The organism is Alphaproteobacteria bacterium (assembly GCA_040220875.1).
Taxonomy (GTDB): Bacteria; Pseudomonadota; Alphaproteobacteria; order JAVJVX01; family JAVJVX01; genus JAVJVX01.
This window is the reverse complement of sequence record JAVJVX010000009.1, coordinates 1-229,812: the sequence shown is the minus strand read 5'-3', so window position 1 is coordinate 229,812 and position 229,812 is coordinate 1. Positions and strand designations below refer to the sequence as shown.

The following is a 229,812-nucleotide window of genomic DNA, read 5'->3' as shown; positions in this document are numbered from 1 at the left end:
GGCGGATGGTCTGAAAGGGAAAGACAGAACGGTCGGATATGCCGACGGGGTCTACGAGCCTGCGGCCTGAAAAGCGAAACAGTCAGCCCGAATTTTGGAAACGCCCGGTACAAACCGGGCGTTTTTTTGCCCGATGCTCGAGATTTCCCTTCCAAACGACTGGGCGCCGCGAGGTTACCAGCTCCCAGTTTGGCACTTTCTCGAAAGCGGAGGGAAACGCGCGGTCGCCCTTTGGCATCGCCGCGCAGGGAAGGAGAGTCTTTGCCTGAACTGGACGGCGGTCGCCGCACACCGTCGTGTGGGCACGTACTGGCATATGCTTCCGACCAATGTGCAGGGGCGCCGGGTGGTCTGGGACGCAATTGACAGCACTGGACGACGGGTGATCGACCAGGTCTTCCCGCCATCAATTCGACGGGCGACAAACGGGTCCGAAATGAAAATCGAGCTCAAGTGTGGCTCTATCTGGCAGGTATGCGGCTCGGATAATTACAACAGCCTTGTGGGGGCGAACCCGGTCGGCGTCGTGTTCTCGGAATTCGCCTTGGCGGACCCTGCAGCGTGGGATTTCATTCGGCCAATTCTTGCTGAAAACGACGGGTGGGCCGTCTTCGCCTTTACTCCACGGGGCCGCAATCACGGCCACGACCTGTTTTCCATGGCGCAAAACAACGACGCATGGAAATCGGAGCGGCTCACCGTCGAGGGTATTCGAGTTCGCGGAAGCTTTGTTGGAAAGAGTTTGGCCAGACCCTGCCGAGCAGGCAAAGGCCAGGAGAGCACTTGTTGAAGCGAAGGCAGATGGCCGTCTTAAGGATGCTGAGGCGCAGCTTTCAGCAATTCTCGCAGAGGCGAGATCCCCCGACCCGTGGACGAGCCGGGCGCGCCCGACATTCCTTTATGTTGTTTACGCGTTTATCCTGATGGCCATGCCGGTAGGAATTCTCCATGTCTTTGCACCAGAAGCGGCGGGAAAGATCTCGATCGGTGTTCAGGCGTGGCTGGCGGCAATACCGGAGCCGATGTGGTGGCTTTTCGGTTCAGGATATTTGGGTTACACGGCGGGCAGAAGTTTCGATAAATGGAGACGTGTGAAATCTTGATATGTCAGAAAGTGATCGGAGGACTTTGTGGCGGAGAATGCCGGACTTGTCTACGTGACCTGCGGATCCAAAGAAGAGGCCGATAGGGTCGCGAGAGTTCTTCTTGAGGAAGAGCTGATCGCCTGTGCGAATATCATCGGAAATGCCTCATCCCTCTACCGTTGGAAGGGCAAGGTAGTCGAGGACACGGAGGCTGTGCTGATTGCCAAGACCAAAGAAAAATTGGTTAGGACTGTCACAGACCGGATCAAGAGCCTGCACAGTTACGATTGTCCTTGTATCGTGTCATTGGCAATCGAGGGCGGGAACAGCGCTTTCCTCGAATGGGTGAACCGCGAGACAATCTGATTTGGATGTTATCGGCCGAGTGCCTGATCCAGATCCCGTATCAGGTCGTTGACGGACTCGAGTCCGATCGAAACGCGTACGACGTTGGGACCCGCGCCGGCTCTCTCCTGAGCAGCCTCGTCAAGTTGGCGGTGGGTGGTCGAAGCGGGGTGGATGATCAGGCTTCGTGTGTCACCAATATTCGCGAGGTGGCTGAAAATCTCCATATTTTCGACGATTTTCACGCCTGCCTCGTAGCCCCCCTTGACCCCGAAGGTAAAGACGGAACCGGCCCCCTTCGGGAGATATTTCCTCGCTAAGGCGTAATAGGGGCTGGATTTGAGGCCGGCATAGGAAACCCAGGACACTCTCGGGTGACCCTCAAGAAACTCGGCGACCGTTAAAGCGTTCTCCACGTGTCGGTCCATTCGGACGTGCAGCGTCTCAATTCCGGTAATGGTCATAAACGCATTCATTGGCGCCATGGCAGGGCCGAGATCGCGCAAGCCGACGGCTTTTGATTTGAAGGTGAATGCCAGTTCGCCGAAGGTTTCATAGAATTTAAGGCCGTGATAGCCCGGATCCGGGTCTGTCAAAAACGGGTACTTTCCATCTTTCGCCCAGTCGAACTTTCCGGAGTCCACGACCGCACCACCAAGGGAGGTGCCATGCCCCGAGAGGAATTTTGTTGTCGAGTGGACGACGAGGTCAGCGCCCCAGTCGAACGGCCGGCTCAAATACGGTGTTGCCATCGTGTTATCCACGATCAGGGGAACGCCGGCTTCGTGAGCGATGTTTGCGACGGCTTCGAGATCGACAATAACTCCGCCCGGATTGGCTAGTGTTTCGATGAAGATTGCCTTCGTGCGGGGGGTCAGGGCTTTCCTGAAGTTCTCTGGGTGGTCGGGGTCGACGAACCTGACGTGCCACCCGAAGCGCTTGAACGTGTGCGAGAACTGATTGATCGAACCTCCGTATAAAGCAGTTGAAGCTAAAAATTCGTCGCCCTCTTCCAGGAGATTAAAGAGAGTAACCATCTGGGCGGAGTGGCCAGATGCCGTCGCACAGGCGCCGATTCCACCTTCCAGCGTCGCAATCCGTTCTTCCAGGACAGAGACCGTCGGGTTAGTGAGCCGCGTATAAATGAATCCCAGGGTCTCGAGGTTGAAGAGCGATGCCGCGTGCTCGACATCTTCAAAAACATACGAAGTTGTCTGATAGATTGGCGTATTGCGCGCGCCTGTGGTCGGGTCCGGCGCAGCACCCGCGTGGATCGCTTTTGTTTCGAACCCGAATTCCTCTTTATTTCCGGCCATAGTCCAGTTTCCTTGTACGTCTGTTGCTGATCACGCCGGTATTCATGCCGCCCCAGCCCATCTCTCCACTGTATCGCCCGTATTCGATTTTCAGGCATCTGTCCTGAACGACGTCAAGTCCCGCCGCTGCTGCTTTGAGAGCAGCGGTATCATTTTTTATTCCGAGTTGCATCCATATTGCCCCGGCGCCAATTTCTATGGCTTCATCCACAATACCGGGGACCTCTTCAGGCCGCCGGAAAATATCAACGATGTCAATCGTTTCGGGCGGGGTTTCGAGGAGGCTGCTACAGACCGTTCTTCCCAGAATGACCGTTCCCGCGAGATGAGGATTGACGGGAAAAATCTCATACCCCTTGGTCGTCATGTATTTCATGACGAAATAACTGGCACGCGTTTGCTTGTTGCTTGCGCCGACCACAGCGATTCGCTTGGCACGTTTTAGGATAGAGAACGTGTCGACAGAAGGCGCCATTGAGTCCGAGCTTTTCAAAATCACTTTTCTCTAGTGGTCGATGCCGACTTTCCAGTTGGGTGCCCTTTTTTCCAAAAAGGCGGAGATCCCTTCAATCGCTTCCGGTTTACCCATGTTATCAACCATAATCCCGGTCGTCATTTCGTAGGCCTGGAGGAGCGATTTTCCGCGCTGGGCGTAAAATGCGGCCTTTCCTTCCTGTATGACGCGGCGCGGTTTGGCCGCAATTTTCTCGGCCAGCGCCCATACCAATTCCCGGAGATTGCCTGGCGCCGTGAACTGGTTGATCAGCCCGATGGCTTTCGCTGTAGGAGCGTCAATCCAATCGCCTGTCAAAAGCATTTCCATCGCCTGTTTCTGAGCAACACTCCGTGAGATCGGAACCATTGGCGTCGCGCAAAAAAGGCCGATATTCACTCCGGGTGTGCTGAACTTCGCATCGGTTGAACTGACGGCCAGATCCGCGGCCGCGACCATCTGGCAACCGGCGGCGGTGGCAGGGCCCTGAACCTGGACGATGATGGGCTGGGGCAATTCGGGAAAGGCGCTCATCACACGGGAGCAAAGGGAAAATGTTTGTCGGTGGAATTCCGGGTCATCTGCCGCCAGGAGCTCTTTCAGGTCATGGCCCGCGCTGAACACGGGCCCGGTGGCACTTATGACAAGCACCCTGATTTCCGGATTTTCGCGTACATCCCGTAGCGTTGCCTCGAGTTCCGTCAGTAGAGCGTAGGAGAGGGCATTTCGGGCATCCGGACGATCGAGGACGATCTCGGCGATGCCTGTCGAACTGGTGTATTTGAGCTTTAGGTTCTGGGCCATAAGGATGCCTTTCCTTTATTGGCCGGAGGAGGGCCGGAATGTGACGTACCTCGGATGTGAGTGGCGAGGTGAGGTAATATGAAACCGCATATCTAAAACTATGAAAACACGTAAGAAATATCAAATCCGGGCACAATATTCCCTTGACTCTCGCCGCCTGGTGCTAATACTGGCGCGGCCTTGGCAGCAGGGCTGCCGATGCGCCTCAAGGGAAGTGGACGATGCGGACATATTCAGCAAAACCGTCAGAAATTGAAAGAAAATGGTACGTGGTGGACGCGGACGGGCTGATTCTGGGCCGCTTGGCAACCCAAATTGCCAGCCGCCTGCGGGGGAAGCATAAGCCCAGCTATACGCCCCATATCGATTGCGGTGATCATATCGTAGTGATCAATGCGGACAAGGTCCGGTTGACGGGGAATAAGGGCACGGACGAAAAGTTCTTCTGGCATACGGGATATCCGGGAGGGATCAAGGAGCGGACCCTCGACGAAGTGCGCGAGCATCGCGCGGAAGACCTGATCCTGAATGCGGTCCGTCGAATGGTCCCGCGCACACCCCTTGGGCGGGCTCAGATGAAAAAGCTGAAGGTCTATTCAGGGGCGGAACACCCGCATGAAGCCCAGGCGCCAGAAGTTCTGGATATCGCCGCGATGAACTCCAAGAATGCCAGGACCCGATAAGATGAGCGACGAGACACCAACGCTTGGAGATGTGGCGCCGGCCGGAATTAGCGGCACGGCTATCGAACAGGCTTCCGCCATTTCGACCGAACCGGTGCGCGATAAACTCGGAAGGTCATATGGGACCGGGAAGCGGAAATCGTCTGTCGCACGCGTGTGGATCAAGCCTGGATCCGGGCGGATCACGGTGAACGGAAAGGACTCGGCTGAATACTTCCCGAGACCCACATTGCAGGCGGTAATCCGACAGCCGGTGGTTGCGACTGAGCGCGATACCGAATTTGATGTCGTTTGCACGGTTTCCGGCGGGGGGCTGTCCGGGCAGGCTGGCGCATTGCGCCACGGGCTTTCCCGGGCTCTGGTCGCCTTTGAGCCCGGACTGCGCTCGGCCCTCAAGAAGGGCGGGTTTCTCACGCGAGATCCCCGCGTGGTTGAGCGAAAGAAGTATGGCCGCAGGAAGGCCCGCCGCAGCTTCCAGTTCTCGAAGCGCTAAATCCCGACACTGGGGAAAGTATCCGGCCGAAAGATCCGCTCGCGCCTTCAGTCCCCGGTCAGCACTCCCAACCTTGGAAAAGAGTTGGCGTCTGGGACACGTGCCTGATGTTAAAAGCTTCAGAATCCGCGAATATCGCTATCTTGGGTGCCAGTGGCTACACCGGGGCGGAGTTGGTACGGCTGCTGAATGGCCATCCACTCGCACGGATTACCGCGCTTACGGCCGACAGGCGAGCGGGTGCCGAGCTCAGCGACGTCTTCCCCCACCTTTCGTTGAAAGATCTGCCCAGGCTGACGAGAATAGAAGACGTGAATTGGTCTGAGATCGACTTCTGTTTTTGCGCTCTCCCGCACGGAACCACCCAGGAGGTTGTCGCCGGCCTGCCCGAGACGCTGAGGCTGATCGATCTGTCGGCCGATTTCCGCCTGCGAGATCCCGACCTTTATGCGAAGTGGTATGGACATGCGCATTATGCGCCCGGGCTGCAGAAAACGGCCGTATACGGGTTGAGCGAGATCGCGAGGTCCCAAATTAGGGAAGCTCGGCTCGTTGCCAATCCGGGCTGTTACCCGACCTCTGTCTTTTTGCCCTTGATTCCCTTGCTGCGGGCAGGGCTCGTCGAGCCGGAAGGGATTATCATTGATGCCAAGTCCGGTGTCAGCGGGGCCGGCCGCGCTGCAAAGGAGGCGACCCTTTTTGCCGAAGTGACCGAAGGCGTCCATCCTTACGGAGTTGCCAGCCATAGGCATTTGCCCGAGATAGAGCAGGAGCTGTCACTTGCCGTTGGCCAGGATATCACCGTGAATTTTACTCCACACCTCATGCCGATGGTCCGGGGGATCTTGTCCTCAATCTATGTGAAATTGTCGAGCCAGGTTTCGGTGAGTGAAGTCAGGTCATGTCTTGAGGAAACGTATGCAAGTGAGCAATTCGTTTCGGTCCTCTCCGAAGGCCTTGTTCCGGCAACGCGGCATGTCAAGGGATCGAATCAATGTCGCATCGCTGTGTTCGAGGACCGCATAAAGGGCCGGGCAATCCTGTTCTCTGTTCTGGATAACCTCGTCAAGGGAGCTTCCGGACAGGCCATCCAGAACATGAATTTGATGCTTGGTTTCGAGGAAGGTCTGGGCCTTGAACAGGCCCCACTGTTCCCGTAGGGGATAAGGATGAACAGTTCTGATGCGCCGTGCGGCGGCGGGACAATAATCCCTTATAAAGGATGCTGGCCCAAGATCCATCCGACGGCCTTCATCGCGCCGGGTGCCGTGATCATCGGAGATGTGGAGGTCGGTCCCGAAGCCTCCGTGTGGTTTGGTGCCGTATTGCGCGGGGATGTCAATTTCATCCGCATTGGAGCGAGGTCAAATATCCAGGACGGCACGATCATCCATGTTTCGAGCAAGAACCTCCCCACGATAATTGGTGACGAGGTTACGGTCGGACACCGGGCAGTGCTTCACGCCTGCTGCGCTCAGCCCCGATCCTTCATCGGCATGTCCTCGACGGTTCTCGACGGCGCTGTCGTCGAAACGGAGGGGATGGTGGCGGCGGGAGCCCTGGTTACTTCAGGAAAAACCGTGCCGGAAGGCGAGCTTTGGGCGGGCGCGCCGGCGAAGCGGCTGCGTCAGCTGACGAGCGAGGAGAGGGCGGAGTTTTCTCCGCTCGCTCGCCAGTACTGGGCGCTTGCCCAGGAATATATGGGCCAGACGTCCGGCAACTGACCTAATCTCGGACCGAAAGGGCGCAGGCTCAGGCCGTTCGCGCCTTCAATTCTTCCGCTGTCAAATCTGCTCGCACCCGGACATATTCACCTGGCGCATCGGCGATCGGCGTATACTGCGGATTGCCAGGGCTCTGGGGGGCGCTGATCTTGGGTCCCGATTTTTCGGCGATCCACCTGCCCCAGTAAGGCCACCAGGACCCTTCCTGCCGCTCCGCCGCCTCAAGCCAATTTCCTGGCTCTCCCGCCGGTTTTCCGTTTGTCCAGAAACAGTATTTTCCCTTTTCCGGCGGGTTGACCACACCGGCGATATGTCCGGATGCGGCAAGTACGAACTGCGTCTCGCCAGAAAGAATCTTTGCGCCGGAAAATGTCGATTTCCAAGGCGCTATATGGTCTTCGCGCGTGGAAAGGAAAAACGCGGGGCAGGTAATTCCTGACAGGTCTATCGGTGTTCCCAGCATCGAGATGCCACCCGGACGTGTCAGCAGGTTCTTCTGATACATATTGCGAAGATAAAAGCTGTGCATCGCTCCGGGCATACGGGTGGAGTCCGAATTCCAATACAGCAAATCAAACGGGAACGGTTCTTTTCCAAGAAGATAGTTATTGATTACGAATGACCAGATCAGGTCGTTTGCCCGTAACAGGTTGAACGTATTGGCCATCGACGCGCCGTCGAGATAGCCCTGCTCGCTCATTTGTTGTTCCAGCGCAGTCAACTGAGCTTCGTCGATAAAGACGCCAAGTTCACCGGCTTCCTGGAAGTCGATCATCGTTGTTAAAAAGGTCCCGGATTCGATGATGGGGCTTCCCTTGGATTCCAGATACGCCATGGCAATAGCCAAAAGCGTTCCTCCGAGGCAGTAGCCGACGCCGTTGATGCTTTCGCTTCCGGTTATGGACTGAATTACCTCCAGGGCGGCCAGCGGGCCTTCGCTTAAATAATCCTCGAAAGTTTTTTGTCCGAGGCTGGAATCCGGGTTGACCCACGAAATTGCGAAGACCGTAAACCCTTGCTCGGTCGCCCATTTTATAAATGAATTCTTGGGACGAAGATCGAGGATGTAAAACTTATTAATCCAGGGCGGCACGATCAGAAGGGGCGTTTGGTAGACTTCCTCTGTGGCCGGCGCGTACTGGATCACCTCCATGAGGTCATTTCGATAGATGACCTTGCCCGGCGTCACGGCCAGATCCTGGCCAACCTTGAAAGCGTTCGGATCGGTCATGGTGATCCGCAGTTGCTGGCCCTTGCTTCGTTCAAGATCGGTAAGGAGATTCTCGAGTCCCTTGAGAAGGTTCTCGCCGTGGCTTTCCAGCGTGGCGCGAAGCACTTCGGGATTGCTCATCACGAAGTTTGTCGGCGACAGAGCGTCAATGAACTGGCGGGTGTAAAAATCGACCTTTCTTGCCGCCTGTTCGTCAAGACCGTCAACTTGCCTCACAGTCTCGAGCATCCATTTTGACGACAGCAGGTAGGATTGCTTGAGAAAATCGAAGACAGCGTTTTCCTCCCAGTCGGGGTGGGTAAAACGCTTGTCGCCTTTTTCGGGCTCGACCACCGAAGGCGCAGGTTCTCCCATCATCCGTTGGGCCGTCGAAGTCCACAGATCCAGATATCCCTTCCAAAGGGCCATTTGGGCGTTGGCCAGCTTGGCAGGGTCGGACATCAAACGGGTGGTCATTTCCAGAAACGGTCCGCCGATGTTCAGGGGGTCCGGCTGCAAGTCAGGGGATTGGTCCGATCCGCCCCGGCGAGAGAGGAAGTCGACAATCAGCTTTTGACTCTTTTCCGCGATTTTGGCCAGGTGCTGGCCAAATTCGTCATTTTCTTCGGGCGGGGATGAGGTGTTCATGGGCCAAGCCTTCGGGGGTTCAGGGACGGGTCAAGAACAGGAGAAAGCGGCTGTTTCGCAGCCGTGGGGGCGATTATAACCGGGTGATACCGAAGATTCCCTGAAAACCGCCAAGTAAGGTTTTAAAAACAGCCGCTTAATGGCTTTTCCAGCGGTCATTTTCAAGGCAGACTGCGGGCGAATTTCCAGAGGAGAATAATCCAGTGGCCTCAGACCGTCCTCTCACGCAAGACCGGGAAGCCGGGCGCCACCCTATGCGCCCGTCTGAAGTAGTTCAACCCTCTTGGCGGGGCCTCCGGACGGCGGGTCCGGCCTGCGCGCTCGCGGTCTTTCTGACGGGGTGTGCCTCGGTGCCCGACGCCGTGAATCCGGTGGAATGGTACAAGGGCGCGGCGGACTGGACTGGTGAGGCTTATGACGGGATATTTGGCAGCGATGGGGCCGAACCGTCGGTCGAGGCCGAGGCTCCCACACCGTCGGAAGGCGATGGCAGCGAGGCGTCTGCCGAGGCCGAAACGGAAAAGGAAGGCGATGGGGCGGCAGCCACGACCGTCGCATCCTCGGAAGAGACCGAAACTCAGGAGCCCGGTATTGCGGAGGCGCCCGAGGAAGTTCCTGGTCAGGCGGAGGAGCCGTCGGTGGCGCTGCCCCAGGATGACAACGGTTTACGCCCTGATCGGGAAAATGTTCTCTATGAGGATGAGGCAGAGGAGCAGGCCGGGTCCAGGGCAGGGGACGCGACTCCGGCCTCCTCGGCACTCTCACCTGACCCTGGCTCACCTGATCCTGGCGACGGCACCCAGGACACTGCCCTGGCGCCTGTCCCGGACCGGTCGGTCGTAGCTGACGCGGACGAAGCTGAAAACAATGCCGCCCCCGGGGCGGGCGAGGAAGAGGCCGGAACGCCGTTCGAGTCCGGGGAGGATCCGGAAAGGGTGATAGGAGGCGGAGCTCTCCCGGAAGCGGGGCGCGACTCGTCGCCGCCGGAACAGGTTACGGCCGACGAGGCGGCGGCGGCGGCATTCGCCCAGTCCGGGCCGGCAGGTACAGGCGCCGAGGCGGGCGAAAGCCTGGCTGCGCTTCCGTTGGCGTCTTTGGCGACCCCGCCGGAGAAACCGTCGCGGACGATCCAGGTGGGCGTGATCGGCTTCGATCGCGGCTCTTCCCAATTATCGGCGGAGGACCGGCGGCTCATCCGGGAAATCGCGCAATTGCACGAAGATTATGGGGGATATGTTCGGGTCGTGGGGCACGCCAGCAGCCGGACGAGGGATTTGCCGCCCTTGGATCACAAGCTTGTAAACTTCGAAGTATCCGTCCAAAGGGCGGAGGCTGTCGCCAGCCATTTAATTGCTGTGGGTGTCCCCAAGAACCGCATCCTTGTAACGGCGGCCTCGGATTCCGAACCCATTTATTACGAGTTCATGCCCTCGGGGGAGGCGGGCAATCGGCGGACAGAGATTTTCCTCGATTATTGATCGGTCCGGGATTAGACAGGCTCCGCATGGGCATCTGAAGGCCGGCATCTAGATATTATGGATCACGATTTTTTGCGGATCAGCCGTCTCCCTCCCTACGTATTGGCCGAAGTCAATGCGATGAAGGCGCGCGCCCGGGCGCGGGGTGACGACATCATAGATTTCGGTATGGGTAATCCGGATTCACCGACGCCCCCGCATATCGTCGAAAAACTTGTGGAGGCGACCCGGGACCCGCGAACTCACCGCTACTCCAACTCGAGAGGAATTCCGGGTTTGCGACGCGCGCAAAGTGCGTATTACGCCCGGCGCTTCGGTGTGTCACTGGACCCGGAGAGCGAGATCGTCGTTTCCATTGGCTCGAAGGAAGGATTGGCCAATCTGGCTCAGGCCATGACCAATCCGGGTGACCTCGTTCTGGCGCCAAACCCGTGCTATCCGATCCACACCTTCGGCTTCATCCTGGCAGGGGCGTCGATACGTCATCTTCCGGTATCCGATGAAGCAGGATTCCTCCGCGAACTGGAACGAGCGGTTGCCCACAGTATTCCCAAGCCTTTGGCCCTTGTGGTGAATTTTCCGTCGAACCCGACGACACAGGTAGTCGGCCTGAATTTCTACGAGGCGATTGTCGATTTCTGTCGTGCGGAGGGCATTTATGTCCTGTCCGATCTGGCCTATTGCGAACTCTATTATGATGGCCAGCCGCCCCCCTCGATCCTTCAGGTCCCAGGGGCTAAGGACGTCGCTGTCGAATTTACGACGATGTCCAAGACCTATTCGATGCCGGGATGGCGGATCGGTTTTGCCGCGGGAAACAAGAAGCTGATCCATGCGCTCGCCAGAATAAAATCGTATGTCGATTATGGCGCGTTTACACCCGTTCAGGTTGCTGCGGCTGCTGCGCTGAATGGTCCACAGGACTGCGTTGATGAAATTCGCAACCGATACCGGGAACGGCGAGACGTCCTGATATCCAGTTTCAGGCAGGCCGGCTGGGTCATTCCGTCGCCTCCCGCGACGATGTTCGTCTGGGCGCCGATCCCGCCGCAATTCAGCCACCTCGGGTCTCTCGAATTTTCAAAACTCCTGCTGCAGGAGGCGAATGTGGCCGTGTCGCCAGGCATCGGCTTTGGTGAATATGGCGACGGGCATGTCCGGATTGCACTCGTCGAGAATCGGCAGCGCATCCGCCAGGCCGCCAGGAACATCAAATCTTTCCTCAACCGTTATGCCGGAACGGCATCAGGCAAATCGGCTTTGGCCTCTTGAGTTCCAGTTTGAAAATAGGGATTGCCGGTTTGGGGACGGTGGGGGCATCGGCCGCCCGGGTGCTGCAGGAACAGGAAGAGTTGCTGTCCGACCGCGCCGGGCGTCGTCTCGAATTGTCGGCCGTTTCAGCCAGAGACCGGAACAGGGACCGGGGGGTCAACCTGGACGGGGTCCGCTGGTTCTATGATCCGGTCGACATGGCGCGAAGCGGCGATCTCGATGTAATCGTCGAACTCGTCGGGGGCTCGGACGGGATTGCCCGCGCGGTATCAGAAACCGCGCTGCAAAGCGGCAAACACCTGGTAACCGCCAACAAGGCGCTTCTGGCCGTGCACGGGAATAGCCTGGCTCGCCTGGCCGAGGCGTCGGGGGCGGGACTGGGATACGAAGCCGCCGTGGCCGGCGCCATTCCGATCATCGATGTTCTGCAGGAGGGACTATCGGCCAACCCTTTTCGGGCCATCTACGGCATTTTGAACGGCACGTGCAATTATATCCTCAGCCGCATGCGAAGCGACGGTCTGGAATTTTCCGATGTTGTGTCGGACGCCCAGCGTCTTGGCTACGCGGAGGCGGACCCAAGCGTCGACGTGGACGGAACCGATACCGCCCACAAGCTGGCACTTCTGACTGCTCTGGGCTTTGGATGTCATGTCGATTTCTCCGGTGTCTATGTCGAAGGCATTCGAAATGTCACACAGCTCGATATCCGGTTCGCCGAGGAATTGGGGTTTCGGATCAAGCTTCTCGGGATCACACGACGGGACGGTGACGAGGTCGAGCAGCGCGTTCATCCCTGTCTTGTCCCCATCAGTGCCGCCATTGCCAATGTCGACGGCGCGACCAACGCGGTCGTCGCGGAGGGCGCCTATTCCGGGAGTATCGTGCTGGAGGGGGCGGGGGCTGGGGGCGCTCCAACGGCCAGCGCCGTTGTCTCCGATTTGGTCCGACTCGCCCGGAACGCGGCGCGCCCCGTCTTCGGCAGCCCCTCAGAGCGGTTGGAGACCCTCAAGCCGCGCGACATGACCCGGCACCGTGGTGATTACTATATTCGCCTCATGGTCCTCGACCGGCCCGGTGTGATTGCCGATGTCGCGGCTATTTTGAGAGACGAGGATGTCTCGATGCGGTCGATGCTCCAGCATGGCCGGGCGCCCGGGGAGAAAGTCCCTATCGTCCTGACCACTCATGAGACAATTGAAGCCAACATGATGAGAGCGCTTCACAGGATCGATGGTCTTGACCCCGTGCTCGAGCCATCCCGCATGATCAGAATTGAAGCGTTGTAGAAGGAAAAATACATCATGACCCAGGCGTTAGAAGCCGTCATGGATCGCAACCTCGCTCTGGAAGTAGTTCGAGTAACGGAAGCCGCCGCTCTGGCCGCCTCGCGACTCATGGGACGGGGGGATGAGAAATCTGCGGATCAGGCGGCGGTAGATGCAATGCGCCGGGCGTTGAACGGACTTCAGATCGAGGGCACGGTCGTCATCGGTGAAGGTGAGCGAGACGAAGCACCGATGTTGTTTATCGGCGAGAAAGTCGGCCGGGGCGAAGGGCCCAGAATTGACATCGCGCTTGACCCGCTCGAGGGGACGACGATCACGGCCAAAGGGGGCGCCAATGCGCTTGCCGTGGTGGCAATGGCCAATGAGGGTGACTTCCTCAACGCCCCGGACGTCTATATGGACAAGGTTGCGGTTGGGGGCGGCCTGCCTGATGACGTCGTTGATCTCGACGCAAGCCCCAAGGAAAATCTGGAGAGCCTGGCAAAGGCCAAGAGAATGGAGGTTTCCGACCTGGTCGTCTGTATCCTCGACCGTCCGCGGCATGCAGAACTGATCGCCAGGGTTCGCGAGGCAGGGGCACGCATCATGCTCATTTCTGACGGGGACGTGAGCGGTGTCATCGCGACCTCACGTCCGGATAGCGGTGTCGATCTCTATCTGGGTATTGGAGGTGCGCCGGAGGGCGTTCTGGCCGCCGCTGCATTGCGCTGTATCGGTGGGCAGATGCAGGCGCGCCTGACGTTTCGTAACGATGACGAAAGGCGGCGTGCGCGGCGTTGCGGGATCGAAGATTTGGACAGCAAGTATACCTTGCACGATCTTGCCGCCAATGACGTGATGTTCGCCGCGACAGGTGTGACCAACGGGTCGATGCTGCGCGGCGTTCGGAACTTTCCTGGCGGTGCAACTACCCATTCGATCGTCATGCGCTCGAAAACAGGCACTGTCCGGACGATTGAGGCAAACCACGACTTCACGAGAAAAACGGCCTTCAGGCCCTTTCTGGACAGGTGATCGAAGTTGGAGCCAAAGACCCCTGCTTTTCTGGGTGTCGAGAAATCTTTCTCCGGGAAACGTTGGCAATCGCGCGTTTCCGATGATCGGCAGGCGCTGGCCCTGGCGCAGCGCCTCGGCATTGCGGAAATTCTTGCGCGGATTCTGGTGGGCCGCGGCATCGCCCTCGATCAGGCGTCGTGGTTTTTGGATCCGACACTTCGTGATTCTCTCCCTAACCCCTCCCAGTTCAAAGATATGGATAGGGCGGCGGAGCGGCTGGCAGCTGCGATCATGGGCGGAGAGAGAATCTGTATTTTCGGTGATTATGACGTAGATGGCGCGACTTCGAGCGCGGTGCTGACGCGATTTATTGCCGCCGCCGGAGGAAAGACGTTCTTCTACATTCCGGACCGTCTTACCGAAGGCTACGGCCCCAACACACCAGCGCTGCAAGGCATCAAGGCACAGGGAGCATCCCTGGTTCTCACCGCGGACTGCGGCATAACGGCGTTCGAGCCGATCAGGGCAGCCAGGGACATGGGTCTTGATCTCATCGTGGTGGATCATCACGAGGCGGAGCCCTCACTGCCCGAGGCCTTCGCCGTCATCAACCCGAACCGTCTGGATGAGAGCGGTGCCTACGGGCAGTTGGCCGCGGTCGGGGTGGCGTTTCTGCTGTGCGTCGCGACCAACAGGGTGCTGCGGGATGCGGGCTGGTATGTTGAGCGAAATGAGCCCGACTTGATGTCCCTGTTGGATCTGGTGGCGCTGGGGACGATTTGCGACGTGGTGCCGTTGGTGGGTCTCAACCGTGCGCTCGCCCGTCAGGGGCTGAAGGTCATGGCTCGCCGCGGCAATGTGGGTCTGGCCGCCCTGTCCGAAGTGGCGAATATTGACAAGGCGCCGGATGCCTACCATGCGGGGTTTGTTTTTGGACCCCGGATCAACGCGGGTGGCCGGGTTGGAGAGGCGGCGTTGGGCGCGCGTCTGCTGACAACGGATAGCATGACCGAAGCCCGGACCATTGCCAGGACCTTGGACGGTCTCAATCGCGAGCGCCAGGCCGTGGAAGCGGCTGTCCTTGAGGCGGCGACGGCGCTGGTCGGGAAGGGACGCCCAGGCCGCAAGGTAATTGTCGTGGCGTCCGCGGGGTGGCATCCCGGAGTCATCGGGATCGTCGCGAGCCGACTAAAGGATCGCTACGACCTGCCGGCGTTCGTAATTTCTTTGGATGGTGAGACTGGCAAAGGCTCGGGGCGCTCCATCCCCAGTGTCGACCTTGGTGCGATTGTCATTGCGGCCCGTCAGGCCGGCCTCCTGGTCAATGGTGGCGGGCATCGGATGGCGGCCGGACTGACGATCGAACGGGAGAAAGTTGGCGATTTCGAGGCTTTCCTCGATGAGCGGCTTCAGGATCGGGGCGATGTCACTCCCATCCTTAATCTTGATGCAGCGCTGTCTGTCGGGGGGGCGAATTTCGAACTCGTACAGAAGGTGCAGGATCTCGGGCCGTTCGGCGCGGGAAATGCCGAGCCGCGGCTGGCGATTGCCGACGCGACGATCGCTTATGCCGATATCGTGGGAGAAAATCATGTCCGCTGCACACTTCAGGGCAATGACGGAAAAAAACTGAAGGGGATTTCCTTTCGAAGCGCGGACCAGGCTTGGGGCCAGGCACTCCTGTCATCGGGCGGCCGGCCGCTTCACATTGCCGGGCATCTTCGCCTGGATAGCTGGCAGGGCCATAATCGGGTTCAGCTCGTCATTACCGATGCCGCCGCTGCCGGTGGCGGCCGGTAGGACTTTCTGCGGCCTGGAGCCAAAGGATTTTCCATTTGATTTTCAGGCATCGACCCTTTAGACGAAAACGGCAGTGACCCCATCGTCTAGAGGCCTAGGACACCGCCCTTTCACGGCGGCAACACGGGTTCGAATCCCGTTGGGGTCGCCAGTTTCGAGCCTCGAGCCAAAATTCCCCGGTATTTTCGCGGATGCTGGCGCCGCCAGGGCTTCCCCGGCAGGCATGGGAAGCAGGCGCCCGACCCTTTTTGGGTTTTCGGGAACCGATAGGCGGACGGTGGGCTGAATTACGCGGGCGAGGGGGCCATTCTTTTGACATCACACATCCGAGCAAAAAAGTTGACCGGCATGTTCGCGCTTCCGCTGGCCCTGGCCCTGGCTGTGTCCACTGCCCAGGCAGAGGAGAAAATCGCCGACAGCGAAGACCCCGGACGGATTCAACCCGGCGCGACGATCGTGGCCGGAAACATCGACGAATTGCTCGAAAAGAAATTCAAAGGCGAGCGTCTTGGCGATCTGCTGCCGGAAAAAGTCGAATGGCAGATCCGGAATACCGGGCTTCGGGTCGGATTGAGAGATACGCAGCGCTATCATATCGACCGGCATTACGCGGCACGGAATGAGCGTAACAAGAAAACAGTGTCATTTGACCCCGAGACACGGCGCCCGGTCGGCTGGGTCGCCGGCGTGCCATTTCCGTCGATCGATCCGTCAGATCCCCACGCCGGTTGGAAGGTTGCCTGGAACCAGGCTTACGGCCCGATGAATGGTGACAGCATTAACCGCGAGCTTTTCATCTGGATTCTTATCGACGGCCAAAATGGTATAGAGCGGTTGCAACACTGGAATTTTCGGCGCATCCGCATGGCCGGTCGCTATGGTGCCGCCAGTGAAGGGCCGACACTCGGTGACGGCACAATTCACTTCAAACAGATCTTTTTTGGCTTGGCACCACAGGATCTTAAGGGGATCGGTACCTTTACGATCCGTTACACGACTGGCGCCTTTGACGATAGCTGGGCGTATATCCGGGACTTGAGGCGGGTGCGCCGATTGTCCGGAGGCGCCTGGATGAATCCCGCCGGAAGCACGGATTGGCTGAATGACGATATTGACGTGTTGGCGGCTTTTCCCACCTGGTACAAAGATTTTCGCCTCGTCGGAAAGAAGAAAATCTTGGTTCACGGGTCAGTTCGCAGCGAACCCTGGATCGAAGGTGCTGAGGACATTAATCAACGGTTCCCTCATCTTAATCTGGAGACTGCCCCTTACTGGTATCCGAACGAGCCGTGGGAAGTTCGCGAGGCATTGATCGTGAAAGCGATTCCTCCGGAGGAACATCCGTATTCGGAAAAAATCGCTTATATCGATCCCGAGATATGGCTGGGGACTCACGGCGAGGCTTACGATGACGCCGGGGTCTTTAAAAAGTGGATGTATCAGCCGGTGCTGCATCATGTCCCAGCGGATGATCCGAACGGGCACGCGTACTGGGGTGCATATGGTGGCGCCATCGATTTCCAGAACTTCCACGCGACGATTTTCGTTGGATCTCCACAGACGACATTCAACGGCCCAATGACTCCGGATGAAATATCTTTGGGTGTCCTGGAAGCGCAAGGCCAGTAAAACGGACCGGGAGGACAGGTGTCCGGCCCGACCTCGGCGGTTGCGGACGGATGCCTAAAATTCGCTCCGATTTCTCCTTTAATTTCAAAAACATCAATCTAAAGCCGCGGCAATAGTTAACGTGGTTTTTATTCCCCTCCGGTAAGTTTGCTCCAAAGGGTGATGGTGCCCTGGAAAAAGGCTTGGAGCAGAACAATGTCAGTGTCGTCGAAGAAGCGACGAAACAGCCTGTCCCCGGTAATGAGCGCTGTCGGGGGCGCGTTGTTTCTGGGCATGACCGCAGCGGCGGCCCCCGGTGCCAACGCCAGCACGAACCCGTCCCTTCTAACCACCGCGGGGCCGATTCTGCTGGAAATGCGCGGGCCGCAGGAGCCGCGCCAATTTGCCAGCAGTTCCGAGAGGCTGTCAGGCATGGGAACGCAGGAATTGCGCCGTGCTCTGGGCACCTTTCTGCTGGCGGAAACCTATCGCAACCGCACCGGTATCCAGCTTTCGAATTAGCAGCGCGCGGAGGAGGGCCGGCGGGCCGGGCCCGTGAGCAGGCGGATGGCTGTCGCGTCGTCCTCGAACCCCACGTCAAAGACGCTGAGATGTTTCTCACTGCGACGACTAAAGTCGCAGCTTCGCCATTCCTGCTGAGCCGCTCCGCCCGGCCGGGTATCAAGCGCCCCGGCACTCAGAGCCGAAGCGTCAACTGATCGCTCGGACCCCCCTAGTCGCGTGCCCCTCGTTTTACCGCTGTGCTGGTATCAAGCTCGACGATTTTGACTACCTGCCGTCCTTTTTGCGCCTGCTCAATTTCACACTTTATGACCGACCCCTCAGGAGCGTCTCGCAGTTGAGCATCCTTCAATACCGAGATGTGGAGGAAGGCGTCCGGAGTCCCATCATCGGGGATGACGAAGCCATAACCCTTTTCAGGGTTGAACCACTTTATCTTCCCGACAACGAGCGATCCGCCTTCTGCCGCGGATTCCTCATTTGACATGGAATTTACTCGTACTGGTCGTCAGAAGAGGCCAGGGGCTGCCACCAGCCTCAAAAACGCGCTTCCATACTCTTGCTCCAGCCCGGCCCTCATATTTTTCGGAAGCACCTTGGGAGAGTGACTGAGCGTTCCTCCAAAATCAACGGGGATCGCGTTTTGACGCCTGTCAGGATCACCGACACGCTGAGTATTCTTCCCAAGGAGCCTTTCGGAAACCGCAATTGCTTGCGATCTTGCAGTCTGATACCTACAAAATATTGGAGATACACGCAGGCATTTATGCGTCTGACGAAGAGCCGGCATGATGACTGCCAAATCACGACCGGCCTGCTCGGGAGCCCATATGGCGCAGCTTTTGTCGGGACCATCCCTGCTCCGGCTGAAGAAGGGGCGGCAGGTTCCCCTTCGAGTCCGGGTCAATCCTCGGGCCCGTCGCATTCTGATCTCGGTCTCGCCGCATTTTGCCGGCATCGAACTGGTCCTGCCGCGCCCCGGCCTTCTGGCTGAGGGACTGGCATTCGTGACGGAGAGAGGGGACTGGATCGCCGCCAGTCTCGACGAGCTTCCCGCCCCGGTACCGTTTCAGGAAGGTGTCGAGATCCCGTTCCTGGGGCAGTCCTTGACCATAAGGTGTAGGCCGGGTGAGGCGGGCTTCATCCTGCCGACGGAAGATTTCCTGGAAATCGATGGCCCCGCGGAAACATTGCCGGAAAGAATTGGTCTCTGGCTCCGGCAGCAAGCCGAGCGGGAAATCCGTGTCCGGGCCCAGGCCGGTGTCGTCCAGTTAGGGGCCAGCTACCGGAGGATTATCGTGTCCGATACGAAATCCCGATGGGGTAGTTGCTCATACGAAGGGGATTTGAGGTTCTCATGGCGACTGATTTTTGCACCGGAAATGGTATTGGATTATGTGGTCGCGCATGAGGTGGCCCATCTCCGGGAGATGAACCACGGTCGTAATTTCTGGGCTCTCGTGAAAACCCTCGTGGGAGAGTTTCGGCCGGCCCAGGAGTGGCTTCGGAAAAACGGGCCGGCGCTCTACCGCTACGGTCAATGTGAGCCCGAATTGCCTTGAGGCTATGAGTGCCAATTGAACGGGGCGAAGTGGCCGTTGGTTTCACCGCTGTCATCCAGCCACTCTATTCCGAAGGCTGTGATCCGGTTGCGCACGGCCCGCCCCAGCGCCAGCCGCTTGTTGGCGGGATGCAGGGTATTCTCCAGATAAATGGGCTCGCCATCAGCCACCGCGCTGGGTGTTCCTTCGACCCCAATATCCACGGCATCGGCAGCCTGGAGACCGCAACGCAGCCCGTCCCAAAAGATTTCGACCGGTTTGCGCTCGATGCCGAGGAATTCCCCGATCAGGGGAGAGAGAGGTGTCAGCGGGCCGCCCGATTTTCCGCTGGTGATTGCCGACAGGGCTTCCACCTGTGCATCGGACGCGCGCTCGTCGACGATCAGCCCTACCTTCCAGTTGCCTTCAGCCATTATCGCGGGCGTCTCCGATACGAGGACGAATGCCAGGCCGGCCAGCGGAATCTCGTCGAAATAGCCTGTTTCGATCTGAAAGCCCATGACCACTTTGCAGAAGGGCTGTGTGGCTGGAGCACTCATATTGGTAACGATGCAGGGGCAAAGGTAGGCGCAGCTGCATGCCTCCAGATATCGTCCAGAAACCTTCCAGTCGCTCTTGGCCATTTTTCGTTCGCTCCTTCCGGGGACGTCGGTGGCGTTTCGGGGTACGGAAATCCCCCCGTCAAAGGTTGCCCTAATTTAGGCGGCCAGAAAAAAAATTAGTAGGGAGGCAATCCCCGATCCTGGCATCGGCTGCATTCCTGCCGGCTCGACTTCGGCTGTTTCGGAAGGTCGAGGGGGAAGAGCGCGCGATTTTTTGGTTGCGCTGCGATGTATGGAAAGAAGGGCCGCGGGGCCGGGGACAGATCCAGGCCGACACGCCCGAGAGGGAGTTCCGCAACCCGTTGGCAGCGCGCCGAAATTTCCAAGTGTCACATTCTAAGTAACTGTTTTTAAAAGATAAAAAACGCATGAATAACCGGGCAGGTAATTTCCCGTTTTGCCAAGAATTCATTCTTCGACTTCAAAGACGGGGTTGGTTAATTGCAAGGTCTGGAGGGCGGTTCTCTCCATTGGGCTCTGAAATGACCGGCCGAATATAGAATTCTCGCGCGGTGCTGAAATGTCGAATCATGGGGTCGAAGGATTCAAGACTGCCGGCAAGTCACCGATTCGGTCCTGAGTTCTAGATTTAACTTACTATAGACAAAGGATAAGTAATGTTTTATTAACCGATTCCGATTAGGAACTTAACTTGCTGGTTTCTGAATTTTATTTGTTTGAGGAATTCCCAGTAGACTAAGTTCAATTACCATCCGGCAACGAGGGGAGCTCGGCATGGCCGCTACGACGAAGAAAACCACACGGAAGAAGGCCGCTAAGCGCAAGGCGCCGAAGCGGAAGGCTGTCCGTAAGACGACGAAGCGTAAAGTCGCAAAGCGTAAAGTCGCTAAGCGCAAAGTCGCCAAGAAGGCCGCTAAGCGTAAGGCGCCGAAGCGCAAGACCGCTAAGAAGGCCGCTAAGCGTAAGGCGCCAAAGCGCAAGACCGCGAAGAAGGCCGCTAAGCGCAAGACTGCGAAGCGCAAGGCACCGAAGCGCAAGACGGCTAAGAAGGCCGCCAAGCGCAAGGCGCCCGCCCGCAAGCGGACGACCACCAAAAAAAAATAACCCTGTAACTAAGTCCCGCAAGGGCGGCGGCGCGAAAGCAAAGTCGCCCTACACGGTCGTATTTCACGGCCGCTTCGGCAACAGACAGGCTTAACGCCTGGCCCACGCCGGAAACGGGACCGGTCGCAGCAGAGACGGAAGGGGGCCATTGGCCCCCTTTCTTTTTGTTTCAGGCTTTTGCTTGCTAGCCGTATTGCCGTGAGCGGGCCAATTGGACATGATCGGACGGCTGAAACAGCGTGTGTCGCCCGGTGTATCGCCTGCCGCGGTCATAGATGGGCATAGGATCGGTTTTCTCGCGGAGTACTGATGCGGATTTCTTGTCGCTTGTGGCGTCGATTGCGGATATTCGGAGGTTTATGCGCGATAGTCGCGCTGACTTCAGCCTCGGCCTCCGCGACGGATACAATTCGGATCGATGCCGAGACCCTGGCAGACGGGGTTCTCCTCCCGGACGGGACAAAGGCCGCCGACGCGCTGACGGCACAGCAATTGGCTCGGATCCGGGGCGATGGTCTCGTGATGAATGTGGGGCCGACGACACGGGAGCAGGCGGATGAGTTATATCTCGCCCTGACCCGGAAAAATCCACCCGCAACCGTGCTGGACCCCGAAACCAAAAGGGTGACGGGCTGGGTCTCGGGCGCACCGTTTCCCGATGTGCAAGGACAAAGCCCGGACGCCGGATGGCGGATTATCTGGAACGCGGTCTATGGTCATCAGGGCGCTGACCGGTTCGAAGGCCGGCTGGCATCACTCAATATAGGCAAGAATGACGGGCTGCAGTCTGTCTCGATTTTCAGCTTCAAGCGATTCAGGGTGAAAGGCGCAATATCGAAAAGGCAGGACGCAAACGGCGACCTCGAAACCCTGAGAAAGATTCTCGTCACCGGGCTTGCGCCACAGCAGGTTGCCGGGTTCGGAAACTTCGTGCGCCACCTCGATACGGGCGCGCCATCGGAAGGCTGGATTTATATTCCGGGTTTCGGCCCGCCGATGGAAGTGCCCGGAGATGTCTGGGTTGAGGATATGGAAGGGACGGTTCAGGCAGGGGACGATGTTGGCATCTTTGGCGCATACCCGACCTGGTATGAAACCATCCGCCTTCTGGGGGAACGCAGGCTGCTTGTCTCGCGGCATAGCCAAGGGGTTTCCTGGAAGCCTTCCGAGAACGGAGGGGGCCAGGAATTTCCCCGCTTTGATTTGGCGGCGAGCCCCGGGTGGAATCCGGTCGACAGGTGGGAAGCACGCAAGGTTTACGTCATCGAAGCCATCCCGCCGGAAAGCCATCGTTATGGCCGGAAGGTGATATATATCGATCAGGCCGGCTGGCAGATTTATCGTGGTGAGGCGTATGACCGTGACGGCCGGTTCTGGCGCGATCTTTCCCAGGGTTTCCGGACCCAGACCGCCGCGGACGGGCGACAGGTGACGGAGGCCGTGTGGGGCCTGGTTATTGACCGTAGCGAGGATCTGGCCACAGCCTGGGTGTCGGATATAGATTCCCTGAATGGAGATCTCGCGCCGGAAGAAGTCAGCCTGGAGGCCCTCAAGGCTCTGGCCGCCCGCTGATCGCGGTGATTTCCCCCAGCATTCTGCGCTTCAGAAACGCCCAGGGGGACGGAACTTCCGTCGCGCCCTTTTCCAATGCCCGCCGGTCGGTTACGGATGCCGAATAAGCCGGTCCGGTGCGGCGCGGTGCTCGAAAAATTTGGAACCAAATATGGACAGTTTCGGCTTTGACCGGACTGAAAAGACGGACGGGGAAATGTCAGGAAGCGAAAGAAGGCCAGCGTGGCGAAGGTAAAGATCGAGGATACGGGAGAGGAATTCATCTGCCCTCCAGGCAAGGACATCCTCCGTGGCATGCAAGCTCTCGGGCGCAAGGGAATTCCCGTAGGATGCCGCGGCGGGGGCTGCGGTATCTGCAAGGTCAGGTTGCTTGAAGGCAAGGTTCGAACCCTGAAAATGAGTCGGGCTCATGTCACTGAAAAAGACGAAAAAAGCGGGATTTTTTTGGCTTGTCGGGCCTTTCCGGAGAGCGACATTAGAATTAAGGTACTAGGCAAGATCGTGAGGGCGTTTGACCCGACTGGATATGCGGGCCATAAACCTGACAAGCCAACGAACCAGGGTGGCAACAGAAGATCCACCCCCCAGACGGAGGGAAAGACATGACGGTCAACGGAGTTCTGCGACTCGGCGAAGTCGCACTCAGGGTCCTTGACCTTGACAAGACGCTGACTCATTACACCGATTATATCGGCCTCAGCGAAGTCATGCGTGACAAGGACGGCCAAGCCTATCTCAAGGCATGGGACGAGCATGACCACCACAGCGTCGTTCTGCGCGAAACCAACGAGGCCGGCATTGATTATTTCGCCTTCAAGGTTCTGGATGATGAGACCCTGACAGCGCTTGAAAAACGGGTCGCGGCTGCAGGCGTCCCCGTGGAGCGGATCGACGCCGGGGTCTACCCGAAGAGCGGGCGGCGCATCCAGTTCCAGATTCCGTCGGGACACACAATGCAGCTCTACGCGGAAAAGGAGCAGAACGGGAACACGATCCCGACGACCAACCCCGAAGTGTTGCCGGATCCCGCCGTCGTCAAGGGCATGGCGCCGACCAGAACGGACCACGTGTTGCTCTATGGGCCGAATATTCCCGAAACGGCCAAGTTCCTCATCGAGGCACTTGGTTTCGAGCTGACGGAACAGATCATTGATGACGAGTCAGGCACACAGGTAAGTGCGTTTCTTGCATGCTCCAACAAGGCGCACGACATTGCCTTTGTAAGCCATCCCGAGCCGGGCAAGCTGCATCACGTGTCATTCAACCTGCCCTCGGTTCAGGACATCTACCACGCAGGCGATATTATCGGGAAATACAGGATCTCGACCGATATCGGGCCAACCCGCCACGGGATTACGCGTGGCGCCACGATCTACTTCTTCGATCCTTCCGGGAACCGGAACGAGGTGTTCGCGGGCGGCTATATCCGCTATCCGGACATGCCGGTGCTGACTTGGATGACCAGTAATCTCGGGTCCGCCATCTTCTACGTGGATCAGGAGTTGAACGAGAATTTCCTCGGTGTGGTCACCTAGGCTGAGTGCGGCGGAACGGACAGTTCTGTCCGTTCCGCGATCTGCCCGGTCCGTCAGCTGGACCGAGTGGGCGGTTCGACAAAATCAGTCCTTGTCCGGCCGTCTATATTCCCGCAATGACACGGCCTGCCAACGAGGCAGGCCCGCGAACGAGAGTCGCCAGGTTCTATGGATACGAAGCAGATAAACAAATTCGGTGATGAGCTTTTCGACGCCGTCCGCAGCGCGACGCCCGTTCTGCCGCTGACGGAGCGGGACAGCAGTATCACGATCGAGGATGCCTACAAAATACAGGAACGGGTTATCAGCCGGCGCCTGAAGGACGGGGAAGAGATCGTCGGCTGGAAGATCGGCGTGACCAGCAAGGCCGTCATGAACATGCTGAATGTCAACCAGCCGGATTTCGGGCACCTCCTGTCCGGCATGGTTTACGGTGACGGTGACGTCTTGCCGACGAACTCGCTGTTGCAGCCGCGCGCGGAAGGCGAGATTGCCTTCATCTTGAAAAAGGACCTTGCTGGACCCGGCGTGACGGCGGCGGACGTGATCGCAGCCACGGATTTCGTTATGCCGTGCTTCGAAATCGTCGATTCCAGAATCAAGGATTGGAAAATCAAGATCCAGGACACCATATCCGACAATGCGTCGTCCGGGCTTTTCGTCCTCGGTGGAACCGCGGTTGGTGTCGACGAAGTTGATCTTGGTGTTTGCGGCATGGTCCTCGAGAAGAACGGCGAGATCGTTGCGACCGGCGCGGGCGCCGCGGCGCTCGGGTCGTCGCCGGTCAGTTGCGTAGTCTGGCTTGCCAACATGTTGGGCAGTCTGGGCATCACGTTGCGGGCTGGGGAAGTCATCCTTTCCGGCTCTCTTGTGCCATTGGTGCCGGCACAAGCCGGGGACCACCTGCGTGTCGAAGTCGGCGGCATCGGCTCGGCCAGCGTCAGGTTTGAAGAGTAATTCGGTGTAAGTGAAGGAGCGGCGCAATGGCCAAGATCAAATGTGCGCTTGTTGGTTCGGGAAACATCAATACCGACCTTTTGTACAAGCTAAAGCGAAGCGATGTCCTCGATCCAGTGTGGATGGTCGGTATCGACCCGAAGTCGGAAGGCCTCGCGCGGGCTGGCGACATGGGACTCAAGACCACCCCCGATGGAATCGACGGCCTGCTGCCGCATATCAAGGATGACAATATTCAGATCGTGTTCGACGCCACGTCCGCCTATGTGCATCCGGAAACGTGGAACAAGCTCAAGCCCTACAATGTCGTTGTCATCGACCTCACGCCGGCGGCGATCGGCCCGTATTGCGTGCCACCTGTCAATCTCAAGGATCATGTCGGCAAGCGGGAGCTTAACGTCAACATGGTCTCCTGCGGCGGCCAGGCGACAATTCCGATGGTGGCAGCGGTATCGCGCGTACAGCCGGTGAAATACGGTGAAATTGTCGCGACCGTGGCCTCCAAGTCCGCCGGCCCTGGCACGCGAAAGAATATCGATGAATTCACCAGGACGACCGCCGATGGCATCACAAAAGTTGGTGGCGCCAAGGAAGGCAAGGCGATCATCATTCTCAATCCGGCGGAGCCACCCCTGATTATGCGGGACACGGTGCACTGCCTGACAGAGACGACACCCGACGAGGCAGCGATCACCAAGTCCATTCAGGATATGCTGAAGGAGGTACAGCGCTACGTCCCCGGCTATCGGATCAAGGAAGGCCCCGTTTTCGACGGAAATCGGGTCTCCATCTACCTGGAGGTGGAAGGTCTCGGGGATTATCTGCCCAAATACTCGGGCAATCTGGACATCATGACAGCGGCCGCGGCGCGGACCGGGGAGATGTTCGCCGAGGAGCTCCTCGACGGCTCGCTGGTTCTTGAGCCGGCTGCGTAAGGAGGCGCCTCATGGATCTCAAGGGAAAAAAGGTCACGCTCCACGATATGTGTCTTCGCGATGGGATGCACGCCAAGGCTCATCAGATCTCGTTGGAGCAGATGAAGGCGATCGCCAAGGGCCTCGACGAAGCCGGCGTTCCCTTGATCGAGGTGACGCACGGCGACGGCCTGGGTGGCTCGTCGGTGAATTACGGATTCGGTGCTTACACGGACGAGGAATACCTTCGCGCCGTCATTCCCGAGATGAAGCAGGCCAAAGTCTCCGCATTGTTGTTACCGGGGATCGGGACCGTCGACCATTTGAGGATGGCACGCGATTGCGGCGTCCACACGATTCGTGTGGCGACCCATTGTACCGAAGCCGACGTCTCCGAGCAGCATATCGGCCTGTCCCGCGAGCTTGGCCTGGATACGGTCGGATTTCTCATGATGGCCCACATGATCGGGCCCGAGGAAATCCTTGAACAGGCAAAACTCATGGAATCCTACGGGGCCAACTGCATCTACTGCACGGACTCGGCAGGAACCATGCTGCCAGACGATGTGACGGCACGTATTTCACTGCTGCGGCGTGAATTGAACCCCGACACTGAGCTCGGCTTTCACGCGCATCACAACCTTGGCATGGGGGTGGCAAATTCGCTGACCGCCATAGATGCCGGTGCGAACAGGATCGACGGGTCGGCCGCCGGACTGGGCGCGGGGGCCGGTAATACGCCTCTGGAAGTCCTTGCGGCGGTGCTCGAACGCATGGGAGCGGACACCGCGGTCATGGGAAACAACAAGGGGATCGATGTCTACAAGCTCATGGATGTTGCTGAAGAGCTTATAATTCCCCTGATGGATCAGCCTATCCGCGTTGACCGGGATTCCCTGGTGCTGGGGTATGCAGGCGTCTACTCATCCTTCCTTCTGCACGCAAGACGGGCCGAAAAGAAGCATGGCATTCCAGCGCGCGATATTCTTGTCGAACTGGGCCGTCGGGGGACGGTGGGCGGTCAGGAAGACATGATCGAGGATCTCGCACTCGAAATGAAACGCACACGCGAGGCGGCGGCCTGAGGGCCGAGCCCTCCCCGGATTCGAAAAAACAGGGAAAATTCAAAATATGGCGCTATCGGCAAAAGTAATTGGGGCCCTCGCTGAACGGCTGGAAGAGGCGGAGCTGAACGCAAAGGACGTGACCAAGATCACGGACGAATACCCGGACATGGATTGGGAGGATTCCTACGCCATCCAGTACGCCATTCGGGACAGGAAAATTAAGCGGGGACACAAGATTGTCGGCCTCAAGATGGGGCTTACCTCCCAGGCGAAAATGGCACAGATGGGAGTGTCTGATCCGGTCTACGGATTTCTTGCCGATTATTTCAGCGTTCCGGATGGGGGAACGGTCAATACGAAGGAGTTGATCCACCCGAAGATCGAGGCTGAAATCGCCTTTGTCACCAAGGCGCCGTTGAAAGGCCCGGGATGCCATATCGGGTCGGTGCTGGCGGCGACAGATTTCGTGCTGCCGGCGATCGAGATCATCGACTCGCGCTATCGGGACTTCAAATTCGATCTCAAGAGTGTAATTGCCGACAACACGTCGTCTGCCAGATTTGTTACGGGCGGGCGTTCCAAGAGCGTGCGGGACGTCGATCTCAAGACTTTGGGGGTGGTTGTCGAGAAAAATGGCAGCGTGGTCGAGTTGGGCGCCGGCGCAGCCGTGCTCGGCCATCCGGCCATGAGTGTGGCGATGCTGGCCAATATGCTTGGACATCGCGGAGAGGAAATACCGGCGGGAACCTTTATCATGACAGGCGGCGTGACGGCTGCAGTTTCCGTGAGTGCCGGCGATTCGATCGTGGCCCGATATCAGGGGCTGGGCTCGATTTCCGTCAACTTCGGATAACGGAATAGGGAAGCAGACGTCGAGAGCTTGTATGTCGAAATGTAAGAGCTCGTCGGCAGGACAGAGGCGCCAAATCCCCCAGGCCATCCCTGGGGGATTTTCTTATGTCCCGGATTTTTTTCACCTTGGGGTTTCTGGTGTGGCCCTGGCGGGATTTACCCGGGAGGGAACAGTCGCCCGTCTAACCGGGCTTTGCTATGGTGGGCCCAATGCATGACGTATTTGGAGGTCCCTGGCCGTGTCCGAACAGGCGAACGTTCGCGTTTTCTTCAATTTCCGAAGCCCCTATTGCTATCTCGTCTCCAAACGGATGTTTCGGCTTTTTGATAATTTTCAGGCCAATTTGGTATGGCGGCCCCTTGGCGGATGGCAGGGCCGCTCCGCGCCGGATCGGGCCAAGGTCAAGATCCCCGGGACTCGTCAGGACGTGGCACGCATCGGCCGCAAGATGGGGTTGCCGGTCAATCCACCGCCGATCGACACGGACCCAACCGCTGCCGGGGCGGGGTCTCTCCTCGCGGAGGAGAAGGGCCTGCTGCGACAGTACGTCGTTATGATGATGTGGACGGAGTGGGCCGAGGGTGAGAATATCGGCGATCTGGACGTGTTGCTGAAGGTTGGAGAAAAGATCGGGCTGGACCGCGATGAGCTGGCCGCGGCAGCAAGCGATAAGGCGCGTCTCAAACAGCTTGATGCCAATTGGGAAGAGGCTCAGGCCTCTCATGTGATCGGCGTGCCGACCTTCGTGTACGAGGACCAGGTGTTCTGGGGGAATGACCGGCTGGAGTATCTGGAAGACATTTTCCGTGAGAAGGGCCTGGTCAGGCCGGAAGCATCCACCCTTCCCTGACGGCCACGGCAAAAAAAAACAGAGGAACGAGAAGAATGGCTCAAAACGATAATCCGGAAATCGGCAAATTCATTCAGGCCGCCGGCATCGAGACCAATTACCATGACCTCGGATCGGGTGCGCCGCTTCTGCTGCTGCACGGCTCGGGCCCTGGCGTGAGTGCTTTCGCGAACTGGCGCCTCAACATGAATGAGTTGGCCGAGAACGCTCGTGTGATTGCCCCCGATATGGTGGGCTTCGGGTTTACGGAGCGGCCGGAGAACGTAACCTATTCCATGGAAAACTGGGTTGCCCACGCCATTGGCCTCATGGACGCGCTCGGTCTGGATCAGGTGGACGTGGTCGGTAATTCCTTCGGCGGAGGGTTGGCCCTGGCCCTCGGCGTTCGTCATCCGCAAAGAATTCGTCGCCTCGTCCTGATGGGTGCGGCCGGCCTTGAATTTGAGCTGACCAAGGGGCTGGACGATGTCTGGGGGTATACGCCGTCGATCGATTATATGCGGAAGATCCTGGATATCATGGCTTATGACCGGTCTCTCGTGACGGACGAACTCGCGGAAATCCGCTATAAGGCTACCATGCGTGAGGGCATCCAGGAGGCATATGCGTCCATGTTTCCGGCACCACGGCAACGTTGGATCAAGGCGCTCGCGCAATCGGAAGACGATGTTGCGGCGCTCAAACATCGCACTCTCATTCTGCATGGCCGTGACGACCAGGTGATACCGGTTCAGAACTCGATTCGCTTGAATCAGCTTATTTCTGATTCCCAGCTTCATGTTTTCGGAAAATGTGGTCACTGGACCCAGATCGAGCAGCGCAACCGGTTCAACAGGCTGGTCAGAGATTTCGTGGCGGAAGATTAAAAGACTGCCGGGTCAGGGAAGGGCCGATCCCTCAATGAAGCCACAAAGCACGGCCATTGCCGAGGACGCGCGGGTCGTGGGTCGCCAGACAACGCGAATCACTGAACCGGACGAAAATTAACCCCTTCCGGGACCGGGAGGCGAGGGCAATACCCCCGCGCTCACCTGTTGCGGGCCCCTGGGCCCATCACGCTCTTGTCCTGCCGCGCCTGGCGAGTCATGCTTGGACACGTGAACGTTCAACGAACAAGCATCGATGGAGCACGAGATGATTGTACAATCCGCTCCGGACGGCCAGCCGCATTTCCTCATTACGATGGCGCAACACACCCGGTTCGCGGGCGCGCTTGCCGAGGTGTTCGGCAATGAGCGATTCGAAAAGATTTCACCGAAAGCCGAGATGGAGTTCGTTATCGCGCATCATGACGCTGGCTGGGCCGCCTACGACGCCGCCCCCGGCCTCGATCGGGAAACCGGCCTGCCCTATAACCTGACCAGAACACCGCTCGACGATATCCTTAAGACGAGCAGCGCTTCGCCCGATTTCAACGAAGCCTATCATCCTTATGCCGGGCTTATCTCGTCCATGCACAGTTGGGGGCTCTATAACGGGCGCTATGGCTTGTCGGACAAGGTGCTTATGGAAAATTTTTCGGAGGATCAGAAGAAGCGGATCGCTCCGATGCTGGACCACGAAGTTGGCAGGCAGGCGCGCCTCGAAAAGGATCTTGCCAGCGATCCGGATGTGCGTGCGTGGATTTCTACCGATAAAAAAATGCAGAACTACAAGCAACTGCAATTCTTTGACACGTTCTCACTGTATTTCCATATGACCCATGCCGCGAACCGGAAAGCAATGCGGATCGAGCACGTGCCCTTGACAGCGGTGGAGGATGTGAGCGTAACCGTGACGCCGGTGGCTGATGGCTATGTTCTCGACCCGTTTCCCTTTGCTGAAGATCGGATCGAGGTCCCGTTCGAGGGGCGCTATCTGGCCGCTGGCGAATGTGAGACTGAAGCCGCCCTTCACCGGAGACTTGCGGATCAGGCGGTCGATTCCCAAAGCGTGACTCTTCTCGCGCCCCGATAAGCCCGGAATCACAGGAAAGGAAAAGCGAGCATGCGTTTTCAGGACAAGATTGTCGTCGTCACGGGGGCAGGCAGCCAGGTCGGCATTGGACGGCAGGCCGCCCTGGCGTTTGCCAGGGAGGGGGCGAAGCTGGGCATATGTGACCGGGTGCCGGAAGATCTTGAAAAGACCGTGACGGAACTTCGGAAGATGGGCGCGGACGTTCTCGGAGCCGTGACCGACGTCGCCAGCACGAATGAGGTCAACAAGTTTGTCGGTGATGTCGAAGACCGGTTTGGTGCGATTGATGCCGTCGTCAGTATCGCCGGGATCGCGCGGACAAAACCCTTCATGGACTTAACCGATGAAGACATCGAAGAAACCATGGGCGTCAATTTTGGGGGGACGGTCCGGCTCATACGCGCGGCCGCCCCGGGCATGGTGGATAATGGCGGCGGCAACGTGATCTCGATCTCCTCGGTTGCGGCCCGCCCCTGGGGCTGGAAAAATCATGCCCCCTATAGTGCCTCGAAGGCGGCCCTGGAAGGCCTGACCCGCGCGCTGGCGGTCGAATTCGGGCCCGCTGGGATCCGGGTGAACGCGATTGCACCGGGGATTATCCGGACGGCGATGAGTGCCGATCCTGTTAACTCGATCGGGGAGGAAGGTCTGGCGAAGATCCACGAGATCATTCCCCTCCGGCGGGTCGGAAGACCGGAAGAAATCGCCCAGGTCGCGCTGATGCTTTGCTCGGACGAGTCAAGCTATGTGACTGGGCAGACAGTTGTCGTCGATGGCGGCATCACGTTGGGAGATCTCGGGTAACTTGGGGGGTTGCGGTGTCATTCGATCCGATTGTTTACGTTAACGGAACTTACAGCCGGGCCAGCGAAGCCGGACTCTCCGTCTTCGATCAGGGATTCCTGCTGGGCGACGGCGTGTTCGACGTGGTCTCGGCCTGGAAGGGCCGGATTTTCAAGATGGACGAGCATATCGAGCGCTTTTTCCGATCCTTGCAGGCCGCGCGTCTGAATGTCTCGCTGACGAAGGATGACTGGCGCGATATCATCCTCGAGGTCTGCCGCCGCAATGATCTCCAGGATGCCAGCATCCGGTTCATCGTGACCCGGGGTGTGCCGAAAGAAGTTCTGGCTGATCCGAGAGACTTCATTCCGACTATTGTGGTCTGGGCGGTGCCGTACATCTTTCTTGCGGATGAGGAAACCCGGAAGAACGGCATTCGGCTGTATATCACCCATTTGAGGGGGATGAGTCCCGACACTCTCGATCCCGCCTTCAAGTCGCTCGACCGATTGCATTTCCAGCTTGCCCGCCTGGATGCCCTGGAAGCCGGCTATGACGACGTGATCTGGCTCAGCCGCGCCGGATACGTTCTCGAGGGGCCTGCCTCTAATCTCTTCCTGGTCAAGAACGGCGCTCTGATCACGCCCGGCGAGGAAATTCTGCCGGGCATCACCCGGGCCACGTTCATCGAACTTGCAGAACGCGAGGGCGTGCCGGTGCGCCAGCTCAACTTTACCCCTTTCGATCTTTACAATGCCGATGAAGTCTTCACCACCAGCACCGCGGGAGGCGCCCTTGCCGTGCGCGAGATCATGGGGCGGAAAATCAGCCAGGCGCCGGGGCCGGTGACGACGCGGCTTCAGGATGCCTATTTCCGGATGCGGGAAGCGGGCGAATATTCGACCGACATCTGACACCGGCCTTCGCGTGGAGAGCTCAGGGACAGAGCAGAATCTTCCCGAAGAAATTTCGGGAATCTGCCAACTCATGCGCCTTAGCCGCATCGGCAAGGGCGAAGCGGCTATGGATGATGGGACGAAGCTTCTTGGCCGTCACGAGCCGGAAGACTTCGGCAATCTGGCCCTTGGTGGCGCCATGGGTGCCCGTCATTGAAATTTCCTTACGGAAGAATTCAATAATATTGATCGGCACGGTCTCGCCCGCATGAGCACCGCAGGTGGCAAGCCGGCCGCCCCAGGCAAGGGCATCGAGGCTCTGTTGCAAGGCCGTTCCGCCGACACTTTCCACGACGGCGTCAACGCCTCGTCCCCGGGTGATATCCATGACCTCGGCCGAGATGTTCTTTTCCGTGTAGTTGATTGTGAAATCGGCGCCCAACTCTTTCGCTTGGCGCAGTTTCTCGTCCTGCCCGGCGGTAGTGATGACGGTGGCTCCGAGCAATTTCCCAATCTGGATCGCGGAAGATCCAATGCCGCTGCCGGCGGCATTCACGAGGACGGTTTCCCCGGGAATAAGACGGAGCTGCGTCACCATCATGTGCCATGCCGTGGCCATGGTGACCTGGACCGAGGCAGCTTCCTCGAAATCGAGTCCCTCGGGAAGGTGCAGCACGTTATGGGCGGCCACCTTGACGTATTCGGCGTAGCACCCGGGATGGGTCACGCCAAGAATTCCGCCGACGGGGCAGAGGTTGTCCAAGCCCTTTTCGCAATTGCAGACCGGCAGGTTGCAGCGCCCTGCGCTCAGGGCGAATACGGGGGCGACCCGATCACCTGTTTTGAAGCCCGTGACGGCGGTGCCGATCGCGGCCACGGTTCCTGCGGCCTCAAGTCCCATGATGTGGGGCTTTGGATGATCGATCCCGGACAGTCCCTCGCGGACGTCATGGTCAAAATGATTAAGGCCGGCCGCGTGGACCTGGATCACGACATCGCCGGGTCCGGGCTCGGGCGAGGGAACGTCTTCATACCGCAGCTTATCAACGCCGCCATGCTCGTGGATCACGATCGCTTTCATTGCGCCTCCAAGGGTCCAGGTATTCGGCTTAATTCTTCAGGCTATGCTCATGCCGCTTGAGCCTGTGCAGCGCCACGCCGCTAAGGGCCAGGGCAGAGGCGGCTTTCTCCGTAAGCCGCGCTTCGGTCCAGAGCGGTTCCCAGCATGGAACCACTTTCACGGAGGCGACGCCGGGGAGGGCTTCTATGGCATCGTAAATGCCGCTCACCACGACATGTGTGAACTGGCACCCTATCTCCGTAAAGGTCATGGTGACGGACACATGTCCGTCGTCCAGGTCCACGTCGTAAATCAGACCGAGGTCAACGACGGAAAGATCCAGGCCGACCGCCGCCATGCAGGGGTCGGCTACGCCACCTAGGGTATCCCAGATCGCCGCTCGGCTCGTCATCGGACGCGGGCAGACTCGTTGTGGACGGCGGACCAGGGCGCCCGCAGGCCATTCTGGAGGCGCGCCTCAGAAAAACGGTCATTCGCGATTTTTCGTCGTTGTGCCCCGATATCTATTCCATGCAAGCGGGCAAGCGTCCCGCCCAGGATTTTCGCCCGTATCTCGTCCGTCAACTGGAATGGCGATTCGGGCGGCATTTCGAAACGGCGGAAGGCCTCAAGAACAAGCTGGGGGTGTGGGTTCACGGCGGCAGAAGCATAGATAATTTTTTCCGTGCCTCCGTAAGCCATGAACTCGCTCAGAAGCCGGGCGAATTCCGGCGGGTTCAGCATGCAGGCGAGAAAGGAAGCTTCCATTGTGGCGTAAACGTTATCGTTGTTCAGGAGCAGGAATTTCGTTTCATCGACAAACAGAAATCCGGCGTGAACGATCTGGAAGTTGAGGTCGGGAAAACACTCGGCCGCATCCGAAATATCGCCCACGCCCATGGATTCGTGCGAAACGGGACCAAGCGGCAGAGCCTTGTGGATCGCAATATTGCGAATGCCCCGTTTTTCCGCCAGTTCGAAAATGGGGAAGGCCAGTTTTTCATCGTCCATGCGCCAGTAACGGGTATGGCCGTCGACGTAGCGCGCGGGGTACATCTTGATTCCGTCCGCCCCGGCGTCGAGCTGTGCGTGCAGCTCATCAAGCGACTTCTCGACATCGAACATATCCATCCGCGCATACCAGAGGACCCGGTCCGGATAGGCTTTTTTGAGATAGGCGCCCTTTTCGGCGCGCGCAAGGCCGTCCTCGAAGGCATCGAAGATCGGCAGGGAATGAGTGCACACCATGTCTGTCTCGCTTTCGAGAAGCATCGTCTCGATGAACTCCTCGGGGTCCCAGTCGCGGTGCCACTGTTCCCGGCTGACAGCGATATCGGGCGGATTGACGGCCGGATAGAAACTGTACATCACATCTGCGAACATCCGGCCAAACCGGCCGCGAAGATTGCCCGGATGAAAATTGTAGGGGTGAGTGACGCCGTCGATCACGAAAGGATCGGTCATGGCGCGGTCACTTCAGGTGACGCGTGGCGGTTACAGCGGGCCTACGCATCGACCAGACCGACTTGCCCCGGGACTTTGATGGCCGAGTCGATCTTCTCTTCCATCAATATTTTGCCCCAGCCTAAGGACCACTGGAATTTTCCATACCACGCATTGGTGATCGAACGCGGCTTCAGCCGGTCCAGCCCGGAAGATCCGGGATCGCCCATTTCCAGCCAGCCCTTGCCCATCCAGCATTCCTGCATATTGAAATCTTCCAGCGTGACCCAAACGAGCTGGCGCAGGGAGGGCCAGTCAGGGTCGGGGCTCGGGATATGGCGCATAAATGCCCAATCGGCGCCGAATGGCAGATCCGCCATCGATCCCTGTCGGTCGATGGTCATCGAGAGAGACATCATGCGCCGGCCGTCGCGCTCCAGTGTGCCGGCCACCGAATTTGCATGCCGGCGGAGCTCGCCGTCATCGCAGATCAGCTTGGGCATCCCATAGATTTCGCGGCCCGCAATCAATGCCGTGTCGGTCGACGTCCAGATATAGGGCACGGTGATGGCGGTGCGGCCCTTGTATACGACGGGTTGGAGGATCGCTGCCTCATGATAGGCCAGCGAATGGGAAAGCTGCGAGTTATCGCCGACAAAGGCAATCAGCCGGTTGTGGTCCGCCGCTTCGAAGGGCGGGGGAGTAATTCGCTCGATCTCTTCCCGGTCGGCCTCGAACTCGACCATCAGGAGTTCCGCCATCAGCATCGGATAGGGCGGCGGGCCGAAGGGCGGACTCCAGTTCGGCATGAGAAAACCGTTTGTCGACTGGTGCTTCTTCGTGCTTAGCGCCATTTTCGCCTCCCTCTGATACCGGTTTTATCTTGCCAGCCCCCACAGCCATCTCGCAATATCAGAATACGTATTTTCCCTAATTCCCAGGCGCTCAACGTCGAAATGACGCGGGAGGTCAAGCATGTCGGCTGCGAAAGAGACGATGTCGGGGGCGATTGATATCGTCTGTAACCCTTTCACAGCGAGGGAGCTTGATCTTGGCCAGACGGGCTTCGGCCCCGAATTCATGGACCAGGTCCGCATGCCTGACGAAATGCGCCGGGGTATTTCCCTGGAATCCTATATCGAAAAGATGGACCGGGCGGGGATTGCCCGCTCTCTTCTGATCGCGGTCCGTGCCGGCGACATCCGCATGAAGGGCTCGGTCGAAATCCCCTATGCACAGGTGGCCGAATACTGCAGGGCCTTTCCGGACCGCTTTTCCGGACTGGCGGGGGTGGATCCGTATCGGGGCATGGACGGTGTTCGCGAGTTGGAGGAAGCCGTCACGGAATTCGGCTTTGTCGGGGCGCACCTCTATCCGCATTGGTTCGGGCTGGCGCCGGATCATGCGAAATATTACCCGTACTATGCCAAATGTTGCGAGTTGGGCATCCCGATCATGATGCAGGTGGGTCAGAACCTCGTTTACAATCCGGAGCGCCCGCTCCCCAGCGTCGGCCGGCCGATCTGTCTCGACCAGGTGGCAATTGATTTTCCCGATCTCAAACTTCTGGGGATCCATATCGGGGTGCCGTGGACCGATGAGATGATTGCGATGGCCTGGAAGCACCGCAACGTCTATATCGGCGTGGATGCCTATGCGCCGAAATACTGGCCGGAGGCGCTGGTGCATTATCTCAACACCTACGGGCAGGATAAGGTGCTTTTCGGCACGGATTGGCCCGTGATCGATCCGGAACGGGCTGTCGAGGAGATCGCGGCCATGAACATCCGGGAACAGCCATTGCGTAAGCTGATGCGCGAAAATGCCCTCAAAGTTTTTGACTTGCCAGGAAGCCGCGCGAAGACAGCCCGGGCGGCTGAATAAGCGCGAGCGGCGGGCACGAGAAAAGGAGGAGACGCCATGCTGTTAACCGCCGAGCGCACGGCACTCATCGTCGTCGATATGCAAAACGGCTTTTGTCATGCCGACGGTTCGGCGGCGCGGCTGGGTTTTGACATCACGCAATGCCAGGAATCTGTGGAGCCCTGCGTTCGTCTGGTGGACCGGGCCCGGGCGGCCGGCATTCCGGTCATCTTCACGCGGCTGAAATGGCGGGCGGATTATCGCGATGGCGGGGTTCTCACGGATGAACTTTTGCCGGCGCTGGCGGAGGCACGGTGCTGCGCCGACGGGACGTGGGATGCAGAACTGATTGACGAGATGGCGCCGCAAGAATCCGATTTTATCGTCGATAAAAACCGTTACAGCGCGTTCCATGGCACGCCTCTCGATTCGATCCTGCGGGCGGCGGATATCAGGAGCGTCGTGGTCTGCGGCGTGACCACCAATGTCTGCGTGGAAACCACAGCGCGCGATGCGGGCCAGCGCGATTTCCGGACATTTATCGTGCGGGATGCGACGGGCGAAATCGCGCCCGAGCGCAAGGAATGGGCCTTGGCGACGCTTGATACACGCTTTGGACGGGTTGTCGAAGCAGGCGAAGTGCTTCAGGTCTGGTCGGGGGCAGCCAAACATGACGCCTGATTCCCTGCGACCGGCCGGAACTGCCGAGAGTCCGCCGGAGACCTATGTCGCACATACCATCGCCATGGGCGTGCGGAGCTCCGCCGAAAGAACGCCGGCCAAGATCGCCCTCGCGGAAGGGACGCGACAGCTAAGCTATCGCGCCCTTGTCGAGAACATGGATCGCGTCGCGAACGCCGCCGAGGGCCTCAATCTGTCGCCGGGCGACCATGTTGCGCTGATCTCTCCCAACTGTCTCGAGTTCATCGAAATCGTCCTCGGCCTCTCATCGATCGGTCTCGGGGTGGTTCTGGTCAATCCACGGCTGACGGCACCGGAAATCGAATATATCTGCGCGGACAGTCAGGTGCGCACGATTTTCGTGCATGAAACTCTCGAAGATCTGATCGCCGGATGCGATGTCCCCAGCTCTGACCGGACGATCGTGATCGGCAGGGATTATGACGGATGGCGGCAGGCAGGGCGGCCCCGGCCGCCGCGGATCCGGCTTAATGAATGGGACGTTTTCGCGCTTAGCTATACGGCCGGCACCACCGGCAAGCCGAAGGGGGTCATGCTGTCGCACCGCTCGCGGGCGCTGACGTTCTATGCCATGGCAGTCGAATACGGATGCTATTCACCGGATGACCGCTCTCTCGTTCTTGCCCCGCTGTTCCACGGCGGCGGCTTCGCCTTTGGGCTGGCGCCGATATTCTTTGGCGGCTTCAGCGAGATCCTGTCCAAGTTCGATCCCGAGACCGTTCTCCGCAAATTCGACGAATTGAGCATCACCAACACCTTCATGGTGCCGACGCATTTCAATGCCATCTTCGCGCTCGGCGCGAAGACACTCGGGCAATATCAGGCGCCGAGCCTGCATACGATCATTTCCAATGCGGCACCCTTGCCGCAGGCGACCAAGGAAAAAATTGTCGACCATTTCGGCGAAGGACGGCTGCACGAAACCTATGGTTCGACCGAAGGCGGTATCGTCACCAATCTCCGCCCGCCGGACCAGTTGCGTAAAACAAGGTGCGTCGGGCAGCCGTTTCCCTGTACCTTCGTCAAGCTGTTGGATGAGGCGGGACAGGAAGTGCCGGATGGCGAAGTGGGCGAGCTTCACAGCTACTCACCATTTTTGTTCAACGGCTATTGGGGCATGCCCGAAGCTACCGCCGACAGCCTGAAAGAAGGGTGGCTCAGTGTCGGCGACATGGCCCGCAAGGATGAAGAAGGCTACTACTACATTGTCGACCGCAAGAAGGACGTCATCATCTCGGGCGGGGTGAACATCTACCCGCGCGAGATTGAGGAAGTGCTGCATACCCATCCGGCGGTTGCCGAAGCCGCGGTGATCGGTATCGAGGACGATTACTGGGGCGAGGCGGCGAAGGCCATCGTGTCCCTGCGTGCCGGAGAGGCCGCGACCGCGGATGAGATCATCGATTTCTGCAGGACAAGCCTGGCCGGCTATAAAATTCCGAAAATCGTGAGCTTTACCGAGGCTCTGCCCCGCAACGCCGCCGGCAAGGTGCTGAAGCGCGATTTGCGCGCCGGGAAGGCCGGGGCCTAAAACCGCACCGTCTGGAGGAAATATGCCGACATCGCCGCCAATGAAGCTGAAAGTCGCAGCCGCCCACATTGCACCAGTGTTCCTCGATGTCGCGGCAACCGTGCAGAAAGCCTGCACATGGATCGAGAAAGCGGGCAAGGAGGGCATCGATCTCGTCGTTTTCCCCGAGGTTTTCATTCCCGGCTTCCCGTACTGGATCAACTGTTATCCGCCGCTCGCCCAGGGGGAAATGAACCGGCGCTACATGCGCGCCTCGATCCAGGTTCCTGGTCCCGAAGTAGAGCAGCTGGCCGCTGCCGCCGGGCGTGCCGGCGTGGCCGTCGTTATGGGGGCCAGCGAGCGTGACCATATGACCTGCTACAACACCCAGATCTTCATCGACAAGGACGGGCGCTATCTGGGCAAGCACCGGAAGCTCCAGCCGACCTATGCCGAGCGGTTCATCTGGGGACAGGGGGATGGATCGACCCTGCGTGTCTGGGACACCGCCGTGGGGCGGCTTGGCGGCCTCGCCTGTTGGGAGCACACGATGAATCTGGCCCGTCAGGCTCTGATTCTGCAACACATCCAGATTCACGCCGCAAGCTGGCCGGCGCTGTCGACCCTTGTCGGTTTCGATCAGATGTTCGATCAGCAGGTCGATGCGATGTGTCGGAACCATGCGATCACGGGCCAGTGTTTCGTCATCGTGGCCGAAGAGACGGTTACGGACGACGCGATCCGGATCATCGAAGAAGCTCTCGGCCCCCAGCAGATGATGTCGGCCGGCGGAGGGTGGTCGACCATCATCGGCCCTTGGGGCGTGCATTTGGTCGAACCCCATACCGGGCCCGAGGAACGGCTCGTCGCCGTCGATATCGATCTTGGCGATATCGAGATCGTGAAGGGTGTCGTGGATAATGCCGGCCATTATTCGAGGCCGGAAATCCTGCACCTCGAGCTCAACACCACGCCCCAGCGCAACCTCCATCTTTCGGCGCCATTCAGGGATGCGGTTGAGGCCTCCGCGCGCGAGACCGGGGCCGAGGCGGAGGATGCGCCGGTCACCCGCCTGCAGGCGGGTGAGTAGGCGGCGGCAGCCCGATTTCGAAGGGGTTTGTCCGACGGCGCCGGCTTGGCTATGGTGCCGGGGCTGGCGGGCCCGAGCGGCGGGTCCGCCCGGCGCCGGACTGGCGCCGGACTGGCCGAACCTGGCCGGACCTGGCTCCCGGAGTTGCGTGAGGCGGCACATCTCGGTAATTACGTAGAAACCGATAGAGGCGGCACTCCCCTGGACCCTCGGAACTGGGACCGGAACGACCGTTTCAGCCGCGTCGGCAAGGCCGGGGCGCAAGCAGGAAATTGCAGAAAATGAAAGGTTTAGAAGGTGTTCGCGTCCTCGATCTGACCCATATGCTGTCAGGTCCCTATGGCGCCATGCTGTTATCGGATATGGGCACCGACACAATCAAGGTCGAGCCACCGGGCAAGGGCGAGGGCACGCGACGCCTGCAGGAAAACGACCCCGAGAACTCTGTCCACGGGATGGGGTCCTACTTTCTGACCCTGAACCGGAACAAGCGGAGCGTCTGCATCGATCTCAAGAGCGAGGAGGGGCTCGAGGCCTTTTACAAGCTGGTGGAGAAATCGGACGTGGTCTTCGACAATTTCAGCGCGGGCGTGCCCAAGCGACTGAAGATCGACCACGAAAGCCTGTCCCGGATCAATCCGCGGATCATCACCTGTTCCCTGACGGGCTTTGGCGAGACCGGGCCCTTGCCCGACCGTCCGGCCTTCGACATGGTTGCCCAGGGCATGGGGGGCGGCATGTCGATCACGGGGCCCGAGGGCGACGGTCCGTACCGTTCGGGCATTCCGATCGGCGATCTGGGCGGTGGCCTGTTCGCTGCGATCGGCATACTGCAGGCGCTGCTCGCGCGGGAAAAGACCGGCCGCGGCCAGCACGTGGATATCTCCATGCTGGATGCCCAGATCTCGCTGCTGAATTATATGGCGACGATGTTCCTGCTTTCGGGCGTCAATCCGGGGCCGCTGGGCAATGCCCATTTCGTCCACGTGCCCTACAACACTTTCCCGACCGCGAGTTTTCACATCATCATCGCGGTCATTTTCGACAAGTTCTGGGACAACCTCATGGAGGTGGTGGATATCCCCGAGCTCCGGGACAATGCCGATTACAGGACGCAGCCGGGACGATATCGCGATCGTGATCTGATCAATGCGAAATTGTCGGAGGCGCTGCGCGAGAAGCCCGGCGATTACTGGCTTGGAAGACTTCGCGAAAAAAGAATTCCGTGTGCGCCGGTCAACAATTTCGAGCGCGCCCTGTCGGATCCGCAAATATTGGCGCGAAATATGGTAGTCTCCGTCACCCTTCCCGAGGGTGACGAGGTCCGGATGCCCGGAAATCCGGTCAAACTGTCGGAAACATACGAAGATACCTTTTCGCCGCCCCCCAAACTTGGCCAACATACGGCCGAAGTTTTTGGCGAAGTCGCGGGGCTCCCTCCGGAAAGAATCGCGGCCCTGATTGAAAAGGGAGTGCTGGGCTGATGAGTGAGAAAGTCATCGTCAACGAGGTTGGGCCGCGCGACGGGCTCCAGAATCAGGCTGTCCTGGTGCCGGCCTCCGACAAGCTGGCCCTTATCGGCTCGTTGGTGGATGCCGGCCTGCGGCATATTGAAGCAACGAGTTTCGTGTCGCCCAAGGCGGTCCCCCAGATGGCCGATGCCGACGAGGTTTTCCGCAACCTGCCGAATGAGGACAGGATCGAATACGCTGCCCTTGTACTGAACGAGAAGGGCTATGAGCGGGCGGTCGACGCGGGCGCGAAGGTTCTCGCGGTGGCGCTCAGCGCGACCGAAACCATGAGCCGGAAAAACAACAACAAGAGCCTGGGGGAATCCCGGACGCTTTACGGCGGGCTGATGCGGCGCGCGCGGGACGAGGGATTTCGCGGGACGGCTTATATCTCGGTGGCACTTGGTTGCCCGTATGAAGGGGACGTGGCTCCCGAACTGGTCTGCGAGCTGGCGGAGGAAATGCTGGAAAAGGGCGCGCATCTGGTTGTAATTGCGGATACAATTGGATCAGGAAATCCTTCCCAGGTCGATCGGCTTTTCGGCCTGCTTGGACGCCGGACGGATATGTCGTTGGTCGCGGGCCATTTCCATGATACCAGAGCCCTCGCCTTGGCGAATACTTGGGCTGCGTTGCAGCAGGGGGTCCGGCGATTCGACTCGTCCGTCGGTGGTCTTGGCGGATGCCCCTTCGCGCCGGGTGCCGCAGGCAATGTCGCGACCGAAGACCTTGTCACGATGTTACATCAGTGTGGCTTTGAAACAGGTATTGATGTTACGAAGCTGCTCAGTACAGTGTCGGCGGTCGAAAAAATGGTGAAACGATCCCTTGGGGGCCGCATGGTACCCTGGATCGAGTCACAGCAGACCGTTGGAGGGAGTTCACGGGTCGGGTCCTGAGGGGGCCCTTCCCGGTCATCCGGGCGGGTGGAGTCGGGGGCGTGCCTCCCGAGTCGGCCGGCAACTTCAATTTGGGAGCATTTCCGGAAGAGGGGGGTCTCGAGGGGATCATGGTATTGAGCAGAGCCTTGAACGTGGTTGCGGCCGTGGCGCCGTGGCTGATTATCGGTGGTTTGCTGTACGCAGCACTGTTTGTTGAGCCTGAGGCTGTCGTCCGGGACCTGCCCGAACCGGCACTCGGCAGCCGCGATTTCTACTACGGCGTCGCCCATCCCGCCGAGGACGTGGTCTGGCTGGCGGGGACCTGGGGTAAAGTGATCCGGTCCAATGATGGCGGTGAGACCTGGACGATCCAGAAAACGCCGACACGTGAAAATCTTCAATCGATTGTCGCCTGGGACAACGAACGGGCTGCCGCCGTCGGCAATGAGGGCGTCGCTATCCGGACCGAGGATGGCGGCAAGACCTGGGTGGAAGTGACCGAAATCCCGAAGTCGAAGGACCGGAACAAACTGGTCAGCCTGCGCAAGCGTGGCGCCGGCGAGGCCTGGGCCGTCGGCCTCGGCAACGCGATCCTGAGAACAGCGGATTATGGTAAGACCTGGCAGCGCATGGCGGAAGAGCGCGACAAGGTTTGGACCGATATTGCGTTCCCGGGCGACCGCGTTTACCTGGTCGGCGAGTTCGGCGCGACGATGCATTCGGATGACGGCGGCGAAACCTGGGTCGAGGGACAGGCGCCGGTCTCCGCCACCTTGAACTCGGTGGCGTTCCGCAACGCGACCCACGGCATCGCTGTTGGCGGTGAGGGTGACGTAGTCATCACCAGTGACGGCGGTGATAGCTGGGCGAAAGTGCCGTCAGTGATCGAGCGTCATCTCTACGACGTGACGTGGCTGAACGATCACTGGTTCGCCGTTGGTGACAAGGGGCGTTACGTCAAGGGAAAAGGCCCGAACTGGGAAGGCGGGCGGCTGTCCCTGAACGATCTGTCCTGGCACACGCGGATAGCAGTGACCAATGGGACGGCCTACATTACCGGTGCGAGCGCGGGGTTATGGACAGGGGAAGAGTGGGCCCGTTGGTCCGACGAGGGTCTGGGTGTCAGGGAGCCGGCCGTGACCGTCTCCGTGGCGGAATTCGCCGCACCTAAACCCGTCCACTAAACCAGGGCTTACTCGAGGGGGTTACACAAGTGATCGAGAAACTTATTGCTTTCTGTGTTCGGCACCGCATCGCCGTGACCGGACTCCTGGTGCTGATAACGGCGGCGCTTGGCATCTCCGCTTTCAACATTCAGATCAGGACAGTCTTCAGCGACCTGATGCCGCAGGATCACGCGTACATCAAGACGCACGAGCAGTTTAAAACCACGTTCGGCGGCTCGAACATGGTCAGCATCATGCTGGAAGTCGATGACAAGGATGAGACGATCTTCCAAATACCGGTGCTGACGCGCATCAAGGAGATTCAGGACAGCCTGCAATTTGTTTCCGGTGTTAACCAGTTTCAGATCATCTCGCTCGCTGCAAGCAAGCTGAGAGAGGTGCGGGCCAGTTCGCAGGGTATCGAGACGCGTCCTCTCATGTGGCCGGACCTGCCCGAGACGCAGGACGAGATAAACAATCTTCGCGACGCTGTGCTGGAAAATACACTCGTCTACGGCCGCTATGTGTCGCGCGACCTCAACGCCGCCCTGATCACAGTCGATTTCATTGACCGGCTTGTCGATTACGATACGAACTTCGCCCAGATCCGCGCGATTATCGACGACGCGCGCTATGAGACGGTCATCAACCGGAACCTGAGCGCCGAAGCGCTCGGGATCGGTGATGAGGCCACGGCGACGATTACGGCGACGCTCGCCGACCGCCCGGATGGCGAGAATGAATATCTCGATATCAAGGGACAGTATGTTCCGATCGGGCTTGAAATCTCTGGCCTGGGGACGAAGGAAGTTTCCATCAGCGGCACGGCGAAAGCTGGCGATTTTGTTCTGATGGCCCAGTCTCTGACCTACCGGAACGAGGCGGAACAGCCTGGAATGGAGTCCATCCGCACCATCGACATGACGATCACCGAAGGCGAGGAGGTGCGCAGCCTGCCGACCGTGGGGCTTCGCATTGTGCCGACGCCGGTGGAGCGGGTGACACCGGGCGAGGTGGGCGCGGATGTCGACGTCGTCACCGATTACGCCCTGGACAGCGGAATCACTTACCGCGTCGTTGGTGACCCGATCCTGTTTGGCTGGATCAATTATTATCTGCCTCAGACACTCCTCATTTCGGCGCTGACTCTGGGTGGTCTCTTCCTCGTCCTGTTCTTCCTCACCCGGTCATGGCGGGGCTCCGTTCTGCCGCTCCTTTCCGGTGTGGTCAGTGCTATCTGGGCGCTCGGCATCGCAAATCTGATGGGCTACAACTTTGACCCGCTGGCGGTTGTTCTGGCGTTTCTGATCACGGCGCGGGCGATCTCTCACTCGGTCCAGCTTATCAATCGGTTCGACCAGGAATACGAAGGCGCGAACCCGTCACCGAAAGAGGCCGCACAAACGACGCTCAATTCGCTTTTCCGACCCGGCATGCTGGGGTTGGCGACCGATGCGGGCGCAATGCTCGTCGTGTCGCTTACGCCGATTCCGATCCTGGAAAAGATCGCACTCGTGGGCACGATGTGGCTCGGCACGATTGCCATCACGGCCTTCATCATGACGCCGGTGCTGTTGTCCTGGGTGTGGAAGCCCGGAACCTTCGCGCTGAAGCTGAATACCGAGAAAGCGATCCACGTCTTCATGGATGGGGCGGCTTACATCACCAACACGCGGGGCCACCGTCTGACGGCGCTTGCCGTCGCGGGGGTAATTTTCGTCGTGTCCGGCATCTATGCCACCAACATCAAGGTGGGCGACGCCAATCCGGGCTCGCCGATCCTGTGGCAGGACCACGAGTACAACAAGGACTGGAACCGGATTAACGAGGTCTTCCAGGGCTCCGACCGCATGTTCGTCGTCGTCAAGGGCGAGGATTTCGATGCCTTGAAGGAGCCGGTGGTGCTGGCCAACATCAATCGATTCCAGCGTTATATGGAAGCGATGCCGGAAATCGGCGGCAGTATTGCGCTGACCGATGTGGTTCCGATCATCAAGCGACAGATTTTCGAGGGGAATCCTCATTACGAGGAGCTCGGCGATTACAAGGCGATGAACGGCGAATTGATGTACCTGTTCGTCTCGGGTTCGTCGCCGGGTGACCTCGACCGGTATTCAGACGCACGCTTCCAGAACGGGGCGGTAACGTTCTTCTTCCGCGACCGTCAAGGCGATACCATCCGCAATGCCATCGGCCGGATCAAAGAGTTCGTGGCCGAAAACCCGATGATCAGCGAGGAGGGGGATACCCTCGCCCGCTATCAGCTCGCGGGCGGCCTGATCGGCGCCCTGGCGGCAGTCAACGAGGTGATCCTGCAGGGGCAGATCCAGTCGATCGCTCTGGCGCTCCTGATCGTCGTCCTGCTCTGTGCCGGCACATACCGTTCGGCGACGGCCGGGATGTTCTTCATGGTTCCGATTCTGCTGTCGAACACGGTCACGTTCAGCTTCATGGCCTATAAGGGCATCGGCATGAACATCAATACCGTGCCGGTGGCGGCGCTGGGTATCGGGCTCGGCGTTGATTATGCGATCTACATCATCGACATGATCAAACAGGAACTGAAACGGCAGGACACGGTCGATATTGCAGTGCGAAAGGCGCTGCACGGGTGCGGCCGCGCCGTGTTCGTGACGGCCCTGACGCTGATCGTGGCAATGCTGACCTGGCTGTTGTCGGACCTGAGATTCCAGGCGGAAATGGGCGAGCTGATGGCCCTCTGGCTGGGTGTTTCGGCGACGGCGGCGCTCGTTCTCATGCCGTCGATGGCGGTGGTCCTTAAGCCGAAATTCATCTTCGAGGGCTCTAAAGCGGCTGTTGCAGATTAGCAACAGCCTGCTTGAAAGCGGCGCGTTACCTTGGGCATTCACTGTATTGCAGTTGCAATACTTTCGACCCCCTGTGTAACGTGGCCGCTCGAGAAGGGGTTACTACTCGTCCTTTTTATTAGTCCTGCAACACCCATCAATTGGGGGGAGCAATAAATGTCCAACAAACTCGTCAACGCCCTCCGTGGGGCCGCGGCTCTGGCGCTCGTCGTCAGCGTCCCGACGGTTTCCACGGCGGCGGACCTCGATATCCTGAAGGTCTCCGGCTATATCCGGCAAGCGCTGCAGCTTAATCTGAGCGATGCCAACGAGACGGCCGTCAACGACCGCTGGGATCTCAGCATGTCGCGCACCACGGTGCGCGTCGATGTGGAAGCCGAGCTTCCGAACGTCACCTTCGTCGGTATCTTCCGCGCCTCGCGCGAGGTTGAGACGAACTATCTCAAGCGTCTTAACGCGCTTAAGGACGCCAACACGCAGTTGTTCGGCGGCCTGGCCTTCGCGCTTGCAGGTTCGCCCGGCACAGTGCCGGCCGGCTCGCTCGACCTTGAAGAATACTACGACACCGAAGACATGCGCGAACTCTATGCCGAGTTCGACGTGACCGACCGGATCTCTGTCCGCGTTGGTAAACAGCAGGTCGCCTTCGGTGAAACCGACTTCTTCCAGGCGAACGACATCCTGCATGGCTTCGACTGGACATGGCGGTCCTTCCTTGAGACGGAAAACGAAGAACTTCGTAAGCCGCTCACGATGGTCAACGCCACCGTTCAGGTGCCCGAGCTCTCCGGTAAGCTGCAGCTCATCTACGGCCCCGGCGACATCAACCCGAACGGCGCCTTCGGCACCGAGCTCGACATCTTCGGTGGCCGTTTCGCTGGCCAGCCGAACAAGGGGCTGAGCTTCCTCGACACCACCATCACCCCGTACAACTACAACCACTCCAAGGGTGACACGGACGAGGATTTCTGGGCCGTCCGCTGGTCGGGCTACTCCTTCGACATCAACTACTCGCTGATGTACGTCCGCCAGGTTACGCCGACCCCGATCGTGGTCGGTAACCCGAACCTGCTGCCGCTGGTCGTGAACGCCCTGTCGGGCGGCGCGGTGCCGGTCGATCCGACCGAGACCGCGTTCATGAACTCCGGCGACATCCCGTTCGAGGGCACGACCTGCGCCCAGGGTGCGACGGGTCCCGCCTGCTACGGCGAGACCGTCTATCCCTTCGTGAATACCTACGGCGGTACGGCGTCTTACTACGATGCCTTCACCGACGCGGTGTACTCGACGGAGCTCTCCTACATCGTCGACAAGCCGTTCCAGTCGGGCCGTTTCTGCTCGTTCTGCACGGGTGTCAGCGGCTTCGTGGGCCTCGCCCGCGCGATCCGCAAGGATGAGATGAGCTTGATGCTCCGTGGCGACAAGCTGCTGTATCTCTCCGACTACATCGGCACGCACCGCGCGTCGTTCCTGTCGATCCAGGTGTTCAACCGCTGGCTGCCCGACTTCGAGAAGAACGATCAGCTGACGGTGGGCCCCGGCTTCGGCCAGCCGAAGAAGCGTTGGGAAACGACGGCAACCGCCATCCTGGCCATGAACTACTTGAACGACCGGATCAACCCGACCCTGGCGTTCGGATATGACGTGTCCTACGGCAGTGCCTTCTTCATCCCGAGCGTCAACCTTGTTCAGGGCGACGCCTGGCGGTTGCTCATCGAGGCGGACCTCTTCTTCGCCAATGATGACCGCAAGAGCGGTGAAACGGCAGCGAACGAGCAGGAAGACAACATCATCGGCTCGTTCAACCAGAACAACCAGCTGTACATCCGTCTGACCCGCCAGTTCTAAGGCGATCAGCACAGCTGACCCAATTAGGGTAGGGATGGGGCCGCTTTCGAGCGGCCCTTTTCTTTTTGGGCGGTGCGGTTCTGGCCCGGGGTGTTTTGCTGTACAAGGTGATTGACGCTTGAAATCACCAGTTGGACCGCGTATCACATCCGAACTTTCGGTTTTTACGTATGTCAAGGCAGACAGGCTGCAAAACAAATTCACCGCTTACCGCCTGACGGGCTGCGTCGGGGGGCGCGGGCAGGCCGGGCCCAGATGGGTCGCCGGCCTCGAATAAAGGGAAGGTCGAGGGAGCATGAGTTACGTTGTTTCGGTGGATGTGGGCGGGACATTCACGGATCTGATCCTGTACGACGAGACAACCAAGGAAATCCACATCACCAAGACTCCGTCGACGCCGGAAGACCAGTCGATCGGCGTGGTTGAAGGCATCCAGAAAATTTGCGGACAGGCGGGGATAGACCCCAAGCAGGTCAGCAATATCCTGCATGGCACGACGGTGGCCACCAATGCGGTGCTCGAGGAAAAAGGCGCCCGCGTTGGCCTGGTCGTGACCGAGGGCTACAAGCAGATCCTTCATGTCGCCCGCTCCTGGACGCCAGGTCCCCTGGCCGGCTGGATGATCATGCAAAAACCGGATCCTTTGGCGGCCCTCGAAGACACGCTGGAAATCAATGAGAGGATCGAGAAGAACGGGTCTGTCCTGCGGGAGCTCGACGAGGCCAAAGTCGAGGCCGACCTGAAGACTCTGATCGACAGCGGGATCAAGGCCCTTACGGTGGGCCTGATCAACAGTTATATCAACTCGGCGCATGAGAAACGCATCCGGGAAATTGCGCACAAAATCGCGCCGGATCTTCCCATCTCGCTGTCGAGTGAGGTTCTGCCGCAATTCCGCGAATACGAGCGTGTCCTGACGACGGTAATGAACAGCTACGTCAAACCGCAGATGCGCCACTATCTGTCCAGCCTTGGCCAGCGCCTGAAATCGGAAGGCAGCACGGCGACCCTCAACATCGTCCGATCGGACGGCGGGCTGATGAGCGCGGAGGCGGCCGCTGATAATCCGGTGAACACCATGCTGTCCGGTCCCTCGGGCGGGGTCGCGGGGGCGGCGGCCATCGGTCGCATATCGGGTTATCCGGACATCATTTCCTTCGATATGGGCGGGACGTCGACCGATGTCTCTTTGACCCAGGGAGGGCAGCCGCAAATCTCTCGCGAAACCAGGGTCGGTATTTACCCGGTGCGGGCTCCCTCGGTGGAGGTTGTGACCATCGGCGCTGGCGGCGGTTCGCTTGCTCATGTGCCGATCACGGGAGCGCTTCGGGTAGGGCCGCAAAGCGCCGGGGCTGTACCCGGGCCGGCCAGTTACGGGCGGGGAGGCACAGAGCCCGCCGTGACGGACGCCAATCTGGTGTTGGGTTATTTGCCGCCGCAACTCGTCGGAGGCGAAATGACGATCGATGTGGAAGCCGCCAAGAAGGCCATTCAGGAACATGTGGCGGACAAGCTTGGCACCGATGTGTTTCAGGCGGCGCGCGGAATCATCGATATCGTGAATGAAAACATGCTGGGCGCGATCCGTGTCGCCTCGGTCGAGCGGGGCCATAACCCGCGCGACTACGCGCTAGTGGCGCTTGGCGGCGCCGGCGGCCTGCATGCAAATGCCCTGTCGGTTCTGTCGGGTGCCTGGCCTTCCATTATCCCGGCGTCGGCCGGTGTCCTCTCGGCCCTGGGATTTCTCGCCTCCAACATCCGCAACGAATTCTCCAAGACCTACATCACGACTGTCTCCAAATCCGATCCTGCAGCTCTGGCTCGGGACCTGGAGGAACTGGGACAGACGGGACTCGACTGGCTGGCGGGCGAAGGCGTGCCCGAAGACAAGCGCCAAATCAGTTATCAGGTCGATATGCGATATCTGCGCCAGGGATTTGAGTTGCCGATCAGCACGACGATGGCCGAGGTACGCGACACGCTTGATTCGGCGCTTGTCCAGAAATTCCATGATGAGCATATGCGCCTTTACCGGTTTACGGTGGATACGGAAGTGGAGGTCGTCAATCTTCGCGCTATCGCGGTCGGAGCCTTGGACCGGATTGCCTTTCAGAAGGGCACCAAGGGAGGGCCGGATGCGAGTGCAGCGGTTGTCGATGCCGAGCATGAGGCCTATTTCGATGGCAAGTTCGTGACCACGCCTGTCTACGACCGCGCCAAACTGGCTCCCGGCAACAGGATTGAGGGGCCGGCCGTCGTCATCCAGCTCGACAGCACCTCTCTTGTGCAGCCCGGATTTCATGCGACAGTGGACGAATATTTTAACCTGGTAATCCAGCCCAACAGCTAACCGGGTCGGGAGAACGAGATGTCTGCCAAGGTGACCGCCAAGAATATCGACACGATTACCGTCGATATCATAGAGAACGCATTGCGGAATGCGCGGCACGAGATGGACGCGATGCTGTTTCGTACGGCGCTCTCGCCCGTTATCCGGGAGCAGCACGATTCCTTCCCCATGATCTGTGATGGCGAGGGCAAAATGATCGTGGGCCAGTTCGGGTCCTATATTCCGGGTCTGCTACGTGATTTTGAGGAGGATATAGGGGAAGAGGACGTCATCCTCATCAACGACCCCTATCTGTGCGGCGGGTCCGTCTCTCATTTGAATGATCATCTGGTCCTGGTGCCGATTTATTACAAGGGTGAGCGAATCGGTTTTACCTCGATGTTCGGCCATCTCATGGATGTAGGTGGCATCGTGGCTGGCTCGATGCCGGTAACCGCCTCGACCGTGTATGCGGAGGGCATCCGGATTCCACCAGTCAAGATTGTCAGGGATGGCAAGGATAACAAGGATCTTTTCAAGGTCCTGATGCATAACAGCCGCACGCCGCGCGAGAATTACAGTGATATCCAGGCGCTGATAGCGTCATGCCGGATAGGAGCCCAGCGCGTGCTGGACCTTGTCGAGCGATTCGGACTGGAAACCTATCTCGCCGGGTGCGAGGCGTTGCTCGAACGTACCAACAAGATGATGCGCGAGCTTATCGTCAAGAATCTCCCGGAAGAGCCGGTCTCGTTCGAGGATTATCTCGACGACGATGGCGTCGGAAACGGTCCGTTCAAGATGAAGCTGACCCTTTGGCGGGAAGGGCACGAGGCTTATTTCGACTGGTCGGGGACGTCCGGACAGTCGCCGGGGCCAATCAACTTCTATCTCAGTGAAGAAATGTTCAAGATGTTCATCGGGATTTACCTGATCATGGTGTATGACCCGGCGATCATGTTCAATGACGGCTTCTATCCGCTCCTTCACGTCAATATCCCGGAAGGCTCAATGCTGAAGCCTAAATTTCCCGCGGCGCTTGGGTGCCGGACCCATGCACTGGCGCGGCTATTCGACGTGCTTGGGGGCGCCCTGGTCGCGAATGCCCCCGCCTTCGGGACGGCGGCTGGCTACGGTGATTCGCCCTATTTCATCTATTCCGGACACAGGAAGGATGACGGCGAATATTTCCACCTCATGGAAATTCTCTATGGCGGGATCCCGGGTCGCCCGGTGGGTGACGGGATGGATGGCCATTCCTGGTGGCCGGAATTCGTCAATATTCCGAATGAGTATCTTGAGATCTATTATCCGCTCCGGGTGGAGCGCTACACATCGCGTATCGACAGTGGCGGTGCAGGGCTCAACCGGGGCGGGAACGGGATCGAAAAGCTGTATACCTGCCTCGAGGACGGCTTCGTCTCGATCCACGATGATCGCGCCCGGATCCCCCCCTGGGGCATCAATGGCGGGCTGCACGGCGAGTTCTCGCAGAAAGTGCTGATCCGGACCGACGGGTCCCGGGAAGACCTGCCGACCAAGATCGATAATGTGCCGGTCAAGGCGGGCGACCAGATCCTCTTCATTACCGCCGGCGGCGGCGGCTGGGGCGACCCGCTCGAGCGTGATGCAGCCAAGGTGGGCTTGGATGTGGCCCGGCTTCTGGTGACCCCGGAAAAGGCGGCGCGCGATTACGGGGTGATTCTGGGCAAGGATGGCCGGCCGGACCTGGCGGCGACCGAGGCCCGGCGGGCAGAGCTGCGCGAGGCCCGTGGCGACGTGCGCAAATTCGATTTTGGCCGGGAATTGGCCATCGCGGCCGTAGAATAGGTTACTATATAATAATTCAGGAATAAAATCGGAAGGAAGGGAGCGCACCATGTCAACCTTGGACAAGACCTCCACGGGGATCGGGAAGAAACCGGCGCTTCTCGTCGTTGATGCCTCTGTCGGGTTCACCGATCCGAATTGCGCCCTGGGCGGAAATTTCGACAGTGAAGTCGGTGTCATCAAGAAACTGGCCGACCGCTTTCGCGAACTTGGCCTGCCGATATTTTTTACCACCGTGGCCTACGACAGACCGGAACAGGCCAGCGTTTTTCGGACCAAGCTGCCTGCCCTGGATCTGCTGGAAAAGGGCAGTGAGCTCGTCGAAATCGATCCGCGCCTGGAACCGCGTCCGGACGAGGCGGTTGTGGTCAAATACTGGCCGAGCGCCTTTTTCGGGACCGGCCTGAAGGAACAAATGGAAGCACTTGGCGTCGATACCGTGTTTGTGACCGGATTCACGACGAGCGGTTGCGTCCGGGCGTCTGGCGTCGATTCGCTGTCTTCAAATTTCAAGACCATCGTGGTCGAGGATGGCTGCGGGGATCGCGATCCGCCTGCTCATAAGGCCAATCTCTACGACCTCAACCAGAAATATGCGGACGTTATTGCGTCGTCGGAAGCGCTCAAGCTGCTCGACCTCGTCACGGCGTAGCTTGCGGGCCGCAGATCGAGTAAGCGGGGCAGCGATAGCTGCCCCGTTTGTTTTGAGTCCTCACCGGTAGGCAAAATGACTGAATATTTACCGCCTCTGCGCGACATAGAATTTACGCTTAATGAAATCGCTGGAATTGAAGCACTCGGCGCATGTGCCGCGTTTTCCGAATTTGACATCGAACTCTACCGGGCAATTCTTGAAGAGGCGGGCAGGGTAACGGCTTCGGTGATCGCGCCCACGAACCGGGAAGGCGACGAGGCGGGCTGTGTTTTCGACAACGGGGCGGTTCGCACGCCGCCCGGGTTCAAGGCAGCATACGATCAGTTTGCCGAAGGCGGCTGGATCGGACTCTCGCTCGACCCCGCATTCGGCGGGCAGGGGCTGCCCCACATGATAAGCGTCGCAGTGTCAGAGATGATGTGCGCGGCGAATACCTCGCTCTCCCTTTACCCGGGGCTGACGCGCGGCGTCTTTCAGGCTATCTGGCGTCATGGTAGCGAAGAGTTGAAATCCGCGTACCTGGAACCTCTCGCGTCAGGCCGGTTTACCGGGACAATGTGCCTTTCCGAGCCGCAGGCGGGCAGCGATGTCGGGGCGACGCGGGCAAAGGCGATGCCCCGGGAGGATGGTACTTACCGGCTTGAAGGCAGCAAGATCTGGATTACGGGCGGGGAGCATGATCTTACAGAGCAGGTCATTCACCTGGTGCTGGCGCGACTGCCGGATGCCCCCGCCGGAACCCGCGGCCTCAGCCTGTTTCTGGTGCCAAAGCTGCTGATGAGCGCCGATGGCACGCCGGGCCAGCGCAATTCTGTGTTTTGCGCCGGGATCGAGCACAAGATGGGCATTAACGGCTCGGCCACCTGCGTCCTCAACTTCGATGGCGCGACTGCCTATCTGGTGGGTGAGGAAAACCGGGGCATGCACAACATGTTCACGGTCATGAATTACGAACGTTTTGAGATCGGCCTCCAGGGGCTGGGCCTGGCGGAAAACGCAACCCAGAACGCAATCCGGTATGCGCGCGAGCGCGTGCAATCCGGGCCGATCATCGATCATCCCGATGTGCGCCGGATGCTTTTCACGATGAAGGCCTATACCGAAGGTATGCGGATGATGGCGTACTGGATTGCGCGGGCTTTTGACGAGGCGGAATGCGGCTCGCAGGAAGTGGCGCAAGCGGCACAGGATCGGGTGGACCTGATGATTCCGGTTGCAAAGGCCCTGTTCTCGGATCTCGGTGTGGAAGTCGCCAGCCTCGGCGTTCAGGTATATGGCGGGGTCGGTTATGTGCGCGAGTACGGCATGGAGCAGAATATCCGCGACGCGCGGATCGGCCCGATCTACGAAGGAACAAATGGAATCCAGGCGCTGGATCTGGTGGGCCGCAAACTTTCTCTCCACGAGGGCCGTCTCTGGAAGAACCATGTTGCCGAAATCGAGGCCTTCCTCTCGGAAAACCAGGGCCGGGGGGATATCGACTTCATCGTCACCCCGCTGCGCTCCGCCCTGCAGGCCATGCACGCGGCAACCGCGTTTCTCACCGCGGCATGGACGGATGATCCCATCGCCGCACGCGCCGGCGCGAGCGATTATCTGAGAGGATTTGGCCTCGTCACCATGGGTTATCTCTGGGCCCGTGCCGCCCGGCTCGCGGCCGAAAAACCCGATGCATTCAATCAGGCCAAACTGGCGACTGCGGAGTTTTTCGCGGGTCGGCTGCTCCTGGGCCCCGCCGAAGCGGCCTTCCAGGCCGCCCGTGCGGGGGGCGGAGCGGCCTTTGTCCTTTCGGGTGAGGCCATCTCCGCCTGAGGCTCCGGCGCCGGCGGGCGCCGGCTCCCCTGTGGTATTTTTCTGGTATACGTAGATATACATATATCGCCCATTTGTGGTAAAGTTTTGCCAGAGATAAGGAAGCCAGCCGAGGCGGCCTCGTTAACGCACGGCGCTCTCGCATCGAGGCAGGGCTTGGCGGCGGGACAAGGGAGAGGGACATGGCAGAACAACTTCAGCACGACATGCTCGTTCGCCGCACGGCCGACGAGAACGCACGCCAGAACTTCGTCAAGAGCCTCAAGATCCATCTGGCTACCAAGGTTTCTCCCGGCACAAAGGAAGTCTGGGAGTCTCGCGGCAAGGAAGAATTCAAGCGCCGCTACAAGCGGGATGCGAAGACTCGCCACGACGTCCGCAAGGTGATGGACCATGACCCTTATTATCAGATGTGGTCCTCGCTGCTGCGTACGAGCCAGGAACTGATGTGGGATTCCGTCGGCGAAAGTGTGGAACGCCAGCTGGGCGACCTTATGGAGAAGGCAAAGGCGCGTGGCAATGGAAAGAAGCTGGGGTCGCTTACGCTGGACCCAAATCTGAAGGTTCCCGCCTATCATACCGCGGTCGATATCCATTGCATGCCGGGTGGTTATCACACGGAACTGACTGACGACGACCTCTATGCGGGCGCGCTTTATGATCGGGCGGTCTACATCTACGCGATGGGCCGGATGGGCGATTCCAACCAGGATATGGGGGAAACGGTCATCACCTATATCAAGCAGCATCATCCGGACTTCAAGCCGAAGCGGATCCTCGACCTCGGGTGCTCCGTGGGCCACAGCACGCTGCCCTATGTTGACGCCTTCCCAGGTGCGGAAGTTCATGGGATCGAGATCGGTGCTCCGATGCTTCGCTATGCCCATGCTCGGGCCGAAACCCTCGGCAAGAAGGTGCATTTCTCACAGCAAAACGCCGAGCAAACAAATTTCGAGGACAACTCCTTCGATCTCATCGTTTCTCATATTCTTTTGCATGAGACATCGAACAAGGCGCTCGACAACATCATGAAAGAGGCCCACCGGCTCTTGAAACCGGGCGGGCTGATGCTTCACGCCGAGGTGCCGCAGTATCATGATATGCCGCCATACGAACAGTTCATTCTTGACTGGGATACCCGGTACAATAACGAGCCGTTCTGGGGAACTGTCCACGACAAGGACATTGAGAAGGTCGTGACCAAGGCCGGCTTCGCAAAGTCGAAGGTCATCCAGCATCTTCAGCCCATGACGTCTTCGGAGACCAAGACAAACAAGTTTGAGGGGGGCGACTTCGGAGGCGGTGGAGCCTGGTTCATATTTGGCGGCCAGAAATAGGCTCGCACGCGCGGAAAAACGGCGAACGCATCCAGCAGACGATGTGTTCGCCTTTTTTCGACCTTAACAACGGGACGGCCTGACCGCCGGGCAAGGGGCGGCAAGGCCCACGGCGTCCTAACAGGGGTAAACAAAAATGGCGACACGTTCCAGGGTGGCAAAAAAAACAAAGCGGACGACAGCCAAGCGAAAACCAGCCAAGGGGGCGGCGAGAACGAAAAAAGCGATCAGGCGCGCACCCGCCCGCAGCAGCGGGAAGAGCGCAAAAAAAATTGAAAAAAAAACCGCAAGAAAAGCCGCAAAAAAAGCGACGCGAAAAGCGGCGGCCAAATCCGCCAGCCGGAAAGCGGCAAGGAGCACATCCGGCGCATCCGCCCGGACTCCGGCACGCAAAGCGCGACGCTCCAAACCATCGCCCAAAAACGACGCCCCTCAACGGGTGGCCAAACGGCCGCTGGCGGAAGCGCGGCGCCTGCGCACGTCCAAGGGGCGTCGTCCCTGGTTCTTCGAAAACTCCGAGGTGGATCAGATACTCTCCATGGTTATGGCCCTGGCGGGCGAGGTCTCCGTGCTTCGCGACAGACTCGATTCAGTCGAAAAAATTGCCGCCGGCAAGGGGCTGTTCACAAGCGCTGATGTTGATGCCTATGAGCCGGGGGCCGAGGTCGAGGCGGAACGGGATGCGGCGCGGGCGGCGTTTCTGGATCGGGTCCTCCGCATTCTGCAGGAGGAGCTGGACGACGTCCGCTACAGGGAGGAGGACCGGGAGTACGAGCGGATTATTTCAGGTGTCGCCGTCGAGTAATTCATAAGCGTTGGAGCCGGAATTCGGCATGGTGAAGCGGATAAAGGTTATTGTTCCCATCCCAATGGACGCGGCCGGCGTCGCCAACCGGGCCGCACAACTGCCCGCGGCGCTCCGGCGTGAAGGGTTCGAGGTTGAATTCGTTTCCGTGAAGAACGGCGCTGCACTTGGCGACAGTTTCTACGACATGTTGCTGATGGATTCCTTTACGTTCGAGGCAGGCCTGAAAGCGGAAGAAGAAGGATACGACGCCGTCTGCATCGATACGGTCAGCGATTCGGGCCTGTACCCCCTCAGGTCGCGGCTTTCGATCCCTGTAATCGCCCCGGGGATGGTCGCGTTCCACATAGCCTGTATGCTGGGTAAGAAATTCTCGATCATTACCATGTGGGACGAATGGTTCCCGCTCTATGAGAAAACCTTGACGGAATACAAGCTTTGGCCTCGTCTCGCTTCAATGCGATCGATCGACACGCGGCCGGATCTCGAGGAACTGCTTGAGGGCAAGGAAGAAGTGGTATTCCGGAAACTCGAGACGGAGGCGACAAGAGCGATAGAGGAAGACGATGCGGATGTGATCGTGCTCGGTTCGACAACGATGCATCAATCGCACGGATATCTGTCGGAGAGGCTGAGGGTGCCGGTGATTAACCCCGGTCTGATCGCCTACAAAATGGCCGAACTCTTCCTTGAACTCGGCTTAAGCCATAGCAAAAAGGCGTTTCCATCGCCTGAAGCGCCACAGGATGCAGCTATCATCGGAGCGCTGCTGAGCGCTCGCTGAATTCGGTAGAATTGATAAGGAGTTTCTGGATATGACGAAGCGTTTGAGCCGGGAAGAGCTGATCGACATCGCGCAGAAAAAATACTTCGGCAACGTCGATAAAAAAAATATGCAGGCCGTTTTGGCCAATTTCAATCCGGACGCCGTCTTTACGATTCAATCTCATTTCACTGTCCACGAAGGTCGAGACGAAGGGATCAGGAAGATGTTCGAAGGTCTCTTCGAATACGACACGATCCTTCATGCCGACTTCGAGACCATCGCGGATGTCGAAGGGCAGGCAGTGTCCTCGCGGTTCCGCGTGGAACTGGATAAGGGCAGCGAGCACACGACCTTGATGAATGTAAACCACTGGTACCTGAAGGACGGAAAATTCCAGCGTGTCTTTGTCTGGATGAGCGGCGAGAACGTCCTGGTTTAGACGGGTGCGGAGCGCCGCGCGGAGGAGGAAGCAGTCATGTCTGTACAGGTCGAATCCAATATTGACCATTCGGTAATCGACCGGTTGCGGTCAGTAGTCGGCGCGGAGCATGTGCTGACGGCGGAACGGGAAAGAGACTATTTCAGCCGGGATTTGAGCTACCTGCCGTTCTCATCGGCAACAGCGGTCGTGCAGCCGGCTACCGTCGAGGAGCTGTCGGCGGTTGTCCGGGAAGTGACCGGTGCCGGCTTTGCCGTAATCCCGCGGGGTGGGGGCATGTCCTATACGAAGGGCTATACGCCTGACCGCGAAGCCACGATCAGCGTCGACACCCGGCGCCTCGACCGGATCGTGGAAATCAACACAGAGGACATGTACGTCACTGTGGAATGTGGCTGCACTTGGAAGCAGCTTTATGAAGCCCTGCGGGACAAAGGGGTGCGCACCCCATATTATGGCCCGCTTTCCGGGATGTTCGCCACGGTGGGCGGCGCTCTCTCACAAAATAGCCTGTTCCTGGGCTCGGGCATCTACAACACCGTCGCCGAGAGTGTGCTTGGCCTCGAAATTGTGACGGCAAATGGCTCCCTGGTCCGGACGGGATCGTGGGCCCACAAGAACTCAAATCCCTTCTACCGCCATTTTGGCCCCGATTTGACGGGAATCTTTACAGCCGATACGGGCGCACTCGGCTTCAAGGCGCGTGCGACGCTGCGATTGGTCAAATTTCCGAAGGTGACGGCGACGATGTCGTTTGCCTTCGATACACTTGATCAGATGCTGAACACCCAGACGGAACTGGCGCGTCTTCGGATCGCGGCCGAGTGCTACGGCTTTGATCCCTATTACAATGCCGGGTTCGAGAAGCTGGGCTTTACGTTCAAGCAGGGGCTGTCGACGCTTGCCGGAGTGGCACGCAAGGGGGGGCTTTGGAGAACGCTCAGGGTAGCGCTCGCCGGCCAGAAAGTCCTTAAGGACATAAAATACTCGTTACACATGACCTTTGAAGCTCATAACGCCGTGGTGGCGAACGAGCACATGGAGATGGGACGGGAGATCTGCGAAGCCAACGGCGGGATCGAGATCGACAACAGCATCCCGACCGTTTTCAATTCGGTCCCCTTTGATGGTGTCAGCAGCGTCATCCTGGGCTCGGATGGAGAAATATGGTTGCCGATTCATTGCTTTATCCCCTTGTCGCGCGCGCGCGAAATGGGTGAGCTGATCGAGAAATATTTCGCCGATAACAAGGAACTGATGGACAAGCACAACATCCGCACCTCCTACCTGACCTGTTTCTCGGGATCGGAATTCGTCATCGAGCCAAGCTTCTACTGGTATGACGAGGTTCAGGAATTCCGACTGGACAAGCTCGAGGAGAAAAATCGCGAAAAATGGTCGGGCCGTTCAAAAGACATGGACAGTCGCGAAATTGCTCTCAAGCTTCGCGACGGCCTCCGGGATATTTTCTTCGAGCATGGTGCATGCCACCTTCAGATAGGCCGCTACTATCCCTATCGCGAGGCCATGAACAATGACGGGCTTTGGAATCTTCTCGAAGCGGTGAAGTCACATCTGGATCCCGACCGGTTGATGAATCCGGGCTCTCTCGGCCTGAGGTAATCCTATTCTAATCTGACAGGGGGAAAGCGGCCGATGGCAGTGCGCAAGGGCTATGTCGACGTGAAGGACGGGCAGCTCCACTACCGGGAAGCGGGACCGGAAAGCGGCGTACCGATCGTTTTCCTGCATCAGACGGCCTCAAGCGGGGCGATGTGGGAGCAGGTCATCAGCCGTTTGGAGAAAGACTACAAGATATACGCCCTGGATACGCCGGGCTTCGGCGGATCGTATGATATCGATGAATTGCCGGCGATCTCCTACTACACAGATGTGTTCATGGAAGCGCTCGATAATCTGGGCGTGGGAGAATTTCATCTTGTCGGGCATCATACTGGAGCCTGCATGGCCGTCGAGATGGGGGCCGGATGGCCGGACCGCGTCAAGACCCTCAGCCTGTTTGGACCCGTGCAGCTGACTCAGGCGGAACGGGACGAGTTCTCAAAGCATTTTTCGGGTCCGTTCACGCCAAAATCCGACGGCAGCCACCTGATGCAGAATTGGAAATATCTTGATGAGCTGGGGGTGGCCGGACGCGTCGACCTGCATCATCGGGAAGTGACCGATATGCTCCGGGCCTGGAAGGGCCGTGCCCTGACCTATGACGCCGTGTGGAAGCAGGATTTCCCGGCATTCTTCAGAAAATGCACGTGCCCCTGCCTGATCATGGCCGCCAGGGACGATGTGCTGTACGCCTATTTGCCACGGGCGAAGGAGGCACATCCTGACGCCGAAATGGTCGAGCTGAAGGGGGCAAATTTCGAACCCGACCTCGACCCGGACGGATCGGCCACGGCCATCCGCAACTTTCTCAAGAAAAACGGTTTCTAGGAATGCTGCGCAAAGGCTATGTCGATACCTCGGAAGGGCAGATCCATTTCCGGGCCGAGGATCAGGGCGTCGGCCCGACTGTGTTCTTCTTTCATCAGACAGCATCCAGCGGCTCGATGTTCGAGGCGATGATGGTCCGTCTCGCCGGCCGGTACCGAATGTATGCGCTGGATACGCCGGGGTTCGGTTATTCGTTCGGGACGGACCGTATCCCGGGCATCGGCTATTATGCAGACGTGCTGACGGAAGCGGTCTCGGCACTCCATCCCGGGCCCGGGAAGGTCCATCTCTGTGGTCATCATACCGGCGGGTGTATCGCCGTCGACATGGCGGTCCGCACGATGCCGGCACGCACGCAAACCCTGACCCTGATGGGCGCGGTCCTGGCGACGGCGGAAGAACGGGAGAACTACCGCAAGACCTTTGATGCGCCGTTTCGTCCCGAGCCAAGCGGGGCCTATCTTAAGGTCGCGCATGATTATCTGGCGGGTCTCGGGGCCAACACGACGACGGAGCTGCATCACCGGGAGCTCGTGGATCATCTGAGGGGCTGGAAAGCCACACCTCAGGCCTTCAATGCGGTCTGGGACCAGGATTTCGAGGCGCTTTACGCCCGGGTCGCGTGTCCTATCCTGAATATCTGCGCCCCGGACGACGTCGTCTGGCCGTTTCATCAGCGCGCCGTCGCGGCTCGGCCGGATGCCGAGGAGGCCGTGGTGGGTGGTATGGATTTCGAGTGCGATCGGGATCCTGACGGATGCGTCGCCGCGCTCGACGGCTTCCTCGCGAAGCATCCCGTGTGAGCCGGAAGGGGAGACAGGCATGACAGCCCTCTCCGGGCGCAAGGCTCTGATAACCGGAGCAAATCGGGGCATTGGCCGGGGCGTCGCCCTGGCCTTCGCCGAGGCCGGGGCGGATGTCGCGGTGAATTACCCTGAGGCGGGCGCGCGCGAAGAGGCCATGGCCGTGGCTCAAGAGATCACCAAGCGCGGGCGCCGGGGGATAGCGGTCGAGGGGGATGTCTCGGACGAGGCGGCGGTGGCGGCGATGGTGGCGGAAGTAACCGACACCTTCGGCGGCATCGATATCCTGGTCAACAATGCCGGTATCGCCACCAGTGCGCCGGTCGAGGACATGCCGGCCGAGATGTGGGACCGCGTCATGGCGGTCCATCTTCGCGGCACATTCCTCTGCACCCGCGCGGTCCTCCCTGCCATGTATGCGCGCAATTTCGGCGCCATCATCAACACGGCGTCTCAATTGGCCTATAAGGGTGCGCCCGGCTTTTCCCACTACACGGCCGCCAAGGGCGCCATCCTGTCCTTTACACGCTCTCTCGCGCTTGAAATCGGCAAGCGGGAAATCTGGGCGAATTGCGTCGCGCCAGGCGCTACGATGACGCCGATGCTGGAAGACGTGCCGGCGGACATGCTGGAAGCCATCCGCCAATCGATCCCGCGCGGTAAACTGGCCGAGATCGACGAGATCGTGCCGGCCTACCTGTTTCTTGCCTCCGAACAGGCGCGCCATTTCCGGGGCCAATGCCTTAGTCCCAATGGCGGGGACGTTTTCCTTTAGACGCTCCGTCGATCGGCCGGTCTGTCTGCCGTCTAGCCGATCCGTCGCGCGTCGGGTGGGGCGGTGCGGGCGCTCACCACAGCAAAATAAATTCCCACAAAGATCAGGAAAATCCCGACGATGTGATAGGGGTGAAACGCCTCCCCCAGCAGTCCCACCGCGAGAAGCGAGCCGTAAACGGGGATCAGGTTGGTGAAATATCCGGCCGTGTTGGGTCCCACGGCCGCGACGGCGCGGTTCCAGATGAGAAGCGCGGCACAGGATGGGAAAAGCGCGATATAAACCACAATCCCCATCAGCTGGGGTGTGTCCGGCAGCCGGCCGCCGGTGCCGATGTCCCACACCATCAGGGGCAGCGTGAGGAGCGCGCCCAGAAAGGCAATGATGGTGGCGAAGGGAAGGGGCGAGAAACGCGTCTTGAAACGGCGATAGGCGACCGAATAGGTGCCCCACATGGTCAAGGCCGCCAGCATGAAGAGGTCGCCCGGATTGAGCTGAAGCCCGAGCAGTACGTCGAGACTTCCGCGCGCCGCGACCACCACAATCCCCAAAAAGGAGATTGTCACGCCCAGGGTCTGGCGTCGGGTCAGGCGTTCGCCGAGACCAATCCACGATGCCAGGATGATTACGATCGGCAACAGGCCGTTCACGATGGCGGCATTGACGGCTTCGGTATGGAGGACGGCGAAATAGGCCAGGATATTCACGCCGATGATGGCCGTGATGCTGTAGAGGATGAGTTTCGGCCATTCCTCGCGGACGAGAAAGCGTTCACGCCAGAGCTGGCGGCCGCAGAGCAGGCTGAGGAGAAACGCCCCAAGAAGCCAGCGGAGGGGCGTAAGGGTGAATGGCGAGACCGTGTCCACGACCGCCCGGCCGGCAACGATGTTACTGGCCCAGAATAAGGGTGGGAGAAGGAGCCAGAAAAAGGGGGCGTAATCCCGTTCAGGCGTGGGATGGGGGGGCTTTGGCAATCTTGGGCTCCTGGGGCCGGCGGCGCACCTTAGGGTGGAGCTGACCGGCCCGCAACCATGGATCGCGGGGTGGATGATTACCTAAAACTTTAGCAAAATTTGTCGCGACTTTGAGTAAAAGTATACTATAAATATAGTAATATTATATCAATTTAAGTATTGATCTTTGAAGCATTACAACTTTTACTTGACGGTGAAGGGAGACCTCCGTCTTGAACGTATCCGACCGTCACACTATCCGGGCCGGAAGCGGCGTTGCCGCCGCGACGGGTGCCGTTGCGCCGGGCGGGCCTGGTAACCGGGTTCGCGCGGTTGACGGTGTTGTCGGACCGGGCCCCATTCGCGGCCGGCAGAAGGGCGGGGGTGATCAGGGGCCGCAGGATGGAGATGACGGACCGCCGGATCGCCGGGTGCCGGAGCCGGAAAGCCGCAAATGGCTGCCGGAAAAGATCCTGTCCGGCTTTGCCGGTCTGCCCGATGAGGATGCCCGGGAGATGAGGGACAGGTTATCGGATCAGGTCACATCCCTCTTCAAGGAGGCGGAATCGATGGAGCCGGTCTCCTATGGCGGGACCGGGGAAGAGGATGCCGGACCCGCTGCCGCGGCCCAGGCTGTTCCGGCCGATGCCGGCTGGGGGGAGCCGATCCACGATGCGTCCGTCAAGCTGGCCTGTTACACCCGGGCGATTGAAATTCTGGGTCCCCGCCCGCTTCCACCGGGCGAGTTGCTCGACCGCAAGGGGTAATAAAACAGCGCCTTTGCCGGGCCTGAGCGATCCGCATCGCGGGGCCCGTCCGGACCCTGTCCTGCCGCTTGGCGGCCACGGAAAATCGATGAAAAACCGCAATTGCGGCACGGCTTTCTTGAAGCTGGCCGGGTGCCGGCGTAGACTTTTGAAAACGCTAGGCTAACGGCCACGACCTGCCTGATATCGGGACGGGCGGGCAAGGGAGGAACAGACAGATGGATGTCAGCGTAACCGAAAATCAGATGAGTGCCGCGGTTTCGAAATTCCTGTCGGCAAAACGGCAGATGCTGATCGGCGGCAAATGGGTGGACGCAGCCTCGGGAGAAACCCTGCCGGTTTATAATCCAGCGACGGGCCAGATCATGGCCAATGTGCCGGCAGCCGACAAGGAGGACATCGATCGCGCTGTCAGTGCTGCGCGCAAGGCTTTCGAGAGCGGCCCCTGGCATACCATGTCCCCGTCGCAGCGTGGACGGTTGCTGGGCAAACTTGCCGACGCCATCGAGGCACATCTCGATGAACTGGCCGAGCTCGAATCCCTTGATAATGGCAAGCCGGTTTCCGTGGCCCGCGCCGCAGACGTGCCGCTTTCGGCCGATCTTTTCCGCTATATGGCGGGATGGGCGACCAAGATCGAGGGCAACACGAAGTCCCTCTCCATGCCGGGCGAATTCCTGGCCTATACGCGGCGCGAACCGGTCGGCGTGGCGGGACAGATCATTCCCTGGAACTTCCCGCTTCTCATGGCGTCGTGGAAACTTGGTCCCGCCCTCGCGGCGGGCTGCACCATTGTGCTCAAGGTCGCGGAACAGACACCCCTGAGCGCCTTGCGGCTGGGCGAACTCATCGGGGAAGTCGGATTTCCGGAAGGAGTCGTCAATGTCGTGACCGGCTACGGCGAGACGGCGGGTGCCGCGCTGGCGGCACACCCCGATGTGGACAAGGTGGCATTCACCGGCTCTACGGAGGTGGGCCGGCTGATCGCCAAGGCGGCCGGAGACACCAACCTCAAGAAAGTCACGCTCGAGCTGGGCGGCAAATCGCCCACGATCATCTTGCCGGATGCCGATATCGAGCAGGCCATAGCCGGGGCCTCCATGGGAATTTTCTTCAACCAGGGACAGACCTGCTGTGCCGGCTCCCGGCTTTACGCGCACAAGCACGTATTCGACAAGATTGTCGAGGGGGTGGCGGAACACGCCAAGGGTATCAAGGTCGGTCCCGGGCTCGATCCGGCGACCCAGATGGGTCCGCTGGTTTCCGAGGAACAACTGGCACGTGTGACCGGCTATATCGAATCCGGTCTCAGTGAAGGCGCCCGGGCGCTTTCCGGCGGCGCCAAAAAGGGCGATGCCGGCTACTTCGTCGAACCAACAGTTCTGACGAACACAAAGCCGGACATGAAGGTCGTGCGCGAAGAGATTTTCGGCCCGGTGCTTTGCGCGGAGCCATTCGATGACGACGATCTTGATCGCCTCGCAAAGCAGGCAAACGACACGATCTACGGGCTGGCGGCCAGTATCTGGACGAAGGATCTGTCCATGGCCCACAAGCTGGCCCACCGCATAAAGTCAGGCACGGTCTGGGTAAATTGCCATAACGTGTTCGACGCCGCGATGCCCTTTGGCGGCTACAAGCAATCGGGCTGGGGCCGGGAAATGGGCCACGAGGCCCTGAATTCCTACACCGAGACCAAGGCCGTCACGGTAAAACTCTAGACCGAATTGCGGGGCTGCTGCCGAGCAGGAGAAACGGGCCGATTCGGCCCGTTTTTTCTTGTTTTCTTGGCTCGCGACTCGGGCGGGGCGGACGACGGCGGGGAGGGCCGGCAAGGCTTGGCCTTGGGAGGCCCGTCGGGCATACTCACGCGCCGTAAGATCGCGGATTCAGGCGAGTGATTGACAGCACAATGACGACAGAGCGTACAGCACGATGACGACAGAGCGTATTGATGGCGCGGCCCGTCTTTCCAGGACTGCCTCGCGGCGGGACTGCGGAGCCCTCAGGGCGGTGATTGCGACGATGTTGCTGGGGGGTGGCTTGCTGGTCCCCGATGCCGCGGCCTGGGCCGCCACGGCCGGGGCCCCTCATCTCGATGGCGGAGAACTGGGGCTGATCTGGATCGTGCCGTTCGTCGGCATCCTTTTGTCAATCGCGATCCTGCCGCTGCTCGCTCCGACGCTCTGGCACAACCATTTCGGTAAGATTTCCGGCGCCTGGGCCCTCGCCTTTATCGGCCCCTTCACGATCATTTACGGCTTCGAACTGGCTCTCTACGAGGTGCTGCACACGCTGTTCCTCGAATATATCCCTTTCATCATTCTGCTTTTCGCCCTGTTTACAGTCGCCGGAGGAATCCGTCTCAAAGGGGCATTGCGAGCGACACCCGTCGTCAATACCGGGCTCCTGGGGGTGGGTACAGCGATCGCCAGCTGGATGGGGACGACCGGCGCCGCAATGCTCCTGATCCGGCCGATGATCAAGGCCAATGCCTGGCGCGAGCACAATGTGCATGTTTTCGTGTTCTTCATTTTCCTGGTCGCCAATATCGGGGGGTCGCTGACGCCCCTTGGCGATCCGCCACTCTTCCTGGGTTTCCTCAAGGGGGTGGACTTCTTCTGGCCGACGAGCCACATGCTGCTGCCGATGCTGCTGGTCGCCGCCAGTCTTCTGGCAATTTTCTATGTTCTGGACAGCTATTATTTCCGCAAGGAAGCGAAACAACAGTCCGTGGATACGGATGAGCCCCTCGGGCTGGAGGGCGCGCAGAACATCATTCTGCTGGCAGGCGTGGTTGGCGCCGTTCTGCTGAGCGGGATCTGGAAGCCGGGAATCTCGTTTACCGTCTACCACGTCAATGTCGAGCTGCAGAACATCGCCCGGGACCTGCTGCTGCTGTTCCTCGCATTCCTGTCCTGGTCGTTCACCAGCGCGCAAAGTCGCAAGGCTAACGGGTTCAGCTGGTTTCCGATCGTTGAGGTCGGCAAGCTCTTTGCGGGTATTTTTCTCACGATCATTCCAGCCATCGCCATTCTGCGGGCGGGCACATCAGGGGCGCTGGAACCGGTGGTCTCGATGGTGTCGGGGCCGGGGGGCGAGCCGAACAATGCCGCCTATTTCTGGCTGACGGGAGTGCTCTCCAGCTTCCTCGACAACGCGCCGACATATCTGGTGTTCTTCAACACCGCCGGTGGTGACGCGGCGACCCTGATGGGGCCTCTGGCCACCACGCTTCTGGCGATCTCGGCCGGCGCCGTCTTTATGGGAGCGAACACCTATATCGGCAATGCGCCGAATTTCATGGTGCGTTCGATCGCCGAGGAACGTGGCATCAAGATGCCAAGCTTTTTCGGGTTTATGGGGTGGTCGGCGCTCTTCCTTCTGCCGATTTTCGCCGTCGTCACCTTCTTGTTCTTCTGAGGTAGGCCCGGCTGGCAGGGCTAATGAGTCATGAAGACCGGGACCGCCATGTGCTGAAGGATATGGCGGGTGGCGCCGCCCAGAACCATTTCGCGCCACCTCGAATGGCCGAAGGCGCCCATGACCACCATGTCGCAATTCTCCGCCTCGGCGAGGCTCAGGATAGCCGGGCCCGCGTCACGATCATCGGATGACGTACGGGCGCTGCAATTCACCCCGTGGCGTGCGAGGAAGGTCGAGATATCCCGCCCGGTCTCGAATTTTTCGTTCGAGGTAACCGGGGCAAACAGGATGACTTCTTCCGCTGACTTCAAGAAGGGCAGCGCCTCCCGGACCGCGCGCGTCGCCTCGCGCTTGTCTTTCCAGGCGACAAGAATCCTCTTTCCGATTCCGGGTGGCGCCGTTTCGTGGAGCGGGAAGACCAGGACTGGGCAGGGGGCATGAAGACCGAGATGGTCGGGAATCTGCATCACGACCTTGTCCTCGAGCGTGTGCGGCTCCGACTGGGCCACAATGGCCAGATCGGCGAGGTTGGCATAATGGGTGAGGGTTTCGAGGTGATCGCCTTCCTCGATCTTCCATTCCCATGATTTTACGCCAAGGGAGCCGAGCCGATCGATGATCTCCTTCTCCAGCGCGGCACCTTTTTCACGCGCGATTTCGGTCGCTTCCGCCAGGAAGGCATGGGAGGCGCCCCGGCCCGAAATCCCCGCGGGCATGTGAACGGGAGAGGTGATGTAGAGGGCCACCACGTGGGCCCCGAATTTCTCGGCAATGCCGGCGGCCAGCTTTACGCGCTCGATACACGCATCGTCGGAGGCCACGTGCACCAGTATGGTCTTGAATGGCATTTTCTTCCTCGAAGCCCTGGGTTCTGGTGCTGAGCCTAATTGGAGGGCGCGGGGAAGGCAAACCTCAATTCCGGCACGGCACTGGCGGTTGTCGGGCGTCGTCCGGATTGACGCTTCAGGGCTCCCCACCTAGTCTTTCACCCTGGCGATGACACGACCATGCTATTTCATCGGGAGCGAGATCTTCCGGCCGCTCCGACACGGCAGCCGGCACCCGCTCAACATCCCCCGGGTCTCGACGACAATAGACCTGTGCCGGGAGCTGAACTGGCTGGATTTGCCGGGCTCCTACCTGGACAGTCCTTGCGCCACTCCGGACGAGTTGCACGCGTTCCACGACCCCGCCTATATCGCGGCCCTTGTCCAGGCCGAGGAGACGGGCGTCCTCCCGCGCGAGTTGTCTTTGCGCTTCAACTTGGGCGGGATCGAAAATCCGATTTACTCGGAATGTTTCACGCGGCCGGCTACGGCCGCGGGCGGGACTCTCCTCGCGGCGGAACTGCTGGCGGCGCCGGGCATCGTCTATCATCCGGCCGGCGGCACGCACCATGGCCGCGTCGACCGGGCGAGCGGCTTTTGCTACCTTAACGATCCGGTGTTGGGTATCTGCCGGTTCCTCGCGAACGGGTTCAGCCGCGTGCTTTATGTCGATCTGGACGCGCACCACCCGGACGGGGTCGAGGACCGCTTCGCGGGGGACCAGCGGGTCCGGATGATTTCCGTCCATGAGGCGCGGAGATGGCCTTTCACCGGGCGCAAGGAAGACAGGGCCGGGGGCTCGGCCTGGAATTTTCCTGTCCCCCGGGGCTTCAACGACAGCGAATTGGGCTATCTGATGAGCGAAGCAATCCTGCCGTTGGCGCAAGATTTCGAGCCCGAAATCGTCTTCATCCAGGGGGGCGCGGATGGCCTTCTGGAAGACCCTTTGTCGCGGCTGGCCCTGTCCAATCGCGCGTTATGGGAGACCGTTGCGGTCCTCGCCGATCTGGCGCCCCGCACGCTCGTTGTCGGAGGGGGCGGATATAATCCCTGGTCGGTCGGCCGTTGCTGGGCGGGTATCTGGGCGACGCTGAGCGGCTCGGCCATCCCCGAGCGCCTGCCTGAAGGGGCCGAAAGGCGTCTGCGGGCCATTTCTTGGTCGCACCGCCTCGCCAAAGACCCCCCGGAGGCGTGGTTTACAACGCTGATGGACCAGCCTCGCCCGGGACACGTGCGTGACGAGGTAAAAATGCTGGCCGGGCCGGTCGCTGCATGATGCGGGCGCGAGTTCGCCGAATTTTCGTGGTCCTTGTCGGCCTGAGCAGCGCCCTCTGTGCGGGGGCCGGCGTTGCCGTTGCATCATCCGGAACTGAAGAGTTGGTGATCCGGGGTGCCGGCGGGGAACATCGGTTCGAGGTCGAAATCGCGGATAATGAAAAAGCCCGCGCGCAGGGCCTGATGTATCGGACGACCCTGGCATCCGACAAGGGCATGATTTTTCTTCTCGCGCACAATCGGCGTGTGGCCATGTGGATGAAGAACACGCCGCTGTCCCTGGATATGATCTTCATCGACGCCAGCGGACGGATTGCCGCCATCGTTGATCGGACGACGCCCAACTCGACCGATCTCATCGCGTCGCCCGGTCCGGTGCGCGCGGTCCTCGAAATACGGGGGGGCGAGGCCGCCCGGCGTGGCCTGGCGCCAGGGGACTGTGTCCACTTCCGCGAATTTTCCTGTGGGGCCTTGCCCTAACCGTCCAGTTCGGTTGCCGGTGCCGGGATGCGGTAGCCGCGTGCCGCCGCCCCCATGTCTCCGGCGGGGAGCTGCTTTGCCTGCCAGCTCTGTCCCGAGGCGACCAGACAGGCGGTGCCGTCGGTGCTGCTCGCGATGATTGTCCAGGTCGTTCCGTCCGTAGCTGTCAGAACTTCGACAAGCATGCCGTTTTCGGCGAGACCGGCGGCAACCGGGGCTTCGTCGTATCCGGCGGCAAGCCCCTCAAGGACGGTTTCCCGGGGGCCGCATTCGGTTTCGGCGGCGGAAAGTTTGAAGGGCGAGAGCGCCAGGCTCAGGCCAACAAAAATGAGAAGATTCGCGGGCTTCATGCCAAGTCTCCCTAAGGACGGAGCCTTCCTGGCTCCATCTGAAGCTTGGCCGGGAAACATTTAAGAAGATGTTAAAAATATCGCGGATTTCCGCCAAAAAAAATCGACTACCCCCGAGTCCGGGCAAGAAGCAGGCCGTCGCCAATGGGAAGGAGGGACATGCTCACGCGTTCATCCTCCCGGATTTTTCGGTCGAGGGCGCGGATCGCCTGGGTCGAGTCTTTCTGATTTTCGGGGTTGGCGACATCTCCTCCCCAGAGAGTGTTGTCGATAGCCACCAGCCCACCGGGGTGAAGGAGTTTTAGCGCCAGTTCATAATACCTGTCGTAATCGTCCTTGTTCGCATCGATGAAAACAAAATCAAAATCTCCGGCCCGCCCGTCAGCGAGAAGTTTTTCCAGGCTCGCAATGGCGGGACCGAGCACGAGGTCGATCTTGTGAGCAACCCCGGCTTTCTCCCAGTACTCCCTGGCAACTGCGGTATAGGTCTCGGAAATATCGCAAGCGATTACCTTGCCGTCTTCCGGCAGGGCAAGCGCAACCGCAAGCGCGCTGTAACCCGTATAGGTCCCGACTTCGATCGTATTCCGGGCTCCCGTGATTTCCATCAGAAGCCCCATGAACTGGCCCTGTTCCGGGGAAATCTGCATCATGGAATACTCGATGTCGTCGGTCCTCTCCCGAAGAGCCCGCAGGCTGTCAGCTTCGCGGATGGTGTTTGCCCGGTACCAGTCGTACAGGCGATCGGTCAGGAAGGTGGTTTTGCCGGACAAGGTTAAATCCCTCGTGGAACGTATGCGTAGAGATAGCAGGGGATATTGTTGCGCCGACTCAGTGGGCGATCAGCACGGGGACCGGTGCATGAGAGATCATGTACTCCGTCACCCCGCCAAAAAAGAACTCACGCATCCGGCTATGGGAATAGGCCCCCATCACGAGCATATCGGCGCCATGATCGGAAATTGCCTTCAGCAAAAGCTCTTCAGTCGCGCTGCGCTCACCGTTGAGGGTGACAGGGCTTGCGTCTATCCCGTGACGTTTGAGGTAGTTCACCGGTCCGTCCGGGGAGATATCCCGGTTGCCGTTGGAGACGGTTACGACCACGACCTTTTTAGCCTCCTCAAGTAGGGGCAGGGCACTGGTGAGTGCCGTGGCCGATTCGGGGGTTTCATTCCAGGCGACCAGGATCGTGTGAGGTTGTTTCGCCGGCTGCAGATCCGCCGGCAGGAGAACAACCGGGCGCTTGGTATCCATCAGGGCCGCCTCGAGGTTTGCGCGCTGGCCGATGGAGACAGCGTTCTGGCCGGGCTGGGCCATAACGATGAGATCTGAAAGCAGCCCGACGTGCCCCAGCGCTTCGCCTTCTTCGCCGGTGATTTCCTGCCAGTCGCAAGGCAGGTCCGCGTCCTTGGCGATGCTGTCGCGGATATCCTCGAAAGCCGCCCGCGCTATCCGCTGCCGGGTTTCGTTCTCCTTCAGCACGGCGGACTGCACCTCTTCCATCACCGCGCCGCTCAATCCTTCGGCCGTGAAGGGAAGGGTCCGGGACGGGTCCTGGTGCACGAACAGAACGTCCAGCACCCCACCGAGCTTGATCGCAAGCTGGGCCGCCGTTTCGATAACGCGGCGATCTGACTTGGCGCCGATCGCAAGGGCCAGGACGACGGACATCTGAACGCGGCTCCCGAAACCGTTGTGACTGCAGTGTTAGGTGTTTGCGTTGCTCGTCAGCTTCGAGGCCATTCTGCCTTGACCTAGGTCATTGTCGCAAGGGCCGTATCCGGCAAAATCCGACACAGCCCTCCGGCTTGACGTCTCCTTCAGTAGCCGCGAGGCAATTTCCCACGGCGGTCTTTGAGTGGAGAAAGCAATGGTCAAGAGATCCGAGCAAAGAACACTACCTTCTCGTCACTTTATGCCGGGGTTCTGGGGACACCAGCCTTTCGGCGCACTGCGCCGCCAGATGGAGCAATTGTTCGACGAATTCACGCCCGGGCCGGGCCGGGAGGAGGAGGAGGGCGGATGGCTTGCCGCCGGCCCGTTTCTTCCCCGCATGGACATGCTCGAGGATGATGATTCGATTGAAATCAGGATGGATTTGCCGGGAGTCGATGAGAAGGACATCGAATTGAGTTACAGCGATGGCGTTCTGACGGTCAGGGGAAAAACGGAGAAGGAGACCAGAGAGGAAGGCGACAAGGAGATACAGAAACTTGAGCGCGTATTTGGTGCCTTTCAACGCTCCGTTCTTTTGCCGGCCGATGTGGACGTCGATAAATCCAAGGCGGAACTCAAGAAAGGAGTTCTGACGGTCAGACTTCCAAAAACGCCCCAGGCAAAAGAGAAAGTGAAGCAGATTCCTGTCGGTTGACCCGGTGCGATGATCAAACCGGGGCGGGGCCTGAAGACAGAATACGGACCGGCAACCCCCGAGGCGGCTCCCCCCAGACGCCGCGGCCGGTACCGCTAGATAGCGGGTCTTTCCTGCCCCCCTGGAAAGCCCGCTATCGTCCCGGCCCCAATTTTCGCCGGAAAACCCAAAGTGGAAAACTCAAAGCGGAAAACCTAAAGTCCGGTTGCAACAAATCCCGGATTGCGGAAGCCCGGCTTGCCATAGCTCAGCGAACCGCCATCCCAGGCGCTCAATGAGCCACCGGCCGCCAACAGTATCGCGTGACCGGCCGCAATGTCCCATTCGAATGTGGGCCCGAACCGGGGGTAGATGTCGGCAGTACCTTCCGCCAGCCGACAGAATTTCAGGGATGATCCCGCCGTTACGGAGCTGGTCGCTGAGGCCCGGGCAAGATAGGCCCTGGTCTCGTCATCGAAATGCGAGCGGCTGACCACGGCGGTGGCCCCTCCTTCGGGAGATTTGCGGCAGTGAATGGGTTGGGGCGGTTCATCTCCGAGCTGCCGCCAGGCGTGCCCGTCGCCGGCGGTCCAGTAGATCGCCTCGAGGGCGGGGAGTTGAATGACGCCCAAGCGCGGCAGCCGATTCTCGATCAGCGCGACATTGACGGTAAACTCAGGGATCTCGTCGATAAACTGTTTGGTTCCGTCGAGAGGGTCGATCAGAAAAAAGGGCTGAGCGAGATCCATGCCGGTCGAATCCAGCGGCCCTTCCTCTGAGATAATCGGCAAATCCGGGGCAAGCGTGGCAAGTCGCGCCGTGATGAGATCATTGGCGGCGTGGTCCGCCACGGTCACCGGGGATTGATCCGCCTTGGTCCGGATATCCGGTTTCCGGCCGTAATGCGCCATGATCGCGGCCCCGGCTTCGCGGACGATCGGCAGCAGGGCCTTGGCAAGAGATTGCAGGCGATCGGCGGAAAGCTCGCTCATGGGGCTGGTATAGCGGCAAAAAATGATGCTGGAAACCGGGCTCAGGCCGGTCCGGCAGGCGAGGAAGGTGGCGAGCCTTCGGGGCCTATCAGGAAGGTTGCCGTCAGGCGGCTTACTCCCTAGATTTCGCCCGTATCCGCGTCTCCACGGGGCGTGGCGCAGCCTGGTAGCGCGCCTGCTTTGGGAGCAGGAGGCCCCCGGTTCGAATCCGGGCGCCCCGACCAGGACGTGGAGTCGGTCAGTCTTGGACAATGGAAGATGAAGCTTCATATCTACGCACCCGCCCGCACGGCGACACAATCGGGGAAGGCCCAGACGGGTCACTGGGTGGCCGAATTCGTTCCCGAGCGACCGCGTTCGCAGGACCCGCTGATGGGCTGGACGAGTTCGGCCGACACGACCCAGCAGGTCAGGCTGCGCTTTCCCAGCAGGGAAGAGGCTATCGCCTTTGCGGAGCGTGAGGGGTATGCCTATGTTGCCGACGAAGTGAAGCGGCCAACGCCGCGGCTCAAGAGCTATGCCGACAATTTCAGGTAAACGCGCGGGCGCCCTTAGCTCAGTTGGATAGAGCAACGGCCTTCTAAGCCGTAGGTCCCAGGTTCGAATCCTGGAGGGCGCGCCACGCGCGCTGGCCCGGCCGATCCCGCGCTACCCCCTCGCATAGCGATCCCTTTCCTTGACGCAGGTCAAGGGACGCCCGAGTGCTCTGCCTCATAGTCAGCCGAAATAGAGATGGAGGTTGGTTATGACCTGTCAATTCAGGCTCTCCCGCAATTTCCGTGACCGGATGACCCGGACCGCTTGCCGCGGCGCGGCGCTCCTGGTGGCCCTTCTCTTCCCGCTTGCCACGGCGAGTGCTGCCGAGACGGCCGATACGGTCGGCGAGAGCGAATATCGAGCCTATTGTGGCGGCTGTCACGGCGCGGACGGGCGCGGCGAAGGGCCGGTTGCCAATTACCTCAGCGTAAAGCCGAAAGACCTGACGGCCCTTTCGATCGGGAATGACGGGAATTTCCCCTTCATGCGCATCTACCGGACGATCGACGGCCGGGATGAGATCGGTGTCCACGGCACCCGCGAAATGCCCGTCTGGGGTGATCGCTTCAAGGAAGAGGCGGCCGGCCCTCACCGGGAAACGCAAGTGCGCGGCCGGATCCTGTCGCTGATCCTCTATCTGGAGAATATCCAACGTGACAAATAGGCGCTCGGCAGCGATGGGGGCGACAGCCCTGAGTCTCGCCATGTTCTGCCTTGCACTCGGAGCGACCGCCCGGGTGCAGGCGGCAGACGATGATCCCGCGGCCTCCGGCGAGCGGGAATACGTCAACAGCTGCGCCACCTGCCACGGCATGGATGGCAAGGGCGAGGGGCCTGTTCCCAGCCTGCTCAAGGGGTATCTGACCGATGACCCGTCGGACCTGACGACGCTGGCGAAAAGAAATAACGGTCAGTTTCCGTGGGAGCATGTCGTTCGCGTTATCGACGGGCGGGCCGATGTGATGGTCCATGGCTCTCGCGACATGCCGGTCTGGGGCTGGCGATACCGGCGGGGCAGCGGCGGGGTCGAGAACCCCACGGCCGAACTCATAGCCCGCGGGCGTATTCTGAATCTCGCTGAATACCTGAAGTCCATGCAGGAATGACGAGCGGCGTTCAGGCTGCCGCCCGGCACCCGGGGCCTGTCACAGCAGGGCGTATTCACGCGCCCGGGCAATCGCCCGGGTACGATTGCGCACGTCCAGCTTGGCGTAAATATGGTTGATATGTTTCTTCACCGTGGATTTTGCCACGAACAGCCTGTCGGCGATCTCGGGATTCGAAAATCCTTCTGCCATAAGCGCGAGAACTTCTATTTCGCGATGGCTGAGCGCCTCAAAGGGGAAGCCGGAGTTTTCATCCGGCGCCTGTGCCGCACCGGTTGAGCGGGAAGGCCGGGGCTGCGAGGCGACAAGGGCAGCGGCATTCTGAATCTCGCGAATGCGGCGGACAAGATCCGGTGCCACCGGCGTATCGGTCAGCCGGTTCTGGCGTCCGACGAGCGCGACCAATTCCAGCGCGCCCGCGCCGCCATGCAGGAAGGGCAGCGCCGTCCCGGCTGCCTCTCCGGTCTCCAGGGCACGACGGATTGTCGCGACAGCGTCGTCCCGCCGGCCCTGCGCATCGAGGCATAAAGCCTGAAGAACGAGGATGTCGACCAGGCTGGTTTGGCGGGAGGCTTTTTCGGCCGCCCCCTCGAGCCGTCGAAGCAGCATCAGGGCGCGTTCCGGGCGGCCCGTCCGCAATTGCAATTGGGCCAGGGCCAGGCCTTCCGCTTCCTGGGCGAGATCCGGTTTTTCCGGCACAGAGATGTCGCGCTCCCGCGCCCAGGCCGCAGCTTTGGCCGTATACCCGCCGCTGATCCAGTGGCGTGCCAGGACCGCGCGCGCGAGGCGCGACAGGGCGGACATCTCGTTATCGGCCGCATGCTGCACGACGTTCTCGATTTCCTGGATTGCCCGCTCGGCCCGGCCGGTCACTCGCAGGAATTCAGCATGCAGCAGATGACCGAAAACATAGCCAAGCTTCTCGTAGCCCAGATCAACGAGGGCGAGTCCGTCCACGATATGCGGCTCGGCGGCGCCGATCTCGAGCCGGTTCAGGTGAATCTGACCCAGCCCCATCCGGGCGAGGCCCATCATCGGGACCGGCGGGCGGCCCTGGTCCTCCCAGTGCTGCAGCAGTTCTTCCACGGCGTGCATGGCCTTGCCGGTGTGGCCAAGATACGTATTCGACAACAGATGAAAATATCCGGTGAGGCCCGACGTATGAAATGGCGTATCCGCTCGGCCGCTTTCCTTCCGAGCGCGCTCCATGACGTTTGCGGCCGGGACCGGGTCGCCCATCAGCAGATAGGCCAGCCCCATGGCAAATTCCGCGATCGCGCGGGACAGGGCGTCGGCGGGCGCTGCCTTCTTCAGTGCCGCCTCGGTGCTCCGGACGGCTTCGGGCATATCGCCCTGATGAAGAATCTGGATCGCGGCCCGGATCTGCAGCAACTGCCCTGAAACTTCCTCGGCCTCTTTTTTGCCGAGGCCTCCACGGTTTTCGGAGAAAAGGGCAGACTCGGCCTCAAGCAGCCGTTCCTGTGCGTCCCAGAACCTGGCCCCCCGGGTCAGCATCCATGCATAGCACATGGCCAGGATAGGTCGCTGGCGCAATATCTCGGTGTTGTCGAACATCCGCAGCCACGCCCCGACGCTCTCGTCATTGCGGCCGTCAAAAAGGTGCGGATAGGCCACCCGTTCGGCAAGATCCGCGGCGCTCTCCATATCGCCCGCCGCCTGCCAATGGCCGATGGCCAGTTCGGGCATGTCCGCCTCTTCGAACCACGTGGCCGCGCGGCGGTGCAGGCCGGGGATGATTTCGGGCCGGTCCCGTGCGAGGCGCTGGCGGAGAACATCGGCGAAGAGGTGGTGGTAACGAAACCAATGCCGTCCGTCATCGAGCGGGATCAGAAAGAGATTTTCCCGTTCCAGCCATTTCAGCAGGGTGTGCCCGTTGACGCGCCCGGTTACGGCGTCGCAGACGGAGTGGTTAAGTTGCTCGAGGACGGATGTTTCGAGCAGGAAAGCCTGAACTTCCTGTGTCAGCGTGGCCAGCACATCGTCACTCAGGTAATCCGTGATGGCCCGGTTGCTGCCCGAGAAGGACCGAATGAACTGGCCACGATCCGCGCGATCGCGCAGAGAGAGAAAGGCGAGCTGGAGCCCGGTGACCCAACCTTCGGTCCGGCTGACCAGCGCGTCCACCTGTTCTTCGGACAGCCCGAGAGTCCGCTGCGTGTTGAGAAACTGATCGGCCTCGTCTACGGAAAGGCGGAGATCGACCGCGTTGACCTCGGCAAGCGTTCCGTGGGCCCGCAAGCGGGACAGGGACAGGGGCGGGGTCGCGCGGGTGGCGATGGCCAGATGAAAATTCTGCGGGGCCAAGTGTAGCAGCCTGTCCACCAGAGCCGGAATCTCCTTGTCGCCGGCAAGGTGGAAATCGTCGAGTATGAGGGCAAAGGGCCGGCTTTCCCGGGCCATGTCGTTGGCCAGCGCGTGGACCACGGCATCCATGGCCACATGCTGCCCCTGTCCCAGCAATCGGGTGGCCGAACTTCCCGGATTGAGATCCAGGCGCGCTAGCGCGGCGGTCACGTAGCGAAAGAAGCGCACCGGATCGGCGTCTCCGCGGTCGATGGACAGCCAGGCAACCGGGATACCGCCTTCGATCAGGAATTGGCGCCATTGGGCCAGGACCGTGGTCTTGCCGAACCCGGCCGGCGCCTCGACGACCAGCAGTCTGCGGCTGCGCCATTCCTCGAACCGGGCCTCGATGCGGGAGCGCCGGACCAGCGGATGGGCATATTGTGGCGCGTAAAGCTTGGTATCGAGAAGGCTGTCGCCGATGGTGTCAAACGTCGAAACCATGGAACCACCGATCCGTTCACAATGACTTGCCCGGGACTCGCCTGGTTATTTTCTACCCCATTTCGGTTGGAGGGGGGTGAATTTTTTTAGGGGGTGAAGTTGCAAAAAGGCATCAAATTCAGAAATTTAACCGGAAGAACGGGGCAGGTGGCTTTCAACAAAGGCCACGATCCTGTACAAAATAACGAAACCACATCTCTCCCCCGGAGGACATCCATGGCGCTCCGCCTCAACCAACCAGTTCTGGCCCTGTTCGCGGGCCTTACCATCGCTGCCGGCGCAGGTGGCGCGACCGCTGACGACCATATGGCGGCGCCCGCTGCGGACGGTTTGTATGGCGCAATTGGCGGCGGTGCGACCTTTCTGGAAGACGCCGACAATACCGGTTCCATTACGGTGGAGAGCGAGTTCGATCCGGGCTTCGGCGTTCTCGGAAATATGGGGTACGACTGGGGCGATTTTCGAACCGAGCTCGAGCTGAGTTATCGGGAAGCGGATATCGACCGGCTCCAGATCACAAACGACAACGGCCTTGGTGTTGCTGCCGGGGTGGGCTCCCTCAATGGTCTTTCAACGAGCGGTGACGGTGAAATGCGGGCCTTTGCCGTTATGGGCAATGTCCTCTATGACATGCCTCTCGGCCGCGATTTCGTTCCCTATGTCGGTGGCGGCATCGGCATCGCGGATGTGAAGCTTGACGCCGATGCACTCGGCGCGCGGATTGCGGACTCGTCGGACGATGTCCTGGCCTATCAAGGCATCGCGGGTGTCGCCTACGCCCTCACCGAACAGCTTTATCTTTTCGCGGATTACCGCTATTTCGCGACCACCGATCCTGAACTGGCCGACGTCAGCGGGGGCGCCTTCGACAGCGAATTCAAATCCCATAACGTATTTGCCGGACTGCGGTTCTATTTCAACGCGCCTAAAGCGCCCGCGCCTGCTCCCCAGCCGGTGGCCACGCCGGCGCCGCCACCACCGCCGGCAGAGTCAGAACCCGAGACAATTCCCACCTTCATCGTCTTTTTCGACTGGGACCGGGCCAATATCCGCTCCGACGCCGAAGGAATCCTGCGCGACGCGATCGCCGCTTCGGGCGAGCACGGCATCACCCGCATCGTGCTGACAGGCCATGCCGACACCTCGGGCCCGGCCGCGTACAATATGGGCCTGTCGCAGCGCCGGGCCGATAATGTGCGCCAGTTCCTGGTTGCCAATGGGATCGGGGTGGGGGATATCGCGACTGTCGCGAAGGGCGAGACCAGCCTTCTGGTCCCTACACCCGATGGCGTGCGGGAGCCCCAGAACCGGCGTGTGGAGATCGTGCTTTCCAAATAAGGGAAAGAAGGTCTGTCCAGGGGATCGAATGAGAAAGGCCCGCATCTGGCGGGCCTTTTTTTTCGGTCTCGCTGCGGGGTCGTGCGGTCCGCGTCAGTCGGCCGAAGTAATCTGGCGGCCGGTGGGATCCGCCTTGGGCTTGAGCGCCATGACCGGATCATTTTCCGGCACCGGGCAACTCAACTCCGGCAGGGCCCGTAACCGGGTCCGGTTCGCGGTTTTCTTCAATCCCTCGCGACCGTCCTCGACGACACTGCGCAGGGCGGAGCGCTGGGCGCTGCAAAACCCCTTGACCTTGTTGGCCCGTCGCGAACCATCGTTGGCGAGTGAGGTGACGTAGCGGTCGAACTGGCTGAGGTAACGCTGACCGTGCTGTTTCTTGAAGTGAGTCTTGAGGACCCGGGTCTGGGCGACGATTTCCGGGGTGAATTCATTGACGTAACGATTGTAATCCGCGGTCAGGTCCTGGCCCGGCCGATGGCGGCAGTGAAGGGCGGCGACCATGAAGTCGCTGTGGACCTGCCGGATGGCCGCAGCCTGGCGTTCGGCCGCAGTGTAGCACGCCTGGGCGGTTCCGGCGGTGATGACCGCCGCAAGGGCGGCTGCCGTCAGCGCGGTACCAAACTGGAAAGTTTTGTACTGGAACATGCCGACCCCCCGTGATCCGACAACTGGCAACTTACACCAGAACTGCCTTCGAGGTGAACAGTTTGCCGGGAAGTTCGGAAGAATCCGTTAATGGCGTGACTTTTAAGCATCTGATTTATATAAATTTTGTGCTGTTTTCTATTTATGGCCCCAGATGTATGTTGGGCAGGTCGCTCCGGTCCCAGATATGCGGGTCCGGGTGAAGTTTCCGAAACAGGCCGAGCCGGGGAAGGCGGAGCATAAGCGGGGATCCGGGGTTGAAAATGGGCAACTTCACGAGGGCAGAGGGCGCGGAAGGCCGGACCGGATCCCTCAGCACGACCGGCGCCCGGTTGAGTGCACGTGCGGCGCCGGACGGCGAGGGAAAGGGACTTCTCCGGCGGGTTAAGGCGGCGGAAGAGGAAATACACCGGCTGCGCAAGGAACTGGCGGCCACCGAGCACGCCCTGCGCGCAGCCCGTCAGCAGGCGATCGCGCCGGCCGAGCATGAGCTTGAGCTCTGCGCCCTCCTGAGTCCCCAGGCCCGGGTTCTGGATATCAACCAGTCCGCCATCGAATACGGCGGCCTGCAGGCCGAAGACGTGCTGGGATCGCGTTTCGAGGAACTCGGTCTTTTCGCGGGGTTGGATGAAACCCGCGCATTGATGGAAAAGGCGGTTTCGAGCGCGCTGACAGGGGAGGCTGTGCATCATCAGCACCTCAAGGTCCGCGCTGCGGATGGCTCCACCGGAATTGCGGATATCACGCTGCGCCCGATCCGGGACGAGTCGGGCCATGTGGTGCTGGTCATCGCCGGCGGCGGCGATGTCAGCGAATACAAATATACCCTCGATGCGTTGCGCGAGGCGGAGCAGCGCTTTCAGGCCATTTTCAATCTCACCTTCAGTCTGATCGGCCTGCTGGATACCAACGGGACGGTCGTCGAGGTCAATGACACGTCGCTGATCGTCGGCAAGCTGACGCGTTCGGAGGTCGTGGGGAACCCGCTCTGGCTCGCAGCCCTGTTGGGCACGACGCCGGAGTGCCACGATCTGGTCCGTTCCATGGTGCGGGATGCGGCCAATGGCGAGTTTGCCCGTAACCAGATCGAAGTACGCAACGTGCTGGGGGAAGCGGGAAACCTTGACCTGTCGGTCAAGCCGATTTTCGACCAGTATGGAAAAGTCACCATGCTGATCGCCGAGGCGCGGGATATCACCGATCTCAAGCGCATGGAGGCAGAGGTTCGCTCCCGCGCGGACGAACTGGCTTATGTCGGGCGCCTCAATACGATGGGCGAGATGGCCGCCAGCATCGCGCATGAGATCAATCAGCCGCTTTGCGCAATTTCAAGTTACGCACAAACCTGCATCAGCCTTTTGGCCAATGATTCCGCAAACAGGGACGAAATTGTAAATGCGATGCAGCAGGTCGCGATACAGGCCGATCGCGGGGGGGAGATCATTCGCCGGTTGCGCGCCTTCGTCCGCAAACAGGCGCCCAAGAGCAGTCCACATGGGATCAACGCTGTCGTCTCGGAGGCGGCGGAGTTCATCCGAAGCGACCTCAGGCAGAAAAACGTCAATCTGACTTTCGATCTGATCGATCCTGATCCCCTGGTCATGGCCGACGGCATCCAGATCGAGCAGGTTTTGCTGAACCTGATCCGAAACGGTCTGGAAGCCATCGAGATGCACCCCAATTCCGCGCGGATCATCACCGTGCGCACCCTGCCGCCGGTAGATGGCTTCGTCGAGGTGCAGGTGATCGATTCAGGGCCCGGCATTCCCGATTCAGTCATGCGTCACCTGTTCGAGCCGTTTTTCACAACCAAGTCTCACGGGATGGGGATGGGCCTTTCGATCAGCCATTCAATCATCCAGAATCACGAGGGTCGGCTTTGGGCCTCGAATTCACCGGACGGCGGTGCCTGTTTTCACCTGACATTGCCAAATGCGAGCACAAACCGAGATGACTGCTGATTTGGAACAGACCGTTTTTGTGGTCGACGATGATGACGCCGTGCGCGGGGCACTGGCGATGCTGATGCGTTCGGCCGGGCTCGCTGTGGAGGTATTTGCCTCGGCTATTGAGTTTCTCGACCGTTATGAACGCGGAACAGAGGGTTGCCTGCTTCTTGATGTGCGAATGCCTGACATGAGTGGTCTGGAATTACAGGAACGGCTTGCGGAGGAAAAAATAGACCTGCCGGTCATTATTATCACCGGGCATGGAGATGTGCCCATGGCTGTGCGGGCGATCAAGGCGGGTGCGTTCGATTTTGTTGAAAAACCGTTCATTAACGACGTGCTGCTGGAGCGCGTGCAGAAGGCTCTTGACCTCAACCGCCAACAGGCGAGTCGGGGGGCCTGGCAAGGGAACGTATCCAAACGTCTGGCGATGCTGACACCGCGTGAAGGGCAGGTGCTTGAAATGGTGGTGTCGGGACTCTCCAACAAGGCAATCGCAAGCGAGCTGGGGATTACGGATCGCACCGTGGAAATCCACCGCGCGAAAGTCATGCGGAAGATGGAGGCTGACAGCCTCGCCGAATTGGTCCGCATGCGCCTTGCACTGGACACGACGAGCCACGCCTGAGACATTGGCGGGCCGGGTTACGGAAAGTCATCTCCCATAGAAATCTACGCTGAAATTGCGGCGGTCCTGGCGCCGGTGTTTACGGGGATCGGCATCGGGTTCGTCTGGGGATTGCTGCGGCTGCCCTACGATACCGAGTTCGTGCCAACGCTCGTCATGCATGTGGGCGCGCCGTTCCTGATTTTCTCGACCCTGACCAAATTGACAGTCGATCCGGCCGCTTTCGGAATTTTCGCCGGCTACTCGGTTCTGGCGCTTGCCGGCATGGCCCTTGTCGGCGCGATATTGCTGCGTCTTCTGCGGTACCGGGTGCAGGAGAATATCCTTCCGGTCACCTATCCCAATGCCGGCAACATGGGGCTCCCGGTCTCGCTTTATGCCTTTGGCGAGGCGGGGCTCGCGTTGGGTATCGCATATTTTTCGGTGGCCGCCGTCAGCCAGTTCGTCCTGTCGCCTCTGGTCTATCTCGGGCGTTTTTCGGTCGTGGCGCTACTCAGGATGCCGACGATCTGGGCCATCGCGATTGCACTTGTCTTCATGACCACAGATACCGGACTCCCGCCTTGGGCGGCAAATTCGGTCGAATTGCTGGGGGCAATCACTATCCCGCTGATGCTCTTCGCGCTTGGCGTGTCACTGACCAGGATCCGGGTGCGGAACTTCCGTCAGGCCATCATCCTCACTGTCCTGCGCCTCGGTCTGGGAATAGGTGTGGGGTTCGGGTTGAGTTGGGTCTTCGACCTGGAGGGTGCGGCCCGGGGTGTTCTGATTCTGATTTCCTCGATGCCGGCGGCCGTATTCAGCTATCTCTTCGCGGCCACTGCCGACCGTTCGCCCGAAGCCATCGCGGGACTGGTCTTCACCTCGACAATCGTATCTTTTGTGACGTTGCCGCTGCTGCTGGCGCTCATCCTGGGTTGAACGCGGCAGGTCCGGCGTCCGGGTCTAGACGGTGTAAGCCGGGGTCTCCCGCGCGTACCCGTCAAAAAGGTCGAACATCCGCTCACGCCAGCCGTGGATCGGGTCACTGGTCTCCAGCAGAGGGTAGTCGCTGATCGACCGGGCCCACTGAAACATGCCGAAAAAGATGTAGTCGGGATAGGCCGGCGCGTTGCCCCCGAGAAACGGGAATTCGTCCACCACGACCCGCGCAGGGCCCAGCGACTTTCGCCAGGTCCCGAGTAATTCGGCAGAGCGGCCCCTTTGCAATTCCTCGGGCGTCGCCCCCAGCCTTTTCGTTCGGGACTCCCAGAAATATTCCTGATCTTCCGGCAGGACGTGCCGGTAGATATCGTGGATTACATGGGGAATGAGGGCCAGTTGAATTTCATCGACCCACCGGTTCATGAAGCGCGACATCGCGTGCCCCGTCTCGCCGTTGAACAGGCTCGGTCCGTCGGGATAGGTCTTTTCAAGATATTCGGCGATAGCCCAGGAATCGGCGACGACGTTGTCGCCGTCCATCAGGACGGGGACGAGTTTCTGCCCGCTAAAGGCAATTTTTTCCTTGTCTGTAAAACGAACCGGCTCGGACTCGAAATCCAGCTCTTTGTGGCGTAGAGCCAGCTTCGCGCGCCAGCAATACGGGCTGAAACGGCGGTCGTCCCGGCCCGCCAGGTCATAGAGCACACGTGTCATGTCGCAGCCTCCCCAACCGCACCCGGGGCTAGCCGGGTAGCGGTCTTCACCCATTCTTTTTTATCCCGTTCTCGCCTAAGGTTGACGTTTCGGGGTGCGGTGATCCTAGCATTGCGAGCCATCGGCATGGCAATAACCATCATGCCGGAAATTCCATCACAGAACCGTCGAGGTGAGATGAACAGTCTGCAAGCCTATTTCATCAAGCTGATGCTGCGCTTGACTTTCAAGCACAAGAATTTCGGAAAGATGACCCCGGAGGAGATGCGGGCCGATTTTCGCGCTTCAGCCGCGAAACTCTACAAGGCATCCCGCGAAGTCGGACGGACAACGCTCGATGCCGATGGCATCCCGGCCGAGGAAGTAACTCCGCTGAGCCGGTCCATACGCCGGACGGTACTTTACCTGCATGGCGGGGGATACGTTCTGGGTTCAGCCGAAACGCACCGCCCCATTACCGAAGCTCTGGCCGGGCAGGCCGATGCGCGGATTATTGCGCCCGATTACCGTCTGGCGCCAGAACACAAATTTCCGGCCGCTGTCGAGGATGCGGTCCGGGTATACCGTTGGCTTCTGGCGGAGGGAACGGCGCCGGCGGACATCGCGGTGGCGGGCGATTCGGCGGGTGGCGGGCTTGCCTTCGCTCTTTGTCTCGCGCTCAGGGACCGGGATATCGACCTCCCCGGCGCCGTTGTCGGGCTGTCACCCTGGACCGACCTGACGGGATCCGGCGATTCGGTCAAATCCAACGCGTGGTCTGATCCCATGCTCAAGCCCGACGGTATCGAAAATCTGGCGACGACATATCTGGCTCCCGGTGAGGACCGGACGACTCCGTTGGCTTCGCCGCTCTTCGGCAAATTTAACGGATTTCCGCCAACGCTGATTCATGTGGGTAGTAGTGAAATACTGCTGGACGATTCGACTCGTCTGGCGGAGAAATTGATTGAGGCGGGGGTGGAGGTGGAGCTGGACATCTGGGACGGCATGCCTCACGTCTGGCATCTCATGGCCGCCCAGCTTCCCGAAGCGCGTGGCGCGCTCGCGAAAATCGCGACCTTTCTCAAGGCGCATGTCGGTGAAATCGACAATGATGCGGCGACGGCGGCCTGACGGCTGTCCGGCGCCGTCCAAGCCAGGAACGGTCTTGGGCCGGTCTGCGGGAAAGCCACGCTACATGGCTGGGGGAGCGGAAATTGGATGAGTCTTCAAGCCAGTCTCTTGCCGGGACGGGGCCCCTGGTCCGGGCGGAGGCGGTAAGCCTTTCCTATGGTGGGCGTGCCGCGCTCGAGGACGTATCGCTTGCCCTCGGACCCGGTGAGATCCTGAGCCTGATCGGGCCAAACGGGTCGGGAAAGACGAGCTTGGTGCGCGTGCTGCTTGGCCTTGCGGTCCCGGATGCCGGGCGTATCGATCGTCGGGAGGGGCTGCGCGTGGGCTACGTGCCTCAGGCGGTAACGATTGACCGTACCCTGCCGCTGACGGTGCGGCGCTTTACCGGGCTTTTCATGCGTAACGGGCGGGATGAGCTTGAGACCACGCTGACCGAACTCGGTGTGGCCCATCTCGCGGACAGTCCCTTTCAAGACCTCTCGGGCGGCGAGCGGCAGCGGGTCTTGCTTGCGCGAGCCCTGTTGGGCCAGCCGGAACTCCTTGTGCTGGACGAGCCGACACAGGGCGTCGATGTAACCGGACAGGACGAAATCTATCGCCATATCCGCGCCGCGCGCGACCGGACCGGATGCGGCGTCCTGATCGTCTCCCACGACCTGCATCTCGTCATGGCATCGACCGACCGGGTGCTTTGCCTTAATGGCCACGTCTGCTGTTCGGGTACAGCCGCCGTCGTCGTCCAGTCCCCCGAATTCAAGGCGCTCTTTGGCAGCCAGGCGGTCTATGTTCACCATCACGACCACGTGCATGATCGCGCTGAGGCCTCGGCCGAGGACACACAGGCAAATGGTCAGGCGACTGGACCGTCACATCATGCTTGATGACTTTCTCTTTCGTGCCTTCCTGGGTGGAGCGGGGTTCGCGGCTCTCGCGGGGCCTCTCGGTTCCTTCGTGGTGTGGCGTCGGATGGCCTATTTCGGGGAAACACTGGCCCACGCGACGCTTTTGGGCGTGGCCTTGTCCCTCGCCATCGGCACTAATTTCTACTTGGGCGTGTTGGGCGTCAGCATAGCGGCCGTCCTGCTTCTTACAGCCATTCAGCACCGGGTCCGCGATCTGCCGATGGACACCATTCTCGGTGTCCTTGCGACCGGGGCGTTAGCCAGCGGCGTCATCGTCGCCGCACGGGACCCTGCGATGCGGGTGGATTTGCTGGCCTATCTTTTCGGGGACATTCTGGCGGTATCCGGCGCTGACCTTCTCTGGATACTGCCGGGCGCTCTCCTGGCGGGTGTCGTGCTTTTCCTGGCGTGGCGTGATCTTCTGGCGGTGACGGTGCATGAGGACCTGGCCCGTGTGCAGGGAATCAATGTCGGCCGGGTCAATCTGCTCTTTCTTCTCATGCTGGCCTTCGTGGTGGCGATCGCCATCAAGATCGTGGGCCTCTTGCTGATCGTTTCCCTACTGATCGTGCCGCCAGCCAGTTGTCGACCGTGGTCGCGCACACCCGAAGCCATGGCGCTGTTGAGCGCACTCGTGGGGGTACTTTCGGTGGGCGGCGGGCTCGCCCTGTCCATGGAGTTCGATTTTCCGGCGGGGCCGGCCATCGTGGTGACGGCGCTCGGTTTTTTTGCCTTCTCCCTTGCCGGGCGAAGCGTCGCAGCCGCCGTCGGACGTCAGAGCTGAGAGCTCAGGCCTCGGCAAGCCGCCGAAACCCGGCCTCGAGGTCCCGAGTCAGGTCATCCACCGCCTCAAGCCCGATATGGAAGCGCAGCACGGTGCCCGGCGCGTCCCATTCCGTGGCCGTCCGGTTGTTCCGTATGCGTGCCGGCAGGACCAGGCTCTCGAAACCGCCCCAGCTGTAGCCCATGGCGAAATGGGCGAGATTGTCGAGCATGCGCGCGAGACGTGCCTCGGCATAGTCTTCCCTGAGAATGACGGAGAAGAGCCCGCTCGAGCCCGAGAAATCGCGCTTCCAGTTTTCATGCCCGGGACAGGACTCGAAAGCGGGATGCAGCACGCGGGAGACCTCCGGGCGTTTTTCGAGCCAGCGGGCCACCGCAAGCGCACTTTCCTGATGACGGGCGAGGCGCACGGACAGGGTGCGCAGGCCTCGAAGTCCCAGGTAGCACTCCTCGGTCCCGGCGGAATGCCCGATCAGGCTGGCGGTTGCCTTGAGATTGAACCAGTCCTCTTCGCGCGCCAGGGTGACGGTGCCGAGCATCGCATCGGCATGGCCGACGATGTATTTGGTGGCAGCGTGGATCGATACATCGACACCATGCTTGAGCGCGGGAAAGAAAATCGGCGTCGCCCAGGTATTGTCCATCATCACCGTCACGCCCTTTCGGTGTGCGGCTTCTGCTATTGCAGGGATGTCCTGAACCTCGAAAGTGAGGGAGCCGGGCGCTTCGGTGAAAATTACCCGCGTGTTCGGGCGGATCTGCGTCGCGATTGCGACGCCGACCATCGGATCATAATAGGTGGTCTCGATACCGTAGCTGGCGAGGACCGAATCGCAGAATCGCCGGGTCGGGCCGTAGACATTGTCCACCATCAGGAGGTGGTCGCCGGACTTGAGAAAGGCCATGAGGGCCGTGGTGATGGCGGCAAGGCCGGACGGCAGAACCACGGTGCGATAGCCATCCTCGATCAGGGTAACGGCTTCTTCCAGCGCCTGTGTGGTGGGGGTCCCGATCCGGCCATAATAGACGCCTTCATAGGGGTTGGCCGAGGCATGGTTGAGCGCGGCCAGGGTCGGGAAGGTCACGGTTGAAGCCCGGTACACGGGCGGATTTACCACACCGTGCTGGTCTTCGGGATGGCGGCCGCCGGTCACCAGCTTGGTTTCCTGACTTGTCGTGTTTTTTACCATGTGCCCCTGGGTGCCCCTGGCGGGAAAGATAATTCAGGATTTTGCGGATGCCGGCCCGGTTTTCACGGGAAGGGCAGGGTCGCTCCCCCATTCGGTCCACGACCCGTCATAGACGGCCACGTCCGGTTTGCCCATCTCAAAGAGACCGAGCGCCAGAATACAGGCGCTGACCCCGGACCCGCAGGTCGTCACGATCGGACGCCTCATGTCCACATTTCGCGCGCGAAGCCGCGCGGCGATGGTCTCGGTCGGGGCGAAATTGGCGCCGTCCGCGCTCACGATCTCGGAATAGGGGAGGTTCAGGCTGCCAGGGATATGGCCCTGGCGCACACCGGGGCGGAGTTCCGGCTCGCGTCCCTCAAACCGCCCCGGCGCCCGCGCATCCAAAATCGCGAGCGACCCGTCTGTCCGCATGCGCGCCATATCCTCCTTGAGGCAAACCAGATCATCGCGCCGGCGCGCCCTGAAGGGGGGCTGTGACGTCGCCTCCCTTGCGGCCTCCGGGCCGCTTTCCAGCTTGCCGGCATGTTCTTTCCAGGCCGGCAGGCCACCGGCCAGAACATGCACCCGGTCGTGGCCGAAGACCCGAAACATCCACCACACCCGGGGGGCGCTGAACAGGCCGATCCCGTCATAAATCACGACGGTGTCGGCTGCGCCGATTCCAAGCTCGTTGACCGCCGCCTCGAAATCCGCTTCACCCGGCAGCATATGGGGAAGGGGATTGTCCGAGTCGCTGATCCGGTCGATATCGAAACGCCGGGCGCCCGGGATATGCCCGCTCAGGAATTCGGCTTCCGGGTCACGTGCCTGCATCGGCAGATACCAGGAGCCGTCCAGCACGCGAAGATCCGGATCGTCCAGGTGCTCGGCCAGCCAGTGAACGGTGACAAGGGCGGATGAAGGATCGGCGTTCATGACAGTTTTCGTCCGGGTCATGGCGTAAGTTTGGGTTTGCGCCGGGCCTTCAGCGCCTGTTCGGCGCCGTAAGCGATCTTGATCAGTGTCGGTTCGCTCCAGGCGGTGCCAATAAAGCTGATGCCGACAGGCAAGCCCCCCTTGGTGAAGCCGCAAGGCAGGCTGACCGCCGGATATCCGGCCTTGCCGGTCAGCTTCGCGCCTCGGTCCATGGGACAGAGTATGGCATCGAGCTGATGGGCCTCGAGGCAGGCATCGATCCCTTCCTCGCGCGACAGGCGAATGTCACGGGCCCGGTCGAAATGATACTCCGGTTCCGACCAGTCGCCGGCGGTCGCCTCGGCAGCCTCAAGCAGATCCATGCCATAGGGAACGACCTTCTCGCCGTGCTTCCTGTTGAAGGCGACGACATCGGCCATGGTTTTCACGGGGGCGTCCGGAACCGATTTGAGGAAATTGTTGAAGGCGGCCTTGAAATCCGTCCGAAAAACCCGCGACGGCATCGGATCGACGAAACGGTCCGTCGGGATGGGGGCCGGGTCGACAATCACGGCCCCGGCTTCGTGCAGCTTGAGAAGCGCCTGTTCGATCACCGGATAATGATCGGCCAGATTCTCGCGTTCGAAAAAGACCCCGCGCGCGATGCCGATTCGTTTGCCGATCAGCCCATCCGGCTGGCAGAACTGGGTGTAGTCATCGTGAAAATGGCCGAGCCCCTGCAAAGTCGTCAGGTCATCGAAATCCGGCCCGGCGAGGAGACCCAGCAGAAGGGCAGCATCCCGAACGGTCCGGGTCATGGGGCCGGCCGTGTCCTGATTGATGGCGAGCGGCACGATTCCGGCCCGACTCCACAGACCGACCGTGGGCTTGATGCCGACGATATTGGAATTGCAGGCCGGTGCCTGAATGGAATTCTGCGTCTCGGATCCGACCCCGATGGCGGCCAGATTGGCCGCGATGGACCCGGCGACGCCGGTACCGGAGCCGCCGCCACGCTGATATTCCTCGCCCGTGTAGGGGTTATTGAGAATGCCACCCACGGCGCTGAAACCCGAGGGCATGACGGACGACATGTAATCACAGAAATCGGGCACGTTGCCTTTGCCCAGAATGACAGCACCCTCCTCGCGCAACCGTTTGACGATGAAGGCGTCGAAGGGCGTTTTCAGGTTCTCCAGCGCCTTGACGCCGACCGTCGTGCGCATCTTGTCGCCGGTCCCCATATTATCCTTGATCAGGACAGGAATGCCGTGGAGGGGGCCGCGTGGTCCCCTGGTCTTGCGCTCGCGGTCCATCGCCTCCGCGTTCTTGAGCGCGTCCGGGTCGGTCTCCCGCACCAGATTGAGCTTCAATCCCGACTTGTTGCTTGCGTCGCTGTATTTGTGGATGCGATCGAGGTAGATCCGCGTCAACCGGGCCGAGGTTACCTTTCCGGCCGCCATGGCGCTTTGGAGCTTGGCTACCGTGGCCTCGTTAACGTTGAAATCCGTTGTTTTCGTTCGGGCCATGTCGGCAATCCCCTTTTGCTCATTGTCAGCCTTCCCGACCGGCTTTGCGGCCGGAGAGGAAGTCGAGAAGAAGTATAGAATCAGATCGCCGTCTCAGCCATGGTGATGCGTCCGCGGTTTATTTGCAGCCATTGCAGCGCGACGATCGTCATGGCGTTGGCGATTTCACCTTTTTCCACCATCTCGTATGCGGTCCCGCGGGACATGACATGGACCTTGATGTGTTCGTTTTCGCCATCCTGACCATGTACCCCGCCATGGACGGCCCCGGCCTGGCCCGCATCCACGGGTGCACAGAAGAGTGAGCAGGTTTCCGACGTGCCACCCGGACTGACCAGGTAGCGCGTGATGGGGATGAGACGGCCGAGGGTCAGGTTTGCCTCTTCCCGGGCTTCGCGCCGGGCGACCGCTTCCGGCGTCTCGTCCGCCTCCATGATCCCGGCGATGGCTTCCAGCAGCCAGGGGTGCCAGCCGGCCGCGTAGGCACCGGCGCGGAACTGCTCCACGAGCACCACGCTGTCCCGCTCCGGATCGTAGGGAAGAACGGCGACGGCATGGCCGCGCTCGAATACCTCCCGCGAAAACTCTCCGGTCCAGCCATGATCGAAGCGACGATGGCGAAAGCGGTACCGGTCGATCCGGAAATATCCCCGAAAGCAGGTTTCCTTGCCGAGAAGCTCAATATCGTCTTCACCCATTACAGAACCTCCGGTTTGCGGCGCGCCCGCGGCGAAAGCGGGCGGGCAAATCCAGGACCTGCGATAGGCGGGCTCGCCCCTACCGTCAAGCGACGATCGCGGGATAAGCCACGACTTTACGCCGGGTTGGGCTCGGGACCGGACTCAGTCAGGAAGGTTCTCCGCCCGCCAGGCAGCGGCGCGCTCCTGGGCGCTGGCCAGCTGGGTGGGGGCAAGACGCTCGGCGAGTTCATCGCGAAGCGTCACGGCGTCGGGTTCTCCCGCGGCCGCCGCCAGATTGGCCCAGAAATAGGCCCAGATCGGGTTGGCGTGCAGTTCGGGTCGGCCGGGGAGGCCGGTCCGGTAAAGCCGGGCCAGCGCCAGTTGAGCCGGAGCGTGCCCGGATTCAGCGGCCGCCTTGATCAGATCGAGGGCCCGGCCATAGTTCTGGGCCATGCCGTCCCCCTTGAAACTCATTTCAGCCAGACGAAATCGGGCAGCATTGCTGCCGTTTTCTGCGGCGCGCTCATACCAACGCACTGCTCTCTGGGGATCGGCGATGACATGCCGCCCTTTCTCATAAAGAAATCCTATAAAAAATCCTGCATCGGCAATATTTTGTGAAAAGGAATTGCGAAGCCACTTCATCGCTTCGCCGGGTGCCTGAGACAAATCCGGGTGTTCGACCAGCAACCGGCCGAGCGCGAATTGGGCGTTTCCGTGGCCGAGAAGGGCCGCCCGCCGATACCATTCGGCGGCCTGAATCCGGTCGGGTTCCGTGCCCAGGCCCAATCGGGTCATCTCGCCGGCCATGAACTGGGCCTCGGCGGTCTCCTGAAAGGCGCCAAGCCGGCGAAAAGCCTCGAGGGCAGCGGTGAAATCGGCCGCTGCATAATCGGCCCGGGCTTTTTCCAGATCGCCCGCGCCAACGGCCTGCGGGGCCGCCGCCAGCACCGCACACGCTGCCAGAAGCAGACGGACGGCCCGGTAGAAAGGCGGAAACCGGAAACCAGATGTTGTTGGCCAGCGCATATCGGGTGCCTGATGGTCGGTTACAGGGAGCCTCCCGCCGGAGGGTCTACGAATCTAGCGGGAAAGGTTAAAAACCCCCTGAACTCCGCGAAAAAAGTATGATTCCACCTTTCCCGTTTGAAGCCGGCCGCGGCACGGCCCGCGCGCGTGATTTTCGGCCGGGACAAAGGGTTCGCGGGCCGGGACAAAGGGTTCACGAGAATGCCGCGGGGACCCGACGGCGAACGCGACGGCGAAAGCGCAGCCCCGCCTGCTGCGGCTCAAGTTTGCGCGCCCCCTGAAACAGGACTTCTTGGGATCTTCGCTCAGGTCAAAAGAGGACCATGGCGCCCGGTATTGGCGATCAACGTTGGCGATCAACGTTGGCGATCAACCGTTTCGGTGATCTGGGCTGATCCGGATTGACACGCGAGGTGCGGCTGAAACATTGACGGCGCCGACAGCCCGGAAGCCCCGCTCCGTCCGTGATACGTCAGCCAAACGCGGTCATCGCCGGGGGCGCATTTTTGCAAAACCGTACCGCCCGTTATATCGTGTGGCAGACCGTGCGCGATCTTCGGATCTTCGTCCGTCGGATGAAAATCCGATGGACGCGCCTGCGAGGATCCAAATCGAACGGAAGACGAGCCCCATGGAACAGACCGACAAAGACCCGTCCAAAGGATACGTTGCGCTGCTTGGCTGGAGCCTGGGCGCGATCGACGCCGCAGACCGCTTCAACAGGCGCTATGTCGTCGTCGCACCGGACTGGGCGGAGGAGTATGCGAACAAGCATAATATCCCGTTCATCAACTGGAATTTTGACCGGCTGAACGAGCGTTCGATGGAGATTGCGGAGCGCCTCAAGAACGAGGGCGTCGACGTGGCGATCCCGCTGTTCGAGGAGACTGTCGAATGGGCCGGGGCGATCAATGCCGTTCTGTTCGACAGCCCGCGCCTGCACGGGCAGGCTGTGCTGTTCCGAGACAAGGCGCTGATGAAGCGCCGTGCCCAGCTGGGCGGCCTGCGCGTGGGAATTTTCGAGGAGGCCCACGATCGCGAGGACATCACGCGCTTCCTGAAAAGGGTGAATCAGACGCTGCTCAAGCTCGACGGCGACCTGAACGACCCGATCCACCTCAAGGCGTTCGACAAGGCGGGCTGCCTCGGCCACCGGGTGATTCGCACGCCGGAGGACGTCGAAAGCGTCTCCGACGAAGAGTTCCCGATTCTGATGGAGAGCCATCTCGACGGATGGGAGTTCGCGGTCGAGGCCTGGGTGTTCAACGGTAAGGTGCGGTTCCTGAACATTTCCGAATACGTCACCCTGGGCTATTCGGTGTTCGTGCCGGCGACGCCCGAGCTGGAGAGCTGGCGCCAACTCATCACCCAGCAGGTCGAGCGACTGGTGAAGACCTTCGACATCCAGTTTGGCTTCATCCATCCGGAGTTCTTCGTCACCAGTGACGGCGAGATGTACTTCGGCGAGGTCGCCTACCGGCCGCCCGGCTTCAAGGCGTTCGAGCTGATCGAGCGAGCCTATGGCTTCAACGCCTATCAGGCGCTGATTCTGTGCTTTGACCCGAAGACGACGGAGGAAGAGATCGAAGCCTTCTTCCCGCGCGAGGTGGTCGACGCCAACGGGCACGCCGGCACCTTCGGTGTTTATCCACGGCGGCGCGTCGTCAGCGCATTGAAGATCCCAAAGGAAACCGAGGAGCACCCCTATTTCGATTATCACGAACTGACCGAACCCATGGAGGAAATCGTAACCAAGCGATCCGCCTTCGGCACGCATTGGGGGCTGGTGTTTTTCCATGGCGACGACCCGCACAAGATGCGCGACCTGCTGAAGCATCAGGAAGAACTGGATTTCTATGTCTGATCCTAGCGGGCCTGACCCCGCCGGCGGCCGGACGCGGTGGACGGACCCGGCACGACCTCGGGCCGGCTGGCCGCGTGCCGCACCCTGCGACCATCGCCGAGCCACAAGGGGCGCGCCTTGGAGGGCATGACCGATAGCGAACGGCTGAGACAGCTCGGCGAGAAGCTGGATAATGCGACGAGCCGGCTGGGCGAGACTCGCAACTTCGCGAAATGGACCGGCGCGGCCCGCCTGCTCGACGCCGCGCGCCGGCTACTGGCTACTCCTGACGGCGTGGCGGTGGTCTACGAGCGTGTGCAGGAGCTCGAACAGGCCGGCATTTTCTGGGGCAGCGACTACGCTCAGCCGGAAATTCTGCAGGCGCCGATCTCCGCAAAGACCCTGCGCGAGGGCGATCAGTACGCCACCACCCTGGAATGCCTGAGCCAGCTTCGCATGCTGGCAGTGGCGCGCGGCATTTACCTGCACGATTCGCTGTCGGCCGAGCAGGCCCAGCATTTTCTTTCGCAGGCGGTCGGGCTCAACCTCGACCTGTTGTTTGACCAGATGAACGAGGCTGACCGCCTGCGGCCGGGAAACCTCGGCCCGGTGGTGCACAACGTGTTCCGCTTCCTTGTCGAGCATGTCGGTTACTCGGAGATCTTCGGCAAGCTGATCGAGGAGATCTGGCGCATCCTGGCGCAGCGGCCGATCGTGGTGACCGAGGTCAAGGACATGGTGACCCAGATCGCCGCTTGGCTGGTCGAAGGCCAGGGCGAAGGTGTCGACGGGGCGAGCAGCCTCGGCGCGGACCGGCTGATCAGCGCCCTGTTCCGGCCGACCAACGCCAGTCGGGAGGACCCGGGTTTGGACCTCTACCGCGAGCGGGTGGCGGCAATGGACGCCAAGCTGTTGCAGCAGGAGGCCCGTGCCTTCGCCCGGGCGATGCACGACACAGGCCTCGTCTCAGCCTACCATGCCGTGTTCCTGCGCCACGTTAACGAGACCAATCCCGAGCTGCTGGCCACGACCCTGGGCCTGAGCAGCACCGGGATCGACGGGCTGAACTTCTATCAGACCCTGTTCCGCTCGCTGATCCGCGAGGCAATTCACATCGAAACCTGCCAGGCGATCTACGGGCTGGCCATGCTGCTGGAACGCGGCATCATCCACGTTCCCGCGCTGGCGCCCGCGCTGTGGCGCCAGATGGCCCTGCCGCTCTGTGCCGAGGCGGAGCAGACCATCGCCATACGCTTCGGCACGGGGCAACCGGCCCGGGTACACCTGCTGGCAGGTGTGCTTAGCGTGCTGGGCCAGCCGCTCGGCATCGGCCAGGGCAACAACCCGACCTGCCAAGCGGCCCGGGCCACGGCGATGTGGTCACATATTGTGCCCGACTATCTGATGCAGCTGATTCGCTGGGCGGCGCGCGACAACGAGGTAGTGATGCATTTCGAGGGCCAGGCGATCTCGTCCAGCGCGCTGGGTGCCGGGATGGCGAACCGCCCGCCGGCCGACGTCGATCCGGTGTCGAGCGTGCTGGTACCGCATCTTGACCGGATCTATGTGGAGATGGGCCGATTGTGCGCGGACCGGCCGGGTGATCCGCACCGCTGGGTCAATCCCGAGTTGCATGGCTGGTGGGTCGGCCGCGGCTGCCGGCTGGCGGTCGATGTGGCGACCGGCAAGCTGTCGGCCTACGAGGATTTCTTGCGCGAATTCTACGCCGCCTACCACCCGCATAATAACGGCGACCAGCCCCTGATCCATCCGCAGCCGGCTGGCCTTGCCATGACGGACAGCGCCGCACGCTTCGTTGGCTGGCACGCGATCGCGATTTACCGCGTGGCGCCGGATCCGGAGGGGCAGATGCGCGTCTACTTCTACAATCCGAACAACGATAGCGGCCAGGATCTGGGCGACGGCGTGCAGGTCTCCACTGCGAGCAAGGGCGAGATGTTCGGCGAATCGTCTCTGCTTTTCACCCAGTTCGCCTCGCGCCTCTACCTCTACCACTACGACCTGCTGGAGGAGGGCGACCCGGCCAGCGTACCCGCCGAGGAGATCGTGGAAATCGAACGGCTCGCCCGCAACAGTTGGGCTGCCAATCGCTGAGACATCGAATGCCCGAGGATGGAAATGGCCGGGTCGGGCAAACCGGAGGACGACAGGGGATGGACAGCGATTTTTTTGCGCTCGAAGGGGCGGGACTGCGCTGGTTCCTTTTTGGCAGCGGTTTCGTCATTCTGTGCTGGGCCGGCTGGCTCTGGGCCAATTTTTATGGTCGCCGGCTTGAGCGCCGTGAGGAGGAGGCCGCCCGGGAGCGCGAAAGGACTGGCGAGGGAGCGGCACCGACGCCGCCGCGCTGGGACCGGATCGGTTACCGCCCGGGGACTTCGGAAAAGGGGGACGGACCCGAAGAGCCGGGGTCTTCATGACCGGGGCCTCGGCGACGCTGGAACACCGGCTGCTGGATTTCTGGTTCTGGCCACCAACCCACGCGAAATTCGGCCGCGTCCGCGGGATCTGGTTCGACAGCACGCCCGACTGGGATGCAGCGATCCGGGAGCGGTTCGAAGCCGATTATCACAGGGCCGCCGCAGGCGCCTATGACGGGCTTGTGACGACGGCCACCGGGGCACTCGCCCTCGTGCTCTTGCTCGATCAGATCCCGCGTAATCTTTTTCGAGGCCGGCCGGCGGCCTACGCGACCGATCCCCAGGCACGGGCCGTGGCGGAAAGCGCCCTGGAACAGGGCCTGGACCGCGAGCTTTTGCCCGTGCAGCGTCTTTTCCTCGCCCTGCCGTATCTCCATAGTGAGGCGATGGCCGATCAGCGGCGGGCACTCTGTCTCTACGCGGATCTCCGTCCCTACCCGGAAACGCGCGACCTTATGGCCCATGCCATCGAGCATTTCGAGATCATGGCCAGATTTGGCCGGTTTCCGCACCGCAATCCTATTCTGGCCCGAGCCTCGACCCGGGAGGAAAAGGCGTATCTGGCGGCCGAAGCGCCCGCATTCGGCGCGCGGCCACCAGAGGACAACATAGTGAGTGGCGATGGTTAGGGTGATTGGGCCGCAGATTGGCTGTTGCGCGCCCGGAGTCGGATCGAGGCACCAACCACATGCGTCTCCGGTGCGTGCGACTCGGAACCGTTTTGGGGAACCTCGCATATGAACTCGCATATGAATATGAGTTGGTGGCCCAGTGACAACACCGGGAGCCGGCGGAGATGCAGGATTGCCGGCGTGCTCGGCGGAATTCTGGCAATCTGGCTGACGACGCCGGGCTGTGCGCCGACCCAGGCAGAGCGCCAGGAGGCGATGCCCTACCACCACACCGCGGATGGCTTCCGGAACCCCGAGGGCAGCCCGGTACGCACGGCAAGCACCGTTGAATTTCTCGGTTTCCTGTTCAACCAGCTGGTCCTGTCCAAGACCGTGACGGTTCCGCCCGGTCATCTCCTCGATCGCGGGGAGGCGCTTGCGCAACTGACCGAAGGGGCGGGGCGCGACAGCATCACCTGGGTCGGCCACGCGACATTCCTGTTGCGCCTGGACGGGGTGACGGTGCTGACCGATCCCTTCTTCATGGAACGCGCCTCGCCATTCAGCTGGGCCGGGCCCAAGCGGTTTGTGCCGCCGGGCATTCCCATCGAATCCCTGCCGCCCGTCGATTTGATCATCGTCTCGCATAATCACTACGAACATCTGGATCTGAGGACGATCGAGGCCCTGCCGCACAAGGCCCGAGCCACGGTGATCGTGCCGCTCGGGCTTGGACACTACTTCACCGAACTCGGCTACCGGGATGTGCGGGAGCTCGACTGGCTCGACGGCACGGAGGCGGCCGGGCTCAAGATTACCGCCTTGCCGGCCATTCATTTTTCCAAGCGCGGGCTGTTTGACCGTAACGAAACCCTTTGGGCCTCTTACAGCGTCCAGAAGCCGGATGGTTACCGGCTGTTTTTCAGCGGCGATACGGCTTATGGCCCGGTCTTCGCCAGGATGGGGGAAAGTCATGGCCCGTTCGACTTCGCCATGATCGGGATCGGGGCTTATGAGCCTCGCAGCATCATGGTGGCCAGCCATGCCACGCCGGAAGAGGCCGTTCGTTTGGGGCGGGATATCGGGGCTCGCCAGATGGTCGGCATGCATTGGGGGACCATCAGCCTCACGCCGGAGCCGCCCTTCGAGGCCGCGGGGCGGTTCAAGCGCGCGGCCGGGAATGCCGGATATGGCGAGGAGGACGCCTGGATCATGAAGATCGGCGAAACGCGGCGACTGGCCCCCCAAGGCGCGAATGAACGGGGACCGGCCAGACTGGAATCGAAGTCGGATATGCCCGCGGGTCAGCCGCTGGCTGTGGAAACGGCAAGACAGGACTAAAAATAATATTAAATATCAGTCGGATATCGGATTATTCTTATGTCTTGCGAGAAGGATGTGGCGGTGGGCCGGGCTGGCTCCGCGGGCAGGACTCGAACCTGCGACCCGATGATTAACAGTCATCTGCTCTACCAACTGAGCTACCGCGGAACAGGGCCCGTCAGGCACCGACCCCGGCGACGGCGCAGGCAGGCGCCCGCCGCGTTTCGCCAAGTCGGGGGTTATACCAGCGGCTGCCGGGCTTCGCCAAAAAGAATTTAGTCTTTTTAGCCCGCCAGGCTCCGGAAGGCCAGGGAACCGGTCAAGCTTACGGTGAAAAATGGAGGCCGAGGACGGAATCGAACCGACGATCGGGGATTTGCAATCCCCTGCATTACCACTTTGCTACTCGGCCATCTTGAGGGCGGGGTGGGGCTCCGCCACCGGGGCGGGTGCTCCCGTCAAGGGTAGGAGGAGATATACGTTTCATGGCGCTATCTGGCAAGCGGGCGCGCGGCCACTGGAGCGGGCCGGAGCGAGATGGGGCGGACCCCGAGCGGACCCCGAGAGCGGGCCCGAGCGAACAGAAGCGAACAGAAGCGAACCGGGGGGCGTCCCGGCCGAAAAACGACGGAACCTTTCGTGCCGAAAACCCGGCGACGGCCATTGCCCTTTAACCGGTGCTAAATCCTTTCAACGCATTGTCTTTTTGGCCCTTCGGCCGTATAAACGCCCGGCGCCGCTGCGCCAGGGGCTGGCGGTTTACTGGCGGCCAGTCCCGTTCGTCGAGAAGATAAAACCCAAAGGCAAATCCCCAAGGGCAAATCATGGACTTTGAGACCGCCCGGCGTAACATGATCGAAAGCCAGATCCGGCCCAACAAGGTGACGGATTCCAGGGTACTCGCGGCGATGGCTGAGATTCCGCGAGAGAAATTCCTGCCACTTTCCGAAGTGGCGCGCGCCTATGTCGACGAAGATGTCCCCGTCGGGCATGGCCGCTACCTGATGGAGCCCATGGTGATCGCACGGCTGCTCCAGGCCCTCAACGTCCGAGACACCGATGCCGGGCTTCTGGTCGGCGCCGGCACCGGCTACTCGGCCGCCCTGCTGGGCAGGCTGGCGGGCGCTGTGGTCGCCATCGAGCCGGACCGTGCCATGGGGGATATGGCTGAGGCGGTGCTGGCCGATCTTGGGGTCGCCAATGTTTCGATCCTCGATCGGCCCTTCGATCAGGGCTGCGCTGAGCAAGGGCCCTACGACGTGGTGCTTTTCGACGGGGCCGTCGCCAGGATACCCGATGCGATCATCGCCCAGTTATCGGATGGCGGGCGCCTCGCGGCAGTGGAGCGCCCCGGTGGCTGGATGGGCAAGGCGATTCTGGTGACGCGCCATGGCAATGGCGTGACCCGGCGCCCGGTGTTCGACGCTGCGATCCCCCATCTGCCGGAAATGGAAGAGGAAGCTGGTTTTGTATTCTAGGGTGGCATCCGCGATAAATACGCCATGGCCCGGTTTCGTCAGGCTGGGCGGTTGCGCCGCGCTGGCGCTCTATCTCGTGTTTCAGACGCCGGCCGCATCGGCCCAATCCCTGACCGAGGCCCTGACCAGAGCCTACAGCGATAATCCGTCCCTCCGTGCCGCTCGCGCGGAATTGCGGAGCGTCGATGAGACCGTGGCCCAGGCCCTTTCGGGGTGGCGGCCCACGCTGTCGGCGCAGGGCGATTACGGGCGCACACGGGCAAAGACCCAGAGCGGGCTAGCCGGCCTCGCCGTGGGCGATCGTGAGTACCGAAATCCACGCCGGGCATCGGTCTCGATCGACCAGCCACTTTTCCGGGGTGGTCAGACGGTCGCCGAGACGAAGCGGGCGAAAAACAACGTTTTTGCCCAGCGCGCCGCGCTGACCGATACCGAACAGACGATTCTGCTCGACAGTGTCAGGGCCTATGCCGACGTTTTTCGCGATCAGGCGGTGCTCGACCTGGCGATCAATAACGAACAGGTGCTGCGTCGGCAACTCGAGGCAACCCAGGATCGTTTCCGTGTCGGCGAGGTCACCCGGACCGACGTGTCCCAGGCGGAGGCGCGCTACCGGGGGACGGTGGCAAACAGGATCCGCAGCGAAGGTCAACTCGATATCACACGGGCCGCTTACCAGAACGTGATCGGCGCGGTTCCGGGCGATCTGGATCGGCCCCCCATGCCCGGCAATCTGCCGGATTCCAAAGAGGCGGTCGTCGGCGCGGCCGTCAAAAACCAGCCCGCGCTGCGCCGCGCCCTTTTCGCCCATCGTGCGGCCGAGGCCGAGGTGTCGGTTGCCGTCGGTGGCTTGATGCCGCAAGTTTCCCTTAACGGCTCGATCAGCGATAACGAAGAAACCTTCAGTCGTGACAGCGGTTCGAACGACTGGACCGGTACGGTGCAGGTGCAGGTGCCGCTCTATCAGGCCGGTGCCCAGACGGCGAGCGTGCGCGAGCGCCGCCAGCGTGTCTCGCAACGGGCACTACAAGTCAGCGAGGCCCAGCGGAACGCGGTTGAAAGCGCGACGGCCGCCTGGGAGGCGCTCAAGACGGCACGCGCGCAAATCTCGTCCTTCGAGTCACAGATCAAGGCGAACGAGCTGGCGCTCGAGGGCGTCCAGCAGGAAGCCCTCGTGGGCTCGCGGACCGTGCTCGACATTCTCGATGCCGAACAGGAACTGCTGGATTCCCGCGTCAGCCTGGTCACCGCCCAGCGTGACGAGGTGGTTGCCGCCTATCAGGTGAAGGCAGCGATGGGGCAGTTGACGGCGGCGGATCTGGGATTGCCGGTGGACATTTACGACGTCGAGGAACATTACGACGAGGCGCGCAATACCTTCTGGGGCCTTGGCCGCGGCGAAGAAGACTGAACGATCCGCGATTTTCGGCAACTTGGCCTCTGCCCGGCACCCGAATTTTGGCCAATCGATGGTGGTTTCCCCGTCGGCAATTGTGCGTTAACCATTATCAGTCCATGATTTCGGGGGCTTGACCGGAATCGGCGGCTCTTCGTACGGGCGTTTAGGCACTGCAGGACATCATGGCGGAAGACGGCTCCAAGAACGGTAACCAGGATGAGCCCTCCATGGAGGAGATTCTGGCTTCCATTCGTCGGATCATTTCGGAAGAGGATGAAGAGGGGCGCGGGAGCGGCGGCGACGGGGCCGGTCCGGCGGAAGATGGAGACGCTGGTCAGGCCGGCGGCGGTGGGGATACCGCGGCCGAGCGGCGCGGCCAGCCGGAGACCGGAAACGGCGCCGAAGGGGCGTCAGCCTTTCAGAACCGGAATGACGGGGCGAGTGAAATGGCGGAAGACAGCGAAAACAGGGAAGAAGACGACGTTCTGGAACTGACGGATGTCGTCGATGACGAGGAGGCGACCGCTGAGGCGCCCGGCGAACCGGAGACGGACAAAACCCTGGCCGCCGGCGACCAGGGTGCGGGGAACGAGGCCGACGAGATCGTCATCAGTGAAGAGAACGAGAACGGCGAGATGCCGGTAGAGACGGCAGGCAGCGTGGCCAACACTCAGGGCTCGAAAAACAGCGACGAGGAACGCCTGGTCTCGGAGGCGCCGGCCGCGCTGACGGCGACCGCAATGGCGGCCCTGCATCGTGAGATCGGAGGCGCCGGCGCGCAAACGACGCCCGATCCCACGGGGCTGGGCAACCGAACCCTCGAAGCCATCGTTCGGGACCTCCTGCGCCCGCTTCTCAAGGATTGGCTGGACCAGAACCTGCCGGCCATCGTCGAGCGGCTGGTGCAGGCGGAAATCCGAAAGATCGCCCGCCGGGCGGAAGACGACTAGGTCGTTTTCACGGATTCCGCGGGGCCCGCCTGCCGGAACGCCCATCCCTGCCGGTTTCCAAGGTTTTCCTCCGGGCCGTTTTCCTGTAACTCAACCATCCCTGTGAGTTTCGAGGCGCCGCCAGAGGTGGCGCCGCAACCGATGCGCAATGACCATGCTCGATAAGCATTATTGGCCGGCCGACGTCGAAGCCGCGCTCTACAAGCGCTGGGAAGACGCAGGCGTTTTCGCCGCTCGCCCGGAAGAGGATCGCCCGCGGTTTACCATTGCGATGCCCCCGCCCAACGTGACCGGTAGCCTTCATTTGGGTCACGCGCTCAATCATACGCTCCAGGATGTCCTGATCCGCTACAAGCGGATGCGCGGGTTCGATGCCTTGTGGCAGCCCGGGACCGATCATGCCGGGATCGCCACCCAGATGGTCGTGGAGCGCCAATTGGCGGAAGAAGGCAAGACCCGCCACGATCTCGGGCGCGAAGCCTTTGTTGACCGTGTCTGGAAATGGAAACAGGAATCGGGAGGCACGATCGTCAGCCAGCTGCGCCGGCTCGGAACGTCACCCGACTGGGAGCGCGAACGGTTCACGCTGGACGAGGGCCTGTCCCGTGCCGTGCGCCGTGTTTTCGTTGCCCTGCACCGGGAAGGTCTCATTTACCGGGACAAGCGATTGGTGAACTGGGATCCGGTGCTGCACACGGCGATCTCGGATCTCGAAGTCGAATCGCGGGAAACACGGGGTCATCTCTGGCATTTTCGCTATCCGCTCGCAGATGGCAGCGGCAGCATTACGGTCGCGACGACCCGTCCCGAGACGATGCTCGGTGATACCGCCGTGGCGGTCCATCCGGACGATGCGCGCTACCGGGATATCGTTGGCCGGAAAGTGCGCCTGCCCATCATGGATCGCGAAATTCCGATCGTCGCCGACGATTACGCCGATCCTGAGACAGGTTCCGGTGCGGTCAAGATCACACCGGCTCATGATTTCAATGATTTTGAGGTGGGCCGACGGCACAGCCTAGATCTTATCAACGTGCTGGATGACCGCGCGCGGCTGAACGAGAATGCTCCTCCCCGTTTCCGGGGGCTCGACCGGTTCGAGGCACGCGAAAAAATCGTCGAAGAAATGGACAGGCTGGGGCTCCTCGAAAAGGTCGAGGACCACATCCACATGGTGCCCTATGGCGATCGGTCCGGCGTTATAATCGAGCCGTGGCTTACGGATCAGTGGTATGTCGACGCCAAGACACTCGCCCGGCCGGCGATCGAGGCGGTCGAAGGCGGGCGTACCCGCTTCGTGCCCGAACACTGGGCGAATACCTATTTCGAATGGATGCGGAACATCCAGCCCTGGTGCGTGTCGCGTCAGCTCTGGTGGGGCCATCAAATTCCGGCCTGGTATGGCCCTGACGGAGAAATCTTTGTCGCCGAGACGGAAGAGGATGCGCACCGGCTGGCCGAAGCCCGGTACGGAGAAAAAGCCGTCCTCGTTCAGGACGAGGACGTGCTTGACACCTGGTTCTCATCGGCCCTCTGGCCGTTCTCAACTCTTGGATGGCCGGACCAGACCGAAGCCCTCGAGACCTATTACCCGACGGATGTGCTGCTCACGGGATTCGACATCATCTTCTTCTGGGTCGCCCGGATGATGATGATGGGCCTCCATTTCATGGAGGACGTGCCGTTTCACACTGTCTACATCCATGCGCTCGTGCGCGATGCGCAGGGGCAGAAAATGTCGAAGTCGAAGGGCAATATCATCGATCCTCTCGAGTTGATCGATACCTATGGCGGCGACGCCCTCCGATTTACGCTGGCCTCGCTCGCCGCACCCGGGCGGGACGTGAAAATGTCGGAAGGCCGGGTCGAAGGATCGCGCAACTTTATCACGAAACTCTGGAACGCGGCCCGTTACGCCGAGATGAACGATTGCCGTCTCGCGCCCGATTTTGACCCGGCGCAACTTCGCCTGCCGGCCAACCTGTGGATTTCGAGCGAACTTCATCGCACCGTCGGGCGTGTGACGGACGCGCTCGAGGCGTTTCGCTTCAACGAAGCGGCGCAGACGCTTTATCATTTCATCTGGGGCACCTTCTGCGACTGGTATCTCGAGATTACCAAATCGGTTCTTCAGAGTGACGACGCGGCAGAGAAGGCCGAGGTGCGCGCCACCACCGCCTGGGTGCTTGACCGTCTGCTGCATTTGATTCAGCCATTCACGCCCTTTGTCGCGGAAGAGCTGTGGTCGAAGTTGGGGTTTGGCGACGAGGCCTTCCTGATGTCACAAGCATGGCCCGACGGGGCGGTGGTGGAGGACAGGGATCAGGCGGTCACCGATGCGTGCAAGGATCTGGAGTGGGTGATCCGGTTCGTCAGCTCAATCCGCACGGTGCGTGGCGAAATGAATGTACCCCCGGGCGCCCAGGTGCCGCTTTTCCTCAAGGGGGCGGGCGACGACACCCGTGCCCGGCTGGTCCGGCACGGCGAAATCGTGCAGCGGCTGGCGCGCATCTCGTCGATTGACTTTCAGGACGCAGTGCCAAAGGGGGCGGTGCAGACGGTGGTCGACGAGGCGACGCTGATGCTGCCGCTTATGGATGTCATTGACGTTGATCAGGAGAAAGCACGACTGAAGAAGGAAATGTCAAAGCTGGAAGCCGATATCACCCGCCTTGACAAGAAGCTCTCCAATGCCGGCTTTCTCGAAAAGGCTCCGGCGGAGGTGGTCGCCGAGCAGCGCCAGCGGCGTGATGAGGCGGCCGACATATGTGATAAGCTGGGCGCGGCGCTGGCCCGGTTTGACAGGCTGTAGAAAAAGCGAAAAGGGAGGGGGCATGTCCAAAGGACTGAGAGCGGCCCGCACGATTGCCGGGGGCGTGGTAGCACTGGCAGTCACCATGGCGGCAGCATGGTTGCTCCATGACCGCTATGGGGTAATTTCCCTGACGGACTCGATGGTGATGCAGCAGGATTACTGGACGGGTCGGGCCCGAGTTTGCGCCACTTCCGAGCTGGCGGATTCTTCCGCGCCGGAGTTGAATTGTAGTGACTGGAAATAAGACGCCTGCCCGGACGGGCAGATTGTCAGGAACGGAATAGCAGAATATGGGCGACCGAAAATACGACAAAATGAAACTGCCATCCCGCCACGTGACGGTTGGACCTTCCCGCGCGCCGCATCGCTCGTATTACTATGCGATGGGCCTCACGGAAGAAGAGATCAATCAGCCCTTCGTCGGCGTCGCGACCTGCTGGAACGAGGCGGCGCCCTGCAATATCACCTTGAATCGCCAGGCGCAGGCCGTGAAGAAGGGCGTGATAGCGGAAAGCGGAACGCCGCGCGAATTCACGACAATCACCGTTACCGACGGGATCGCGATGGGTCACGAGGGCATGCGCTCTTCCCTGGTCAGCCGGGAAGTCATTGCCGATTCGGTAGAGCTCACGGTTCGCGGGCATTGTTATGACGCGCTGGTCGGGCTCGCAGGGTGCGACAAGTCCCTGCCTGGCATGATGATGGCGATGCTGCGTCTCAATGTGCCTTCGGTCTTCATGTATGGCGGGACGATCCTGCCCGGCCGGTTCCGCGGAAAAGATGTCACGGTTCTCGACGTGTTCGAAGGCGTCGGGCTGAATGCGGCCGGAAAAATGACGGACGAAGACCTGCATGAGCTCGAATGCGTGGCCTGCCCGTCGGCCGGTTCCTGCGGTGGCCAGTTTACGGCCAACACGATGGCCTGCGTGAGCGAGGCGATCGGACTTGCCTTGCCGGGCTCGGCCGGCGCGCCGGCACCCTACCAGACCCGGGATGAATACGCCGAAGCGAGCGGCAAGACGGTTATGGAACTGGTGGCGCGAAACCTCAGGCCGCGAGACATCGTGACTCGCAAGGCGCTTGAAAACGCCGCCATCGTCGTTGCGGCCACGGGCGGATCGACCAACGCGGCGTTGCACCTGCCGGCAATCGCGCACGAGGCCGGGCTCAGTTTTTCGCTGAAGGAAGTGGCCGAGATCTTCCGCAAGACCCCCTATATCGCTGACCTCAAGCCAGGCGGGCGCTATGTGGCAAAGGATCTCTGGGAAATTGGCGGCGTGCCGGTCGTCATAAAGGAACTGCTCGATGCCGGCCTCCTGCACGGCGATTGTCTGACGGTGACCGGAAAGACTCTGGCCGAGAACCACAAGGATATCGTCTTTCCCGAGGATCAGGATGTTGTCGTCCGGGCCGCCAGGCCCCTTAGCACGACGGGCGGGGTCGTGGGGTTGTGGGGCAATCTCGCGCCCGACGGCGCTATCGTCAAAGTGGCGGGAATGAAGATGCTTCAGTTTGCCGGAACGGCTAAATGTTTCGATCGCGAGGAAGAAGCGTTCGAGGCGGTTGTGAAAGGCCGGATCAAGCCGGGGGATGTGATCGTGATCCGTTATGAGGGCCCGAGGGGCGGGCCGGGCATGCGCGAGATGCTGTCCACCACTGCCGCGCTTTATGGCGAAGGGCTCGGCCAGGATGTGGCGCTCATCACCGATGGGCGGTTTTCCGGCGCGACGCGCGGGTTCTGCATCGGCCATGTCGGTCCCGAGGCCGCAGTCGGGGGGCCTATCGGCCTGCTCCGGGACGGTGACAGGATCGAGATCGATGCCGAGGCCGGTACGCTCAACGTCGCACTCAGCGACGAAGAGCTGGCCAAGCGCCGCGACGCCTGGCGCCCGCGTGAGAACAACTACCAGTCGGGCGCGCTCTGGCGCTACGCACAGATTGTCGGCAGTGCGTCGGACGGCGCGGTCACCCATCCGGGCGCCAGGGCGGAGACCCATTGCTACGCCGACATCTGACGGCAGCGACGCCTGAAGGGGCCGGCTTGCCGCGCTAGGGAGCGGCAGCCCCCTCGATCTCGCACCAGATCGGCGTGTGATCGGAGGCCTTAGGCCTGCCCCGTGGCTTCTTGTCGACATCGCAGGCGGCCAGCCGGTCCGCCGCCTGGGGCGAGAGAAGCAGGTGGTCGATGCGGATCCCGTCATCCTTCTGCCAGGCACCTCCCTGATAGTCCCAGAAGGTAAAGGCGACGCGCTCGGGATGAAGCGCGCGAAAGGCTTCCGTGAGCCCAAGGTTGAGGAGGGCGCGGAAGCGCGACCGGCTTTCCGGCAGGGCCAGGGCGTCGCCGGCCCATTTCGACGGGTCGTGAGCGTCGGAATCCTGTGGGATCACGTTGTAATCCCCGCCCAGGACAAAACTTTCCTCTGACCCCAGAAGGTCGCCGGCATGGGCCAGCAGGCGATCCATCCAGGCCAGCTTGTAAGGGAGACGGGGGCCATCGACGGGATTGCCGTTGGGCAGGTAGATCGAGGCGACGCGCAGCCAGCCATCCACGACGGCATCGATATAACGTGCCTCGGTGTCGGTCTCGTCGCCGGGCAGGCCGCTCCGGATATCGCTTAACCCGTATTTGGAGACGATCGCGACGCCGTTATAGGTCTTTTGCCCGTGCACCGCCGTCTGGTAACCGGCGTCGGAAAACTCGAGCGCCGGGAAATTCTCGTCAACGCATTTGATTTCCTGAAGAAGCAGGACGTCGGTCTCGGACTCCTTGAGCCAGTCCATGACAGCGGGAAGACGGGCCTTGATCGAATTGACGTTCCAGGAGGCGATTTTCACGACGCCAGCACTTCCGGGGCGGTTGCGAACAGAAAAGGGCAGGGATGAAGACAGAACCCCCGCCACGGCGGGGGTCTTCTAGCACATTTGGCTGGCGGCAGGCCAAAAACCGGCCAACCGGGGCGCCGGCCTGTCAGGCCATCGAGAACGATGTGCCGCAGCCACAGCTCGAGGCGGCGTTGGGGTTATCGACCGTAAAAAAGGCGCCGCCGAGCTCGTCCTTGAAGTCCAGTTCGGAGCCGTTGAGCATGTCGAGCGAGATGGTATCCACAATGATCACGGCCGCCCCCTGTTCCAGCACCAGATCATCCTCGGTCCGGTTTTCATCCAGGGTAAACCCGTACTGAAAGCCCTGGCAGCCGCCGCCATCGACGGATACGCGAAGCATCAGCCCGCGGTTTTCCTCCGCTGCCAGAATTTCGGATATTCGCGCGAGGGCCCGGTCGCTCACTCGGAATTGCTGTCCACCCGACCTTTCGAGAACCGCCGTCATCTTGTCCGTCTCCTTTCAGGGGCGTCAGGGTCACGCCGCGCCCTTGGGGAACACTCCAGTGGCCCATAGGTAAGCCAGGGCCCTATAGGTAAGCGATTTTGTCGGAATTTCAATCCTCTCGCAAACGTCTGTTGGCGGGGCGCTTTGCCCTTTGTCGGCAAGGGTTTTTCCAGCCCCGTGCCGCCATGGTGATTGCGCGTGACCCGGGCCGGGTCTAGGTTCCGCGCCATGTCCAACAAGTTCCGGCCAGGACTGGCCCTCCAGCCCTTTGCGACCGACGCGAGTCGGTCCCGCGGCCGCCTCCACGCCGAGGATGAGAGCCGCATGCGCTCGCATTTTCAGCGCGACCGGGACCGGATCATTCATTCGGCCGGTTTCCGGCGCCTGAAGCACAAGACCCAAGTCTTCGTCTACCACGTGGGGGACCATTATCGGACCCGATTGACCCATAGTCTCGAAGTGGCCCAGATTGCCCGGACCGTCAGCCGGGCGCTTGGTTTGGACGAGGATCTCGCCGAGGCGGTCTCGCTTGCCCACGATCTCGGTCATACGCCGTTCGGGCATGCCGGCGAGAGCGCGTTGAACAGCCGGATGGCGCCGTTCGGCGGTTTTGATCACAACGAACAGGGCCTGCGCCTGGTCACCCGGCTCGAGCAGCGATACGCAGAATTCGACGGGTTGAATTTGACCTGGGAGACCCTCGAAGGGCTGGTCAAGCATAACGGTCCCCTCGGGGGCGCCAGCGGCGGACGTATCCCCCCCTATATCGCCGCATATTGCCGGCGGCACGATCTCGAGCTCGCGACCCATGCCGGGCCCGAGGCCCAGGTCGCGGCCCTGGCCGATGACATCGCCTACAACAACCACGATATCGACGACGGCCTCCGGGCCGGTCTTTTTGCCGTCGACGACCTCATGGATGTTCCGCTGGTGGGCCCGGTCTTCGCCGAAGTCAGGCGGCGCTACCCCGGTATCGACCAGCGCCGCCTGAAGCACGAGGCCATCCGGCGTCTGATCGACCGCATGGTTTCGGACCTGCTGGCCGAAACCGAACGGCGGCTGGCCGAGGCGGCGCCCGAAAGCGTCGAGGAGGTCCGGCATCTGGGCCATCCTGTTGTCGATTTTTCGCGCGAAATGCGGGAAAACGATCGGGCGCTCAAGACCTTCCTCTTCGAGCGTATGTACCGGCACGAGAAGGTCAGGGAGATGGCGGAAATGGCCGCCCGGGCCGTGGAGCAATTGTTTGATCGACTGATGGTCCGGCCGCAGGAGCTGCCGCCCGAATGGCGGCAGGCCGCCGGGCCGGCCGGGTCGGCCGAGACTGCGCGGGTCGTCGCCGACTACCTTGCCGGCATGACGGACCGCTATGCGCTACGGCTTTCGGGGATAGAACCAGAAAAGATATATGACTAATTATTTCAAATGGGTAGAGGCCGACATTGAGTCGGCGATCAAAATCCTTCAAGGGCGCGGGGTATTGCCGGCCGCGCTCGAGGGGGTGAGCGTCACGGTCGAGCCCCCGAAAGACCCGGCTCATGGCGATGTGGCAACCAACGCCGCGCTGGTATTGGCGCGTCAGGCGGGACAGAAGCCCCGCGAGCTTGCGGCGCTCATCGCGGACGAGCTGGCCCGAACGGGCGATGTGCTGAACGCCGAGGTGGCGGGGCCCGGGTTTATCAATCTGCGCCTCTCGCCTGAATTCTGGGGCGACAGGTTGCGCGATATCCTGGCACTGGGCATCGCCTATGGAGAGAGCGAACTGGGCCGGGGCACCAGGGTAAACGTCGAATTCGTCTCCGCCAACCCGACCGGGCCGATGCATGTCGGTCACGGGCGCGGCGCCGTATTCGGTGACGTGCTCGCCCGGCTCCTGGCCAAGGCCGGGTTCGAGGTCACGCGGGAATACTACGTCAACGACGCCGGCGCGCAGGTGGACCAACTCGCCCGGTCGGCTTTCCTGCGGTATCGCGAGGCGCTGGGCGAAGAGATTGGTGAAATCCCGGAAGGGCTCTATCCGGGCGACTACCTTCGTCCCGTCGGGCGCGATCTGGCCGATCTGGACGGCCGGAAATGGCTGGAGGCACCCGAAGCCGACTGGCTGCCTGTCTTCCGGCAGTATGCCGTGGAATCGATGCTGGCCCTGATCCGCGAGGATCTGGCGGGGCTGGGCATCCATTTCGATCTGTTTTCCTCCGAGCGCGCCCTCGTCGAGGGCGGGGCGGTGGACCGGGCCATGGCACGGCTCGACGAGAAGGGGCTTCTCTATACGGGCGTCCTGGAACCGCCGAAGGGTAAACTGCCGGACGATTGGGAGGAACGCCCGCAGACGCTTTTCCGGGCGACGGATTTCGGCGACGACGTGGATCGGCCCATTCGCAAGTCGGACGGAAGCTGGACCTATTTCGCCGGCGACATTGCCTATCATCACGACAAGATCGAGCGCGGCTTTTCCGAGATCATCGATGTCTGGGGCGCGGATCACGGTGGCTATGTCAAACGGGTGGCCGCGGCCATGAAGGCGCTGGCAGGCGGGAATGCGCGGCTCGACGTCAAGCTCTGCCAGCTGGTCAAGATCCTTGAAGGTGGCGAGCCGGTGAAGATGTCGAAACGGGCGGGCAATTTCGTCCTGCTGCGCGACGTGGTCGATGCCGTAGGCAAGGATGTCGTGCGGTTTATCATGCTGACCCGGCGTAATGACCAGGCGCTCGATTTCGATCTCAAAAAAGTCACAGAACAGTCACGGGAAAACCCGGTTTTCTACGTGCAATATGCGCATGCGCGAATCTGTTCGGTTCTGCGCCTGGCGGCAGGAGAAACGCCGGATCTGGACCTGTCGGCGCCCGGCCTGACAGCCGCTGCGCTGGAGCGTCTGACCGCTCCGGCGGAAGTGGATCTGGTCCGCCTTCTCGCGGCCTGGCCCCGGCTCGTGGAGGGGGCAGCCGAATCGCACGAGCCTCACCGTATCGCGTATTATCTGCAGGAAGTGGCGGCGGCCTTTCATGGCCTCTGGAATATGGGCAAGACGGATGCCACCTTGCGCTTTCTCAATACCGATGACGGGGCGCTGACGCACGCGCGTCTGGCTCTCCTGTCAGCAACACGACTGGTGGTTGCTTCGGGCCTCGATGTGCTTGGGGTAACCCCGGTCGAGGAAATGTGATTTCCGACCTTGGCCCTGCGCCGGCCGGACGGATAGCGAAAGGCGAAAACTGATGGCGACGGAATCGGATCAGCGACTTTTCAGGGGAAGACGTCTCGCAGGGGCCGCGGCAGCCGGGGTGGTTCTGGCCGGCTTCGCCAGCATCGTCTGGCACGCCTATGATGTGGGGCAGGGAAGTGGCTCGATCGAGACGACTCCCATCATCGCGGCCGATCAGGCGCCTGTTAAAACCCGGCCCGATGACCCGGGCGGCATGGATGTGCCGCATCGCGACAAGCTGATCTACAACCGCCTCGATCCGGCGGCGGGCGACGACGAAACGGTGGAAAACCTTCTGCCGCCGCCCGAAGCGCTGCTGCCTGCGCCGAGCGAGGAAAGTCCGGCGGAAAATGCGCCGGCAAATGCTGATGCCGCGCCCGAGCCGGCTGAAGAAGTTGCGCCCAGCAGGATCACGCCCGCGCAAACCGATAGTGCTCGGGCGCCGTCGCTCCGCGAAAATGTGCCGCCCGCGGCCCCGGAGATCGCCGCGCGTCCTCCCGAACCGGCACCGGCGGCGCCGGAAGCTCCAGCCTGGGAGAGCGCGCAAGCGGCAAATCTCGCCACATCTGCCCGAGTGCAATTGCTTTCGGTCCGCTCGCGGTCCGCCGCACTCGAAGCCTGGACCCGGGTGCTGGCCTCGCAGGAGGACCTGCTGGGCAACCTCAGCCCCCATGTCGAACGCGCTGAAATCGCCGGCAAGGGGGTCTTTTATCGCCTGCAGGCGGGGCCGCTTCCGGACAAGGCGGCGGCCGAGCGGCTCTGTCGGGAACTCAACGCCCGCGACCAGGGCTGCCTGGCGGTGGGCGGCGGCTGAGCCCGGCGGCGAGGTGGGACAGCCTGATATGATGGCGGCGATTTTCGGCCTCGCCGGGCCGGGTATCACAGCCGCGGAGCGGGCTTTCTTTGGCGCCTGCCGCCCGGCCGGCTTCATCCTGTTCAAGCGCAATATCGAGACGCCGGACCAGGTCCGCCGCCTGACCGACGGACTTCGCGATCTGACCGGACGGAGCGATTTGCCCATCCTCATCGACCAGGAAGGCGGACGGGTCGCCCGTCTTGGCCCGCCGCACTGGCCGGCGCTGCCTGCCGCCCGCACCATCGGGGGGATCCATGCTCTGGACCCTGCGCGCGGCCTGCGCGCGGCGCGCCTGCTGGGCCGCGTGTTGGGCGGGCAACTGGCGCCCCTAGGGATCACGGTCAATTGCACTCCCGTTGCCGACGTACCCGCACCTGGTTCGCACGACATCATCGGCGATCGGGCCTTTGCCCGTGATCCGGCGGTGGTCGGGGAACTCGCGGCCGCCGTCGCGGACGGACTGCTGGCCGAAGGCGTGATCCCGGTCGTCAAGCATCTGCCGGGGCATGGCCGGGCCCGGGTTGACAGCCACCACGAACTGCCGGTCGTGCGGGCAAGCCTGGATTCCCTGCTGCACACGGATTTTCAGCCTTTTTTCCGGTTGCATGACCTGCCCTGGGCGATGACCGCGCATGTCACCTATCTCGCCCTCGACCGTGCTGCGCCGGCCACCCTGTCGCGAGAGGTGATCGAGACCATCATCCGAGGCAGGATCGGGTTCCAGGGCGTGCTTGTCTCGGATGATCTGTCCATGGCTGCCCTGTCGGGCGATCTGGCCTCGCGCGCCCGCCGTGCGCTCGCGGCGGGTTGTGATCTGGTACTGCACTGCAACGGCGACATGGCCGAAATGCGGGCTGTCGCACACGGGACCTCGCCGGTTTCCGCCCATGGCCGGGCGCGTCTCCTGGCGGGGGAGGCCCGGCGGCGGGATCGCCGTCCCGTCGGCGGAACGGACATTGGCGCAGTCCTGGCCGCGTTCCGCGAAGCCTTGGCGATATGATCGGGGTGGCATGATCGGCGAGATTCTCGGCTTCCTCTCGGTCTGGGGCCTGCCGGTGCTCCTCGCCGTGACCCTGCACGAAGCCGCGCACGGCTTCATGGCCTTCCGGCTTGGCGATGACACGGCCAAGCGCGCCGGACGGCTGACCCTCAATCCGTTTCGCCATGTGGATCTTGTGGGAACCGTCCTGATCCCGGCACTTCTGCTTCTCAGCCGGGCCGGAATCCTGTTCGGCTATGCCCGCCCGGTCCCGGTGGATTCCCGAAATCTGCGGAATCCTCGGCGCGACATGGTCTGGGTCGCGCTGGCCGGTCCCGGGATAAATCTCTGCCTCGCCACGGCTTCCGCCCTGCTGCTCCACCTCACGGTCTTCCTGCCCGCCGGAATCGCACAATGGGGGTCGCAAAACCTTATAAATTCTATTTTTATCAATGTTCTACTAGCAGTATTTAATATGTTGCCTTTGCTGCCCCTCGATGGCGGACGGGTGGCGGTGGGACTTCTGCCCCGGAAACCGGCCCGTGCGCTTGCCAGAATCGAGCCTTTCGGGCTTTTCATTCTCGTGGCGCTGATTTTTGTGCTACCATTTGTGGGGTCTCGGCTGGGGATTGACCTCAATATCTTCGATTGGCTTGTGGCAGAGCCCAGCCGGTTCCTGATAAACATGATCCTGTCCGTGGCCGGGCTGAGCGGCGACGGCGGTTGAGATGAGGGACCTTCGTTCAGGGTCGATCATGCGAGAAGGCAGAACGAGATGACTGACGAGGACCGCCCGGAAGAGACGGGTCCTGAGGCCGGGCCCGGAACTCCGCCGGGTGCCCGGATATTCGAGGAAGACACCGGCGGGCCCCGGCCTTTGGACGGGCCGGCGGAGACGGCGGATCTCGTTCTCGACCTCGACGGTTACGAGGGGCCTCTCGACGTCCTGCTGAGCCTGGCGCGGGACCAGAAGGTGGATCTGACCCAAATCTCGATCCTGCAACTGGCCGAGCAGTATATCGCCTTCATCGAGCGGGCCCGGCAATTGCGCCTCGAGATCGCGGCCGAGTACCTGGTGATGGCGGCCTGGCTCGCCTACCTCAAGTCGCGCTTGCTCCTGCCCCGGGAGGAAGAGGAGACAGAGGAGCCGACCGGCCCCGAGCTGGCCGCAGCGCTCGCGTTTCAGCTGCGCCGCTTTGAAGCCATGCAGGAGGCGGGTGAAAAACTGTTGGCGCGCCCCCAGCTTGGGCGGGATGTTTTTACCCGGGGAGCGCCCGACGGGATCCGGGTCCGGCATAACGTCGTCTACGAAGTTTCGCTGTTCGACCTCCTCAAGACCTATGGCGACCAGCGGCGCAAGATCGAAACCTCAAGCTTCACCATCGAGGCGCCGGACCTGTTCACCATGGATGACGCGATCCAGCGACTGAATTCGTTGCTTGGCACCTCTTTCGAATGGCGGGCGCTCGAAACCTTTCTGCCGGACGGGTTGAGAGATCCGCTGGTTCGCCGCTCCGCCGTGGCGGCCACCTTCGCGGCAGGGCTCGAAATGGCGCGCCAGGGCCGCGTGCAAATCCGGCAATCTTCCGCTTTCGGACCAATTTTCTATCGGACTCCTGCAGGAAACCCATGAGCCAAATTTCTCCTGATTTGCGCCAGTTGGAGGCGCTTCTTTTCGCATCGAGCGAACCGATGAGCATCGAGGCAATCCGGACCCAGATGCCGGACGGAGCCGATGTCGAGGCGCTGCTGACAGAGCTGGGCACCCTTTATGACGGCCGCGGCGTCGAGCTTGTGGTGGTTGCCCGGAAATGGACCTTCCGCACGGCGCCTGACCTGGCGGACCTGCTGACGGTCGAAAAGACCGTCAAGCGACGCCTGTCCCGGGCCGCCGTGGAAACGCTCTCCGTGGTGGCCTATCACCAACCGGTCACGCGCGCCGAAATCGAGGAAATCCGCGGCCGCAGCCTGTCGCCGGGCACGCTTGAAATTCTTCTCGAGAATGGCTGGATACAGCCGAAGGGCCGTCGGCGGACTCCCGGACGCCCGACCACCTGGGGCACGACCGAAGAGTTCCTGCGCCATTTCCAGCTTGCGTCGCTCGAAGACCTGCCCGGCATCGAGGAACTCAAGGCGGCGGGCCTCCTCGATACGCGCGCGGCGACGCTCGTAACCAAGGGCAACCTTGCGCCGGCCCAGGAGACCCTGCTGAGCGACGACAGCGACGGAGAGGGGGATGGCGAGGGCGAGAGCCTGATGGGCGAACCTCTCAGCGCCGGCGACAATGGCGACGGGCCGGCGGCGTGGCCAACGGCCGAGGAGGAGGATGAGGAGCCCGGTGCCGCGGCTGACGGCGCGGACGATCCGGAGGACGAGGCGGCGCACAGGGTCTCGCGCTTCGGCGATGACCGGGAGGAGGACCCGGACGATGCGTCCGAGCGGGGTCACGGTCTGGCCGCCCGCGCACCACATTGACAAAGGGTTTGACGAACCACGCGCTGCGTTGCGGCAGCAGACGGAAACTGTCATGATCGATCGGCGCGAGGGAGCCCCCCGGACATGCGCGCCCGGCGCGGGACCAACCCGGCGCGAGACCAACCTGAGAGGACGACCATGAGCTTGGGCCTTCCTGAAATCCTGATCATTCTGGTGATCGTGCTGATCATCTTCGGCGCGGGGAAACTCCCCCGGGTCATGGGCGATATGGCCAAGGGGGTCAAGACCTTCCGCGCGGGCCTGAAGGAGGATGACGACACCACCGCCGCCGAAAGCGACACCTCCACCGCCGGCAAGGGTGAGACACAAACCGCAACGGGGCCTGAACCCCGAAAGGACGCCAGCGGCGGCTGACAGCGTCCGCCTTCCTGCCGCCGTCCCGGGCTCTCGCGCCGGTCACCGGCCCATGGCCAGGACGTGAGACAGTAACCGGGGCGGGGATAGACCCAGCATGTTCGATATCGGCTGGTCGGAACTCCTGATCATCGTGGTCGTGACCATCCTCGTGGTCGGCCCGAAGGACCTGCCGAAGGTCCTGCGCCAGCTCTCGCGCCTGGCGCGCAAGGCGCGCGAGATGGCCCGCGAGTTCCAGGCCGGGATGGATGAACTGGCGCGAGAGGCCGATCTCGACGACTTGCGCAAGGACCTCGACCGGTCCATGCGGGTCGATACAGGCTTGCCGCCCCGGCTCGATTTCGATCCCTACCGCGATCCGACCGGCCCGGCGCCCAAGGCGGCCCCCGCAAAACCGGAGGAAAAAGGCCCGGACGGGGAGCGGGAGCGGGAGCAGGGGTCCGACGAGCCGGGCAAGAAACACCGCACCGGCCAGACCCCCGGATCGGGGGACGGCGCGTGAGCGATTACGATCCCGGCGGCGGCAAGCCGTTTTCGCCCGAGGGGCCGGGCGAGGACGACGATGGTCCCGACGGCGCGCGGATGCCCTTGCTTGACCATCTCATCGAATTACGCAACCGGCTGATGATTTCCTTTGCCGTGATGCTGGTGGCCTTTGCGGCAAGCTATTATTTCGCTGAGGAAATTTTTGGCTTTCTGGTTCAGCCGCTCGCCGAGGCGCTCGACGGGCAGGGGCAGCGCCGGCTGATCTACACGGCTCTGACCGAGGCGTTTTTTACCTATCTCCGGATCGCCTTTTTCGCCGCCGCCTTCATTTCCTTTCCCGTCATCGCAAGTCAGATCTGGATGTTCGTGGCCCCCGGTCTCTACAAGAACGAGCGCCGCGCCTTCCTGCCATTCCTTGTGGCGACGCCGGTGCTGTTCCTGGCCGGTGCGGCGCTGGCCTATTACGGCGTGTTTCCTTTGGCCTGGAAGTTCTTCATCAGCTTCGAGACTGTTTCGGGCGCCACGAACCTGCCAATCGTCGTCGAGCCCAAGGTCAACGAATACCTGTCGCTGGTCATGAAACTGGTTCTGGCCTTTGGCCTGGCCTTTCAATTGCCGGTCCTGCTCACTCTGCTGGTGCGGGCGGGGCTTGTTTCGGCTGCAAGCCTGGCCCGGTCACGCAAATACGCAATCCTGATCATTTTTCTGGTCGCGGCCATCCTGACGCCGCCCGATGTCATTAGCCAGATCGGGCTGGCAATACCGATCATTCTGCTGTTTGAGCTCTCGATCTGGATGGCGCGCGCGGTGGAAAAACGCCGACGCCAGGCCGATGAGGCGGAAAACGCCGACACCGGGTCCGATGCGGGCGGATGACGGGCCGAAAAGGCCAAGGCTGGACGGCGCAAAAACCGGCCCCTATAACCCCCGGCAGTGGCGATCGACGGGGCCCGGCAGGCCGGACGCCGCGAGTGGGGGAAGCTGACCGCCGATGCTGGACCTGAAAAAAATTCGAGACAATCCGGAACGGCTCGATGCGGCACTGGCGCGTCGCAGGGCGGAGCCGCTTGCCGCCCATGTGCTTGAACTCGACAGCAAGAATCGCGAGATCGTCACGCGGCTGCAGGAAATGCAGACACGGCGCAACGATATCTCCAAGGAAATCGGCGCAAAAAAACGCGCGGGCGAGGACACGGACGACCGGATGAATGAGATGGCCGGCCTGAAATCCGGCATCCAGGCAGCGGAAGAGGAAGCGCGTCGGTTGGCGGCCGACCTCGCGGACCTGCTGGCCGGCATCCCGAACATCCCCGATGATGATGTCCCGGTCGGGGCGGACGAGGAAGCCAATCTTGAAATCCGGCGGATCGGTACGCCGCCCGAATTCACCTTCGCGCCGCGTGACCACGTGGATATCGGACAAGCGCTGGGCATGATGGATTTCGAGGCGGCGGCCAAACTCTCGGGATCGCGCTATGTGGTTCTCTCGGGGGCCCTGGCCCGGCTCGAGCGGGCGCTTGGCGCGTTCATGCTGGACGTTCACACTGGGGAATACGGCTATACCGAGGTATATCCGCCCCTGATCGTGCGGGACGAGGCCGTGTTCGGGACCGGCCAGCTGCCGAAGTTCTCGGAGGATCTGTTTTCGGTGTCGCAGGATGGCTGGCTCATTCCAACGGCGGAAGTCTCCCTGACCAACCTGGTCGCCGATGAAATACTCGCCGAAGACAGTCTGCCCCGGCGCTTTACCGCCTATACGCCCTGCTTTCGGAGCGAGGCGGGCGCCGCCGGCAGCGACACGCGCGGCATGATCCGCCAGCATCAGTTCGGCAAGGTGGAACTGGTCTCGATCGCCCATCCTGACAAGTCAGACGAGGAACACGAGCGGCTGACGAGCGCGGCCGAAGACATCCTGAAGCGTCTCGGGCTGGCGTATCGCGTGCTGGTTCTCTGCACGGGCGATATGGGGTTCTCGGCCGCGAAGACCTACGACCTCGAGGTCTGGCTGCCTGGACAGGGGCGCTACCGGGAAATTTCGAGCTGTTCCAATTGCCGCGACTTCCAGGCCCGGCGGATGAAGGCGCGTTTCCGGGCTGAAGGAGAGAAGGGGACGCACTTCGTGCATACGCTGAACGGATCGGGCGTGGCGGTCGGGCGGGCGCTGATCGCGATCCTCGAAAATTTCCAGACCGCGGATGGCAGCGTCCGGGTGCCGGAGGTGCTGGTACCCTATATGGGCGGGCTCGAGGTGATCCGCCGGGATGCTTAAGGGCCCGCTCAATCTTGCCAAAAGCCGGGTGCTTCTCGCCAACGACGACGGGATCGACGCGCCCGGCCTGAAGCTGCTGGAGAAGATATTGCGCCCGCTGGTCAAGGATTTGTGGATCGCGGCGCCGAGGGACGAGCAAAGCGGCACGGGCCATTCCCTCACGCTGCGCCGGCCGCTCAGAATCATCCGCAAGGGCCGGCAGAAATTCGCCATCGACGGCACGCCGACCGACGCGATGATGCTCGCGATCAACCACATCCTCAGAGACTCCCCGCCGGACCTGGTACTGTCCGGAATCAACAGAGGCGGCAATCTGGGCGAGGACGTGACCTATTCCGGCACGATCGCCGCCGCCATGGAAGGCACGCTCCTGGGGGTGCCGTCCATTGCCCTGTCGCTGGTCATCAATGGAAAGAAGGCTCACTGGCCCACGGCGGAAAAATATCTGCCCCTCGTGCTGGACAAGATCACACGCACCGATTGGCCGGATAACGTGCTGATGAACGTGAATTTTCCCGACGTCACGGCCGATCGGGTCAAAGGTGTCATGGCCACGCAGCAAGGCCGGCGCAAGCTGGGCGACGAGCTTATGGTGGGCCATGATCCAAGGGGCGAACCCTATTACTGGATCGGCAGTATGCGGACAGAGGAGCCGACGATGAAGGGCAGTGACCTGGCCGCCGTGGAGGCCGGGATGATCTCGGTGACGCCCATTCACCTCGATCTGACCCATCGCTCTTTTCTGAAAACTCTTCGGACCGTTCTGAACTGACCGGTTTGGGCCGAGGCGGGATAGAATGAGCACCGACGCCCATAAGATACGGCTGATCATGGAGCTTCGCCGCGAAGGTATCTCGGATACCCGGGTTCTCTCCGCCATCGAGCAGGTACCGCGCGAGATTTTCGTGCCCGACAACTTTCGGGATCAAGCGTACCGGAACACCGCGCTGCCGATCGGCGGTGGACAGACGATCAGCCAGCCGCTGATCGTCGCCGAAATGACGGTGGCGCTCGCGCTGAACGATCGCTTGCGGGTTCTCGAAATCGGCACGGGATCGGGGTATCAGGCCGCAATTCTGGCGAAGCTCGCGCGCCGCGTTTACACGATCGAACGGCACAGAGAGTTGATGAGCGAAGCGGAAGCGCGATTTGATGCGCTTAAGCTGCGCAATATCACGACCCGGGTCGGCGACGGCAGCAAGGGCTGGCCGGAACTGGCGCCGTGGGAACGGATACTCGTCACCGCCGCAGCCCCCGATATTCCGCCCGTGCTGGCGGACCAGCTCGCGGTCGGCGGGCATATGGTCGTCCCGGTGGGCGGAGAGGGGGAGGAACAGCACATCCTTCGGGTCACGCGGACGGAGACCGGATTCGAGACCGAAAAGCTCTGGGCTGTCCGCTTCGTGCCGCTCGTCGCGGGCATGCCGGACGAGGACGAGATTCCCCGCAATTGATGCCGGGATCAGCGGCGATTAGGCTGTGTGCCATGGACAAGCCTTCGGCGTTCCGGCAACGCTGCGCCCATCTCCTGCGGCTGGCCCTGATTCTGTCAGGGCCGATGGCGCTCGCCGCCTGCAGCATATCACTCGACCTGTCGGGCCTTTCAGGACGGGCTCCGGCATCGTCCTCCGGCACGGTTACCGTCGAGAAGGGTGATACCGTCTATCGGATCGCGAAACGCAATAATGTCCCGTTGCGCGATCTGATTGCCGCCAACAGCCTCCGTCCGCCCTACCTTATTGAGGTCGGCCAGCGCCTGCACCTGCCCCGGCCGCAGATTCATGTCGTGCGAAAAGGGGATACGCTCTACAGCATCTCACGCGCCTACGGGGTCAGCATGAACAGCCTCGCCCGGGCCAACGGGCTGGGCGCGCCCTACACAATTTATGCCGGCCAGAAGCTTCAGCTTGCGGCCACCGAGGCCGGCACCGCCAAACGCACGGTCTCGCGTCGGGCGGCAGCGTTGCCGGCGCCGCCCGCCCGTACGGGCAAGGGATTCGCCACTCCGGTCAAAGGGCGGATCATCAGCCGTTTCGGGCCCAAGGAGGGCGGATTGCACAATGACGGGATCAATATCGCGGCGCCGCGTGGCAGCGACGTCAGGGCGGCGCAAAACGGCGTGGTCGCCTATGCAGATAGCGGGCTGAGCGGATTCGGGAATCTGCTGCTGATCAAGCACAGCGACGGCTGGGTTTCGGCCTATGCCCATACCGACAAGATGCTGGTCAGGCGTGGAGACAGGGTGACGCGGGGACAGGTTATCGCCAAGGTTGGCAGCACCGGCAGTGTCGACCGGCCGCAGCTTCATTTCGAATTGCGGCGGGGCAGCCGGGCCCTCGACCCGTTGCCGCATCTGGATGGGCAGCTCGCGGCCTTGCCCTAGCCTGTGGGTGAGAGGATGCGCCCCTGCCGTCCGGCCTCGTCCTGGATGAACTGCCAGGCGACGCGGCCCGATCGGGCCCCCCGCGTCATCGCCCATTCGAGCGACCGGTCTTCCAGCCCGCCGTCATCTCCAAGATCGAAATACGCGGCATAGGCACGGACGATCTCGAGATAGATATCCTGATCGCACGGGTGGAAGCCGAGCCAGAGGCCGAACCGGTCCGAGAGTGAAACCTTCTCCTCGACCGATTCGGAGGGGCTTATCGCCGTGGAGCGTTCGTTCTCGATCATGTCGCGAGGCATCAGGTGCCGGCGATTGGAGGTCGCATAGAAGAGCACGTTGTGGGGCCGGCCCTCGATCCCGCCCTCGAGCACGGCCTTCAGGGATTTGTACCCGGTGTCGGCAAGATCAAAGGAAAGATCATCGCAAAAAAGAAGGCAGCGCCGCCGGCTGTTTCGCAATGCTTTCAGCAGGTCGGGCAGGGTGGCAATATCCTCGCGGTGGATCTCGACCAGCGCGATCCGGCCTGCCCCCGCCTGCGACTCGTCGTTGACGGCCGCGTGCACGGCCTTGACAAGGGAACTCTTGCCCATGCCGCGCGCGCCCCATAGAAGCGCGTTATTGGCGGGATAGCCCAGGGCGAAGCGGCGGGTATTTTCGAGCAGGGTCTCGCGCTGGCGGTTGACCCCCTTGATCAGCGCCAGATCGATCCGGTTGACACTGGAAACCGCCGCGAGACGACCGGTTTCCGGAGTCCAGATATAGGCGTCGTCCGCCGGTTGCCCCGTGGTTTCGCCCGATTCAGGCAGAACGTGATTTTCGCGCTTCGGGGCGAGGCGATCCAGGGCATCCGCCATCCGAGCGAGCAACGTGACCAGCCGGCCTTGAGACATGGTATTTCCTGACGTTTAGCGCCGGAAACAGGCGCCGCGCGCGCGTAAATCGGGATTTTCAGCCGGCCGACGGTACTGCCCGGTCGAATTGCCGTCAAACCCGCTCTAAGTCATGACGATAAAATGAAAATATGAGACCCGTGGCCGTTTGCATCCGGCGCGTCGACGGGTATAGTCCCGCCCGTTCCGGCGGTTCCCCGGCGGGACCGAGACTCGCCACCACCCGAGGATTGGACAGAAGATGCTTATTTCGCCCGCTTTCGCTCAGACCGGTGCCTCTGGCGACGGGATGGGTTTCGCCACTTTCGTGCCGCTTATCCTTATCTTCGTCGTGTTCTACTTCCTGCTCATCCGGCCGCAGCAGAAAAAGATGAAAGAGCACCGCGAAATGGTCAAGGCGCTGCGCCGCGGGGACAAGATCGTCACGGCCGGCGGCATCATCGGGACCATTTCGAAAGTGCCCGAGGGCGACGAGGTGGAGGTCGAGGTCTCGCGGGGGACGACGGTCAGAGTGGTACGCTCCACTATCCAGCAGGTCATGAGCAAGCCAGAGCCGGCGGACAGTGACGAGAAATCTGCCGAAAAATAACACAAGGTGACGCGGCGGGCCGGCATGGCCCGCGAGACGCCACGGGCCACGCCTCACATGCTTCACTTTCCTACCTGGAAAATTCTTCTTGTCGCCGCCGTTTGTCTGATGGGCGTGGTGTTCGCGCTGCCCAACCTGTTTTCAGCGAAGACAGTGGCGGAATTCCCCGATTGGATGCCAAGCAACCAGATCAATCTCGGGCTGGATCTGCAGGGCGGGTCCCATCTCTTGCTCGAAATCGAGGTCGATGCCGTGCTGCGCGAGCGCCTCGAGGCCGTGGTCGAGGCGCTTCGCCTCGAATTGCGCCGGGCCAAGGTGGGATATACGGGACTGGGAGTGTCGAACAACGCCGTCACGCTGGGTCTCAGAAATCCCGGTGATTTCGAGGCGGTGCGCGAAGCGATCGAGGAACTGGAGCCGGAGGTGACCGTCGCGCGCGTGGGCGAGGAGCGGGTCCATGCCACTTTCGGAGAAGAAGCCCTCCGGCAATTACGGATCAACGCCGTCAATCAATCCATTGAAATCATCCGGCGGCGGGTCGATGAGACCGGCACGCGCGAGCCCGTGATTCAGCGCCAGGGGCAGGATCGGGTCCTGGTCCAACTGCCGGGCCTCAAGGATCCTGAGCGTATCAAGGCCTTGCTGGGCCGCACGGCGAAGATGACGTTTCATCTCGTGGACGAGAAGACTCCGGTGGCGGATGCCCGGCGGGGACGGATGCCGCCCGGATCCATGCTGGTGCCCAGCGCCGACGATGTCGATCCGCAAGGCAATCCGGTGCTGTACGTGGTCCGCAAACGGGTCTCGATTTCAGGTGACCGCCTGGTGGACGCGCAGCCCAGTTTTCAGCAGAACCAGCCGGTCGTCTCGTTCCGTTTCGATACGCTGGGCGGCAAGAAATTTGGCGACCTGACCTCGGAAAACGTCAATAACCGTCTCGCTATCCTGCTCGACGGCAAGGTCATCAGTGCCCCTGTCATTCGCTCGCCCATCCTCGGGGGGAGCGGTATTATCACCGGCCGCTTTACGACCGAAGAAGTGAACGATCTGGCGCTCTTGTTGCGGGCGGGCGCCTTGCCCGCGCCGATGACCATTCTCGAGGAACGGTCGGTCGGTCCAAGCCTCGGGGCGGATTCCGTGCGCGCCGGCGAGATCGCGGGGATCATCGCCTTCGTCGCGGTCACCATCTTCATGATCGTTATCTACCGTCTTTTCGGGGTGATGGCGGCGACCGCTCTTGTCCTGAACATGATCATCATCATCGGGGCCCTGTCACTGCTTCAGGCGACACTGACACTGCCGGGGCTCGCGGGCATCGTTCTGACGGTCGGCATGGCGGTGGACGCCAACGTTCTTATTTTCGAGCGTATCCGCGAAGAATTCGCAGGTGGCCGAACGCCGATGTCGGCCGTGGATGCGGGCTACGGTCGCGCCCTGACGACAATCATCGATTCAAACCTGACGACACTCATCGCGGCCATGTTCCTGTTTTTCTTCGGCTCCGGGCCGGTCAAGGGTTTCGCGGTCACCCTTTCTATCGGCATCGCCACAACGATGTTCTCGGCCATCATGGTGACGCGGTTCATGGTGGTGACGTGGCTCCGACGGACGCGTCCGGTAGCACTGAAAATATAGAGGTATCGGGCCACCGGCCCGCGGGATCGGACCATGTTCAATCTGAATGCTCTGCGCGCGAAGACAAATATCGATTTCATGACCTTTCGCCGGTTCGCGTTTGTGATATCGATCGGTGTCCTGCTGCTTTCCGTCGGCTCCGTCGCGGTTCAAAAAATGAACTTCGGCATTGATTTCGTCGGCGGCACACTGATTGAGATCCGTTTCGATACGCCGCCCTCGCTGGCCGACCTTCGGGGCGAGCTGGGCGCCCTTGAGTTGGGTGAAGTGGCCCTGCAGGAGTTTGGCGACCCGACGGACGTCCTGATCCGGATCGAGAAACAACCGGGCGCCGAGCGCGAGCAGATTGCCGCCATCCAGAAAGTCAAGGACACCTTGGGAGAAGAGGGGCTTACCTACCGGCGAACCGAATTCGTGGGACCGCAGGTGGGAGACGAGCTCATCCAGGCCGGAATCCTGGCGATCGTCCTCTCGCTCCTGGGTATCATGATCTACGTCTGGTTTCGCTTCGAATGGCAGTTCGGGATCGGCGCGCTTGCTGCGCTGGCCCACGATGTCGTTGCCATTGTGGGCCTTTTCTCGCTGTTCCGGCTCGAATTCAATTTGGCCTCCGTCGCCGCCATCCTGCTCATTGCGGGGTATTCCATCAACGACACGGTGGTGGTTTACGATCGTGTTCGCGAGAACATGCGAAAATTTCGCAAATTGGAGTTCACCGATCTCGTAAACCTGTCGATCAACGATATGCTGAGCCGGACAGTCCTCACCAGTCTGACGACACTGCTTGCACTGGGGGGACTGTTTCTGTTCGGCGGTCAGGTCATTCGGGACTTCACGCTGGCCATGATCGTCGGTGTCGTTGTGGGCACCTATTCTTCGATTTTCGTGGCCGCGCCGCTGCTCAATTTCATGCCTGGCTCGGACCTCGCCGAGACGACAACCGATTCCAGGCCCTGATCGGTTTCGCCTCCGATCGAATTTGACTGGGAGGCTCCTTGAGCGATATCACCCCCCGCGTCCCGGTTGGCGCGAAGCTCATCCAGGCCTATGGCGATGGCGGGTTTCGCGTCTCGGGCGAGCGATACAAGGGATCCCGGATCATCACGCCCGGCAAAGTGCTGGCCTGGCCCGTTGTCCGGTTTGAAGAGGTGGATGGCGAGGCTCTCCTCGACATCCTCGCAGAAGAGGGCGGGGTCGAGCTCCTCCTCTTCGGGACCGGAATGGCGCTTCGGCCTCTGCCGGAAGCATTGCGAGCCGGCCTGGCGGACCGCGGGATCGCGGCCGAAGTCATGGATACAGGGGCGGCCTGCCGCACGTTCAACGTACTTTTGGCCGAAGGCAGGCAGGTGGCCGCTGCCCTTATCGCTGTCGACTGACGGCGTTTTTCCGGTGATAAAAAGACGGGCGGCACCGACCGGCGCCGCCCGTTCCGTTTTCGGGATGAACCCGTGCCTAGACGATATTCTGCGCCGCGATCATGCAATAGAGCATGGGGAGGGACAGCGCCGTATTCGTCCGCGAAAAAAGCATGGCCGTGCGGGCCGCTGCCTTCTTCGCGTCGGCCTCGACTTCCACCATGCCGAGCGCCTTTTTCTGATTCGGCCAGATGACGAACCAGACATTGAACGCCATGATGAGGCCCAGCCACATACCGATGCCGATTGTCAGATGCTTGACGACACCGTCGCTGCCGAGCGCGAGGCCCTGCATAAGGTAGCCGTTCATATGCGCCAGAATCAGGCCGAACAGAACTGTGCTCGCGGCCGACCAGCGGAACCAGAAAAGTGCCGCCGGCGCGATCACCTTGCCGATCGCGGGCTTCTGGTCATCGGGGATGTTGGGCATGTTGGGAATCTGCACGAAATTGAAGTAATACAGCAGACCGATCCACATGATACCGCTTAGAACGTGCAGAAAGCGGACTAGAAAGGTCCACCAGATATAATCAAGTTCCATTGGACTACCCCCGTTTCCGCTATGCCATTTGCTGGATGATAATGGCGACGATGATCGTCAGGACGACGCCGATCGTAATCGTCATGCCAAGTGACTCGAGCGGGTTTTTCATTGGCTATGCACTCCCGTAATGATCTGAAATCCCCTTGCGACCACAGACTATAGGCGAAAACACCAATCAATAAAAGATGCCAGATTTTTCAAGGGTTTCGCAGATCAAGCTCGTGTCTTCGCGGGGTCATAACTCACGAACGGTTAAAGACGGAACCATGGCCAGACGCCGATCCAGACAGGACCTCGATCCGGCTTTCGACTATTGCGTCGAGCACGTCCGGCGGTACGACCATGACCGGTTTCTTACCGCACAATTCGCTCCGGCCGACCGGCGCAATGCGCTTCTGGCGCTTTATGCCTTCAATATCGAGATTTCCAAGGTCCGGGAGGTAGTGGCCGAGCCTGTGCTGGGACAGATGCGCCTCCAATGGTGGCGCGATGTCATGGAGGCCATTTTCGCGGGCTCTCCGCCATCCAACGAGATTGCGCGGGCACTGTCCCATACCGTCCGGCAGTTCACCCTCGACCGGGAGAAGATGGGTCGGCTCATAAACGCGCGCGAGTTCGACCTTTTGGACGAAGCGCCCGACGATCTGGCAGCGCTCGAGCATTATCTCGATGCCTCGGCCGCAGAGCTCGCCGACCTGGCCCTCACCATTCTGGGCATAGGGGCGGAGGATAAATCCACACGCGCCGCCGCGCGCCACGTGTCGCTGGCTTTCGGGCTGAGCGGGATCGTCCGGGCGACCCCGTTCCTCGCGGCACAGCGCCGAACCATGATTCCCAAAGCCTCGCTGGCAGCCGCCGGCATCCGGCCGGACGACCTTTTCACCGGCCGGCCGGTGCCCGGGTTAGGAGACGCGGCGCGTCACCTGGCCGAACGGGCCGTCCTTCATCTCGAACAGGCGGCTTCTGATCCGAAAAGAGGGACCGACGGGAGAAGGGTGGGAGCTCCTGTTTTTCTCTGGGGCCGGCTGGCGGGGTATGATCTCGCGCGGCTCCGCAAGAGCGGCTTTGACCCCTATGACCCCCGCCTCGCCAAAACGGGCACCGGGCGGCTCCTCGCCCTCATCGGGGCGGGACTTTCGCCGCGGCGATTCCTGGGCTGACGGAGCGGTTGCGCCGACCTAAGCCGCCAGGCGGCTATCCGTCAGCCAGCGGTCGACGTCCTGGAGCGCGCGCCGGGCCAGCGCCTGCTTGCGTGCCCGGCCCTTCATCCGGCGCTTGCCATCGCCCGCTGGGGACTCCAGATCGGGGAACAGGCCGAAATTCACATTCATCGGTTGAAAACTCGCGGCATCCCCGTGGCAGGTCAGATGCGCCAGCAGCGCGCCCAGTGCGGTCGTCACGGGCGGTGGCGCGGGCTGACCGCCACCCTGCTCAGCCGCCGTGAAACGCCCGGCGAGAAGTCCCATCGCGGCACTTTCCACATATCCTTCGACGCCTGTCATCTGACCGGCGAACCGAAGCCTGGGCTCCGCCCTGAGGCGGAGGGTGCCGTCCAGAAGCTTTGGGCTGTTCAGGAAGGTATTGCGGTGGATACCGCCCAGGCGAGCGAACCGCGCCTGTTCCAGTCCCGGAATGGTGCGCAGGATGCGGACCTGCTCGCCATGCTTCAGTTTTGTCTGGAATCCAACCAGGTTATAAAGCGTGCCGAGCGAGTTATCCTGCCGCAACTGGACAACGGCATAAGGGCGTCGGCCGGTCGCGGGATCCGTCAGTCCTACGGGTTTCATCGGACCGAAACGGAGTGTATCGCGGCCTCGCGCGGCCAGCACCTCGATCGGCAGGCAGCCCTCGAAATAAGGGGTCGTTTTTTCCCAGTCCTTGAAGGTCGTTTTCTCGCCGTCGAGCAAGGCTTGAACGAAAGCTTCATATGCCGACGCATCGAGAGGGCAGTTGATGTAATCCGCCCCGTCGCCGCCGAGATCGGCACCGGGGCCGATCTTGTCATAACGCGACTGCCGCCAGGCCCGGCTCATATCGATGGATTCGGTGTGCACGATCGGCGCGATAGCATCGAAGAAGGCGAGACTGTCCTCGCCCGTCAACTCGCTGATCGCCTTGGCCAGCGGCTCGGAGGTCAATGGTCCCGTGGCGACGATCACGCTGTCCCAGTCTGCCGGCGGCAAGTCCGTGATTTCGTCCGTTTCGATCCTGACCCGCGGATGCGCCGAAAGCGTTTCGGTCACGGCCCGGGCGAAGCCCTCGCGGTCCACTGCCAGCGCGCCACCCGCCGGGACCTTGTGCCGGTCAGCCATGGCAAGGATAAGCGAGTTCGCCCGCCGCATTTCCTCATGCAGAACGCCGACGGCATTGAATTCCGGGTCGTCCGAACGAAAGGAGTTGGAACAGACGAGCTCCGCCAGATGCCCGGTCTGATGGGCCGCCGTCGGCCGCGCGGGGCGCATTTCGTGGATCACCACCTCCTGGCCCGCCTGCGCCAGCTGCCAGGCCGCTTCCGAGCCCGCGAGCCCGCCGCCGATCACATGCACCGGTTTCGTCATCGCTGCCGTCCTGTCACTTTCCCGGCATTCGTCCTTCCCTGCCGCCGTTTGGGGGTGGTCTTCCGTTTCGGGGCAGGTTTCTGCCGTGCTGACGTCTTTGCCTTTTTCACAATCTTGCCTGTGGAAGAGGCGCGTTTCCGGGATTTCTTGGCCGCATTTTTTGGCGATTTCCGCGGCGCCAGCGGTTTGTGCCGGTCAGCCAGAAGATGCGGCCCGGGCCGAGCCCGCGTGCCGTTGCTCAAGAGGGGCCGCAGATAATCGCCCGTGAAGCTGCCGGACGTGGCCGCCACGTCCTCGGGTGTCCCTTCGGCCACGATCCGTCCGCCCTTGTCACCGCCCTCGGGGCCCAGATCGATGACCCAGTCCGCGGTCTTTATCACTTCAAGATTGTGCTCAATCACGAGGACGGTGTTCCCGGTTTCGACGAGCGTGTGCAGCACCTCGAGAAGTTTTCTGACATCCTCGAAGTGGAGGCCCGTGGTGGGCTCATCAAGGATGTACAATGTCCGGCCGGTCGCACGACGGGAAAGTTCCTTGGCCAGCTTGACGCGCTGGGCTTCGCCGCCCGACAGGGTCGTCGCCGGCTGCCCGATATGGATGTAGCCAAGGCCCACACGACGGAGCATTTCAAGCTTGTCGCGGATCGCTGGCACAGCGCGGAAGAAATCGACACCCTCATCCACCGTCATGTCGAGGACATCGGCGATCGATTTGCCGCGATAGGTGACTTCCAGGGTTTCCCGGTTATAGCGCCGGCCCTGGCACTCGTCGCAGGTCACATAGACATCCGGCAGGAAATGCATCTCGATCTTGATGACGCCGTCCCCCTGGCACGCTTCGCAGCGCCCGCCCTTCACGTTGAAGGAGAACCGCCCCGCCTTGTAACCGCGTGTCTTGGCTTCTGGCAGGCCCGCGAACCAGTCCCGGATGGGGGTGAAAGCGCCCGTGTAGGTCGCCGGATTGGACCGTGGCGTGCGGCCGATTGGAGACTGGTCTATATCCACGATCTTATCGATATATTCGAGGCCGAGAATGTCATCATGTTCGCCCGGATGCTCGCGCGCGTTATGCAGGCGCTTTGCCGCCGCCTTGTAGAGAGTCTCGACAATCAGGGTCGATTTGCCACCACCCGAGACTCCGGTAACACAACTGAAGGTGCCCAGCGGCACGGTGGTCGACACATTTTGCAGGTTATGGGCACGCGCGCCACGAATGGTGATCGCATTGCCATTTCCCGAACGGCGTTCTTCCGGAATATCAATCTGGCGGGCGCCCCTCAGGTACTGGCCGGTCAGACTGGCCGGCGCGGCCATGATGTCCTCCGGCGAGCCTTCCGCGACGATCTGCCCGCCATGAACGCCCGCCGCCGGCCCCATGTCGACAACATGGTCCGCCGCCCGAATCGCTTCTTCGTCGTGCTCCACGACAATGACGGTATTCCCAATGTCCCGCAGGCGCTCGAGAGTCTCCAGCAGGCGTCGGTTGTCCCGCTGATGCAGACCGATCGACGGTTCATCCAGCACATAGAGGACGCCCGTCAGGCCCGAACCGATCTGGGAGGCGAGCCGGATGCGCTGGCTTTCACCACCCGACAGCGTGCCTGACGCGCGCGAGAGAGTCAGGTAATCGAGCCCGACATTGACGAGAAAGCCGAGGCGCTCATTGATTTCCTTGAGGATGCGCCGGGCAATTTCGCGGCTCTGTCGTGAGAGCCCGGCCTCCACCGTGCCGAACCATTCGGCCGCCCTCGCGACGGAAAACTCCGTCACCTCGGAAATGTGCTGGCCATCGATCTTGACCGCCAGAGCTTCCGGCTTGAGGCGCGCACCGCCACAGGCCTCGCACCGGTTAACCGTCTGGAACCGCGACAGCTCCTCGCGAACCCAGGCCGAATCCGTTTCCCGCCAGCGCCGGTCAAGGTTGGGTAACACACCCTCGAAAGGCTTGGTGACCTGGTATTTCCGGGTTCCGTCATCGTACCGGATGGTGATCTCCTCATCGCCCGAACCGTGCAGGATCGCATTCTGAACCTTTTGCGGGAGATCGCCGAAAGCCTCGTGGACCGAGACCTTGTAATGGCGGGCGATGCTGTCCAGCGTCTGGGCGTAATACTGCGCCGTGGCGCTGGCCCAGGGCGCGATCGCACCGCCACGCAGACTGCGCGAGCGGTCAGGGACTACCAGTTCCGGATCGAAATACATCTGCGTGCCCAGTCCATCACAGGCAGGGCAGGCGCCGAACGGATTGTTGAACGAGAAAAGCCTGGGCTCGATCTCGTCGATGGTAAAGCCGGAGACCGGACAGGCAAACCGGGCCGAAAAGGTCGTTGTCTGGCCGCTATCGGCGTTTTCCGCGAAGACCAGCCCGTCACCGAGCTGCAGGGCGGTTTCCAGACTGTCGGCGAGCCGGGTCTCGAGCCCCGCGCGCACGGCGACGCGATCCACGATAACGAAAATGTCGTGTTTCAGCTTCTTGTTCAAAGTAGGACTCTGGTCGATCTCGTAGACTTCACCATCGACCTTCACACGCTGGAAGCCCCGTTTCTGGAGGGTTTCGAGTTCCTTGCGATATTCGCCCTTTCGGCCGCGCACGATGGGGGCCATGAGATAGAGGCGGGTACCTTCCTCCATCGCCATGACCCGGTCGACCATCTGGCTCACCGTCTGGCTTTCGATCGGGAGCCCCGTCACGGGTGAATACGGAATGCCGACCCGCGCCCAGAGAAGGCGCATGTAATCGTAAATCTCCGTCACCGTCCCGATGGTCGAGCGGGGATTGCGCGAGGTCGTTTTCTGCTCGATCGAAATCGCCGGAGACAGCCCCTCGATCGAATCCACGTCCGGCTTTTGCATCAGCTCCAGAAACTGGCGGGCATAAGCGGAGAGGCTTTCCACATATCGGCGCTGGCCCTCGGCATAGATCGTGTCGAAGGCGAGGGAGGACTTGCCCGATCCCGAGAGACCGGTGATGACCACGAGCCGGTCTCGCGGGAGAACGACATCGATATTCTTCAGATTGTGTTCGCGGGCGCCGCGGACCTCTATGTCAGACTGCATCAACCCAACTCTTTGCTATTGCGGCCGGGACGGGAAAGCCGCCGGCGGCTCCCCAGCGCACGGGTAAAACAGACGCTGGAACATTACAAGAACTTCTGGCCTCTGCGTCTGGCTTGCCCTAGAGTGCCCGAGAGGCGTGAGGCCCTGTGGGTTATACACGAAACAGACGCAAAACAGATGAGATGAAGGGGGCGGCCGCATGGCAGGCAGCGTGAACAAGGTAATCCTGGTGGGCAATCTGGGGCGCGATCCCGAAGTCAGAAACACCCAGTCGGGACAGAAAGTCGTCAACCTGTCGGTTGCCACGTCCGAAAACTGGAAAGATCGCAATACCGGCGAGAAACGCGAACGGACCGAATGGCATCGGGTCGTGATTTTCAATGACCGGCTGGCCGAGGTGGCCGAGAAATTTCTGTCCAAAGGCTCGAAGGTCTACCTCGAGGGCCAGCTCCAGACCCGGAAATGGACTGACCAGTCGGGCGTGGAAAAATACACGACCGAGGTGGTCCTGGGACAGTTTCGGGGCGAGTTGCAGATGCTCGATTCGCGGTCGGGCGGAGCCGGTTTCAGCGAGTCGGGACCGGATGATACGAGCGAACCGGCGCCGGCCCGTACGAACGGTGGACGAGACGATTTGGATGACGAAATACCATTCTAAATCAGGAGCTTATGAACGGTTTTGCGGCGCCATTTCCGTTGTGCAGGGGGGCAAAATTTGCTAGCCTCCCGGAGGCTTCCGGGACGGTTTCGAACCCCGTTCCAGAGCGCCGTTCCGACCGGCCCCCGGCCTGACGGAACCCCCGGTCCGACCCATCCATCTAGGCAGCATCCTTGAGCACATCCCCGCCTCCCGGCGAATTCGGCGTCAGCACGGTCACCATCGAAGAGGAGATGAAACGCTCCTACCTCGATTACGCCATGAGCGTGATCGTGTCGCGGGCGCTCCCCGATGTGCGCGACGGCCTCAAACCGGTCCACCGCCGTATCCTCTATTCCATGAAGGAATCGGGCTACGATCACACCAAGCAGTACCATAAGTCAGCCAGGATCGTGGGCGACGTGATGGGCCGTTATCACCCCCACGGCGATCAGGCGATCTATGACGCGATGGTCCGCATGGCGCAGCCTTTTTCGCTGCGCCTGCCGCTGGTGGACGGACAGGGGAATTTCGGCTCCATGGACGGCGACCCGCCGGCCGCGATGCGCTACACGGAAGTGCGGCTTGCCCGCGCGGCTTCGGCCATGCTCGACGATATCGACAAGGACACGGTCGACTTCCAGCCCAACTACGATGAAAGCACGAGCGAGCCCACCGTGCTGCCCGCCAGGGTCCCCAACCTGCTGGTCAATGGCGCCGGCGGGATCGCGGTAGGCATGGCGACGAATATCCCACCGCATAATCTGGGGGAAGTGATCGACGCGTGCTGTGCCTATATCGACAATCCGGGCGTTACGGTGGACGGGCTGATGGAGTTCGTCCAGGGGCCGGACTTTCCGACCGGGGGCATTATCCTCGGCCGGTCCGGATTGCGTCAGGCCTTCCATACCGGTCGGGGCTCGGTCCTTATCCGCAGCCGGACATCCGTCGAGGAAATACGGAAGGACCGCGAAGCCATCATCGTCACCGAAATTCCCTATGCGGTGAACAAGGCCCGAATGATCGAGCGCATCGCCGAGGTCGTGCGCGACAAGATCGTCGAGGGGATTTCCGATATCCGCGACGAGTCTGACCGCGAAGGCGTCCGCGTCGTGATCGAGATCAAGCGCGACGCCGATGCCAACGTGGTTCTTAACCAGCTCTACAAATTCACACCCCTCCAGACGAGTTTCGGGGTCAACACGCTGGCGTTGAACAACGGCCGGCCTGAAATGATGACCCTGAAGGACGTCATTGTCGCCTTCGTGAGATTCCGCGAGGAGGTGGTTACCCGCCGCACGATCTTCGATCTCGGAAAGGCCCGCGACCGGGCGCATGTCCTCGTGGGGCTGGCGCTGGCTGTGGCCGATCTGGACAACGCCATCGCCATTATCCGCAAGGCCAAGGACCCGGAGGCGGCCAGGCGTGAGCTGATGGCCCGCGCCTGGCCGGCGGACGAGGTTGCGCCGCTGATCGAATTGATCGACGAGCCGGGCCGGACGGTGGTGGATGGGCACTATCAGATGTCCGAAACCCAGGCGCGGGCGATCCTGGACCTGCGTCTTCATCGCCTGACCGGTCTGGAACGGGATAAAGTGGCCGAAGAACTCTCGGCAATTGCCGAGCAGATCAAGGAATATCTGGCCATCCTGGGATCCCGGGAAAAGCTGATGCAGATCGTGCGCGACGAACTGACGGGGGTCCGCGAGCAATTCGCCGACCCGCGGCGGACAGACATCGTCGAAGCCGAGGCGGATACCGAAATTGAAGACCTGATCCAGAAAGAGGACATGGTGGTAACCGTGTCCAATGCCGGCTACATCAAGCGGGTGCCGCTGGCCACCTACCGGGCCCAGCGCCGGGGCGGGAAGGGCCGCGCCGGTATGACGACGCGGGACGAGGATGTCGTCAGCCAGGTTTTCGTGGCCAACACCCACACCCCGCTGGTCTTCTTCTCCTCCCGCGGTATCGCATACCAGTTAAAGGTCTTCCGCCTGCCCGAAGGCACGCCACAGGCACGGGGCAAGGCGATGGTCAACCTGCTGCCGCTCCAGCCGGGCGAAACCATCTCCACTGTCATGCCGCTGCCCGAGGATGAGTCGAGCTGGGAAAACCTTAACATCGTGTTCGCGACGCAGAGTGGTTACGTGCGCCGCAACGCGCTTTCCGATTTCCTCAATATCAAGGCCAACGGCAAAATCGCGATGAAGCTGGACGAGGGCGATAAGCTGATCGCCGTGCGGACCTGCAACGAGAGCCAGGATATTCTGCTGTCCACCTATAAGGGGATGTGCATTCGATTCCCGGTTGCCGCCGTGCGCGTCTTCAGCGGGCGGACATCCATGGGGGTCCGGGGTATTCGCCTGGGCAAGGATGATGGCGTGATTTCGATGACTATCCTGCGTCACGTCGACGTGGATACCAACGAACGTGAGGAATATCTCCGCCGCGCCTCGCAATTGCGTCGGGCCATGGGCGACGAATCGCCTGATGACCTGCCAGGAGACAGTACGGGAGAAGAGTCGGAAAGCCATATTTCCGAAGAACGGTTCGTCGACCTTTCGGCTCGCGAGGAGTTTATTTTGACCGTCACCGAACGCGGTTTCGGCAAACGCAGTTCAGCTTATGAATACCGGGTTACGGGGCGCGGCGGAAAAGGCATCGCCAATATAGATGTCACGGCCAAGAACGGCCCCGTCATCGCCTCATTCCCGGTCGAGGACGGCGACCAGCTGGTAATCGTCACCGATCGCGGCAAGCTGATACGGCTGCCCATCGACGATATTCGCATTGCCGGTCGCCGGACCCAGGGGGTTACCGTTTTCCGGGTTGCGGACGACGAAAAAGTGGTGTCGGTCACACGGGTTTCGGATCTGGTCGAAGAGTCGGACACGGATGACGAGGAGCCCGGAGACGACAATGCCTAGGCCCAGGATCGGCGTTTACCCCGGCACGTTCGATCCCATCACCAATGGGCACGTCGACATCATCCTCAGGGCCGCACGGCTGGTCGATCATCTGATCATCGGCATCGCTGTCAACGACGGGAAGGGGCCGTTATTTACCCTGGACGAGCGGGTCGACATGGTCGTCAATGAGGTCGACGGCCAGCGCAAGAGCGGCGGCAGCGGGGAAACCAGAATCGAAGTCAGACCATTCGATTCCCTGCTGATGCATTTTGCGCAGGAAATCGGCGCCAGTGTCATTATCCGCGGATTGCGCGCAGTGACCGATTTCGACTATGAGTTTCAGATGGCGGGCATGAACGCGCGGCTCGATCCCATGATCGAGACTGTCTTTCTCATGGCGTCCGAAACCCAGCAATTCATCTCGAGCCGGTTCGTGAAGGAGATCGCGCGGCTGGGAGGCGACATCACAAGCTTCGTCCCCGAGGCGGTCGCCCGGAATATTCGCCAGAAATTAGGTTAATCGCGGTCTGCAGTCTCATCGGCGGGCGGCATTGTTTTTCCATATCCGAGAGGTCCAGATCATGGCTGACACCCCTGAAAACGACGCGCTTTATCTTGATACCCGCCACGGCCGGACGGTCATCCGGCTACGCCCCGATCTTGCCCCCAATCACGTCGCCCGGATCAAGGAACTGGCCAGGGACGGGTTCTACGATGGCCTCAAATTTCACCGCGTGATCGAGGGATTCATGGCCCAGGGCGGCTGCCCCAAGGGGGACGGCACCGGCGGGACCGGGCAAAAGCTCGCCGCTGAATTCTCTGATGCGCCCCATGTCAGGGGAACGGCATCCATGGCGCGGGCCGCGGACCCGGACAGCGGGGACTGCCAGTTCTTCATCTGCCTCGACAAAGCCTCGCACCTCGATGGACAGTACACCGTATGGGGGGAGGTGGTCGAAGGCATGGATCACATTGACGCCATAAAAAAGGGGTCTCCTCGGTCGAACGGGATGGTCGAAGACCCGGATGAAATCCTCAGTTGCGCGGTTGCAGAAGACTGACCGGGTTTGAAATCAACCTGACATGAAGAGAGGGGAGTCCTGCGAAGATGCTTTTACGTCGTACCTTCATCGCCCTGAGCGCCGCGTTCGCCGTCGCCGCGGGTCTTTTGTCAACGCCCACGCATGCCGAACAGCCTGAGGGCATTGACCCGGAAAACACGTTGTACCTGGACCTGGACTACGGTCGCGTGGTGATCCGGATGCGGCCGGACCTGGCCCCTAATCACGTCGAGCGTATCAAGCACCTGGTGCGACGGGGCTTTTACGACGGACTGAAATTTCACCGCGTGATCGAGGGGTTCATGGCCCAAACGGGTGACCCCAAAGGGGATGGCACGGGCGGATCGGGACGCAAACTCAATGCCGAATTCTCGGCCGAGCCGCATGTTCGAGGCACGGTCTCGATGGCCCGCGCGCGCAGCGTCAACAGTGCGGACAGTCAGTTCTTCATCGTCTTCGCGCCAGCACCCTTCCTTGACACCCAATACACCGTTTGGGGCGAGGTGGTCAGCGGCATGGAATACGTCGACCAGATCAAGAAGGGGTCGAGCGCCAATAACGGTGCGGTCAGCCAGCCGGACAAAATTCTCCGTATGCGTGTCGCGGCTGACGTCGCCGAGGCCGGATAAGGCATGATCAGACGCTGGCTCTAGCGGTCTAAAAGAGGCAAGAAGCCCGGAAAAAATGTTGAAGTACGCGCACTCCTTGCGACAGGGTTTCCAGCCGAGGACAAATTTCTGGCTCTTTACCATCCTGGCCTTCGTTTCGATTGAAACGATGGAGAGGGCCGGGCTCGCGATATGGGTCGGATTCCTGCAACCCGAGGACCTGCCCGCTCTCCTCGACTCTCTTCCCGTCGGCCTTCTGAACGATCTCTCGACCGGGATCCTGGTAGGCATCCCATTCCTGGTGGGCTTCATACTCCTTGGCAATTTCGTGAAATTCAGGTGGGTCCGTTACCTTCTTCACGTAATATTTTTCAGCTCTCTTTTTTCGTTACTGATGTATGAGGTCGCGGAATACGTCTTCTGGAACGAGTTCGACTCCAGAATGAACAGCATCGCGGTTTTTTACCTGATGTTTCCCAGAGAAGTTCTCGGGAACATCAAGGAATCGTTCGATCTCCAATACATTCTGCCGCCAATTCTTATTGTCACTCTGGTGTTGTATTTGAAAGTCTTTCGAAATCGCCTGGACAGGGCGATCAGCGGACAGCGGCCGGATTTCGACCTTCGCCTTCCTTTAGCTGGCCTGGTGATGGCTGCGCTGGGAGTTAATCTCGGACATATGTCGCTAGAGAGTAATTCGCGAGAGGTAGAGGAAATAGCCAAGAATGGCGTGTCTACCTTTATCCGGGCGGCCGTTACAAACGACATGGAATATACTGGTATATATTCAGAACTGCCGGAAGACGCTGCCGAGGAAATGGTAAAAAGCGAAGTGCGGGCGGACGGCTCACTGCTATCCCGAAATATCTGGAACATCCCGACCGAACGGCACGTCCCGGCCCATTCGAACGGATCTTCTCCAGAGAACACCGCCAAACGCCTGAATGTGGTTCTGGTCCTGGAAGAATCTTTTGGCATGACGTACATGGATGGCTTTCGGGCCAAGGACGACCACGGTGTCGTCGCGCCAAACCTGAGAGAGCTGATCAAGGGAGGACTCTACTTCAAGAATATTTATGCAACGGGCAACCGGACCGTTCGCGCTCTCGAGGCCGTCCTCACTTCCTTTCCTCCGATTCCTGGAATCTCAACCGCTCGTCGCAACGGGTCGGCCGGGATGAATTCGTTGCCGTTTTTCCTTCGTCAACAAGGATACCAAACCGCCATGCTGTACGGAGGGCGCGCCCTTTTTGACAACATGGGCACTTTTTGGGAAGGAATCGGCTTTGAGGACATCTTCGATGTTGCAGATATTGAGGAGCCCGGATTCACAACTATTTGGGGAAGTGCTGACGAGTACCTCTTTACCGAAGCCATCAGACGAATGGATGAGGCGGCCAAGCAGGAGAAGCCTTATTTTCTGACATTGCTGACAGTTTCGAACCATCGGCCATATGTTTATCCCGCGGGGAGGATCGATCGTGATCCAGAGGAAAAGGTAAAAGAGAATTCAGCGGCCTATGCTGATTGGGCTTTTGCGGATTTCTTGAACCGGGCCAAAAGTCATGATTGGTTTGACAGCACAATTTTTGTTTTTGTGGGAGATCATGGACCTAGAGCCAATGGCCGGGCGATGATCCCGGTCGCCTCCTACAGGGTGCCGCTTTTGTTTTATTCGCCGGCCAATATCGAGGCCGAAGAAATTGAAACACTGGGCTCTAGTACGGACGTGGGGCCAACGCTCCTCGGGCTTTTGAATTTGGATTACGAGTCGCCTTTTTTTGGCCAGGATCTGAGACGGCTGCCGCCAGGAAAAGGACGGGCGTTTTTCGAGCATAATTATTCAATCGGCATGGCGGACCCGGAACATGTTGCCGTTCTGGTGCCGAACCAGGAGCCTCGGGGCTACAAGATGTCCCTCGGACCGAACAGATTGGCGCCGGTACCCGCTCCGGACCCGGATTTGCTGAGGCGTACAGAGGCGGTTTTCCAGGTCGCTCATCACATGTTCTATAATCACCGTTATCATCAGTTGAATGAATCTCTAGCCCACTAGGCCCGCACGTATCAGAACCGGGGAAATGGAAGAATTATGAAAAAGATCATAATCGGGGGCCTCCTGGCCATCCTCGTCATTGTCGGCGCGATTGTCCTGTTCACCGCCTCCGAGCTGGACAGCCTTGTCGAGGCCGCGATCGAGAAATACGGTCCGCCCATCACCGGCACCGGGATTGAGGTCGCCTCGGTCGATATCTCCGCACAGGAAGGGAGCGGCACTCTGAACGGTCTCGTCGTCGGCAGTCCGGAAGGCTTCGATGCGCCCCGGACCTTCTCGCTCGATCAGGTCCGGATCGCCCTCGACACGAGCACGCTCCTCGACGATGTCATCGTCGTTCGCGAGATCAGCATTGTGGCCCCGCAGATCACCTACGAGCTCTCGGCCCGCTCGGGCAGCAATATCGCCGCCATTCAGCGCAACGTCGCCGCCGCATCGTCGGGCGGCGGCGCGCGTACGGGCGCCGAAAAACCCGGCAAGAAGCTCATCATCGAACGGCTCGAAATCCGGAATGCGGTGCTTTCCGTGGCCTCGAGCGACCTGGGTGGCAAAAATCTTGCGGCCGATCTGCCGGATATCACGCTTACGGATATCGGACGCAAGAGCAACGGGGTGCAGGCGGCCGAGGTGACGCGCCAGGTGCTGGCGGCCCTTGGGCCCGCGATCTCCAAGGCGGTGGCCGATCTCGGCGTCGACCGGCTCGTGGGCGGCGCGATGGATGAAGGCAAGGGAGTCCTGGAGCAAGGCAAGAAGGACCTTGAAGACGGGGTCGGCGGCGCGATAAAAGGCATATTCGGCAATTAAATCAAAGTTTTATAAATTTCTGCCCGGCAAAGTTTCCTTAACGTGACGGTATTAGCCTCACCCGTCTCAGCCTGAGACAGTTGGATTACGGTGATGGCGGCGCCCGCATACTATGAGGAACTGAAGCGCGCTGCGCGCAGTCCCGAGCTTGACGCGCGGCTGGCAGTCGCGGCAAACCCGCGGGCCCTGCCGGAGATCCTTTATTTTCTGGTCAACGATCCCTCGCCCAGGGTCCGGGCTGAAGTTGCCGGCAATATCGCGACCCCGCCCCAGGCTGACCAGCACCTGTCCCAGGACCCCGATTACGGCGTCCGGGTCCGGCTCGCACGCAAATTTGCCGCGACCGGTCTCAGCCCGGCCGAGCGCACGCGCCTCTGGCGGCTCAGCAGTACCGCCTTCGAGACCCTCGCCCATGACCGCCTCCTGCGGGTCCGCCAGCTCCTCGCCGAATCGCTCTGTATCCTGGCCGATGTGCCCCGTCTTATCGTCATGGCCCTCGCCCGGGACCCCGCCGAAGCGGTCGCCAGTCCGGTCCTCCGCCACTCTCCCGTGCTGGAGGATGAAGACCTTGTTGAAATCATGACCGGCGAGGGGGCGCCGGTTTGGGTCGGTTCGGCGATTGCCGGACGCAAGACGGTCAGTGACCAGGTCGCCCGGACCATCCGCGCGCAGGGCGACGCGCGCACGATGGCGATACTGGCTAATAATCCGGGGGCGGGGGCAGCGCAAAAGGCAACGGAAAGGCCGCGCGACGGGTGGTCCGGGCCGGACACCAGTCCCGGCGGGCAAACCCGTCCCGCGGCCGGACAACAGGGTGGCGACACAAGTCCTCAAGCCGATCCGAGGCCGACCCCTTCAGAACTCGCTGCCAGTGCCGAAAATGCGCGGGAAAAGGCACTTGAACTCGCACGGACCGGACTGCTCTCGACCGGGCACCTGTCGGAGGCGCTGGCCAGCGGCGAGCGGGATTTCCTAGAAGCCGGGCTGGCAATCCGGGCCGGTCTGCCGCTGGACGCGGTCCGCCGGATCCTGGGCTCCCGCAGCCCGCGCCGGGTCACGGCCCTCGCCTGGAAGGCCGGCTGTTCCATGCGGTTTGCCGTCGACCTGCAAATCAAGGCAGCGAAGGTGCATCCGGCCGCTATTCTGTATGCTCGCGAGGGTGTCGCCTTTCCCCTGAGCGACCGCGAGATGGAGGACCAGCTCGATCTGTTTCTCGACTGAGCCTCAGTTGATGTCCCAGACGGTCCAAATGGTCACCGAAACCTCGTTCTCACCGGCTTCGATCGGAACGTCGGCGTTCATCACGGATGCGCCAAGCCGGCGCGTTTCCATCGGTATCGCGGTCCCACATTCTGAAATTTCCCGTATTTTTCCAATATCTTCCCCGATAGAATTAAGGTAACGCTTTGCCTTTGCCCGCGCGTCGAGCACGGCTTTTTCCTGTGCCCGGGCGAGGAGTTTCTCCGGCTCGGAGAAGCCGAAGCGAATGCCGTGCACCGTATTTGAACCCGCCGCGACGAGCCGCGTGAGCAGACCGCCCAGGGCGTCCATTTTTCTCGTCCGCAAGGTGACTTTGTTGCGAACCTCGTAAGCCTCGATCGAGCGTGCGCCGCGGCGATCCGCCGGCATCTCGGAATAGACCGGCGTAATGGCGAAGTCGCGGGTCTGAATCATTTGCGGGTCGAGCCCGGCCTCCCGCAGGACCTCGCGGACCCGATTGGCAGCCGCCGTATTGGCCTGGAGCGCCACCTCGGCACTCTTGTCACGCGTCACGACCCCGAGATCGACCTCGACCATATCGGGGACGGCCTGCACCCGTCCGGTCCCCTCCACGGCGACCGTACGCGGCGCGACCGGCCCCTGGTCCTCGGCCAGCGCGCCGGCCGAGGCGGCCAGTCCCGAAAGGCAGGCCACAAGCCCTGCGAAGAGTGCAAGACCGACGACCCGGCAAGGGCGCTGGCGCAAGTTCCCCAAAAAGGGGAGTGTTCTCGGGGGCTGGCTGGAGGACATATCGAGGCCTTTCTTGATGTTTTGGGGAAGGGGAACCAGGTTCAGAACTCTAAGCGACGGTTTGGGGCTGATTTTAGGCAGGCGGGAAATCCGGCGAACCAAGGGGAACGGGCTAAAAATTCGGTTGGCGAAAGACCCAAAAACTTGCAAGCGGCCGGCGGGTCGCTTAGGTTCCGGGCGGATTTCGGCCCGGACGGGCGCGTAGCTCAGTCGGTAGAGCAAGTGACTTTTAATCACTGGGTCGCAGGTTCGATTCCTGCCGCGCTCACCATCCGACCGAAGATCCCGGCCGTGGAAATATCACGGATACGTCCAGGGCGCCGCGAAGAACTGGCAATTCGGCGCAAACCCCAGTCTCACTGGGGACATTCCGGCGTTGCATCGAACCCGCCGGAATGGTCAATTCCTAGTTCGCAGGTGCGGCCGCAAGCCGGCCGCGAGGAGGAGTTTCGCACGGGATGGGGCGAGCAAGCAAAACCACGCGCGAGAAAATCCTGGATGCGGCCGAGGCCCTCTTCGCCGAGCGGGGGTATTACGGCGTCTCGATCCGGGAGATCACCTCCAAGGCCAAAGTCGAGCTGGCGCTGCCCAATTACTATTTCGGGCGCAAGCAGAACCTTTTTCAGGCCACGATCGAGCGCCGGGTCAGCATCATGCGCGAAGAGCGCCGCGCGGCGTTGGCAGGTTCCCGCGCCAGGGCCGGTGGCGGGCCGATCCCGATCGAAAACATCATCGACGCGTTCGTCGGCCCGTTCCTGACCCGAAGCCGGACCGGTGGACGGGGCTGGAAAAACTACGCCCGCCTGATCGCCCAGGTCGCGAATTCGCCAAGCTGGCAGGCCAACATTATCAGCCCGCAGTTCGACGAGGTCGCGGAAGAGTTCATCGATGAAATCCGGCGGACGCTGCCGGACTGCGATCCGCGGAATGTATACTGGGGGTTTCATTTCCTGCTGGGCGCCATGATCCTCAGCGCGGCCGAGACAGGGCGGATCGAGGCGTTGTCGAAGGGCCTCTGCGAATCGGCCGATCTGGAGGCAATTCACAAGGCCATGGTGCCGTTTGTCACCGGCGGATTTAAGGCCCTGTGTCAGCCGGAGTCCGCGGATGCGGAGACGACGGGGACAGCAGATTCCGATTCAAAAAATGATCCCGGATCGCCGGCCGGCAGGGTAAGAGAAGACGCGGCCGAGTAGACGCCGCGCCTTCCCCCTGAGAGGCGAGGGCGGTCCCTAGACCGCCGCCATGCGCCGCTGGAAGGTGGTGCTGAACTCGGGCGCCACTTCCTCAGCGAACCGGGTGAGGCTGCGGATCTGATCCTCTCGCGAGACGCTATGCAGGTCGACCTGCACGATGATCCGGTCATAGCCGATGTCGATATATTTTTGCACCCTCTCACGGACCGTCTGGGGCGAGCCGATGAACTGGCGCTGGATGAATTTCTCGTTGGCCTCGGAATTGATGTCGGCGAATCCCTTGAGGCCCGAGAAAATCTTTCCGGTAGCGGCAAAATTGGGATCGTCCTGGAGATAGTCGCTGGTATCCCAGCCGCCGTGCTCGTAATGAGCGACGCTGTTCTTGAAGAATTCCGAGACATGATGGCGGCCGGCCTCTACGGCCTCCTCGTCGCTGTCGCGGATCAACGTGTTGACCCAGACCGCCTTCTGGCGCGGACTGCCACCAAGTTCGGCCACCTTGTTGTCGAAATTCGCAGTGTTCGACTGGCCCACCTCGAAGGGAAACCATGACGATCCCAGCATGTTGAAGCCGAGATTGGCGACTTTCTCGGTGCTCTTGGGGTCGATGACCGCGCCGTAGAAATTAACGAGCTCCGGGTGAGGGTGGGGTCTGATCTGGATCGGCTTGGAGACCTTGTATTCCTCGCCGTCATACGTGAAGGGCTCACCCTTCAGGGCAAGCTGGATCACTTCCATGCCTTCGCGGAACAGGGTGACCGATTTCCGCATGTCAGCACGATAGATCTCGTACTCGATCGGTGCCGTGCCCCGCCCGACGCCGAGATGAAGCGGCGCGCCCGTGAGCACCGTGAGCATCGAGATTTCCGACGCCAACCGGATCGGGTCGTACCAGGGCGTGACCAGGACGCAGGTGCCGAGGCCCAGGCCCGGGAAACGCGAGGCGACGTAGGCGTAAGCGAGAAGTGGACTTGGGATGGGGTAGTAGTCGGTAAAGTTGTGCTCGGCCATCCATACGGTTTCGAACCCCAGCCTGTACCCGGCTTCCGTCACGTCGATGAAGGTCTGGTAGCGTTCGTCATCGGTTTTGCCGAGAGTATCGTAGGCGCTGGCCGAGAAGTTGAACGTCGCTTGATCCAAAGGCATTTCGGTTTATCCCTCCGCAATGATTTTTGGGGACTTCGCATTGGCCGCAGCGACGTGCACCCGGCCCTTGAAGTTCAGCAGTGCCTGAAAAGTTCCTGCCCCTTGGTTTTACTCCCGCCCGGGAACGACCCCCGTGAGGACACCCCCGAAATAATTTGAACGATCGTATATATCTTGCGCGACTGTTTCAACATAAAATCCTGTAAACTATAACCGATTTAGCTCTTTAAACAATTTATTCTCACCGTTAGAATACGGCCTGTCGCGTCGCACCCGCCCGCATTGTCAGAATCAGCGAGGCCGGACAGTCACGATACCGGGGCGCGTTATCGCGTCGGGACAAGGCCCGGGCCAGCCGGCCAGCCGATGAGGGGAGACACCGCCAGAAATGAAATTGATCACCTTTCGTCTGACCGACGGCGTGCCTCGGCTCGGCGCCTGGCTGGAAGACGGGGTCCGGGCGGTGGACCTGGCCAGGGCCGCACTTGCGCGCGATGGCGACGCTACTCCGGTGCTCACCTCCATGCAGGCGCTCATGGATGCCGGCGAAGCAGGGCTCGACCTTGCCCGCAAGACTTCCGACTGGGCCGCAAATACCGGAGACGAGGATCTCGTGGTAAGTGCGAATAACGGCTTTTCGCTGATGTCGCCCGTGCCGGTGCCGGCCCAGATCCGGGACGGGCTGTTTTTCGAGGATCACCTGAAACAGGCCTTCGCCGTCCTGCGACGCACTCGAGCCCGGGCCGAACCCGATCCGGAAGAGGCGTTGCGCCGCTTCGAGAAAGCCGGGCTCTTTGGCATTCCCGAGGTCTGGTACAAGCGACCGATCTATTACAAGGCCAACCGGTTTTCTGTGATCGGTTCGGATACCGACATCATCTGGCCGTACTACGCCGAAAATCTCGATTATGAGTTGGAATTCGGCTGCTTTATCGGCAAGCGAGTCCGAGATGTAAGCAGGAAGGACGCGGCCAGCCATATTTTCGGCTACAGCATTTTCAATGACATCAGTGCCCGCGATGTCCAGTCGGAAGAGATGCCAGGGCAGCTTGGGCCGACCAAATCAAAGGATTTTGATACAGGCAATATAATCGGCCCGTGTGTTGTGACAGCCGATGAGATCGGGGATCCCTATAATCTGACCATGATCGCCCGGGTGAATGGCGAGGAATGGTCGCGCGGCAATAGTGGTTCGGCCTACTGGCGCTTCGAGGACGCGATCGAAATCATGTCGCGGTCCGAAACGCTCTATCCTGGAGAATTCATTGGCTCCGGCACCGTGGGCGGCGGCTGCGGACTTGAGATGGAGCGTTCGCTCAGCCCGGGCGACGTTATCGAGCTGGAAGTCGAAGGAATCGGCATTCTCAGAAATAGGATCGTCCGCCTAGACAGCTAGGGCGGCGCGATCAACCGGTTGGGTAATTTAAATTTGACAGGGGACAGAAAGCCATGGCCCGACGTTTCGTAGACATCTCCGTTCGCCTTGAAGACGACATCGTTTCGGACCCCCCCGGATACGGGCCGAAAATCGAATACGTGACCCACAAGGACACGGCCAAGGATGTCGCGGGTTTCTTCCCCGGGGTAAAGGAGAGCGATCTGCCCGATGGAGAAGGGTGGGCGCTCGAATGGATTCGCCTCATGACCCATAACGGGACCCATCTGGATGCGCCGTACCATTACGCCTCGACGATGGATAAGGGCAAAAAGGCCATGACGATCGATGAGGTGCCGCTGGAATGGTGCTTCAATCGTGGCGTGAAACTGGACTTCCGGAATTTCCCGGACGGCTACGTCGTGACGGCGGAAGACGTCGAGAAAGAACTCGCCCGGATCGGACATACGCTGGAACCCTACGACATCGTCCTCATTAACACTCGGGCGAGCTCGGCCTATGGCGACGACGACTACATTCATGCCGGTTGCGGTATGGGCCGCGAAGCCACGCTCTATCTGCTCGAGCGCGGGGTCCGCGTGACCGGGATCGATGCGTGGAGCTGGGATGCCCCGTTTCTGCACACCAAGAAGCGCTGGGAGGAAACCCAGGATCCCAGCATTATCTGGGAAGGGCACCGGGTCGGCCGGGACATCGGGTACTGCCACCTCGAGAAGCTCGGCAACCTCGATGATTTGCCGGGGACCGGATACACGGTTGCTTGTTTTCCCTGCAAAATCAAAGGGGCTTCGGCCGGGTGGACCCGGGCCGTGGCAATTTTCGACGAGTAATCATTTCCTTGTGAGGCTGCCCAAACCCGAATTCGGGCCCTATGTTTTGAATGAACGACCAAATAATATTCGAGTTTACATGGCGTCAGGCACAGCCCTGCCGAGACCTGGCGCAAATGAGGGAAAAAAACTTATCAACTTGGAGGAGGGGTCAACATGAAACCTGTACGGATAAGCCTGGCGGCTCTGGTTGCCGTCGCACTGTGGGCCGGCGGCGGCAGTGCCCAGGCACAGGAAAATTGCGAAGGCCAGGTCATGAAGCCCGGCACGCTCATCAACAGCCAGAATCTCGATTGCGCCCGCCAGATGACTTTTCACGGCGCAAAGATAGGTGACATGCTGACCGACAAGGTCGATTGGCAAATTCGCGAATGGGGCCTCGAGGTCGAGGTTCAGGACCCGATCGCGCCCAATCGCGACGCGCGCCTCATGGAAGCGACCGAGCGCTATAAGGATACGATCAAGCTCGACCCGATGACCCGCAATCTTGTCAATTACAAGACGGGTGTACCGTTTCCGGATGTCGATGAGAACAGCGAGCACCTGGCGCTGAAGATAATCTGGAATTACATTTACGGCCATCCGCACTCGGACGTGCAGGATTTCAACAAGTTCGCCTATCTCCTGATTGATGGTGATACAGGGCTCGAGCGCAAGCAGTACTGGGGCTATGTCCGCTACTGGATGACCGGGCAGATCGCCGATATCGACAATCCGACACGCGGCGACGGGACAGTTATCGACAAGCTTCTCTTGTGGGCCTGGTATCCGCAGGACATCCGCGGCCTCGGAACATTCACGCTGCGCTATAACACAGGCAAGCTGCCTGACACCTGGGCCTATATCCGAACCGTTCGCCGTATCCGGCGCCTCTCGGGCGGCGCATGGTTCGATCCGATTGGCGGCACGGATCAGCTCAATGACGACATCGAATGCTTTAACGCCCATCCCAACTGGTATCAGGACTTCAAATTGATGGGCAAGCGCAAGGTCCTTGCCGTATTCAACAGCCGCCGCCCGACCTGGAAACCCGACGCTTCATCGGAGGACGCGCAATTCCCGCGGGTGGATCTGACCGAGGCACCATTCTGGAATGTCAAGGACCGCTGGGAGCCGCGCGACGTCTGGGTCGTCGAATCCATCCCGCCGCAGGAACATCCCTACAGCAAGAAAGAATTCTACGTGGATGCCATCAACTGGCGCCCCGTCTATGCCGATATGTATGACAAGGCCGGCGCGTACTGGAAGCACTGCCACGCCGCAGCCTTCGAGTTCGAGGCGGAGGACGGTTATCCGGCCATGGCATCGGCCTGGGGTCAGGTCGTGGATTTCCAGCGTCGCCATGCGACGATATGGAATCTTCACGACAGCATCCGGACCAACCCGTCCGATGTGACCGAGACGGATGTGACGCTGCAACAGCTTGAAGACCAGGCCAACTAGGCCACGGTAGCTCCCAGGGGGTCCGGCACCGCGCCGGACCCGCCATTAAAAGCCCGGCCGCGCTCCCGGCCGGGCTTCTTTTTTTATCCTCTTTGCCGGGTGGGGCGGGGCTCAGCCGGCCGCATAGGTCTCGAAACGCAACGGCGTATGGCGGCTGCCATTGACAACCTCAGGCCAGTAGCACACGGAAACCATCCACATCAGGTCCATCTCCGCCCGCAGGTCGATATAATCCCCCGCTTCCGTAATGGGCTCCCGAATCACCCATTCTCCCTCCGGCGTGTAATCGACCGTCATGAACACGTTAAAGCAGGAGACCGATTGCAACAGGCGCGGATCGATACCCTCCGCCTTGAAGGCATCCTCAAGGGTGTCCCGGCACCCTTTCTGGTCATCCTTGTAATAAAGACGCCGCGCATCGCGCGAGCAGAAGCCCCCACCAGTATAGTGATTCCCGAGACGGTCGTCGGTAATGGTCCAGAGCGGATTCATATGGTTGGTGTAGATGGCATCGCCTTCATTCCACTTCCACCGCCCCAACCGCCAATTGGTATAGATACAGTCGAGGTATTCGCTGGGGTCGTTCAACTTGATGGTGACGAAATCGGCGACCTGCTGTCCCTCGACGTCAACGATCCGCAGCGTTTCACCCTTCCGGACGATGCCTGTACCAAAGTGATGCGGCTGGATCGTCTCGCTTTTGAGAAGCTCTCCCGGTGTGTTCCCCATTGTTTCTCCTTCCTTTTCTTGGTCGATGTCGTCAGGCCGGTTCATTGGCCAGGCTTTTGTGGATGAAATCTTCGGTCGTCATCACATGGGCAGTGGAAACGCCGAGAATTCCGAGGCACACCCGGTGCACCTCCGTTGCGGGAATGGCCCCGAAACCAACATCGGGGTAATCGAATGTGCCGGTGGCGTCCGAGATGAAGGCAACGCGATAATTGTGGAACATTGCATCGCGCGCCGTCGACATGCAGCAGTTTTCCGTCGTAACACCGGTGATGGCAACGTTTTCGATTTTTTTCTCCCGCAGGATCATATCGAGGTCCGTGCCGTAAAAGGCGCTGTAGCGGTGTTTCTTGACCGTGAGTTCGCCAGGCTGGGGTGCTACCGGGTCGTAGATTTCGACGCCAGGTTTCTCGTCCACGAGAGCCTTGTGCTTGCCGATCGGCTCCCAGATCTCCCCGTAAAGCCCCATATCGCTCCCGTCCTCGCGGTGGACGTGGGCAGTATAGATCACCGTCATGCCACGCTGTCGGGCGTGATCGAGGAGTCGCGTGAGGTTGGGCAGCAGGTCCCTGCCCATCGGAGTTTCCAGCGGGGCTCCCGGTGCCACGAAGTCGTGTTGCATATCGACCACAATGACCGCGGTCTTGCGGGGGCTGATCCGGTCTATCTGAAGTGGCATCGATGATCTCCTTGCCCGTCTCTTCCTTTGGGCCGTGCCCTCGCCGGCGACGCCCGGCGCGCAGTCTAGCGTGGATTCGGTCGGAGTGCGCCCCCGGATTAGCCTGCCTGGGCTCTGACTGAACCGCCGGCGTCACGCCTACGTATACCGGGAAAAGGAGGCAGCATGCGGGGTCTGACAATTTTCGTCCTGATGGGGTCAATGCTGGGACTAGCCTTGGGTGGATGCATGAGCAGGAAACCGGCCGACGTGGCCAGAACGGATATCGAATTCCGGCTCGAGGAATATTTCGAGGGCCAGACACGCGCTTACGGACTGTTTGAAGACAGGTTCGGGAAGGTCCGCCGACAATTCGTGGTGGATATCACGGGCACTGTAGGGGGCGATTTGCTCACTCTCGACGAAAATTTCCGCTATGCCGACGGCGAGCTGGATCGCCGGGTCTGGCATATCCGGAATCTCGGCGGGGGCCGGTATGAGGGCCAGGCGAGCGACATCGTCGGGACCGCAAAGGGAGAAATCTTCGGCAATGCGCTCAACTGGCGCTACACCCTCGATCTCAAGGTGGGGGAGGGAACCTGGCGGGTGCAATTTGATGATTGGATGTTCCTTCAGCCGGATGGTGTGCTCCTCAACCGCGCGAGGGTCAGCAAATGGGGCATCGAATTGGGCGAGGTAACCCTTGCTTTTCAGCGTCTTTCGGGTGGTCCGGAAACCGGCGGAGAGGCCCGATCGCGGGCCCCCCAGTCGCCTGGCGCAGCCGCATTGTCCTCGAAATAGGGCCCCGGGGCCTTTTCCGCCCCCCTTCCGGCGGCTAGACTTGGCCGCAAGAACCGGTCAACGGCCGTCTTCATAAGGGAGGAACTCGCATGTCTGACGTCATGTCGCCGGCAAAAGAGGCGCGCCGTCTGCGCTGGGCCGAGAGGTATCCCGAGCTGGGCACCGATCCGCTACCGACCTCGGTGTTTACCTCGGAAGACCACTTTCGCGACGAAGTCGAAAAAATATTCAAGAAGACATGGCTGCAGGTCGGCCGGGTCGAGGAGATTCCGAACGCCCACGACTTCAAGATCCGGCGTCTGGATTTTGCCGAAGCTTCCGCTGTGATCATGCGGAACAAGGACGGCAGCCTGAAGGCCTTTCACAACATCTGTTCCCATCGCGGGAACAAACCCATATCGGAAACCGGATTCGATACCTTCGGTAATGTGCGGGGCGGCAAGTTCGAATGCCGCTTCCACGGCTGGGTGTATGACACCGCGGGCACGCTGGTTCACGTCCCGGAGGAAGATCATTTCCCGCCATGCTTTTCACGCGCCGAGAACGGGCTTACGCCCATTGCTTGTGACGTCTGGGAAGGCTTTATCTTCATCAATCTGGACCCAAAACCGGACCAGGATCTGAAGACCTTCCTCGGCGGGCTAGGTGAGCATCTGTCGGGCTATCCTTATGGCGAGCTGACGAATGTCTACCGCTACCAGCAGGTCGTTCGCTGTAACTGGAAGGTGGCCCTCGACGCCTTTTCCGAATCCTACCACGTGCCCTATCTTCATCGGTATCTTTGGCCCGAGGCTTTCGGTACGACGCTGGAGGGCATAAAGTTCTTCGGGCCGCACCGCACATCCGAGGTCTTTCTCGATCCGGCCTCCATGAAGGTGACCGATGTCGGCAAGATCGCCAACGCGGTTACGGAAAATTCCCTGGGTCAGTCACGTCCGGTCAAGGTCATGCTGCCGCCACAGGTCAATCCGGAGGCCCGGGCGGACTTCGCCTTCGAGCTTTCAGCTTTCTTCCCCAATTTCATGGTGCATATCGGGGAGGGGACGTGCTTCACCCATAATTTCTATCCCATCGACGTGAACACAATCATGTGGGAAGGCACCAGCTATATCCACCAGTCGCGAACCAACCGTGAAATGTTCGCCGAAGTCTGGGCCGAAAAAATGCAGCTTAACAACTGGCTCGAAGACTCGGCGACAATGGAAATTACGCAAGAAGCGTTGCGCTCCGGCGCGAAGGACGTCTTCTGGCTACATGATGAGGAAGTTCTCATTCGCCATTCTCACAAGATGGTCGAGCACTTCATCTCTGGATAAGGTGGAGGAATTGGCGTGAAAAGGCAGCTCTTGCGTCCGATCACTGGTGAGGAAATCGAGACCTACAAGCGCGACGGAGTCGTGTGCCTTCGTGGAATTCTGGACCTTTCCTGTGTTCGGGAACTTGCGGCCGCGATTGCCGATCTGATGGCAACGCCACCAGCGTCCGCCGTCAGTCTCACCAACCTTGGGCTGCTTGCCGACCGGCCCGAAGACATATCGGGTTTCGTCGCGGGGGATTTGTGGCGGAATTCGACCGAGGAATGGGGCAACGAGGGCTATATGCGGGGCACGGTGCTTCTGGACGAACGCGTTGCCGAAATCGACAAGGAAAAGCGAGGCCATTTCTGGTCAATCACGGGTTCCTGGCGACAGGATGAGCGGGTCCGCGAACTGGCGACCCGATCCCCGCTGCCGGAGATTGCCGCCCATCTGATGGAATCGAGACGGGTTTTCCTGTGCGGGGATGGCGACCAGATCCTGGTCAAGCCGCCGCTGACCCGTGAAAAGACCGCCTGGCATCAGGATCTGGGTTACGACCATCTGGCCGGAAGCCAGCGAATAGCGATTCGCGTGCCCTGCGATCCCGAGACCCTGGAAACCGGGACCGTTCGCTACCTGCGCGGCTCCCACCGGGACGGCACGGAATACAAGGTCAATTATTTCATCAGCAACATGACCAGCCCGGACGATCCGGCGGCGGCGCTGCCCGATATCGATGGACACGAGGCCGAGTTCGATCTGGTACATTTTGATGTCGAGCCGGGGGACCTGGTGGTTCATCATATCGGAACCGTGCACGGCGCCGGCGGCAACGCCTCACCCTCCCAGCAACGTCGCGCGATCACCATCCGGTACTGTGGCGATGATGCTGTCTATTACCCGCGCCCGCTGGCCCCGCCGGTCAACACGCCCCCGAAAATCAAAAAGGGGGCCTCGGTCGCCGGAGATCCGGATATTTTTCCGCCCGTCTATCCGTGATAACGTCCGGGGTGGCGACCGGGGAGCGCCTTTCTCCTGACCAGAATTTGGTATCCAAGTGTGTGCGGCCCGGCTCCCGCCGGGACGATCAGGCCTTCGGAGCGGAGTACAGCCGATGATCGAGCTTCATGACATCCGGTATGTCCGAATCGGCACTTCCAGCCGGTCGGAAAGCGTTCGGTTTCTGACCGAAATCGTCGGACTGGAGTTGGTGGATGATGGGGAGGACGGCGCCTATCTCAGGGGCGATGATCGGGATCACAACGTCTGTATCTTCGAGGGCGATCCGCGGGACCATACTGTCGGCTTCGAACTGGTTAATGAGCGCGCGCTTCAGTCCGCGGCCGAGCAACTGAAGCTCAACCATATCCCATACACAATGGGCAGCGACGCCGAAGCCCAAAAGCGCCGCGTGGACGTCTTCCTGAACTTCCGCGACCCGACCGGTAACTCGATCGATCTTGTGGTTCGCCCATATCATTCAGGCCGTCGTTTTTTCCCGAGCCGGGATAGCGGTATTACACAGTTTGGCCATGTCGGGCTGAATACCACCGATGCCCGGCGTGACGAAGCCTTTTGGACAGGGCTTTTCAACGCGCGGGTCAGCGACCGGATCGGGGAGGCAGCGCTCCTTCGTATCGATGAGGTGCACCACAAGGTGGCGCTGTTCCCGACAGACCGTCCGGGCATCCAGCACGTGAACTTCCAGGTCGGGTCCATCGACGACATCATGCGGTCCTGGTATTTCCTGCAATCGCACCAGGTGCCGATCGCATTCGGGCCGGGCCGGCATCCCACCTCGACGGCGATGTTCCTTTATTTCTATGGTCCTGACGAGTTGATCTGGGAATATTCACACGGTGTTCGTTTGATCACCGATGAGAATTATGTCCCCCGCCAGTTTCCTTTGGCAGGCTCGTCCTTCTGCATGTGGGGGGCGACCCCCAATATCAAGGAATTTTCCTAAAGCGTCTCATCCCGGGTCTCCGGGTCGCCCGCAACGAGATAGTCCCACATCCGTTCGATGATTCGGCCGTCCCGCGTTGCCCGCTTCAGGGCGTCCTCGGCAGAAAGCACGGGCGCGCTTTCGCTCATCCCCGCCTTGAGGACGTCGAGCTCCACCCGGGCGGCATCTTCGAGATACCAGGTAAGGACAACCGCTTCCTCCAGCGTTTCCCCCGCCACAACGCATCCGTTACCGCGCATCATGACCGCCGCACCCTCGCCAAGGGTTTTGGCCAGCCGTTCCGCCGCGGCGTCATCACGAAGGAGTTGCGGATCGTCCCAAAGGGCCGGGGCGGGAGCGAAGTAAGTCCCGAACCCATGGCGCGGCCGGGGTGTGCGCTGCAGCACGGAAAGGCTCATCACATGGGGGGGCATACTGCGGCAGATGCCGCCGATCCCGGGGCGTCGGCGGTAGATTTCACGGTGCACCCGGACTTCGCCCAGAACGCCCTCGGGGAGCGGGCCCGATAAGGAAACGACCGTGCCATTTTCCCCCGGCCTGATCAGGCCCATGGGCCGGGGCGCGCACACGAGGAAGCTCTCCGCGTCCAGCCGGATACTGCAATGGCCATAGGCATGAGCCAGGCCGTGACGCCCCAGCGCGCGCGCCGCCTGGCGAAGCCTGGCTTCTATCTGTTGGTCTGGTCCCGGCATCCCCTGTCTTGCTCCCCTCCGTTATCAAGGTGGGCGCAATCTAGCAGGAAAATGCCGCGACGGCTTGGATCGGCGTTCAGAGGGCGATTTGCTGGGTCACCGTGGCGGATGCACCCGACTCGACCCAGTTCAGCCGCCAGCCCGGGATTATGAATTGGGCAGTCGTGCCCCGGCCGAGCGTGCTCTCGAGCCAAAGCTCGCCGCCATGGATACGGACCAGAGCGCGGCTCAGGGGCAGTCCGAGACCGGTACCTTCGAAACGGCGGTTGAGGTCGGTGTCAGCCTGGCCGAACGGCTTCATCACGTCTTCGAGCTGGTCCGGGGCAATCCCTATGCCTGTATCCGTGACATACAGCTTCAGATTGCCGTGCGGATCGATTTCGGTGCCAAGCCGGACCTGTCCTCCTGGCGGAGTGAACTTAATTGCGTTCGACAGAAGATTTAAGAGCACCTGGGTTATTTTTCGCTCATCCCCTGTCACCGGCGGAAGAGCTTTGATCGTATCAAGGGTCAAAACTATTTCATTGTTTATGGCGAGAACCCTGGACACCTGCATGGCCTCCTCGATCACGCGATCGATCCGGAAGGGCACCTCGTTCAGGTCAATACGCCCGGCCTCGATCCGCGCCAGGTCAAGAATGTCGTTGATAACGGCAAGAAGATGGCGAGCGCTGCCCAGAATGTCCCGGGTATACTCGCCGTATTTTCCGTTTCCGATCGGCCCCAGGGTTTCCTTCGCCATCATTTCGGAAAACCCGATGATCGCGTTGAGCGGAGTTCTGAGCTCGTGGCTCATATTTGCCAGAAAGTGTGACTTGGCGCGGCTCGCCTGTGCCTCGGCCGCCCGCGCCGCTTCGAGTTCTTCGGCTCGTGCCGAGACGGACTCGTTTGTCATTCTGAGGAGATTCAGTGCCGTCCCCATGCCGAAATAAATTCCGTTATCGACAATGATGAAGCCCTTGAGAAGGGCGTTCGGGTTGGTCGCGATGATCAGATCGTTCAGCTTTTCCAGCGTAAAGCTTCTCTCCACCAAAAGGGGGCGATCATCCATCAGTTGGACAATCGGTTTCTTTTCATAGAGGGCCCGGCCAAACTGATCTGCCAGTCTGACCAGAAGCTCATGGCGATGGATCAGCCCGATGGGGCGTTCGCGCACGACCACGGGAACGCATAGAAGGTCGGGATTGGCCTGAAAATAGGAGTAGATTTCCCCGCAACTGACGCTGGGGGAGGTAGGATCGACACGTTCGGCCAGATTGCTGATACAGACTGTCATATGGACTGACCCGGGATGATCGAGCGCCGGCGGACGCTCATGCTGAAAAGATGTTTAAAAGACTATCTTTAACGAGCCCTTTCGTAATTGTGGCAGAGGAGTTACGACATGGTGACATCGCATACTCCGGCAGGAACAATCGCGTGACCGAATTGCGTAGGACATTGGAGATCCGCTGGCCCGTTTTGGTCGAACAACTGCCCTGGATGGCCCGTCCGATGGCCAAAGCCGGGCCGGGACGCCAGCGGGGGCTTCCCCGGCTTGTCCAGCGGTTCTGGCGGGCCGCCTTCCGTTACTGGCACCTCCGCTTTCGCCGGCCGGGCCGCGTGATTCTCGCACTTTGGAGGGAGGAAAAGGCGCAGCGGGTCGAGGGCGACGGTCGCAACACGGTTTTCCTGAGCCTCCGCCAGCATGAGAACATCGGCGGCTATGAGCCTGAAGTTGCAGCGATTTTCCAGCTCCTTGCGCCGCATTTGCGGCAGGTTTTCGATGTCGGTGCCAATTGGGGCTATTACGGGCTGTTTTTCGCTCTTCATCCCGGGTTCCGGGGCAGGGTGGCGTGCTTCGAGGCGGATCCCGACACGGCCGCCCAGCAGGCCCATATCATCGCTCAAAGCGGGCTCGGTGACGTGATCTCGAGCTTTCACTTCGCCCTGTCGGACCGGGACGGAACCCTGGCGCTTCAGCGCAGCCGGCACAGCACATTGACCCAGCTTGCCGATCGAGCAGAAGCGAGTGCGGACGAAGCAGAGACCCCGATCGCCCATACGCGGCGGCTGGATTCCCTGCTGGACGGCAGCGAAGGCGAAGCGGCGCTCGAGCCACCCGACCTCATCAAGATCGACGTCGAGGGCCATGAGAAACAGGTCCTGGCCGGCGCCACGCGCACACTTGCGAGCCGCACACCTATTATCGTTCTCGAATCAGGCTATCGCGATGGCCAACCCGAAATCGTCCTGCCGCCGCTCGAAGCTTTGAGCGGGGCAGGATATTGCCTGTTTCAGCTCGACTGGCAGTGTACCGGGCGACCGCCGGAAAAGGGACGCCTCACGCGCGGGACACTGTCCCTGCATCGCTTCGAGACGGTCGAAGAAAGGTTGGCAACCGCGCGCGATTTGAACATTCTGGCGTGGCCGGAAAGGCGACTGGCCGAGCTCGAAGCTTTGTTGAAGGATGATGAGGCAGATCCGGATGGACGATAAGCCTGTTAGCCCGGCGGATGAGGCCGCGGCGCAACAGTCTCCGCGACCCTGCCCCGGCTGCGGGCGCGACAATACCGATCATCCGGCGCTGGCGATCTCGCGGGCGCCCTGGCAGGTCAAGCGCTGCTCGGGCTGCGGGTTCGTCTATCTCGAGAATGCGCCGCACTACGAAAGCTTTGTCGCGGATTTCGCCTGGGAACGGACGATCGGCGACGAGGCCCGCCGCCGGACAGCTCACCAGCCGGCGCAACAGCGGCTGAGCAAGGCCACGCGGTTTCGCATGGGGCTGTTCCCGCGCAAGAAAATTCCGGATTTGCTGGACCGCTTCGCAGCCCCCGGACCGGTGCTTGATCTGGGCTGCGCAGACGCGTTTCACCTGACCACTCTGCCTGACGGATTCGAGCCCTGGGGCATTGAAATCTCCGCCGATCTTGCCCGGCGCGGTAACGAGAACCTGCGCAGCCGGGGTGGCCGGGTCGTGCAGGCGCCGGCGCTCGAAGGCCTGAAACGGCTGGACGGAGACAAGTTTTCGGCCGTGATTCAGCGCTCCTATCTCGAGCATGAGCTCCGCCCGCGCGAGGTTCTGGCCGAGACCCGGCGCGTCCTCAAGCCGAACGGCGTGCTGATTTTGAAACTGCCAAATTTTGCCAGCCTTAATGCCAAACTCATGGGCGGCCGCTGGTGCGGCATCCGGCTCCCGGACCACGTCAACTATTTCACGCCCGGTCACTTGCGCGATTTCGTCAGCGCAGCCGGATTGACGATCGAGAAATTCGACCCTCTCTCCTTTCGTCAGCCAACCTCGGACAATATGTGGATGATCGCGCGTAAACCGGCTTACGCTAAGTCGGATGAGGGTTGAAATGCGGCGACGGGGACGGCGATCGGGCGCCGGAAAAACTCTGGGTTTGCTGGCGCTCCTGGGCGTGGCGGGGATCGCGGGAGTCTGCCTGGGGCGGGCCTGGCTGATACCCTCGAGCCAGATCAAGGTGGAGCCGGCGCCGGCCTATGACCCGCCGGCCAGCGTTGTTGACCGCCTGGCCGGCGCGATTCGTTTTCCGACCATTTCGAACGCCGATCCGGCCCTCACGGACGAAGTTGCCTTTGAGGGGTTACGGGCCTATCTGGTGCGCGCCTTTCCGCGTGCGCATGTGACGCTCAAGCGCGAAGTCGTCAACGGTAGCCTGCTTTACAGCTGGATCGGCACCAATGATGACCTTCCCCCGGCTTTGCTGATGGGACATCTGGATGTCGTCCCGGTTGCCGCCGGCACCGAAAATGATTGGGTTCATCCGCCCTTCGCGGGCGTCTTCGATGGCACCCATATCTGGGGCCGGGGCAGCATGGACGATAAGGTGACGGTGCTGGGCGTGATGGAGGCAGTCGAGGCTCTCCTCGTCGAGGGGTTCCGGCCCGCCCGCACGTTCTATCTCGCCTTCGGCCATGACGAGGAGGTGGGTGGCGCCCGGGGCGCCGTAGAGATCGCGCGAATCCTTCAGGGCAGAGGCGTCCGGCTTGGCTTTCTTCTGGATGAGGGACCGGGACTTCTGGCCGGGACGGAGCCGGATATCGGGGCGCCGCTGGCGCAGATCGGGATTTCCGAGAAAGGCTATCTGACGGTCGAACTCGTCGCCCGGGGCGAGACCGGCCACGCGTCCCGCCCGCCGGCCCATACCGCTGTCGGGCGCATCGCCAGGGCCATCACCCGGATCGAGGACAATCCTGCTCCCCTCCATCTGCCGGCGGCCGAGCGGGCCCGGCTGACCGCGTTGGCGTCCCAATTGCCGTTCTGGCGACGGGCCGTTTACGCCAATCTCTGGCTGACCGAGCCCTTTCTCCTGTGGTGGGAGGCGAGAGAGGGGGCGGCCGCCCCTTATCGGACCACACGGGCCGCGACGATGATCCAGGGCGGCGTCAAGGACAATGTTCTGCCCAGCGAAGCTCGCGCCACGGTAAACATCCGCCTGCGGCCGGGGCAGACTTCGCATGAGGCAATCGAGGTGCTGGCCGGGATCATCGACGATCCCGAAATCGCCATAAAAACAGTGATTGCCAGCGAACCCAGTGCCACCGTGCCGATGGAGAGCCGTGGCTACCAGGTCCTGCACCGCTCGATCAGGGAGGTATTCCCCGATGTGGTCGTCGTGCCCAAGCTGGTGACGGGAGCCACGGACAGCCGCCATTATGCGGCGGTCAGCGAGGCTTCTTTCCGGTTTATGCCGATGTCGATCACGCCGGCCGATTTCGGACGCTACCACGGCACGAACGAACGCCTGGCTGCAGAAAACTACAAGGAAATCATCCGGTTTTACCGGCGCCTGATCATGAATCTCAACGGGGATTGGACTCTCGGCGCCCGATAGGCAAGAGTCGGGCCCCAAAGTCGAGGGAGAGAAAGATGGCCCTGCTTGACCTCCATCACGTCACGATCAAGGCCCGCGACCTTGAAGAGACCGAACGGTTTTATGTGGAAATTCTCGGCATGGAAAAGGTGGCGCGGCCAGAATTCGATTTCCCGGGCGCATGGCTTCAAATGGGCCGCACGATGTTTCACCTTATGGGCGGCTACATGGCGGTAGATGATCAGGGCCGCTTCGAGGAGGGTGGCGCAGCGGTCGATCACATTGCCATGCTGGCAAAGGGATACGACGAAATGAAGGCGCGGCTGTTGGCGCACGGCCTGAAGGTCAGTGAAAGCATCATCACCAGCCCACCGCTCTGGCAGCTATTTGTCGACGACCCGAACGGAGTGCGTCTCGAAATGAACTTCAATTCGTCAGAGGAACCAGAGGACGCCCGCGGCCCCGATGTCGGGAGCCCGCGCGCGTGACCGCCTCCCATCGACCGGCCCGCTGAATGGACGATCCGAGAAAAAAGACTCCGCTGGCCGAGGACGGGGGATGGCAGGGGCCGCTCAAGGCGTATGACAATACGGCCTTTCTCAAGAGCCCGGATGCGCGCGAGATACGGATCCTCTCCGAATATCTGGAGCCGGAAAAGCGGTTCCGGGACGCGGACGTATCGGACACGATCGTCTTTTTCGGCTCCGCACGGCTGCAGCCTGAAGATGTCGCGAAAAAGAATTTGGACGCCGCGCGGGCGGGCGAGGGCGACCTGGCGACCGCCGAGCGCAACCTCGCCATGTCCGAATATTACGAGGCCGCCCGCAGCCTGGCCGACCGGCTGACCCGCTGGTCCAAGGACCTTGGTCCGGAATCACTCAGGCGGTTTGTGATCTGCTCGGGTGGCGGGCCGGGGATCATGGAGGCCGCCAACAGGGGGGCCTCCGAAGCGCGGGGACTCAACATCGGGCTGAACGTCTCACTTCCTTTCGAACAGGAGGAGAACCCCTACATAACCCGCAACCTCGCCTTCGAATTCCATTACTTCTTCATGCGCAAATTCTGGTTTGTCTATCTCGCCAAGGCGATGGTGTTCTTCCCCGGCGGCTTTGGCACATTGGACGAGTTTTTCGAGGTGCTGACGTTGGTGCAGACCCAGAAGGTCCGGAAGCATATGCCGATTGTTCTGTTCGGAAAGCGGTTCTGGGACGAGATCATGGATTTGGGAGCACTGGCGCGCCTCGGCACCATCAGCCCGGAAGACCTCGAACTTTTCCTGTCCACCGATTCGGTGGACGAGGCGTATGACTACCTCACGCGCGAGCTCTTGGGATACGCACTCGACAAGCCGGGCGGCCAGCTCTGATAAGGCGCCGGCCGGTCCGGCGGTAGACGCCTTTCCATTAGTGGCCAACCTTTTCCATCATGGCGGGCGGATAACGCTCGCCCGCCGCACTGCCGGGCGGCAGGTCCCGATCGATCCGGGCGAGATCCTCCGCGGTCAGCGTGACATCGAGTGCCGCCAGGTTTTCCTCGAGATATTTCCGCTTCTTGGTTCCCGGAATGGAGATGATGTCGTCTCCCTGCGCCAGAAGCCAGGCGAGCGCCAGTTGCGGCGCCGTGCAGTTCTTCTGCTCGGCCAGGGCGCGAATCCGGCGCACCAATTCCATGTTCCGCGCTGCGTTCTCGGCCTCAAAACGAGGGTTCTGGCGCCGGTTATCATCTTCCGGCAGATCCTCGATCGCCAGCTTTCCCGTAAGGAAGCCGCGACCCAGCGGGCTGTAGGGGACGAAGGCGATTCCCAGTTCGCGGCAGGTGTCCAGGATCTCGCCCTCGGGGTCGCGGGTCCACAAGGAATATTCGCTTTGCAGCGCCGCGATGGGATGGGTCGCCTGGGCCCTGCGAATCGAGGTCGCGCTTGCCTCGGACAGGCCGAGATGGCGAATCTTGCCCTCTTCCTTCAGGCGGGACATCTCGCCGACCGTTTCCTCTATCGCCACGTCAGGATCCACGCGATGAGCGTAGTAAAGGTCGATCGTGTCGATCCCGAGCCGCTTGAGGCTGGCTTCGCAGGCAGCCCGGAGATAATCCGGCCGACCGTTGAACGTAAGCGTGCCATCTTCCGACCGCTGAAAGCCGAACTTGGTCGCGATGAACACCTTGTCGCGCTTGCCCGCTATGCTGGCCGCGACGAATTTTTCATTTTCGCCCCCCTGGTAGATATCGGCGGTATCGAGAAAATTGACGCCCCGGTCGATTGCCAGATCGAGGGTCGCGCGGGCCTCCTTGTCGTCACGGGTCCCGTACCAGCCGACCATGCCCATGCATCCGAGACCGATGGCTGAAACCTGCGGGCCGTTTTGGCCAAGCTCACGGTATTTCATGGCAAGTTCTCCGTCCTTCCTGCTGCTCTTGCCCCGAACGGGAACAGGAGCGCATGATCCTCACTGGTGGCGAGGGCATTGAAAAAGGGAGCTTACCGGAAATGAGCGGACGTCTAAATGGCAAGAAGGTGCTCATTACCCAGTCGGAGACATTTATGGGCCCGGCCCTGACGGCCGCCTTTGCGAAGGAGGGGGCCTCTGTTCTGGCTGATGACGGCGATCTGACCGGCGAGGGCGCGGCCGATGCACTGGTCGAGCAGGCTGGCGAAATCGACGTGTTGATCGCCAATCTCGCCGCCGTCAACCCGCGCGTTCCCACGGTTGACGTGGATGACGCCACTTTCGAGGGCCTGTTCCGCGCCATGGTAATGCCCTTGCACGGGCTGGTTCGGGCGGTGCTGCCGCAGATGACCGAGCGCCAGACGGGCAAGATCGTGGTCATGGGCAGCGCCTCTCCGATGCGTGGCCAACCCCGCGCGGCGGCCTATGCTGCGGCACGGGGTGCGCAACTCGGCTATGTGAAGTCGGTCGCGGTCGAGGTCGCGCGCCATAACGTGCAGATCAACGCCATCGCACAGAATTTCGTCGATAATCCGGTCTATTTTCCGAAGGACTACCAGGAGACCGACGCCTTCAAGGCGCGGCTGAAGGACGTCCCGGCCCGGCGCCTTGGCACGCCCGAGGAAGACGCCATGCTGGCCGTCTTTCTGGCCAGCGACGAATGTAATTTCCTGATTGGCCAGGCCATTCCATTCGCTGGAGGATGGGTGCAGTAAATATCATATTTTATAAAGTATTTAGGAGGGTTATCTGAGATGAAACTCGAAGGCTCTTGCCATTGTGGCGCCGTCCGTTTCTCGGTGATATCCCACACACCCTATCCGTATATGCGCTGCTATTGTTCGATCTGCCGGAAAACCGCCGGGGGCGGGGGATATGCGATCAACCTGATGGGCGACATGGGCAGTCTTGAGATTACGGGACGCGATCACATTTCGGTCTATATGGGGCGGCGACATTTTTGTGCGCGGTGCGGCAGCGCTCTCTGGGTCTGGGATGAAAGATGGCCCGAACTCGTCCATCCCTTCGCCTCTGCCATAGATACAGACCTGCCGGCGGCGCCGGATCAGACTCACATCATGCTGAACTACCGCGCATCCTGGGTGAAGCTGCCGCCGGCAGATGCCTCTAACGCGCATTTCGAGGAATACCCCGACGCTTCCATTGAAGACTGGCATCGCAAACGCGACCTTTGGGTGGACTGAGTGACGCCGCAGGATCCAGACGCTCACGATGTATTGAAGACCCGTGTTTCGGTCGCGCACACTGCGAGAGGACAAGGAAATCCCCGATATTTCCGGCGCGCTATGCGGGCCCGGGAAGCCGGGTAGGGGCAAGGCGCTTGTTTACACTTCGGAAAATACGTATACAGGAATGGTGGGATGTTTCAGTTTGGAAGCGTTCGAAGTCCTGAGAAGCGTGTAACGGCGGGACGTCTCGCGACGAACCGCGCGGTCCCAACCTCAGATGGGGAGCCTCATAAATGAAATTGCTTAAAAGCAGCGCCGCCGTAACCCTGGCGGTGGTTTTTGCCGGCATGTCGTCGGGAGTAGCGGCGCAGGATACAACAGAAGTCGCACCCGGCACCGTGATTACCAGTTCCAACATCGACGAATTGAAGAAGGGAACCTTTCAGGGATATCCCGTCGCCGACCTGCTGTCGGAAAAAATTGAATGGCAGGTACGGGAGTGGAACCTGACACTTCCACTGGTTGCACCGAAGCCTATCCCGCGCGATCCGCGGTTGTTGGAGGCTACCGAGCGCTACTCGGCCAGTGTCCAGTATGACCCGGCGACAAAGATGGTCACGGGCTACAAGGCCGGGGTTCCGTTCCCGAACATCGACATGAACGACCCGCATAGCGGGGCCAAGGTCGTCTGGAACTTTACCTATTCACAGCCCCGGGCCGACGTGCAGGATCTCAGCAAATTCGCTTTCCTTCTGATCGACGGCGAAACCGGCCTCGAACGCCGCCAGTTCTGGGGATATCTGCGCTACTACATGAAGGGCCTCGTCCGGGATACCAACAATCCGGTCGAGGGCGACGGCACGATCCTCGACAAGCTGCTCTTATGGGCCTGGTATCCGCAGGATATTCGGGGACTCGGCACGTTCACGCTGCGCTACGATACGGGCAAGCTCCCCGACGTATGGGCTTATGTCCGGACCGTGCGTCGCGTGCGGCGGCTGTCGGGCGGCGCCTGGATGGATCCTATCGGCGGCACCGATCAGCTTCAGGACGACATCGAGATCTTCAACGCTCATCCAAGCTGGTACCAGAGCTACAAGATTCTGGAAAAGCGTCCGATCCTCTATGTCGCCAACTCTCTGAAGCCGACCTGGGTGGAAGACGCCGCGGACCCGATCCAGCAACATCCGCGTGTCGATCTGGAAAACCCGCCCTATTGGAACCCGGTAGACAACTGGGAACCGCGCGAAGTCTACGTGGTCGAGTCGATCCCGCCGGCGGAGCATCCGTACAGCAAGAAAATCTTCTACGTGGATGCCGGCAACTGGCGCCCGATATTCGGCGAGATGTATGACAAGAAAGGTGAATTCTGGAAGTTCCAGAACTTTGCGTCATGGCCCCTCAAGACCGAGGACGGCGGTTCGGCGGTTCTGTCGGCCTGGGGACAGACAGCCGATTTCCAGCGTCGCCACGCGACGATCTTCCAGTCGCACGACTCCTGGCGGGTCAATCCGCCTGACGTGACGGCACAGGAAGTGACGCTGAACCAGCTGGAAGCGGGCGGCCGCTAAGGCATTCAACGCACAAACCGAAAAACGCGACGAGAAAGGGCGGGTCCTTGGACCCGCCCTTTCCTTAAAGCGACAACCCGGTGCCGCGAGTTACTCGGCCGGTTCTTTCAATCTTTCGATGATCGGCATGTAGCCGTCCTCTGCCATCATCTTGCCGCCCATCGCGACCATATCCGGATCATTCGGCACGCCGAGGCCTTCCACGATCCGGTTGAAGAGATTGGCCAGTCCGACGACATTGGCCAGATGAACGAGCGCGGTCTCGCTCCATCCGGCCTCCAGGATGGCGTCGATATCCGTCTGGCCGACACTGCTCGGCCGCAACGTCAGTTTACGCGCATAGGCAAGAACCGGACGCAGGTTTTCCGGGGCGTTGATCAGGTTTGGATCGTCCACCAGATCCCGGACGAGCCCTTTCTCGCCGCCGAGTATCTCAACCGTGATGGTGTGGGACGTCTCGCAGAACCCGCAGTTGTTCAGGCCCGAACAGAAGGCGAAAACGGTTTCCCGGTCCAGGGCGGAGAAGGGCGAGTCGCCGCGCATAACCTCTTCGACATAAGCGATTTGCGCCCGGGTGAGGGCGGGGTGATCCAACAGGATGTGAACAAGGGAATGTTTCGGTTTCGACGGAAGATAGCTCATTATCCGGTCTCCCTTTGTTTCGGTTCTTGATTTGAAGGTTCAGTACAACTCGTCCTTGTAGACGTGATCGACAAGGGCCTCGATCTTTTCGAGTCCCGTATCCGTCGATGCTCCGTCCTGGGTGACGATGAATTCTGCCAGGCTCGGTACCGTGCCCGGGGCGACCCGGCTGTCCTCATCCCAGAGGCGGGAGCGGACCATGGCCTTGCCACAGTGAATGTAAACCAGGTCGATTTCGATAACGATGGCGGCCGGCGGGTTCTTGCCGTCAACCCTGCCCGATTCGAGAAGCTTGTCATCGAGTGTGATCCGGGCTCGTCCCTCGACCCGCAGGGTTTCCGAGACGCCGGGGATCATGAAGATCAGGGCAATCCTGTCATTCTGGACCATGTTCTCCAAACCGCGGATTTTGCGGTTGCCCGGTCGATCCGGAATAAGCAGCGTGCGGTCGTCCAGCACCCGCACAAAACCGGGGGCGTCGCCCTTGGGCGAAACACTCGGCTGGCCCGACGCATCGGCGGTAGCAAGACAAATAAAGGGCGAATGTGCGATAAATCTTCGGTGCAGCGCGTCCAGGGCCGGCTTGTGAAGTGCGAGGGCCATCTCCAGAGGCTCGCCGTAGTGCTCGCGCAGGGGTCCGGCGTCCTTTACCAGTTTCGCCGGCGAAGAACTGCCGGCGGCGGAGCGGTCCGGCGCCGGCCTGTCGTTTGAAGCAGTCATACCGGCCCCCCTTCGTTGGCGGCGGACGGGATCGGGTGTCGGCCGCTCGGAAAAGCCTAGCAGGACGGCCGGGCCAGGTCTAACGCATGTTCCATGCTGCAGGGGCCTCGGGAAGCCGCTGGAATTGCTTTGATTATTGTGCTCAAAACGCCTCAGGCGCATCATGCCAGGCGCCCGGTAATCCCGGAGAGGGGCGGAAAGGAAGCCGAGTGAGCGAGACATCGCAAACACCAGACGGTCAGAATGACGGCCTCGCCGGGCCGCCACCCAAGCTGCCGTCGGCCCGGGTCCGGCTGCTGCAAAAGCTCAGGGCCTATTTCCTGACCGGCGTTCTTGTGACCGCGCCGCTCGGCCTGACGATCTATCTGGCATGGATATTCATCGATTTCGTCGACAACCAGATCACGCCGCTTTTTCCCGACAAATACAATCCCGAGAACTATCTGCCATTTGCCATACCTGGCATCGGGCTTCTGGTTGCAATCATCGGCCTGACCATCATCGGCGCCGTCACCGCCGGTTTTTTTGGCCGGGCCCTGATCCGCGCAAGCGAGCGGATTCTCGCCCGCATGCCTGTAATCCGGAACATCTACAGCGTCTTCAAGCAGCTCTTTGAAACGGTGCTGGCCGATCAATCTAAAGCGTTCCGGGAAGTCGTCCTCCTGGAATACCCACGACGCGACATCTGGGCGGTTGGCTTCCTCACGAGCGGCACCAAGGGAGAAGTGGGTGAAAAAACCGACAAGGACATGGTCAACGTCTTTCTGCCCACCACACCGAATCCCACGTCTGGCTATCTCCTGTTCGTGCCACGCGAAGACGTCATCACCCTCGAGATGACCGTGGAAGAAGGCATCAAGCTGGTGGTCTCGGCCGGGATAATCACGCCGCCGACCAAGGCGGAGAAGGTGGCACGAGCCGCCGCGCTGGCCAAGAAAAAGGGGCGCTAGGGCGCCGTGACCGGCTGTCAGCCGATGCGGGCGTATTTGACGACCGAATCCCGCTCGAACAGGTAAAGGAGTATCCGGAGCGCGGCACCGCGCGGCGAGGATAAGTCAGCGTCCTTTTCCAGAATCAGCCTCGCATCGTCGCTGGCGATTTGCAGCAGATCGTCATGCTGGGCCAAATCCGCCAGACGGAATTCCGGCAGGCCGCTTTGGCGCGTCCCCAGAACCTCGCCCGCCCCGCGCAACCGCAGGTCTTCTTCCGCAATCCGAAAACCGTCGTCGGTCTCACGGATTACCTTCAGGCGCTGGCGCGCCGTCTCCCCGGCCGTTTTGTGATAGAGCAGCAGACAGGTCGACGGTCGGTCGCTGCGCCCGACGCGACCGCGAAGCTGGTGAAGCTGGGAGAGGCCGAAACGCTCGGCGTGTTCGATAACGATCAGTGTTGCTTCCGGCACATCGACACCGACTTCGATCACGGTCGTTGCCACGAGAACGCGGATCTCCCCGGCAGCAAAGGCTGCCATCATCGAGTCTTTTTCCGGACCTTTCATACGCCCGTGGACGAGACCCACACGTTCGCCGAAGATTTCCTTGAGCTGCGCGAACCTGTCCTCGGCGGCCGCGAGATCGAGGGATTCGGACTCGGCAACGAGTGGGCAGACCCAGTAGGCGCGCGATCCGGCCTCCACGGCGCGCCTGAGCCCGTCGATCACCTCGTCGAGCCGGTCCAGCATCACGGTCCTGGTATCGATGGGCCGGCGGTTGGCGGGCTTTTCCAGGAGGCGCGAGACATCCATGTCCCCGTAAGCTGTCAATGTCAGCGTGCGCGGAATGGGCGTTGCCGTCATCACCAGCATGTCCACCGCCGCCCCCTTGGCGGCAAGCGCCAGGCGCTGGTGGACGCCAAAGCGGTGCTGTTCGTCGATAATGGCGAGACGAAGATCGCGGAACGTCACGTCCTTTTCGAAGACGGCATGTGTCCCGACCGCGATCTGTGCCTCGCCGCGTTCGAGCGCAGCCAGACGCGCCTCACGCGCCGCCCCCCGTTCGCGCCCGGTGACCAGGATGCACTCGATCCCCGCCGTCCGGGCGAGGTCCGAGATCGTGGCGTGGTGCTGGCGGGCGAGGACTTCGGTCGGTGCCATCAGTGCCGCCTGGCCGCCGGCCTCGACCGCGATGGCCATGGCGAGAAGAGCCACGATTGTCTTGCCGCTACCAACGTCCCCTTGCAGCAGGCGGAGCATGCGGGCCGACGACGCCATATCGGTCGCGATTTCCGCCAGCGCCGTTTCCTGGGAGTTCGTCAACGTGAAGGGCAGGGCCGCCCGGATTTTCGCCTGCCGCTCACCGGTTCCGGATACCGGCTGCCCCCGGCGCCGGCGGAGATCGCGACGCACCAGGCCGATCGCAAGCTGATTGGCAAGAAACTCGTCATAGGCGAGGCGGCGGCGAGCGGGGGAAAGCGGAGAGAGATCGTCGGCCTTCTCCGGATGATGAGCCATTTCGAGCGCCTCGGCCCAGCCTTGCCAGTTTTCGCGCGCGAGCAGGGCCGGGTCGATCCATTCCGGCAGCGTCGGCAGGCGGTCGATCGCCGCCTCGATCGCCCGGATCAGGGGACGAGGGGTCAGCCCGGCCGTCAGGCGGTAGACCGGCTCGATACGCAAGGCGCTGTCCGCCGCCTCCAGGGGAACGATGAGATCGGGGTGGGTCATCTGTAGCTGCCCGCGAAACCGTTCCACGGTCCCGCTCACCAGCCGCTCGGCCCCGATGGGCAAGGTTTTTTTGAGATAATCCCCCTTGGCATGAAAGAAAATCAGGGCCATGTCTCCAGTCCCGTCGCTACACAGCACCCGGTAGGGCAGGCGCCGGGTAGGGGGCGGCTCGTGCGCCATCACGGTTACTTTCAGCGTGACCACGGTATTTTCGGGCGCGGCGTCGATCTTCGGCTGAAATCGCCGGTCGATAAACGATACCGGCAGATGCCAGAGGAGATCCACCAGCGCCGGCCCCGCGAGGCGCTGTACCAGCTTGGCCAGCCGGGGACCTATTCCGGGCAGGCTTGTCACCGGTGCAAACAGGGGAAACAGGATTTCGGGGCGCATGCAGGCTCGTTCCCTGAGTGACGGACGGACCCGGCTGGGCCAGCCAGGGATGACGTGGACAGGACCGGTGTCGCGACCCCCGGACTCGCAGGATTCTCGGAGACGATGGGGGACTGGGGCTGACACCCGAATTTCGACGGAGTATATCCTAGGCCCGGTTCCGGAGGACTCAATGGCCCAATCGCGCGAATCCCTCGAGGCGCGCCGCAAAAGACTCGCTTACCGAAGCCACCATCGGGGCTCGAAGGAGATGGATCTCATGATGGGCAGCTTCGCGGACAAATTCCTCCCGGCCTTCGGCCCCAGGGAACTGGCGGAATACGAGCGGATCATGACCTGCGACGATCCCGAACTCTACGACTGGCTGCTCGGGCACACACCTGTCCCGCATGAGTTGCAGAACGGCACCATGGAGTGCCTGTGCCGGCATGTACGGGAACAGTTTGTCCGTTGACCGATTTCGCCACGCTCATCACCGGCAAAGGCCGGCGGCAGTTCTCCGACGTACCCGAGGGCTTTGACGGCTATATTCTGGCCCGCCTCCACCAGGCGGCCAGCCCGGGCCAGACCCTTCTGCACGTCGCCCTCGATGAAGGCCGGGCAACACGTCTCAGGGATTGTCTCGCCTTTTTTGCGCCCGATGCCGACATCGTTCTGCTCCCCGGCTGGGATTGCATGCCCTATGACCGCGTCTCTCCCCGCCCGGAAATCGCCAGCGAACGGGTGGCAGCCCTCGGCCGGCTTGCAGCAGCCGGCCGGAACAACCTCGTGGTAATCGCCACGGTCAGTGGCATCCTTCAGCGCGTTCCCCCCGCCGCCACACTCGCGCAAGCCAGCCTGACCATAGAGTCCGGTACCCGGCTCGTCGCCGAAGAACTGATCGAATTTCTGCAGCGTAACGGCTATGCACGCGTCGATACCGTACACGACCACGGCGATTTTGCGCTCCGGGGCGGCATCATTGATCTCTTCCCGCCCGAGCGGTCTTATCCGCTGCGCCTCGATTTGTTCGGCGACGAGCTCGAGTCGATCCGGGAATTCGATCCAGCGGACCAGCGCTCAACGGGGCCGGTGAAGCGGGCGGTCTTGGGACCGACCAGTGAGGTGCGGCTGGAAGAAGCCACGATCAAGGCCTTCCGGCAGGGCTATCGCCAACTGACCGGTGCTGTGGCCGGACATGATCGGCTGTATGAGGGCATCAGCGAAGGGCGCCGCCATCCCGGAATGGAACAATATCTGCCGTTGTTTTATCCCGAAATGGCGACCGTCTTCGATTACCTGCCGGACGGGATCGTCACTCTCGACTACCAGACGGACGAGGCCGTGGCGGCGCGGCTTGAGCTGATCCGCGATTATTACGAAGCCCGGCTTGGCTACGCCCGGTCAAAATCGGCAAATGACCAGGCCCGCCTCATTCCGCTGTCGCCTGACCGGCTTTATCTGACCCGGGAAGAATGGGAGACGCGCGTCGCAGCATTTCCGGTTCGGGCTTTCTCGCCCTTCGCGGAACCGGGTGAAGCGGCTGGCGACGAACGCGCACCCGTCAGCCTGGGCGGTGGCCCGGGGGAGGATTTCGCCCCGGCCCGCAATACACCCGGCATGAATGTCTTCGACGCGGTCCAGGATAGGGTCAAACAACGCCATGAGGCAGGGGGCAAGGTCGTCATCGCCGCATATACCGAGGGATCGGCCGAGCGACTGCAGAATTTACTGAAAGAGCATGGCGCCGGCCCGATCCGGCGGGTTTCGGCATGGCCGGAAATCGCGACGTCCAGGGCGAGGGCGCTATATCTTACCGTGCTGGGGCTGGAACGAGGGTTCAGCTTCGGGGACACGCTTTTTCTGAGCGAGCAGGATATCCTCGGAGACCGGCTCGTCCGTCGCGGTCAGCGCCGGCGCAAGGCGGACGCATTCATTACCGAAGCTTCGGCCCTGGCCGAGGGCGATCTGGTCGTACATGCGGAGCATGGGATCGGGCGCTACGAAGGACTGGAAACGCTGGAGGTCGGCGGCGCCCCCCATGACTGCCTGAGGCTCCTCTATGCCGACGAGGCGCGGCTCTTCGTTCCGGTCGAGAATATCGAGGTCCTTTCCCGTTTTGGCGCCGATCAGGGAACCGTTCGCCTCGACCGGCTGGGCACCGCGGCCTGGCAGGCAAGATCAGCCCGCGTGCGGGAACGCATCCGCGAGATTGCCCATGAGCTGATCGGTATCGCCGCGGCCCGTGCCCTCAGGCCGGCCCCCGAGATTGCACCGCCTGAAGGCGCTTACGCCGAGTTTTCTGCCCGGTTCCCGTTTCACGAAACTGAGGATCAGGAGCGCGCGATAACCGAGTGTCTGGCCGATCTTACCTCGGGCCGGCCCATGGACCGGCTTATTTGCGGCGACGTGGGTTTCGGCAAGACCGAGGTCGCCCTGCGCGCCGCCTTCGTCGTAGCCATGTCCGGCCGGCAGGTCGCCATTGTGACGCCGACAACGCTGCTGGCGCGCCAGCATTACCAGACCTTCCGACAGCGCTTCGACGGGCTGCCCGTGCAGATCGGTCAGCTTTCGCGTCTGGTTAACGCCCGCCGGGCGGCCGAAATCCGGGCTGGCGTCGAAAGCGGCGAGATCGACATTGTCGTGGGCACCCATGCCTTGCTGTCAAAAAATATCAAGTTCCGGGAACTCGGTCTCGTCATTGTGGATGAAGAGCAGCACTTCGGCGTAGAGCAGAAAGAGAGACTCAAGCGCTTGCGAAGTGACGCCCACGTGCTGACGCTGACCGCGACACCGATACCACGGACGCTACAACTTGCGCTTTCGGGCGTGCGGGAAATGAGCCTGATCGCGACACCTCCCGTGGATCGGCTTGCGGTGCGCACGTTCATCATGCCCTATGACGCATTGACCGTGCGTGAAGCTATAATGCGGGAACACTTCCGGGGCGGTCAGACCTTCTATGTGTGCCCCCGGGTTCAGGATCTGAGCGGCGTTCACGAACAACTGAGGGAGCTGGTGCCCGAGGTCCGGGTCGTGGTCGCCCACGGCGGAATGGGAGCGAGTGAGCTGGAAGACGTCATGTCGGCGTTCTACGACGGAAAATACGATGTGCTGCTGAGCACCCAGATCATTGAATCCGGACTCGATATTCCCAGCGCCAATACCATGATCATCCATCGGGCGGACATGTTCGGCCTGGCTCAACTTTACCAACTGCGTGGCCGGATCGGCCGGGCCAAGACCCGGGCATATGCCTATCTGACGCTTCCGCCCGGGAAGCGGCTGACGGCATCCGCGACCAGACGGCTTGAAGTGTTTCAGACGCTCGACACACTGGGAGCGGGATTTACGCTCGCTTCTCACGACCTTGACATCCGGGGAGCAGGCAATCTGCTCGGGGACGAACAGTCGGGGCATATCCGGGAAGTCGGAGTCGAGCTTTATCAGCAGATGCTGGAAGAGGCGGTCGCCAACCTCCGTGCCGAGGATAAGCCGGGCGGCAGGCCGGAGGATCATAGCTGGACGCCACAGATTACCATGGGGACGCCGGTCCTGATTCCGGAAAGCTATGTCAGGGATCTGAATGTTCGCCTCGGCCTGTACCGTCGGCTTTCGGTCCTGGTCGACCGGCGCGAGATCGAGGCCTTCGCTGCCGAGCTGGTAGACCGTTTCGGCACCCTGCCGCAGGAAGTCGAGAACCTGCTCGAAATTGTCGCCATCAAGCAGTATTGCCGTGCCGCAGGAGTAGAGAAAATCGATGCCGGCCCGAAGGGCGCGGTCGTCACTTTTCGCGGGAGCAACTTCGCCAACCCCGACGGTCTTGTCGGGCTTATTCAGAAGGCCCGCGGCGATCTGAAGCTCAGGCCCGACTTTCGGCTCGTCCGTAGCGCTGACTGGCCGCGTCCCGAGGACCGGGTGAGGGGCAGCAAGACCCTCCTCGAATCTCTGGCCTCGCTGATCGGTGAAGGTCTCGGGGACGGCGCGCCTGGGGAGGCCGCCGGCAGGTCGCGGGCGGCGTCCAGCGTCTAGTCGCGGTCCTTCGGGTCGGCGTTGGCGAGATCGGCATCGGTATCGTTCGCCGTCGTTTCCATCTCGGCAATCCGCTCGAATACCTGAACGAAAGCGTCCGGCTCCTGTGCGCCCACGACCGCATACTTGCCATCGATGATGAAGCAGGGCACGCCCTGGATGCCAACTGACGAGGCGAGGGACATTTCGTTCTCCACAACGTCGAACCCGTCACCACTGTCATAGGTCTCACGGACGGAATCAGGATCAAGTCCCGACACAGCCCCGATCTCGACCAGCGTTTCCCGGTCTCCGATATCCGCCCCCTCGAGGAAATAGGCGCGGAAAAGATTTTCGACCACCTCGTCCTGCATTTCGGGCGTTGGCGCCATGTTGATCAGCCGGTGCGCATCGACGGTGCTAGGGGTGCGCCCGATAGCGTCGAAGTTGAAATCTATGCCTTCGGCCTCACCGGCCTCGCGAACGCGCGCGTAAATTTCTTGCGCCGCTTCGGGGTCGCCGAATTTGGTTGCCATATATTCGTCGCGGTCCATGCCTTCATCCGGCATGCCGGGGTTAAGCTGGAATACGCGCCACCTGATCGCCAGATCGGGTATGGGGTGATCTGCGAGGAAGCGTTCCAGCCGACGCTTGCCGATGAAGCACCAGGGACAAACGGGGTCCGAGAAGATATCGATCTGCATAAGGCTGAGTATAGACTCGACCCGCACTATATCGCCAACAGTTCACGGGACTTGTTGTCTTCACGATTTTCCGGTTCTGAATCGGAACCGTTCGGTGCTTCTGGCGCATCTGATGTATCTGGCGCCTCGGACATCGTGGATTCTTCTGCCGGATCGGGTCCGACCTCAGGTCCGGCCTCGGGTCCTGTGTCGGGTCTCGCTCTGGCCGCGTCTGCCGCCCTCTCGGCACCGGGGGTGTCCGTTGCCGGGTCCGGTGCCATCGGACCGGGCGGGGCCGGCTTGGCCGTTGGAACGGGCACCATGAGGCGTGGAGGGGCCGAGGCCGAGGGACGCGCGGGATCGGGAGGCAGGGCTGCGATCGATTCGGCGGGGGCCGCGTCCGCCTTGCCACCGGTATCGGGAACGAGCCCCACGGCCCGTCCGATCGCCTGAAGATCACCCGACTCGCGCAGCAGCCCGTAATAGGCAAGATTGGCCGCGACCGAGTCGGGAGGCAGATCGAGAGCGGCAATGCGGGCCGCCTCGTCCTCCTCTCCCAGCAAACCGAGTGCCAGGGCGAAATTCTGCCGCGTGCGGGTTCCCGCGCCCGGCATGGCGGTGGCGTTCTGCAGGATCCGGGCCGCTTCCGGCCAGTCGCCCGTGACCAGAAGGGACAGGGCGAGATTATTCTGAAGGCCCCGGGCGCCCGGATGGCGGGCGAGGCCATCGCGATACATCTTTTGGGCGCCGTCATGGTCGCCGGAAAGATCGAGCGCAATGCCGAGCCCGTTGAACAGGCTTGGATCCCGGGCACCGGCTTGCCGCGCATCCTGCAAATGAGACAGGGCGAGGGCCGCCTGACCGGCACTCAGGTAGCTCAACCCCAGGCCGAGATGGGCCGCGGTGTTTCCCGGCACGGTCTCAAGCGCGGCGCGATAGGCGCGACGGGCGTCCTCGTGACGGCCTGCCGCCGCCATGATATCGCCGGACGCCACCAGCGGCGCGGGATTGCCGGGATCGGCCTCATAAGCCTTTTCGTACATGCGCAGCGCGCTCACGGGATCGCCCGCGGCGAGGGTCTTGTCGGCGACCCGGATCAGCCGGGCCGCCTGCGCCGCACCGTCCTCGAGTCTCTCGCTGTGGCCGACGCCGGCGGACCTGTCTGTGATGGGTCGCGGGTCCGTTGGCGACGACGCACACGCGCCAAGCAGGAGGACGGCGAGTGCAAATCCCGCGAACATGCCCGCCCGCCGGCAGGGGCCATCAGCTCCAACCGCTTCCGGGTCCATTCTCCTTGGGTCAGCCATCGCGCCCTCAATCGCTCAGGAATCGCCGCCCGTTTTGCCCGGCATTCGGCGGTCCAACACGTGCGGATGCTACCGCACGCGGCTTTAAGGAAGATTGAAAGCCGGAGCGCCGCTTTCCAAACCACAATCCCTTGTGGTTGCTCTGGAAGATGCATTCCAAGTCTTGCGGCGGGCGCTTCTTCTTTACCGTCTGTTAACTATGATGATACGCTTTTTGCGTGGCCCTTGCGAGGGAGCAGGCGACAGGCCGTAAATGTCAAGGCGGCCGAAACGCCGCGAGCGGCCGCCATTTGGCGCATTAACCGCGGGCACCGGGAATCGCAGGGCAGCCCAGGCCGCATGGGGGCGGCGAGTATGAGCAACGGGGTTGGAAACGGCCGCGGCGGCCCGGGTTCCGAGGGCACACTCCCTCGTCGCATGGGCGGTCCCGGAGACGTCGTCTCGTTCACGACGAGACTGGTCGAAGGCGCCACCGCGCGGGCACCGGACGAAACGGCGGGCCGGCACACCCACCCGTTTCAGGAGCTTTCGACCTGCCAGGAACTTGACGTCGAGTTCGAGGAGCAGGAAAGGATCCTGTGGTGCTTCATGCGCCCCGAAGGGCGCCCGTGCTTCACTCCCGGACTTCTCGAAGACAGCCGGCGGGTACAGCACGCCCTGGAACGGCAATTCATCTTTCACCATGACACGACAGCCGCGCCCCTCAACTACCTGATCCTTGCTTCCCGAGTGCCCGGTATTTTCAACCTGGGAGGCGACCTGCGGCTGATATCCCGGCTCGTGCGCGACAAGGATCGCGACGGTCTGCTGCGGTATGCCCGGGCATGCATAGATGTCTGTTTCGGCAATGCCTTGCACGGCGATTTTCCGATCATCACGATCTCTTTGGTGCAGGGCGAGGCACTGGGCGGTGGATTCGAGGCGGCGTTATCGGCCAACGTGCTGATTGCGGAAAAAGGATCCCAATTCGGGCTCCCGGAAGTGCTTTTCAATCTGTTTCCCGGAATGGGCGCCTACAATTTTCTGAGCCGCCGCATCGGCGGCGCAGCGGCCGAGCGCCTTATCCTGAACGGAAACATCCTCAAAGCGGAAGAGTTGTACGAAATGGGCGTGATCGATGTCCTGGCGGAAGAGGGACACGGCATCGAGGCCGTTTACGCTTATATCGACCAGCAACAAAGCAAGCGTAACGCCCAGCTCGGTGTCTATAGCGCGCGGCAGGCCGTCTCACCCATCCAATGGCAGGAACTCATGGAGGTCGGCCGCATATGGGTGGACGCGGCTCTGTCAGTCAGCGAGCGGGACGTGCGGAAGATGGAGCGCCTCGTCGCGGCGCAGGAGCGCCGTCTTCAGGCGCGTATGCCGGGGATATAATCTACGGCCTGTCCTCGCATATCAGGACCCGATCGCCGCGTCCGGATCGAGGCGATTGGCTTCCCTCACGAGGATGTCACGCAAATCGGCAAATTCCTGCCTCAGCATCTCGATATGCTGTGATCCCTCCCTCTTCAACCGGTCCGGCGAGGGGCTACGGAAATCCAGGCAGCGGTGATACATGCGCCGTGCGCCAATATCGGCGAGACTGCCGCGCAAGCCGTGAGCCACCGACCGATATTTCGCCACATCTCCTTCCGCGACCGACTTTTCAAGATCTGCCAGCAGACTTTCGCCATCACCGAGGAAGTCGCTGACGAGGTCGCGAAAGAATTTGGGATCCGATCCGCCAAGATTGTACAGATCCCGAAGCATGATGGTATCCAGGACCGGATCGCCCTGACGACCGAAACGTGGATGCACTGCGATATTGATCGGGGCGCCGGCATCGGAGACCGTTGTCACATCGGGCGCATCGCCGGATGAGCTGCCACTTCCACGTGCCGGGAAGAGTGTCTCGATCGTTGTCAGCAGCTGCAACGTATCCACCGGCTTGCCGATGACGGCCGTCAATCCCGCCTCCAGGCAGGCTGCCCGGGTTTCTTCCGTCACGTCGGCCGTAATGGCGATGAAGGGCAGGGGGGCCAGGTCCAGGTGAGTTACCCGATACATCTTGAAGAGATCGAGCCCGCTCATGCCCGGCAGGTTCAGATCGGTAAAGACGAGGTCGAATTCCTCGGCATCGAGCCGATCCAGCGCATCATCGCCGTTATCGACCAGTGTGACCTTGTGGCCGGCTCTGTTCAATAGCTTGGTCAGGACCATCCCGTTGGTCCGGTTATCCTCCACGAGGAGGATCGAGAGAGCTTGTCCCGACTCGGCGTTTATGGCCGGTGGCTGGCCGCCGGAAAATTCGCCCGCAGATTCGCTGGCTGCGAGGGCGGCATGTACCGACAGAAGAAGGTCTTCAGCAGTGAATGCTTCATCGAGGAACGCATGAAAATCGCGGCGCTCCTCCAAAGGCGGCGAATTGGTGCAAAGGATCAGGCGTGTTTTCTTGCGTCCGAACTGCTCGTACAGCCCGGCCGCCAGCAGGGGATAGGACGACGAGACACAATCCGCGTCGATTATCACAACGGACAGATCCTTGGCCGAGGCCGCGTTTTCTTCCGCCATGGAGCGCACCAGTTGGGGGATGTTCGGAACCGACCGGACCAGACCGCCCGCTTCCAAAACCGGCCTTTCGACACGGGACAGAAATGCGTCCCTGTCGGAAACCAGATACACCCGGCCGCGGACCGGCAACGAGTTTGGCGCTGCCATCCCGCCCGACTCGGGTTTTCTGAATGCAATCCAGATACGGAAAACCGATCCCTGTCCGGGCTCGCTGCTGACCTCGATTCCGCCGCCAAGGATCTCGACAATCTGGCGCACAATGGATAGCCCCAGGCCGGTGCCGCCGTATTGGCGCCCAATGGTATCGTCCGCCTGCGTGAAGCTGTCGAAAATCCGGGCCTGCTTCTCTTTCGGAATGCCGATACCGCTATCAACAACCTCGAACTGGAGCCGGGTCTCGTTGTCGGTCTCGTCGATTTTGGCGACCGATAACAGGATGTTGCCTTTTTCCGTAAATTTGATGGCGTTCCCGAGAAGATTGAGCAGGACCTGTTGCAGATGGTTTCCATCTCCGACGACGATTCCGGGGACTCCTTGTCCGACATGGCTGGAAACATTGAGGCCCTTGGCCGCGATTTGCGGTTCGACCATCGAGACAAGACCGGCCATCAGGGAATGAAGATCGAACGCGACTTCCTGCCTGGTGAGTTTTCCGGCCTCTATCTTGGAAAAATCCAGAATATCGTTGATCAGGTGCAAAAGGGTCCGGGCGGCCGTTTTGATGGTGGACACCATTTCGCGCTGATCGCCATCCCTCAGCGTATCCCGGAGGAGATCACTAATCCCGATCACGGCCGTCAGAGGGGTCCGCAGCTCGTGGCTCATATTGGCAAGGAAGCGGGACTTCGCCTTCGAGGCTTCCTCCGCAATGGCCTTGGCGCGGGTAAGCTTCTTCAACAGGGTAAGGGCGTAGCCCGGAATGACGATCAGGGCCAGGAGCAGCCCGGCTGCGAGGTGGGGCGCGGTATCGAGCCAGAAAGCGGTCGTCGAGATGACAAGGAGGAAGCCCGCAAGGCTAGCCGCCGCAGTCAGGATCAGATAACCGGGGCCATACCGGAACCCGTAACCCAGCGTGACCCAGAGATAGATCGGGTACAGTGGGGCGGCGAGTTCGCCCCCGAAATACAGAAACAGGGACAGGCTGAGCGTATCGAGCGCAATGCCGAAGCATCGCCGAGTGACGGAAGCCGCCGGCCAGATGACGATCGCCAGCATGATGGCGACGGCGAAGCCCTGTCCGGCCATGGCAATCATCATCATTGCCCTGACGCGGGGATCGGTGTCCAGCACCTCGCCGGACAGCGCAATGCAGTAACCGATAATCAGACCGCCAAGAATTACCCGGATAATGGCTTGTTCGTGCTCGCTGTCCGGCCGTGCCGCTAATCTTTCCCGCAAGCGTGTCAGGACGTTCCGATCCTGTCCCGCTGCCCTGGGCGGCATCGTTTTGACGGGTAGGGCCGAAAGCGGTTCCATCACGCGCTTTCGGCCCGGAGTCCGGAACCGTCGCTTGGAATCGTTCGTTCTTTCGGCAGGATCACCCGAACCGAAGTTCCTTCACCCTCCACGCTCGCGAGGCTGAGGGTGCCGGCGTGAAGCTCCACGAGCCGCTTCGACAAGGGAAGCCCGAGGCCGGTCCCCTTGTATTTGCGGCTGAGGGCACTCTCGACCTGACCGAAGGGGGTCAGTACCTTTTTGAGGTGCGCGGACGGAATGCCGATGCCCGTATCCACCACGTCAATGATGTAGCCGCCGTCCGGGGCAAGCCAGGCCTTCATTTCCACCTTGCCGCCGGGGTCAGTGAACTTGATCGCGTTCGACAGCAGGTTGATCATGACCTGTCGGATTTTGCGCCCGTCCGCCAACAGGCGCGGCGAATCGGGGGCAATCTCGACTTTGAGGGTGACCTCGTTCTCGTCTGCCTGGTCTTTCATGATCCGCGCGCAGGCGCTCAGGACTTCCTGCGGATCGACCACTTCCTCGTGAAGCTCGAGCTTGCCTATTTCCGCGACCGAAAGGTCCAGCATTTCATTTATGATATCGAGGAGATGTACGCCGCTTTCGCGGATGGCGCTGACGTATTCACGATATTTCTCATTCCCCAACGCGCCAAACAACTCGTCGTTCATGATTTCGGAAAAGCCGACGACAGCATTGAGAGGGGTGCGCAATTCATGGCTGATATGCGCAAGGAACTCGGTTTTGGTCTTGTCAGCCGCCTCGGCTGTATCGCGGGCGACCTCGATTTCCCGCTCCGCTTCCCGGCGGGTCGTGATGTCGCTGGAACTGGTCACGACGTGCACAACGCTGCCATTCGTCGGGCCCATCGGCGATTTCGTCGTCAGAAACGTGCGCGCGCAGCCTTGCCGGTCCACGATCGTTTCCTCGAACTCGGTTGCTCGCATGCCGGTTTCGCGGACGATGCGATCGGCCTCCATGTGCCGCCGGGCATAATCCTCGCCCATCACATCGGAAAGTGACCGTCCCACAGCATCCTGCGGCCGAATTCCAAGAATCTCTTCGTGGTGACGGTTCATAAAGACGAAACGGGCGTCCTGATCCGTTACGCTGATCAGGCTCGGGACAGCGTCGATCAGACTTTCAAGCTGAGCATGATTTTCGCGCAGCGCGTCCTGAAGCCGCCGGTCGGAAGTCGCGACCGCCTTGGCCAGGTCATCGGCGCGAAGTTGCGTCAGCCTGTGATGTGCACGAAGCGAGAGAAGGTTTTGCGAACGCGCCCGGAATTCCTCGTGATCGACGGGGCTGAGAAGAAAATCTGTGGCCCCGACCTGAAGCGCCTTATGGCGGAACTCGGGGTCCTCGTGGACCGTGACGACGATAACGGGCACATCGCTGCAACTGTGCAGGGCGCGGAACCTCGAGATGAACTCGGAGCCGTCCATCCCCGGCATCTCGTAGTCGGTAACGACAAGATCAGGGGTGTGGTCGCGTACCCATTCCAGGGCTTCGTCCGGCCGCGCGAAGGCTTCGACCCGAACGTCCTTTTCCACCGTGAACGCGAGTTGGGTCAGGATTGATCGGCTGGTCCGGAGATCGTCCAGAACGACGATCGTTGACATGCGCTTTCCCCTAGCAGATCGGGCGATCCGGATATCGAAGCGTCCGCACGGTCTGGCGTCCGAGGGGGAGTGGATCGGGCTGTCTTGGCGACAGGGCGGGTGTCTATTGTCCCTGACCTGCCCCGGGCCCCGTCCTCCGGCCTTGCTCATGCCCCCATTCGCCACCGGACAAAAACAATGAGATTAAAGTCCTTTATTTTTCGTTAAGATTTCGTTTCGCCGAGCCACGGCAAATGAACAAAAAAAGGAATTTCTTCATAATTTTCAGCAAATTAGCGTCGTTAATAGAAATTAACCCTGGCTTGCGGAAATTGGCGGTCCGGGAGCCTCCCAGGCATCCCGTTTCGTGTTATGCCGACGGAGACCAGGGCCAGTTTCAGAGGATGTCATGACCGAACCGAATTCAAGCAACCGGAATACAGTTTCCAGGGCGAGCCGGGGCCCCGGCCTCTGGATCGCCGTCGGCCTCGTCCTGGGCGGCATCATCGGTGGTGCCACGGGCAATGTCTGGCTGGCGCTGGCGGTATTTGGCCTTCTGGGCGCGGCGATCGGTATCTTCATGGCCCGACGCGGCCGCTCGTCAGGGTAGGGAGGTCCCCGCGCTTCGGGCCGTCGTCGCTTCCGTCTCCCCCGGGACGGGAGACACCTGCACGGTGACGTGATCCAGCCCGTACCGGGTGGACAGCCGCTCCACGATCTCGGCCGTTACAAGATTCACATCGGCATCAAGCGTGACGTCCGCCTGGAGCGTCACCATCGGCCGCTCATTGGTAAGCGACCAGGCATGGACGTGGTGGACGTTCAGCACATCTGGGATTTCCCGCTGCAAGAACACCGCCAGTTCGTTCGGGTCCAGTCCTTCGGGCGTGCCCTCCATCAGGATATGGCCGGAACGGCGAACAAGATCCACAGCGCTCCGCAGGATCAGTCCCGCCACCAGCACCGAGAGCAACGGGTCGATCGGGGTCCAGCCGGTCAGGATGATCACCGCGCCCGCCGCAAGGGCCGCAAGTGATCCCAGCAAATCCCCCAGTACATGGGCCAGCGCCCCGCGCAGATTGAGGTTGTCGGCCGCGCCCTCGCGTAAGATCAGAAAGGCGACAACATTGACGGCGAGCCCGGCGGCCGCGATGGTGATCATGATCCCGCCCATGACCGGCGTCGGTTCCAGCAGCCGGCCGACAGCCTCGATCACAATCCAGAGTGCCAGCACCACGAGCGCGATACCGTTCGTGAAGGCCGCCAGGATCTGCAGGCGGTCATAGCCATAGGTGCGATGCCGGTCCGACGGCCGGTGTGTCCAGCGGAAGGCGAGCCAGGCCAGAGCGAGCGCCGCCGTATCCGACAGCATGTGCCCGGCATCGGCGACCAGCGCCAGAGAGCCGGCGATCCAGCCGCCGAACCCCTCAAGCAGCATGAAACCGCCGGTCAGCCACATGACCCAGAAGACACGGCGCTCGTGGCCCGCGCTTTGTGCGCGGCGGCGCGCGGCTGCCGGGTGCGGGCCGGGTGGCGAGCCGGGCGGCGAGGAAGGTTGGATCGGGTCGTGGGGCATGGGGCCAGACCCTATCAGGTCAGCCCGGGGGCGGGAAGTGAGTGGGGGCTTGCCGGCGCCTTACCGACGGGGCAACTTAGGCCGGGATCGACGATTTAAACTTTAAGGACCGGAAGATGCTGAGCAACAATCGGACACGCTTGGTCGCGCTGATTCTGGGACTGGCTGTGGTGGTGGGGTCGCTTGCCTGGTGGCGCTACCAGGCGTCTCTTTACGATTTCGAATTTCCCAGGACTCATCCGGCCGACGCGCCCGGCACGCTCGATGCGATCGGGCAGCTGACCGAGGGCGACGACCCCTTGTGTACGGCAACGCTGGTGGCCGACCGTTGGGCAATCACCTCGGCCGGGTGCCTTTGGAACCCCGATACCGCCGATTGGCGCAGCCCGGGCTCGCTCTTCGTCCGGCTGGCCGGAAACGGCACACGTTTCAAGGCGGAGAGTCCGGTCATTGCTGTTTCCATGGCGGACTCGGTCAAAAGCCCCGAAGATTTCAAGAACGGACGTTTTGACTGGGCGATCCTGGAACTGGCCGACGACGTCTCGGACCGGATCAAACCGCTGCCGCTGGAACGGCTGACGCGTCAGGTTCACGGCCTGATCGGCGCCCAGGGCTGGCTCATCTACGCGATCGGCTATCCTGCCAGCAATCCGGATGACCGCCTTGTCCATTCGGCCTGTCACGTGCTCGAAATGTCCGAGGATCAGCGGATGATCCTGAATAGCTGCGTCTCCAGCGGCCTGGACGACCCGGCCAGCATGCCCGTCATGGCCCGCCGCGAGGGCGTCTACCACGTTATGGGGATCCAAAGCCGGCGGGTCACCTACAAGGACAAGGTCTTCGGATTTGCCGCCGGCGGGCTTGCCATTTACGAACGCCTGGCGGAACTGCGCGGGAAAAACGCCGACAGCGAAGGATAGCCGCCCCGATCCCGATCGCAACTCTTGCGCCACGGCTTTGCATCAGGACGCCGTGAAGAGTAGAAAGCGGTCATATGGAAAACCGTCTCATCGTGATCCTTGGGTCCGTCGGCGCACTGCTGCTGGGCACGACCATCCTCTTGTCAGGACAGGGTCTTTTTCTGATTCTCGTGCCGACGAAGCTGGGGCAGCAAGGGTTTGCCCCGTCGTGGATCAGCGGCGTCGCGACAGCCTATTTTGCCGGCTACACGTTGGGCGCATGGTTCGGGGGCCGGATTATCCGGCGCGTCGGCCATATCCGTGTCTATGGCGGGTTGCTGGCGATCGCCATAGCCTCGGCGCTGGCGCTGCCGCTGGAGGCCGATGTGACGGGCTGGCTGGCGCTGCGTTTTCTCTACGGTGCGTCCATTGCCGGCGTCTATCTCGTCATCGAGTCCTGGCTCAATGCCGTCATCCCGAACAAATGGCGGGGCCGGGTGCTCAGCATCTATACGGCCCTGTCACTGGGCGCACTGGGTGCCGGACAGCTTTTGATCAACGTCTATCCGACCGAAGGCAAGGACCTCTTTCTGCTGGGCGGGATCGTTCTGGCGATCAGCATCGTTCCCGTTGTCCTCAGCCGGGTCACGGCACCTGAAATTGCCGTTTTCTCCCATTTCTCATTGCCTTCGCTGTTCCGGCTTTCGCCTTTTGGCATCGTGTCCAGCGTCAGCGCCGGGCTGATGACCGGGGCGTTCTGGGCGTTGACGCCATTGTTTGGCGTGGCGCGGGAACTCAGCACCAGTGAGATCGCGCTGCTGATGGCCTTCCCGGTTTTTGGCGGGCTTTTTCTGCAGTTGGGGATCGGCTACCTGTCCGATCGAATGGACCGGCGCACGGCACTTCTGGCCGCCGCGACGGGGGCGCTGCTGGCCGCGCTCGCCATTCTGTTTCTTGGGGGAATTTCCCTAACTTTCCTGCTGCCCGCGATGACCCTCTTTGGCGGCATGACCTTCGCCCTCTATCCGCTGGCCCTGTCCCACGCCGTCGACCAGCTGGCGGAGGGCGAAAACGTCCTGCCGATTTCGGCCGGGCTCCTCATCGCCAATGGCGCCGGCATGGCTGTCGGCCCCCTGATCGCCGGCCAGTTCTTCGATCATCTCGGCGCCAACGGTCTCATCATCTTTTTCGCCCTCACGGCTGGCTGGATCATCAGCTACACCCTTTGGCGCATCAGCCGGCACGGGCCCGTGCCGGAGGCAGCGCGCAGCTACTTCGTGCCGGTGGGTGACATGACGACCATGGGAGTCGAGCTCGACCCGCGGATCGACCCCGAAATGCTGGCGGAGGAATCGGAAGAAATTATCGAACCGGGCGGCGCCGGGGCGGGATCGACGGCGCTGGAGGATGAAGCCGGGCCGCCGGAAAACGACACGCCGCATGTCTGGTCGGAGGACCGGGACGGGCCGCGCTGAATTTGGCGGCCCCGGGGGCTTAGGCCAGGCTGGCGGCCCGGCGGGGCATCTTGATGTCGTCGACCGCCTGGAGCAGGCCATTGGCGATGAACTCGAGCTCATCCGGGGTGAGCCGGGCTGGAAGGCGCACGTCGCAGGCGCGCATCAGCATGGCGCGCGTACGCGTCAGCCCCGGCTGCTCGCCGATGAACTTCCAGTTCCAGAAGGCGCGCGCGTTGTCCTGAAAGAGACCGAAGATCTGGACGGGGACGCCGCGCGCGTTCGCGCATCGCTGAAAGGCCTCCGCCTCCCCGTCCGTATCGAAACCGCACAGGTTGAACTGAATCGAATCGGGCGCCCGGATTTCCTGAGCGAAAGGCGGGGGCACGTCGAGATAGGGTGACGCGTTCAGCCGTCTCGCCACATAGTCGTGATTGGCCAGCCCGTCCCGCGCGCGGCGCGGCACTTCGCGAATCTGGTGACGCACCGCGGCGGCCGACAGATTGTTCATCCGTGTGTTGTAGAGCGGCAGTCTGTTCTGCCAGAAGACGAACCTGTCATGAGCCACGGGGTGCTTTTTCCAGTTATGCTCGTAGGCACCCGACATGATGACCGCGCGGGCGATGATGTCGGGATCGCGGGTGACGAGCATGCCGCCCTCGCCGGCATTCATCAGCTTGAAGGATTGGAAGGAAAAGCAGCCAACCCGGCCGAAAGTTCCAATTTTTCTGCCGGACCAGAGCGTGCCGAGTGAGTGGGCGGCGTCTTCGATCACGGGGATCCGGCGCCCATTGCAGAGCGACATGATGGCATCCATGTCGGAGGTATGGCCGCGCATGTGACTGATCACCACGGCGCCGATGCCATCCGTCAGCTTGGCCTCGAAATCCGCCATGTCGATGCGATAATTGTTCCCGACCTCCACGAGAACCGGCTGTCCACCCGCGTGAACAATGGAGGAAGGGACGGCCGCGAAGGTAAAGGCAGGCACCAGGACGGGTGTGCCGGGCTCCAGCCCGAGAGCCCTGAGAGCCAGGAAGAGGGCCGAGGAGCACGAATTGACCGCAAGGGCGAAAGGCACGCCCATGAAGGCCGCAAATTCACTTTCCAGCCGGGCGACGGGAGAGCCCTCGGGCGCGCCGTAGCGGAACAGATCGCCGCTCGAAAGCAGGGCTTCGATTTCAGCGCGGGCCGCCTCGGGAATGGGTTCGGCCGCGTAAACGTCGGGCGCGACTGTCATCGTCCTTCAGACCTTCCCGTAACCGGACGCACGGAAGAAATCCGCCACGGCTTCCGTCAGGAATCCCCGGCCGCTCGCAAGCTGCGGCAGATCGAACCCGCCGCCGGTGTTGATCTCGATCAGGACCGGCCCGTTCCCGGTGACCGCGATATCCATCGACTGATAGCGCAGCGGCGCGAAGACAGGCGCGCAGGCACGGGCCAGTTCCAGCACCCGCGGCCATTCGGGCACGGTGCGGCCGAGCAGGGGGGTGCCGGTTTCGGGATGGGCCGGATGATCCGTCGTGCCGAACGCGTCTTTCGAGCGGACGGTCAGGATATCTCCCGTCTCGGGATCGAGCGCACAGGCAAGATTGCCCGGCCGCCAGAAACTGTCGGCGATATTGTCCCGCGCCGGCAGCTTGAGCACGGCGAAGGGAATCCCGATTGCGCCATCCTTTGCCAGCACGCACAACCGGATCGTCGCCAGCGCGTCGGTGACAGGAGCAAAGAAGGGGTGATTGGTTTCGGACTCCTGAAGAAGGTAAGGCGTTTCCCCGACAAAGCGTTCGAGGAAGGTTTTGTAATCGATAGGGCCGTGCCCCTTCAGATGAACCGCCTGACCGTCGGCATCCGTCGCGAGGAAGGCACCGAAACTGCAGATCCCCCGGTTCTCCTTGCCGAAAACCGGCAGGATGCCGGGCGTCGTGAAGAAATCGCGCAGCGCCGCCGTCGTCGAAAGTTTTTCGGTATCGGGATAGGAACGCGCCGACTTGTCGATCACGGCCAGCGTGCGCGGCATCTTCACGGAGGTCCCGGCCAGGATCCGGGCGCAGAGCCATTTGTCCTCGGTCGTGGCCTGCCAGGTCATGTCGCAGCACGCATGGGTGATCGGCCAGTGCAGGGTGTTGGTGATGAATTCCGCCTGCGCTGCGGGACTGAGACGATCCGTGTCGTAGACGCCGTACTGAACGTATTCCGGCCAGGTCAGGCGCCCCCGCCCGCGGGTCAGGCGAAGGAATTCGCGCGCCAGCTCCATTGGCCGCCGGCCGCTTCTCGCCTGCGCGTGGCGCAGATAGTCGATCGCCCCCGGCCTGGCCTTGGCCCAATCGGCCTGATCGCGGGTGACCGCGTGGCCGCCGCCCGAATGTGCCTTGTGCGCCTCAGTGTCATCCGGTTGCGTGGCGCCCGCCACGGCCGGTGTGAAGGGTCTCGCCTCTATGCTCATGCTGCCTGCCCCGAGCTGGAAGCCCCGCGCGGTCCTTCCGGCGGTGGGTGCCGGGGCCGCGCCAGCCTCTCATCTAGGGGATGGCGATTTAAGAAACCGTGAATGGCGGATGGGGTGGGATTCGAACCCACGAGACGCGTAAGCGCCTGCCGGTTTTCAAGACCGGTGCCTTCAACCGCTCGGCCACCCATCCGTGCCCATGGCAGGGAAGGGTAAGGCATAGCGGCATCCCGGCCCTCGAGACAAGGCCCAACGAGAGGCGGGCAGAGAAGCGGAGAAAGAGGAGGGGTGCGGCGTCTCTCCCGGGCCGGGGCAGGCGCCCGGGCTATGCAGGCCAGAGGGCCCGGGCCAGGAGCGCCGCGCTGATGACGCCCGCCGCGGCGATCAGCCCCACGGCCGCAAGCGCGATGAAGCCGGAGCTTTCCCGCATTTTCTGCAGCCAGTCGCGCGGGCGCGGCCAGCTCGTGGTGGCCGGCTGCTGAACAATCATGTGCCGAACGATACGTGCCATCCCGGAATCCTCCGACCATGGTGCACCGGTGCGTTGCGCATGCACCGCCGGGCGCGCATTTCGCGATCCGGCCCGGACGGTGTTGCATTGTTCAGGATACGAAAAACCGGTTAAGCTCGAATGAAACGCCGTTAACCCTGCGCGGGGCCGGATTGGCTCGTTGGCGACAGGCGGGCCGGCGAAGGGACCGGCAACCTGCCGCCTCGACGCATATGGATGAGCAATCTGGGGGACGAATTTCGATGAAGCTTTATCGTGACTTCGAGACACAGGAAGAAATCGACGCGCAATACGATCTCATACCGACGGTTCCCGATTTCAACGTCTATGTGGATCTTTACGTCAACGGCAGCGCCGAGGCACGAAAAAGCCTGAAGCACACGCCCGATGTCAGGTTCGGTCCTACGAAGGACGAGTATCTCGATATCTTTCCGGCCGAAAAACCGGGCGGCCCTATCCTCATCTTCATTCATGGCGGTTACTGGAAAATGCTGTCGGCCAAGGAAAACAGCATTTGCGCCAGGGGGCTTGTGCCCAAGGGCGTCAACGTCCTCATCACCAATTACTCACTCTGCCCCAAGGTCACCCTGCCCGAAATCACGCGCCAGACCCGCGCAGCCATCGCCTGGGCCTATCGCAACGCCGAAAGTTTCGGCGGCGACAAAAGCCGGATTTTCGTTGCCGGCCATTCCGCAGGCGGCCATCAGACGGCGATGGCCTGCATCACGGACTGGGAGGGTGAATACGGTCTGCCGGCCGATCTCATCAAGGGCGGCATTCCCATCAGCGGCGTGCACGATCTGGGCGCGCTGCCCTACAGCCATCTGCAGCCGGTCCTGCAGATCGACTGGAAGACGGTCGAGACCCAGAGTCCGCTGCGAAACATTCCGGATCGGGGACCAAAAATGCTGACCACGGTAGGCGGCAAGGAGCCCGACGAATTCGTGCGCCTGACGAAAGATTTTACCGCGGCCTGGCAGGCCAGGGGGCTCGAGGCTGAATATTTTCCGCAACCCGACAAGAACCATTTCGATGCAATCGACGGCTTCTGGGATAACGGATCGCCCTTTGCCGGCAAGATCGCCGAATTCATCGGAATCTGATGCGGCGCCTGATCGGCATTAGAGAGGCCGGCACTAGAGAGGCCGGCGCTAGAGGCCGGCGCTTGGGGAGTGAGCGCGTCAGCCCAGCCTGAGGCCGCGCGGCACCAGCCGGCGCTCCAGCACATCGAACGCAAGCTGCGCGCCGAGCGCCAGAAGGGCGGCCGGAATGGCGCCCTCCATGATGAGTGCCGTGTCATTGAGCCGGATGCCCGTCAGGATCGGCTGGCCGTACCCGCCGGCCCCGATCAGCGCGCCCAGCGTCGCGGTGCCGACATTGATGACGGCCGATGTCTTGATGCCCGCCAGGATCGCGGGAAGGGCAAGGGGCAGGGCCACGAGGCGCAGCCTTGCTCCTGCCCTCAGCCCCAAGGCGAGGGCGGATTCGCGAAGCTCGAGCGGGATATTCGCCAGCCCGGTATGGGTATTTCGCACGATAGGCAGCAGGCTGTAGAGAAACAGGGCCGCGATGGCCGGCGCGCCGCCGATGCCAAGCAGCGGGATCATGAACACGAAAAGGGCGAGGGAAGGGATGGTCTGGATGACGCCGACCACACTCAGGATGATGCGACCCGCGGCCGCGCTCTGATAGGCCAGCACGCCCAGCGGCAGCGCGACAAAAATGGCCGCGCCCAGGGAAATGCCGACCAGCATGAAATGATCCCGCGTCGTTTGCCAGAACCGCGTCCAGAAACCGCTCGCCCTGACGGGCGCCTCGATCTTGAAGCGTTCCTGGAGAAAGCGGGCGGCAATGGCGCTTTCCGGCTCGCCGTCGAGTTTGGCGGCGACGTTCATGGCGATCATTTCCGGCGCCGGAATCCGGCCGGCGAGCCCCTTGATGGCATCGACCAGGGCGGGCGCCGTGGCGGCAAGCGCCTCGCGATACAGAATCACAGCCTCGTACCTGACAAAAAACGCGCGGTCGTCCTCAAGGACCCGGATATCGTATTGCGCGATCTCGGCATCGGTCGTGTAGACATCGATCAGGTCGAGCGCCTCCTCGGCCAGACCGATATAGGCAAGGTCGTGATCCAGTCCCCGCACATCGTCCTGCGGCAAGCCATAGGCGCGGCGCAGCCCCGGCCAGCCATCCGCGCGGTTCATGAACTCGTTGCCGAATCCGAAAACCAGATCGGGATAGGCCCGCAGATCGGAAATGCTGGAGATGTTCTCGCGTTGGGCGAGCGCCTGCCGGATGCCGAGCGCGTAACCATTGTCGAACCCGAGCGGCGCCGTCATGGCGATCCCGTCCTCCGCCAGGCGCGCGCGCAGCTCTTCGATGGTGGCAATTTCCTCCCGCGCCAGGATTTCGCGCAGGAGCGTGCCCGTATATTCGGGGTAGATGTCGATCTCGCCGAGCCTCAGGCTGTCCCAGAGGACGCGGGTGCCGCCGAGCTCCCGCAGGTGCTGCATCTCATGACCACCGGCCCGGCCCAGGCCGGCGATGATTTCACCCAGAATCACCGACTCGGTGAATTTTTTCGAACCGACGGTGATTTCGGCGCGGGCCGGGGCCGCAGCCGACAGGATGACGAGGATCGCCGGCAACAGAAAGCGCCAGCGCGGCCCTATGACGCGCCGCGCCGTGCCGGGCACACCCGTCACCGCGCGTCTCCGAAAAGACCACGGCGGCCGGTTTCCAGAAACCGCCGGGTGAACCCTCCGGCCGGCGCGTCCCGGAATTCCGCGACCGTACCCTGCTGCACGACCCGGCCCTCATGCAGCAGGACCATGTAATCGGCCAGGAACGCAGCCTCGGCGACATCATGCGTGACCATCAGCACCGTCTTGGCGAGACGGGCGAAAAGTTCCGCCAGCTCGTCCTGAAGATCGTGACGAATGAGCGGATCCAGCGCCCCCAGCGGCTCATCCAGAAGGAGGACCGCAGGGTCCAGCATCAGCGCCCGCATCAGCCCGACACGCTGGCGCTGCCCGCCCGAAAGCTCGAGCGGGTAGCGGGCGAGGAACGCTTCCGGCAGGTGAACGAGGTGCGCGAGTTCATTCACTTTCGCCGAGATCCACGCGGGCGCACGGCCCGTCACGCGCGCAGCCAGGGTGACGTTTTCCCGCGCCGTCAGATGGGGAAAAAGCCCGCCTTCCTGAATGACATAGCCGAGGCGCCGGCGCAGGGCGGGCGCGCTGGCCGGGACCACGGGTGTGCCATCGAACCGGACCTCCCCGGCGCTCGGACGCACCAGCCCGACAACGAGGCGGATCAGGGTGGACTTGCCGCTGCCGCTTGGCCCGATCAGGGCTGTGGTCTTTTCCGGGGGAATAGAGAGCGTGACGTCGTCGAGCGCGACATCGTCGCCAAAACTTACGGACACATGATCGAATTCAAGCACGAGGTGCGAAATTCCCGATGGTTTAGCCCTTGCGGGTCCGGCGGCAATCAGCCTAACGGAGGCGGCGGGCGGGGGGAAGCCGGCCAGGCCGGTCGTGTCCCCTGTTGCAGTATGGGAGAAAATGCGCTGTTTAGCTCGTCATGCAAAAGGCGAAGCTGATAGTCTGCAGGTGCCTCGGGCAAAATGCGGGAAAGAGGAGACACAGGCGATGACGGTGACGGACCACAACTCGACGATCCGACGCGCACGACCCTGTCGCGAGCCCATATGCCTCGTGACCGCCATGACCGCCGCACTCGTCGCCCTCACGCTGGCCATCCCGGCCGATGCGGCCGAAACCGGGGCCAAACCTGAAAATCCAGCCGCAGGGGCGCCCGAGGAGATTTCGTTCGACGGCTTCAGCGACTGGCTCGATGGGGTCCGGGCCGAAGCGCGCGAGCGCAATCTCAAGGCCACCACGATTGCGGCGCTCGACGGGATCGAGCCACTGGCCCGCGTGATCGAACTCGACCGCCGCCAGCCAGAATTCACCCTGACGTTCCAGCAATATATGGACCGGGTCGTCCCCGACTCGCGTGTTCAGAAAGGGCGCGAGAAGTACCGCGAGAACCGCGATCTTTTGCGCGAGGTCGGCGCCCGTTATGGCGTGCAACCGCGCTTCATCGTCGCCCTCTGGGGAATCGAGACGGATTTCGGCCGGGTCAGCGGCGGCTTTCAGGTGCTGCCCGCCGTCGCCACCCTCGCCTTTGACGAAAGACGGGCTGCCTATTTCCGCAAGGAGCTTTTCCACGCCCTTCAGATCATCGATGAAGGTCATATCACGGCCGACAGGATGACGGGCTCCTGGGCCGGCGCCATGGGCCAGTCGCAGTTCATGCCCTCCAGCTTCGTGCGCCACGCCGAGGATTACGACGGCGACGGCCGGCGGAATATCTGGGACTCGAAGGCCGACGTTTTCGCCTCGGCGGCCAATTATCTGGCCGAATCCGGCTGGCGGGAAGATCAGACCTGGGGGCGCCCCGTGCGACTGCCGGAAAGGATGGACCCGACACTGATCGGGCTCGAAATCCGCAAGGTCATGGCTGACTGGCAGGGAATGGGCGTGCGCCGTCGCGACGGCAGCGATCTGCCGGACCGCCAACTGCGCGGTTCCGTCATTCGTGCGGCCGGCGATACCGGACCGGCCTTTCTCGTTTATGACAATTTCCGCGCCATCCTTGCATGGAATCGCTCGAACTTTTTTGGCCTCGCCGTCGGGCATCTTGCCGACAAGATCGGCGATCAGTAGATTACCAGATCAGGGGGCGGGCCGGGCGCTACCCACAAGATGCGGAGACTACAGCCGCAGAATGCGGGCGGCAGACCGGCGCGCAGCAGAACCGAGGGCGGAGGAGGCAGGGTGAACCGGTTAATGCCAGGCGGGCGGTGGACAACCGGCCTTGCCCTGTTGGTTCTCTTCGGGCTGACGGGGTGCGCCGAAACCCGGTTGGCCGCCCACGCGGTCAAGCAGCTTGGCGGCATCGACGACGCGCGGGGCGTCTACAAGATCGGCAGCCCGTATCGTGTCAGCGGCGTGACCTACTATCCGCAGGCCGATGAAAGCTATGACGAAACCGGCATCGCGTCGTGGTATGGCCCCAATTTTCACCTGGCGCTTACGGCGAACGGCGAAATTTTTGACATGAACAAGGTTTCGGCCGCCCATAAGACCTTGCCGCTACCGAGCGTCGTCCTGGTTACCAACCTCGACAACGGGCGCGCCCTCAAGGTTCGGGTAAATGATCGCGGTCCCTTCGTTCACGGCCGGATCATCGACCTTTCGCGCCGGGCGGCAGAGCTTCTCGGGACGAAAGATTCGGGAACGGCCAAGGTCCGGGTTCAGTACCTCAAGCGTGAGAGCGATCGGGAGGTCGCTCTGCTGCAGGGGCTTCCTGCACCGGGCAAGCTCGACGGGCAACCCGGACCGACGCTCGTGGCGGCGCCGGCGGGCGAGGTCACGAGCCAGCCGCTCTCGCCCGTGGACGGGTCATTGGCCGAGACCCCGACACAACCGGAACGGAGCAGGGCGGTGCAAACGGCCTCTCGTGACGTGGTGGCGGAACAGACCGCGCCCGATCTGCCGGATGAACCGGAACAAGTTTTCCAGCTTCCCACGCCCGATGCGACCGACATCTTCGTTCAGGCCGGCGCCTTCTCGGACAAGTCCAATGCCGAACGCTTGCAGACCCGGCTCACCAGCCTCGGCAGCAGCGCCGTCACCCCGGTGGAGGTGAACGGGCAGGTCCTGTACCGGGTACGGGTGGGACCGGTCGCATCGGTGGCCGAAGGAGACGCCCTGCTTGAATCCGTGATCCAGTCGGGCCATCCCAATGCACGGCTGGTCGTGGTTGATTAGCGAACCTGCTCGAAAACGGGCATAATTCACGTCTGATGAGGATATCCATGAGCTTGCCATCGAAATCGCCCCGCCCCTTCGCCGGCAGGGAACCCGGAAAGCGCCGCTGGCGCCTGGCTCTCGCCGGGCTGGCACTGCTCGGCGCCGGCTTCCTGTCTGAGACGGCGCAGGCCATAACCCCGCCCGACACCTCGGCCGAGTTCGTCTACCTGATGGACGCGCAGACCGGTGCCGTCCTGTTCGAGAAGAACGCCGACGTACCGATGGGACCGGCCTCGATGACCAAGATCATGACGACATATCTCGTTTTCGAGCGCCTCAAGGACGGTCGCCTGAGTATGGATACACCGTTCCGGGTCAGCGAGAAGGCCTGGCGCAAGGGCGGCTCGAAGATGTTCGTCGAGGTCGGCAAGGATGTCACCGTGGGCGATCTTCTGCGCGGGGTCATCATCCAGTCCGGCAACGATGCCTCGATCGTCATTGCCGAAGGGATTTCGGGCTCGGAAGAGGCGTTCGCCGCCGCGATGACCCGCAAGGCGGAGGAACTGGGCATGTTGCATTCCCGGTTCCGGAATTCGACCGGCTGGCCCGACCCCGACCATGTCAGCAGCGCACATGATCTCGCGATTCTGGCCCGCGCGATGATCCTGAATTTTCCCGAGTACTACCACCTGTATTCGGGCACCGAATTCACATTTTCCGGCATCCGGCAGACAAATCGCAACCCGCTGCTCTATTCGATGGGGGCCGACGGACTCAAGACCGGACATACCGAGGCTTCCGGTTACGGCCTGACTGCCTCCATCGAGCGCGACGGCCGACGCCTGATTCTCGTGGCCCATGGCATGGAGAGCGAGCGAGAGCGGGCGGCTGAAAGCCGGCGCCTTCTCGAATGGGGGCTTCGCGAATTTGATAACTACAAGCTTTTCTCGGCCGGAGAGGTGGTTGATCATGCCGGCGTCTGGCTTGGTGACGCGAAAACCGTCCCGCTCGTGGTCGAGGAGGATGTGACCGTGACACTTCCGCGGCGATCGCGGCGGGAAATGTCGGTAACGGTGGCCTATCAGGGACCGGTCCCGGCCCCGGTCACCGGCGACAGCCTTCTCGGCACGGTCACCGTGTCGGCGCCCGATTTTGACGACCAGGTGATCCCCCTCGCGGCCGGCAAGGAAATTGCGCAACTGGGCGCGTTCGGCAAGCTGTCGGCCGCGCTGGGCTACCTGATGTGGGGCCAGTAGGCCTTGCCGAACGGCACGGGCGGGGCGCCCGGCAAATTCATTACCCTGGAAGGCGGCGAGGGATCGGGAAAATCGACCCAGATCGCCTTCCTCGCCGAGGGGTTGCGCCGGGCGGGGCTCGACGTGATTACGACGCGCGAACCGGGCGGCGCGCCAGGGGCGGAGGAAATCCGCGATATCCTGGTCAAAGGCAGCCTGGGCAAATGGGACCCGGTGAGTGAGGCGTTGCTCCATTCCGCAGCCCGGCGTGTCCATCTGGAGCGCACGGTCCGCCCCGCGCTGGCGAAGGGGCAGTGGGTGATCAGCGACCGTTTCGCCGACAGCACGGTGGCCTACCAGGGCTACGGACATGGTGTGCCCCTCGACGATATCGCGCTGCTATACCGGCTTTCGGTGGGAGAAATGGCGCCGGATCTTACCTTTATCCTCGATATCGACCCGGAAACCGGCCTCGGTCGCGCCCGCGGAAGGCGCGCCGGCTATGACCGTTACGAGCAACTCGGTGTCGATTTTCACCGCCGCGTGCGGAACGGATTCGTCGAGATCGCCAAGGCGCATCCCGAACGCTGCATCGTCGTGGACGCGTCCAAATCGGTCGAAACGGTGCGCCTCGCACTTGCCGAAGAGATCGGCGCCCGCCTTGGCGTGTCCATCATGGGTGGCGAATGACCGACCCGCGCCCGATTCCCTTGCCCCGGGAAACTTCCCGCTTGCTCGGCCATGACGCGGGCGAACAGACGCTGCTCGCCGCCTATCGCTCGGCACGGTTGCACCACGGTTGGCTGATCTCCGGGCCGCGCGGCGTCGGTAAGGCGACGCTCGCCTACCGTTTCGCGCGCTATCTTCTGAGTGAAGAGGCGAGCGGGGGGCCAGAAGCGGGCGATCTGTTTGGCGGGACCGCGCCCGAACCGGACAGGACATTGGCCATTTCGCCCGACTCACCGGTCTTCGCGCAGGTCGCCGCCCTCAGCCATCCTGACCTCGTCGCCATGGAACGCACGGTGGACGAGAAAACCGGCCGGCTCAGAAACGAGATTGTGGTCGCCGATGTGCGCCGGGCGGAGGCTTTCCTGCGCCGGACCTCCAGCGCCGGCGGCTGGCGGGTTCTGATCATCGATTCGGTCGATGAGATGAACCGTCATGCCGCAAATGGAATTCTTAAGATTCTGGAAGAACCCCCTGAAAAAACAGTCATTCTTCTGGTTTGCCACAGCCCTGGTGCGATCCTGCCGACAATCCGGTCCCGCTGCCGGAACCTCAAGCTCGAGAGGCTCCCGGAACCGGTAATCGAGACGCTGATCGGCGATGTCCGGCCCGAACTGGCAGTCGAGGACCTCCGCGTACTGGCCCGGCTGGCCGATGGCAGCGTCGGGCGGGGGCTTGAGATGGCGGCACAGGATGGCGGCAGCATTTACACCGAGCTGGCCGCGCTCCTCGCCCAGTTGCCGCGACCCGATGGCGAAAGTCTTTACGTCTTCAGCGACGGCCTCAACCGTGCCGGGCGGGAGGGGGCCTATCGGGCGGCGATCGATCTGCTGGACTGGTGGATCGCCCGGGCCGTAAGCTCGGTCGCGCGGGGCCTTGGGCCGCCCGCCCCGGTCGCGGGAGAACCGGTGCCTGACCCCGGGATCTTCGCGGGCTCGCGACTGACGCGATGGATCGAGGTGCGAGAGGCGATCCGGCAAATGTTCCGCCGGGCAGGGCAGGTCAATCTGGACCGGAGTCAGGTGATGATGGACGCCTTTCTCGCCATGAGCCGAGCGGCCCGGTAAAATCCGGGCCCCGGGCAGCCCGGTTCCGCCCTTGACGATATGCGCCGGCACACCCCATACAAGCAGCCTCCGGCAAACAGTTTCCGGCAAACGGCTTCCGGGCCCCACTGCATCACGCCAGCGCGGGGGCCCCACCGGCCGGTCCGGGCCGGGCGCGTAAAACCATCGAAGGAAATCAGTATATGACCGGGAAACCGGCTTACTACATCACGACGCCCATCTATTACGTGAACGATTCGCCCCATATCGGCCACGCCTACACTTCCATCGCCAGCGATGTGATGGCCCGGTTCAAGCGGCTCGACGGCCATGACGTGTTCTTTCTGACCGGCACGGACGAGCACGGCCAGAAGGTGGAGCAGGCCGCCGCCCGCGCAGGCGTGGACCCGCAGACTTTTGCCGACCGTGTTTCTCAGAATTTCAGGGATTTGACAGGTATTCTTAACCTTTCGAATGATGATTTTATCCGGACGACGGAGGCGCGGCATACGAGGGCCGCGCAGGCGCTGTGGCAGCGCATGGTTGAATCCGGCGATATCTATCTCGGGACCTATGCGGGCTGGTATTCGGTACGCGATGAGGCCTTTTATGCCGAGAACGAGCTGAGCGAAGGGGAGGGAGGACGCAAGATCGCGCCCTCGGGCGCCGAGGTCGAATGGGTGGAGGAGCCCAGCTATTTCTTCCGGCTCTCGGCCTGGAGCGAGCGGCTTCTCGCCCATTATAAGGCCCATCCCGAGGCGATCGGCCCCGATTCCCGCCGCAACGAGGTGCTGAGCTTCATCGCCAGCGGATTGCGGGACCTTTCCATCTCGCGCACCAGCTTCTCCTGGGGCGTCGAGGTGCCAGGTGACGAGAAACACATCATCTATGTCTGGCTCGATGCCCTTATCAATTATCTGACAGCGGTGAATTTCCCCGATACGGACGACCCGCTCTATCGCACTTACTGGCCGGCCGCGCTGCACATGGTTGGCAAGGACATCATCCGCTTTCATGCCGTCTACTGGCCGGCCTTTCTGATGGCCGCCGGGCTCGCCCCGCCACAACGGGTTTTCGCCCATGGTTGGTGGACGAACGAGGGGCAGAAAATATCGAAGTCACTCGGGAACGTGATCGATCCGCTGGACCTGATCAAGGAATACGGACTGGACCAGGTGCGCTATTTCGTGCTGCGCGAGGTCCCGTTCGGACAGGATGGCGATTTCTCGCCGGATGCCATGGTCCGGCGCATCAACACGGATCTGGCCAATGACCTGGGCAATCTGTGCCAGCGCGTCCTGTCCATGGTCGCCAAGAACTGCGAGGGCGCGGTGCCGACGCCCGGCAACTTCACAGCCGCCGATTCCGAGCTTCTCGCCACCGCGGGCGGTCTGCTGGACAGGCTGCGCCCCGAGTTCGACCGCCAGGCCTTTCACAAGGCCCTCGAACTGATCTGGCAGACCGTGGGAGACGCCAACCGGTATATCGACGAGCAGGCGCCATGGGCGCTGCGCAAGACGGAGCCCGCGCGCATGGCCACAGTGCTTTACGTGCTTGCCGAGGTCATTCGGCATCTGGGTATTCTGGTCCAGCCCTTCATGCCTGAGAGCGGCCAGATGATCCTGGAGCAGCTGGCGGTTCCCCGCGACGCGCGGCAGTTCGCGACACTCGAATCGGACAGGCTAATACCCGGCCGCGAACTGCCCAGACCGCGCCCCGTTTTCCCGCGCTACGAGGTGGTGGACGAGGGGGCTGCCTGATGCTGGTGGACAGTCACTGCCATCTGGATTTTCCCGATTTCGCAGATGATCTGCCTGAGGTGATCGACCGGGCGGCGGCGGCCGGCGTAGGCGCGATGCTGACGATCGGCACCCGTCTCAGCCGCTTTCCGGGCGTGCGGCGCGTGGCGGAAGGGTGTGACCGTATATGGTGTTCGGTCGGGATTCATCCGCATGAGGCCGAGAACGAGTCCGGCGTCGCCAAGGAAACGCTGATGCGTGAAACCGAGCACCCCAAGGTCGTCGGAATCGGAGAGACCGGCCTCGACTATTTCTACGAGCACGCCCCCCGGGACAAGCAGCGGGAAAATTTCCGCGCCCATATCGGGGCCGCCCGCGAAACCGGGCTCCCCCTCATCGTCCATGCGCGGGAGGCGGACGACGATATCATCGCCATTCTGCGCGACGAGCACGAAAAGGGCGCCTTTCCCGGCCTCATTCACTGTTTCAGTTCCGGTCCGGCGCTCGCCGAATGCGCTCTCGACCTCGGGCTCTACATCTCGTTTTCCGGCATCGTGACGTTCAAGAAGGCCGAGGCTCTTCGGGATATCGCCCGCGACGCGCCACTCGACAGGATCCTGGTCGAAACAGACGCCCCTTATCTGGCGCCGGTCCCGAAGCGCGGCAAGCGCAACGAGCCCGCCTATGTGGCCCATACGGCAGCGCGGTTGGCCGAACTCAGGGAAATGTCTCCCTCAGCGCTGGCCGAACACACCACGGAAAACTTCTTCACCCTTTTTCGCAAGATCGACCGTCCCGCCGCTGCGTGAGTGAGGCCGAGGATCAGGCCGCCTTGATGCCCGCCAGGAACTTGCTGACCTCGTTCTTGAGGAACTCGGCCTGCTGCGCGACTTCTCCCGATGCTTCCAGCACTTGTGCCGCCGATGCGCCGGTTTCCGAAGCCCGCCTGCTGACGCCGCTGGCAGACGTCGAAACTTCGCCCATCGTCATCGAGACGTTCTGCGATCTTTCCGCGATTTCCCGGGTCGCGGAATCCTGCTGCTGTACCGATTCGGTCACCACACCGGCAATGTCGCCGAGTTGCTGAATGATGTCCTTGACCTTGGTGATGACCGAAACGGTCTTTCCCGTCGCCTCCTGCATCAGGGACATCTGGGTCGAGATCTTTTCCGTCGCGGCCGCCGTCTGATTGGCGAGATCCTTGACTTCAGATGCCACGATGGCGAAACCCTTGCCAGCTTCACCGGCACGCGCCGCCTCGATTGTTGCGTTCAGCGCAAGGAGATTGGTCTGATTGGCGATTTCGCTGATCAGTGCCGTCACCTCGCTCACCTCGTTCGCGGTATCCGACAGACTCTTTACGACAATTGACGCTTCCTCCGACTCGTTGACCGCATTGGCGGCAATCGTCTCCGACTCGTTGACCTGACGGGTGATCTCCGCGATGGAGGCCGAAAGCTCTTCAGCCGCCGCGGCGACGGCCTGGATGCTGTCGGAGGCCGAAACGGTCGAGCTGGAGACCTGCTCGGTCTCCTTCGCCGTCAGAGTCGCCGTGTTCGACATGCTGTCAGCCGTCGAGTACATGGTCTCGCAAGACCGGGCGACGGCCTCGAGCGCTTCTGCGACGTCGGATTCAAACTTGCGGCTGGCGTCCTCGAGCTGCCGAGCCCGCTTCTCCTTTGCTTCCTGCTCCTTGGCCCGCGCTTCCGCCTGACGCTTCTGTTCCGCATTGAGGCGTTCGATCTCGAGAACCCGTTGTTCTGTCGCCGCGCGTTCCTTTTCCTTTTCTTCCGCCAGGGCATCCGCGCGGATGGCATTTTCCCGGAAGACCTCGACCGCGCGGGCCATGTCGCCGAATTCATCGCTCCGGACGAGATCCGGCAGATCTATATCCTTGTCCCCCGAGGCAAGCTGCGACATGGACCCCGTCATGCGCCGAAGGGGTGAGACGACCGAGCCGAGAATAGTGAGTGCCACCACGGCCGTGAAGCTTGCTGTCACGAACAGGACCAGAAAGGAAAGCGTCAGGACGCGGCTGGTCTCGTTGCGCACAATGCCATTCGCCGCCTGGGCCGCATTTCTCTCTGTCGCCAGGAGTTCGTTCAGGGCGCCGGTAACCGTGGCCATATGCTGGCGGGCGACTTCCATATGTCCGTTCCCGGTCAACCGGTCATCGACCGCATAGGCGTCAAGGGCGTTGAGCGATTCGTCTTCGATTGCGGTCACGTGCGTGCGGAGAGGGGAGACCGCCTCCGGCGCGAAGACCTCGATCTGATCGAGTCCTGATTGCAGCAGGTCGAGCGACTTGGTGGCTTCGGCCAGGGATTTTTCGGACAGGCTGTTGGAGAGGTCGGTATACCAGTACTTCATGTCCGAGAAATCATTGTTGGCGTCCTGAACCAGCTCCAGGCGCGCCAGGCTCGTCACCTGGGTTTCCACGGCCATGTTCGCATCCGACACGCCGCCGCGAATGACGAGATTCCCGACCACGCTCGCTACCAGCAGCAGGCCCAGAAGGCCAAAGAGTTTCGTCCGGATCGGGATCAGCGCGAGTTTGCTGAAAACGCCCCCCGAGTTACGATCCGATGTCCGCTTCATGAATTCCTTGAACATGCCCTATTCCCCCAAAACCTTGCGCGGTTGTCCCGCTAAAACTTCAACAGGATTTTCACACCCTCTCCGAGGTCTTCCGCTTCGCTCGCCGGCATATAGCTCAAGGCTCCCGCGTTCTTCTCGATCTGCCGGACCAGAATCCGCGCAGACCCGACGGAGCGGGGCGGTGTGTCGCCCGTGGTTTGCTTCAGTCGCAGCCAGTGGTCGTCCAGCTCCGCCTGGCTCATGCCGAGTACCGAGGCAATGAAGCCCTGGTAGGCTGCCGAGTCGGGCTCACGATCGAAAACGATAGATTTCTCGCCGTGTGGCCATTCCGACATCTGCTTCAGGTAGAGCCTCTTGATAACGGTCTTCGTGTCGCCGCCGGCAGCAATCGGATTGGCTGAATTGACCACGAGAATGAAGTCTTCCGCCTGAGCCGTGCCGCCCGCAGCCGTCAGGAAAACGGCGGTCACCGCGCTGATGAAATAGAGTCGCTTGAATTTGCTAAACATTTTTTACCCTCGTCGCCAGGTCTAGAAGGAGAACGTTGCCAGGAACTGATACTGTTGGGTGTCGGCACCGCTGACACCGAGTCCGTCGTCGATCTCCTGCAACCGCGTGATCGCTCTCAGATGAACCGCCGGGTTGGGCTTGAAGGACAGGCCAAAGGCATTTTCGACCTGATCGCCCGCCGTGCCGCCATTGTCGAGGAAGTCGTAACGGTAAAAGGCGGTCCACTGATCGGTGAGACGGATGCCCGGCTGCGTGTAGTAGGCAAGCCGGTCATCGCCCAACTGCTCGAAGGTCTGGTAAAATTCGTTCTTCCAGATGAACAGGCCCTTGTCGAAGAGCAGGTCCACGCCGTAGAGCTGGTAGTCTGAGTTTTGCGTCTTCAGACGCTGGCCGCCCGCACCATTGAGGCCGACCGTGATTCCGCTGCCGCCGAAGGTGTAACTGGCGCGAGCACCGTAATCGAGATCGGTCGCATTCCCGGTAAAATTCCCGACATAGGCGCTGTACTGGATGATATCGGCGCCGTTGAAGAACCGGCCGTGGATATTCGCACCTTCAAGGAAATTGGCGAAAATTGTCTGCCCGCTGAACGGCCGCAGGAATTGCGGCTGCTCCGGGTCGAGCAGAAGGGCGGGGAAATGCTCGATATTTACGATGCCGTGGGGTGTGATGTAGCGGCCGAGCTGAATGTTGAGCGCGTCCGAATAACGGTAATTGGCCCAGGCGATCACAGTCGGGGTTTTCGATGCGATGTTGAAATCGGGCACCCGGCGGCCTTCGGGGTCGGTGTAGACGACGTCCGATTCACGGATGAAGGCCTGGGCGATAAAGGCCGTCCAGTCCTCCCACATCTCCGCCTTGATAAGAAGCTCGAATACCTGACGGTTAAAAGAACTGGCCGACCCGTCCTCGCCCTCGACATGGGTGAAGACCGTATGAAGAAAACCGCCGACATCGAGGGAGACAGCGTCAAATCCCTTGACCAGGGCCCGGCTGCCGACCTTCTCCTCGATCCCGACCACCGTGTCCTCGACGTCGTTGAGGCGCTCATTGACCGCATCGACGGATTTTTTCAGGTCTTCCGAGCCCGCGGGCGCCGTCGCACCGCCGGTATCGGCCGCCCGGGACCGGCGCAACTCCTCGTTTTCGCGACGGAGCCGCTCCAGATCGTTCTGGAGTGTGCGTACGGAATCGAGCGTGGTATCAAGTTTTCGCTCGATTTCCGAGATCCGCGGCGCGTCGCCTGGCATTTGAGCCAGGGCCGTGGCCGGAGTGAGGGCTCCCAGCGCCAGAAGCGCAGTAAGGACGCGGGGCAGGGAATTCGGGAGAATTTGCGACCAGCCGCCCTTTGGGCAGGCCTTGCGCTGGGAACGGGCCGGATTGAACAGCATATCTTCTGGTCCTTACGTCATTTTGTGTTCGAATCAGTGCCTGCAGACACGCGATGGCGTGCGCGGCACGGACGCAAGGTCTGAGGAAAACGTTCAAGCTTGGTTAAAAGACTTCTCGTTTTTTAATCGAATCGTTCCAAAACGACCGGCTGCCAGGGCGCAAGCCGGCAGGAATTAACGGGTTTCGAGGGAACGAAAAAATTGAAGGTATATATTCTTGGGTGCGGGGGCTCCGCAGGCGTGCCGCGGATCGGCAATCTCTGGGGCGCGTGCGACCCGAACAATGAAAAAAACCGGCGCACGCGCGCCTCGGTCTTCTTGGAGACCCGCTATGACGGGGTGGATTTCCGGATTCTGATCGACAGCGGCCCGGATCTAAGGACCCAGTTCCTGCGCCACGGTCTGGCAACGCTCGACGCCGTCCTCTACACCCACGCCCATGCCGACCACCTGAACGGAATCGACGAGCTGCGTCTCGTCAACCGGGCGACCGGAAAGGTTCTGCCGGCATATGGGAATGAGGAGACAATCGGAGAGATTTCAACGCGTTTCGGGTATGTGTTTGAACCACCGGATCAAGACAACAGGTTTTTTAAACCATGTCTTAAGAAACATATTATAAGCGGCAGTTTTAGCATAAAAAAATCAGGTTCTTTCTTGCCCGTAATGGCAATCCCGCAGGACCACGGCGGGGTGACGACGCTGGGTTTTCGTATTGGGGATTTTGCTTATTCGGTGGATCTCCGGGCGATGTCCGAGGCCGGATTCGAGAGATTGCGCGGCCTTCAGTGCTGGGTTGTCGATTGTTACAGCTACGCACCACATCCGACTCATTCCCACTTGGACCAGACGCTGGACTGGATTGAGCGCGTCGGGCCCAAAAGGGCGATTCTGACCCACATGCCGGAAACCCTCGATTACGAGGCACTTCTGACACGCTGCCCCGAAGGGGTCGTTCCGGCCTATGACGGGATGACGCTGAGTTTGCCGGAACCGGAATTTCGACCAGGTTGAGGGGCGACGGCACCTCGCGACAGGGCCTCGATGGCCCGCGAGCCGCAGTTACACTGGCCTCTCGGGCGCTGCGTGATAAATTGTCATAATATATATTATGCGACAATTAGATTTGCCGGCAGGCAGACCGATCAAGAGCGTCCCCTATCTGATGAGCGCGCGAAACGCTCGCGTCATCCGCGCCGGCGGCAGCGCCATGACATCGGCCGCCTCCTCACCAAGCTCGTCCAGGCGTTCGATTGGACGGCAGCCTCCGGGGTCCACAGCATAAAAATCCGGGTAGCCGAGGCTGCGGAGAAATTCCAGAACTTCGGCGGGCGATCGGCCAAAGCGGCCGAGGTTGGCATCGCACTCGAAAAGAATCGCAGGCAGGCAGCGACGGAGAACATCCTGCCCACCCCGGAAGACGTCGAACTCAGCCCCTTCGACGTCGATCTTGATGACGTCTGGCGGCGGCGCATCAAAGCGGTCGACCAGCGTATCGAGCCGGATCATCGGCAAACGCAGCCGCCGGCTGCCCTGTTCGCGAGCCGCCAGCGACGCGTGGATAGCATGCCGGCTCAGGAAAAGGTCGGCCGTGCCGTCCTCGGCGCCCAGCAGGACCTGCAGAACCCGCGCCTTCCCGAGCCCGTTTGCCGCCAGGCTGTTCGCGGTGGCATGGGCGAGGCTCGGTTGAGGCTCAAAGGCGAGAACCGTGACCTGGTCCTCAAGTTCAATCCCCACTTTCGTGGCCATATAACCGGCATTGGCGCCAATATCGTAGAAAACCTGCCCAGGCTGCAGTACGGCGCGACAGGCGCGCCAGACGTGATCGTCCCAGCCGCCCGAAACCGCGAGGCCCGCATAAATATCAAGATTTTCGAAATCTACCGCCAGATCGAAACCGACCGGGGTGCGGAACAGGGCTTTCCGTCCGCCGCCCAGCCAGCGGCCGAGGAGGCGCGGAATTCGTGCCCGCCCCCGGGGCAGCATCCCGTATGCCGCGATGCTCGCCGTCAGAAGCCAGTCCCGCCGGGGCCAGGCCGCGACGTCCCCGGCCGGCCTTACCTCGAATTCCGCGAGGGATCCGACCTCTTTTCCGCTGCCTGGCATCACCCTGCCCCCCGGTATTTTCCGCCTGGACCTTACGGGGCTGCCGCGAGGCGGACAATCTCCAAGCGATTTTCCCGGCATCCCGACATGAGGCAGGGTCACGGATTATGCGTTGACAGTGGGGACCTTCCCGATATCATTATTTCCAAATAAAATATAATAGGGAGACGCTCATGGACCGTCTCACGAATCTCGAAGTGTTCGTGAAGGTGGTGGAAACCTCGAGTTTCACCGGAGCCGCGGAAAAACTGGGCCTGTCGCGTGCGGCCGTGAGCAAGCATGTGATGCAGCTCGAGGAGCGCCTCGATGCGCGCCTGCTCAACCGCACAACGCGCCGGGTCAGTACCACCGAAGTGGGCCGCGCGTATTATGAGCGCGCGGTTCGTATCCTGCACGATCTGGAAGAGGCCGACCTGGCCGCCAGCCAGCTTCAGGACGAGCCGCGCGGCACGCTGCGGGTCAGCGCGCCCATGTCCTTCGATCCCGGCCGCCTTGGCGCTTTCGCGGCTGATTTCCTTGCGCAATACCCGGATCTGCACCTCGACCTGGCCCTCAATGACCGCCAGATCGACCTTGTGGAAGAAGGCATCGATGTCGCGCTGCGCATCGGCGAATTGAAGGATTCGAGCATGATTGCGCGGCGCCTCGCCCCGTTCCGGCGCACGCTGGTGGCCTCACCCGGCTATCTCGAGTCCCACGGGACACCGGAAACGCCCGACGATCTCCGGCACCATAACTGCGTGCGCTACTCCTTCCCCGGCCGCCCGCCCGGCTGGCGGCTCACCGGTCCCGACGGACAGCGCCACGAGGTCGACGTCTCGGGGCGGTTTTACGTCAACAATGCTGCCGTCGTGGCGCAAGCCGTCATCCAGAACGTCGGCATCGGCATGCTGCCCACGTATTTGAGCGGTTATCACGTCAAGGAAGGCCGCCTGCGGCCGGTGCTGCCCCGCTACCGGACATCGGAAGTCGATATTTACGCTGTCTACCCACCCAACCGGCATCTGTCGGCCAAGGTCCGGGTCTATATCGACTATATGGTCAAGCGATGGAGCCCCAGGCCGGATTGGGACATCGCCTACGACGCGGGCGTCGTCAAGTATTGCGGCGCCGAATGCCTGGAAGAGGAAGTCGCGGCCGAATAGCCGGCTCCCGGGTTCCTGGTCAGCACCCTCCCCCGAAGCCCGTCACGATCTTGGGATCCCGCCACCATTTCTTGACCCGGTGACTGCGGCTATTGCGTCGCGCTTCCCTCGGACAATGGGCGCCTCGTCTTCTCGGCCGCGCCTGGGCTGTATTCTCACGGCCGGTTCGCATGGTAGAAGCACCCCATGTCTGTGCATATCATTCCCCGCCTCCCGCCCGTGCGGCTGTTTCCGCGGCCGGCATGACGGCATCCGGCGACTCCTCTCTTCCGCGCCTTCTGGCGGTGATGGCCCGCCTCCGCGATCCGGCGAACGGCTGCCCGTGGGATCTGGAACAGAGTTTCGAGACCATCGTTCCGCACACCATCGAGGAGGCCTACGAGGTCGCCGAAGCGATCGCCGAGGGGGACCGGACGGCGCTTCGCGACGAGTTGGGCGATCTTCTGTTCCAGGTGGTTTTCTACACGCGCATCGCCGAGGAGGAAGACAGCTTCACTTTCGAGGATGTCGTCCGTCATATCACCGACAAGATGATCCGCCGTCACCCTCATGTTTTTGGTACGGCCGATATTCCCGACGCTGCCGCCCGGACGGGGGCGTGGGAGGCGCACAAAGCTCGCGAGCGCGAGGAAAAAGCGGCGCGGGAAGGCCGTGCGTCCTCGGCCCTTGACGGCGTTTCGCGCGCCCTGCCCGCCCTCACCCGCGCGCAGAAGCTCCAGAAACGCGCGGCACGCGTCGGCTTCGACTGGCCCGACATGGCCCCTGTTCTCGACAAGATCCGCGAGGAGCTGGCCGAGGTGACGGCCGAACTCGGCCAGCCGGACAACCGGCTCCGCGTCGAGGAGGAAATCGGCGATCTGTTTTTTGCCGTCATCAATCTTGCCCGCCATGCCGGGGTCGATGGGGAAACGGCATTGCGCCGGGCAAACCGGAAATTTGAAACACGCTTTCGTAGCGTCGAGCGCGCGCTGGCGGCTGACGGCAGGACACCGGAGCGGTCGACACTCACGGAAATGGACCGGCTTTGGTCGGAGAGCAAGAAATCCTCGGGGCAAACATAGGGGCAGAGCGATGACGACACCTCGCAAAGTCGAAACCATCGTCATTACCGGCGCCTCGGCCGGGATTGGCGAAGCCCTGGCCCGCAAACTTGCGGGCGAAAACCCGGCGCGACGGATGGTCCTGACGGGACGGCGCGCGGATCGGCTGATGGCGCTGTCAGATGATCTGGCCTGTGCCACCCATGTGCTGGCGCTCGATATGCGGGACCGGAAAGCAGTCTTCGAGGCCTTCGAGAGCCTGCCGGCCGAATTCGCCGAGGTCGATGTGCTCATCAACAATGCCGGCCTCGCCCTTGGGCTCGAGCCGATCTATGCGGCCGATCCCGACCAGCTCGAACAGATGATCGATACCAACGTAAAGGGGCTCGTTTATGCGACGCGCGCCCTTTTGCCCGGCATGGTGACACGCAAATCCGGCCATATCATCAACCTGGGGTCGATCGCCGGCACCTATCCCTATCCGGGCGGGCATGTCTATGGCGCCACCAAGGCTTTCGTCGAGCAGTTTTCGCTTGCCATGCGCAGCGATCTTCTCGGGACGCGCGTGCGCGTGACGAATATCGAGCCCGGCATGACGGAAACCGAGTTTTCCCTCGTCCGCTTCGGTGGCGATGCGGCAAAGGCGTACGAGGTTTATCGCGGCATCGATCCGCTGACGGCCGAGGATATCGCCGAGACGATCGCGTGGTGCCTGTCGCGGCCGCCTCATGTCAACATCAACCGGGTCGAGCTGATGCCGACCGCCCAGGCGACGGGCGCCTTCGCGGTTCATCGCAACACGGAGTGAGCGGCAAAAGAAAAGCGGGGATCGAGACCCCCGCTTTTCCTGCTGTTTCCTGCGGTTCGGGTGAACCGGCACCGGGCTACATCATGCCGCCCATGCCGCCCATGCCACCCATACCGGCGGCACCCGCGCCCGAATCATCGTCAGGCTCGTCGGCGACCATTACTTCGGTGGTGAGGAGCAGGCCAGAGACCGAGGCCGCGTCCTGAAGCGCTGTGCGGACGACCTTGGTGGGATCGATGATCCCTTCCTTGATCATGTCCACATATTCACCCACCTGGGCGTTAAAGCCGCGGTTGGGGTCATTCTGCTCCATCAGCTTGCCGACGATGACCGAACCGTCCTCGCCCGCGTTCTCGGCGATCTGACGCAGCGGCGACTGCAGCGCGCGACGGACAATATCGATGCCCACCCGCTGCTCGTCATTCTCCGCCTTGAGGCCGTCGAGTGCTCGGGACGCATAAAGAAGCGCCACGCCACCGCCCGGCACGATGCCTTCCTGCACCGCGGCCCGCGTCGCGTGCATCGCGTCATCGACGCGATCCTTGCGCTCCTTCACCTCGACCTCGGTCGCGCCGCCGACATGAATCACGGCAACCCCGCCCGCCAGCTTGGCAAGGCGTTCCTGCAGCTTTTCACGGTCGTAATCGGACGTCGTTTCCTCGATCTGGGCCCGGATCTGGCCACAGCGGGCCTGGATGTCGGCCTTCTTGCCGAGTCCGTTGACGACAGTGGTCTCATCCTTGGTAATGACCACTTTCTTGGCCTGGCCCAGCATCTTGAGATTGACGTTCTCGAGCTTGATCCCAAGATCTTCGGAGACGACCTGGCCGCCCGTCAGGATCGCGATGTCCTCGAGCATCGCCTTCCGGCGATCGCCGAAGCCCGGCGCCTTGACGGCCGATACCTTGAGACCGCCGCGCAGCTTGTTGACCACCAGGGTGGCGAGCGCTTCACCTTCCACATCCTCGGAGAGGATCAGCAGGGGCCGGCCCGACTGAACGACCGATTCGAGAAGCGGCAGCAGCGGCTGTAGGCCGGTCAGCTTTTTCTCGTGCAGCAGGATGTAGGGTTCATCCAGCTCGCAGACCATCTTGTCGGGATTGGTGATGAAATACGGCGAGAGATAGCCGCGGTCGAACTGCATACCCTCGACGACTTCGAGTTCGCTCTCGAGGCCCTTGGCTTCCTCGACCGTGATAACGCCCTCATTGCCGACCTTTTCCATGGCTTCGGCGATCATCTTGCCGATCGACGCGTCGCCATTTGCCGAGATCGTCCCAACCTGGCCGATTTCCGCACTGGTCTTGACCTTGCGCGAGCGTTTCTCCAGGTCCGCCACGACCTTCTTCACGGCGAGATCGACGCCGCGTTTGAGGTCCATCGGGTTCATCCCCGCGGCCACGGCCTTGGCGCCCTCGCGCAGAATGGACTGCGCCAGCACCGTAGAGGTGGTCGTGCCGTCGCCGGCGAGATCACCTGTCTTGCTGGCGGCCTCCTTGAGCATCTGGGCGCCCATGTTCTCGAACTTGTCCTTGAGCTCGATTTCCTTGGCCACGGTGACGCCGTCCTTGGTGACTCGCGGCGCACCGAATGCCTTGTCGAGGACCACGTTCCGTCCTTTCGGACCCAACGTGACCTTGCAGGCGTCGGCAAGAAGATTGGCGCCTCTCAGCATTCTCGAACGTGCGTCCGAGCCGAACTTGATCTGTTTTGCTGCCATGTCTCCTGCTCCTTATTCCAGAACGCCGAGGATGTCAGATTCCTTCATGATGAGGAGTTCCTCGCCGTCGATTCTGACTTCGGTCCCGGACCATTTGCCGTACAGGACCTTGTCGCCTTTCTTCACGTCAGGCTTGCGGATCTTGCCCGTTTCGTCGGGCGCGCCCGGACCCACAGCGACCACCTTGCCCTGGCTGGGTTTTTCCTGAGCGGTATCGGGAATGATGATCCCGCCGGCCGTCTTTTCCTCGGCCTCGACCGCCTTCACCAGGACGCGATCATGCAAGGGGCGAAATTTCATATGTCCTCTCCCTCGATTTGGATGCGTCATTAGAGATTGATCTGATTGGATTGTCCGAGGCGTTGGCACTCTCGGGATGAGAGTGCTTAGCACTCGGTTGAGTGGAGTGCTAAAAGAATTCAGGCCCCCCGTCAAGCGAATTCGTGCCCCGCGGGCGGTTGCCAACGAATTGTAAGAATTGGTGTTTTCCTGGTGGACGAGCCCCCGTGACCGGGGTCAGGCCAATTCCGGCCAGTGGCGCGCGAAGCGCCCCACATCTTCGGGCGCAAGGCCGACGACGAGGCGCAGCCCGGTCGCTCCTTCGTGCCGGTCGAGCACCCTCCCATGCCGGTACAGCCACGCCAGAGCCGCCCCCTCCCCCGCAGGCAGGCGATATTCCTGGATCACTCGGCCCTCATCGAGCTTACGGTCGATCACCTCGAGCAGGCGCTTGCATCCCTCTCCCGTCAATGCGGAAAGTCCCACCTGCTCCGATGCTGTCTCCGCCCGGGCCTGTCTGGCGAGTTGGACGTCGATTTCCGCGCGCTTGTCCGGTGCCAGAAGATCGATCTTATTGAACACCTCGACAGCTCCCTCGGCCAGATCGCGGTCCTCCGACAACTCGGCAAGGACCCCAAGCACGTCCTCCCGCTGCTGGGCGGTTTCGGGATGGGCAATATCGCGCACATGAACGACGATATCGGCCGATTCGACCTCTTCCAGTGTCGCCCGAAAGGCGGCGATGAGCTGGGTCGGCAGATCCGAGATGAAGCCCACCGTGTCGGACAGGATCACTGTCCGGCCGGATGGCAGACCGACCGCGCGCATGGTCGGATCGAGCGTGGCGAACAACATGTCCTCGGCCCGGACTTCGGCCTCAGTCAGCCGGTTGAACAAGGTGGACTTGCCCGCATTGGTGTATCCCACCAGGGCCACGACGGCATACGGTACACGCTTGCGCGCCGCCCGGTGCAGGCCGCGCGTCCGGCGGACATCCTCCAGCTCCCTTTCGATCCGGGTAATCTGCTCGGCCAGCTTGCGACGATCGGACTCGATCTGCCGCTCGCCAGGCCCGCCGAGGAAGCCGACGCCACCGCGCTGGCGTTCAAGATGGGTCCAGCTACGCACCAGCCGGCTGCGCTGATAGGTGAGCGAAGCAAGCGTGACCTGCAGGCGACCTTCCCGCGTTCTTGCCCGTTCGCCAAAGATCTCCAGGATAAGCCCGGTACGGTCGATGACCTTGGTGGAGAGCTCCCGCTCCAGGTTCCGCTGCTGAACGGGGCTGAGTTCGCCATCGACAATGACCACCCCGATTTTCCCGTCCGCAACCTTCTCTGCGATTTCGGCCACGACCCCCTGCCCCAGCAGCGTCGCCGGCCGCGGCCTGTTGAGCGCCACCACCCGGGCCCCGACCACGTCGAGCCCGATGGCTTCGGCCAGGCCGATCGCCTCCTCGAGCCGCGCCTGGGCGTCGCGGACCGGGCCGCCCCGCCGGCTGATTTCGGGATGGAGAACGAACGCGCGGTCCGGGCCGTCGCTGTCGGCGCGCTCGCCATCCTTGGCCGGCGACCGGTCCAGTCTGGCGAGGTCCGTGCGCTGAGAGGCCAGGCGCCGACGGCTTACGGGACTAGTCGTTGTCGGCCCCCTCTTTATCACCGTCGAAGAGGCTTATCGGGCCCGCCGGCATAATGGTCGAGATCGCGTGCTTGTAAACGAGTTGGGACTGGGTATCCCGGCGCAGCAGCACGCAGAAATTGTCGAACCATGTCACGATGCCCTGGAGTTTGACGCCATTGACCAGAAATACCGTGACGGAGACTTTGTTCTTGCGGATGTGATTGAGAAACGTGTCCTGAAGATTCTGGGATTTTTCTGAAGACATTAGGTTGTCCAAATTTTCTGATTATAATTTTTTGTTGTCTTTTACTTCGTTTCCCCGCCGCCCCTCCACCAAGCCTGAAGAAGTACTTCGGCTCTTGTTATAATTGCCGGTCCTTGAATGTTCGATTTCGACCCGCTCTTTTCGGGCCGCTCTATTCGGGCCGCGTCCTGGCGACGTGCCAGGGCTCCATCGCCGCCGGCACGCATCCCTGGCCCGGAAACTCCGATTTAAACACAGTTTTCCGGCCAGTTATAGACGTTCCAGAAGCCGATGGAGGGCCGCGCAACCGGCGACGTGCAACACCGGCCGGCAGTGGTCGAATTCCCCCGGCCGGGGCGGCTCGTCACGGATCAGAATACCCGGGCAGCCGGCTTCCGTTGCGCATTCGAGATCCACGACCGTATCTCCAACGAACCAGACATCTTTCCCCCGGGCGATGCCGGAAGGCGCAAGCGCCATATCCACGGGCGCGGGATCGGGCTTGTCCGCGGCCGCATCATTGGCACCGATGACAGCACCGAAATAGCCGTCCCAACTCAGATGAGCCGCCTCCGCCCGCAACAGGCGGCCGGTCTTGTTGCTCACGACAGCCTGGTAGACTCCCCTTTCGGCGACCGCCGCCAGCAACTCGCCGGCTCCAGGCCGGGGGCGCAGGAACTCGAGATGGCGCGCTTCAAAGGTCCGATAGAAGATATCCCGCGCCTCCTCCCATCTGGAGCCGAACATCTCCGGAAAACTGTCGCGCAGCGAACGTCGAACGCGCTGGCGGGTCTGATCGAGGTTCCAGGGAGCATGCCCCATGGCCTGCTGCGCAGCGGTGAGCGCCGCGTGCACCACAGCCCAGTTATCGGCGAGCGTGTTGTCCCAGTCGAACAGAACCGCTTTGGGCAACGCCAGCCCTCGCGCGGCCACGTCTCCGTCGCTCACGTCGCGGCCTCCGCCCGGCCGGCCATCTGTGCGTCAATCGTGGCAGCATAGGCCGCGGCCAGACGGCGGCTGACCGGACCCGGCCGGCCGCCGCCAACCGGTTTACCGTCGATCTTTACGACCGGAAGCACGAAGGAGGTCGTGCTGGTGAGAAACGCCTCGCGCGCGGACAGCGCTTCGTCCAGCGTGAATTTCTCCTGTGCGATCGCAAGCCCCTCTCGTGCGGCCACCTCGAAAACGACGTCACGCGTTATGCCGGCCAGGATCGAGCGGTCAAGAGAGCGCGTGCGAATCCGGCCGCTGGCGTCGATAATCCAGGCATTCGTCGAGGTTCCTTCCGTGATGAAGCCATCGGCATCTATCTGCCAGGCCTCGAATGCGCCCGCGTCGCGCGCCGCCTGCTTGCCGAGCACGTTTGGCAACAGCGCGATTGATTTGATATCGCAGCGCGTCCAGCGCAGATCCGGCACGGTAATCACGTCGATTCCGGTTTCAAGCAGGGCCGCCGGCGGCAGCCGGCCGGACCGGGCCGTGACCACGAGGCTCGGGACCGGACGGGCCGGAAAGGCATGATCTCGGCGCGCTTGGCCACGGGTAATTTGCACGTAGACGATCCCGTCCATCACACGATTGCGATGGCAGACCCGACGGATGACCTGGGCGAGCACAGACGGGGTGACAGGCCAGTTCAGATGAATGGCATCGAGCGATCTTTCGAGACGGTCGATATGCCTTGCGTAATCGATCGGCCGTCCGTGACGGATCGCAATCACCTCGTAGACTCCGTCGGCGAATTGATAGCCGCGGTCCTCAATATGGACCCTGGCCTGCCGGTGAGGCAGGTAGCGTCCATTGACATAGGAAATGCGTGACATGGTTTTAAAATATCCGGAACCGACCTCGATCCGCCGGTCCTCTAGAAATATTCGAGCCGAACCGCGAACATCTTTTCGACTTTTTTCACGGCATTAGATGCCGCGTAAAGAATAACAAGATCCTTGGAGTGAATAACCGTTCCGCCGCGCGGCATGATGACTTCCTCGCCCCGGACAATGGCGCCGACAATCACGCCCTTGGGCAGCTTGGCCTCCCGCAGGGGAGGACCGACGAGACCGGACGTCTCCAGGGCCTCGGCCTCGATGATCTCGCCAAATCCCTCGCGCAGGGAGTGCACCGCCTTGATCCGGCCCTGGCGTACATGACGCAGGATGGTCGAGACGGTGATCGCGTTGGGATCCACCACGGCATCGACACCAAGGTTGGAAACCAGAGAATTGTAGGTCGGCGTGTTCACGAGCGCCAGCGCCTCGCGCGCGCCGTGACGCTTGGCGAGAAGCGTGGCCAGGATATTTACTTCATCCTCGTTGGTGACGGCGACCAGCATGTCGCAGGTCGCGACATTGGCCTCTTCAAGGATTTCAGGATCAAGCGCATCCCCGTGAATGACCGTTGCCTGGGACAGGGACTCCTTCACCATCTGGGCCGTGTCGAAATTCTGCTCGATGACCTTGAGCGACATGTCGGGGTGGCTTTCCTGCAGGCTCTTGGCCAGAAACTGGCCGACATTGCCTCCTCCCACGATAATGGTCCGCGACGCAGGATTTTCCTCGTGCCCGAAGGCCGCCATCGCCCGTCGCACCTTGCCGCTTTCGACAACGAAATACACTTCGTCCCCGACCTTCAGCATTTCATTGTCGTCGGGCACGATCATCTTCTCGTCGCGGATAATGCCGACGATGATGATGTCGAGCTGCGGGAAGATTTCTGTCAACTGACGCAGTGGCGTGTCCAGAAGCGGACAGTCTTCCTGACAGCGCACGGCGACCGCCTGAACCTTGCCGTCGGCGAGCGGGATGACGTCGGCCGCGCCTGGGGCCTCGATCTGGTGCCGAATAGCCTCGGCCACCTCTTTTTCCGGCGAGATCGCAACATCGATCGCCAGATTGTCACGCGAGAAGAGCGTCCCCCACACAGGATCAAGATAAGCCTGCGACCGCACTCGTGCGATTTTGGTGGGCACGTCGAACAGCGCCCCCGCCACCTCGCAGGCCACCATGTTGATCTCGTCGATCTGGGTGACTGCGATCAGCATATCGGCGTCGGCAGCGCCGGCCTGTTCCAGAATTTCAGGGTGCGAGGCGAAGCCGTGGATGGCACGCACGTCCTGGGTCTCACTGATTCGACGAATCAGTTCGGCCGACTGGTCGATGACCGTGACGCTGTTGTTTTCCGATGCGAGTTGCCGGGCGATCATCATGCCGACCCGGCCAGCCCCGCAGACAATGACTTTCATCGATAAATCCTTAAAACCGGCGAGCACACCCGCTCAGGCGCTCATGCCCCGCCCTTTTTCCGTCTGGGAGATTCCCAGAAGTTTCAGCTTGCGATGTAAGGCCGAGCGCTCCATGCCAATGAAACTGGCTGTTTTGGAAATATTGCCGCCAAATCGTGTCACCTGTGCCAGAAGGTAGTCGCGCTCGAACATTTCACGCGCCTCGCGAAGAGGCAGTGCCATGATCTCGCTGCCCCGTTCCCACTGCACCACGCCGGGGGCGATATTGATCACCTCCGCCGGCAGCATGTCCGCCTTCAGGGGCTGCCCCGTTTCGCCCGGCGCCATGATCAGCAGCCATTCAACCACGTTCCGAAGCTGGCGCACATTGCCCGGCCAGTCATAAGACTGGAGCGCCGTGTTGACGTCCTCGCCAATCAGACGCGCCGGCAGGCCGTGCGTAACCGAGGCGCGTTTCATAAAATATTCTGCCAGCACCGAAATGTCGTCCCGGCGGTCCCTGAGCGGCGGAACGTCAATCGGTACCACGTTCAGCCGATAAAAGAGATCTTCGCGTAACAACCCTTTTTCGATCTGCTCGGCGAGGTTCCGGTTGGAAGACGAGATTACCCGGACATCCACTTCGACGGGCATATTGCCCCCGACCCGGGTAAAAGTCTGGTCCTGCAATGCGCGCACGATCTTGCCCTGAGTTTCGAGCGGCATATCGGAAATTTCGTCAAGAAACAGCGTGCCGCCATGGGCACGCTCGAAAAGCCCGATCTTGGCGCCCGTATTCTCGCCATCGCCCGTCACTTCGGCACCGAACAGTTCCAGTTCGAGATTCTCGGGCCGCATCGTCGCGCAATTCAGGATGACGAAAGGCCCGGCCGCCCGCGTCGATTGCCGGTGGATGAGCCGCGCGACCACCTCCTTGCCCGAGCCGGCGGGGCCCGTAATCAGGACCCTGCTGCCAGTCGGTGCAACCCTGTTGATCATGGCGCGGAGATGATTGGTCGCGGGAGATTCGCCCACGATGTCCTCATCCGATCCCGCCTTCTGGCGCAGCTCGAGATTTTCCCGCCGAAGCCGGGCATTTTCGATGGCGCGCTGCGTCACCAGCAGCAGTCGGTCCGCTTTGAAAGGCTTTTCGATAAAGTCGTAGGCACCGAGCTTGATCGCCTCTACCGCGGTCTCAATATTTCCGTGACCGCTGATCATCACGACGGGCAAGCCCGGATATTCACGCTGGATCAGCTCCAGCACCTGCATCCCGTCGAGCCGGCTGCCTTCGAGCCAGATATCGAGCAGCACCAGGCTGGGAAGGCGCTGGCGGATCGACGGGAGGGCCTCGTCACTGCCCGCGACCGTCCGCGTGACATAGCCCTCGTCTTCCAGCACGCCCGAAAGCAGCATCCGAATATCGGCCTCGTCGTCGACGATCAGGACTTCATGCGCCATGGGCCACCTCTCTAATTTCGCCATCTCCAGGCTCTATCCCGGTGCCGGCCGCGGCCAGAGCGCGGAAAATGATGCGGACGCGGGCGCCGCTCCCTGCCTCGGCCGGGGCGTTTTCCAATAGCAAATCAGCCTGATGGTCCTCCAGAATTTTCTTTACAATCGCCAGGCCAAGACCGGTTCCCCGCTCACGGGTGGTGACATAGGGTTCCGTCAGTTTTTCCGTCGACAGGTCCGGCGGCAGCCCGCGACCGTTATCCCCAACGATCAGCACCGGCAGGCCCGAAGAATCCCCCTTGGCACGAAAGTCGAGCGTGATGCGCCCTCTTTCCAAGGTCTTGCTCTTGCCCTTCTCGCGTCCGTCAATCGCATCGACGGCGTTTTGCAGAAGGTTCGTCAGGACCCGGCTCATCTGTTCCCGGTCGCAATTGAGCCAGACCGCATCTTCCAGACCCGATGTTTCGAAAACGATATCACTCCGCCCGCTCGCCTGCAGGAAAATAGCCTGGCGGCAGATCTCGGATAAGTCTTCCATCTTCATACGTGGGGCCGGCAGCCGGGCGAATTCGGAAAACTCGTCCACCATGCGCCGCAGGTCGCTGACCTGCCGAACGATGGTTTCGGTACACAGACTGAAAATTTCAGGATCCGTCTTGATCTCGTCCATGTATTTGCGCTTGAGCCGCTCGGCCGCGAGCTGGATCGGTGTCAGTGGATTCTTGATCTCGTGCGCGATCCGCCGCGCAACCCCGGCCCAGGCGGCCTTGCGCTGGGCCGAGACCAGTTCCGTTATATCATCGAAGGTCACGACAAACCCGAGAACCTGATCGCCGTCGCGCTCAGCCGAGATTCTCACGAGCAGTGTATGAATGCGCCCCCCGCGGACCAGTTCCACCTGAGACTGGGTCAGGCCGCCAGGGTGACGCAGCGCGTCGTCCAGAAAGCTCTTCATTTCAGGCACCGTCTCGTGCAACGGATGCCCGATCCAGCGCGGCATGTTGGTGAACAGCAGCCGGGAGGCGGTGCGATTAGGCAGGTTGATCCGCCCCGAAGCGTCAAGCCCGACAACCCCGGCCGACACGCCCGAGAGCACCGCCTCCGTGAAGCGTCGGCGCAGGTCAAGCTGACGATTTGCCTCGACCAGTTCGGCCTGCTGGCTCTCGAGCTGGCCGGTCATGCGATTGAAGGTTCGGCTCAACGTGCTGAGTTCGTGATCATCGGACCCCTCGGGAACCCGGACCGACAGATTCCCCTTGGCCACCTCTTCCGACGCATCGATCAGACGGCCGATGGGCCGCACCAGTTCCGTCGCCAGGGTCAGTCCAACCCAAATGGCCGACAGCAGCAGCAGCAGCGTTACCGAGGTGAAAGTCCCGATGCCGACGAACTGCAGGTAGGAGCGCTTTTCCTCCAGGCTAAAATATTTCTGGACCGTCACCCGGGTTCGGTCGATATGGGCCAGCACCTTGGGGTCAACCGCACGGCCGACGAAAAGAAAGATATCCTGGGTCGGGCTGAGCTGCGCGAGCGCCCGAAGCCGGTCGCTGTTATCCGAGGTGAGAACCGCGATCTCGCCCTCTTTGGCGCGGTTGAGTGCCCAGATCGGCAGCGGCTCGATCTGCAGGCCAAGCGTAAAGCCGCCGCGCGCGAGAATCCGCCCGTTCTCGTCGAATATGACCGCCTCGCTCAGATTCCGCAGCGCCGTCTGGGTCTCCATGATCCGGTTCAGGCGCTCGGGATTGGTCAGGAGCAGCGGACCGTCGTCGCGTAAATCCTTGGTCATGGCCGCCAGGTCCGCCCGGATATTGTTTTTGTGCTCTTCCAGATAGGCTTCGGCCACGGCGAACGATTCGGCCAGCGACGTCTTGACCTGATCGGAAAACCAGGCCTGTACACCGAAATGAAAGATAAGCCCGGAAAACACGGCGACGACGATGGCCGGTGTCACCGCAAGAAGACCGAACAAGATGACCAGTCGCACGTGAAGCCGTGAGCCTGCCATTCGTTGGCGATGGGCAATCCAGAGACGTACGATCCGGTAAGCGATCAGGCTGCTGAGCAGCAGGAGAACAAGAATGTCGAGGGTAACGATGGGCACGCGATAGGCTGCCAGCCCGCCCCATCCGGTCAGCGCCCCATAGGTGAGGATGCCGAGCGGGGCCGCGGCCAGGATGAGGCCCACGGCCAGCTTGGGCTGCAGTCTGTGCCGTTCGGCCCAGTTGCGGGGCCGCTCAAGGGGCCCAGTGCCGCGGCGTTCCGTGATCGCTTCCATATACGAGGCACCTGTCTCCGCCTGCGGCAGTATCCGCGGGCCCCGGTGGTCAAAGAGCCTTGCGAGACAGGAGCTTAACCCATCCGGACAAAACCTCAACCAGCGAAGGGCTCGCGGATACGGCTATTTCAGGCCGCGGCTGACGGGAATGTCGAGCTCGCGAATCTTCTTGCGCAAGGTATTCCGATTGAGGCCCAAAAGCTCGGCTGCCCGAAGCTGGTTCCCCCCCGTTGCCTGGAGACTGAGCGATATAAGCGGCCGCTCCACCTCCCGAACCACGCGACCATAGAGGCCCGACGCCGGCAGTGCTTCACCATGGGCGGCAAAATACTGGCCAACGTGGCGTTCCACCGCCTCGCCCAGCGATTCGCTCTGCACCGCCGGACCGCCATCGCTGATCCCCCGGGCATCGGCAAGCTCGCCCTCGACAACCGCCGAATCGATCACTTCCTGGGCATGCAGCACAGTCAGACGTTTGACGAAGTTCTCGAGCTCGCGAACATTGCCGGGCCAGCCGTAGGCCACCAGCTTTTCCATGGCCGTCGGCTCCAGACGCTTGAGCGGCAGGCCCGAGTCCGCCGCCTCGGCGAGGAAATGATTGACCAGTTCCGGGATATCCTCGCGCCGTTCGGCCAATGGTGGCAGACGTACTGGCACCACATTCAATCGGTAAAACAGATCTTCGCGAAACAGGCCCTGACGGACAAGCTGGCGCAGATCGCGATGCGTCGCGGCAACGATCCGGACATTTGCCGAGATCGGTGTGCGTCCGCCCACCCGCGTGAACTCTCCTTCCTGCAGGACACGAAGCAGCCGGGTCTGAGCGTCGAGTGGCATATCCCCGATTTCATCGAGAAACAGCGTCCCACCCTCGGCCTGCTGAAACCGTCCGTCGGAGCGCGAGACAGCACCGGTAAAAGCGCCCTTCTCGTGGCCGAATAATTCCGCCTCGATCAACTCGCGGGGGATGGCGGCCATGTTGATCGCGACAAAGGGGCCATTGCGCCGTTTGCCGAAATCATGCAGCGCTTTGGCGACGAGTTCCTTGCCGGTCCCGGATTCGCCTGTGATCATCACCGTCAGATCGGTTCCCATCAGTCGGGCCAGCACGCGATAGATTTCCTGCATGGCGGACGAGCGCCCGATCAGCGGCAGGCGCTCATCCGCATGTTTCTGATGCGTTGCCGGCGCGCGGGGGGCGGCCGGCTCCAGCGCCCGGCGCACGATGGTCACCAGTTCCTTGAGGTCGAACGGCTTGGGCAGATACTCGAAAGCGCCGCGCTCCGCCGCATCCACCGCCGTCAGCATGGTGTTGCGCGCGCTCAGGACGATCACACGCAGATCCGGGCGCGCCTTGCGGATCTGTGGTAGCAGGTCAAGGCCATTGCCGTCGGGCATGACGACATCGGTGATGACGAGATCCCCCTCGCCCTGATCGATCCACTGCCAGAGGTTCGAGGCCATTCCCGTGGTCCGGACGTTGTATCCCTCTCGTCCAAGTGCCTGATGCAGGATCGTCCGGATGGCCCGGTCGTCGTCGGCGACCAGAATGGTTTCGTGGCTCATATCTGCTCTCGCACCGCGGCGCCCTGATAGACCGGCAGCATCACCCGGAAGATCGTGCGTCTGGGTGCGCTCTCGCATTCGAGAATGCCCCCATGGTCGTCGACGATCTTGGCCGACAGCGCCAGCCCGAGCCCGGCGCCGCTGGCCTTGGTCGTCACGAACGGGTCAAAGAGCTGGCTCTTCAGGTCATCGGGAATGCCCGGACCGTTGTCCTGAATCTCGATAATCAGCGGCAGGGCAATCCGCGCTGTCCCGCCCCCGACGGAAACGCTCAGCCCATGACGGTAGGCCGTCGACAGGATGATTTCGCCCCCGGTGGCCGGAAGCGCCTCGGCTGCATTCTTGACCAGGTTAAGGCATACCTGCACGAGCTGATCGCGATTGCCGCGCGCCGGGGGCAGCGAGGGATCATAGGAGAGCGACAAGGTCGCGTGCCGCGCAAACCCCGCGCGCGCAAGACGCTGCACGTGATCGAGGACCTCATGCAAGTTGACCGGATCGGCTGGCAGCACGCGCTGGTCGCCGAAGCCTTCCATCCGGTCGACAAGCGCACAGATCCGGTCGGTCTCGTCACAGATCAGCCGGGTCAACTCGCGCCCGGCCGGATCCGCCTCCGTCTCCAGCAACTGGGCCGCGCCGCGGATCCCCGACAGGGGGTTCTTGACCTCATGCGCAAGCACGGCAGCCATCGCCGTCATGGAGCGTGCCGCCCCCTTGTACAGGAGGCGGCGGTCGATCTGCTGGGCAAGCGTGAGTTCATGGATCGTCACCGAGACATGCCCCGACCGATCGTCGAGGGCCGAAAGCTGGAGCGAGACTTCGTGCGAGCCGATTTTCGGCGAGACCAGATGCAACCCGTGTTCCGCCGCGCTGCCCCCGGATTCGCGCACCTGCCCGGCGAGGCTGAAGACCGGGTGATCTTCCGCCAGGAACTCGGACAGAGGACGGTTCCGAAGGTGAGCTAGCCCCATTTGCAGGAGCTGCTCGGCCGCGCTGTTCGCGTATACGATCCGATCTTCGCGGTCCAGCACAAGCACCGCATCGGGCAGCGCCTGAAGGATGGCATCCGCATTCAGCGCCGGCACGCGCGGCGGGAGACGCTCCACCTTCGCCATAATGTCAGGCCGCCATGCCAAGATCGCGCCGGGTAAAGAATGCCGTGATCATATCGCGTACCTCGGCCGGCTCGGCCAGACGGTTGACGGCCGAGCGGAATTCGGCCGACCCCGGCAGCCCTTTCGAATACCAGCCAACATGCTTGCGCGCGATCCTGACGCCCGCCTCTTCGCCATAGTGAGAGAGTAAGGCATCGTAATGTTCGAGAAGGATCCTGCCGCGCACCTCCGGCGCCGGATCGGGCAGGCGCGTGCCGTCGGCCAGGAAGCGGATAACCTGGCCAAGGAACCATGGCCGGCCATAGCTTCCCCGCCCAACCATGACGCCCTGGGCGCCGGAACGGCGCAGAATCTCGGCTGCGTGGTCCACCGTCACCACATCCCCGTTGGCGAGAACCGGGATGCGCACCGACTCCGCCACCTCGCGGATGAAATCCCAGTCGGCCTGACCGTTATAAAGCTGGCACCGCGTGCGGCCATGGACCGTGATCATCTGGATCCCGGCCTCCTCGGCGATTTTCGCCAGGCGCGGCGCGTTGCGGTTTTGCTGATTCCAGCCCGTCCGCATTTTCAGCGTCACAGGCACATCCACCGCGCTCACCGTCGCCTCCAGGATGCGTCCGGCCAATACCTCGTCCTTCATCAAGGCGGAGCCGGCCTCGCCATTCACCACCTTCTTGACGGGACACCCCATGTTTATGTCGATGATGGCGGCACCCCGGTCCACGTTGAGCCTGGCCGCCTCCGCCATGACGCGAGCCTCGCACCCGGCAAGCTGCACCGCCATCGGAAACTCGTCGGCGCAATTGTCCGCCATTTTCATCGACCGCCGGGTCGCCCGGATCATGGCCTCGCTCGCGATCATCTCGGATATCACGAGGCCGGCACCAAAGCCCTTGACCAGACGGCGGAACGGCATGTCCGACACGCCCGACATGGGCGCCAGAACCACGTTGTTTTCCAGCGTCACGGGACCGACGGAGATGGGGCGCAGCAAGCTCGTCATGAAATTTTGCTCGATCTTTAGGCAATACCGCCCAATGCTCATTTTCCGGGCACATTAGGCGTCAGGCTCAAGCCTGGCAAGCCCGCCCCGTCACCGGCCGAGCAACACATAGCTGATGAACTTGACTCCGGGAAAAGCCAGGCTCAGCAGCAAATAGGCGACCAGAATCCATCGTGCCGCCTGCCGGCCCCGCATCCCGCTTTGCCAGTGGATGGCGAGAAGAATGGCGATGGCCAGGAACGAGAGGAGAACCAGGAGGGTCTTGTGGTCAAGGACAAGGAGCTGACCCGAGCTCCTGAACTCTACCGCCATGCCTGTCGCGAGCCCGAGGAGAAGCACTACCCCGGCAGCGGCCAGCAACCCGATCTGCAGGGTTTCCGCGGTTCGTGCCGCGGGAAGAATATCCGATATTTTACTTTTTTTTCTGGATTTTAGTGATCTTTCTTGAATTATTACTGCAAGAGCGCTCACCGCCGCCAGCGTAAGCAGCCCGTAGGTCACGACCGAGACCACGACGTGAAACAGCAGCCATGGATCGCCCAGCACGGCGCCCACGGGGCGCGCCTCCGGTGCGCTGCTCGGCAGGAATTCCGTGAGCAGCGCCAGGAGGGCCAGGACTGCGAGATAAGGATAGACCAGGGCCGCCAGCCGATGGGCACCGGCCGATACCAGCGACAGGAACAGATACAGGATCGCCGCCCAGGTGACGGTTACCCAGAGGGAGCCCGCCGGCCCTGCGTGCCATACGCCGGCCGGCCCGCTCAACCCCGCGGCCAGATAGCTTGCGGGACCGGCCACGGCAACCAAAGCCAGAGCCCAAAAGACGGAATTGCGTGTCCCCTCGCCCCAATGGGCGCGCAGCCCGGCGGGGACCAGGGACAGGATGGCGCAGGCCGCCAGCAGCAGATGACTCATGCCCCTTTCCCTCCCCAAGGTTCGCAACAACAAGGTCCGCAACGGCGGGTAGCATATATCGAAATCCGTGCCGATCGCGTAAAAGGACGCATGTTTTTGCCCGAATTCAACCTTCACGGCGGGAGTCCCGCCCAAAAGCCGGTACCGAAGCGGCCCGGCAACCTGGCGCTGGTGGCATGACGGGGGTTTATGCACTGATCGTGGCGGCCGGCCGTGGCGCGCGCCTCGGCCACGAGACGCCCAAGCAGTATCTCGACCTCGGCGGCAGGCCCGTCCTGGCCTGGTCGGCCGCACGTCTGAAATCCCATCCCGAAATCGCCGGCGTCGCCGTCGTCATCCACCCCGATGACCGGGTTCTCTACGAGACGGCTTGCGCAGGGCTGGATCTGCTGCCCCCGGCCGTCGGCGGCGCGACAAGACAGGAATCCGTACGGAACGGGCTTATTCATCTGACTTCCCATAATCCGGACGCGGTTCTGATCCACGATGCGGCCCGCCCGTTCGTCGACGAGGCTTTGATCTCCCGGGTCATCGCCGGGCTGGAGACGGCCGACGGCGCCCTGGCCGCGCTTCCCGTCGCCGATACGCTAAAACGCGCGGATTCGTCCGGAGAGACGAGTGCGGAGACGGTGGCGCGGGCCGGGCTCTGGCGTGCCCAGACGCCGCAGGGTTTCCGCTTCGTAGCCCTGATGGCGGCCCACGAAGCGGCTCGCGCGAGTGGCCGCTCGGATTTCACCGATGATGCGGCCATTGCCGAGGCGGCCGGCCTCACGGTAAAGCTGGTCCCCGGCAGCGAGGATAATTTCAAGGTGACGACGACCGACGATTTCGACCGCGCGCGACGCATGTGCGAAAGGGACTGGGTCTATCGCACCGGCCAGGGGTTCGACGTGCACCGGTTCGAGACGGGCGACCATGTCTGGCTTTGCGGAATCCGGATTGCCCATAGCGCCGGCCTCAAGGGCCATTCGGATGCCGATGCCGGGCTGCACGCGGCGACAGACGCGCTTCTCGGGGCGATCGCGGCCGGCGATATCGGCGACCATTTCCCGCCGTCGGACGAGGCCTGGCGCGACGCATCCTCGGATCGCTTCCTCGCGCACGCAGCCGAACTGGTGCGCGCGCGGGGCGGCGAGATCACCGGGCTCGACCTGACGCTGATCTGTGAGGCGCCCAGGATCGGCCCCCACCGGGCCGCCATGACACGCCGCGTGGCCGAAATCCTGGCCATCGCCCCGGACCAGGTGGGCATAAAGGCGACCACGACAGAAGGGCTCGGCTTTACCGGACGAGGAGAAGGCATCGCCGCCCAGGCGGTCGCGACGGTGCGCCTGCCTCGCACCAACCGAACCGGGTAAGGCTCATGTCCCGTCTCGACCTGCCCTGGAATCTCCCCTTCACCCATCCGATAAGCCTTATCGTGACATGGTTCGGCGCCGGACTGATGCCAAGGATGCCGGGCACGTGGGGGGCGGCGGCCGCGCTCCCCTGCGCCTGGGTAATTGTCGAGCAGTTCGGCCTTGTGGGCCTTTGGATCGCAACCGTCCTCGCCTTCTTTCTCGGCTGGTGGGCCTGCTTCGTCGTCCTGTCCCAGGTCAAGGATGGCGCGAGCCACGATCCCGGCCTGGTCGTCATCGACGAGGTCGCAGGACAATGGATGGTGCTCCTCGCGGTGCCGCTCAATCCGACAGCCTATCTTCTCGCATTCGTATTGTTCCGCCTGTTCGATATCTGGAAGCCCTGGCCCATCCGCCATCTGGAAAGCGCCCTGCCTCCGGCCTTTGCGATCATGGCCGATGACGTGGTGGCCGGGCTTTATGCCAGCCTCGGGTTTCTGGCGATCAGCATAGGGCTTCACTATGTTTGACGCCGACAGTCTGGCGCTTGCCACCCATCTTCTGGAGAGTTTCCGGCGCCGGAATGCCATGATCGTGACTGCCGAATCATGCACCGGCGGACTGATTGCCGGCCTCCTGACCGAGATTGCGGGCTCGAGCGACGTGGTCGAGCGCGGCTTCGTGACCTACACGAATGTTGCGAAGCAGGAATTGCTGGACGTGCCGGAGAGTTTGCTGCGCCTGCGCGGGGCCGTCAGTGCCGAAGTCGCGACCGCCATGGCCGATGGTGCTCTTGGCAACGCCCGCGCGGAAATCAGTGTCGCTGTGACCGGCGTCGCGGGTCCGGGGGGCGGCACGATGGAGAAGCCCGTGGGTCTGGTTTACATCGCCTCCGCCGGGCGCGGACTCAAAACCGTGGTACGCGAACATCGTTTTGCCGGCGACCGCGCGGGGGTGCGCCGGCTATCGGTGCTGGCGGCGATGAACCTCGCTCTCTCGCAACTCGAATTTCTCCCATAACCGGGCGGGCCGCGCAGGCGGCGCCACTCAGGCCGCGCGCTTGCCGTACAACTCCTCCGCGCGGGTCTCGAACGCATGCACCATGCGACGCACCGCCTCGTGGAAGAGGGGCTCCATCACCCGGCGCAACAGGGCCGGGCCAAATTCGAAATCGACGCGGAAAAACACCCGGCAGGCCGGGACGCCCGAACTAAGCGTTTCGGGTTCGAACCGCCAGTGATTGTCGAGATGGCGGAACGGCCCCTTGATGTAATCGACGTCAATTGTATGGGGCCGGTCGAGGATGACGCGTGAGGTGTAGGTTTCTCGGAGCATCTTGAAACCGATCACAAGATCGGCGCGCAGCTCATCCCCGTCGCGCTTGTGGACGCGAGAGGCGATGCACCAGGGCAGGAATTCTTGGTACCTGTCGATATCGGCGACGAGGTCGAAAAGTTCCTCGGGACTATAAAGCAGAACGCGGGTTTCCTGATGAGACGGCACAGTTCCCCCTAACCGGGATGTCCGTCCCGCGCAAGCTGCGACTGGCGCGCCGCACGGAGTTTCTCGAAGTCATCACCAGCATGATAGGAGGACCGGGTGAGCGGCGAGGCCGAGACCATCAGGAACCCCTTGCCCCGCGCGGTCCGCGCATAGCCCTCAAATTCATCGGGCGTAACGAAACGTTTGACTTCGTGATGTTTGGGCGTCGGCTGCAGGTATTGGCCGATGGTAATGAAATCCACATCGGCCGCCCGCAAATCGTCCATTACCTGCACCACTTCATCCGCGGTTTCGCCGAGCCCCACCATGATCCCGGATTTTGTGAAGATCGACGGGTCGTGCCGCTTCACGTCGCTCAGCAGGCGCAAGGAGTGAAAATAACGTGCCCCCGGCCGTACGGCCGCATACAGCCGGGGCACGGTCTCGAGGTTGTGATTGTAGACATCCGGCTTCGCGGCACAGATCGCCTCCACCGCGCCTCCCTTACGCAGGAAATCCGGCGTCAGGATTTCGATGGTTGTCCCCGGTGAGGTCTTGCGTATTTTTTCGATACACGCGACGAAATGCGCCGCGCCGCCATCGGGAAGATCGTCGCGATCCACGGAGGTGATGACGACGTGTTCCAGGCCCAGCCGGCCGACTGCTTCGGCCAGGTGGTCGGGCTCATGCGGATCGAGAAGATCGGGCTTGCCGGTCTTGACGTTGCAGAAGGCACAGGCGCGCGTGCACACGCTGCCCAGAATCATGACGGTCGCGTGACGCTGCGCCCAGCATTCGCCGATATTTGGGCAGGCCGCCTCTTCGCAGACCGTGTTCAGGCGCAACTCGCGCATGAGCTTGCGCGTGCGGTTATATTCGGCCGATACCGGCGCCTTGACCCGAATCCAGGACGGCTTGCGGAGCGCGTGCGCCGCCGTGTCGCCTGCCGTTTCCAGCCCGGCATCGGGCGCCATGTTCTGGATGTCCGTCAAACGGGTCTCCTTTCAGTGCCGGCCCCCGCCATCTCCTTTAGATGTGGAGTACGCGACCATAGGCGTCAAGGACCGACTCGTGCATCATTTCCGATAGTGTCGGATGAGGGAAGACGGTATTGATCAGTTCCGCTTCCGTCGTCTCCAGCGTACGCGCCACGGCGTAGCCCTGGATCAGTTCCGTCACCTCGGCGCCGATCAGATGAGCGCCGAGGAGCTCGCCGGTCTTCTTGTCGAAAACGGTCTTGATCAGGCCCTCGGACTCGCCGAGCGCAATGGCCTTGCCGTTCCCCTGGTAGGGAAAACGACCGACGCGCACGTCATGGCCCTTTTCCCGGGCCGCCGTCTCGGTCAGGCCGACGCTGGCGATCTGCGGCCGGCAATAGGTACAGGCGGGGATATTCCCGGTATCGAGCGGATGCACGCCTTTTTGCCCGGCGATTTTCTCGACACAGATGACGCCTTCGTGGCTGGCCTTATGAGCGAGCCACGGCGCCCCGACCAGATCGCCGATGGCGTAGACGCCAGGCTCGCCCGTCTCCAGCCACTCATTGACGACGACATGGCCTTTTTCCACCTTCACCTTGGTTTTCTCGAGGCCGATGTTCTCGACGTTGCCGGTAATGCCCACGGCCATGATGACCCGGTCCACTGTCCGCGATTCGGTCTTGCCGCCTTTTTCAATCGTCGCCGTGACGTTATTCTTGCCTTTCTTGAGGCTCTTTACGCCGGCTCCGGTGACGATCTTGATGCCCTGACTGGTAAAGGCCTTCTCGGCCAAGGCGGAAATTTCCGCATCCTCCACCGGCAAGATCCGGTCGAGCACCTCAACCACGGTGACCTCGGCGCCCAGCTCGCGATAGAAGCTGGCAAATTCGATTCCGATGGCTCCCGAGCCCACGACCAGCAGCGACTTCGGCATCGTTTCGGGGACCAGCGCCTCCTTGTAGGTCCAGATCAACTTGCCGTCGGACTCTAGTCCCGGTAGCTGGCGCGCCCGCGCGCCGGTTGCAAGGATGATGTGCCGGGCCTCAAGCTCGGCTACGCCCTTGCCATCCTTCTCCACCGCCACCTTGCCCCGTCCGGCGAGATGCCCCGCCCCCTCAATGACCGTCACCTTGTGCTTCTTCATCAGGTAGCCGACGCCGTTACTGAGCTGGCCCGCAACCTTGCGCGAGCGTTCGACGATCTTTTTGAGGTCGATCGAGACATTCTCGGCCTTGAGACCGAAAGACGCGGCATTTTTCATCAGGTGATAAACTTCCGACGTCCTGAGCAGCGCCTTGGTCGGAATGCATCCCCAGTTCAGGCAGATCCCGCCCAAATGCTCGCGCTCCACCACCGCCGCCTTCATGCCGAGCTGGGATGCCCTGATGGCGGCGACGTAGCCGCCGGGTCCGCCGCCGATGACGATGAGGTCGAATTTGGTGTCCGCCATATTCCGATTCCTTATAGCAACATGCCGACGGGCTCCTCGATCAGCGCCCTGAACGCCGCGAGGAATTCAGCTCCGACAGCCCCGTCCACGACACGATGATCGCAGGACAGCGTCACCGACATCATGTTCCGGATGACAATTTCGCCATTCCGCACCACCGGGCGCTCTTCGCCCGCGCCAATTGCCAGGATCGCACCCTGTGGCGGGTTGATGACAGCCGCGAACTCCCGGATCCCGTACATGCCGAGATTGGAGATCGAGAACGTGCCGCCCTGATATTCCTCGGGCTGGAGCTTGCCCTCCCGCGCGCGCCCCGCAAGGTCGCGCATCTCGGCCGAGATCTGCCGGAGCCCCTTGGTTTCGGCGGCCCGGATGATCGGCGTGATGAGCCCGCCTTCAACCGCCACCGCGACCGAGATATCGGCGCGCTTGAACATCTTGAGACCCTCGGCCGTGAACTCTGCATTGGCCGCCGGCACCTGCTTGAGCGCCACGGCCACGGCCTTGATGACGAAATCATTGACCGAAAGCTTGAAAGCGCCCTCACCCTCCGGACTTGCGGCATTGAGCCGCTTGCGTGCGGCGAGCAGGTTGTCCGTCTCGCAATCCACCGTCATGTAGAAATGCGGAATTTCGCGCTTCGATTCACTCAGTCGCTTGGCGATGATCTTGCGCGTGTTGGACAGCTTGACGAGATCGTAGGCCGGTTCGAGTTCGGCATCGGCCGCCGCCGCCGCGGCAGCGCCACCCCTGGCCGCACCCGTGGCGAGGGCTGTTTCCACGTCGGCCTTGATGATCCGTCCGTGGGGGCCTGAGCCCGCGATTCGCGCGATATCGAGGCCCTCGTTTTCCGCGATGCGCCGGGCAAGCGGGCTCGCGAAAATACGTCCGCCCGGACCCGTCGCCGGTTCGCCTTCGGCAGGCGGTCGGGCGCCGCGAGCGCCGCCGCCTTGTCCCGTGCCCTGCTTGGTGTGCAGGATTTTTTCGACGTCTCCCTTGACGATGCGTCCGTCCGGCCCCGTCCCCTTGACGGCGGAAAGGTCAATTCCCGCCTTCGCTGCCATGCGCCGGGCAAGGGGGCTCGCCTCGGCCGGTTTTTGAGCGGCCGGCGCTGCTTCCGCGCTTGCCTCGGACGATTCGCCGTTCGGGGCCGCTTCGGCCGACGGACCCGCCCCGGATGCCTTCGGCGTATACCCCTCAAGCGCAGAACGATCCTCGCCCTCCTCGAGAAGAAGAGCAATCGCCGTGTTCACCTTGACCTCTTCCGTCCCCTCGGCAACGAGAATCTTCCCCAAAACACCCTCGTCAACAGCCTCAACCTCCATCGTCGCCTTGTCCGTCTCGATCTCCGCAATAACATCCCCGGCCGAAACAGAATCACCCTCGGACTTCAGCCATTTCGCCAAAGTCCCCTCCTCCATCGTCGGCGAAAGCGCCGGCATCGTTATCTCAATGGGCAT

At 61.5% G+C, this 229,812-nt stretch carries 213 protein-coding genes, 7 tRNA genes and 1 pseudogene (1 of these 221 only partly in view); 146 read left to right on the top strand and 75 right to left on the bottom strand.

All coding sequences use genetic code 11. The features are described 5' to 3' along the window. From RLQ26_10620 to cutA, 4 genes are all read left to right on the top strand, one after another. Positions 1-70: the 3' portion of a hypothetical protein gene (locus RLQ26_10620; GenBank protein MEQ9089177.1), read on the top strand. 134 nt of this gene lie to the left of the window's left edge; only the last 70 of its 204 coding nucleotides appear in the window; the start codon falls outside the window, past its left edge; the stop codon is at positions 68-70. Between the two features lie 63 nt (positions 71-133). Next, positions 134-790, top strand: a complete 657-nt coding sequence (locus RLQ26_10615) for a hypothetical protein (GenBank protein ID MEQ9089176.1) — start codon at positions 134-136, stop codon at positions 788-790. Then, on the top strand, positions 732-1,103 hold the full coding sequence (locus RLQ26_10610; protein MEQ9089175.1) for a 3TM-type holin: 372 nt from the start codon (positions 732-734) through the stop codon (positions 1,101-1,103). The genes RLQ26_10615 and RLQ26_10610 overlap by 59 nt, the downstream gene beginning before the upstream one ends. A gap of 27 nt (positions 1,104-1,130) precedes the next feature. Continuing rightward, entirely contained in the window at positions 1,131-1,451 is a 321-nt protein-coding gene (gene cutA, locus RLQ26_10605; GenBank protein MEQ9089174.1) for a divalent-cation tolerance protein CutA, read from the top strand. Between the two features lie 8 nt (positions 1,452-1,459). Here the strand turns inward: cutA and RLQ26_10600 are convergent, their stop codons facing one another. Genes RLQ26_10600 through RLQ26_10590 form a run of 3 tightly spaced genes read right to left on the bottom strand, consistent with a single transcriptional unit; the run spans position 1,460 to position 4,043 of the window. Next, on the bottom strand, positions 1,460-2,746 hold the full coding sequence (locus RLQ26_10600; GenBank protein ID MEQ9089173.1) for an O-acetylhomoserine aminocarboxypropyltransferase: 1,287 nt from the start codon (positions 2,744-2,746) through the stop codon (positions 1,460-1,462). Further along, a complete protein-coding gene (locus RLQ26_10595) occupies positions 2,733-3,221 on the bottom strand; it encodes a CoA-binding protein (protein MEQ9089172.1) in 489 nt (162 codons plus the stop codon). Before RLQ26_10595 ends, RLQ26_10600 begins: the two co-directional genes overlap by 14 nt. 30 nt (positions 3,222-3,251) lie before the next feature. Continuing rightward, positions 3,252-4,043, bottom strand: coding sequence for an enoyl-CoA hydratase (locus RLQ26_10590; GenBank protein ID MEQ9089171.1), 792 nt, complete (start codon positions 4,041-4,043; stop codon positions 3,252-3,254). Between the two features lie 221 nt (positions 4,044-4,264). Between RLQ26_10590 and rplM the strand changes: the two genes are divergently transcribed. From rplM to RLQ26_10570, 4 genes are all read left to right on the top strand, one after another. After that, complete coding sequence (gene rplM / locus RLQ26_10585; protein ID MEQ9089170.1) at positions 4,265-4,726, top strand: 50S ribosomal protein L13; 462 nt, start codon at positions 4,265-4,267, stop codon at positions 4,724-4,726. A gap of 1 nt (position 4,727) precedes the next feature. Beyond that, complete coding sequence (gene rpsI, locus RLQ26_10580) at positions 4,728-5,219, top strand: 30S ribosomal protein S9 (GenBank protein ID MEQ9089169.1); 492 nt, start codon at positions 4,728-4,730, stop codon at positions 5,217-5,219. A 107-nt stretch (positions 5,220-5,326) separates the two neighbouring features. Beyond that, positions 5,327-6,379 (top strand): N-acetyl-gamma-glutamyl-phosphate reductase, encoded by a 1,053-nt coding sequence (gene argC, locus RLQ26_10575; protein ID MEQ9089168.1) that lies wholly within the window; start codon positions 5,327-5,329, stop codon positions 6,377-6,379. Positions 6,380-6,388: 9 nt separating this feature from the next. Then, positions 6,389-6,943, top strand: a complete 555-nt coding sequence (locus tag RLQ26_10570) for a gamma carbonic anhydrase family protein (protein MEQ9089167.1) — start codon at positions 6,389-6,391, stop codon at positions 6,941-6,943. A gap of 28 nt (positions 6,944-6,971) precedes the next feature. On the opposite strand, the gene phaC is transcribed toward RLQ26_10570, so the two are convergent. Then, positions 6,972-8,801: a class I poly(R)-hydroxyalkanoic acid synthase gene (gene phaC, locus RLQ26_10565; protein MEQ9089166.1), complete on the bottom strand. Its 1,830-nt coding sequence runs from the start codon at positions 8,799-8,801 to the stop codon at positions 6,972-6,974. Positions 8,802-9,151: 350 nt separating this feature from the next. Here phaC and RLQ26_10560 point away from each other — a divergent pair, with 350 nt between their 5' ends. The 8 genes from RLQ26_10560 (at position 9,152) to RLQ26_10525 (ending at position 17,766) form a co-directional block, all read left to right on the top strand. Continuing rightward, positions 9,152-10,279: an OmpA family protein gene (locus tag RLQ26_10560; protein ID MEQ9089165.1), complete on the top strand. Its 1,128-nt coding sequence runs from the start codon at positions 9,152-9,154 to the stop codon at positions 10,277-10,279. Between the two features lie 57 nt (positions 10,280-10,336). Next, complete coding sequence (locus RLQ26_10555) at positions 10,337-11,551, top strand: LL-diaminopimelate aminotransferase (protein ID MEQ9089164.1); 1,215 nt, start codon at positions 10,337-10,339, stop codon at positions 11,549-11,551. After that, positions 11,548-12,840, top strand: coding sequence for a homoserine dehydrogenase (locus RLQ26_10550; GenBank protein MEQ9089163.1), 1,293 nt, complete (start codon positions 11,548-11,550; stop codon positions 12,838-12,840). The genes RLQ26_10555 and RLQ26_10550 overlap by 4 nt, the downstream gene beginning before the upstream one ends. A 15-nt stretch (positions 12,841-12,855) precedes the next feature. Continuing rightward, entirely contained in the window at positions 12,856-13,854 is a 999-nt protein-coding gene (glpX, locus tag RLQ26_10545) for a class II fructose-bisphosphatase (GenBank protein MEQ9089162.1), read from the top strand. A 6-nt stretch (positions 13,855-13,860) separates the two neighbouring features. Further along, positions 13,861-15,636 (top strand): single-stranded-DNA-specific exonuclease RecJ, encoded by a 1,776-nt coding sequence (recJ, locus tag RLQ26_10540; GenBank protein ID MEQ9089161.1) that lies wholly within the window; start codon positions 13,861-13,863, stop codon positions 15,634-15,636. 75 nt (positions 15,637-15,711) lie between these two features. Then, positions 15,712-15,787, top strand: a tRNA-Glu gene (locus RLQ26_10535). Between the two features lie 161 nt (positions 15,788-15,948). Then, entirely contained in the window at positions 15,949-17,265 is a 1,317-nt protein-coding gene (locus tag RLQ26_10530; GenBank protein MEQ9089160.1) for a DUF1329 domain-containing protein, read from the top strand. 195 nt (positions 17,266-17,460) lie between these two features. Continuing rightward, positions 17,461-17,766, top strand: a complete 306-nt coding sequence (locus RLQ26_10525; GenBank protein ID MEQ9089159.1) for a hypothetical protein — start codon at positions 17,461-17,463, stop codon at positions 17,764-17,766. A gap of 211 nt (positions 17,767-17,977) precedes the next feature. Here RLQ26_10525 and RLQ26_10520 read toward each other — a convergent pair whose 3' ends face one another. Continuing rightward, the gene (locus tag RLQ26_10520) at positions 17,978-18,253 is read right to left on the bottom strand and encodes a cold shock domain-containing protein (protein MEQ9089158.1); all 276 of its coding nucleotides are present in this window, start codon (positions 18,251-18,253) and stop codon (positions 17,978-17,980) included. Positions 18,254-18,554: 301 nt separating this feature from the next. On the opposite strand from RLQ26_10520, the gene RLQ26_10515 reads away from it, so the two are divergent. Then, positions 18,555-19,328, top strand: coding sequence for a SprT family zinc-dependent metalloprotease (locus RLQ26_10515; GenBank protein MEQ9089157.1), 774 nt, complete (start codon positions 18,555-18,557; stop codon positions 19,326-19,328). Between the two features lie 2 nt (positions 19,329-19,330). Here the strand turns inward: RLQ26_10515 and RLQ26_10510 are convergent, their stop codons facing one another. Further along, a complete protein-coding gene (locus tag RLQ26_10510; GenBank protein MEQ9089156.1) occupies positions 19,331-19,951 on the bottom strand; it encodes a DUF1326 domain-containing protein in 621 nt (206 codons plus the stop codon). Positions 19,952-20,665: 714 nt separating this feature from the next. Between RLQ26_10510 and RLQ26_10505 the strand changes: the two genes are divergently transcribed. The 13 genes from RLQ26_10505 (at position 20,666) to RLQ26_10445 (ending at position 32,396) form a co-directional block, all read left to right on the top strand. Continuing rightward, the gene (locus tag RLQ26_10505) at positions 20,666-20,995 is read left to right on the top strand and encodes a hypothetical protein (protein ID MEQ9089155.1); all 330 of its coding nucleotides are present in this window, start codon (positions 20,666-20,668) and stop codon (positions 20,993-20,995) included. A 309-nt stretch (positions 20,996-21,304) separates the two neighbouring features. Beyond that, a complete protein-coding gene (locus tag RLQ26_10500; GenBank protein ID MEQ9089154.1) occupies positions 21,305-22,567 on the top strand; it encodes a DUF1329 domain-containing protein in 1,263 nt (420 codons plus the stop codon). 222 nt (positions 22,568-22,789) lie between these two features. Beyond that, on the top strand, positions 22,790-23,173 hold the full coding sequence (locus tag RLQ26_10495) for a 2Fe-2S iron-sulfur cluster binding domain-containing protein (GenBank protein MEQ9089153.1): 384 nt from the start codon (positions 22,790-22,792) through the stop codon (positions 23,171-23,173). Then, the gene (locus RLQ26_10490; GenBank protein ID MEQ9089152.1) at positions 23,170-24,102 is read left to right on the top strand and encodes a catechol 2,3-dioxygenase; all 933 of its coding nucleotides are present in this window, start codon (positions 23,170-23,172) and stop codon (positions 24,100-24,102) included. The genes RLQ26_10495 and RLQ26_10490 overlap by 4 nt, the downstream gene beginning before the upstream one ends. 168 nt (positions 24,103-24,270) lie before the next feature. Continuing rightward, complete coding sequence (gene dmpE, locus RLQ26_10485; GenBank protein MEQ9089151.1) at positions 24,271-25,059, top strand: 2-oxopent-4-enoate hydratase; 789 nt, start codon at positions 24,271-24,273, stop codon at positions 25,057-25,059. A 26-nt stretch (positions 25,060-25,085) separates the two neighbouring features. Further along, positions 25,086-25,994: an acetaldehyde dehydrogenase (acetylating) gene (locus tag RLQ26_10480; GenBank protein ID MEQ9089150.1), complete on the top strand. Its 909-nt coding sequence runs from the start codon at positions 25,086-25,088 to the stop codon at positions 25,992-25,994. Positions 25,995-26,005: 11 nt separating this feature from the next. Further along, the gene (dmpG, locus tag RLQ26_10475) at positions 26,006-27,058 is read left to right on the top strand and encodes a 4-hydroxy-2-oxovalerate aldolase (GenBank protein ID MEQ9089149.1); all 1,053 of its coding nucleotides are present in this window, start codon (positions 26,006-26,008) and stop codon (positions 27,056-27,058) included. Between the two features lie 46 nt (positions 27,059-27,104). Then, on the top strand, positions 27,105-27,893 hold the full coding sequence (gene dmpH, locus RLQ26_10470) for a 2-oxo-3-hexenedioate decarboxylase (GenBank protein ID MEQ9089148.1): 789 nt from the start codon (positions 27,105-27,107) through the stop codon (positions 27,891-27,893). 238 nt (positions 27,894-28,131) lie between these two features. After that, positions 28,132-28,743, top strand: coding sequence for a DsbA family protein (locus tag RLQ26_10465; protein ID MEQ9089147.1), 612 nt, complete (start codon positions 28,132-28,134; stop codon positions 28,741-28,743). Positions 28,744-28,778: 35 nt separating this feature from the next. Further along, positions 28,779-29,609: an alpha/beta fold hydrolase gene (locus tag RLQ26_10460; protein ID MEQ9089146.1), complete on the top strand. Its 831-nt coding sequence runs from the start codon at positions 28,779-28,781 to the stop codon at positions 29,607-29,609. A 268-nt stretch (positions 29,610-29,877) separates the two neighbouring features. Beyond that, entirely contained in the window at positions 29,878-30,699 is an 822-nt protein-coding gene (locus RLQ26_10455; GenBank protein MEQ9089145.1) for a DUF3891 family protein, read from the top strand. Between the two features lie 30 nt (positions 30,700-30,729). Next, positions 30,730-31,503 carry an SDR family NAD(P)-dependent oxidoreductase gene (locus RLQ26_10450; protein ID MEQ9089144.1) on the top strand — a complete coding sequence of 258 codons (774 nt, stop codon included), beginning with the start codon at positions 30,730-30,732 and terminating at the stop codon, positions 31,501-31,503. A 14-nt stretch (positions 31,504-31,517) separates the two neighbouring features. Further along, positions 31,518-32,396, top strand: coding sequence for an aminotransferase class IV (locus RLQ26_10445; GenBank protein MEQ9089143.1), 879 nt, complete (start codon positions 31,518-31,520; stop codon positions 32,394-32,396). A gap of 22 nt (positions 32,397-32,418) precedes the next feature. On the opposite strand, the gene RLQ26_10440 is transcribed toward RLQ26_10445, so the two are convergent. From RLQ26_10440 to RLQ26_10425, 4 genes are read right to left on the bottom strand one after another with little or no spacing between them, the layout of a single operon-like run. Then, positions 32,419-33,459: a zinc-binding dehydrogenase gene (locus RLQ26_10440; GenBank protein MEQ9089142.1), complete on the bottom strand. Its 1,041-nt coding sequence runs from the start codon at positions 33,457-33,459 to the stop codon at positions 32,419-32,421. Positions 33,460-33,487: 28 nt separating this feature from the next. Continuing rightward, positions 33,488-33,850 (bottom strand): metal-sulfur cluster assembly factor, encoded by a 363-nt coding sequence (locus RLQ26_10435; protein ID MEQ9089141.1) that lies wholly within the window; start codon positions 33,848-33,850, stop codon positions 33,488-33,490. Further along, entirely contained in the window at positions 33,847-34,902 is a 1,056-nt protein-coding gene (locus tag RLQ26_10430) for an amidohydrolase family protein (GenBank protein MEQ9089140.1), read from the bottom strand. Before RLQ26_10430 ends, RLQ26_10435 begins: the two co-directional genes overlap by 4 nt. Before the next feature lie 41 nt (positions 34,903-34,943). Continuing rightward, positions 34,944-35,735 carry an acetoacetate decarboxylase family protein gene (locus RLQ26_10425; GenBank protein MEQ9089139.1) on the bottom strand — a complete coding sequence of 264 codons (792 nt, stop codon included), beginning with the start codon at positions 35,733-35,735 and terminating at the stop codon, positions 34,944-34,946. A 121-nt stretch (positions 35,736-35,856) separates the two neighbouring features. On the opposite strand from RLQ26_10425, the gene RLQ26_10420 reads away from it, so the two are divergent. From RLQ26_10420 to RLQ26_10355, 14 genes are all read left to right on the top strand, one after another. Further along, positions 35,857-36,765 (top strand): amidohydrolase family protein, encoded by a 909-nt coding sequence (locus RLQ26_10420; GenBank protein MEQ9089138.1) that lies wholly within the window; start codon positions 35,857-35,859, stop codon positions 36,763-36,765. A 36-nt stretch (positions 36,766-36,801) separates the two neighbouring features. Continuing rightward, positions 36,802-37,425 (top strand): isochorismatase family cysteine hydrolase, encoded by a 624-nt coding sequence (locus RLQ26_10415; protein ID MEQ9089137.1) that lies wholly within the window; start codon positions 36,802-36,804, stop codon positions 37,423-37,425. Next, a complete protein-coding gene (locus RLQ26_10410; protein MEQ9089136.1) occupies positions 37,415-38,977 on the top strand; it encodes an AMP-binding protein in 1,563 nt (520 codons plus the stop codon). The genes RLQ26_10415 and RLQ26_10410 overlap by 11 nt, the downstream gene beginning before the upstream one ends. A 22-nt stretch (positions 38,978-38,999) precedes the next feature. Further along, positions 39,000-40,046: a carbon-nitrogen hydrolase family protein gene (locus tag RLQ26_10405; protein ID MEQ9089135.1), complete on the top strand. Its 1,047-nt coding sequence runs from the start codon at positions 39,000-39,002 to the stop codon at positions 40,044-40,046. Between the two features lie 281 nt (positions 40,047-40,327). Continuing rightward, complete coding sequence (locus tag RLQ26_10400) at positions 40,328-41,530, top strand: CaiB/BaiF CoA-transferase family protein (GenBank protein MEQ9089134.1); 1,203 nt, start codon at positions 40,328-40,330, stop codon at positions 41,528-41,530. Continuing rightward, positions 41,530-42,456 carry a hydroxymethylglutaryl-CoA lyase gene (locus RLQ26_10395; protein ID MEQ9089133.1) on the top strand — a complete coding sequence of 309 codons (927 nt, stop codon included), beginning with the start codon at positions 41,530-41,532 and terminating at the stop codon, positions 42,454-42,456. The genes RLQ26_10400 and RLQ26_10395 overlap by 1 nt, the downstream gene beginning before the upstream one ends. A gap of 110 nt (positions 42,457-42,566) precedes the next feature. After that, complete coding sequence (locus tag RLQ26_10390; protein ID MEQ9089132.1) at positions 42,567-43,622, top strand: YCF48-related protein; 1,056 nt, start codon at positions 42,567-42,569, stop codon at positions 43,620-43,622. A 29-nt stretch (positions 43,623-43,651) separates the two neighbouring features. Then, positions 43,652-46,432: an MMPL family transporter gene (locus tag RLQ26_10385; protein MEQ9089131.1), complete on the top strand. Its 2,781-nt coding sequence runs from the start codon at positions 43,652-43,654 to the stop codon at positions 46,430-46,432. Between the two features lie 156 nt (positions 46,433-46,588). Continuing rightward, on the top strand, positions 46,589-48,280 hold the full coding sequence (locus RLQ26_10380) for a DUF1302 family protein (GenBank protein MEQ9089130.1): 1,692 nt from the start codon (positions 46,589-46,591) through the stop codon (positions 48,278-48,280). A gap of 295 nt (positions 48,281-48,575) precedes the next feature. After that, positions 48,576-50,630 (top strand): hydantoinase/oxoprolinase family protein, encoded by a 2,055-nt coding sequence (locus tag RLQ26_10375; protein ID MEQ9089129.1) that lies wholly within the window; start codon positions 48,576-48,578, stop codon positions 50,628-50,630. 18 nt (positions 50,631-50,648) lie between these two features. After that, on the top strand, positions 50,649-52,439 hold the full coding sequence (locus RLQ26_10370; protein MEQ9089128.1) for a hydantoinase B/oxoprolinase family protein: 1,791 nt from the start codon (positions 50,649-50,651) through the stop codon (positions 52,437-52,439). 49 nt (positions 52,440-52,488) lie between these two features. Then, positions 52,489-53,091, top strand: a complete 603-nt coding sequence (locus tag RLQ26_10365; protein ID MEQ9089127.1) for an isochorismatase family protein — start codon at positions 52,489-52,491, stop codon at positions 53,089-53,091. 75 nt (positions 53,092-53,166) lie between these two features. After that, positions 53,167-54,906, top strand: a complete 1,740-nt coding sequence (locus RLQ26_10360) for an acyl-CoA dehydrogenase (GenBank protein MEQ9089126.1) — start codon at positions 53,167-53,169, stop codon at positions 54,904-54,906. Positions 54,907-55,088: 182 nt separating this feature from the next. Continuing rightward, positions 55,089-56,243, top strand: a complete 1,155-nt coding sequence (locus RLQ26_10355; protein MEQ9089125.1) for a methyltransferase domain-containing protein — start codon at positions 55,089-55,091, stop codon at positions 56,241-56,243. A gap of 117 nt (positions 56,244-56,360) precedes the next feature. Here the strand turns inward: RLQ26_10355 and RLQ26_10350 are convergent, their stop codons facing one another. Continuing rightward, entirely contained in the window at positions 56,361-56,663 is a 303-nt protein-coding gene (locus RLQ26_10350) for a hypothetical protein (protein MEQ9089124.1), read from the bottom strand. Positions 56,664-56,682: 19 nt separating this feature from the next. Here RLQ26_10350 and RLQ26_10345 point away from each other — a divergent pair, with 19 nt between their 5' ends. The 7 genes from RLQ26_10345 to RLQ26_10315 are packed head-to-tail and all read left to right on the top strand — an operon-like array spanning position 56,683 to position 62,282. Continuing rightward, entirely contained in the window at positions 56,683-57,048 is a 366-nt protein-coding gene (locus RLQ26_10345) for a hypothetical protein (protein ID MEQ9089123.1), read from the top strand. 28 nt (positions 57,049-57,076) lie between these two features. Next, a complete protein-coding gene (locus tag RLQ26_10340) occupies positions 57,077-57,832 on the top strand; it encodes an aspartate/glutamate racemase family protein (protein ID MEQ9089122.1) in 756 nt (251 codons plus the stop codon). Positions 57,833-57,863: 31 nt separating this feature from the next. Continuing rightward, positions 57,864-58,253, top strand: a complete 390-nt coding sequence (locus RLQ26_10335) for a nuclear transport factor 2 family protein (protein ID MEQ9089121.1) — start codon at positions 57,864-57,866, stop codon at positions 58,251-58,253. Positions 58,254-58,289: 36 nt separating this feature from the next. Next, entirely contained in the window at positions 58,290-59,876 is a 1,587-nt protein-coding gene (locus RLQ26_10330; GenBank protein MEQ9089120.1) for an FAD-binding oxidoreductase, read from the top strand. A gap of 33 nt (positions 59,877-59,909) precedes the next feature. After that, complete coding sequence (locus RLQ26_10325; GenBank protein ID MEQ9089119.1) at positions 59,910-60,704, top strand: alpha/beta hydrolase; 795 nt, start codon at positions 59,910-59,912, stop codon at positions 60,702-60,704. A gap of 2 nt (positions 60,705-60,706) precedes the next feature. Next, positions 60,707-61,507, top strand: coding sequence for an alpha/beta hydrolase (locus RLQ26_10320; GenBank protein MEQ9089118.1), 801 nt, complete (start codon positions 60,707-60,709; stop codon positions 61,505-61,507). A gap of 19 nt (positions 61,508-61,526) precedes the next feature. Beyond that, a complete protein-coding gene (locus tag RLQ26_10315; protein MEQ9089117.1) occupies positions 61,527-62,282 on the top strand; it encodes an SDR family oxidoreductase in 756 nt (251 codons plus the stop codon). Between the two features lie 32 nt (positions 62,283-62,314). On the opposite strand, the gene RLQ26_10310 is transcribed toward RLQ26_10315, so the two are convergent. Then, positions 62,315-63,256 (bottom strand): DMT family transporter, encoded by a 942-nt coding sequence (locus RLQ26_10310; GenBank protein MEQ9089116.1) that lies wholly within the window; start codon positions 63,254-63,256, stop codon positions 62,315-62,317. A gap of 212 nt (positions 63,257-63,468) precedes the next feature. On the opposite strand from RLQ26_10310, the gene RLQ26_10305 reads away from it, so the two are divergent. From RLQ26_10305 to RLQ26_10295, 3 genes are all read left to right on the top strand, one after another. Further along, positions 63,469-64,002, top strand: coding sequence for a hypothetical protein (locus RLQ26_10305; protein MEQ9089115.1), 534 nt, complete (start codon positions 63,469-63,471; stop codon positions 64,000-64,002). 218 nt (positions 64,003-64,220) lie between these two features. After that, positions 64,221-65,723, top strand: coding sequence for an aldehyde dehydrogenase family protein (locus RLQ26_10300; GenBank protein MEQ9089114.1), 1,503 nt, complete (start codon positions 64,221-64,223; stop codon positions 65,721-65,723). 304 nt (positions 65,724-66,027) lie between these two features. Beyond that, complete coding sequence (locus RLQ26_10295; GenBank protein MEQ9089113.1) at positions 66,028-67,425, top strand: sodium:proton antiporter; 1,398 nt, start codon at positions 66,028-66,030, stop codon at positions 67,423-67,425. Positions 67,426-67,445: 20 nt separating this feature from the next. Here RLQ26_10295 and RLQ26_10290 read toward each other — a convergent pair whose 3' ends face one another. Next, positions 67,446-68,276, bottom strand: coding sequence for a universal stress protein (locus tag RLQ26_10290; protein ID MEQ9089112.1), 831 nt, complete (start codon positions 68,274-68,276; stop codon positions 67,446-67,448). 148 nt (positions 68,277-68,424) lie between these two features. On the opposite strand from RLQ26_10290, the gene RLQ26_10285 reads away from it, so the two are divergent. Next, positions 68,425-69,531 (top strand): acetoin utilization protein AcuC, encoded by a 1,107-nt coding sequence (locus tag RLQ26_10285; protein MEQ9089111.1) that lies wholly within the window; start codon positions 68,425-68,427, stop codon positions 69,529-69,531. Beyond that, positions 69,528-70,010: a DUF192 domain-containing protein gene (locus RLQ26_10280; protein MEQ9089110.1), complete on the top strand. Its 483-nt coding sequence runs from the start codon at positions 69,528-69,530 to the stop codon at positions 70,008-70,010. The genes RLQ26_10285 and RLQ26_10280 overlap by 4 nt, the downstream gene beginning before the upstream one ends. Here the strand turns inward: RLQ26_10280 and RLQ26_10275 are convergent. The 3 genes from RLQ26_10275 to RLQ26_10265 all read right to left on the bottom strand — a co-directional run bounded on the left by RLQ26_10275 (position 70,007) and on the right by RLQ26_10265 (position 72,031). Next, positions 70,007-70,360 (bottom strand): hypothetical protein, encoded by a 354-nt coding sequence (locus RLQ26_10275; protein ID MEQ9089109.1) that lies wholly within the window; start codon positions 70,358-70,360, stop codon positions 70,007-70,009. The genes RLQ26_10280 and RLQ26_10275 overlap by 4 nt on opposite strands. A 107-nt stretch (positions 70,361-70,467) precedes the next feature. After that, positions 70,468-71,133 (bottom strand): class I SAM-dependent methyltransferase, encoded by a 666-nt coding sequence (locus RLQ26_10270; GenBank protein ID MEQ9089108.1) that lies wholly within the window; start codon positions 71,131-71,133, stop codon positions 70,468-70,470. Positions 71,134-71,191: 58 nt separating this feature from the next. After that, complete coding sequence (locus tag RLQ26_10265) at positions 71,192-72,031, bottom strand: universal stress protein (GenBank protein ID MEQ9089107.1); 840 nt, start codon at positions 72,029-72,031, stop codon at positions 71,192-71,194. Between the two features lie 199 nt (positions 72,032-72,230). Here RLQ26_10265 and RLQ26_10260 point away from each other — a divergent pair, with 199 nt between their 5' ends. Continuing rightward, positions 72,231-72,731, top strand: a complete 501-nt coding sequence (locus tag RLQ26_10260; protein MEQ9089106.1) for an Hsp20/alpha crystallin family protein — start codon at positions 72,231-72,233, stop codon at positions 72,729-72,731. Between the two features lie 194 nt (positions 72,732-72,925). On the opposite strand, the gene cysQ is transcribed toward RLQ26_10260, so the two are convergent. After that, positions 72,926-73,702 carry a 3'(2'),5'-bisphosphate nucleotidase CysQ gene (gene cysQ / locus RLQ26_10255; protein ID MEQ9089105.1) on the bottom strand — a complete coding sequence of 259 codons (777 nt, stop codon included), beginning with the start codon at positions 73,700-73,702 and terminating at the stop codon, positions 72,926-72,928. 147 nt (positions 73,703-73,849) lie between these two features. On the opposite strand from cysQ, the gene RLQ26_10250 reads away from it, so the two are divergent. The 5 genes from RLQ26_10250 (at position 73,850) to RLQ26_10230 (ending at position 75,345) form a co-directional block, all read left to right on the top strand. Continuing rightward, positions 73,850-73,926, top strand: a tRNA-Pro gene (locus tag RLQ26_10250). 34 nt (positions 73,927-73,960) lie between these two features. Next, complete coding sequence (locus RLQ26_10245) at positions 73,961-74,239, top strand: ETC complex I subunit (protein MEQ9089104.1); 279 nt, start codon at positions 73,961-73,963, stop codon at positions 74,237-74,239. Between the two features lie 8 nt (positions 74,240-74,247). Further along, positions 74,248-74,324, top strand: a tRNA-Arg gene (locus tag RLQ26_10240). A gap of 123 nt (positions 74,325-74,447) precedes the next feature. Continuing rightward, the gene (locus RLQ26_10235; GenBank protein MEQ9089103.1) at positions 74,448-74,903 is read left to right on the top strand and encodes a c-type cytochrome; all 456 of its coding nucleotides are present in this window, start codon (positions 74,448-74,450) and stop codon (positions 74,901-74,903) included. Further along, the gene (locus RLQ26_10230) at positions 74,893-75,345 is read left to right on the top strand and encodes a c-type cytochrome (protein ID MEQ9089102.1); all 453 of its coding nucleotides are present in this window, start codon (positions 74,893-74,895) and stop codon (positions 75,343-75,345) included. Before RLQ26_10235 ends, RLQ26_10230 begins: the two co-directional genes overlap by 11 nt. 39 nt (positions 75,346-75,384) lie before the next feature. Here the strand turns inward: RLQ26_10230 and RLQ26_10225 are convergent, their stop codons facing one another. Next, positions 75,385-78,153, bottom strand: a complete 2,769-nt coding sequence (locus tag RLQ26_10225; protein ID MEQ9089101.1) for a LuxR C-terminal-related transcriptional regulator — start codon at positions 78,151-78,153, stop codon at positions 75,385-75,387. A 216-nt stretch (positions 78,154-78,369) separates the two neighbouring features. On the opposite strand from RLQ26_10225, the gene RLQ26_10220 reads away from it, so the two are divergent. Beyond that, entirely contained in the window at positions 78,370-79,491 is a 1,122-nt protein-coding gene (locus tag RLQ26_10220) for an OmpA family protein (protein MEQ9089100.1), read from the top strand. 93 nt (positions 79,492-79,584) lie between these two features. Here the strand turns inward: RLQ26_10220 and RLQ26_10215 are convergent, their stop codons facing one another. Beyond that, positions 79,585-80,139, bottom strand: a complete 555-nt coding sequence (locus RLQ26_10215; GenBank protein MEQ9089099.1) for a hypothetical protein — start codon at positions 80,137-80,139, stop codon at positions 79,585-79,587. Positions 80,140-80,402: 263 nt separating this feature from the next. Here RLQ26_10215 and RLQ26_10210 point away from each other — a divergent pair, with 263 nt between their 5' ends. The 3 genes from RLQ26_10210 (at position 80,403) to RLQ26_10200 (ending at position 83,637) form a co-directional block, all read left to right on the top strand. Further along, on the top strand, positions 80,403-82,100 hold the full coding sequence (locus RLQ26_10210; GenBank protein ID MEQ9089098.1) for a PAS domain-containing protein: 1,698 nt from the start codon (positions 80,403-80,405) through the stop codon (positions 82,098-82,100). After that, the gene (locus RLQ26_10205) at positions 82,090-82,716 is read left to right on the top strand and encodes a response regulator (protein ID MEQ9089097.1); all 627 of its coding nucleotides are present in this window, start codon (positions 82,090-82,092) and stop codon (positions 82,714-82,716) included. Before RLQ26_10210 ends, RLQ26_10205 begins: the two co-directional genes overlap by 11 nt. A gap of 75 nt (positions 82,717-82,791) precedes the next feature. Beyond that, positions 82,792-83,637: an AEC family transporter gene (locus tag RLQ26_10200; protein MEQ9089096.1), complete on the top strand. Its 846-nt coding sequence runs from the start codon at positions 82,792-82,794 to the stop codon at positions 83,635-83,637. Between the two features lie 24 nt (positions 83,638-83,661). Here RLQ26_10200 and RLQ26_10195 read toward each other — a convergent pair whose 3' ends face one another. Continuing rightward, entirely contained in the window at positions 83,662-84,354 is a 693-nt protein-coding gene (locus RLQ26_10195; GenBank protein ID MEQ9089095.1) for a glutathione S-transferase family protein, read from the bottom strand. Between the two features lie 177 nt (positions 84,355-84,531). On the opposite strand from RLQ26_10195, the gene RLQ26_10190 reads away from it, so the two are divergent. The 3 genes from RLQ26_10190 to RLQ26_10180 all read left to right on the top strand — a co-directional run bounded on the left by RLQ26_10190 (position 84,532) and on the right by RLQ26_10180 (position 87,153). Then, on the top strand, positions 84,532-85,467 hold the full coding sequence (locus tag RLQ26_10190) for an alpha/beta hydrolase (protein ID MEQ9089094.1): 936 nt from the start codon (positions 84,532-84,534) through the stop codon (positions 85,465-85,467). 83 nt (positions 85,468-85,550) lie between these two features. Beyond that, complete coding sequence (locus tag RLQ26_10185) at positions 85,551-86,348, top strand: metal ABC transporter ATP-binding protein (GenBank protein MEQ9089093.1); 798 nt, start codon at positions 85,551-85,553, stop codon at positions 86,346-86,348. Further along, positions 86,314-87,153, top strand: a complete 840-nt coding sequence (locus tag RLQ26_10180) for an iron chelate uptake ABC transporter family permease subunit (GenBank protein MEQ9089092.1) — start codon at positions 86,314-86,316, stop codon at positions 87,151-87,153. The genes RLQ26_10185 and RLQ26_10180 overlap by 35 nt, the downstream gene beginning before the upstream one ends. Before the next feature lie 4 nt (positions 87,154-87,157). Here RLQ26_10180 and metC read toward each other — a convergent pair whose 3' ends face one another. The 5 genes from metC to RLQ26_10155 all read right to left on the bottom strand — a co-directional run bounded on the left by metC (position 87,158) and on the right by RLQ26_10155 (position 92,477). After that, positions 87,158-88,342: a cystathionine beta-lyase gene (gene metC / locus RLQ26_10175; GenBank protein MEQ9089091.1), complete on the bottom strand. Its 1,185-nt coding sequence runs from the start codon at positions 88,340-88,342 to the stop codon at positions 87,158-87,160. A gap of 33 nt (positions 88,343-88,375) precedes the next feature. Beyond that, positions 88,376-89,260, bottom strand: coding sequence for a 3-mercaptopyruvate sulfurtransferase (gene sseA, locus RLQ26_10170; protein MEQ9089090.1), 885 nt, complete (start codon positions 89,258-89,260; stop codon positions 88,376-88,378). Positions 89,261-89,277: 17 nt separating this feature from the next. Further along, the gene (locus tag RLQ26_10165; GenBank protein MEQ9089089.1) at positions 89,278-90,768 is read right to left on the bottom strand and encodes an amidase family protein; all 1,491 of its coding nucleotides are present in this window, start codon (positions 90,766-90,768) and stop codon (positions 89,278-89,280) included. 80 nt (positions 90,769-90,848) lie between these two features. Then, positions 90,849-91,466, bottom strand: coding sequence for an NUDIX domain-containing protein (locus tag RLQ26_10160; protein MEQ9089088.1), 618 nt, complete (start codon positions 91,464-91,466; stop codon positions 90,849-90,851). Between the two features lie 144 nt (positions 91,467-91,610). Beyond that, entirely contained in the window at positions 91,611-92,477 is an 867-nt protein-coding gene (locus RLQ26_10155) for a tetratricopeptide repeat protein (GenBank protein ID MEQ9089087.1), read from the bottom strand. A gap of 631 nt (positions 92,478-93,108) precedes the next feature. On the opposite strand from RLQ26_10155, the gene RLQ26_10150 reads away from it, so the two are divergent. The 5 genes from RLQ26_10150 (at position 93,109) to RLQ26_10130 (ending at position 98,710) form a co-directional block, all read left to right on the top strand. Beyond that, positions 93,109-94,341: a carboxylate--amine ligase gene (locus tag RLQ26_10150; protein ID MEQ9089086.1), complete on the top strand. Its 1,233-nt coding sequence runs from the start codon at positions 93,109-93,111 to the stop codon at positions 94,339-94,341. Between the two features lie 126 nt (positions 94,342-94,467). Next, the gene (locus RLQ26_10145; protein MEQ9089085.1) at positions 94,468-96,435 is read left to right on the top strand and encodes a hypothetical protein; all 1,968 of its coding nucleotides are present in this window, start codon (positions 94,468-94,470) and stop codon (positions 96,433-96,435) included. 59 nt (positions 96,436-96,494) lie between these two features. After that, complete coding sequence (locus tag RLQ26_10140) at positions 96,495-96,758, top strand: hypothetical protein (GenBank protein MEQ9089084.1); 264 nt, start codon at positions 96,495-96,497, stop codon at positions 96,756-96,758. After that, positions 96,755-97,387: a DUF924 family protein gene (locus RLQ26_10135; GenBank protein MEQ9089083.1), complete on the top strand. Its 633-nt coding sequence runs from the start codon at positions 96,755-96,757 to the stop codon at positions 97,385-97,387. The genes RLQ26_10140 and RLQ26_10135 overlap by 4 nt, the downstream gene beginning before the upstream one ends. Positions 97,388-97,570: 183 nt before the next feature. Next, a complete protein-coding gene (locus RLQ26_10130) occupies positions 97,571-98,710 on the top strand; it encodes an MBL fold metallo-hydrolase (protein MEQ9089082.1) in 1,140 nt (379 codons plus the stop codon). A 74-nt stretch (positions 98,711-98,784) separates the two neighbouring features. Here RLQ26_10130 and RLQ26_10125 read toward each other — a convergent pair. Then, positions 98,785-98,860, bottom strand: a tRNA-Asn gene (locus RLQ26_10125). 170 nt (positions 98,861-99,030) lie between these two features. Beyond that, positions 99,031-99,104: transfer RNA gene (locus RLQ26_10120), tRNA-Cys, on the bottom strand. A 412-nt stretch (positions 99,105-99,516) separates the two neighbouring features. On the opposite strand from RLQ26_10120, the gene RLQ26_10115 reads away from it, so the two are divergent. The 6 genes from RLQ26_10115 (at position 99,517) to ilvD (ending at position 107,349) form a co-directional block, all read left to right on the top strand. Continuing rightward, positions 99,517-100,170, top strand: a complete 654-nt coding sequence (locus tag RLQ26_10115) for a protein-L-isoaspartate O-methyltransferase (GenBank protein ID MEQ9089081.1) — start codon at positions 99,517-99,519, stop codon at positions 100,168-100,170. Position 100,171: 1 nt separating this feature from the next. After that, a complete protein-coding gene (locus RLQ26_10110; protein MEQ9089080.1) occupies positions 100,172-101,581 on the top strand; it encodes a TolC family outer membrane protein in 1,410 nt (469 codons plus the stop codon). 170 nt (positions 101,582-101,751) lie between these two features. Continuing rightward, complete coding sequence (locus RLQ26_10105) at positions 101,752-102,519, top strand: DUF2497 domain-containing protein (protein ID MEQ9089079.1); 768 nt, start codon at positions 101,752-101,754, stop codon at positions 102,517-102,519. A 154-nt stretch (positions 102,520-102,673) separates the two neighbouring features. Further along, positions 102,674-105,331 (top strand): valine--tRNA ligase, encoded by a 2,658-nt coding sequence (locus RLQ26_10100; GenBank protein ID MEQ9089078.1) that lies wholly within the window; start codon positions 102,674-102,676, stop codon positions 105,329-105,331. A 22-nt stretch (positions 105,332-105,353) separates the two neighbouring features. Continuing rightward, a complete protein-coding gene (locus RLQ26_10095; protein ID MEQ9089077.1) occupies positions 105,354-105,578 on the top strand; it encodes a hypothetical protein in 225 nt (74 codons plus the stop codon). A gap of 46 nt (positions 105,579-105,624) precedes the next feature. After that, on the top strand, positions 105,625-107,349 hold the full coding sequence (gene ilvD, locus RLQ26_10090; GenBank protein MEQ9089076.1) for a dihydroxy-acid dehydratase: 1,725 nt from the start codon (positions 105,625-105,627) through the stop codon (positions 107,347-107,349). Positions 107,350-107,383: 34 nt separating this feature from the next. On the opposite strand, the gene RLQ26_10085 is transcribed toward ilvD, so the two are convergent. Both RLQ26_10085 and erpA read right to left on the bottom strand, forming a co-directional pair. Next, positions 107,384-108,169: an exodeoxyribonuclease III gene (locus RLQ26_10085; GenBank protein ID MEQ9089075.1), complete on the bottom strand. Its 786-nt coding sequence runs from the start codon at positions 108,167-108,169 to the stop codon at positions 107,384-107,386. Positions 108,170-108,302: 133 nt separating this feature from the next. Then, a complete protein-coding gene (erpA, locus tag RLQ26_10080; protein MEQ9089074.1) occupies positions 108,303-108,662 on the bottom strand; it encodes an iron-sulfur cluster insertion protein ErpA in 360 nt (119 codons plus the stop codon). 228 nt (positions 108,663-108,890) lie between these two features. Between erpA and RLQ26_10075 the strand changes: the two genes are divergently transcribed. The 14 genes and pseudogenes from RLQ26_10075 to RLQ26_10010 all read left to right on the top strand — a co-directional run bounded on the left by RLQ26_10075 (position 108,891) and on the right by RLQ26_10010 (position 121,684). Beyond that, positions 108,891-110,075 (top strand): deoxyguanosinetriphosphate triphosphohydrolase, encoded by a 1,185-nt coding sequence (locus tag RLQ26_10075; protein MEQ9089073.1) that lies wholly within the window; start codon positions 108,891-108,893, stop codon positions 110,073-110,075. Then, positions 110,068-111,822: an arginine--tRNA ligase gene (gene argS / locus RLQ26_10070; GenBank protein ID MEQ9089072.1), complete on the top strand. Its 1,755-nt coding sequence runs from the start codon at positions 110,068-110,070 to the stop codon at positions 111,820-111,822. Before RLQ26_10075 ends, argS begins: the two co-directional genes overlap by 8 nt. Before the next feature lie 52 nt (positions 111,823-111,874). Then, positions 111,875-112,675: an SPOR domain-containing protein gene (locus RLQ26_10065; protein MEQ9089071.1), complete on the top strand. Its 801-nt coding sequence runs from the start codon at positions 111,875-111,877 to the stop codon at positions 112,673-112,675. A gap of 28 nt (positions 112,676-112,703) precedes the next feature. Next, complete coding sequence (nagZ, locus tag RLQ26_10060; protein ID MEQ9089070.1) at positions 112,704-113,717, top strand: beta-N-acetylhexosaminidase; 1,014 nt, start codon at positions 112,704-112,706, stop codon at positions 113,715-113,717. Positions 113,718-113,727: 10 nt separating this feature from the next. Next, entirely contained in the window at positions 113,728-114,423 is a 696-nt protein-coding gene (locus RLQ26_10055) for a site-2 protease family protein (protein MEQ9089069.1), read from the top strand. 48 nt (positions 114,424-114,471) lie between these two features. Then, on the top strand, positions 114,472-115,329 hold the full coding sequence (locus RLQ26_10050) for a ScpA family protein (protein MEQ9089068.1): 858 nt from the start codon (positions 114,472-114,474) through the stop codon (positions 115,327-115,329). After that, positions 115,326-115,853 (top strand): annotated as a pseudogene (gene scpB / locus RLQ26_10045) (SMC-Scp complex subunit ScpB). Before RLQ26_10050 ends, scpB begins: the two are co-directional and overlap by 4 nt. A gap of 456 nt (positions 115,854-116,309) precedes the next feature. Beyond that, the gene (gene tatA, locus RLQ26_10040; GenBank protein ID MEQ9089067.1) at positions 116,310-116,546 is read left to right on the top strand and encodes a twin-arginine translocase TatA/TatE family subunit; all 237 of its coding nucleotides are present in this window, start codon (positions 116,310-116,312) and stop codon (positions 116,544-116,546) included. 97 nt (positions 116,547-116,643) lie between these two features. After that, positions 116,644-117,048, top strand: coding sequence for a Sec-independent protein translocase protein TatB (tatB, locus tag RLQ26_10035; protein ID MEQ9089066.1), 405 nt, complete (start codon positions 116,644-116,646; stop codon positions 117,046-117,048). Further along, positions 117,045-117,908 (top strand): twin-arginine translocase subunit TatC, encoded by an 864-nt coding sequence (gene tatC / locus RLQ26_10030; GenBank protein MEQ9089065.1) that lies wholly within the window; start codon positions 117,045-117,047, stop codon positions 117,906-117,908. The genes tatB and tatC overlap by 4 nt, the downstream gene beginning before the upstream one ends. Before the next feature lie 115 nt (positions 117,909-118,023). After that, positions 118,024-119,301, top strand: coding sequence for a serine--tRNA ligase (gene serS / locus RLQ26_10025; GenBank protein ID MEQ9089064.1), 1,278 nt, complete (start codon positions 118,024-118,026; stop codon positions 119,299-119,301). After that, a complete protein-coding gene (gene surE, locus RLQ26_10020; GenBank protein ID MEQ9089063.1) occupies positions 119,294-120,073 on the top strand; it encodes a 5'/3'-nucleotidase SurE in 780 nt (259 codons plus the stop codon). Before serS ends, surE begins: the two co-directional genes overlap by 8 nt. Before the next feature lie 25 nt (positions 120,074-120,098). Further along, the gene (locus tag RLQ26_10015; GenBank protein ID MEQ9089062.1) at positions 120,099-120,755 is read left to right on the top strand and encodes a protein-L-isoaspartate(D-aspartate) O-methyltransferase; all 657 of its coding nucleotides are present in this window, start codon (positions 120,099-120,101) and stop codon (positions 120,753-120,755) included. 32 nt (positions 120,756-120,787) lie between these two features. Further along, positions 120,788-121,684 carry a M23 family metallopeptidase gene (locus RLQ26_10010; GenBank protein ID MEQ9089061.1) on the top strand — a complete coding sequence of 299 codons (897 nt, stop codon included), beginning with the start codon at positions 120,788-120,790 and terminating at the stop codon, positions 121,682-121,684. On the opposite strand, the gene RLQ26_10005 is transcribed toward RLQ26_10010, so the two are convergent. Beyond that, positions 121,681-122,577, bottom strand: coding sequence for an ATP-binding protein (locus tag RLQ26_10005; protein ID MEQ9089060.1), 897 nt, complete (start codon positions 122,575-122,577; stop codon positions 121,681-121,683). The genes RLQ26_10010 and RLQ26_10005 overlap by 4 nt on opposite strands. A 241-nt stretch (positions 122,578-122,818) precedes the next feature. On the opposite strand from RLQ26_10005, the gene yajC reads away from it, so the two are divergent. Genes yajC through RLQ26_09985 form a run of 4 tightly spaced genes read left to right on the top strand, consistent with a single transcriptional unit; the run spans position 122,819 to position 126,177 of the window. Next, a complete protein-coding gene (gene yajC, locus RLQ26_10000) occupies positions 122,819-123,166 on the top strand; it encodes a preprotein translocase subunit YajC (GenBank protein MEQ9089059.1) in 348 nt (115 codons plus the stop codon). A 6-nt stretch (positions 123,167-123,172) separates the two neighbouring features. Beyond that, positions 123,173-124,801 carry a protein translocase subunit SecD gene (secD, locus tag RLQ26_09995; protein ID MEQ9089058.1) on the top strand — a complete coding sequence of 543 codons (1,629 nt, stop codon included), beginning with the start codon at positions 123,173-123,175 and terminating at the stop codon, positions 124,799-124,801. Between the two features lie 33 nt (positions 124,802-124,834). Beyond that, on the top strand, positions 124,835-125,758 hold the full coding sequence (gene secF / locus RLQ26_09990) for a protein translocase subunit SecF (GenBank protein ID MEQ9089057.1): 924 nt from the start codon (positions 124,835-124,837) through the stop codon (positions 125,756-125,758). A 38-nt stretch (positions 125,759-125,796) separates the two neighbouring features. After that, a complete protein-coding gene (locus RLQ26_09985) occupies positions 125,797-126,177 on the top strand; it encodes an Mth938-like domain-containing protein (protein MEQ9089056.1) in 381 nt (126 codons plus the stop codon). Between the two features lie 76 nt (positions 126,178-126,253). Here the strand turns inward: RLQ26_09985 and RLQ26_09980 are convergent, their stop codons facing one another. Beyond that, entirely contained in the window at positions 126,254-126,757 is a 504-nt protein-coding gene (locus RLQ26_09980) for a urate hydroxylase PuuD (protein MEQ9089055.1), read from the bottom strand. A gap of 269 nt (positions 126,758-127,026) precedes the next feature. Between RLQ26_09980 and RLQ26_09975 the strand changes: the two genes are divergently transcribed. Continuing rightward, positions 127,027-127,920, top strand: a complete 894-nt coding sequence (locus RLQ26_09975; protein MEQ9089054.1) for a phytoene/squalene synthase family protein — start codon at positions 127,027-127,029, stop codon at positions 127,918-127,920. 18 nt (positions 127,921-127,938) lie between these two features. Here RLQ26_09975 and trmFO read toward each other — a convergent pair whose 3' ends face one another. Both trmFO and uvrA read right to left on the bottom strand, forming a co-directional pair. Beyond that, entirely contained in the window at positions 127,939-129,318 is a 1,380-nt protein-coding gene (trmFO, locus tag RLQ26_09970) for a methylenetetrahydrofolate--tRNA-(uracil(54)-C(5))-methyltransferase (FADH(2)-oxidizing) TrmFO (protein ID MEQ9089053.1), read from the bottom strand. After that, positions 129,315-132,374, bottom strand: coding sequence for an excinuclease ABC subunit UvrA (uvrA, locus tag RLQ26_09965; protein ID MEQ9089052.1), 3,060 nt, complete (start codon positions 132,372-132,374; stop codon positions 129,315-129,317). The genes trmFO and uvrA overlap by 4 nt, the downstream gene beginning before the upstream one ends. A 199-nt stretch (positions 132,375-132,573) precedes the next feature. On the opposite strand from uvrA, the gene ssb reads away from it, so the two are divergent. From ssb to RLQ26_09925, 8 genes are all read left to right on the top strand, one after another. Next, positions 132,574-133,032 carry a single-stranded DNA-binding protein gene (ssb, locus tag RLQ26_09960; GenBank protein MEQ9089051.1) on the top strand — a complete coding sequence of 153 codons (459 nt, stop codon included), beginning with the start codon at positions 132,574-132,576 and terminating at the stop codon, positions 133,030-133,032. Positions 133,033-133,205: 173 nt separating this feature from the next. Continuing rightward, on the top strand, positions 133,206-135,938 hold the full coding sequence (gene gyrA, locus RLQ26_09955) for a DNA gyrase subunit A (GenBank protein MEQ9089050.1): 2,733 nt from the start codon (positions 133,206-133,208) through the stop codon (positions 135,936-135,938). Then, entirely contained in the window at positions 135,931-136,440 is a 510-nt protein-coding gene (gene coaD / locus RLQ26_09950) for a pantetheine-phosphate adenylyltransferase (protein ID MEQ9089049.1), read from the top strand. The genes gyrA and coaD overlap by 8 nt, the downstream gene beginning before the upstream one ends. A gap of 61 nt (positions 136,441-136,501) precedes the next feature. Continuing rightward, positions 136,502-136,981, top strand: coding sequence for a peptidylprolyl isomerase (locus RLQ26_09945; protein MEQ9089048.1), 480 nt, complete (start codon positions 136,502-136,504; stop codon positions 136,979-136,981). Between the two features lie 47 nt (positions 136,982-137,028). Further along, on the top strand, positions 137,029-137,610 hold the full coding sequence (locus RLQ26_09940; GenBank protein MEQ9089047.1) for a peptidylprolyl isomerase: 582 nt from the start codon (positions 137,029-137,031) through the stop codon (positions 137,608-137,610). A gap of 55 nt (positions 137,611-137,665) precedes the next feature. Next, a complete protein-coding gene (locus tag RLQ26_09935; GenBank protein ID MEQ9089046.1) occupies positions 137,666-139,645 on the top strand; it encodes an LTA synthase family protein in 1,980 nt (659 codons plus the stop codon). 36 nt (positions 139,646-139,681) lie between these two features. Further along, entirely contained in the window at positions 139,682-140,449 is a 768-nt protein-coding gene (locus RLQ26_09930) for a hypothetical protein (GenBank protein MEQ9089045.1), read from the top strand. Between the two features lie 93 nt (positions 140,450-140,542). Next, positions 140,543-141,670, top strand: a complete 1,128-nt coding sequence (locus RLQ26_09925) for a DUF2336 domain-containing protein (protein ID MEQ9089044.1) — start codon at positions 140,543-140,545, stop codon at positions 141,668-141,670. Between the two features lie 3 nt (positions 141,671-141,673). Here the strand turns inward: RLQ26_09925 and RLQ26_09920 are convergent, their stop codons facing one another. Next, positions 141,674-142,414 carry an SIMPL domain-containing protein gene (locus RLQ26_09920; GenBank protein ID MEQ9089043.1) on the bottom strand — a complete coding sequence of 247 codons (741 nt, stop codon included), beginning with the start codon at positions 142,412-142,414 and terminating at the stop codon, positions 141,674-141,676. A gap of 240 nt (positions 142,415-142,654) precedes the next feature. Between RLQ26_09920 and RLQ26_09915 the strand changes: the two genes are divergently transcribed. Both RLQ26_09915 and RLQ26_09910 read left to right on the top strand, forming a co-directional pair. Further along, positions 142,655-142,730, top strand: a tRNA-Lys gene (locus RLQ26_09915). A gap of 187 nt (positions 142,731-142,917) precedes the next feature. Continuing rightward, entirely contained in the window at positions 142,918-143,655 is a 738-nt protein-coding gene (locus RLQ26_09910; GenBank protein MEQ9089042.1) for a TetR/AcrR family transcriptional regulator, read from the top strand. A 36-nt stretch (positions 143,656-143,691) separates the two neighbouring features. Here RLQ26_09910 and RLQ26_09905 read toward each other — a convergent pair whose 3' ends face one another. Beyond that, positions 143,692-144,801: an LLM class flavin-dependent oxidoreductase gene (locus RLQ26_09905; protein ID MEQ9089041.1), complete on the bottom strand. Its 1,110-nt coding sequence runs from the start codon at positions 144,799-144,801 to the stop codon at positions 143,692-143,694. A gap of 388 nt (positions 144,802-145,189) precedes the next feature. On the opposite strand from RLQ26_09905, the gene RLQ26_09900 reads away from it, so the two are divergent. The 3 genes from RLQ26_09900 to RLQ26_09890 all read left to right on the top strand — a co-directional run bounded on the left by RLQ26_09900 (position 145,190) and on the right by RLQ26_09890 (position 148,470). Further along, entirely contained in the window at positions 145,190-146,197 is a 1,008-nt protein-coding gene (locus RLQ26_09900) for a fumarylacetoacetate hydrolase family protein (GenBank protein ID MEQ9089040.1), read from the top strand. Between the two features lie 53 nt (positions 146,198-146,250). Beyond that, positions 146,251-147,027: a cyclase family protein gene (locus RLQ26_09895; GenBank protein MEQ9089039.1), complete on the top strand. Its 777-nt coding sequence runs from the start codon at positions 146,251-146,253 to the stop codon at positions 147,025-147,027. Between the two features lie 156 nt (positions 147,028-147,183). Then, positions 147,184-148,470 carry a DUF1329 domain-containing protein gene (locus RLQ26_09890; protein MEQ9089038.1) on the top strand — a complete coding sequence of 429 codons (1,287 nt, stop codon included), beginning with the start codon at positions 147,184-147,186 and terminating at the stop codon, positions 148,468-148,470. A gap of 111 nt (positions 148,471-148,581) precedes the next feature. Here the strand turns inward: RLQ26_09890 and RLQ26_09885 are convergent, their stop codons facing one another. Both RLQ26_09885 and RLQ26_09880 read right to left on the bottom strand, forming a co-directional pair. Continuing rightward, positions 148,582-149,199: an urea carboxylase-associated family protein gene (locus RLQ26_09885; GenBank protein MEQ9089037.1), complete on the bottom strand. Its 618-nt coding sequence runs from the start codon at positions 149,197-149,199 to the stop codon at positions 148,582-148,584. 31 nt (positions 149,200-149,230) lie between these two features. Next, the gene (locus RLQ26_09880) at positions 149,231-149,878 is read right to left on the bottom strand and encodes an isochorismatase family cysteine hydrolase (GenBank protein ID MEQ9089036.1); all 648 of its coding nucleotides are present in this window, start codon (positions 149,876-149,878) and stop codon (positions 149,231-149,233) included. Positions 149,879-150,043: 165 nt separating this feature from the next. Between RLQ26_09880 and RLQ26_09875 the strand changes: the two genes are divergently transcribed. From RLQ26_09875 to RLQ26_09860, 4 genes are all read left to right on the top strand, one after another. Next, the gene (locus RLQ26_09875; protein ID MEQ9089035.1) at positions 150,044-150,658 is read left to right on the top strand and encodes a DUF3833 domain-containing protein; all 615 of its coding nucleotides are present in this window, start codon (positions 150,044-150,046) and stop codon (positions 150,656-150,658) included. 89 nt (positions 150,659-150,747) lie between these two features. Then, a complete protein-coding gene (locus RLQ26_09870; protein ID MEQ9089034.1) occupies positions 150,748-151,974 on the top strand; it encodes an aromatic ring-hydroxylating dioxygenase subunit alpha in 1,227 nt (408 codons plus the stop codon). Positions 151,975-151,989: 15 nt separating this feature from the next. Next, the gene (locus RLQ26_09865) at positions 151,990-152,955 is read left to right on the top strand and encodes a phytanoyl-CoA dioxygenase family protein (protein ID MEQ9089033.1); all 966 of its coding nucleotides are present in this window, start codon (positions 151,990-151,992) and stop codon (positions 152,953-152,955) included. Between the two features lie 115 nt (positions 152,956-153,070). Then, positions 153,071-153,922 carry a VOC family protein gene (locus RLQ26_09860; protein ID MEQ9089032.1) on the top strand — a complete coding sequence of 284 codons (852 nt, stop codon included), beginning with the start codon at positions 153,071-153,073 and terminating at the stop codon, positions 153,920-153,922. On the opposite strand, the gene RLQ26_09855 is transcribed toward RLQ26_09860, so the two are convergent. Both RLQ26_09855 and RLQ26_09850 read right to left on the bottom strand, forming a co-directional pair. Beyond that, a complete protein-coding gene (locus tag RLQ26_09855; protein MEQ9089031.1) occupies positions 153,919-154,614 on the bottom strand; it encodes a class II aldolase/adducin family protein in 696 nt (231 codons plus the stop codon). The genes RLQ26_09860 and RLQ26_09855 overlap by 4 nt on opposite strands. A 76-nt stretch (positions 154,615-154,690) precedes the next feature. Beyond that, complete coding sequence (locus RLQ26_09850) at positions 154,691-155,890, bottom strand: ATP-binding protein (protein ID MEQ9089030.1); 1,200 nt, start codon at positions 155,888-155,890, stop codon at positions 154,691-154,693. A 143-nt stretch (positions 155,891-156,033) separates the two neighbouring features. Here RLQ26_09850 and RLQ26_09845 point away from each other — a divergent pair, with 143 nt between their 5' ends. Genes RLQ26_09845 through RLQ26_09825 form a run of 5 tightly spaced genes read left to right on the top strand, consistent with a single transcriptional unit; the run spans position 156,034 to position 160,800 of the window. Next, entirely contained in the window at positions 156,034-157,092 is a 1,059-nt protein-coding gene (locus RLQ26_09845; GenBank protein ID MEQ9089029.1) for an FkbM family methyltransferase, read from the top strand. Beyond that, positions 157,082-157,954: a class I SAM-dependent methyltransferase gene (locus RLQ26_09840; protein ID MEQ9089028.1), complete on the top strand. Its 873-nt coding sequence runs from the start codon at positions 157,082-157,084 to the stop codon at positions 157,952-157,954. Before RLQ26_09845 ends, RLQ26_09840 begins: the two co-directional genes overlap by 11 nt. Position 157,955: 1 nt before the next feature. Continuing rightward, positions 157,956-159,455, top strand: a complete 1,500-nt coding sequence (locus RLQ26_09835; GenBank protein ID MEQ9089027.1) for a M20/M25/M40 family metallo-hydrolase — start codon at positions 157,956-157,958, stop codon at positions 159,453-159,455. Positions 159,456-159,490: 35 nt separating this feature from the next. Beyond that, positions 159,491-159,922, top strand: a complete 432-nt coding sequence (locus RLQ26_09830; GenBank protein ID MEQ9089026.1) for a VOC family protein — start codon at positions 159,491-159,493, stop codon at positions 159,920-159,922. Positions 159,923-159,948: 26 nt separating this feature from the next. Continuing rightward, entirely contained in the window at positions 159,949-160,800 is an 852-nt protein-coding gene (locus RLQ26_09825) for an LOG family protein (protein ID MEQ9089025.1), read from the top strand. A 37-nt stretch (positions 160,801-160,837) separates the two neighbouring features. On the opposite strand, the gene RLQ26_09820 is transcribed toward RLQ26_09825, so the two are convergent. Then, entirely contained in the window at positions 160,838-161,818 is a 981-nt protein-coding gene (locus RLQ26_09820) for an aldo/keto reductase (protein MEQ9089024.1), read from the bottom strand. A gap of 101 nt (positions 161,819-161,919) precedes the next feature. On the opposite strand from RLQ26_09820, the gene RLQ26_09815 reads away from it, so the two are divergent. The 3 genes from RLQ26_09815 (at position 161,920) to RLQ26_09805 (ending at position 164,639) form a co-directional block, all read left to right on the top strand. Further along, positions 161,920-162,594, top strand: coding sequence for an SDR family oxidoreductase (locus RLQ26_09815; GenBank protein ID MEQ9089023.1), 675 nt, complete (start codon positions 161,920-161,922; stop codon positions 162,592-162,594). A gap of 39 nt (positions 162,595-162,633) precedes the next feature. Continuing rightward, positions 162,634-163,083: a GFA family protein gene (locus tag RLQ26_09810; GenBank protein ID MEQ9089022.1), complete on the top strand. Its 450-nt coding sequence runs from the start codon at positions 162,634-162,636 to the stop codon at positions 163,081-163,083. Positions 163,084-163,361: 278 nt separating this feature from the next. Then, positions 163,362-164,639 (top strand): DUF1329 domain-containing protein, encoded by a 1,278-nt coding sequence (locus RLQ26_09805; GenBank protein ID MEQ9089021.1) that lies wholly within the window; start codon positions 163,362-163,364, stop codon positions 164,637-164,639. 90 nt (positions 164,640-164,729) lie between these two features. Here the strand turns inward: RLQ26_09805 and RLQ26_09800 are convergent, their stop codons facing one another. Both RLQ26_09800 and RLQ26_09795 read right to left on the bottom strand, forming a co-directional pair. Beyond that, positions 164,730-165,281 (bottom strand): peroxidase, encoded by a 552-nt coding sequence (locus tag RLQ26_09800; protein ID MEQ9089020.1) that lies wholly within the window; start codon positions 165,279-165,281, stop codon positions 164,730-164,732. 39 nt (positions 165,282-165,320) lie between these two features. Next, entirely contained in the window at positions 165,321-166,001 is a 681-nt protein-coding gene (locus tag RLQ26_09795) for a pyridoxamine 5'-phosphate oxidase family protein (GenBank protein MEQ9089019.1), read from the bottom strand. Between the two features lie 209 nt (positions 166,002-166,210). Here RLQ26_09795 and RLQ26_09790 point away from each other — a divergent pair, with 209 nt between their 5' ends. Continuing rightward, on the top strand, positions 166,211-166,951 hold the full coding sequence (locus RLQ26_09790; GenBank protein MEQ9089018.1) for a DUF502 domain-containing protein: 741 nt from the start codon (positions 166,211-166,213) through the stop codon (positions 166,949-166,951). A gap of 17 nt (positions 166,952-166,968) precedes the next feature. On the opposite strand, the gene recG is transcribed toward RLQ26_09790, so the two are convergent. Continuing rightward, entirely contained in the window at positions 166,969-169,050 is a 2,082-nt protein-coding gene (recG, locus tag RLQ26_09785; GenBank protein MEQ9089017.1) for an ATP-dependent DNA helicase RecG, read from the bottom strand. A gap of 172 nt (positions 169,051-169,222) precedes the next feature. Here recG and RLQ26_09780 point away from each other — a divergent pair, with 172 nt between their 5' ends. Further along, positions 169,223-169,504, top strand: a complete 282-nt coding sequence (locus tag RLQ26_09780; GenBank protein ID MEQ9089016.1) for a succinate dehydrogenase assembly factor 2 — start codon at positions 169,223-169,225, stop codon at positions 169,502-169,504. Beyond that, positions 169,501-173,061, top strand: coding sequence for a transcription-repair coupling factor (gene mfd, locus RLQ26_09775; protein MEQ9089015.1), 3,561 nt, complete (start codon positions 169,501-169,503; stop codon positions 173,059-173,061). The genes RLQ26_09780 and mfd overlap by 4 nt, the downstream gene beginning before the upstream one ends. On the opposite strand, the gene RLQ26_09770 is transcribed toward mfd, so the two are convergent. Further along, positions 173,058-173,771: a DsbA family oxidoreductase gene (locus RLQ26_09770; protein ID MEQ9089014.1), complete on the bottom strand. Its 714-nt coding sequence runs from the start codon at positions 173,769-173,771 to the stop codon at positions 173,058-173,060. The genes mfd and RLQ26_09770 overlap by 4 nt on opposite strands. Then, positions 173,771-174,964 (bottom strand): tetratricopeptide repeat protein, encoded by a 1,194-nt coding sequence (locus tag RLQ26_09765; protein MEQ9089013.1) that lies wholly within the window; start codon positions 174,962-174,964, stop codon positions 173,771-173,773. The genes RLQ26_09770 and RLQ26_09765 overlap by 1 nt, the downstream gene beginning before the upstream one ends. A 483-nt stretch (positions 174,965-175,447) precedes the next feature. Here RLQ26_09765 and RLQ26_09760 point away from each other — a divergent pair, with 483 nt between their 5' ends. After that, positions 175,448-176,404: a crotonase/enoyl-CoA hydratase family protein gene (locus RLQ26_09760; protein ID MEQ9089012.1), complete on the top strand. Its 957-nt coding sequence runs from the start codon at positions 175,448-175,450 to the stop codon at positions 176,402-176,404. A 21-nt stretch (positions 176,405-176,425) separates the two neighbouring features. Here RLQ26_09760 and RLQ26_09755 read toward each other — a convergent pair whose 3' ends face one another. Then, the gene (locus RLQ26_09755) at positions 176,426-179,056 is read right to left on the bottom strand and encodes an ATP-binding protein (GenBank protein MEQ9089011.1); all 2,631 of its coding nucleotides are present in this window, start codon (positions 179,054-179,056) and stop codon (positions 176,426-176,428) included. Further along, entirely contained in the window at positions 179,056-180,660 is a 1,605-nt protein-coding gene (locus RLQ26_09750) for an ATP-binding protein (GenBank protein MEQ9089010.1), read from the bottom strand. The genes RLQ26_09755 and RLQ26_09750 overlap by 1 nt, the downstream gene beginning before the upstream one ends. A gap of 388 nt (positions 180,661-181,048) precedes the next feature. Here RLQ26_09750 and RLQ26_09745 point away from each other — a divergent pair, with 388 nt between their 5' ends. Beyond that, positions 181,049-181,249, top strand: a complete 201-nt coding sequence (locus RLQ26_09745; protein MEQ9089009.1) for a hypothetical protein — start codon at positions 181,049-181,051, stop codon at positions 181,247-181,249. Here RLQ26_09745 and RLQ26_09740 read toward each other — a convergent pair. Then, entirely contained in the window at positions 181,241-182,215 is a 975-nt protein-coding gene (locus RLQ26_09740; protein MEQ9089008.1) for a cation diffusion facilitator family transporter, read from the bottom strand. The genes RLQ26_09745 and RLQ26_09740 overlap by 9 nt on opposite strands. A gap of 116 nt (positions 182,216-182,331) precedes the next feature. Between RLQ26_09740 and RLQ26_09735 the strand changes: the two genes are divergently transcribed. Both RLQ26_09735 and RLQ26_09730 read left to right on the top strand, forming a co-directional pair. Continuing rightward, the gene (locus RLQ26_09735; protein ID MEQ9089007.1) at positions 182,332-183,135 is read left to right on the top strand and encodes a trypsin-like serine protease; all 804 of its coding nucleotides are present in this window, start codon (positions 182,332-182,334) and stop codon (positions 183,133-183,135) included. A gap of 74 nt (positions 183,136-183,209) precedes the next feature. Beyond that, positions 183,210-184,589 carry an MFS transporter gene (locus RLQ26_09730; GenBank protein MEQ9089006.1) on the top strand — a complete coding sequence of 460 codons (1,380 nt, stop codon included), beginning with the start codon at positions 183,210-183,212 and terminating at the stop codon, positions 184,587-184,589. Positions 184,590-184,608: 19 nt separating this feature from the next. Here RLQ26_09730 and RLQ26_09725 read toward each other — a convergent pair whose 3' ends face one another. The 4 genes from RLQ26_09725 to RLQ26_09710 form a co-directional block, all read right to left on the bottom strand. Next, positions 184,609-185,808: an aminotransferase class I/II-fold pyridoxal phosphate-dependent enzyme gene (locus RLQ26_09725; GenBank protein MEQ9089005.1), complete on the bottom strand. Its 1,200-nt coding sequence runs from the start codon at positions 185,806-185,808 to the stop codon at positions 184,609-184,611. Positions 185,809-185,814: 6 nt separating this feature from the next. After that, complete coding sequence (locus RLQ26_09720) at positions 185,815-187,014, bottom strand: sugar-transfer associated ATP-grasp domain-containing protein (GenBank protein ID MEQ9089004.1); 1,200 nt, start codon at positions 187,012-187,014, stop codon at positions 185,815-185,817. Positions 187,015-187,117: 103 nt separating this feature from the next. After that, positions 187,118-187,207 (bottom strand) — tRNA-Ser (locus RLQ26_09715). 132 nt (positions 187,208-187,339) lie between these two features. Beyond that, a complete protein-coding gene (locus RLQ26_09710) occupies positions 187,340-187,525 on the bottom strand; it encodes a hypothetical protein (GenBank protein ID MEQ9089003.1) in 186 nt (61 codons plus the stop codon). 242 nt (positions 187,526-187,767) lie between these two features. Here RLQ26_09710 and RLQ26_09705 point away from each other — a divergent pair, with 242 nt between their 5' ends. Further along, on the top strand, positions 187,768-188,628 hold the full coding sequence (locus RLQ26_09705) for an alpha/beta hydrolase (GenBank protein ID MEQ9089002.1): 861 nt from the start codon (positions 187,768-187,770) through the stop codon (positions 188,626-188,628). A gap of 78 nt (positions 188,629-188,706) precedes the next feature. Here the strand turns inward: RLQ26_09705 and RLQ26_09700 are convergent, their stop codons facing one another. Together RLQ26_09700 and RLQ26_09695 are read right to left on the bottom strand one after the other, a co-directional pair. Further along, positions 188,707-190,173: a glycine betaine ABC transporter substrate-binding protein gene (locus tag RLQ26_09700; protein ID MEQ9089001.1), complete on the bottom strand. Its 1,467-nt coding sequence runs from the start codon at positions 190,171-190,173 to the stop codon at positions 188,707-188,709. A 53-nt stretch (positions 190,174-190,226) separates the two neighbouring features. Further along, positions 190,227-190,970, bottom strand: a complete 744-nt coding sequence (locus tag RLQ26_09695) for an ATP-binding cassette domain-containing protein (protein ID MEQ9089000.1) — start codon at positions 190,968-190,970, stop codon at positions 190,227-190,229. 208 nt (positions 190,971-191,178) lie between these two features. On the opposite strand from RLQ26_09695, the gene RLQ26_09690 reads away from it, so the two are divergent. The 7 genes from RLQ26_09690 to RLQ26_09660 all read left to right on the top strand — a co-directional run bounded on the left by RLQ26_09690 (position 191,179) and on the right by RLQ26_09660 (position 198,902). Beyond that, on the top strand, positions 191,179-192,258 hold the full coding sequence (locus RLQ26_09690; GenBank protein ID MEQ9088999.1) for a lytic murein transglycosylase: 1,080 nt from the start codon (positions 191,179-191,181) through the stop codon (positions 192,256-192,258). 111 nt (positions 192,259-192,369) lie between these two features. After that, complete coding sequence (locus RLQ26_09685) at positions 192,370-193,365, top strand: septal ring lytic transglycosylase RlpA family protein (protein ID MEQ9088998.1); 996 nt, start codon at positions 192,370-192,372, stop codon at positions 193,363-193,365. A gap of 47 nt (positions 193,366-193,412) precedes the next feature. Further along, the gene (locus tag RLQ26_09680) at positions 193,413-194,603 is read left to right on the top strand and encodes a D-alanyl-D-alanine carboxypeptidase family protein (protein MEQ9088997.1); all 1,191 of its coding nucleotides are present in this window, start codon (positions 193,413-193,415) and stop codon (positions 194,601-194,603) included. Positions 194,604-194,606: 3 nt separating this feature from the next. Beyond that, on the top strand, positions 194,607-195,272 hold the full coding sequence (gene tmk, locus RLQ26_09675; protein ID MEQ9088996.1) for a dTMP kinase: 666 nt from the start codon (positions 194,607-194,609) through the stop codon (positions 195,270-195,272). Further along, complete coding sequence (locus tag RLQ26_09670; GenBank protein MEQ9088995.1) at positions 195,269-196,375, top strand: DNA polymerase III subunit delta'; 1,107 nt, start codon at positions 195,269-195,271, stop codon at positions 196,373-196,375. The genes tmk and RLQ26_09670 overlap by 4 nt, the downstream gene beginning before the upstream one ends. A 182-nt stretch (positions 196,376-196,557) precedes the next feature. Beyond that, complete coding sequence (gene metG / locus RLQ26_09665; protein MEQ9088994.1) at positions 196,558-198,114, top strand: methionine--tRNA ligase; 1,557 nt, start codon at positions 196,558-196,560, stop codon at positions 198,112-198,114. Then, on the top strand, positions 198,114-198,902 hold the full coding sequence (locus RLQ26_09660) for a TatD family hydrolase (protein MEQ9088993.1): 789 nt from the start codon (positions 198,114-198,116) through the stop codon (positions 198,900-198,902). Before metG ends, RLQ26_09660 begins: the two co-directional genes overlap by 1 nt. Before the next feature lie 13 nt (positions 198,903-198,915). Here RLQ26_09660 and RLQ26_09655 read toward each other — a convergent pair whose 3' ends face one another. The 3 genes from RLQ26_09655 to RLQ26_09645 are packed head-to-tail and all read right to left on the bottom strand — an operon-like array spanning position 198,916 to position 202,592. Continuing rightward, a complete protein-coding gene (locus RLQ26_09655) occupies positions 198,916-200,706 on the bottom strand; it encodes a methyl-accepting chemotaxis protein (protein ID MEQ9088992.1) in 1,791 nt (596 codons plus the stop codon). Positions 200,707-200,741: 35 nt separating this feature from the next. Then, positions 200,742-201,200, bottom strand: a complete 459-nt coding sequence (locus tag RLQ26_09650) for a hypothetical protein (protein MEQ9088991.1) — start codon at positions 201,198-201,200, stop codon at positions 200,742-200,744. Positions 201,201-201,221: 21 nt separating this feature from the next. Next, positions 201,222-202,592 (bottom strand): hypothetical protein, encoded by a 1,371-nt coding sequence (locus tag RLQ26_09645; protein MEQ9088990.1) that lies wholly within the window; start codon positions 202,590-202,592, stop codon positions 201,222-201,224. A gap of 240 nt (positions 202,593-202,832) precedes the next feature. Between RLQ26_09645 and RLQ26_09640 the strand changes: the two genes are divergently transcribed. Then, positions 202,833-203,606: an MBL fold metallo-hydrolase gene (locus RLQ26_09640; GenBank protein MEQ9088989.1), complete on the top strand. Its 774-nt coding sequence runs from the start codon at positions 202,833-202,835 to the stop codon at positions 203,604-203,606. A 144-nt stretch (positions 203,607-203,750) separates the two neighbouring features. Here RLQ26_09640 and RLQ26_09635 read toward each other — a convergent pair whose 3' ends face one another. Further along, entirely contained in the window at positions 203,751-204,698 is a 948-nt protein-coding gene (locus RLQ26_09635; protein MEQ9088988.1) for an FkbM family methyltransferase, read from the bottom strand. Between the two features lie 173 nt (positions 204,699-204,871). On the opposite strand from RLQ26_09635, the gene RLQ26_09630 reads away from it, so the two are divergent. The 3 genes from RLQ26_09630 (at position 204,872) to RLQ26_09620 (ending at position 207,691) form a co-directional block, all read left to right on the top strand. Beyond that, positions 204,872-205,843 (top strand): LysR family transcriptional regulator, encoded by a 972-nt coding sequence (locus tag RLQ26_09630; GenBank protein ID MEQ9088987.1) that lies wholly within the window; start codon positions 204,872-204,874, stop codon positions 205,841-205,843. A 242-nt stretch (positions 205,844-206,085) separates the two neighbouring features. Continuing rightward, positions 206,086-206,904, top strand: coding sequence for a nucleoside triphosphate pyrophosphohydrolase (mazG, locus tag RLQ26_09625; GenBank protein ID MEQ9088986.1), 819 nt, complete (start codon positions 206,086-206,088; stop codon positions 206,902-206,904). Between the two features lie 10 nt (positions 206,905-206,914). After that, positions 206,915-207,691 (top strand): SDR family oxidoreductase, encoded by a 777-nt coding sequence (locus tag RLQ26_09620; GenBank protein ID MEQ9088985.1) that lies wholly within the window; start codon positions 206,915-206,917, stop codon positions 207,689-207,691. A 76-nt stretch (positions 207,692-207,767) separates the two neighbouring features. Here the strand turns inward: RLQ26_09620 and groL are convergent, their stop codons facing one another. The 13 genes from groL to ccsA all read right to left on the bottom strand — a co-directional run bounded on the left by groL (position 207,768) and on the right by ccsA (position 223,103). After that, positions 207,768-209,411: a chaperonin GroEL gene (groL, locus tag RLQ26_09615; GenBank protein MEQ9088984.1), complete on the bottom strand. Its 1,644-nt coding sequence runs from the start codon at positions 209,409-209,411 to the stop codon at positions 207,768-207,770. A gap of 12 nt (positions 209,412-209,423) precedes the next feature. Then, complete coding sequence (locus tag RLQ26_09610) at positions 209,424-209,711, bottom strand: co-chaperone GroES (GenBank protein MEQ9088983.1); 288 nt, start codon at positions 209,709-209,711, stop codon at positions 209,424-209,426. A 216-nt stretch (positions 209,712-209,927) separates the two neighbouring features. Further along, on the bottom strand, positions 209,928-211,190 hold the full coding sequence (gene hflX, locus RLQ26_09605) for a GTPase HflX (protein ID MEQ9088982.1): 1,263 nt from the start codon (positions 211,188-211,190) through the stop codon (positions 209,928-209,930). A gap of 127 nt (positions 211,191-211,317) precedes the next feature. After that, positions 211,318-211,572, bottom strand: coding sequence for an RNA chaperone Hfq (gene hfq, locus RLQ26_09600; protein ID MEQ9088981.1), 255 nt, complete (start codon positions 211,570-211,572; stop codon positions 211,318-211,320). A gap of 249 nt (positions 211,573-211,821) precedes the next feature. After that, a complete protein-coding gene (locus RLQ26_09595; GenBank protein MEQ9088980.1) occupies positions 211,822-212,499 on the bottom strand; it encodes an HAD family hydrolase in 678 nt (225 codons plus the stop codon). Then, complete coding sequence (locus RLQ26_09590) at positions 212,496-213,374, bottom strand: D-amino-acid transaminase (protein MEQ9088979.1); 879 nt, start codon at positions 213,372-213,374, stop codon at positions 212,496-212,498. The genes RLQ26_09595 and RLQ26_09590 overlap by 4 nt, the downstream gene beginning before the upstream one ends. Positions 213,375-213,415: 41 nt before the next feature. Then, positions 213,416-214,792, bottom strand: a complete 1,377-nt coding sequence (gene trkA / locus RLQ26_09585) for a Trk system potassium transporter TrkA (protein MEQ9088978.1) — start codon at positions 214,790-214,792, stop codon at positions 213,416-213,418. Positions 214,793-214,825: 33 nt separating this feature from the next. After that, on the bottom strand, positions 214,826-216,232 hold the full coding sequence (locus RLQ26_09580) for a sigma-54 dependent transcriptional regulator (GenBank protein ID MEQ9088977.1): 1,407 nt from the start codon (positions 216,230-216,232) through the stop codon (positions 214,826-214,828). Next, on the bottom strand, positions 216,222-218,501 hold the full coding sequence (locus RLQ26_09575) for a PAS domain-containing sensor histidine kinase (GenBank protein ID MEQ9088976.1): 2,280 nt from the start codon (positions 218,499-218,501) through the stop codon (positions 216,222-216,224). The genes RLQ26_09580 and RLQ26_09575 overlap by 11 nt, the downstream gene beginning before the upstream one ends. A 123-nt stretch (positions 218,502-218,624) precedes the next feature. Then, complete coding sequence (ntrC, locus tag RLQ26_09570; GenBank protein MEQ9088975.1) at positions 218,625-220,067, bottom strand: nitrogen regulation protein NR(I); 1,443 nt, start codon at positions 220,065-220,067, stop codon at positions 218,625-218,627. Continuing rightward, the gene (locus tag RLQ26_09565; protein ID MEQ9088974.1) at positions 220,064-221,182 is read right to left on the bottom strand and encodes an ATP-binding protein; all 1,119 of its coding nucleotides are present in this window, start codon (positions 221,180-221,182) and stop codon (positions 220,064-220,066) included. Before RLQ26_09565 ends, ntrC begins: the two co-directional genes overlap by 4 nt. A gap of 4 nt (positions 221,183-221,186) precedes the next feature. After that, a complete protein-coding gene (gene dusB / locus RLQ26_09560) occupies positions 221,187-222,188 on the bottom strand; it encodes a tRNA dihydrouridine synthase DusB (protein ID MEQ9088973.1) in 1,002 nt (333 codons plus the stop codon). Between the two features lie 90 nt (positions 222,189-222,278). After that, on the bottom strand, positions 222,279-223,103 hold the full coding sequence (gene ccsA, locus RLQ26_09555; protein MEQ9088972.1) for a cytochrome c biogenesis protein CcsA: 825 nt from the start codon (positions 223,101-223,103) through the stop codon (positions 222,279-222,281). A gap of 176 nt (positions 223,104-223,279) precedes the next feature. On the opposite strand from ccsA, the gene RLQ26_09550 reads away from it, so the two are divergent. From RLQ26_09550 to RLQ26_09540, 3 genes are read left to right on the top strand one after another with little or no spacing between them, the layout of a single operon-like run. Continuing rightward, positions 223,280-224,461: a bifunctional 2-C-methyl-D-erythritol 4-phosphate cytidylyltransferase/2-C-methyl-D-erythritol 2,4-cyclodiphosphate synthase gene (locus RLQ26_09550; GenBank protein MEQ9088971.1), complete on the top strand. Its 1,182-nt coding sequence runs from the start codon at positions 223,280-223,282 to the stop codon at positions 224,459-224,461. A 5-nt stretch (positions 224,462-224,466) separates the two neighbouring features. After that, the gene (locus RLQ26_09545) at positions 224,467-224,970 is read left to right on the top strand and encodes a phosphatidylglycerophosphatase A (protein ID MEQ9088970.1); all 504 of its coding nucleotides are present in this window, start codon (positions 224,467-224,469) and stop codon (positions 224,968-224,970) included. Further along, positions 224,963-225,460: a CinA family protein gene (locus RLQ26_09540; GenBank protein MEQ9088969.1), complete on the top strand. Its 498-nt coding sequence runs from the start codon at positions 224,963-224,965 to the stop codon at positions 225,458-225,460. The genes RLQ26_09545 and RLQ26_09540 overlap by 8 nt, the downstream gene beginning before the upstream one ends. Positions 225,461-225,487: 27 nt before the next feature. Here the strand turns inward: RLQ26_09540 and RLQ26_09535 are convergent, their stop codons facing one another. The 4 genes from RLQ26_09535 to RLQ26_09520 form a co-directional block, all read right to left on the bottom strand. Beyond that, positions 225,488-225,943 carry a type II toxin-antitoxin system RatA family toxin gene (locus tag RLQ26_09535; GenBank protein ID MEQ9088968.1) on the bottom strand — a complete coding sequence of 152 codons (456 nt, stop codon included), beginning with the start codon at positions 225,941-225,943 and terminating at the stop codon, positions 225,488-225,490. An 8-nt stretch (positions 225,944-225,951) separates the two neighbouring features. Then, the gene (gene lipA, locus RLQ26_09530; GenBank protein ID MEQ9088967.1) at positions 225,952-226,896 is read right to left on the bottom strand and encodes a lipoyl synthase; all 945 of its coding nucleotides are present in this window, start codon (positions 226,894-226,896) and stop codon (positions 225,952-225,954) included. Positions 226,897-226,951: 55 nt separating this feature from the next. Further along, positions 226,952-228,352 carry a dihydrolipoyl dehydrogenase gene (gene lpdA, locus RLQ26_09525; GenBank protein ID MEQ9088966.1) on the bottom strand — a complete coding sequence of 467 codons (1,401 nt, stop codon included), beginning with the start codon at positions 228,350-228,352 and terminating at the stop codon, positions 226,952-226,954. Between the two features lie 11 nt (positions 228,353-228,363). Next, positions 228,364-229,812 (bottom strand): 2-oxo acid dehydrogenase subunit E2 (locus tag RLQ26_09520; GenBank protein MEQ9088965.1); only part of this gene is annotated, 1,449 nt, incomplete at its 5' end.

Excerpts from the sequence above, each read along its gene's own strand:
- phaC (MEQ9089166.1), bottom strand. The coding sequence starts at position 8,801 with ATGAACACCTCATCCCCGCCCGAAGAAAATGACGAATTTGGCCAGCAC.
- RLQ26_09780 (MEQ9089016.1), top strand. The coding sequence starts at position 169,223 with ATGGCCCAATCGCGCGAATCCCTCGAGGCGCGCCGCAAAAGACTCGCT.
- RLQ26_09540 (MEQ9088969.1), top strand. The coding sequence starts at position 224,963 with ATGTTTGACGCCGACAGTCTGGCGCTTGCCACCCATCTTCTGGAGAGT.
- ccsA (MEQ9088972.1), bottom strand. The coding sequence starts at position 223,103 with ATGAGTCATCTGCTGCTGGCGGCCTGCGCCATCCTGTCCCTGGTCCCC.
- RLQ26_09830 (MEQ9089026.1), top strand. The coding sequence starts at position 159,491 with ATGGCCCTGCTTGACCTCCATCACGTCACGATCAAGGCCCGCGACCTT.
- RLQ26_10400 (MEQ9089134.1), top strand. The coding sequence starts at position 40,328 with ATGAAAGGTTTAGAAGGTGTTCGCGTCCTCGATCTGACCCATATGCTG.
- RLQ26_09760 (MEQ9089012.1), top strand. The coding sequence starts at position 175,448 with ATGGGCGGTCCCGGAGACGTCGTCTCGTTCACGACGAGACTGGTCGAA.
- RLQ26_09630 (MEQ9088987.1), top strand. The coding sequence starts at position 204,872 with ATGGACCGTCTCACGAATCTCGAAGTGTTCGTGAAGGTGGTGGAAACC.
- hfq (MEQ9088981.1), bottom strand. The coding sequence starts at position 211,572 with ATGTCTTCAGAAAAATCCCAGAATCTTCAGGACACGTTTCTCAATCAC.
- RLQ26_10325 (MEQ9089119.1), top strand. The coding sequence starts at position 59,910 with ATGGCAGTGCGCAAGGGCTATGTCGACGTGAAGGACGGGCAGCTCCAC.
- rplM (MEQ9089170.1), top strand. The coding sequence starts at position 4,265 with ATGCGGACATATTCAGCAAAACCGTCAGAAATTGAAAGAAAATGGTAC.
- RLQ26_09925 (MEQ9089044.1), top strand. The coding sequence starts at position 140,543 with ATGGCGGCGCCCGCATACTATGAGGAACTGAAGCGCGCTGCGCGCAGT.
- RLQ26_10500 (MEQ9089154.1), top strand. The coding sequence starts at position 21,305 with ATGCGGATTTCTTGTCGCTTGTGGCGTCGATTGCGGATATTCGGAGGT.
- RLQ26_09690 (MEQ9088999.1), top strand. The coding sequence starts at position 191,179 with ATGACGGTGACGGACCACAACTCGACGATCCGACGCGCACGACCCTGT.
- RLQ26_10180 (MEQ9089092.1), top strand. The coding sequence starts at position 86,314 with ATGGTCAGGCGACTGGACCGTCACATCATGCTTGATGACTTTCTCTTT.
- RLQ26_09975 (MEQ9089054.1), top strand. The coding sequence starts at position 127,027 with ATGGCCAGACGCCGATCCAGACAGGACCTCGATCCGGCTTTCGACTAT.
- RLQ26_10420 (MEQ9089138.1), top strand. The coding sequence starts at position 35,857 with ATGTCGGCTGCGAAAGAGACGATGTCGGGGGCGATTGATATCGTCTGT.
- RLQ26_10195 (MEQ9089095.1), bottom strand. The coding sequence starts at position 84,354 with ATGACACGTGTGCTCTATGACCTGGCGGGCCGGGACGACCGCCGTTTC.
- surE (MEQ9089063.1), top strand. The coding sequence starts at position 119,294 with ATGCTTAAGGGCCCGCTCAATCTTGCCAAAAGCCGGGTGCTTCTCGCC.
- RLQ26_09765 (MEQ9089013.1), bottom strand. The coding sequence starts at position 174,964 with ATGTTCGCGGGATTTGCACTCGCCGTCCTCCTGCTTGGCGCGTGTGCG.
- RLQ26_10365 (MEQ9089127.1), top strand. The coding sequence starts at position 52,489 with ATGTCAACCTTGGACAAGACCTCCACGGGGATCGGGAAGAAACCGGCG.
- RLQ26_10285 (MEQ9089111.1), top strand. The coding sequence starts at position 68,425 with ATGACACGACCATGCTATTTCATCGGGAGCGAGATCTTCCGGCCGCTC.
- RLQ26_09910 (MEQ9089042.1), top strand. The coding sequence starts at position 142,918 with ATGGGGCGAGCAAGCAAAACCACGCGCGAGAAAATCCTGGATGCGGCC.
- RLQ26_10405 (MEQ9089135.1), top strand. The coding sequence starts at position 39,000 with ATGCCGACATCGCCGCCAATGAAGCTGAAAGTCGCAGCCGCCCACATT.
- trkA (MEQ9088978.1), bottom strand. The coding sequence starts at position 214,792 with ATGAAAGTCATTGTCTGCGGGGCTGGCCGGGTCGGCATGATGATCGCC.
- RLQ26_10510 (MEQ9089156.1), bottom strand. The coding sequence starts at position 19,951 with ATGGCCAAGAGCGACTGGAAGGTTTCTGGACGATATCTGGAGGCATGC.
- RLQ26_09740 (MEQ9089008.1), bottom strand. The coding sequence starts at position 182,215 with ATGCCCCACGACCCGATCCAACCTTCCTCGCCGCCCGGCTCGCCACCC.
- RLQ26_09635 (MEQ9088988.1), bottom strand. The coding sequence starts at position 204,698 with ATGCCAGGCAGCGGAAAAGAGGTCGGATCCCTCGCGGAATTCGAGGTA.
- RLQ26_09875 (MEQ9089035.1), top strand. The coding sequence starts at position 150,044 with ATGCGGGGTCTGACAATTTTCGTCCTGATGGGGTCAATGCTGGGACTA.
- ilvD (MEQ9089076.1), top strand. The coding sequence starts at position 105,625 with ATGGGCGACCGAAAATACGACAAAATGAAACTGCCATCCCGCCACGTG.
- RLQ26_10455 (MEQ9089145.1), top strand. The coding sequence starts at position 29,878 with ATGATTGTACAATCCGCTCCGGACGGCCAGCCGCATTTCCTCATTACG.
- RLQ26_09835 (MEQ9089027.1), top strand. The coding sequence starts at position 157,956 with ATGCGGCGACGGGGACGGCGATCGGGCGCCGGAAAAACTCTGGGTTTG.
- RLQ26_10100 (MEQ9089078.1), top strand. The coding sequence starts at position 102,674 with ATGCTCGATAAGCATTATTGGCCGGCCGACGTCGAAGCCGCGCTCTAC.
- RLQ26_10370 (MEQ9089128.1), top strand. The coding sequence starts at position 50,649 with ATGTCTGCCAAGGTGACCGCCAAGAATATCGACACGATTACCGTCGAT.
- RLQ26_10055 (MEQ9089069.1), top strand. The coding sequence starts at position 113,728 with ATGATCGGCGAGATTCTCGGCTTCCTCTCGGTCTGGGGCCTGCCGGTG.
- RLQ26_09820 (MEQ9089024.1), bottom strand. The coding sequence starts at position 161,818 with ATGAAATACCGTGAGCTTGGCCAAAACGGCCCGCAGGTTTCAGCCATC.
- metG (MEQ9088994.1), top strand. The coding sequence starts at position 196,558 with ATGACCGGGAAACCGGCTTACTACATCACGACGCCCATCTATTACGTG.
- RLQ26_10315 (MEQ9089117.1), top strand. The coding sequence starts at position 61,527 with ATGACAGCCCTCTCCGGGCGCAAGGCTCTGATAACCGGAGCAAATCGG.
- argC (MEQ9089168.1), top strand. The coding sequence starts at position 5,327 with ATGTTAAAAGCTTCAGAATCCGCGAATATCGCTATCTTGGGTGCCAGT.
- RLQ26_10555 (MEQ9089164.1), top strand. The coding sequence starts at position 10,337 with ATGGATCACGATTTTTTGCGGATCAGCCGTCTCCCTCCCTACGTATTG.
- RLQ26_10260 (MEQ9089106.1), top strand. The coding sequence starts at position 72,231 with ATGGTCAAGAGATCCGAGCAAAGAACACTACCTTCTCGTCACTTTATG.
- RLQ26_09885 (MEQ9089037.1), bottom strand. The coding sequence starts at position 149,199 with ATGGGGAACACACCGGGAGAGCTTCTCAAAAGCGAGACGATCCAGCCG.
- RLQ26_10595 (MEQ9089172.1), bottom strand. The coding sequence starts at position 3,221 with ATGGCGCCTTCTGTCGACACGTTCTCTATCCTAAAACGTGCCAAGCGA.
- groL (MEQ9088984.1), bottom strand. The coding sequence starts at position 209,411 with ATGGCAGCAAAACAGATCAAGTTCGGCTCGGACGCACGTTCGAGAATG.
- RLQ26_10280 (MEQ9089110.1), top strand. The coding sequence starts at position 69,528 with ATGATGCGGGCGCGAGTTCGCCGAATTTTCGTGGTCCTTGTCGGCCTG.
- RLQ26_10570 (MEQ9089167.1), top strand. The coding sequence starts at position 6,389 with ATGAACAGTTCTGATGCGCCGTGCGGCGGCGGGACAATAATCCCTTAT.
- RLQ26_10520 (MEQ9089158.1), bottom strand. The coding sequence starts at position 18,253 with ATGTCAAATGAGGAATCCGCGGCAGAAGGCGGATCGCTCGTTGTCGGG.
- RLQ26_10600 (MEQ9089173.1), bottom strand. The coding sequence starts at position 2,746 with ATGGCCGGAAATAAAGAGGAATTCGGGTTCGAAACAAAAGCGATCCAC.
- RLQ26_10380 (MEQ9089130.1), top strand. The coding sequence starts at position 46,589 with ATGTCCAACAAACTCGTCAACGCCCTCCGTGGGGCCGCGGCTCTGGCG.
- RLQ26_10320 (MEQ9089118.1), top strand. The coding sequence starts at position 60,707 with ATGCTGCGCAAAGGCTATGTCGATACCTCGGAAGGGCAGATCCATTTC.
- tatB (MEQ9089066.1), top strand. The coding sequence starts at position 116,644 with ATGTTCGATATCGGCTGGTCGGAACTCCTGATCATCGTGGTCGTGACC.
- lipA (MEQ9088967.1), bottom strand. The coding sequence starts at position 226,896 with ATGGCGCCCGATGCCGGGCTGGAAACGGCAGGCGACACGGCGGCGCAC.
- RLQ26_09870 (MEQ9089034.1), top strand. The coding sequence starts at position 150,748 with ATGTCTGACGTCATGTCGCCGGCAAAAGAGGCGCGCCGTCTGCGCTGG.
- RLQ26_09850 (MEQ9089030.1), bottom strand. The coding sequence starts at position 155,890 with ATGACAGTCTGTATCAGCAATCTGGCCGAACGTGTCGATCCTACCTCC.
- mazG (MEQ9088986.1), top strand. The coding sequence starts at position 206,086 with ATGACGGCATCCGGCGACTCCTCTCTTCCGCGCCTTCTGGCGGTGATG.
- RLQ26_10050 (MEQ9089068.1), top strand. The coding sequence starts at position 114,472 with ATGACTGACGAGGACCGCCCGGAAGAGACGGGTCCTGAGGCCGGGCCC.
- RLQ26_10410 (MEQ9089136.1), top strand. The coding sequence starts at position 37,415 with ATGACGCCTGATTCCCTGCGACCGGCCGGAACTGCCGAGAGTCCGCCG.
- RLQ26_10395 (MEQ9089133.1), top strand. The coding sequence starts at position 41,530 with ATGAGTGAGAAAGTCATCGTCAACGAGGTTGGGCCGCGCGACGGGCTC.
- dmpH (MEQ9089148.1), top strand. The coding sequence starts at position 27,105 with ATGGCGCTATCGGCAAAAGTAATTGGGGCCCTCGCTGAACGGCTGGAA.
- RLQ26_09710 (MEQ9089003.1), bottom strand. The coding sequence starts at position 187,525 with ATGGCACGTATCGTTCGGCACATGATTGTTCAGCAGCCGGCCACCACG.
- RLQ26_10480 (MEQ9089150.1), top strand. The coding sequence starts at position 25,086 with ATGGCCAAGATCAAATGTGCGCTTGTTGGTTCGGGAAACATCAATACC.
- RLQ26_10355 (MEQ9089125.1), top strand. The coding sequence starts at position 55,089 with ATGGCAGAACAACTTCAGCACGACATGCTCGTTCGCCGCACGGCCGAC.
- RLQ26_10135 (MEQ9089083.1), top strand. The coding sequence starts at position 96,755 with ATGACCGGGGCCTCGGCGACGCTGGAACACCGGCTGCTGGATTTCTGG.
- RLQ26_10615 (MEQ9089176.1), top strand. The coding sequence starts at position 134 with ATGCTCGAGATTTCCCTTCCAAACGACTGGGCGCCGCGAGGTTACCAG.
- RLQ26_10300 (MEQ9089114.1), top strand. The coding sequence starts at position 64,221 with ATGGATGTCAGCGTAACCGAAAATCAGATGAGTGCCGCGGTTTCGAAA.
- RLQ26_09610 (MEQ9088983.1), bottom strand. The coding sequence starts at position 209,711 with ATGAAATTTCGCCCCTTGCATGATCGCGTCCTGGTGAAGGCGGTCGAG.
- dmpG (MEQ9089149.1), top strand. The coding sequence starts at position 26,006 with ATGGATCTCAAGGGAAAAAAGGTCACGCTCCACGATATGTGTCTTCGC.
- RLQ26_09800 (MEQ9089020.1), bottom strand. The coding sequence starts at position 165,281 with ATGAGCTATCTTCCGTCGAAACCGAAACATTCCCTTGTTCACATCCTG.
- recG (MEQ9089017.1), bottom strand. The coding sequence starts at position 169,050 with ATGCGCCCCGAAATCCTGTTTCCCCTGTTTGCACCGGTGACAAGCCTG.
- argS (MEQ9089072.1), top strand. The coding sequence starts at position 110,068 with ATGACTAATTATTTCAAATGGGTAGAGGCCGACATTGAGTCGGCGATC.
- RLQ26_09805 (MEQ9089021.1), top strand. The coding sequence starts at position 163,362 with ATGAAATTGCTTAAAAGCAGCGCCGCCGTAACCCTGGCGGTGGTTTTT.
- nagZ (MEQ9089070.1), top strand. The coding sequence starts at position 112,704 with ATGATGGCGGCGATTTTCGGCCTCGCCGGGCCGGGTATCACAGCCGCG.
- RLQ26_09650 (MEQ9088991.1), bottom strand. The coding sequence starts at position 201,200 with ATGTTTAGCAAATTCAAGCGACTCTATTTCATCAGCGCGGTGACCGCC.
- RLQ26_10225 (MEQ9089101.1), bottom strand. The coding sequence starts at position 78,153 with ATGGTTTCGACGTTTGACACCATCGGCGACAGCCTTCTCGATACCAAG.
- RLQ26_10015 (MEQ9089062.1), top strand. The coding sequence starts at position 120,099 with ATGAGCACCGACGCCCATAAGATACGGCTGATCATGGAGCTTCGCCGC.
- RLQ26_10115 (MEQ9089081.1), top strand. The coding sequence starts at position 99,517 with ATGGACTTTGAGACCGCCCGGCGTAACATGATCGAAAGCCAGATCCGG.
- lpdA (MEQ9088966.1), bottom strand. The coding sequence starts at position 228,352 with ATGGCGGACACCAAATTCGACCTCATCGTCATCGGCGGCGGACCCGGC.
- RLQ26_09810 (MEQ9089022.1), top strand. The coding sequence starts at position 162,634 with ATGAAACTCGAAGGCTCTTGCCATTGTGGCGCCGTCCGTTTCTCGGTG.
- erpA (MEQ9089074.1), bottom strand. The coding sequence starts at position 108,662 with ATGACGGCGGTTCTCGAAAGGTCGGGTGGACAGCAATTCCGAGTGAGC.
- RLQ26_09680 (MEQ9088997.1), top strand. The coding sequence starts at position 193,413 with ATGAGCTTGCCATCGAAATCGCCCCGCCCCTTCGCCGGCAGGGAACCC.
- serS (MEQ9089064.1), top strand. The coding sequence starts at position 118,024 with ATGCTGGACCTGAAAAAAATTCGAGACAATCCGGAACGGCTCGATGCG.
- RLQ26_09905 (MEQ9089041.1), bottom strand. The coding sequence starts at position 144,801 with ATGCCTTTGGATCAAGCGACGTTCAACTTCTCGGCCAGCGCCTACGAT.
- RLQ26_10075 (MEQ9089073.1), top strand. The coding sequence starts at position 108,891 with ATGTCCAACAAGTTCCGGCCAGGACTGGCCCTCCAGCCCTTTGCGACC.
- RLQ26_10205 (MEQ9089097.1), top strand. The coding sequence starts at position 82,090 with ATGACTGCTGATTTGGAACAGACCGTTTTTGTGGTCGACGATGATGAC.
- RLQ26_10360 (MEQ9089126.1), top strand. The coding sequence starts at position 53,167 with ATGACTGAATATTTACCGCCTCTGCGCGACATAGAATTTACGCTTAAT.
- RLQ26_09735 (MEQ9089007.1), top strand. The coding sequence starts at position 182,332 with ATGCTGAGCAACAATCGGACACGCTTGGTCGCGCTGATTCTGGGACTG.
- RLQ26_09940 (MEQ9089047.1), top strand. The coding sequence starts at position 137,029 with ATGCTTTTACGTCGTACCTTCATCGCCCTGAGCGCCGCGTTCGCCGTC.
- RLQ26_10165 (MEQ9089089.1), bottom strand. The coding sequence starts at position 90,768 with ATGGCCCGAACGAAAACAACGGATTTCAACGTTAACGAGGCCACGGTA.
- rpsI (MEQ9089169.1), top strand. The coding sequence starts at position 4,728 with ATGAGCGACGAGACACCAACGCTTGGAGATGTGGCGCCGGCCGGAATT.
- RLQ26_10220 (MEQ9089100.1), top strand. The coding sequence starts at position 78,370 with ATGGCGCTCCGCCTCAACCAACCAGTTCTGGCCCTGTTCGCGGGCCTT.
- RLQ26_09935 (MEQ9089046.1), top strand. The coding sequence starts at position 137,666 with ATGTTGAAGTACGCGCACTCCTTGCGACAGGGTTTCCAGCCGAGGACA.
- RLQ26_09840 (MEQ9089028.1), top strand. The coding sequence starts at position 157,082 with ATGGACGATAAGCCTGTTAGCCCGGCGGATGAGGCCGCGGCGCAACAG.
- RLQ26_10105 (MEQ9089079.1), top strand. The coding sequence starts at position 101,752 with ATGGCGGAAGACGGCTCCAAGAACGGTAACCAGGATGAGCCCTCCATG.
- RLQ26_09900 (MEQ9089040.1), top strand. The coding sequence starts at position 145,190 with ATGAAATTGATCACCTTTCGTCTGACCGACGGCGTGCCTCGGCTCGGC.
- RLQ26_10460 (MEQ9089146.1), top strand. The coding sequence starts at position 28,779 with ATGGCTCAAAACGATAATCCGGAAATCGGCAAATTCATTCAGGCCGCC.
- RLQ26_10335 (MEQ9089121.1), top strand. The coding sequence starts at position 57,864 with ATGACGAAGCGTTTGAGCCGGGAAGAGCTGATCGACATCGCGCAGAAA.
- ssb (MEQ9089051.1), top strand. The coding sequence starts at position 132,574 with ATGGCAGGCAGCGTGAACAAGGTAATCCTGGTGGGCAATCTGGGGCGC.
- sseA (MEQ9089090.1), bottom strand. The coding sequence starts at position 89,260 with ATGAACGCCGATCCTTCATCCGCCCTTGTCACCGTTCACTGGCTGGCC.
- RLQ26_10425 (MEQ9089139.1), bottom strand. The coding sequence starts at position 35,735 with ATGGCGCTAAGCACGAAGAAGCACCAGTCGACAAACGGTTTTCTCATG.
- RLQ26_10010 (MEQ9089061.1), top strand. The coding sequence starts at position 120,788 with ATGGACAAGCCTTCGGCGTTCCGGCAACGCTGCGCCCATCTCCTGCGG.
- RLQ26_10155 (MEQ9089087.1), bottom strand. The coding sequence starts at position 92,477 with ATGCGCTGGCCAACAACATCTGGTTTCCGGTTTCCGCCTTTCTACCGG.
- RLQ26_10295 (MEQ9089113.1), top strand. The coding sequence starts at position 66,028 with ATGTTGCTGGGGGGTGGCTTGCTGGTCCCCGATGCCGCGGCCTGGGCC.
- RLQ26_09550 (MEQ9088971.1), top strand. The coding sequence starts at position 223,280 with ATGACGGGGGTTTATGCACTGATCGTGGCGGCCGGCCGTGGCGCGCGC.
- RLQ26_09705 (MEQ9089002.1), top strand. The coding sequence starts at position 187,768 with ATGAAGCTTTATCGTGACTTCGAGACACAGGAAGAAATCGACGCGCAA.
- RLQ26_09545 (MEQ9088970.1), top strand. The coding sequence starts at position 224,467 with ATGTCCCGTCTCGACCTGCCCTGGAATCTCCCCTTCACCCATCCGATA.
- RLQ26_10265 (MEQ9089107.1), bottom strand. The coding sequence starts at position 72,031 with ATGTCCGTCGTCCTGGCCCTTGCGATCGGCGCCAAGTCAGATCGCCGC.
- uvrA (MEQ9089052.1), bottom strand. The coding sequence starts at position 132,374 with ATGCAGTCTGACATAGAGGTCCGCGGCGCCCGCGAACACAATCTGAAG.
- dusB (MEQ9088973.1), bottom strand. The coding sequence starts at position 222,188 with ATGACGAGCTTGCTGCGCCCCATCTCCGTCGGTCCCGTGACGCTGGAA.
- RLQ26_09890 (MEQ9089038.1), top strand. The coding sequence starts at position 147,184 with ATGAAACCTGTACGGATAAGCCTGGCGGCTCTGGTTGCCGTCGCACTG.
- RLQ26_09645 (MEQ9088990.1), bottom strand. The coding sequence starts at position 202,592 with ATGCTGTTCAATCCGGCCCGTTCCCAGCGCAAGGCCTGCCCAAAGGGC.
- RLQ26_10375 (MEQ9089129.1), top strand. The coding sequence starts at position 48,576 with ATGAGTTACGTTGTTTCGGTGGATGTGGGCGGGACATTCACGGATCTG.
- RLQ26_10160 (MEQ9089088.1), bottom strand. The coding sequence starts at position 91,466 with ATGGGTGAAGACGATATTGAGCTTCTCGGCAAGGAAACCTGCTTTCGG.
- RLQ26_09575 (MEQ9088976.1), bottom strand. The coding sequence starts at position 218,501 with ATGGAAGCGATCACGGAACGCCGCGGCACTGGGCCCCTTGAGCGGCCC.
- RLQ26_09730 (MEQ9089006.1), top strand. The coding sequence starts at position 183,210 with ATGGAAAACCGTCTCATCGTGATCCTTGGGTCCGTCGGCGCACTGCTG.
- RLQ26_09720 (MEQ9089004.1), bottom strand. The coding sequence starts at position 187,014 with ATGAGCATAGAGGCGAGACCCTTCACACCGGCCGTGGCGGGCGCCACG.
- RLQ26_09945 (MEQ9089048.1), top strand. The coding sequence starts at position 136,502 with ATGGCTGACACCCCTGAAAACGACGCGCTTTATCTTGATACCCGCCAC.
- glpX (MEQ9089162.1), top strand. The coding sequence starts at position 12,856 with ATGACCCAGGCGTTAGAAGCCGTCATGGATCGCAACCTCGCTCTGGAA.
- RLQ26_09795 (MEQ9089019.1), bottom strand. The coding sequence starts at position 166,001 with ATGACTGCTTCAAACGACAGGCCGGCGCCGGACCGCTCCGCCGCCGGC.
- RLQ26_10450 (MEQ9089144.1), top strand. The coding sequence starts at position 30,730 with ATGCGTTTTCAGGACAAGATTGTCGTCGTCACGGGGGCAGGCAGCCAG.
- RLQ26_09930 (MEQ9089045.1), top strand. The coding sequence starts at position 139,682 with ATGAAAAAGATCATAATCGGGGGCCTCCTGGCCATCCTCGTCATTGTC.
- metC (MEQ9089091.1), bottom strand. The coding sequence starts at position 88,342 with ATGGTAAAAAACACGACAAGTCAGGAAACCAAGCTGGTGACCGGCGGC.
- RLQ26_10215 (MEQ9089099.1), bottom strand. The coding sequence starts at position 80,139 with ATGTTCCAGTACAAAACTTTCCAGTTTGGTACCGCGCTGACGGCAGCC.
- RLQ26_10435 (MEQ9089141.1), bottom strand. The coding sequence starts at position 33,850 with ATGACGAGCCGAGCGGCGATCTGGGATACCCTAGGTGGCGTAGCCGAC.
- RLQ26_09880 (MEQ9089036.1), bottom strand. The coding sequence starts at position 149,878 with ATGCCACTTCAGATAGACCGGATCAGCCCCCGCAAGACCGCGGTCATT.
- RLQ26_10210 (MEQ9089098.1), top strand. The coding sequence starts at position 80,403 with ATGGGCAACTTCACGAGGGCAGAGGGCGCGGAAGGCCGGACCGGATCC.
- RLQ26_09580 (MEQ9088977.1), bottom strand. The coding sequence starts at position 216,232 with ATGGCGCATGAAGTCCTGATCGTCGACGACGAGGCCGATATTCGGATG.
- RLQ26_10190 (MEQ9089094.1), top strand. The coding sequence starts at position 84,532 with ATGAACAGTCTGCAAGCCTATTTCATCAAGCTGATGCTGCGCTTGACT.
- RLQ26_10140 (MEQ9089084.1), top strand. The coding sequence starts at position 96,495 with ATGGACAGCGATTTTTTTGCGCTCGAAGGGGCGGGACTGCGCTGGTTC.
- RLQ26_10440 (MEQ9089142.1), bottom strand. The coding sequence starts at position 33,459 with ATGAAAGCGATCGTGATCCACGAGCATGGCGGCGTTGATAAGCTGCGG.
- RLQ26_09980 (MEQ9089055.1), bottom strand. The coding sequence starts at position 126,757 with ATGGAACTTGATTATATCTGGTGGACCTTTCTAGTCCGCTTTCTGCAC.
- RLQ26_10515 (MEQ9089157.1), top strand. The coding sequence starts at position 18,555 with ATGATGACTGCCAAATCACGACCGGCCTGCTCGGGAGCCCATATGGCG.
- RLQ26_10145 (MEQ9089085.1), top strand. The coding sequence starts at position 94,468 with ATGACCGATAGCGAACGGCTGAGACAGCTCGGCGAGAAGCTGGATAAT.
- RLQ26_09815 (MEQ9089023.1), top strand. The coding sequence starts at position 161,920 with ATGAGCGGACGTCTAAATGGCAAGAAGGTGCTCATTACCCAGTCGGAG.
- RLQ26_09745 (MEQ9089009.1), top strand. The coding sequence starts at position 181,049 with ATGACCGAACCGAATTCAAGCAACCGGAATACAGTTTCCAGGGCGAGC.
- RLQ26_09825 (MEQ9089025.1), top strand. The coding sequence starts at position 159,949 with ATGGACGATCCGAGAAAAAAGACTCCGCTGGCCGAGGACGGGGGATGG.
- ntrC (MEQ9088975.1), bottom strand. The coding sequence starts at position 220,067 with ATGAGCCACGAAACCATTCTGGTCGCCGACGACGACCGGGCCATCCGG.
- RLQ26_09895 (MEQ9089039.1), top strand. The coding sequence starts at position 146,251 with ATGGCCCGACGTTTCGTAGACATCTCCGTTCGCCTTGAAGACGACATC.
- RLQ26_10340 (MEQ9089122.1), top strand. The coding sequence starts at position 57,077 with ATGGTGAAGCGGATAAAGGTTATTGTTCCCATCCCAATGGACGCGGCC.
- RLQ26_10390 (MEQ9089132.1), top strand. The coding sequence starts at position 42,567 with ATGGTATTGAGCAGAGCCTTGAACGTGGTTGCGGCCGTGGCGCCGTGG.
- RLQ26_10415 (MEQ9089137.1), top strand. The coding sequence starts at position 36,802 with ATGCTGTTAACCGCCGAGCGCACGGCACTCATCGTCGTCGATATGCAA.
- coaD (MEQ9089049.1), top strand. The coding sequence starts at position 135,931 with ATGCCTAGGCCCAGGATCGGCGTTTACCCCGGCACGTTCGATCCCATC.
- RLQ26_10490 (MEQ9089152.1), top strand. The coding sequence starts at position 23,170 with ATGACGGTCAACGGAGTTCTGCGACTCGGCGAAGTCGCACTCAGGGTC.
- RLQ26_10065 (MEQ9089071.1), top strand. The coding sequence starts at position 111,875 with ATGGCGACGGAATCGGATCAGCGACTTTTCAGGGGAAGACGTCTCGCA.
- trmFO (MEQ9089053.1), bottom strand. The coding sequence starts at position 129,318 with ATGACGAAACCGGTGCATGTGATCGGCGGCGGGCTCGCGGGCTCGGAA.
- RLQ26_09620 (MEQ9088985.1), top strand. The coding sequence starts at position 206,915 with ATGACGACACCTCGCAAAGTCGAAACCATCGTCATTACCGGCGCCTCG.
- RLQ26_09750 (MEQ9089010.1), bottom strand. The coding sequence starts at position 180,660 with ATGTCAACGATCGTCGTTCTGGACGATCTCCGGACCAGCCGATCAATC.
- RLQ26_10330 (MEQ9089120.1), top strand. The coding sequence starts at position 58,290 with ATGTCTGTACAGGTCGAATCCAATATTGACCATTCGGTAATCGACCGG.
- RLQ26_09655 (MEQ9088992.1), bottom strand. The coding sequence starts at position 200,706 with ATGTTCAAGGAATTCATGAAGCGGACATCGGATCGTAACTCGGGGGGC.
- RLQ26_09660 (MEQ9088993.1), top strand. The coding sequence starts at position 198,114 with ATGCTGGTGGACAGTCACTGCCATCTGGATTTTCCCGATTTCGCAGAT.
- RLQ26_10005 (MEQ9089060.1), bottom strand. The coding sequence starts at position 122,577 with ATGTCTCAAGGCCGGCTGGTCACGTTGCTCGCTCGGATGGCGGATGCC.
- RLQ26_09725 (MEQ9089005.1), bottom strand. The coding sequence starts at position 185,808 with ATGACAGTCGCGCCCGACGTTTACGCGGCCGAACCCATTCCCGAGGCG.
- RLQ26_10095 (MEQ9089077.1), top strand. The coding sequence starts at position 105,354 with ATGTCCAAAGGACTGAGAGCGGCCCGCACGATTGCCGGGGGCGTGGTA.
- RLQ26_10290 (MEQ9089112.1), bottom strand. The coding sequence starts at position 68,276 with ATGCCATTCAAGACCATACTGGTGCACGTGGCCTCCGACGATGCGTGT.
- RLQ26_10275 (MEQ9089109.1), bottom strand. The coding sequence starts at position 70,360 with ATGAAGCCCGCGAATCTTCTCATTTTTGTTGGCCTGAGCCTGGCGCTC.
- RLQ26_09755 (MEQ9089011.1), bottom strand. The coding sequence starts at position 179,056 with ATGGAACCGCTTTCGGCCCTACCCGTCAAAACGATGCCGCCCAGGGCA.
- RLQ26_10590 (MEQ9089171.1), bottom strand. The coding sequence starts at position 4,043 with ATGGCCCAGAACCTAAAGCTCAAATACACCAGTTCGACAGGCATCGCC.
- RLQ26_10430 (MEQ9089140.1), bottom strand. The coding sequence starts at position 34,902 with ATGACCGATCCTTTCGTGATCGACGGCGTCACTCACCCCTACAATTTT.
- RLQ26_10245 (MEQ9089104.1), top strand. The coding sequence starts at position 73,961 with ATGAAGCTTCATATCTACGCACCCGCCCGCACGGCGACACAATCGGGG.
- dmpE (MEQ9089151.1), top strand. The coding sequence starts at position 24,271 with ATGGATACGAAGCAGATAAACAAATTCGGTGATGAGCTTTTCGACGCC.
- cysQ (MEQ9089105.1), bottom strand. The coding sequence starts at position 73,702 with ATGAGCGAGCTTTCCGCCGATCGCCTGCAATCTCTTGCCAAGGCCCTG.
- yajC (MEQ9089059.1), top strand. The coding sequence starts at position 122,819 with ATGCTTATTTCGCCCGCTTTCGCTCAGACCGGTGCCTCTGGCGACGGG.
- RLQ26_09855 (MEQ9089031.1), bottom strand. The coding sequence starts at position 154,614 with ATGCCGGGACCAGACCAACAGATAGAAGCCAGGCTTCGCCAGGCGGCG.
- RLQ26_10150 (MEQ9089086.1), top strand. The coding sequence starts at position 93,109 with ATGGAACAGACCGACAAAGACCCGTCCAAAGGATACGTTGCGCTGCTT.
- RLQ26_10235 (MEQ9089103.1), top strand. The coding sequence starts at position 74,448 with ATGACCTGTCAATTCAGGCTCTCCCGCAATTTCCGTGACCGGATGACC.
- RLQ26_09565 (MEQ9088974.1), bottom strand. The coding sequence starts at position 221,182 with ATGGCGAAGGTGGAGCGTCTCCCGCCGCGCGTGCCGGCGCTGAATGCG.
- RLQ26_10505 (MEQ9089155.1), top strand. The coding sequence starts at position 20,666 with ATGGCCGCTACGACGAAGAAAACCACACGGAAGAAGGCCGCTAAGCGC.
- RLQ26_09860 (MEQ9089032.1), top strand. The coding sequence starts at position 153,071 with ATGATCGAGCTTCATGACATCCGGTATGTCCGAATCGGCACTTCCAGC.
- RLQ26_10525 (MEQ9089159.1), top strand. The coding sequence starts at position 17,461 with ATGTCAGTGTCGTCGAAGAAGCGACGAAACAGCCTGTCCCCGGTAATG.
- RLQ26_09670 (MEQ9088995.1), top strand. The coding sequence starts at position 195,269 with ATGACCGACCCGCGCCCGATTCCCTTGCCCCGGGAAACTTCCCGCTTG.
- RLQ26_09590 (MEQ9088979.1), bottom strand. The coding sequence starts at position 213,374 with ATGTCACGCATTTCCTATGTCAATGGACGCTACCTGCCTCACCGGCAG.
- tatA (MEQ9089067.1), top strand. The coding sequence starts at position 116,310 with ATGAGCTTGGGCCTTCCTGAAATCCTGATCATTCTGGTGATCGTGCTG.
- secF (MEQ9089057.1), top strand. The coding sequence starts at position 124,835 with ATGTTCAATCTGAATGCTCTGCGCGCGAAGACAAATATCGATTTCATG.